This window comes from Aureimonas sp. SA4125 (assembly GCF_019973775.1).
Lineage (GTDB): Bacteria > Pseudomonadota > Alphaproteobacteria > Rhizobiales > Rhizobiaceae > Plantimonas.
Window position 1 is genome coordinate 1,191,648 of sequence record NZ_AP025032.1, and the last position, 228,657, is coordinate 1,420,304.

A 228,657-nucleotide genomic window follows, 5' to 3' on the forward strand; every position below is an offset into this window, starting at 1 on the left:
TCGCGGAAGCCCTGCCGGACGCGCCGACCGATTCATGGGCTCTGGTCTTCGACCCGAAGAATGCCGAGAAGCTCGCATCCTGCGGCATCGACATGCTGGATACCGGCAACGAGCTCATCCCGGCAGCGCTCAACTATCTCGGGCTCGACCCGAACTCGACGAGTGCCGAGGACATCGACAAGGCGCGCGACCTGCTCGTCGCGGTGCGTCCCTTCGTCCGGAAATTCCACTCGTCGGAATACATCAACGGCCTGGCCAATGGCGATATCTGCGTCGCGGTCTGCTATTCCGGCGACATCTTCCAGGCCAAGGCGCGGGCCGCCGAGGCGGGCCAGGGCGTCGAGATCAGCTACCGCATCCCCAAGGAGGGAGCGCTGATGTGGTTCGACCAGATGGCCATCCCCGCCGACGCCCCGCATGTCGACAACGCGCTGACCTTCATCAACTACATGATGCGCCCGGAAGTCATCGCCAAGGCGACCGACTATGTCAGCTACGCCAACGGCAACAAGGCGTCGCAGGCGCTGATCTCCAAGGAGATCCTCGACGACAAGGCGATCTATCCGGACGAGGCGACGCTCGCCAAGCTCTATACCAAGCAGCCCTACGACGCGAAGACGCAGCGTTTGGTGACCCGGGCCTTCACCACCGTCAAGACCGGCCAGTGATCGCCGCGTCCTGATCCTCCCCCGGCCGCCTCCGCGCGGCCGGGCTCTCGATGCTCCCGGCAGGATGGGCGCGCGCCATGGCAGTGACGACAAAGTCTCTCGGCAATATCCGCCGAAGTTTCGAACCGTGGAGCGATCCGGCGCAGAAGCCGCTGATCGAGGTCGACAAGGTCACGAAGAGGTTCGGCAATTTCACCGCCGTCGACGACCTGACGCTCCACATCTACACCCGCGAATTCTTCGCGCTGCTCGGCCCTTCCGGCTGCGGCAAGTCGACATTGTTGCGCATGCTGGCCGGCTTCGAGACGCCGACATCGGGCGACATCCGGCTCGACGGCAAGAGCCTCATCGGCATGCCGCCGCACAAGCGGCCGCTGAACATGATGTTCCAGTCCTACGCCCTCTTCCCGCACATGACGGTGGAGAAGAACATCGCCTTCGGCCTGAAGCAGGACGGGATGGCGAAGTCGGAGATCTCCGACCGCGTCGGCGAGATGCTGAAGCTCGTGAAACTGGCGCCCTTCGCCAAGCGCAAGCCGCAACAGCTGTCCGGCGGGCAGCAGCAGCGCGTGGCGCTCGCCCGCTCGTTGGCCAAGCGCCCGAAGGTCCTGCTCCTCGACGAGCCGCTCGGCGCGCTCGACAAGAAGCTGCGCGAGGAGACGCAGTTCGAACTGATGGACCTGCAGCAGGATCTGGGCCTCACCTTCATCGTCGTCACCCACGACCAGGAGGAGGCCATGGTCATGGCCGACCGCATCGCCCTGATGCGCGAGGGGAAAATCGCGCAGGTGGCGCCGCCCGCGGTGATCTACGAGGCGCCGTCCAACCGCTACGTCGCCGATTTCATCGGCCATGTCAGCCTGCTCGACGGCATCGTCGAGGGGCGGCGCAACGGGCTCCTGCGGCTCGCCGCCGCCGGCACGATGGTCGAGGCGGAGGCCCCCGCGGACTTCGCGCCCGGGACGCCGGCCGCCTTCGCCATTCGCCCGGAAAAGGTGAAGATCACCCGTCAGCCGCCGGCCGATCCTGCCGTCAACGCGCTGCACGGGCAGATCTGGGACATCGCCTATTTCGGCGATGTGACGCAGTTCAACGTCAAGCTCGCTTCCGGCGACATCGTCCGGGCGACGACCATCAACGCCATGCGAAGCGCCGCCGAGCCGCTGACCTGGGACGACGACGTCTGGCTGACCTTCGCGCCGGATGCCGGCATCGTCCTGACGCACTGAGGGCACCATGGCCGCCAACCCGTCCGCCAACCCGTCCGTCCGGCCGGTCTCCCGCCTCTACCAGACGATCGTCATCGGACTGCCCTATCTCTGGCTCGTCCTGTTCTTCCTGGCACCGTTCCTGATCGTCCTGAAGATCTCGCTGTCGGAGACGGCGATCGCGATGCCGCCCTATCTCCCGGCCTTCGCGCTGGATTCGGTCTCCGGCTTCATGGCCAATCTGCAGAAGCTCGACTTCGCCAACTATGTCTGGATCTTCGACGATCCGCTCTATCTCAACTCCTACCTGTCCAGCCTGCGCATCGCGGCGATCTCGACGGCGGCGACGCTCCTCGTCGCCTATCCCTTCGCCTACGGCATGGCCAGGGCGCCGGACGCGATCCGGCCGATCCTGCTGATGCTGACCATCCTGCCGTTCTGGACGAGCTTCCTCATCCGCGTCTATGCTTGGATCGGCATCCTGAAGAACGAGGGCCTGCTGAACCAGTTTCTGCTCTGGACGGGGGTGATCTCGACGCCGCTGTCGATCCTCAATACCGAAATGGCGATCCATATCGGCATCGTCTATTCCTACCTGCCCTTCATGGTGCTGCCGATCTATGCCAGCCTCGAGCGCATGGACATCAGGCTGATCGAGGCGGCGAACGATCTCGGCTGTCCGCCGATCAGAGCATTCTGGGCGATCACCGTGCCGCTGTCGCTGCCGGGCGTCCTCGCCGGCGTCTTCCTCGTCTTCATTCCGGCGGTCGGCGAGTTCGTCATTCCCGATCTGCTCGGCAGCTCCAACACGCTGATGATCGGCAAGACGCTGTGGGACGAGTTCTTCTCCAACCGTGACTGGCCGGTCGCCTCGGCCGTCGCGGTGGTGCTTCTCCTGGTGCTCGTCGTCCCGATCATGGCGTTCCAGCGCCTGCAGGCGAAGGCACCGGCATGAGACAGCGCTGGACCTCCTTCAACATCCTCTGCCTGATCCTCGGCTTCGCCTTCCTCTACGTGCCGATCGGCCTGCTCGTCCTCTATTCCTTCAACGCCTCGCAGCTCGTCACGGTCTGGGGCGGCTTCTCGACGAAATGGTATGGCGAGCTCCTGCGCAACAGCCAGATGCTGGACGCGGCCTGGGTGACGATCCGCGTCGCGCTCTTGTCTGCGACATGCGCCACGATCCTCGGGACGCTGGCCGCCATGGCGCTGGTGCGCTTCACCCGCTTCCGCGGGCGGCTGCTGTTTTCGGGCCTGATCTACGCGCCGCTGGTGATGCCCGAGGTGATCACCGGCCTGTCGCTGCTGCTGCTCTTCGTCGCCGTCGATTTCAACCGCGGATTCTGGACGCTGACCATCGCCCACATCACCTTCACCACCTGCTTCGTCGCGGTCGTGGTGCAGTCGCGCCTTGTCGCCGTCGACCGGTCGCTGGAGGAGGCGGCGCAGGATCTCGGCTGTCCGCCGGGCAAGACCTTCTTTCTCATCACCCTGCCGGTGATCTGGACGGCGGTGGCCGCCGGCTGGATGCTTGCCTTCACGCTGTCGCTCGACGACCTCGTCATTTCGAGCTTTGCCACCGGCCCCGGCGCGACGACGCTGCCGATGCGGATCTACAGCCAGGTGCGCCTCGGCGTGACGCCGGAGATCAACGCCATCTGCACCATCCTCATCGCCGTCGTCTCCGTCGGCGTGATCATCTCGGGGATCCTCACCAAGCGCGACGTCGTCCGGCGCGCGCGCGACGAACGGCTCGCCGCCGGCGGCTGACGGCCGGCGTTCAGCTGCATCCCCACGGTGGCTCCCGGCCGTTCATCCCCCGCAGGTGCATTCCTTCTGCTGGGCAGCGAGGATCGCGTCGAACACGGCGTCGGCGGCGCGGCTCTGCGGATCGCCCTTCTCGCCGGCGGCACGCTGGAGATAGTCGAGCGCCTCGATATCGGCGAAGGCGGAGGCCAGCGCCAGCCGTATGCCGTCGCCGCCCGGCGTCGGCGATGGGGCGCGAAGCGCGGCGCGGGCAGCAAAGAGGCGCGAGAGAACGGGCTCGGTGGGGGCCGGTTCGGTCACCGCCGGAAGGCTCTCGTCGGCGACCGGCGCAAGGAAACCGGCGGACCGTGCTGCGCTCAAAAGATCGTCCACCGCCGCGGCACGATCGTCGGACTCGGCAAGAACGCGCGGGATGGACGCCTTCAGCGGCGGCAAGTCGGGATCGCTGGCGCCCGTCCCGGCGCCGGGGTTCGGGGTCGTGTCGGCGCGCGACAGACCGGCCGAGGGGCGCAGGCCCGGTATGGCGCCGGTCGGCGCCTGGTCGAGCAGCGCGGAGGGTCGATCGACCGGTGCAAAACGGGGCGCCGCGACAGGCTTCATCGCGGCAAAGGCGGCATCGATGGAGTTCAACGCAGCATTCGATTGGGTCGCCAGCAGCGATTGCAGCCGCGCCGGGTCGTTGCCTGCGCGCGTGGCAAATTTTCGCAGCGTCATGACGTATTGCGGCACGCCATTGCAGAGATAGGGCGTCGGCTTTTGCGAGAGATAGTCGGAGAGGTCCGTCCGCAGGCGCTCGGCCACCCAGCGCGCGTCGGCACTCGGTATCGGCCGCCCGCGGCTCTTGGCGAGCGACGACGCCGCGGCCAGCGCCGCCATTTCCGCCCGGCTGCGGGAAGCCGGCTTCGGCGTGAAGATCGTCATGCCGGGAAGCGACAGGTCGCCGGCCGGCCCCGTTTCCGCCCGCGCGGAAGAGGATGGTCTCTTCGATCCGGCAAGGGCCGCGAACTCGGTCTCCTTGATCCTCCGCAACGCCGCCTGGTAGCGGCCGACGCAGTCTTCGCCGGTGCCCGCCCTGTCGTCGCCCGGCTTCCGGCGACCGGCGGGATCGCGCCCCGGACCGGCAGGGGAGACCTTGCCCATCTCGGCGATCGAACCGCTGGACGCAGCCATGGCGGGCGCGAGCGGCAGCGCGACCATGCCGGTCAAGAACGTGGCGAAGGCCAGTCGTGCGGGGGAGAAAGCGAATTTGGCCATGGCGACAACTCGGTGCATCAGGGTTGGACGTCGACGCTGCCGCCGGCGGGTCGTACCGGCCGACCGCCCCGATCGCTCGGGCGGTCACATCGGCGCGACCGGCGGACCCGTCGTCACCGTCGGCCGCGGCCATTCGCCCGACATTCTGAAGCTGACGGGTTGAGAATTTGCTAGGGGCGTGGCGGTCGCGGTGGAAAGCGGCGTGAACGAGCCAAAAACATCGATTCCGTTCGTGGCGGTGGACAGGGCGCCTGCCGCCTCGAAAGTTCCAGCCGCGCCGTCGAGACTCAGTTTCTGGATCGCAACGCTCGGCCCGGTGCTGGAAAGCTTGGCCTGGAGTTTCTTGAACGGGATCGCCGAAGCGCCCGTCGCGAGCGCGAAAGGCTTCGTCCCGGCGCCGAGGAACACCGCCGGATCAAAACCGCTGAGCGATCCGTCCCGCGCCGTTACGGCGAGCGTCAGCTGCAGCCGACGGGCGATATCGGCCCAGCTGGTCACCGGCATGCCGACTTCGGCGTGCAGATCCGACAGGCCGGAAACGCCGACGGCGGAGACGCCGATCGCCGCTAGCAGCTGCGCCGTATCGATGCCGGAAACGCTGGCCGATCCCTTGGCCAGGGGGATGCGGGCGCGGCTATCGACGGCGAATCGGCCCTGGCCCTGGCCGCCGAGCATGCTGGCATCACCGACGTCGAACATCGCCACGCCGTCCTTGAACTTCACCGTCGCGGCAAGATCGGTGATCGGTACGGTGGCGATCGCGCCTTCCGCCGCCGAAATTCTGAGGTCGAGATCGAGCCTGTGGATGAAACCCGTCGCGATGCGCCGCTCGAATTCCAGTGGATTGCGCGGCAGGGGGGCGAGTGCCTGCGCAAAGGCGGTGAGATCGAGCTGGTCGAAGGCGAGGGTGCCGCTGACCGCGGGAACGGAGTCCGCTCCCATCGCCATTTCCATCGCGCCCGTGCCGGAATAGCCGACGATGCTGACGGTGGCGTCGCGAAGGTTCAGTTTCATCCCGGTGCTCTCGAGCGCGGCCTCGATCGCCATGGTGCCGAGATCGGGCATGGTCGCGTTCGGGTCACCGAGCCAGCGAACCGAACGGGCCAGCGAAGGCGTCGAAATTTTCACCGCGCCGGCGAAGTCGCTGTTGCCCCGGGTCGAGCCCGTGCCCGAAAACCGGATGTCGAGCGGCGGCGAGGTCAGCGTCAGGTCGATGGCGCTGGGGCCGCCTTCCAGAAACTCGAGCGGCGACGACAGTTTGAGATTGATGTCGGCCGGCTCGCCGTTCCAGACGTAGGAGCCAGTGAGGACGGCGGCGGCACCCGGCGAGGGCCAGCTGACCGTGATGTTGGCGTCGGTGATGCCGCGCGCATTGTCACCGGGTGCCGCGCGCACGGCGCCGTTGCTGATATCGACCCGCGTCAGATCGCCGAGCCGCGTCAGGAACGCCGCGAGATAGTGCGATATCTGGCGGAAATCGCGGCTGTCTCTCGACGATCCCAGCCCCGAGGGCGCCTCCTGCGCCGGCATTTCAGGCGCGCCACTGCGCCCGGTCTTGGCAGGGGCGGCAGGCGCGATGGCCGCTTGCGCGGGATCGGTCAGGGCGCCGGCGAGGAGCCGAGGCCGAATCACCGTCAGCCTCTCGATCTCCGCCCGACCGAAAAGCGCGTCCCAGAGACCGAGGTCCGCGATGATGGCGTCGACCGTCGCCATGGGACGGGCGCCGGCCATTTCCTCTCCGACGCGCACGCGCGACAGCCGGATCTGCGTCTTCGGCAGGAGGCTGAGCGAGGACGATCCTTCCACGCTGACGGGCAGTCCCGCCAGATCCGAAAGCTGGCGTTCGATATCGGCCCGCGCGGCGCCCGCCTGGAGGGAAAGCCCGGAGAGGATGGCAAAGGTCGCCAGCGTCGCCGCGACGAGGGCGACAACGATCGCCGAGACGCCCGACCATTGTCGCAGTCCCCAATGCCGCAGTCCCGACTGGCGCGGCGAGCGTGCCGACCTCTTCTCGATGCGCGTCACTCCGTTTCCCCTCACGCAGTCCCGACATCGACGGGCGTGGCCCATGAGGGCTCGCCTGGCAGGTGCCGGCGCTGAAGGCCGGCGGCATGGTTCGGGTCAGGGCATGCTGCCATTGCCCGCTGCGACGTCGCGCTTGTTTCTAGCGTGACTTCTGCAAGGGTGCAAAGCACCGGCCGTGCGATTGGATGCGGGGCCTGGCCTTCCCCGGTTGCGGACATCGCTGCTCTCGTGTCACGAGCAGAAGCGACGGCTGCAGGAGACCTTGCCATGACTGCCAGACTGCTGTGGACGCCGGACGAGGCGCGGATCGCCGAGCACCCGCTGACGGCTTTCGCCGATCATGCGGCCTCGGGGATCGGCGGAAGCGCGGCCGGATATCCCTCGCTGCACGCCTGGTCGGTGGATTGTCCGGGGGCGTTCTGGTCGGCCGTCTGGGATTTTTGCGCCATCATCGGCACGAAGGGCGAGACGGTCTTGTCGCCCGGAAACGACATGCTGTCCGCGCGCTTCTTTCCAGACGCCTCGCTGAACTTCGCCGAGAACCTGCTGCGGCCCGGCGCCACGGGAGACGCGATCGTCTTTCGCGGCGAGGACAAGGCCGAGGCGCGGCTGTCGCACGAGGCCCTGCGCGCGCTCGTCTCGCGCCTGGCGCAGGCGATGCGGGCGGAAGGCGTCGTCGCCGGCGACCGGGTCGCGGCGATGCTGCCCAACCTGCCCGAAGCCGTCGCACTGATGCTGGCGGCGACGTCGATCGGCGCCGTCTGGTCGTCCTGCTCGCCCGATTTCGGCGAGCGCGGCGTTCTCGATCGCTTCGGTCAGATCGAGCCGAAACTGCTCGTCGTCTGCGACGGCTACTATTATGCCGGCAAGACAATCGCGGTCGCCGCAAAGCTTCAGCCGATCGTCGAGGCGCTCAGGCCGCTGAAGACGATCGTCGTCGCCTATACCGGCGAAGCCGGCAACGTCGCGGCGGGGTTGCCGGGCGCCGTCACCCTCGCGGACTTCATTGCGCCGTTTGCGCCCGCCGACATCGTCTTCGAGCGGCTGCCCTTCGCGCATCCGCTCTATATCGTCTTCTCCTCCGGCACGACGGGCGTGCCGAAATGCATCGTCCACTCCGCCGGCGGCACGCTGATCCAGCACCTGAAGGAACACCGGCTGCATTGCGGCAACGGCCCGGGCAGCCGCGCCTTCTACTTCACGACCTGCGGCTGGATGATGTGGAACTGGCTGGTCTCTGCGCTCGCGACCGGCGCGACGCTGATCCTCTACGATGGCTCGCCGTTTCACCCCGATGGCAACGTGATCTTCGACTACGTTCAGGCGGAAAAGGCGACGTTCCTCGGCACCTCGGCAAAGTTCATCGACGCGGTGCGCAAGGAGGGGCTGACTCCGATCTCCACGCACGACCTGTCGAGCGTCCGGATGATCGCCTCCACGGGCTCGCCGCTCTCGCCGGAAAGCTTCGACTTCGTCTACGAAGGCATCAAGGCGGACGTGCATCTTGCCTCGATTTCGGGGGGCACGGACATCGTCTCCTGCTTCGTGCTCGGCGTGCCCTGGCTGCCGGTCTACGAGGGAGAGATCCAGGGCGCCGGTCTCGGCATGGCCGTCGATGTCTGGAACGATGAGGGAAAGCCGGTTGTGGGCGAGAAGGGCGACCTCGTCTGCACCAGGCCGTTTCCGGCCATGCCCGTCGGCTTCTGGAACGATCCGGCAGCGGAGCGCTATCGGGCCGCCTATTTCGAGCGCTTCCCCGGCGTCTGGTGCCATGGCGATTTCGCCGAGTGGACGGAGCACCGGGGCATCGTCATCCACGGCCGTTCCGATGCGACGCTGAACCCGCAAGGGGTCAGGATCGGAACGGCAGAAATCTACAACATCGTCGAGCAGATCGATGCGGTGATGGAGGCGATCTGCATCGGGCAGGAGTGGGACGGCGATGTCCGCGTGGTGCTGTTCGTCCGGCTCAAGCCGGGCTTCCAACTCGACGAGCCACTGGCGAAGACGATCAAGACGGCGGTCCGCCAGGGCGCCTCGCCGCGCCATGTACCGGCGCACATCCTTGCGGTCGCCGACATCCCGCGCACCAAGTCGGGCAAGATCGTCGAGCTCGCCGTGCGCGAGGTGGTGCACGGCCGGCCGGTAAAGAACAAGGAAGCGCTTGCCAATCCGGAGGCGCTCGACCTGTTTGCCGATCGCCCGGAATTGCGCGCCTGACACGATCGACGTTGATACGCTCGAAGTTGACGGGCTGCCCTGCCTGGTTGTCACGACGCAGGACCATCGCGGCGCGGATCTCGGCCGTCGGCTTGGGACCGCGCCCGTCCGCGGCGGTGTCAGGCCTGGAAGGCGGTGCGCAGGAGGTTGAGCTGCTCGCCGACCGGATTGACGGTCTCGTCAGAGGCCGGGTAGGCGCCGTAGATCTCGCGGTCGAGCATCGCGATGCGCCGCTCGAGCTTCAGGGCACGCTCGACAAGCGAACGGAAGATTTCAGGCAGTTCGTGGAAGAGGGGCGTGTCGCGGCCCGAGCCGACGCCTTCGAGCCGAACCTTCACCTTTTCGATCTCGACCTGCGCCCGCGTCATGTCACCCTGATTGGCGGCGCGCTGCAGGAGAAGCCAGGAGGCGACCTGCATCAGCCGGGTCGTCAGCCTCATCGATTCGGCGGCGTAGAGCGTCGCGGCGGCACGCGACAGCGCCTTGCAGTCGCTCCGACCGTCACCGTCGAGATAAACGGCCGTCTCGTCGACGAGCGTCATGCCTTCGTTGAAAAGCGGCTGGAACGACCGCGAGAAGGCCATGTGTTCCGCCAGCCGAATGGTCCGTTGATCGTCGACATGGTCGAAACTGTTCGTGGTCATGGACGGCTCACCAGACTGGATTCGAGAAACGGACCGGAATCGGCAATGCCGTAGACGACCGTCAGTGGAAACTGCTCGTCACGCCGCTGAATGGCAAGCCACCTTCGCGAGCTTGGTTAACGCAGGTTAAGCATTTTCGGTTCGCTCGCAATCCATGCTTCGGGCAAAAAAAGAGCCGCGAAAAGGCGGCTCTGAAGTTAAACAGGGAGGTGTCCGACAGGATGGAGAGCCATCCGTGTCTAACCAGAAAACTGGATATCCCCAGTAAACGCCAACATCCTTAATCCCGCGTTAACGATGCTTGCCGACAGGCCGCCACCAGATCCTGCACAGCGACCGGTGCCGACGAAGGATGTCGCTGCGGATGTCGTGCCCTATCTCAGCCCGTCCGTACCGAAAAAGGATGAACGATGCAGCTCCCTGACACGATGACAGCCGTGGTGCTCCGGGGCGCCGGCGGACCGGAGGTCCTGGTACCCGAAGCGCGGCCGCGGCCGCGACCGGCGCCGGGCCAGATCCTGATCGAGGTGCATGCTGCCGGCGTCAACCGGCCCGACGTCCTGCAGCGAATGGGTGCCTATCCCGCGCCAAAGGGCGCGCCGGACTGGCCGGGCCTGGAGGTCGCCGGCCGGGTCGCGGCGCTGGGTGAGGGGGGCAGCCGCTTTGCGCTGGGGGACAGGGTGATGGCCCTTCTCCCGGGTGGCGGCTATGCGGACTATGCCGCGGTCGCCGAGGAAAATGCCCTGCCCGTGCCCGAGGGCCTCAGCCTCGTCGAGGCGGCAGGCGTTCCGGAGACTTTCTTCACCGTCTGGCACAATGTCTTCCAGCGCGGTGGTCTAGTCGCCGGCGAGCGCTTTCTCGTCCACGGCGGCACGTCCGGCATCGGGACGACGGCGATCCAGCTTGCCAGGAGTTTCGGCGCCGAGGTCTACGTCACCGTCGGCAGCCCCGAGAAATGCGCAGCATCGCTGAAGCTCGGCGCGCACCATGCGATCAACTACCGCGACGAGGATTTTGTCGAGGCGATCAAGGCGGCCACCGGGGGCCAAGGCATCGACGTCACGCTCGACATGGTCGGCGGCGACTACACAGCCCGCAATCTGGCCGTCGCGGCCGAGGATGGCCGGATCGTCCAGATCGCCTTCCTCAGGGGCCAGGCGGTCGAGATCGATCTGCAGCCGATCATGATGAAGCGCCTGACCCTCACCGGATCGACGCTGCGGGCGCGCTCGGTGGCGTTCAAGGCCTCCATCGCGCGCGCGCTGGAGGAAAAGGTCTGGCCGCTTCTCGCCGACGGCAGCATCCGTCCGCTGATCGACACGATCTATCCTCTGGAGAACGCGGCCGAAGCGCATCGGCACATGGATGACGACCATATCGGCAAGATCATCCTGACGACGCGCTACTTCGCCGGCTAACGGAAAATGTCATGCCATCGAAAGCGCCGAGGTGCGAATCGCACGGCCGGCAACCGGCGGGAATTTCTCGCATTATGTGTGAAGAGCGGCGGTAAACTCAGGCGAATGCCGCGATTTCCTTGCGGTCTAAACGCGCAACCCTTATAAAGAGGTCGATTTCCAGAATTTGTGGTGCGATCCACAGCCTGTTTCCGGCGCGAGCCGGGGAGGCGACCCGGAGGACTGTCTTCATGGCCCAGCAACTTTTGATGCCCAAGGCGACCGCCGTCTGGCTGGTCGACAACACGTCCCTGTCGTTCGAACAGGTCGCGGATTTCTGCACGCTGCATCCGCTCGAGATCAAGGCCATCGCCGACGGCGAATCGGCACAGGGGATCAAGGGCATGGACCCGATCATGACCGGCCAGCTGACGCGCGAGGAGATTTCCCGCGGCGAGGGGGACGAGAAGTACCGTCTGAAGCTGTCGCTTCCCAAGGTCCGCGTGCCCGAGGCCAAGCGCAAGGGACCGCGCTACACGCCCGTGTCGAAGCGCCACGATCGCCCGAACGCCATCCTCTGGCTGGTGCGCAACCATCCGGAACTGAAGGATCCGCAGATCTCGCGGCTGGTGGGCACGACCAAGAACACCATCCAGCAGATCCGCGAACGCTCGCACTGGAACTCGGCCAATCTCCAGCCGATGGATCCGGTGACGCTCGGCCTCTGCTCGCAGATCGACCTCGACATGGAGATCGAGAAGGCGTCGCGCGGCATGCCGCGCCTGGAGGAGGTCGCGGAGGAAGAGCGCCTGCTCTCGGCGGCGCAGACCCAGAACTACCGCGGCCGGACCGAGTCCGAGGACGGCGAGCTCGATGCCGCCGCCGTCTTCGCCAAGCTGACAGCGATGAAGCGCACCCAGGCCGACGTCGATGCCGACGAGGACGAACAGCGCTGATCGACATCGGCGCCTGAATCCGCCTGCACATCGAAAAGGCCGGCCGCCATAGCGGTCGGCCTTTTCGTTTGTCGCGCCGGGCGAGAGGTGCGCCCGAGAACCTACGGCTTGACGGGCACGGTGTAGTTCAGGCCGAGCCGGCCGCCGTCGGCATAGATCGTCTGGCCGGTGACATAGCTCGCATCGTCCGAGGCAAGGAAGGTCGCGACCGCGGCGATCTCCGCGGGATCGCCGATGCGCCCGAGCGGGGTGCGCGACAGGATGCGGGCCTCGGCGCCCTTGTCGCTGGCGACGGCCGCCAGGAGATCGGTCATGATCGAGCCGGGGCCGATCGCGTTGACGCGGATGCCATAGGGGGCGAGCGACAGGGCCATGGTCTTGGTCAACTGATTGAGGCCGCCCTTGGAAACGGAATAGCCGACCTGGTCGGGCAGGGCGAAGACCGCGTTCACCGAGGACATGTTGACGATGGTGCCGGCCGGCCCGCCGCGCTTCACCGACTGCACCATGTGGCGGGCGACCGCCTGGCCGCAGAGGAAGGCGCCTTTCAGGTTGACGCGGAGAACGCGGTCGAAGTCGGCTTCCTCGAGGTCGAGAAAATCCGCCTTGTGGACGATGCCGGCATTGTTGACGAGGATGTCGATCGCCGAAAACCGCGCCTGGCAGGAAGCGACAAGCCGCGCGACGGCCGTCGCGTCGGAGACGTCGGTCGCCGTGAAGGCGATCGTGCCCTTGTCGCCGAGATCGTCGACGGTCTTCTCTCCAGCCGCCGCGTCGACGTCGGCGATCATCACGCTGGCGCCCTCGGCCAGATAGCGCTCGGCGATCGCCCGCCCGATACCCTTGGCGCCACCCGTGACGATCGCAATCTTGCCGCTCAGTCTCATCTGGAATTCCCTTCATCACTCTGCTGGATGCGGCAGGCAGTATCAGAGCATGCCGGGAAAATCAGCCATGACCCGTGACGGCAGCCTACGGCGCTCATGCGCCGTCGACGACGGTCGGCTGTCCGACAAATGGGTGGCTCCCGCGGAGACGCTCAAGAAGGGATTGCCGTCCGCCGTCAGGTCTCTGGAATAGAGGGAGGGAGAGCCGGTTCGGCTCGGCCGGCTCGCCAAGTGCAGGCGGCCGCCTGTCCGCCCGCCGCCATGCACCGAACCACAGGTTTTTTGATCCGCACACCTGATAATGAAAGGGCTGCGGAAAGATGCGGATCGCAGATGTGGAAGGATTGTGGCTCATTGCATCGATCACTTACGCTGATGGTGCATATACGGTAACTTTCGAATTGGTTGCATTTGGAGAATACGATGAGCGCGATGGAAAAGAGCCTTCGGCGCGCGCTCGAGGCGGGCGACGCGCGGGACCCGCAGTTTCGCGATTCGATCTACTCGGCATCCGAACGCGCGCTCGAGCGGCTGCTGCGGGATACGCCGGCCGACGAAGAGACGGCCTATGCCCGCCGGGTGCTCCTTGCCGAGACGATCAACAGGATCGAGGCCGACTATTTCGAGCCCGTCGGCGAGCCCGAGCATGTCGGCGAAGCATTCGAGGAGCCGGGCGATGCTGCCGCGTTGCAACATGAGCCGATCCACCGGCAGGAGGAAGAACGCTTCATCGCCGAAAGCGAGGACGCAGCGCAGGCCGGCGACGGCGTCCCGCTGTTCTGGGCGAACGGGCAGCAGGGCGACGTGCTCGCTGCGGAAGTCCCCGATGACGACGGCCGGCCAGCGGCGGCGCGCCCGTCCCCCGATGCCAGCGAGGCGGGCTCCGGCATCGCCTGGTCGCCCAAGGCCGGAGGCTCCTGGCGGGCCCTCCCGAAAAGCAAAGGGCGTCTGGGGCTGCCGGGTGTGCTGGCGCTGGCCGCTCTCCTCGCCCTCCTCGCGGTGATCTATGTCCTTTACGGCGCGATTTTCGCCCCGTTCGAACAGCGTGCCGCCGCTGGGAGTGCGGCAGCCACGGATGCGGCCGGCACCCCGGCCGCCGAGTGGATCAACATCTTCGACGGCCGGCAGCTCGACGTCATATCGACGCCGTCCGGCGGCACGGTCGACGGCGTCACCGTCAAAGACCTGCCGGCCGTGCGTCTTGCGCCCGCGGCAAAGGGGGGCGAGATCAACGTCGCCATTGGTCCGGGCGTCGTCAGCACGATCAAGGGTCGCAGCGTGAGGGTCGAGGTCGTCGCCGGCTCGTCCGACGGCAACGCCCGCGAATTCGGCATCCGCTGCCTCTTCGGCGAAGAGACCGCCTGCGGGCGCCAGCGTTTCCGGACGGAGCAGGCAAGCGAGACCTTCGTCTTCGACATGGCCGTGCCGGCCGCTGCCTCGGCCGCAGGGGTGCTGGCCATCGATCCGCAGCTCGGCGCCGAGACCGGCAATCTCGACCTCTATTCGGTGCGCCTGCAAAGCGGTGCCCGCAACTGACATGCGAACGCAGCATTCGCCTGTCATGCTGGCAGATGCTCGATTCCCATCGCCACCCTTGCCCCGCCCAGCGCCCTCGTCGCGCCCCGAGGAGCGGACGGAAGCCGGGCCTGCCAAGCCGGAGTATTCTTGACGACGATCCCTTCCAGCCCGGCGCCCTCCAGCCCGGCCCCCTCCGGTCCGGGCGGCGCCCATTCCAGCGAAGAGACGGACGGGCCGCGCCGCACGGTCTCGCTCCGAAGGGTCGCCCTTGCCGGCATCCTCGGTTTCGGCTTCGCGATGGCCGTCGATCTGCCGTCCTGGCAGCCGGTGCTCGCGGGCTTCTTCCTGATGATGGCGATCTGCTTCGTGCCGCGTCGGAGTGTCCGACGGATGCGCGCCAGCGACGAAATCCGCCGCCGCCAGTCTCCCCTGTGGCCGGATGCCGGCACCAAGGCGGTGGTCGAGGCCATGCTCGAGCCGGCCTTCGTCATCGACCGCAACCTCCTCTTGCGCTTTCGCAACGGCGTCTCGGAACGCGCCTTCGGCAACATGACGCTCGGTGACGCGATATCCCTGCGTTTCCGCTCTCCCGAGCTTCTGGCGGCGATCGAGGCCTCCGTCGCCGACAGGAAGACCGGCAGCGCCGACTTCGTCGAGGGCCGGTCCTCCGACCGGTTCTGGTCCGTCGACATTCTTCCCATTCCCGCCTCACAGGGCGAGCGCCCCTCCTTCTTCCTGCTGCTCTTCCGCGACCGCACGGCCGAGCGCCGGATCGAGCGCATGCGCACCGACTTCGTCGCCAATGCCAGCCACGAGCTGCGCACGCCGCTCGCCTCGCTGATCGGCTTCATCGAGACGCTGCAGGGCGCGGCCCGGGACGACGCCGTCGCCAGGGCGCGCTTTCTCGACATCATGCGCGACCAGGCCGCGCGCATGTCGCGGCTGATCGACGACCTCCTGTCGCTGTCGCGCATCGAGATGAAGCGGCATGTGGCGGTGGAGGGGAGGGTCGACCTCGCCGAAATCCTTCGGGAAGTGCGCGAGGCGCTGGAGCCGTTGGCAGGCGAAAGCGCCCTGTCGATCGAAATCGAGGCCGAGCCCGGCGCCCACATCGTTGCCGGCGATCGCGACGAGCTGCTGCAGGTCTTCTCCAATCTCGTCGAGAACGCCTGCAAGTATGGCGAGGGCGGCAAGCGCGTGGTGATGACGCTGAAACGAACCCGCGGACGCGATGGCGCCTTCGTGGAAGCTTCCGTCTCTGATTTCGGGGCGGGCATCGCGGCCGAGCACGTGCCGCGCCTGACGGAGCGATTCTACCGTGTCGAAACCGCCGGCTCACGCGCGCGAAAGGGGACCGGCCTCGGGCTTTCGATCGTGCGCAACATCCTCGTGCGCCACCGCGCGCGGCTTCTCGTCCACTCCGTGGTGGGGCAGGGATCGACCTTCACCGCACGCTTCCCGGTCAAGGACATCCACTGACGCCGCGATTCTCGATTTGAAAAAAATCAGTGGGTTAGACTGTCATAAAACTGCAATCAGACTGTCATAGAGACTTCGTGCAACGGGTCTACACCAACCCGTGAACCGCAGCCGACTTCGAGAGACGGCGCGCCTTTCCGGTTCGATCCACGAAACTCCTCAAGGAGAAATCCCCGTGACCATTCGCACCATCGCTGGCCTCGCGCTCGGCACCGCCCTTGCGCTCGTGGGCCAGGCCCATGCGCAGAGCCGCGACAACATCCAGGTCGTCGGCTCGTCGACGGTCTTCCCGTACAGCCAGGCGGTTGCCGAGCGCTTCGCCAACACCGCCTCTTTCAAGTCCCCGGTCGTCGAGTCGACCGGTACCGGCGGCGGCATGCAGATCTTCTGCGGCGGCATCGGCGCCCAGACCCCGGACTTGACCGGCGCCTCGCGCGCTATGAAGAAGTCCGAATTCGATCTCTGCGCCAAGAACGGCGTGACCAACGTCACCGAGATCCTCCTCGGCTACGACGCGCTGTCGCTGTCGAGCGCCCAGGGCGGGCCGGACATGGACATCACCAAGGCCCAGCTCTTCCAGGCGCTCGCCGCCGAAGTCGAAGTCGACGGCAAGATCGTCGCCAACCCCTACAACGCCTGGAACGAGATCGACGCCTCGCTGCCCGCCGAGCCGATCCTCGTCTACGGCCCGCCGCCGACCTCCGGCACCCGCGACGCCTGGGTCGAGCTCGTGATGGTCGAAGGTTGTGGTGAATTCGCCGCGATCGAGGCGCTCGAGAAAGAGAAGAAGGCGGAAGTCTGCGAGCGCATGCGCACCGACGGCAAGTTCGTCGAAGCCGGCGAGAACGACAACCTGATCGTTCAGCGTCTGGCTGCCGATGCCAAGGCCTTCGGCATCTTCGGCTACTCCTTCCTCTATGAGAACCAGGACAAGCTGAAGGGTGCCTCGATCGCCGGCGTCAAGCCGAGCGAAGAGACCGTGAAGTCAGGCGAATACGCCGTGTCGCGTCCGCTCTTCATCTACGTCAAGAACGACCACCGCACGGCGATCCCGGGCCTCAACGAGTTCCTGACCGAATATGTCAGCGAAGGCGCGATCGGCACGGGTGGCTATCTCGAGGAGCGCGGTCTCGTCCCGCTCAGCGCCGAGGAAGCCGCCAAGGTTCGCGACGCCGTCACCAACTCGACCGCGATGACGTCTCCGGCTTCCTAAGCCGAAGCCTCTTCGTCGTTCAACGTCCCGTCAGTCGCTTCGCGGCTGGCGGGATTTCGTGGGAGACCGCATGTGAGCCTGTCGCTGACCCTTCTGATCCCCCTGATCCTTGCGGTCGTGGGCTACCTCGTCGCCAAGTCGAAGGCCAAGGCGCTCGCCCCGGTTCTCGGCACGAAACTGCACTCCCTCCCCAGCTATCACGGCTATCTCGTCGCGCTCGCGATCCTGGTGCCGAGCTATGTCATCATCTTTCTGTGGCTCTTCCTGGAGCAGTCGGTCCTCAAGGCCATCATCGTCGCCGCGCTGCCTTCGACCATGCTGGACGGAGCGCTTCCGGCCCAGGTCAGCCTTCTGGTCAGCCAGGTTCAGCAGGCCGCCTCCGGCGCCACTTTCGGGACGCCCGATCCCGCCATCCTCGTGGCGGCCGAGCGCCTGAACGAGGCCGCGGCGTTTTCGCGCTGGGCCCTTCCGGCGGTCATCATCGTGGTCGCCGTGGCCGTCGTCGCCTTTCTGATCTCGCGGATCGCCGTTCGCTTCCGGGCGCGCAATCTCTCCGAGATGATCATGCGTGGTCTCCTGCTCTTCTGCGCGTCGCTGTCGATCTTCGCCACGCTGGGCATTCTCATGTCCCTCCTGTTCGAGGGCATCCAATTCTTCTCGCGCGTCTCGCCGCTGGAATTCTTCTTCGGGACGAAGTGGGACCCGCAGATCGCGATCCGTGCCGATCAGGTGGGCTCCACCGGGGCTTTCGGTGCCATTCCGGTGTTCATGGGAACCCTGACCATCGCGCTGACGGCGATGTTCGTCGCGCTGCCCGTCGGTCTTTTCGCGGCGATCTACATGGCCGAATTCGCTTCGCCGCGGGTGCGCAACGTCGTCAAGCCGCTGATCGAGCTGCTCGCCGGCATTCCGACCATCGTCTACGGCTTCTTCGCGGTGCTGGTCGTCTCGCCCCTGCTACGCGATTGGGCCGGGTCCGCCGGCATCCAGATGTCGCCGACGGCGGCGATCGTGCCGGGTCTGGTGATGGGAGTGATGCTGATCCCCTTCATCTCCTCGCTCTCCGACGACGCCATCACGGCCGTGCCGCAGGCCCTGCGCGACGGTTCCCTGGGTCTGGGCGCGAACAAGGCCGAGACGATCACCCGCGTTCTCCTGCCGGCCGCGCTTCCCGGCATCGTCGGCGGCGTCATCCTCGCCACGACGCGCGCCATCGGCGAGACGATGATCGTCGTCATGGCCGCCGGCCTGACCGCAAACCTCACCGCCAACCCGCTCGACGGCGTCACGACGGTGACCGTGCAGATCGTGGCGCTCCTGACCGGCGACACCGAGTTCGACAATCCGAAGACGCTCGCCGCTTTCGGTCTCGGCCTGACGCTGTTCCTCGCGACGCTCCTCCTCAACCTCGTGGCTATCCAGATCGTCAAGAAGTATCGGGAACAGTATGACTGACATTCCTTTGACCGACCGACTCGCCACCCCGACCGCGAGGGAGACGACCCGGTCCCGCATCAGGGCGGGTCTCGCCGGACGCAAGAGCGCGCAGCGGCGCCTGAAGATCTACGGGATCGCCGCGATCGTCTTCGCCCTGACCATGCTCGGCGTGCTGGTCTCCTCCGTCATCTCCACGTCGCTCCCGGCCTGGACGCAGACGCAGATCCTCCTCGACATCACGGTTCCCGAGGGCGGACCCGGCGCGCCGACCGCCAACTACGGAACCGTGGTCGACAATGCCGTTGCCGCCCTGTTTCCTGCCGCAGAACGCGACCGGGCCGAGCTTCGGCGACTGACGTCGATGCTGAGCAACGGCGCCCAGTACTGGATCCGCGACGCCATGGCGGCGACCAGTGCGGCACCGGGAACCGTGGTGCCGATCTGGGTCCCTGTGTCCGACGCCTATGAGCAGTTGTACGAGGGCATCATCCTCGCCTCGACGCCGGAAAATCGCCGGCCGCTCAACGACGGTCAGATCGATCGGTTCGAGGAACTGCAGCAGCAGGACCGGGTGCGCTCGGTGCTCGACTGGGGCCTCATCAACAACGCCGACAGCCGCTTTCCGGAACTCGCCGGTCTGCGGGGCGGCCTCGTCGGCACCTTCTACCTCCTCATCGTCTGTCTCTGCGTCAGCGTTCCCATCGGCGTCGGAGCCGCCGTCTACCTCGAGGAATACGCCCCGAAGAACAAGTTCACCGATTTCATCGAGATCAACGTGAACAATCTGGCGGCCGTGCCCTCGATCGTGTTCGGTCTGCTCGGCCTTGCTTTGTTCCTCGGCTTCTTCGGCATGCCGCGATCGGCCCCGCTCGTCGGCGGTCTGGTTCTGGCGATCATGACGCTGCCGACCATCATCATCACCACCCGCAACGCGCTGAAGGCGGTTCCCCCGTCGATCCGCGAGGCGGCTCGCGGCATCGGCGCCTCGGAGATGCAGGTGATCGGCCATCACGTCCTGCCGCTCGCGCTGCCGGGCATCATGACCGGCGTCATCATCGGCCTGGCTCAGGCCCTCGGTGAAACCGCGCCGCTGCTGCTCATCGGCATGAACGCCTTCATCACTTCTGCGCCGGACTCGATGCTGGAGGCCTCGACCACCCTGCCGACCCAGATCTTCATCTGGTTCGACAGCCCGGAACGTGGTTTCGTCGCCCGGACGAGCGCTGCGATCTGCGTCCTTCTCGTCGTTCTCTCCTTCATGAACATCATCGCAATCATTCTTCGCCGCCGCTTCGAGCGGCGCTGGTAAACGGGCGGATCCAGTATGATGGAAAACTTTCAAGCGACGCTCAATAAGGGTCCTGCCGTGAATACGAACCGTCCCGTGAAGATGAAGGGCGAGAACGTCTCCGTCCATTACGGCGCCAAGCAAGCGCTGTTCGGTGTCAGCCTCGACGTCTTGGAAAACCAGGTCACGGCCCTGATCGGTCCGTCCGGTTGCGGCAAGTCGACCTTCCTGCGCTGCCTCAACCGCATGAACGATACGGTGTCGTCGGCCAAAGTGACCGGCAACATCACCCTCGACGGCGACGACATCTACGATCCCTCGATCGACGTGGTCGAACTGCGGGCCCGCGTCGGCATGGTGTTCCAGAAACCCAATCCCTTCCCGAAGTCGATCTTCGAGAACGTCTCCTACGGCCCGCGCATCCACGGCCTGGCGAAGTCCAAGGCGGACCTCGAGGAGATCGTCATCACCAGCCTGCGCCGCGCCGGCCTCTATGAGGAGGTCAAGGATCGGCTCGACGAGGCGGGCACCGGCCTTTCCGGCGGCCAGCAGCAGCGTCTCTGCATCGCCCGCGCAATCGCCGTCTCGCCCGAGGTGATCCTGATGGACGAGCCCTGCTCGGCGCTCGACCCGATCGCCACCGCCAAGGTCGAGGAACTGATCGACGAGTTGAAGCAGAACTACACCATCGTCATCGTCACCCACTCGATGCAGCAGGCGGCGCGCGTCAGCCAGGTGACGGCGATGTTCCATCTGGGCAACATCGCCGAGGTCGGGCCGACCGAGAAGATGTTCCAGAACCCCGACGACAAGCGCACCCAGGACTACATCACCGGCCGCTTCGGCTGAGCCGGCCAGGCACCAGCGCACCCACGAACAACAGACGGGACGGGCGGGCGGTCGCGAGGCCGCGGCTTTGACCGAGAGAACCGGGAGACCACACATGGACGAACATATCGTCTCATCCTACGACGACGAACTGAAGTTCATCGTGCGCCGGATCTCCGAAATGGGAGGCCAGGCCGAGCGCATGGTCGAGCGTTCCGTTGCGGCGCTGATCAACAGCGACTGGGGCCTGGCGCAGTCGGTCGTGGCCGATGACATGCTCCTCGACGCTGCCCAGCGCGAACTCGACGAGCGCGCCATCATGACCATCGCCAAGCGCCAGCCGATGGCGCAGGACCTGCGCGAGATCGTCGGGGCCATCCGCATCTCCAGCGATCTCGAGCGCATCGGCGATCTCGGCAAGAACATCGCCAAGCGAGTCATCGCCGTGCACGAGCACCAGCAGCCGATCAAGCTGGTGCGCGGCATCGAGCATCTGTCGGAACTGGCGATCGAACAGCTGAAGGAAGTGCTCGACGCCTACGCGTCGCGCGATCACCTGCGCGCCCAGACGATCCGCGATGCCGACGAGGACATCGACGCGATGTACACCTCGATCTTCCGCGAACTCCTGACCTATATGATGGAGGATCCGCGCAACATCACCGCCTGCACGCATCTCCTGTTCAGCGCCAAGAACATCGAGCGGATCGGCGATCACGCCACCAACATTGCCGAGACGATCTTCTACATCAAGACCGGCCAGCAGATGGAAGCCGACCGCCCGAAGAACGACACGACGGCGTCGATGACCATCGAACTGCCCGGCAGCGCGCCGGCGCCGGGCGGCGCAGGGGAATAATGGCATGAATGCGCGGATCGCCGTTGTCGAGGACGAGGAGGCGCTCTCCGTCCTCCTGCGCTACAATCTCGAGGCGGAAGGCTACATCGTCGACACCATCGCGCGCGGCGACGAGGCCGACATCCGCCTGAAGGAGATCGTCCCCGACCTCCTGATCCTCGACTGGATGCTGCCGGGCCTTTCCGGCGTCGAGCTCTGCCGGCGGCTGCGCACGCGGCCGGAGACCGAGCGCCTGCCGATCATCATGCTGACCGCGCGCGGCGAGGAATCCGAGCGGGTGAGGGGCCTGTCGGTCGGTGCTGACGACTATGTCGTGAAGCCCTTCTCGACACCGGAACTGATGGCACGGGTGCGCGCCATGCTGCGGCGCGTGCGGCCGGAGAAGATCTCGACCCTCCTGAATGCCGGCGACATCGATCTCGACCGCGAAACCCACCGCGTCCGCCGTCTCGGTCGCGAGGTGAAGCTCGGACCGACGGAATTCAAGCTGCTGGAATTCTTCATGCAGTCGCCCGGGCGCGTCTTCTCGCGCGAGCAATTGCTCGACGGCGTCTGGGGCCGCGACATCTATGTCGACGAGCGCACCGTCGACGTCCATGTCGGGCGCCTGCGCAAGGCGATCAACCGCGGCCGCCAGCGCGACCCGATCCGCACCGTCCGTGGCGCCGGCTACGCCCTCGACGAGAACTTTTCCGCCAGCGCGAAGGCGGTACGGCCGGGCATGCCAGCGGTGGCAGGGGCGCGCGACAGCGCGGCGGAGTAGCGCTCTCGCCTGCAAGGCGGCCGTCCGGACGCCCTCGCAATTGCCTGGAAACGGCGCATACTGCGGGCTGGCCCCGGAGACTCCCATGGCAGAGAGCAAATGGGAGATTGGTCTTGGATCCGTCAATCTGGCGGCATCCGCGCTCATCGCGACATTCACCATTTTTGCGTTCACAGGTCAGAACGAGCTGTTCACCGAGCAGGGCAAGCAGAGCGATCAGCTCGGCACCCTGATCGCGGAGACGGCATCGCTCAACCGGAAGGTCGACACCGTCGTCGATCGTGCCGCGCAGATCGAGCGGAAGATCGAGATCTCCCAGCTCAGTCCGAGCGTCATGATGGCGAAGGCGGGTTTTCCGGTGACGTCGGACGTGCAGCTTGTCTGGCTCGGAGACGAGATTGTCGCGTTCCCGCGCTCTCCGGAAGCCGAGCAGATCCTGAAAGACAAGAAATACCTGCCGCTGCAGGTGGATCCGACGATAGCCGGCTATGTTCTCGACCAGCGCGCCGCCAGCATCGTGAAGCAGGTGCTCGACGGCATGAACGTCGACGGAACGCCGAGTCCCTGGCGCCCATAGGTTCAACCGGACCCATCGCCTCTGCCGCAGTGACCTCTGGGCCGCATCCGAACGCTGGAGCGCCGCTTGGTCCGGCAATGCGCCGCCTCATCCGGCAGCGCTTGTCGCTTAGCGAACGCGTCGACGCTCGGAGACCGGCTGAAACGCGATCTTGGCGTGGTAGAGGCAGTAGGGCGAGGCGTCGTTGGAGTGGTTGCCGCAGAAGCGGAACTCCGGCGACAGCGGATCGCCCAGCGGCCACTTGCAGGTCCGCTCGTTCAACTGGACGAGGGTCAGGTTGCGCGAGATCGGCACGACCTCGGCCGAGACGAGCGGCCGGGGCTGCTCGGCCACGGCGTCGATCTCTTCTTCCATCTTCAGGGCCGTGGCGCCGTGCGACCCGCCGCCGCTCGAGCGCATGATGCGGGGAGCGGACTGCATCGAGACGAGGCGAGCCGGCATCTCCATTTCGACGACCGATTCCACCACCGCGGCGGCCGCGACCTTCGGCTGCGCCTGCTCCTGCGCGGATACATGCGCTTTCGCCCGTCCCTCGAGCTTCAGGCGGTGAACCTTGCCGATGACCGCGTTGCGGGTGACGCCGCCGAGTTGTCCGGCGATCTGGCTCGCGCTCAGCCCCTCGGTCCAGAGTTTGATCAAGAGATCCACTCTTTCTTCCGTCCAGCCCATCACGAGCTCCTATTCTGTGCTACGGCAGAATCCCTCCCCGGCTTCCAACCATGGTTGGAAAGGGGTACAACATATATTGGTAGATTAGGGCCTGCCGCACGAAATCTAGTATCTGAAGGAAATTTACCCTATCGCGTGACTCGGTGACAAGAGTCGCGGGGAGCGTGTGGAATCGAAATGTCGCTTTTCCCCAGATACCGCGGAAGTTTGTCAGGGTTCGATCGCGAAAAACGCTTGTCAGTGGGGCCGTCATGAGCATAGCGCGCTCTCTGGAAAAGCCTGCCACCCGTATCGATTGACAAGCTCGCCGGGGCGCGTGGTATAGCTCAAGGCCACGCAATGCATCATCGGCCGCCGATCGAAGCCTGCCCCTGCGGCAGGCTTTCAGCATTTCCGGGGCCCCGGAAATCACCTCGAGCCTTCGGATACCGCCCGCCGGGCACACAGCGAGTTCCTGTCATGCCGAACGATTCCGCTCCCGTTTCACCCCTGTTCTCGACCTACGCCCGCGCGCCCCTGCGCTTCGAGCGAGGCGAGGGCGTCTGGCTGGTGACGGAGGAGGGGCAGCGCTTTCTGGATCTCGGAGCGGGCATTGCCGTCAACGCGCTCGGCCATGCCCATCCCCATCTCGTGGCGACACTGAAGCATCAGGCCGAAAAGCTCTGGCACACCTCCAATCTCTACGAGATTCCGGGGCAGGAGCGCCTCGGCGCGCGGCTAACGGCGGCGACCTTCGCCGACAAGGCCTTCTTCACCAATTCCGGTGCGGAGGCGCTCGAATGCGCCTTCAAGACCGCGCGGCGCTACCATTTCGTCAACGGCAATCCCGAGCGCTTCCGCATCCTCAGCTTCACCGGCGCCTTCCACGGCCGGACGCTGGCGACCATCGCCGCCGGCGGCCAGGCGAAATATCTCGAAGGTTTCGGCCCGAAGGTCGACGGCTTCGACCAGGTGACGTTCGGCGACCACGCTGCCTTGAAGGCCGCGATCGGGCCGGAGACGGCGGCGATCGTGATCGAGCCGATCCAGGGCGAGGGCGGCATCCGCTCGGTGCCGCCGCAGTGCCTGCGCGGCCTGCGCGAGCTCTGCGATGCCGAGGGCATCCTTCTGATCTACGACGAGGTACAGACGGGAGTCGGCCGCACCGGCAAGCTCTTCGCCTATGAGCATTCCGGCGCTGCACCCGACATCATGGCCGTCGCCAAGGGCATCGGCGGCGGTTTCCCGCTCGGCGTCTGCCTGGCGACGGAAGAGGCGGCGCGCGGCATGACGGCGGGAACGCACGGCACCACCTACGGCGGCAATCCGCTGGCCATGGCCGTCGGCAACGCCGTGCTCGACGTCGTTCTGGCGGAGGGTTTCCTGGAGCATGTCCGTGACATGTCGCTGCGCTTCAAGCAGTCGCTGGCCTCGCTCGCCGACCGCTACCCCGACGTCATCGAGGATATTCGCGGCGAGGGCCTGCTGCTCGGCATGAAGGCGAAGGTCCCGAACACCGTGCTCCTGACTGAGCTGCGCAATCACGGCGTCCTCACCGTGCCGGCTGGCGACAACGTACTCCGCATCCTGCCGCCGCTGATCATATCGGCCGACGAGGTGCGCGAGGCGATCGATCGGATCGAGCAGGCGGTGTCGTCATTGTCGCTGGGCGCCGCGAGGAAGTCGGCATGAGCGGGGCGACGCAAGCCCCGAAGCATTTCATCGACATCGCGGACATGCCGGCGGCTTCGCTGCGCAGCATTCTCGACGATGCCGTCGCCCGCAAGGGCCTCGGCCGCGACGGGCCGCGGCCGCTGCAGGGCCGGGTGCTGGCGATGATCTTCGACAAGCCCTCCACCCGCACGCGCGTCTCCTTCGACGTGGCGATGCGCCAGCTTGGCGGCGAGACGCTGTTCCTTTCCGGTACGGAGATGCAGCTCGGCCGCTCCGAGACGATCGCCGACACGGCGCGCGTCCTGTCGCGCTATGTCGACGCCATCATGATCCGCACGACCTCGCACGACCGGCTCCTGGAAATGGCGGAGAATGCGACCGTCCCCGTGATCAACGGCCTCACCGACGACACACATCCCTGCCAGATCATGGCCGATGTCATGACCTTCGAGGAGAAGTGTGGACCCGTCGCCGGCAAGACCTTCGCCTGGAGCGGCGACGGCAACAACGTCCTGAACTCGCTGATCGAGGCGTCGAGCCGCTTCGGCTTCGCCTTGCGCATCGCGACGCCCGAGGGCTCCGAGCCCGACGCCGGGCGTATCGCGCGGGCCCGCAGCGAGGGCGGCCAGATCCTGACGACCTTCGACCCCGTCGAGGCCGTCACCGGCGCCGACTGCGTCGTCACCGATACCTGGGTGTCGATGGGCCGCGAGGATTTCGCCCGCGGCCACAACGTCTTTGCGCCGTTCCAGGTGAACGAGCGGCTGATGGCGCATGCCGCCCCCGACGCGCTCTTCATGCACTGCCTGCCGGCGCATCGCGGCGAGGAAGTCACCGACGGCGTCATCGACGGTCCGCAGTCGGTCGTCTTCGACGAGGCCGAGAACCGGCTGCACGCGCAGAAGTCGATCCTGGCCTGGTGCTTTGGCGAGGCCGGTCAGCATGGCTGATCCGGACAGCGGTCTCGGCGCCGAGACCGGCAGTGCCGGACTCGGGCGCCATCTCGGCGAGTTCGGCTTTGCCGGCGATGATGCGGTCGTGCCCTTCGCCGTCGAGAATCTCGATGCGCGCGGCCGTGCGGTGCAGCTCGGCGCCATGCTCGACGCCATTCTCGGCCGGCACGATTATCCCGAACCGGTCGCGCGCCTCCTCGCCGAGATGATCGTCCTCACCGTCCTCCTCGGGACGTCGCTGAAGTTCGACGGCAAGTTCATCGCGCAGACGCAGACAGACGGCCCCGTCGATCTCCTCGTCGTCGACTTCACCACGCCCTCCAGCGTGCGCGCCTATGCCCGCTTCGATGCCGAACGCGTCGCTGAGGCCGAGGCCGCCGGCCAGACCGATCCCGAGACCATGCTGGGCAACGGCACCATGGCGCTCACCGTCGACCAGGGCGGCCACAGCCAGCGCTACCAGGGCATCGTCGCGCTCGAAGGCGCGTCGCTCGAAAAGGTCGCGGAGGGCTATTTCCGCCAGTCCGAACAGATCCCGACGACTGTCCGGCTGGCCGTCGCCCGCATCGCCCGGCGCGGCGACGGAGGATTTCGCGAATCCTGGCGCGCCGGCGGCCTGATCGCGCAGTTCCTGCCCGAGGCGTCCGAGCGCATGCGCCTGCCCGACCTTCCCGGCGGCGACGCCCCGGAGGGCGCCGAGGATGGCTTGGGTTTCGAGCCGGACGACGCCTGGACCGAGGTCAAGGCACTGGTCGAGACCGTCCACGCGTCGGAACTCGCCGATCCCGAAGTCGGCGTCGAACGGCTGCTCTTCCGCCTTTTCCACGAGCGCGGCGTGCGCGTCTTTCCCCCGACGCCCGTCGAGGACGACTGCAGCTGCTCGCGCGAGAGGATCAAGGCGGTCCTCTCGAACTTCTCCGCCACCGAGATCGCGGAAAGCGTCGAGGACGGCAAGATCGAGGTCACCTGCGAATTCTGCAGCGAGAGCTACGTGTTCTCGCCGGACGAATTCGCCAAGGGCTGACATTTACGCTCAGTTCAGCAGCCGTTTCTCCGGTGCGTCGAGCGAAAATGCCGGGATCTCGACCTCGAAGATGCGGCCGCCGGCGGTCTCCATGACATAGTGCCCGCGCATGATGCCCGATGGCGTCGGCAGGGGGCAGCCGGAGGTGTAGCTGAAGCTGTCGCCGGGCGAGAGCACCGGCTCCTCGCCGACGACGCCCGGGCCGCGGACTTCCTCGACATGGCCGTTGCCGTCGGTGATGTGCCAGTAGCGCGACCTCAACTGGACGGTATCGCGGCTGCCGTTTTCGATCGCCACCTTGTAGGCGAAGACCCAGCGCCCGGCTTCCGGCATCGATTGATGCTCGAGATAGACCGGCGTCACCGAAACGGTGATATGGCGCGTCGTCGCCGTATAGTCGCCTTCGGGCTGAGGCTGGTGGGGATCGGTTTTCATGCGCCGTTATCGCCAACGGGCGGGCTCGGGTCAATGCGAAGCATCGGCCGGTGCGCGTTGGGGCAGGCAGGGAGAAGAGGATGCTCGACGGAAGCGTGAAGGCACGCCTCGATCCGGCGCTCGACGCACTGGCGCGGCAACTGCACCGGGCCGGCTTCAGTGCCGACGCGGTGACGGTGGCGGGCTTCGTGCTCGGGCTCGGCGCGGCGCTGGCGATCGGCCTCAACGCCTTCGGTCTCGGGCTCGGCCTGATCCTCGCCTCGCGGCTTGCCGACGGCCTCGACGGTGCCCTGGCACGCCAGACGCGGCCGACCGATCTCGGCGGCTATCTCGACATCGTCCTCGACTTCATCTTCTACGGCGCGATCCCGCTCGGCTTCGCTGTCGCCGACCCCGCAGCGAACGCGCTGCCGGCGACCGTTCTTCTGATGAGCTTCTACGCCAACGGCGCGAGCTTCCTCGCCTTCGCCCTGATGGCCGAGAAGCGCAAGCTCGTCGCGGCGGCGCGCGGACCGAAATCGCTGTACTTCACCACGGGCCTCGCCGAGGCGGGCGAGACGCTTCTCGTCTTCGTTCTCGCCTGCCTCTTTCCCGCATGGTTCGGCATCCTCGCCTATGTCTTCGCCGCGCTCTGCTTCGTCACCTGCTTCAGCCGCATCGCACTGGCCACCCGCGTCTTCAGATAGCGGCGAGGGCGCCGTCGATGTCCTCGAGGAGGTCGTCGATGTCCTCGAGACCGAGCGACAGGCGCAGGAGGCCGTCGGAAATGCCGAGCTCGGCCCGGACTTCCGGCGCGAGGTTCTTGTGCGTCGTCGTCGCGGGATGGGTGACGAGGCTTTTCGCATCGCCGAGATTGTTGGAGATCTTGACGATTTCGAGGGCGTTGGAGAAGCGGAACGCGGCTTCCTTGCCGCCGGCGAGTTCGAAGGCGACGAGGGTCGAGCCGCCGGTCATCTGCTTGGCGATGATCGCGGCGTCCGGATGGTCGGCGCGGCCGGGATAGAGCACTTTTGCCACGAGCGGCGAAGAGGCGAGGTGGTCGGCGACGGTGCCGGCGTTCCTGGTCTGGCAGGCGACGCGCAGCGGCAGCGTCTCCAGGCCTTTCAGCAGCGTCCAGGCGTTGAAGGGGGAGAGCGACGGGCCGGTGTGCCGAAAGTACTCGTGCAGGTTCTTGTCGATCCACTCCTTGCTGGACAGGATGACACCGCCGAGGCACCGACCCTGGCCGTCGATATGCTTGGTCGCGGAATAGACGACGACGTCGGCGCCAAGTTCCAGCGGCTTCTGCTGCATCGGCGTGGCGAACACGTTGTCGACAACGACCACCGCGCCGACCTCATGCGCGATCTTGGCGACGGCCGCGATGTCGACGATCTCGAGCGTCGGGTTGGTCGGCGTCTCCATGAAGAAAACCTTCGTCTCCGGGCGGACCGCGGCGCGCCAGGCGGCGAGGTCGCGGCCATCGACGAAGGTCGACGTGACGCCGGCGCGCCCGAGCATGGTCTCGACGACGTAGCGGCAGGAGCCGAACAGCGCGCGCGAGGAGACGATATGGTCGCCGGCCTTCACCTGGCACTGCAGCGCGGCGGCGACCGCCGCCATGCCGGAGGCGGTGGCGCGGGCGTCCTCGGCGCCTTCCAGCGCCATCATCCGCTCCTCGAACATGCGCGTCGTCGGATTGCCGTAGCGCGAATAGATGAAGCCGGGCTCCTCGCCCTTGAAGCGCGCCTCGGCAGCCTCGGCGCTCGCATAGACGAACCCTTGCGTCAGGAACAGCGCCTCGGAGGTCTCGCCGAAACCGGAGCGGACCGTGCCGCCATGGACCATGGCCGTCGCCGGTCGCAGCGTCCGTTCGTTCTTCTTCAACATGGCATCCCGCTTTCCGCCGTCCCGGCTGGCGGGATCGGCCATAAAAAAGACCGGCATGAGCGTCGCCGCACAGCCGGTCCTGGAGCAATGGCGTCCTGGGTCGGCCCTTTAGCGAGTTGTTTAACGTGGCTGCAAGCCGGCCGGCCAAATCACCACGAATTCCGACCCGACGATAATCCGCCGGTGGCCAGAGGTCAATTCTCTCTGCTAAAGCCTTTCGCGCGCGAGCCGCGCAAGTACGAGAGAAGGACGGGCCAAGTGAGCCGAATGCCAGGCGGAATCCTGCCCGACCGCGACATCGCGGCGCTGTTCGATATGGGCGCGATCGCCGCCGACCGGCCGCGCGACGCCGACCAGATCCAGCCGGCGAGCCTCGACCTGCGGCTGGGCTCCACCGCCTACCGCGTGCGCGCCAGCTTCCTGCCGGGCCGGGGTCGGACCGTGACGGAAAAGCTGGAGCGCTTCTCGCTGCACGCGATCGACCTGACGCCCGGCACCGTGCTCGAGACCGGCTGCGTCTATCTCGTGCCGCTGATGGAGCGCCTCGACCTGCCCGCCGGCATGACGGCGGCCGCCAATCCGAAATCCTCGACCGGCCGGCTCGACATCTTCACCCGTGTGATCGTCGATGGCGGGCAGGAGTTCGACAAGATCTTCGAGGGCTATTCCGGCCCGCTCTACATCGAGATCTCGCCGCGCACCTTCCCGATCGTCGTCCGGCCTGGCTCGCGCCTCAGCCAGATCCGCTTCCGCTCCGGCGGCGCTCTCCTGGGCGAGGCGGAACTGGCCGACCTGCACGCGCGCGAATGCCTCGTCGCCGCGGCCATGCCCAACATCGCCCATGGCGGCATCGCCCTGTCGATCGATCTCCTCGGCAATGACGACGGCCTCGTCGGCTATCGCGGCAAGCGCCATACCGGCGTCGTCGACGTCGACCGGCGCGGCGCCTACGACGTCGCCGCCTTCTGGGAGCCGATCCACCGGACCGGCACCGGCGAACTCGTGCTCGACCCGGACGAATTCTATATCCTCGTCTCCGGCGAGGCCGTCCACGTGCCGCCGGCCTACGCCGCCGAGATGACGCCGTTCGATCCCCTGGTCGGCGAGTTCCGGGTGCACTATGCCGGCTTCTTCGATCCGGGCTTCGGCCATTCGAGCGCCGGCGGCACCGGCAGCCGGGCGGTGCTGGAAGTGCGCAGCCATGAGGTGCCCTTCATCCTCGAACACGGCCAGATCGTCGGTCGCCTCGTCTACGAGCACATGGCGGGCCTGCCCGATCGTCTCTACGGCCTTGACCTCTCTTCGAATTACCAGGCGCAGGGCTTGAAACTGTCGAAGCATTTTGTTTGATAAACACATGCCGGAGGCTCGGCGATTCGCCCGCTTTGTTCGTCTTGAATACGAACAACAGTTGACTGTCTGCGTGATTGCTCCACTATGAGGCGGTGCCGTTGGTGCGCGCGCGGGGCCGGTCATTTGACAAATCAATTTGCAAGACCCGTCGACATCCTTCCGCGCTATTCCGCTGCGTGCCTCCAGATGGTGGCGGACGGCTACACGCTGGAGGATACCGCTCGCTATATCGGCTGCGACATCGAGCTTGTCTGGGACGTCCTGGAGCTGGCGCGACGGCGCCTCGGCGCCGCCAATCTCGAGCAATCGGTCGCGGCAGCGATGAAGATGGGCCTGATCGTCTAGAGGGTCGGGCGAAAAGGCAAATTCCGTTTTTCGCACTATCCGACGCGGCAACGCTAGAGGATCGGCGCTTCACGACCGGACAGGTCAGTGGACTCGAGATTGGCGCGGATCTTCTTCAGAATGACTTCCGTACGCTGCAGCTCGCATTCGCAGAGGTCGCGCGTCGCTTGATCGATGACCATCTGGGTGAGGGGGGCCACTTCCTTCAAGAGATCGCGGGCGGCATCCGTCTCGGCGATGACCTTGACGCGTCGATCGACGGGATGAGGACGTCGGGCGATGAGGCCTCGGCGCTCGAGCCGGTCGAGCGCGGCGGAAATCGTCATCGGCTCGACACCAAGAGTCGCTGCAAGATCGCACTGACGCTGCGGCCCGGTGGCGGTGATCGCCGCCAGCGTCCTGATTTCCCCCTGCGACAGCTGCAGATTCTTATCGCCGATCAGCCGCTCGATTTTCTGCCTAAATAGTCGAGAAATATCTGCAAAAACAAAATTCAGGGATGCGTTCAGCAAAGCGCCTGACGCAACATTATCGCGTTCAGGTTCGGACACGGTTTCTGCTGAGGAGAAACTGTCACGGCGGATTCTTCTGTCAGTCACATCAAATATTTTGTCAGTCACATCGAATATTTCGTAGAGAGAAACAATGATACTACCTACGGCGCGGCAGCATTTGCGGCAACTCACGAATATGTCAGCTCAGTGGCTCCAAGCGACGCCGAGAAACATGCTGACCAGTAGCTCGAACTGCGCACACTCGTCTCACCACTCGATACATCAAAGGCTCGATGCCGTCACCCGGCATGATGGGTTGCGCCAGGCGACGCCAGGCAAGGGCTCTGAGCTGGAAAGTCATGAACCGCGCCGGAGATGAGAAACCGGGATCGGCTCTCACCGTCTGGCCGAAAAGGGTCGCGATCCCCTGCTGGTCGTGTTCTCGGCGCGCCGGAAGCGGGGTCCTTGCTCCGGCCGCAGCCGTCCGCCTGATCTTGAGACCGCCGGCGTTCTCTTCGAGCCGATTCTGCCACCAGATATTTTCCCGCCGATCCACGGCGGCCGCAGGCACGCCATTTCCCGAGCCGCGTCGTCATTGGAGCGGACACGCTCAAGCCTGCCGACGGTCCCTGTCGCCCCACCCCTGTTCGCAGCGCGCTTGCGCCCAACTGCCCCCCTTGCTAGTAATTCCGACTGGAGCGCGGGCGTAGTTCAGCGGTAGAACGCCAGCTTCCCAAGCTGGATGTCGTGGGTTCGATCCCCATCGCCCGCTCCATCGTTGCGGATCGACAGACCCTCTGAGATAGGTGGGTCTTGAAAAGACTGCGCTTTTCCCCACTCGCCGACAACAGGTTTGAGAGCAGGCGTCGCCGATTTGAGACAAATTCGGCTTTAACGACAGCCGTTTGAGACTCGCCCGAAAACGGGCCGTCAAGGCGCCGTTTTACGTCGATTCGCTGACATGGGGATGCCGCCCGAGAGCTCCCTCATCGGGGCGGTCGGGTCAAGTCGAACAGGTGATGGACTGATGGATTGGGCAGCGCGCGAAAATCCCGCTGCCTATAGGTCTGGCGCGAGAGACGAGCCTCTGCATCGATCAGCGTGAACACGTCCGCAAGGGTCGTGAGGGAGGCTGCCAGCCAGTTATCTCGTGCGAGACGTGGGCAATCCGCCGAGATCGCGTCCGGCATGACCGAACGGACAAGCATTCGCCATCCAGGGGGCGTTCGAGGGCAAACCCGGGTAGGAGCACCGAGGTGAACGTCTCGGTGGAGCGGCTACCGTCTGCAAGCGGTTCAAGGCCTAGATGATGCACGCTGCTCGCGTAAGGAATCCGATTGTGGGGTGTAAGGACGATCGGGTGTCTGCCATACCGCTTTCAGCGGACCCCGTTCTGTGTCTCAACGGCGTCGCTCTTGATTAACGAGTTTTTCACCAGCGGCTCCGGACGCGGGGTGGTTGCGGTGCTCGGCGGTAGGATCGGCAGTTCGACGCGGGGAGGCTCGCCCGTCAGGGTGCCGAGGAACGCTGCGATCGCGCTGGTCTCGTGGGGCGTCAGTTCTTGGCCGAGCTGGGCGACGCCCATGACGGCCACGGCCTGTTCGAGGCTCCACACCTTGCCGCTGTGGAAGTAAGGAGCCGTCAGCGCGACGTTTCGCAGCGGGACTGCCCGGAACACGTACTCGTCGGTAGCGGTCTTCGTGACTGCAAAGCGGCCCTTGTCCTCAAGCGGAAGGATGTCGCTGCCAGGGCGCTCGACGACCCCGAACGGGTAGTATTCCTGGCCACCGAAGTTGACGCCGCTGTGGCAAGCCGAGCACCCGGTGTCCATGAAGAGTTTCAGGCCCTGCTTCTCCTTGTCATCGAGCACCGCAAGATTGCCCTCGAGGAACTGGTCGAACCGGGCGCCGGGCGTGATGAGGGTGGCCTCGAACGCCTCGATGGCCTTCGCGACATTGTCGAACGTCACGGCGTCGGCCTCGCCGGGGAAGGCGGTCCGGAAGTGCTCTTGGTAGGTCGGGATGCTGGTCAAGACATCGACAACGTGCTCCGGCGTCGCCGCCATTTCGACGGCCGCCTGAATCGGGCCTTTGGCCTGCGAGCGGAGATCGTCGGCCCGGCCGTCCCAGAACTGGGCGACGTTGAAGATCGAATTGAACACGGTGGGGGAATTGCGTGGTCCCTTCTGCCATCCGTGACCGATCGAGGTCTCCAGGTTATCCGTGCCGCCGCCCGCGAGGTTGTGGCAGGAGTTGCAGTTCAGGATGCCGCTTGCCGACAGGCGGGTGTCGAACCACAGCATCTGGCCCAGTTCCGTCTTCTCCCGCGTGACGGCATTGTCCTTCACCTTGGGAACGGTAGAGGGAATGGCATCGAAGATCTCGTCGGCGGCTGCGCGGAGCTGCTCGATCTCTTCCGGGGACATCGCGGGAGCAGACGTTGCGACCGCATCGGTTGCCGCGGACTGTGCGAAGGCTGCTGGCATGAGATTCGGCAGGGCCACCGCGGAGAGCAGGGTCAACGAAACACCGCTAGCCAAAAACCCGAACAGATGGCGTCTCATGGATTTTCTCCTAGGTGCCTAAGAGCCCGATTCAGAAGTTTCTCAAGCGTAGCAATATCTTGCGGTTCGCCGGGTAAGCATGCGGATGGAGGCGATCAGCGCCCATGCGGTTGAAGAGGAGACGGAAGTTTCCCAGTCTTTTGCGAGGCGGCGGCATCGTCCGAGCCACGCGAAAGTGCGCTCGACGACCCACCGTCGAGGCAGGATCTCGAAGCCTTTGGCGACATCTGATCGCTTGATGATCTCGATGGTCCAGTCGCCATGGCGGGCGATCGCGTCGCGCAGTTTCTGCCCGGCGTAACCGCCATCGGCGAAGACATGGCGCAGCCACGGGAAACGCCGGCGTATCGCCTTGAGCACATCGACGGCGCCGTCCCGGTCTTGAATATCGGCGGCATGCACGAGAATCATGACCAGGAAGCCGCAGGTGTCGGTGAGGATATGGCGCTTGCGGCCCTTGATCTTCTTGCCGGCGTCATAGCCGCAAATCCCGCCGCTTTCCGTGGTTTTGACCGACTGGCTATCGATGACACCGGCACTGGGCGAGGCTTCGCGTCCTTCGATTTCGCGCAGGCTCATGACCAGCGCCATGTTGATCGCATCGAACAGACCGGCATCGCGCCACGCGTAAAAATAGCGCCGCACCGTCGAAACCGGCGGAAAGCATTTGGGCAACAGCCGCCATGCACATCCGCTCGATGCGATGTAGAGCAAGGCGTTCACAACTTCGCGCATGTCCGCCGAGCGGCGCCGCCCTCCGCGTTTCGCGGCTGGGATAAACGGAGCCGTCACCATCCACTCCCGATCCGTCATATCGCTTGGATACCGCAACCCCTCCCGGCTATGCTCGCGCCGGGCAATACCAGACCATGCCATCGTTCACTCCATCTCCTCGCAAAGACGGCCTGAATCACAACATACTGGTATTGCTCAACAACTTTCGGATCGGGCTCTAAAAATCGTGGTTGGATCGGTGTCTGCGAAGCTCACGAGTAAGTACAATCGCCTGTTCGCGACCGGCAGGCACCCCGTCATTACGGTATTGTAGCGAAAGTCACCGGATCAGTGCTTGGTTCCCATAGACACTAAAGCGAGCCTGTTTCGGCTTCAGGTGAGCGGTCCACTGCGACTTCCGCGCGGGAGCGAACGCTTTAGCATTCACGCGCGATCCAGATCGTCACGGAGAATGCGATCATAGGCGCTGGATTCCCTGGCCCCGGACCACGATCTCCTTCTGTTGCAACTCGCGCTCGAGACCCTCGCGCCATGCGCGCCACCATCGGCAGGTACTGCGACAGGGGCAGGCGGAGCCGCGGTAGTGTCCGCGCTCGTGGTGGAAATTCCGACATTGAAAGGTGTGGCTGAGGCGGTCACCGGATAGGGCGGCTAAGGTGGAGTTGCGAGACTTCAACCTGACCGGAGAACCCGATGACCGAGGACAGACTACCGCTTGCCGAGCTTTTTGCGAAAGCCGGGGACGGCGATTTCCTGAGAACGATAGCCGAGAGCGTGATGCAGCTCCTTATGGAGGTCGACGTTGAAGGCATGATCGGCGCCGGGCGCCACGAACGGACGCAGGAACGGGCGACTTATCGCAATGGCTACCGCGACCGCTCGCTCGACACGCGGCTCGGCTCGTTGCAGCTTCGGATACCCAAGCTTCGGCAGGGCAGCTACTTCCCGCCGTTCCTGGAGCCGAGAAAGCTCTCGGAGAAGGCCTTGGTTGCCGTCATTCAGGAAGCTTGGATCAGCGGCGTTTCCACCCGGCGGGTCGACGATCTGGTACAGGCCATGGGGCTGTCGGGGATCGGCAAGAGCACCGTATCGAAGCTGTGCAAAGACATCGACGAACGCGTCGGCGGCTTCCTCGACCGTCCTCTCACTGGCGACTGGCCCTACCTCTGGCTGGATGCGACCTACCTGAAGCAGCGCGAGGGTGGACGCATCGTTTCGGTCGCCGCCATAATCGCCGTGGCCGTGAACACGGACGGCAAGCGCGAGATCGTCGGCCTTCACATCGGCCCCTCGGAAGCGGAGACGTTTTGGTCGAGCTTCCTCAAGAGCCTCGTGCGCCGCGGCCTGTCCGGCGTGAAGCTCGTGATCTCGGATGCTCACGAAGGGCTGAAAGCCGCCATTCGCCGGGTGTTCAGCGCCTCCTGGCAGCGCTGCCGGGTGCATTGGATGCGCAACGCCCTGTCGTATGTCCCGAAGGCGCAGCAGAGCATGGCGGCGGCCGCGCTGCGCCAAGCCTTCGCCCAGCCCGATCGTGCTAGCGCCAGCCAGGCGCTGCGCCACGTCGCCGACCAGCTTCGGGGAAAGTGTCCAAAGCTCGGGGCCTTCATCGACAACAGCGAGACCGACGTGCTGGCGCACATGGATTTTCCCAGTCAGCACCGGACCCGGATCCATTCGACGAATTCCCTGGAGCGCCTGAACAAGGAGGTGAAGCGGCGTGCCGACGTCGTCGGAATCTTCCCGAACGAGGGATCCATCATCCGGCTCATCGGCGCCGTCCTTCTCGAGGCCAACGACGAATGGCAGATCCAGAACCGCTACATGCAGACCGAACCCATGGCCGACCTCATGGCCATGGGCAACACTGCAAAACCCGAACAGATTTCCACCGAAGTCGCCTGAAACGGAGCCGCTTCAGCTACACTCAATTTCCACCACGTTGACGGACACGACCGGAGCCGCTCTGAACTTGTCCGAGGTGAGACGCTTGCGCGGCGGCGCTATCGTCTTCGACGAAGGACAGCCGGTTCGGCAATTCCATCTCCTCCTGTCCGGCAGCATTCGCTTTGTCCGGCTGACGGCCGATGGCAGCCAGATCATCGTCCTGCACATTCCACCGGGAGAGATGTTCGGTATCGGGACGGCCCTCGGGCAGATTACCCATCAGGTCACTGCGATCACGGCAGACGATTCCGTCGTCCTGTCGTGGCCCAACGCTCTCTGGCCGAAGTTCTCTGGTGCCTATCCCGGGTTTGTTGCCGAGACGCTCCGCATTTTCGGCAACCGGGCCGATGAGATGAGCGACCGGGTCGTCGAGCTGTCCACCAAGCCGGTAGAGCAGCGCGGGCTGCATGCATTTGGTCTCGACACTGGGGCCAGCAGAGCGCGGGACCGTCTGCCTTCGATGCGGACAGACCCGTTTGACAGTTAGGGGAAAGCCCGCCGCAACAGCCGGGGAATTTCCCGCCGCTTAGCTCAACAGCGGACCGTCGTGATCCAGATACGCCCTGTCGAAGTCGGCGATCACCACGAGGCGATCGAAATCGTGAAATGTGACCTGCCCCTGCTTGAAGGTGACCAAGTCGGCTTCCCTCAGTTGGCGCAGCACCCGGTTCACGTGGATCGCGCTGAGGCCCAAAGCGTCTGCCAGCATGTACTGTGAGAGCGGACAGGCATATCCGTCTGTCGTCCCCAGGCCCACGAGCTTCAGACGGGCGCCCAGTTCCAGCAGGAAGTGCGCAACCCGCTCGCGGGCGTCGCGCCGTCCGATCCCGACGAGATGCTCGACCACCATCGCTTCGTCCCGCGATGCCGCCCAGAGAACGGCGGTCGCGAGGCGCGGGGTCTGGCTGAATGTGTTCATGAGATCGCTGGCCAGAACCTCCGACGCCTCGACCTTGGTGACGGGCTCGATGTTGTGGTCGGCGGTCCGGAACAGCACCGATCGCAGGCCAAGGAAGTCGCCGGGGAGTTGGAAATCGACGATCTGGCGCGCGCCGCCCGACATGAGCTTGTAGGAGCATACCCAACCTGATGCCAAGATAAACGCGGACTGGTTCGTCTGCCCCTCGAACGCGATGTCCCGTCCGGCCGGGAAAGAGCGGCGACGGGTATGAAGTCCGGCGAGCACTCCCAGCTCTTCCTGCGACAGGGCGACGAATGCTTGGAGTTTGCGTGCAAGAGGGCTGTGATGAAAGTCCATCGGTCAGCTTCCTTGAGATTCGTCCAAGGGAAAAAGGAGCAGACGATGTTCGTTCCGAAAAAATATCCCCGCAGATGTGGTTGACGCTGATCTGCGTCAGCAAGTCCTGCCGTGAGCGTGAGATATAGGGGCCTCATCCGAGGGAGAAGGCGCCCGCCTTCTTAGAGATGTCGAACGAAGGCTGCCTCCATGATCCACGTCCCCGATGTGAACGGATCGGCGGCACTCGCGATCTGCGAGTCTCTGCTGCTGTCCCTGAACGACCGGAACATCCTGCCCGAGCGCGAGATCGTCGGGATCCTAAAGGACGCCGCTACGGCACATGCCGATGACCCGGGCACCGACGGCTTGGCCGATCACCACCGTGCCGTCGCTGCCTTGATCAACGCCATTCTCTCGGGCGGCAACTCCGTTCGACGCAGGTAGCCACATTACGCCGCGTGGCATGACCGCTTTGCGGCGGCCCCAAGGATCATCCCATCCCTTCATCTCACCAGAGGCCCGCGGGCCTGCGACCCGTTCCTTCCAGAAGGGCCACTGAGCCTATGGAGCATCGACCGATGTCACGTGAATTCAAGAACGTCCTTGTCGTCCTGGCGCCCCAGGAAGAGACGGTTGAGTGCCCGACCCCGGCGCTGAAGATGGGACTGGCCTTGGCCCGGGAGGCGAACGCCTTCGTTACGGTCAGCTTCATGTCCCCCCAGCCGGCTTGGGTCCCCCTCAGCCTCTTCTCCGATGCCCCGGCCGACATGATCGCGACCGAACGCAAGCGGCTCGACACCTTGGCGGAGACGTGCCTGGCCGCCGCCGTGACGGCTGCCGACGCTGCCGACATTCAGTCGAGCACGGAATTCCTCTCCCTCGACTTCCTTGCCTTGATGGGGCGGGCGCCGCGACTGGCCCAGTTGCAGGACGTCCTCGTGATGGACGCGAGAAGCGCCGTCCTGCGCGAGTATCCGGAGATCGTCGAGGGCATGCTGTTCCGAAGCGGACGGCCAGTCGTCCTCGTGCCTGAAGGCTGGACCCGCGGCGTTCCCCGGACCGTCTCGATCGCGTGGGACGGGAGCCTTCAGGCGACGCATGCCGTCGCCGAGGCGCTGCCGATCCTACAGGGCGCCGACGAAGTCCATGTGGTCACGGTGACGGGCGAGAAGGATCTCGGCAACGAGACGCCGAGCGACCGGCTGGCGATCTACCTCGACCGCCATGGCGTGCGGGTGCGTGAGAATGCCCTGACCACGCGGAGCGGGAGTGTCGCCGACACACTCCGCGAGCACGTCGCGGCCAGCGGCTCGGACATGCTGGTGATGGGCGCGTACGCCCATTCGCGCATTCGGGAGGCCATCCTCGGCGGGGTCACCCGCTCGCTCCTCGGCGCGAGCCCGGTGCCCCTGTTCCTGAGCCACTGAGCGACGGGACCGAGTTGGCGCCAGCCGATCCCCCACGCGATCGGGCCCATGTAACATCAGGACCGCGACACCGAATGCACAACCTCATCGAGGCCGACCTTAGCGAAGCGTCTCCGGTATTTCGGGACCCGCGCTTCCATGCTCGAGGATCTGACGAGGTCCTTCAAGCGGTCGGAAGCCGTCTCGCAGGGCTGACGGCAGCCGAGGCGGCTGCGAGGCTCGAGACCCATGGACCGAACAAACTTCCGGACGCCGCCCGCGTCCATCCGGTCCTCCGCTGTTGATTTCCACCCGGAACTGACCCGGGACAGCGCCTGATTTCCACTGAGATTTGACCCATGTGACCTTTCCCCGAGCGCGGCGAGCGAGGGGACAATGGAGTGATCTACATGGGACTTTTGAACGTCATCCGCCGCTTGGCTTTGCGAGAGAAGCTACCGATCCGAGAGATAGCCAGGCGGACCGGGCTCTCGCGGAACACCATCAAGAAGTATCTGAAGGCCGGCACGATCGAGCCGAAGTTCTCGGTGCCGGAGCGGCCGAGCAAGCTCGACCCGTTCTCCGACAAGCTTGCAGCCTGGCTGAAGGCCGAAGCATCAAAGTCACGTAAGCAGCGCCGGCCTTTGACGCACTTGCATGCAGATCTCGTCGCTCTCGGGTTCACCGGTTCCTACAACCGTGTGGCCGCGTTCGCCCGCGAATGGCTTGCGGAGCGGCAGCGCGAGCAGCAAACGACAGGGCGCGGCATCTTCGTTCCCCTGTCTTTCCGCCCCGGCGAAGCCTTCCAGTTCGACTGGAGCGAGGACCATGCGGTGATCGGCGGCGACCGCACCAGGCTTCAGGTCGCGCATATCAAGCTGGCGCACAGCCGAGTGTTCCTCGTCCGTGCCTATCTGCTCCAGACCCACGAGATGCTGTTTGACGCTCATTGGCACGCCTTCCGCGTCTTCGGCGGCGTGCCTGAGCGCGGCATCTACGACAACATGAGAACGGCGGTAGACCGCGTCGGACGCGGCAAGGAACGCCAGATCAACCTGCGTTTCCTCGCCATGACAAACCACTATGTCTTCAAGCCGGAGTTCTGCAATCCGGCCTCTGGTTGGGAGAAAGGGCAAGTCGAGAAGAACGTGCAGGATGCGCGGCCGCGTCTGTGGCAGCCGATGCCGAACTTTCCCGATCTCGCCACGCTGAATGCCTGGCTCGAGCAGCGTTGTCTGGAGCTCTGGCGGGAGATCCCACATGGCCGTCTTGCCGGGACCGTCGCCGATGTCTGGGCCGAAGAGCAGCCCACCTTGATGTCGCTACCGCCTGCCTTCGACGGGTTCGTCGAGCAGAGCAAGCGCGTCTCGCCTACTTGCCTGATCAGCTTCGAACGCAACCGCTACAGCGTGCCGGCTTCTTTTGCGAACAGGCCCGTCAGCCTCCGTGTCTACCCGGATCGTCTGGTCATTGCGGCCGAGGGGCAAATCTTGTGCGAGCATGAACGGCGGATCGAGCGATCGCATCATCTGCCGCCGCGAACGATCTACGACTGGCATCATTATCTGGCGGTGATCCAGCGCAAGCCCGGCGCGCTGCGCAACGGTGCTCCTTTCGCTGAACTGCCGTCAGGCTTCCGGCGATTGCAGGATCAGATGTTGCGACGGCCCGGTGGCGATCGCGAGATGGTCGATATCCTTGCCCTGGTCCTGCACCATGATGAGCAGGCGGTGCTGGCCGCAGTGGAGCTGGCACTGTCAGAGGGGGTCGCCACCAAGACCCACGTGCTCAACATCCTGCACCGTCTGATCGACGGAAAGACGATCGACGGCCCGGCCATCGACACGCCGCAAACGCTGCTGCTGCGCCGAGAGCCCAAGGCCAATGTCGAGCGCTACGACGATTTGCGCGCCCGCAGGAGTGGAGGCCGCCATGCGTCATGATCCCGCCAGCGGCGCCGTCGTCATCATGCTGCGCAGCCTCAAGATGTATGGCATGGCCCAGGCCGTCACCGACCTGATTGAGCAAGGCGCGCCTGCCTTCGAAGCCGCCGTGCCGATCCTGACGCAGCTCCTCAAGGCCGAGATGGCGGAACGCGAGGTGCGCTCGATCGCCTATCACATGAAGGCAGCACGCTTCCCGGCCTACAAGGATCTGGCGGGCTTCGACTTCTCAGCCAGCGAGATCAACGAGGCCACGGTGCGCCAGCTCCATCGCTGCGAGTTCATCGAAGGAATGGAGAATGTCGTGCTGATCGGCGGGCCGGGCACGGGCAAAACCCATGTCGCGACCGCCCTTGGCGTTCAGGCCGTCGAGCATTATCGCCGGAAAGTTCGGTTCTTCTCGACCATCGAACTCGTCAACATGCTCGAACAGGAGAAAGCCAAGGGCAAAGCCGGCCAACTGGCCGAGACCCTCGTCCGTCTCGATCTCGTGATCCTGGACGAGCTTGGATACCTGCCATTCAGTGCCTCAGGCGGTGCGCTGCTCTTCCACCTGCTGAGCAAGCTCTACGAGCGCACCAGCGTCGTCATCACGACCAATCTGAGCTTCAGCGAATGGGCCACCGTCTTCGGCGATGCCAAGATGACCACCGCGCTGCTCGATCGCCTCACACATCGTTGCCACATCCTGGAGACTGGAAATGACAGCTTCCGCTTCAGAGCCAGCACCGACGCCGCCACCCGCAAGAGGAAGGAAAGCGCACATGCCTTGACCCACACATGACCCACTCAGCATAACTCAGAGCCGGGTCAATTCTCGATGGAAAACCCGGGTCAGTTCCGGGTGGAAATCAACACCCGTAGACAATGGAAAGCTGCTCGGCCGCCTCCTCCTCGCTCTTCCCCCGCACGACGAGTTCGTAGATGGCGGAAGCCAGTCCCGAGCGATCCGATCCCCCGAGACAATGGACCAGGACGGGTCCGGGTTGCTCCCGAAGAACCTGGGCGATCTCGACCATGGTCGTCATTTCCGGAACCGAGCGGGCGGAAATGGCGATCGCCCTGTACTGAATGCCGTTGCCCTCTGCGATCGATGTCTCCTCGGCGTACCACCGCTTGCCGGGATGTGCGCCTCGAAGATTAAGGATCGTGCGAATGCCCCTTCGATCGATCAATGCCTGGAGCGTCTCGCCGTCCAGCTGCCCCGACCGGAAGAACGAGCCCGTCTGCACCTCGTGGACATTGCCATTGGCATACAGGAGGCCCGCATAGCCGATCGGTGGCGAGAGGATCACCAAGGCGGCAAGCAGGGTCATCCGCAGGCGGGAGAGAAGGGGAGACATGGCAGGCTTTCGGACGATGACGGTCCGATCCTGATACCTGCGCGCCCCCTCCGGCTCATGTCCGGGTCGTTACCGATCGCCAATGTTGCGAGCGCCATGGGCCGCGTCCTGTCCGGAAAGAAGGACGATGTGGTGTCGCCGCCGGCCGGGGTGATCCGCCACGGTCGATTGCTCGCTTGACGGGGAAGCGACACGTGAAGGGTGGGGAGGCGGCTTCCACGAGGCCCGACAGCCAAGGTGCCGCGGGGAATATTGGTCAGGGCGTCTTCGCCCTGAGGGTGGGACTTGGACTGCACGACCAATCGTGTCGCACGACCAATCGTGTCGGTTGGGCCGTTGCTTTTGCCGCGTCCGTGGCGATGATTAGGACTTTGATCGCATTTCAGCCGTAGTTTCGGGGCGTCGTTACCTGATACCGACACAAGAGGTATGCGTATCCGCATGTCGTTCGTCCTGAACAAGATCGCTTCGCTGCTCGCGACCCTCGTGGTCGTCGGCATCGCGCTGTTTTGTTCATCGGCGGCCCAGGCGCATACCAACCACGGTGTCGAAACGGCCGAAGCGCCCGCCCGCCAGGTTGCCGCTTCCGTCGACCGCCCCGAGAACGCGTCCGGCGGCGATGCCACCGAAGCGTTGGCTTTTGTCCCCGTCGAGGACGGCACCGTCGGTGACCATCGCGTTGTCGGCTCCTCGTGCTGCGGCACGGGCGTGTCGAACTGCATGGCGGCGACCGTGGGGGCCTTGGCCGGATCGCTTCCGGCACCTCCCTCGGCAACGCATGACCGAGTGCCCGAGCCCGGCGCGCTGGACGGCGTGGTCCTCGACGGCATGATCAGGCCTCCCAAAGCCCTCGTCTGACACCTTGTCGGACGCGTTCGCGCGTCCCGGGCGATGTTCCAGACCTTGGGCTATCCTGATGATCCTTCCTATCCTGACCGCGGCCGCGTTTGCCGTCCTGTCGCTGGCGTCGCCCGTCCGCGCCCACGAGGGGCACGACCACGGGGCGCCTCCGCCGGCCGTCTCCGCGCAGACCGCTCCCCGCGCCGAAGCACAGAGCACGCTCTTCGAACTGGTGGCGGTCGCGCGGGGGGCTTCGCTGGAGATGCACCTCGACCGCTTCGACACCAACGAACCCGTTGTCGGCGCGACGATCGAGGTCGAGACCCCTGCCGGTCCCGCGACCGCGGTCGTCGACGGCGACGTCTACCGCCTCGACGCAGCGTGGGCACAAGAGCCGGGGTCCTACGACCTCATCGCGACCGTCACCAGCGGGACGGATATCGACTTCCTGACGGCGACCCTGACCATCCCCGAGCCTGCCGCGCCGATCGTGGCCGCGAGCTCCGGCTGGCTGGTCGGGTCCGCGCTCGCGACCGAAATGCAAGAAGCCCTCTCCGTCGACCTCAGGGACAGGCTGTCGCGCAACGATCCCGCTCTCCTGGCGGTCGGCGCCATCGGCTTCGCGCTCGGCCTTCTCGCCATGGCGATGTTCCGGCGCAAGGCCATCGTCGCCGTCGGCGCAGCGGCGGGGCTTGTGCTCCTCTTCGGCGGCTCGATCGCGGTCGCGCAGGAGCTGAGCGGAGCCTCCGGGGTCGCCGTCCGCGACGTCGCGCAGCGGCTTCCCGATGGATCCGTCTTCGTGCCCAAGCCGTCGCAGCGAATTCTTGCGATCCGAACGCTGATGACAGTCGCCTCCGAGCATCGCCGCAGCGTCGAGATGCCGGGGCGGGTGATCCCCGATCCCAATGCCAGCGGCTACGTCCAGGCCTCGATCGCCGGCCGGCTCTCGCCGCCGCCGGGTGGCTTCCCCCGGCTCGGCGCCAGGGTCGAGGCCGGGGACGTCCTCGCCTTCGTCACCTCGCCGATCCAGACGATCGACCAGTCCGACCTTCGCCAGCGTCTCAGCGAACTCGATCAGGCGATCTCGATCGCCGAGCAGCGGGTGCGCCGATCGGAGACGCTGGTGAAGAGCGGGACGGTGGCCCAGACGACGCTCGACGAGACACGCATCGAGCTGGAGGGTCTTCGCGACCGCCGGCTGGCGATCGAGCAGGTGCAGGTGAAGCCGGAACCGCTCGTCGCCCCCGTCTCCGGGGTGGTGGCGGCCTCCAGCGCGATCGTCGGCCAGATGGCCGAGAGCAATGCCGTCGTCTTCCACATCGTCGATCCGGCGAGGCTCTGGGTCGAGGCGCTGGCCTATGGCAGCTCGGGATCCTTCCGTGCGGCCTCGGCCGAGGGCGAGGACGGCAGGTCGCTGTCCCTGAAGTTCGAAGGCTCCGGCTTTGCCGACACGTCGCAGGCGCTTCCCGTCCACTTCAGTGTCGAGGGAGAGACGAGGGGGTTGCGGCCCGGCCAGATGCTGACGGTGCTGGGTGAGACGGAAGCGGCCGAGACGGGCATTGCCTTGCCGCGGACAAGCGTCCTGCGCGGGTCGAACGGCCAGGACATCGTCTACATCCATTCCGGTGCCGAACGCTTCGAGCCGAAGGAAGTGCGCGTGCTGCCGCTCGACGGGGAGCAGGTTCTCGTCGCCGCCGGAATCGAGGCGGGCAACCGGGTCGTCACCGCGGGCGCCGAGCTCCTCAACCAGATCCGTTGAGGCGCTGCGATGTTCACCTTCCTCGTCACGCAATCCCTGCGCAACCGCATGCTGGTCCTCGCCATCGCGGCGGTGCTCGTCGTCTATGGCGCCTTCGTCTCGATGGGCCTGCCCGTCGACGTCTTCCCCGACCTCAACAGACCGACCGTCACGATCATGACAGAGGCGGAGGGGCTCGCCCCGCCCGAGGTCGAGCAGCTCGTCACCTATCCGCTCGAGACGCAGATGAACGGTCTGCCCGGCGTTTCCCGGGTGCGCTCCGTCTCCGGCGTCGGCCTCTCCATCGTCTATGTCGAGTTCGACTGGGACACCGACATCTACCTCAACCGCCAGCAGATCGCCGAGAAGCTGGCGCTCGTTCGCAGCCAGCTTCCCCCCGGGGTCTCGCCGCAGATGGGCCCGATCTCCTCGATCATGGGGCAGGTCATGCTCGTCGCAATGACGGCGCCTGACGAAGTCTCGCCGATGGCGCTGCGCGAGGCGGCGGACGCGCTGGTCAGGCCGCGGCTCCTCGCCGTTCCCGGCGTCGCCCAGGTCATCCCGATCGGCGGCGAGGTGCGCCAGTACCGGATCGCGCCGAACCCGGCCTCACTGCGGGCGCTCGGCGTCACGATGGAACAGGTCGAGGGCGCGCTCGCCTCGTTCGGCGCCAATACCGGTGGCGGGTTCACCGACCAGTATTCCCGCGAGTTCCTGATCCGCAACATCGGCCGCAGCCTCAGCCTCGACGACCTGCGCAGCCTCGTCGTCGCGACGGTCGGCACGCGGCCCATCCTCCTCGACCAGGTCGCGGAAGTGTCCTTCGGCGCCCGGCAGAAGCGCGGCGAGGCGGGCTTCATGGGCCGCTCCGCGGTCATCGTCTCGATCGAGAAGCAGCCCGACGTCGACACCGTCGTCCTCACCCGCCAGCTCGAGGCAGCGCTTGGCGAGGTCAGCGCCTCGCTTCCGGACGGCATTCGCGCCGATCAGGTTCTCTTCCGGCAGGCGGACTTCATCGAGACCTCGATCCGGAACGTCGAGACGGTATTGCTGGAAGCCATCGTCGTGGTGGCGATCGTCCTCTTCGCCTTTCTCCTCAACGTGCGCACCACCGTCATCTCGCTGACGGCAATCCCGGTCTCGATCCTCGCCACCGGCATCGTCTTCCACCTGATGGGCCTGTCCATCAACACGATGACGCTCGGGGGCCTCGCCATCGCCATCGGCGAACTCGTCGACGACGCGGTGGTGGACGTCGAGAACATCTTCCGGCGGCTGCGCGAGAACCGGGAGCTCGGCAATCCGCGCTCGGTCTTCGACGTCGTCGTCGGCGCTTCGCAGGAGGTCCGCTCGGGCATCGTCTACGCCACCATCATCATCGTCCTGGTCTTCGTGCCGCTCTTTGCTCTGACGGGCATCGAGGGCCGCCTTTTCGCGCCGCTGGGACAAGCCTACATCGTCTCGATCCTCGCCAGCCTCGTCGTCTCGATCACGCTGACGCCCGTGATGGCCTACTACCTCCTGCCCAGCCTGAAACGCCTCGACGAGCACGAGAGCTTCATCGTGCGCTGGCTGAAGCGCGGCAACCGTGTTTTCCTCGACCAGGCCTTCCGCTGGCCGAAGATGCTGATGGGGCTCGCCGCCATCGGCGTCGTCGTCTCGGCAGTCGCGGCCACCGCCCTGCCGCGCGCCTTCCTGCCGCCCTTCAACGAGGGCACGCTGACGATCAGCATGGCCTTCAACCCCGGCATTTCGCTGGCCGAATCCCATCGGGTCGGCCTGATCGCGGAAACCCTCATCATGGAGGTGCCCGAGGTCAGCGTCGTCGGGCGCCGGACGGGCCGGGCCGAGCTCGACGAGCATGCGGAAGGGGTCCACTCCTCCGAGATCGAGGTCGATCTCGATGCGGGCAGGCCGAAGACGGCAATCGAGGCGGACATCCGCTCGCGCCTCTCCGTTCTTCCGGTCTCGATCAACATCGGCCAGCCGATCTCGCACCGCCTCGACCACATGCTATCGGGCGTGCGCGCCCAGATCGCGCTGAAGGTTTTTGGCGAGGATCTCGACACCTTGCGTTCGGTCGCCGAGAGCCTGCGGGCCCGGCTCGCCACGGTCCCCGGCGTGGTCGATCTCCAGGTCGAGAAGCAGGTCCGCATTCCCCAGCTCGAGATCAGCATCGACTATGCCCGCGCCGCGCTGTTCGGCATCCAGCCGGCGAAGATCACCGAGGAGCTGGAGCAGCTTTCGAACGGGCGGGTCGTCTCCCGCCTCGTCGACGGCAACCGCACCTATGACGTCGTGCTGCGCCTCGGTGATGCCGAGCGGACGACGCAGGCGCTCGGGGATCTCCTGATCGAGACGCCGGCGGGCTGGGTGCCCGTGCGCCAGCTCGCCGATGTCCGCGAGACCGACGGTCCGAACCAGATCCTTCGGGAGAACGGCCAGCGGCGTGTCGTCGTGCTCGCCAACGCCTCGGGCGATGCGGACATGACCGAGGTGATCGAGCAGATCCGTGCGGAGATCGCGGCAGCGCAACTTCCGCCCGGCTTCTCCACCAGCCTCGAGGGCACCTTCCAGGCACAGGAAGAAGCGAGCCGCACCATCGGGCTGCTCTCGCTGGTGTCTCTCGCGATGATCTTCGCGATCCTCTACAGCCGCTACCGCTCGGCGGTGTTCACGCTGATCATCCTCGGCAGCATCCCGCTCGCCCTGATCGGCTCCGTCGAAGCGCTGTGGATCTCGGGACAGCCGCTGTCGGTCGCCTCGATGATCGGCTTCATTACCCTCACCGGCATCGCGGCCCGCAACGGCATCCTGAAGATCAGCCACATCATCAACCTGTCGATCCACGAGGGGATGCCCTTCGGGCGCGACCTCGTGATGCGCGGCAGTCTGGAGCGGCTGACGCCGGTGCTGATGACCGCGTTGTCGGCGGGCGTGGCGCTGGTGCCGCTGATGATCGACGCCTCGGCGCCGGGCAAGGAGATCCTGCATCCCGTCGCGGTCACGATCTTCGGCGGGCTCGTGTCCTCGACGCTGCTCGACACCTTCCTGACCCCCGTCCTCTTCCTGCGCTACGGCGAGAAGCCGCTGAAGCGCCTGGTGGACGCCGCCCGTGCGGCAAGGTCCACCTCGGTCGACACCTCGCCCGCAGGCGCGATCGAGACTCATTCGTTCTGACAACCCACCGGAGTTCGATCCCATGAAGCAGTTTCGCAGTCTCATCATCGCCGCTGCCCTCGTCGTCTCGGCGACCGCGCATGCCCACGAACCCCGCAAGGGCCCGAACGGCGGGACGCTCGTGGATGCCGGGGTCCACCATGTCGAGCTCGTCGCCGCGGGAAGCGAGGTGAAGGTCTATGTCAGCGACGTCGCCGACGCGCCGCTGCCCAGCGACGGCTTCACGGGCATGGCCATCCTTCTCATCGACGGCAAGCCGACCCGCGTGCCGCTCGCCTCGACCGGCGCGTTCCTGTCCGGACCGCTGGCGACGCCGTCGGAGGGCCCCGTGAAGGGAGCCGTCCAACTCACCGGGCCCGACGGCAAGACCTCGCAGGCCAAGTTCAACTGATCGCCCGGGACGGCGTGCTGTCGTCCCGGGTTTTCGAGACCAACCGGCCCGAGGGCCATCCAAGGAGAACCACCATGAACAAGACACTCATCATCGCGGCCATGCTCGCCACGCTCCCCCTGGCCGCGCAGGCCCAGGACGGGCACGCCGGGCATTCCATGTCGGGAGCGGGCATGTCGCACGGCCAGGCCGAGCTTCCGGCCGCCTGCAATGCGGCCGCCGGTGACATGGACATGTCGCAGATGATGGCGGGCATGCAGGGGATGATGTCCGGCATGGACGACGTCCAGAAGGCCAACCACGATGCCATGATGGCGATGCACGGACCGATGATGAAGGCGTCCATGATCAAGGACCCGGATCTGGCCTTCAACTGCGGGATGATCGCCCATCACCAGGGCGCCATCACCATGAGCGAGATCGAGCTGAAGATGGGCAAGGACGAGGAGTCCAAGAAGATGGCGCAGATGATCATCGACGCCCAGAAGAAGGAGATCGAGGAGATGACCGCGCGCGTCGAGGCGCTCGCGAAGTAGGCACCGCCGGACGGGAAGGGGGGCGGCGGGTTTGCCGCCCCCCGAATGCCATAACCGTGGACGGCTTGGGCCGGGCCCGCATGACGATGAAGGAAGACACAGCATGATGTCCAAGCGAACGACGTTCCTTGCCGGGGCACTCGCGCTCCTCTCCACGGCCGCGCTGGCGGCCGAGACCGTCGAGGTGTTTTCGACGTCTGGATGCGGCTGCTGCATCGGATGGATGAAGCACCTCGAGGAAGCCGGGTTCGAGGTCTCGAACGATAACCTCGCCATGGCCGATCTTCACGCCAAGAAGACGGGCGCCGGACTGAAGCCGGGCCAGACCTCCTGCCACACGGCATTCGTCGGCGGCTATGTCGTCGAGGGCCACGTCCCGGCGGCCGAGGTGAAGCGCCTGCTCGCCGAAATGCCGGACGCGATCGGCCTCGCCGTGCCCGACATGCCGGTGGGCAGCCCCGGGATGGGCGAGAGCGACGAGCCATACGAGGTGCTTCTGGTGGGGCGCGACGGGAATTCGACGGTATACGCGCGATATCCGAGATAACGGCGCTTCCCGGGGGCGCCGCACATCCTCGCTCGCTCTGATGGTTCATTCGCACGGCCCGCTCGCGGGCTTCCGGGGAAAACCAGTTCGTCGTTCCTGCTCGTCATGGCTCCGGTCGCGCAAGGGTTGGAGCCTTCGGCAGAACCGGGCATCCCCGGTGTGTTCGGGGGAAGCCGGCCTTCTGCGCGATTGGCACCCCACCAACTTCGCCTTCTTTATCATGTGGATAGGTTCGCACACGTTCCCTCGCGCACCATCAGCGTGCAACCGGGGAAAGGGCCACATCATGGACAGCAGTCGAAAGAATGAAGGTGGTCGGGCGTTCAACCGCGGCATCGAGCGGGATCGCTGCCCACATGCGCCAGGTTCCGTCCCGTTCAAGGAGTGGGTCGAGGGATGGAAGCATCAGAAGGCGGAGTTTGAGAAGAGGCTCGAGCAAGAGCGTGATGCGCTGCAGATGGCGAAGGCGAGCTGAGCTCACTTTTCCGTAGACGTTGCCATTCGCCCGGATTTCAGTCGGGGACTTGCCCGTCAAAGCTCCGGACAGGCGGTCCCGTTGGTCATCGTCATCCGATCACCGACCCAGCCTTTCCCAAACGCTGCCGAAACCTCACCGACGGCCCACCCTGCGGACGGCTCAGGCTGGTGCACGGATCCGGCACATCCCGGCCCTCGGGCCGATCCTTTTCGCAGAGCCCCGCGCCCGCCTCCGGCATTTCAGCCGCCCGGTCGATGAACACAGCCGCTTTACACCCTTCTCGAAGGCCATGATGGCCGTCACCCGCGCTGCGGCGACGGGGAGGGCGAGAACTGCGATGGGAGGCTTCAGGGTGTTCACCCCTTATCGGGCGAGCGGCACCGCGTTCGAACGTCCGCGTCTGGCCTTCGGCAATCTCCCGTAGCCAAGGCCGTTCACGCATCCGGAGCCGTCTGCTGCTCCCCGCAGGGAGGCGTGGCGGTCATGGATCGCCGTCACGGCCGCCGTCCCCCGGTGATGGTCAGCCCGGAGGCGAGCGAGACGTCTGTCATCGGCCCAAGGTCCATCTCATCCGTAAAGCAAGGTTTTGATGCAAAAGGCGGCGGTTTGCTTCATCAATTCGACGGGTAATGTCGATATTTCTCCTGTGACAAAATACAGGAGATCCACCAATGAACAGTATGGCGATTTCGCTTTCCGGCATGCTGGCAAGTACCGCACGGCTCGATGTGGCTGCGTCCAACATCGCCAACGCCCGCACGCGGGGCCCTGTCCCTGAGACTCCCGCGTCGGAACCGCTTGCGCCGGCTCGGTTCGGCGACCGCCCGCAGGTCTATCAGGCTGTCGAGGCCGTGCAACGAAGTGTCGGTACCGGCATGGGCGCAAGCGTGATCCCGGTACCCACGGTTCCTTCCTATTTGGAGGAGTACGATCCGTCTTCAGTCTATGCGAATGCCAAAGGAATGGTCGCCGCTCCAAATGTCAGCGATCTCCGCGAAACCGTCGGCCTGGTCGAGGCCGTTCATGCCTACAAGATGAATCTCAGCGCATTCAGGGCGGCCGATGAGATGATGGAGAGCCTCTTCGCCCTTGCCGACTGAAGACTCCCGTCTGCACGCCGTTCGCGGTCGTCAACGGTCAGGGTCCGGAGGCGAACGCCCAGGACTTCCGGGCGCCAGGAAAGCGTGACCGGATGCGCCGCCGCGCTCCGAGCGGTGACGCGATGTCGAGACCGCCCGCAGACGGATGTGGACCGAATGTCTCGTGAAAGTGGTGCAACCGCTTTCGAGCGCAGCGACGCCGCGGTCGGGAGCGGACGCCGAAGTGTGCCGAAATCCCTCTGACACTGGGAGAACTCCGCATCAGGATTCGTGCCCTCGGACTGGCAACTGTCTGCACCCGCTCCACATTTGTCCTGGGGTGACAACCATGCTCGTCGAGCGGCAGAGAATCAGGTCAGAAGGAAGCAGGACGATGGACAGCAGTGCGAAAAGGGTCGTCCTCGTCGTGGACGACGAGCCGCTCGTGCGCATGAACGCTGTCGACATGTTCGAGGATCTGGGGTTTGAAGTCGTCGAGGCGGCGGATGGGGCGGCCGCGCTCGTCATTCTGGAGGCTCGGCCTGACGTGTCCCTGCTCTTCACCGACTGCCGCATGCCCGGCATAAGCGGACCCGAACTCGCCAAGATCGCCTCGCAGCGATGGCCCGATCTGCGCATTGTCCTCGTGTCGGGATACGTCAACCTGGATCAGGTCGAGTGGCCTCTGGTCGGCAAGCCGTACGACACCGAGACGATCGAGAGGATCGCGAGAGCATGATCCCGAGAGGTGGGTTCCGGCTTTCGGAAAGGATCATGCAAGGACAAGGATCTAAGGCGGCTCGGCGATTCGACGAAAAGCCGTCCCGCTTTAGGACATCCTGACCGCTATGGTCGTTCGAGGACGCTCCTCACCTTCGACAGCAACTCGTCCAGTGTGAAGGGCTTCGGCAGGAGATCCACGCCCGCGTCGAGCACGCCGTTGTGAACGATGGCGTTTCGCGTGTAGCCCGTGGTGAAGACCACCTTCAGATGGGGAAACCGCTTCAAGGCTTCGTCCGCCAGCTGCCGCCCGTCCACCTCGGGCATGACGATGTCTGTGAAGAGGAGGTCGACGTTTCGATGCAGATCGAGCAGCCGTAGCGCCTCGACCGCCCCGTTGGCTTCCAGCGTGCGGTAGCCGATCTCTTCAAAGGCGTCGAGCGTCATCCGCCGGACGTTGTCGTCGTCCTCCACCACGAGCACGATCTGGGTCGTGTCCTCCAGCGTCGCCAGGATTTCGTCGCTCCAACCGGCCGCGGTCTCCTCACCAAAATACCTTGGCAGGTAAATCTTGACGGTCGTGCCCCGACCCGGCTCCGAGTAGATCTTGATGTGTCCCCCGGACTGCTTCACGAAGCCGTAAACCTGGCTGAGGCCAAGGCCCGTTCCCTTGCCGATCTCCTTGGTGGTGAAGAAGGGATCGAACGCCTTCTCGATCACCTCTGCGGTCATGCCGGTTCCGCTGTCTGACACGGCGATGAGCACGTACTGGCCCGGCGTCAGGCCGATGTTGCCGGCGGCATAACGATCGTCGAGATGGGCGTTCTGTGTCTCGATCGTCAGCCTGCCGCCCTCCGGCATCGCGTCCCGCGCATTGACCGCAAGGTTGAGCATCGCGTTCTCAAGCTGGTTCACATCGACCAGGCAGCGCCACAGCCCGCCCCCGACCACCGTTTCCAGCCGTATCTTGCCGGTGAGGGTATGTCGAAGGAGGTCCGCCATGCCGGAGAGCAGGCCGTTGGCGTCGACGGGGACGGGGCTCAGGGATTGCTGGCGCGAGAAAGCCAGCAGTCTCTGCGTCAGCGTTGCCGCCCGCTTGGCACCCTCCATGGCGCTCTCGATGTGGCGGCGGGCGCGCGGATCGGAATCATCTGTTCGGCGCATCAGGAGGTCGAGCGAACCGATGACGACAGCCAGCATGTTGTTGAAGTCGTGCGCGATGCCGCCCGTGAGCTGACCCACGGCCTCCATCTTTTGTGACTGCCGCAGCGCCTCCTGCGCAATCGCCAGTTCTGCCTGCGCCTCGATTTCGGCGGTCACGTTGCGGCCGGTGGCGAAGATCACCCCATTCTCCGGCGCCGCGACCCAGGAGATCCACCGCACGCCACCTTCCTTGTGACGATAGCGGACGATTGTCGTGTCCAGCGATTCTTCGGTCGCGATCGCCAACGCCTCGGCCGTCTTTTCGAGGTCATCGGGAACAATGAAGTCGAAGACGAGCCGCCCGATCATGTCCTCGGGCTGCCACCCCAGAATCCGCGTCATGGCCGGATTGATAGCCCGGAAGTTGCCTTCGACGTCGATGACGACCGAGATGTCCTGCGAGTTTTCCCAGAGCCGGTTGCGTTCGCGCGTCCGCTCCTTGACTTCACGCTCCAGCGTCTCCCGGGCGGCGCTGAGCTCCGACAGGGCTACCCTCTGTTCGTTGATGTCGGTGTTCGTCCCGATCCAGCGCATGCCGCCGTCGTGACCGGGGACCGGCTCGGCCCTGACGACGTGCCAACGGAACGTGCCGTCGGCACGACGTATCCTGAATTCGGTTTCGTAGGGCGCCGACTGCTCGATGGCCTGGCGCCACGCCGCGCCTGCCGGCTCCCGGTCGTCCGCATGGACGATCTGCGTCCAGCCGCATCCGAGGAGGTCGGCTTCCGTCAGTCCGCAATAGGCGTAGACCTTGTCGTTGAACCAATCGAGCAGTCCGTCGGCTGTCGCCGTCCACACGTGGTTCGGCACGGCCTGTGCCAGCGTGCGGAACTGCGCCTCGCGTGCCCGCAGCGCCGCCTCGCTCTTCCGGAGCCGCCGTTCGGAATGAACCTGCCCGGTGATTTCGTTGCAGGCGCAGAAGAAGCCTTCGATGACGCCGCCGATACCCCGTACCGGCGTGTAGGAAAACGCGAAGAACGTCTCCTCTAAATATCCCTTCCGCTCCATCATCAGCCGGATCGCGTCCATGTGGACGGGCTCTCCGTGATAGGCGGACTGGACGATGGGAGCGAGATCGTCGGCGATCTCTGCCCAGACGTCGAGGAAAGGCTGGCCGAGCGCCGCCGGATGCTTGTTGGCGAGGATCTCCGCGTAGCCGTCGTTGTAGATGAGCGTCTGGTGTGGCCCCCAGACGACGAACATGGGCTGGTTCGCGCCGAGCATGATGCTGACCAGCGTCTTCAAAGACTGCGGCCAGAACTTCGCCGCACCCAGAGGGCTGGCAATCCAGTCGCGCTCGCGAATCTGAGCCGCCATCTCGCTCGACCCGGCCAGAAAGCTTTGCATGCCTATTCCCCGATATGATCGTTCTGTTGCGATAACGAAGAGACTCGTCGGGCGGAAGACCCCAGGGATGTCAAACGCGCGGGGTGAGGACATGATTGGATAGATGCCTTTGGATCAATCCGCACGTCGCGCAGTTACCGAGCATGAACCTCTCCATCGATCTCAGCCCCGACCCTTACATCCTCATTCTGACAGGCGCCGGCCTGCTGATTGCGCTCGTTGCCTGGTTGCCTCTGGCGCTGCGCCGGTTGCCGCTGTCGCTGCCGATCGTCTGCATCGCGATCGGCGTTGCGGTTTTTTCCCTGCCGCAGGTGACGCTCGCGCCGCTGCCGATGAGCTATCCCGAGATCACCGAGCGCCTGTCGGAGTTCGTCGTGATCATCGCCCTGATGGGCGCGGGGCTGAAGCTCGACCGGATCTTCAGCTTTGCCCGATGGGCGATCACCTGGCGGCTGATCGCCATCACCATGCCGCTCAGCATCCTGGCGATCACGGCGATCGCCGGCTGGTGGATCGGGGTGTCCTGGAGCATCGCCCTGCTTCTCGGCGCAGCACTCGCGCCGACCGACCCGGTCCTGGCGGCAGATGTGCAGGTCGGTCCGCCGAAGTCCGGCGAAGAGGATGATGTGCGGTTCGGACTGACGTCGGAAGCGGGGATGAACGACGGCTTCGCCTTTCCCTTCGTCCACCTTGCCATCGCGCTTGCCGCCGCCGCGGCGTCCGGGGAAGCCTGGTTTGCGGAATGGTTTACCTACAATGTGCTCTGGGAAATCGTCGTCGGCATTGGCGCCGGCTATCTCATCGGACGCCTCTTCGGCTGGCTGACCTTCCATGTCCCCGCCAAGATGAAGTTGGCGAAGACCGGCGACGGGCTCATCGCGCTGTCCGCGACCTTCGTCTCCTATGGCGCGTCGGAGATTATCCACTGCTACGGCTTTCTCGCCGTCTTCGTCACGGCGCTGACCTTTCGCCATGCGCACCGCGACCACGAATTCCAGCTCGAGATGCATGAACTGACCGAGCAGATAGAGCGCATCGCGATGATGGTTTTGCTGCTCCTCTTTGGCGGCGCGCTCGTGAACGGCCTTCTGGCACCGCTCGAATGGATCGACGTCGCCGCCGCGCTGGTCATCCTCCTCGTCGTCCGACCGGTTGCCGGTATGGTCGCCCTCGTCGGCCACCACGCGCACTGGCGGGAAAAATTTCTGCTCGCCTTCTTCGGCATCAGGGGCGTCGGCTCGGTCTACTATCTCGCCTACGGCCTCAACCACATGGAGAACGTCGAGGGCGGAGACCGCCTCTGGGCCTTCGTCGGTCTGGTCATCCTGTTGTCGATCCTCATGCATGGCATGACCGTCACGCCTGTCATGCGCGAACTCGACCGAAGCAATGGCCGCGACCCCGATGCCGACGAGACCACGCCGCCGCCGGGCCTACAGGGACCGGCCAAGATATAGCGCCGGTATCCGAGACTCCGCGGGACGGGCTCGTTCTCTGTGGCGCGGGACCATCGCTCAGGTCAGAAGGACGGGTGCCGTTGGCGTGGGCGAGGTGGACGCCGTCCGCAGAGCTTCGACATAGGCGCGGATCCCGGCTTCGAAACTCATTCTCGGCACGAAGCCGATGTCGTTCGCCGCAGCGGTCTGGTCATAGCCGTCGATCGACGCGCCGGTCGGAGGCGATCCGACGAGATCGACGCGGAGTGCTGGGAGAACGGCCTGCACGGTTGCAGCGACGGCGCCGAAGGTCGAGCCGGGGCCGGCGGTGGCATTGAAGACCGCCCGCTCGGTTTTGAGCACGCTTGCGGCGCAGACGAGGCTTCGGACGGCGTCGTCGAGGTGGAGATACTGCGTCCGTTCGGCGGGATGGGCGTCGACGCGCGCGGCGCGTCCTGAAAGCCCGTCCCGCAACAGCTGTTCCAGCGCCGTCGCCGTCACCCGGCCGGGACCGTAGATCCAGGACAGGCGAAGCGCGATGGCATCCAGGCCGTGTTCGCGGCGATAGGCGAGGAGGATCTGCTCGGCGGCGGCCTTGCTGGCGCCGTAGACCGTGTCGGGATCGAGCGGGGCATCTTCCAAGACCATGCCGCTCTGCCGGCTGCCGTAGACGTCGATCGTCGAGCAGAGGACGACGCGGGCGACGCCGGCACGACGCGCCGCCTCCAGGACGTTGGCCGTGCCCATGGTGTTGATCGCGACGATCCGGGCCGGCTGGTCGGCGAGAACCATCGGCCCGGAAACGGCGCCGCAGTGGAGGAGAGTCGAGATTTTGCTCCGGCCGACGAGACGTTCGACCTCTGCCGCGTCGGTGACGTCGCAAGGTTCGAGCGGTGCAGACCCGGTCGACGCCGGCATTCCGGCATACCCCGCGACATCCGCGGCGATGACCGTGACGCCCTCCTCGCTGAGATGGCGGACCACGGCCGCGCCCAGAAAGCCGCCGGCGCCGGTGACCAGCACGCGCCCGAGGTCGCGCCGGGCGATGGCCGTCACCGGAAGGAAGCCAGTTCGGCAAGCATTTCGGCCGTCGAGCGCTGCCGGCAATAGCCCTTGATCGCCCGCACCGAGGCCTGCTGGCGCTCCTCGGTGAAGGTCGCGCAGGCATCCGGCACGAGGGTGACGAGGTAGCCGAGATCGCAGGCGTCGCGCACCGCCGATTCCACGCACTGGTCGGAGACGAGCCCGCAGAGGATCAACTGGCGGACGCCGAGGTTGCGCAGGAGATAGTCGATATTGGTCGAGATGAAGACGCTCGACGAGGTTTTCGGCAACACCATCTCGTCCGGGCCGGGGGCGATCTCGTCGCAGACCTTCGCGTCCCATGAGCCCTTGGCGACGTCGATGCCGGAGATCTTGTAGTCGAGGCTTCGGTCGCGACCGTCGGCGGTGAGGTTCTCGATGACGGTGTACATGACCTCGATCCCCGTCGCACGGCAGGCCTCCTGAAGCCGGCGCATGTTTGGCAGGGCGGTTGTCTCCAGCCGACCGAGGAAATAGTCGCGTTCCTCGGCAGGCGGCGCGTTGTCGCCGCGGAACTCGCCGCCTTCGGCCTTGGCGGCGAAGTTCTGGACGTCGACGAAGAGAAGCGCCGTCTGGCTCGGTACGACCGGCACGTCTCGGCTGGGTTGTGTCATGGAACTCCCTCGTCTCGCCTGCCTCTATCCTGGGCAGGATCGTTTTTAGGGCAGATCGCCTCTTGTAACAAACGAAAAACGCGTGCACCCTCATCTAACAAATGAAACTAAGGCGCGGTTTCGATCAAGGGGAACGAGCAGGAATGGCAGTGGCAGCCGAGCCGCTTCTGGCGACCGAGGATCTCTGCAAGAGCTTTGGCGGCGTGCGCGCGCTCGACGGCGTCTCCTTCTCCCTGGCCGCCGGAGAGCTGATGGGGCTGATCGGCCCGAACGGCTCCGGCAAGACGACGGCCTTCAACCTCATCACCGGCGTCCTGAAGCCGACATCGGGTGCCATCCGCTTCCGCGGTGTCCCGGTCGGCGGCAATCCGCCGGAGAAGAACGCCTTTCTCGGCATGGCGCGTACCTTCCAGAACATCCGGCTTTTCCGCGACCTGCCGGTCATCGACAACGTCATGGTCGGCGTCCATATGCGTCACGGGCCGGGCTTTCTCGCCAGCATCCTGCAGCTGCCGTCGGCGCGCGGGGCCGAGCGGGCGATCCGGCGGCGGGCGATGGACGTCCTCGACGTGCTCGGCCTGACCAGGCGGGCAGGGGAGCGCGTCGGCAGCCTGCCCTACGGCGACCAGCGCAAGGTGGAACTCGCCCGTGCGCTGGCGAGCGAACCCTCGCTCCTCCTCCTCGACGAGCCGACGGCCGGAATGAACCCGCACGAAACAGCCGATCTCGGGACGACGATCCGCCATCTGCACGATACGCTGGGGATCACGACGCTCCTCGTCGAGCACGACATGAAGATGGTGATGCGGCTCTGCGACCGCATCGTCGTCGTCAACCAGGGCAAGGTCCTTTCCGCCGGCACGCCGCAATCGGTGCAGGCTGATCCCCGGGTCATCGAGGCCTATCTCGGTCGCCGCAGGAGACCCGCCGATGCTCTGGCTTGAGGACGTCCATGTCCGCCGCGGCGGCACGCACGCGCTACGCGGCGTGAGCCTCGAGGTCGAGCGGGGTGAGATCGTCGCGCTGATCGGCGCCAACGGTGCCGGCAAGACGACGACGCTGTCGACGATATCGGGTCTCCTTCGCCCCGAAAGCGGCCGCATCCGCTTTGCCGCCGAAGCCGGCGCCGCGCCCGTCGACATCGCCGCGATGAAGGCCGAGGCGATCGTCGCCGCCGGCATCTCGCACTGTCCGGAGGGGCGGCAGGTGTTCGCGAGCCTGTCGGTCGCCGACAATCTTCGGATCGGCGCCTATCTCCGGCGCGACAAGGCCGGGATCGATCGCGATATCGCCGACATCGAGACGCAGTTCCCGATCCTGAAGCGGCGGGCCGAGGTCCCCGGCGACCGCCTGTCCGGCGGCGAGCAGATGATGCTGGTGATCGGCCGGGCCCTGATGAGCCGGCCAAAGCTCCTCCTTCTCGACGAGCCCTCGCTCGGTCTGGCGCCGCAGCTCGTCGAACAGATCTTCGACATCCTCGCCCGCATCCGAAACGAGGGCGTCACCATCCTCCTCGTCGAGCAGAACGCCGTGATGGCGCTGGACCTCGCGGACCGGGCCTATGTGCTTGAAGCGGGGAGCCTCGTTCTCTCCGGCACCGGCCGGGAACTCGCCGGCAATGCCGATGTCCGCCGCGCCTACCTCGGAGCCGCCTGATGACCGGGGCCTATCTCGTTTCCCAGATCGTCAACGGCCTGATCCTCGGCAGCATGTATGCCCTGATCGCCATTGGCTTCTCGATGATCTACGGCATCGTCCGGCTTATCAACTTCGCCCATGGCGACATCTTCAGCATCGGCGCCTTCGCGACGCTGGCGAGTATCTCGGTCGCCCATGCGCCGTTTCCGGTCGCCGTCGCCATCGTCCTCGCGGTCGGCGCCTTGAGTGGCGTCATCATCGAGCGCGCCGCCTTCCGGCCGATGCGCGGCGCGCCGCAAGTGACGGGCTTCATCGCCTCGCTGGCGGTCGCGATCATCCTCCAGAACCTCGCCGTCCTCACCATCTCGGCGCAGCCGCGCACCTTCACCGTGCCGCCCGCGCTCGGCCAGCTCGTCGTCCTCGGCGGCGTCTCGCTGCGCGTCATCGACCTCGTCATCGTCGGGCTTGCGATCGTCCTGATGGTCGCGCTCGTCCTCTTCGTCCGCTTCACCCGGGTCGGCACCGCCATGCGGGCGACCGCCGAGAACTACGACGTGGCACGGCTGATGGGGATCAACATCGACCGGATGATCGCCATGGCGTTTGCCATCGGCAGCGGGCTCGCGGCGACGGCCGGCCTGATGTGGGCCAGCAAATACGGCCAGATCAGCCCGCTGATGGGGCTTCTTCCCGGCCTCAAGGCCTTTGTCGCGGCGGTCATCGGCGGCGTCGGCTCGATCACCGGGGCGGTTCTCGGCGGCTACGTCCTTGGCCTTTCCGAGGTGCTTTTCGTCGGCCTCCTGCCGCCGGAATATTCCGGCTACCGAAATGCCTTCGTCTTCGGCGCCCTTATCGTCGTCCTCCTGGTGATGCCGAACGGCCTTCTCGGGCGCTCGACGGAGGACCGGGCATGACCGGCGACACCTTTCCGCTGCGCTTTGCCCTCGCGGCGCTGGTCGGGGCCGTGCTCGTCTTCACCGCCGAGGCAAGCTTCGATCCCTATGTCCTGTCGATCATCCAGTTCGCCGGCATCACCATCATCCTTGCCGTCAGCCTCAACATCACCAATGGCTTCGTCGGCCTGTTCTCGCTCGGCCATCCCGCCTTCATGACCATTGGCGGCTACGTCACGGCACTCCTCGTCATGCCGTCGGCCCGCAAGACGGTGATGCTTCCCGATCTTCCCTTCATGGTCGCCAGTCAGGAATGGTCCTTCCTCCCCGCGCTTCTCGCCGGCGGTCTCGGGGCGGCCATCGTGGCCGTTATCGTCGGCTTTCCCGTGCTGCGGCTGCGCGGCCACTATCTGGCGGTCGCAACGCTCGGCCTCATCTTCATCGTCCAGAGCTTTGCCGTGAACCTGCGCGGCGTGACGCGCGGGGCGCTCGGCTTGAGCGGTCTGCCGGCGGAGACGACGCTCTGGTGGGTCTTCCTCTTCGTCCTCCTCACCTTCTATGTCTGCTGGCAGCTGAAGCATTCCTCGCTCGGCCGCACCATGCTGGCCATCCGCGAGAACGAACTCGCCGCCGCCTGCCTCGGCGTCAACGTCGCGCGCACGCGGGTCCTCGCCTTCGCCCTCGGTGCCTTCTTCGCCGGGATCGCCGGCGGCCTCTGGGTTCACCTCGTGACGCTGATCAGCCCGAACTCCTTCACCTTCCTCCTGGCTTTCCATCTGGTGGTGATGGTGGTCCTCGGCGGCACCGGCTCGATCATCGGCGCCGCCCTCGTCGCCGCGCTGCTGACCGTGCTGACCGAACTGCTCCGCCCGGTCGAAGAGGCGGCCGCGCTCTTCGGTCTCAGCCAGATCATCGTCGCGTTCGCCGTGCTCGTCGTGCTCATCACCCGCCCGACGGGCATGTTCGGCACGGCCGAACCCGATTTCTTCGCCTGGATCCGGCGTTTCGGCGGATCCGATCCAACCCCGAGCAACCGACCCCCGACAGAGGAGAAGACGACATGACGAACTGGATATCGAGACTGTCTGCCTTGGCCGTCACGGCGCTGGCCGCGACCGTCGCGCTGCCTGCGGGCGCGCAGGAGGCGATCAACATCGCCGCGCTCTACAACGTCTCCTCGGGCGGTCTCGCCTCGCTCGACGGCCCATCCCTCAACGGCGTCAAGCTGAAGGCGAAGATGCTGAACGAGGCCGGCGGTCTTCTCGGCGGCCGCAAGATCGACATCACCACCATCGACACCAAGAACGACACTGGCGTCACCGCGACATCGGCCAAGCGCGCCGTCTCGATCGAGGGTCTCGCCGCCGGCATCGGCCAGAGCGACAGCACGTTCGCGCTGGCGGCGGCACCGCTCTTCCAGTCCGCCGGCATCCCCTTCGTCACGTCGGGCGCGACCTCGCCGGACCTGCCGTCCATGGTCGGCGACCAGATGTTCCTGGTGCCCTTCGGCGACGACGTTCAGGCGCATGCCATGGCCGAATACGCCTATACGACCCTCGGCATCAAAACCGTCGCGGTCTGGACGGACAACGCCATGGACTACACCACGGGCCTGTCGAAATACTTCGTCGAGCGCTACACCGCGCTGGGCGGCAAGGTGGTGCTCGAAGACGTCTACATGACCACCGACCAGGACTTCTCCGCGCTCGTCGCGCGGCTGCAGTCGACCGAGGGCGTCGAGGGTCTCTTCGCCTCGTCCGGTCCCGATACCGCCGGCGTCATCGTCAAGCAGGTGCGCGAGGCCGGGCTGAAGCTGCCGATCTTCGCGGGCGACGGTTTCGACACCGAACTCCTCACGAGCGTGCCGGGACCTGAGCTTTCCGACAACGTCTACTTCGCCACCCACGCCTATGTCGGCATTGACACGGGACCTGCGAAGACGTTCCGCGAGGCCTATCAGGCCGAATACGGCGTGCCGCCCGAGAACGCCTTCGCCGCGCTCGGCTACGACGCGATGGGCCTCGTCGCCGACGCCATCACCCGCGCCGGCTCGGCCGTGCCCGCCGACGTGACGAAGGCGCTGGCGGCGACCAGCGGCTACGAGGCCGTGACCGGCACGATCGCCTATCCCGCCGGCTCCCGTGTGCCGAGCAAGCCGGTCGCGGTCATGAAGACCGACAAGGGCACCGTCAAGTTCGAGGTCACGGTGACCCCGAAGAGCTGAACCGCCAGCGGCGCCGCGGCGTCATCGAGGAGACCGAGCTTGACCTTGAGCGCAACACTTCTGCAGGCCGGCGATCCGCCGGCCTTCGGGACGGAGAATGATGACAGCCTTTCGCCGCTTCTCTTCGTCGCCGACCACGCCGGCCGGGAAATCCCGCGGGCTCTCGGGTCTCTCGGGCTCGACGCGGCGGCGATGGACCGGCACGTCGCCTACGACATCGGCATCCACGGCGTGACGACGCGCCTCGCCAGGGATCTCGGTGCGACCTATGTCTACCAGCCCTATTCCCGCCTCGTGATCGACTGCAACCGGCGCCCGGGCGTCGCGCAGTCGATCATGACGGAAAGCGACGGAACGGTGGTGCCGGGCAATGCGGGCCTTGCCGACGCCGACATCTCGCGCCGGCAGACGGAAATCCTGATGCCGTACCAGAGCGAGATCGAGCGCGTCCTGAAGGCGAGGAAGGCGCGCGGCATCCCGACCGTCCTCTTTGCCATGCACAGCTGCACTCCCGTCTTCGGCGGCGAGCCCGGCCCGCGGCCCTGGCACATCGGCGTTCTCGCCGACAAGGACTGGCGGATCGGCAATCCACTGATCGAGATTCTCTCCGCCGAGACGCAATTCTGCATCGGCCGCAACCAGCCCTACAGCGTCAATTCCGAGACCGACTACACCGTCCCCCTCCATGCGGAGGCGAACGGCCTGCCCTATGTCGAGATCGAGATCCGCCAGGACCTGATCGGGACCGAGGCCGGGCAGCTTGAATGGGCGGAACTCCTGCGCGAGGTCTTTCCGCGGGCTGTCGAGCGCGCCGGCGTGATCCCGGCATGACCGCTGACTCGGCCCATCTCTCGCTGCAGGACCGCGTCCGCAAGGAACTGCCGGAGCTCAGCGCTGCCGAAAGCCGCGTCGCGCGTGCGCTGCTCGGCGAATATCCGCTGGCGGGCCTCGAGACCGTCGCGAAATTCGCCCAGCGTGCGCAAACCAGTGGGCCAACGATCCTGCGCTTCGTCGGTCGCCTCGGCTTCGCCGGCTACGCCGAATTCCAGGAGGCGCTTCGCAACGAGATCCAGAGCCGCCTGCAGAGCCCGCTGACGCGCTACTCCGCCGCCACGCGGGACGGCGCGACTGATCTCTACGGAGAAGTGTCCGACGCGCTTCGACGCAATATCGAGGGCGCGGCGAGCGGTCTTGGCCGCGAGGAACTGGCCGCGATGGTCGCGCAGCTCTGCGACCCCCGGCGCAACGTCTTCTTCATCGGCGGCCGCTTCAGCTGGATGCTGGCCTCCTATTTTCACCATTACCTGCGCGAGCTCAGGCCCGGCGCGCGGATTATCCGCGACTCCAGCGCCGCCTGGGCCGACTATCTTCTCGACGTCCGGGAGGGCGACGTCGTCGTCGTCTTCGATTTCCGCCGCTATCAGAAGGACGTCGAGGAATTCGCCAAGGGCGCCAAGGCGCAGGGGGCGACGATCCTTCTCGTCACCGACGTCTGGTATTCGCCCATCGCCGCCTTTTCCACCTTCGTCGTCGCCTGTCCCGTCGCCATACCGAGCGCCTTCGACAGCGGCGTCGCCGGGCTCGCCGTCGTCGAGCTGATCGTCGCTGGCGTCGTCGAGGCGCTCGGCGAGAGCGCGAAAGAGCGCATCGGCGGGCTGGAAACCCTTCGCAAGACCTTCAATCTCGGGGACTGAGCCATGCCGAGCACACCATCGCGCCGACCAGCCGATCGCACGGGGGGGCCGTCATGATCCGCGAGCCGCTGACCATGTTCTGCCATGCGGACCTGACCGGGGCGGTGCGCGGCAAAGGCGTTCCGACGCGGCTGGTGGAGCGCCGGCTGACGTCGGGCGTCGGCTGGACGCCGACCAATCTGATGTTCACGGCCTTCGGCACGATCGCCCCGTCCCCTTGGGGCGCGCACGGCGACCTGATGCTGATGCCGGACGCAGCGACGAAGGTCGAGGTCGATTTCGGCGACGGCACGCCGGCCGAGCGCTTCTATCTCTGCGACCTCACTGAGACCGACGGCTCGCGCTTCGACTGCTGTCCGCGCACGCTCTTGCGCGAGGCCGCCGCCGCGCTCCTTGAGGAGACCGGCCTCAGCCTTCGCGTCGCCTTCGAGCACGAGTTCATCTATTCCGGCGCGCAATCGCGGACGGCCGACAATTATGCGCTGGACGCCGTCCGCCGCCACGGCGCCTTCGGCGAGACGTTCCTTGCCGCCCTCAGCGCCGCCGGGGTCGAGACCGACAGCTATCTCGCGGAGTTCGGACCCGGCCAGTTCGAGGTGACGGTGCTGCCGTCCGAGCCGATGGCCGCCTGCGACGGCGCGGTGATCCTGAAGGAGATGGCGCGGGCGACGGCGTGGCGCCTCGGACACTCCTTGAGCTTCTCCCCGCGACTCTCGCCGGAAGGGCTCGGCAGTGGCGTGCACATCCATTTCAGCCTCTGGGACAAGGACGGCAGACCTGTCAGCTACGATGCCGGCGCGTCCCAGGGCGTCAGCGAGAAGGCGGGAAGCTTCCTTGCCGGAATCGTCCGCCACATGCCCGCGCTCTGCGCCTTCACCGCGCCGACGGTCGTCTCCTATCTCCGGCTGAAGCCGCATACCTGGACAGGCGCCTGGTCGAACATCGGCTACCGCGACCGCGAGGCCGGCATCCGCATCTGCCCGGTTTTCGGAAAGTCCGAGGAGAAGACCGCCGGGCAGTTCAATTTCGAGTTTCGCGCCGCCGACGCCACCGGCAATCCCTATCTCCAGCTCGCCCTCATCATCCGGGCAGGCCTTGCCGGCCTCGCGCAAGCGCTGCCGATGCCGACGCCGACCGAGGGACAGGATCCCGAGGAGATGGGCGAAGCCGAGCGCCAGGCGCGCGGCATCGTCCGGCTGCCGGACTCGGTCGATGCGGCCCATGCCGCGCTCGATGCGGACGCGGCGGTGCAGGGTTTTCTTCCTCCGCGCCTTTTGGCGGCCTACGTCGCCAACCGGCAGGCGGAATTTGCTCTCGGCCGCGACTGGTCGCCCGAGGAAATCTGCCGGCGCTATGCCGAAGTGTACTGACGCCGGCGAGCTCGACGGGCGAATGCCGCGCGAGAATGACAGGGGGACGTGAGTTGGGAAAACTGACCGGACGGATCGCGGCCGTCACCGGGGCCGCGACCGGCCTTGGCCGCGGCATCGCCGAGCTCTATGCCGCGGAAGGCGCTGCCGTCGCGGTGATCGACTGCAATGCGGAGGGCGCCCGGAGGGTCGCCGACGGCATCGTCGCCTCCGGCGGGCAGAGCCTTGCCGTGACCGCGGACGTCGGCGACGAGGCCGACGTTCTGAGGGCCTTTGCGGAGATCGCCAAAAGCCTCGGCGATCCCGACATTCTCGTCAACAATGCCGGCGTCGCGACCGTCTCGCATGTCGAGACGATGACGACGACGATGTGGAGCGAGATGCTGCGAATCAACCTCACCAGCGTCTTCTACTGCACGCGGGCGGTGCTGCCGGCGATGCGACAGCGGCGCTATGGCCGGATCATCAACATCTCCTCGCAGCTTGCCTACAAGGGCGGTGAGGGCATGGCCCACTATGCCGCCGCCAAGGCCGGGATCCTCGGCCTCACCCGCTCGCTCGCCTACGAGGTGACGGGCGACAACATCGCCGTCAACGCGATCTGCCCGGGCCCGCTCGATACCGACATGAAGCTGCCGCCGGAATGGAAGGCGAAGAAGCAGTCGGACCTCGTCATCGGCCGGGAAGGGACGATTGCCGAGGTCACGCCGACGGCACTTCTCCTCGCCGGCGAGGATGCCGCCTTCTATGTCGGCGCGACGTTCCATCCGAACGGCGGCGACATCATGGTTTAAGCGCGCCTGTCCCTGTCCCATCCAGCCCCAGCGAGCGGAATATTGCCCATGCAACGCCCGGAAGACGCCATCCTGACGCGCGAGCGGCCCTTCGACCCCAGGCGTACCTGTCTGCTCCTCGTTGATACGCAGAACTATGTCTGGAACCCCGGCGTCGCCGAACGCCTGCCGGCCTTCGATGCCGCGGTGCGCGGGACGGTGCTGCCCAATCTGCAGCGCCTCGTGACGTCCTTCCGCGCCGCCGGAGCGGAGGTGATGTACACGGTGATGGAGAACCTGACGCGGGACGGCCGCGACCGCAGCCTCGACTACAAGCTGTCGAACTTCTTCATCGCCAGGGGCTCCTGGGAGGCGAGGGTCTTCGACGCCCTTGCGCCTGATGACGACGAGATCGTCCTGCCGAAGACGTCGTCCGGCGTCTTCAACTCCACCAATATCGAATACATCCTGCGCAACATCGGCATCGACACGCTCGTCATCACAGGCTTCCTGACCGACCAGTGCGTCGATCATACCGTTCGCGATGCCGCCGACCGCGGATTCTATCCCGTCTGCGTGTCCGACGCCTGCGCCACCCATTCGGCTCCGCGCCATGACAATGCCCTGGCAGCCTTCGCCGGCTACTGCCGCACCCTCGACACCGAAGCGGCGATCGACTGGATCGCGCGGGGACAAGAGTCCTGATCTCTCATCGCGGTCGCGCGCAAGGAACGATCGCCGCGACCGTCGAAGCCGGCAATCCCGGCCCGGATCAACAGGGCGGGCGTCGAGCGGCAGACTGGGGGCACGCCTTGCCGGCGCGGCGCCAGGGGAGGCAGAGCCGCCGGCTCCCGCACCGCCCGGCGATCGATGCGCGTCGAAAGCACCCGGAACGACCGGCACGCGCCATCCGCCGCGCGGCGATTGACGGGCCCGGACCCCGGCGTTACGAATATTACCATGAAGATCGAAACAGCAGCGCCCCGGCTCGAGGCGCTCGGCAGTCCGAGCCGCCTGCGCATCTACCGCTTGCTGGTCAGGGCCGGGGAGGGCGGAATGCCCGTCGGCGGGATCCAGGACGAGTTGGGATTTCCCGCGTCGACGCTGTCGCACCACCTTCGGCGCCTCGTTGACAGGGGATTGGTGACGCAGGAGCGGCAGGGCACGACGCTGGTCTGCCGGGCGGACTTTCTGGTGATGAACGAGCTGGTGGGATTTCTCGTCGACGAATGCTGCAGCCGGCCATCCCCGTCCTCCGGGTGACCGTCACGACGCTGTCACACGCACGCCTTACTTCCAGAATCATGGATATAACAGGATGAGATCAAGGGGCCCCCTGCGGGCGCCGCAGCGGGGGACGGTCGCCGTCTGGCTGCTCGGGCTCAGCCAGATCATCGGCTACGGCACACTGTATTATGCCTATGCGATCCTCGCCCCGGAGATGGCGCGGACCTTCGACTGGCCGCTGCCCTGGATCTTCGCCGCGCTCTCCCTTGCTTTGCTGGCCGGCGGCATCGTCTCGCCCTTCGCCGGACGCTGCCTCGATCGCTACGGTTCGGCCCGCGTGATGGCCTGCGGATCGGTCGCCGCGGCAGGCGCACTGCTCCTGATCGCCTCGGCGCCGACGGGCGCCGTCCTCGTCGCCGGCGTCGTGGCGCTGCAGCTCTGTTCGCCCTTCGTCGAATACAATGCCGCCTTCGCCTATCTGGCGGAAAGCGAGGGGCAGGCGGCGCCGCGCCGGATCGTCCACCTGACACTGATCGCCGGCTTTGCCTCGACCCTGTTCTGGCCGCTGACCGACAGCCTGCTGACGGTCCTCGACTGGCGATCGATCCTCGTCTTCTATGCCGGCCTCAACCTCTTCGTCGCCATGCCCGTCCACCTCGCCCTGCGCAGGCTTCAGCGCCGGTCTGCCGAAAGGGGCGCGCAGACCATCGCGCCGGCGGCGGTCGGGGACGATACGGCCCTGCCGCTCCACGTCCAGGGGCAGGCGCTGTGGATGGTCGTCATCGGCTTTGCGCTGAGCGGCTTCCTGTTCTCGGCCATCTCGACGCAGATGGTGCCGCTCCTCGCCTCGCTCGGGATCGGCACGGCGAGCGTGATGGTCGCCGCGCTGTTCGGGCCCGCCCAGGTCTTCGTGCGCTTCGCCAATCTTGCGGGCGGAGCCGGCCGCCATCCGATCGAGGCGACGCTGGCGGCCTGCGCCGTGCTGCCGGTCGCCGCGGTCGTGCTCGCCGCGACCGCACCGGCCACCGCCGGGGCCGCCGCCTTCGCCATCCTCCTCGGCTTCGGATCGGGGCTGACGAGCATCGTCCGCGGCACGCTGCCACTGGCCCTGTTCGGGCGATCGGGCTACGGCGCGCGCCTGGGAAAGATCTCGTCGGCGCAACTTGTCAGCTCGGCGGCGGCCCCGGTCGTCCTGTCGTCGCTGATCGAGCTCTTCGGCCCCGGGCCCGCCCTCGGCCTCATCGCCGCGATCGGCGCCGCCGGCTTCCTCGTCTTCCTCGGCGTGGCTAGGCTGAGGCGCCAGTCGGTCGCGGCTTGACCGCAGTGCAGCATTCCAAGGAATATGGCGGGGGCCTCTCGCCGAAATTGCCCCTGCTATGCCTGCCCCATGGCGCCGCGTCCGACGCCGAGGTGCGGGAAAGGCCAGCGTTGATGAACCTCTTCCTCCCAGCCCGACATCGCGTGAAAGGCGATCCATGACGGTCACGATCTACCACAATCCCGGCTGCAGCACGTCCCGCAACACGCTGGCGATGATCCGCCAGTCCGGCGAGGAGCCGGAGATCATCGAGTATCTCAAGACGCCGCCCTCGCGCGAGACGTTGATCGAACTCCTCGACGTGATGGGCCTTACCCCGCGCGACATCCTGCGCAAGAAGGGCACGCCCTATGCCGAGCTCGGCCTCGACGACCCGGCGATCGACGACGAGGAACTGCTCGACGAGATGATCCGGCACCCGATCCTGATCGACCGACCGATCGTCGTCACCAACAAGGGCGTGCGTCTCTGCCGTCCGTCGGAAAAGGTGCTGGAGATCCTCGACAATCCCGTTATCGGGGCGTTCACGAAGGAGAACGAAGAGGTCGTGGCGGCGGCCGGGCGGGCTGCGTAAACTCGGTGCGGTGACCTTGCCGCTCTCGGTCGGTGGCGGGTTCGGGCGCCGGCGCTGGAGTACTCCGGCGACGGTGCGTCTTCCGCGCAGCCGAACGCTCTTGCGCCTGAATTGACCTCTGCGTCTTTGGCTTTGACTTTGACTTTGGGAGCAGATGATCGGCCGCTATCCCCTCGCAAGGGGTGGATAGCCATGCCCCACACCCTGCGGATCCGTCACCACCCACGTCTCGTCCGCTCCGGCCAGATATCCCGGCCCCACCGGCACCTTCCCGTGCCCGCCCGGAATATCCAAGACATAGGTCGGCTGGCACAGCCCGGAGACGTTGCCGCGCAACTCGCGCATCAGCGCCTGGCCCTCGCCGATCGTCGTGCGGAAATGCGCGGTGCCGGGAGCGAGGTCGGCGTGATGGAGGTAGTAGGGTTTCACCCGGTTCTCGACGAAGGCGCGCATCAGGGCGGAAAGCGTCTCGGCGTCGTCGTTGACGCCCTTCAGGAGCACGGTCTGGCTGACGAGCGGGATGCCGGCGTCGACGAGCCTTGCAATGGCGGCGATGGCGGCCGGGGTGAACTCGCGCGGGTGGTTGGCGTGGAGCGCGACGAAGACGGCGCCGCCGAAGGCTTTCAGCGCGTCGATCAGCGCGGCGTCGACCCGGGCGGGCTCGACGACGGGCACGCGGGTGTGGAGGCGCAGCACCTTCACATGCGCGATGGCGGCGAGCGCCCCGGCGATATGGGCGAGGCGGCGCGGCGAGAGGATGAAGGGATCGCCGCCGGTGACGACGACTTCCCAGATCTCCTCATGCGCGGCGATATAGGCGAGCGCCTGTTCGAGCTCCGCGTCGGAGAGGCTGCCCTGGCCGTCCGGCCCGACCACCTCGCGGCGAAAACAGAAGCGGCAATAGACCGGGCAGACATGCAGCGGCTTCAGGAGCACGCGGTCGGGGTAGCGGTGAACGATGCCGGCCACCGGCGCGTGCGCGCCGTCACCGATCGGGTCGGCAAGGTCGCCGGGCGTGGCATCGAGTTCCTGCTCGCGGGGCAGGAACTGGCGGCCGATGCCGTCGTCCTCGGCTTCGATCAGCGCCGCCATGTCCGGGGTGATCGAGACCGCATAGCGCTCGGCAACGCGCTCCAGCGCCGCCAGCCGCTCCGGTGGCACGAGGCCGGACGCGACGAGAGCGGAGGGGGTGCGCAAGGCGCGGGTCAATGCGCTGGCTCTGGCATCGGCGCCCAGATCACGTCGTCGATCCTCTCCGCGCCGACGGCGAGCATCACCAGCCGGTCGAAGCCGAGCGCGATGCCGCTGGCTTCAGGCATGACGGCGAGGGCGGCCAGAAAATCCTCGTCGAGGGGATAGCGCTCGCCATAGAGGCGCTGGCGCTCGTCCATCTCCGCCTCGAAGCGTCGCCGCTGGACGGCGGCGTCGGTGAGTTCGCCGAAGGCGTTGGCGAGTTCCACGCCGCAGCAGTAGATCTCGAAGCGCTCGGCAACCTTCGGATCCCGCGGGCTCGGGCGGGCCAAGGCCGCCTCGGGGATGGGATATTCCATGAGAATGGTCGGGCGACCGTTGCCGAGCATGGGCTCGACCTTCTCCACCAGCGCCCGGCTGACGAGATCGCCCCAGCTGTCGCCCGCCGAAACGCGCATGCCGGCCGCCGTCATCGCCCGGGCGAGGCCGTCCCTGTCGGTCGCGCCGGACGCTTCGACGGTCGCCAGGAGGTCGATGCCGGCATGGCGCTGGAAGGCTTCGGCGACGGAGATGCGCTCGGGTTCGGCGAAGGGATCGGCCTCGCGACCGCGGAAGCGGAAGCGTGTCGTGCCGGCACGTTCGGCGGCGAGAGCGATCAGGTTGGCTGCGTCCGCCATCAGCGCCTCGTAGGTCTCGCCGACGCGGTACCATTCGAGCATGGTGAATTCGGGATGGTGCAGGCGGCTGCGCTCGCCATTGCGGAAGACCGGGCCGAGGCTGAACAGGCGTTTTTCGCCAGCGGCGAGCAGTTTCTTGCAGGCAAATTCCGGCGAGGTGTGAAGATAGAGTCCTGAGCGCGCGCCGTCCTCGCCGACTAGCGTCGTGGCAAAGGCCGCCAGATGCGCCTCGTTGCCGGGCGAGACCTGCAGCGCGCCGGTGGTCACCTCGACGAAATCGCGCTGCGCGAACCAGTCGCGCGTCGCCGCCGCGATGGCGTTGCGCATCAGAAGGCGCGGCCGGCGGTCGGCGTGGACGTCGGGGGTCCACCAGGGAGAGGCGTCAGGCATGGCGGCTCGGCTCGAAAAGGGGAAAGGCGACTGGCGAATACGCCCGAGATGCGCTAGGCGCTAGCGCAAGGCCCGCCTGGGTCAGCCCAACCAACCGCTCAAATGAGGAAACACACCCTTGAAGGTGATCGCCAGTTCGCTCCGCAAAGGCAATGTCGTCGATCAGGATGGCAAGCTCTACGTCATTCTCATTGCCGAGAACATCCATCCTGGCAAGGGCAATTCCGTGACGCAGCTCGACATGCGCCGGATCTCGGACGGCGTGAAGGTGTCCGAGCGCTACCGCACGACCGAGACGGTCGAGCGGGCCTTCGTCGATGAGAGCGACCACACCTTCCTCTATGCCGACGGCGAGGGGTATCATTTCATGAATCCCGAGACCTTCGACCAGGTGCTCGTGCCGGAGAGCGTGGTCGGCGACGCCGCGCCCTACCTCATCGAGAACATGACCGTGGCCGTGTCGATCTACGACGGCGTCGCGATCTCGCTCGAACTGCCGCAGCGCGCCACTTTCGAGGTCATGGAGACCGAGCCGGTGACGAAGGGCCAGACGGCTTCCGCCTCCTACAAGCCCGCGGTCCTTTCCAACGGCCTGCGCACCCAGGTGCCCCCTCACATTGCCGCGGGCACGCGCATCGTCGTGCTCACCGCCGACGGCTCCTATGTTGAGCGCGCCAAGGACTGAGTTTCGGGCGACCTTCTCCGGCGTTCCGGTTTGCGCCGGGTTCCCCCCCGTGGGACACGCATCCAGCGGATGCGGAGGCAGCTCACCCTTCCAGATGGGCCGCCCATTCTGTGGGGCAGCCACCTCACCGGCCATCCATGAAGGTTGACGAAAAGCCAGCGCTCTTGGTGGGCTGGCGTCAGGGGCGGCTCTCATCCGGCGCCCTGTCGGTTTACGCCCTCGCGCCAGCCGAAACTGGGACGCTGCCGAAACGTCGGTTGCGGATGCGTGATGGGCACGCCGTGGGGCCGAGGCCGTCTGGGCGGCCGGACCGTTGAGGCAGGGCACAGATACTTGCAGTCCGTCCGCCCGTCCGCCCGTCGGCTGGCTGGCGCGGCAAGGCGCCGCGATTGCGACGGACTGCCCCTAAAAATGCTCGATTGTCATTGGGGTGTCGGTTTTCAGCCGTGTGGGGAGCCAGAATGCCGGACAACAGAGACTACAGCGCCGATCGTCAGGGGAAGACGAGGACGATCGGCATCCTGATCCTGATCGGTCTGGTGGCGATTTTGGTCGCGGTCCTGGCTCCCGAGCTCTGGCGGGTGTGATATCCGGCAGGCAATCAGAACGCGAAAATGTCTGATCCAGGAGAGACGGTCGGCGCTGAAGCACTGTGCGCAGGGTGACTTGGACGGCGCACCGGTCCATCTGCAAGTCGCCAGATATTCCGGTTCAGATCGAGCGCCTTGCGCGCGCAGCTCTCGCTCGTATTCGAAGGGGATTTCGGGTCGACATCCCGCAGCTTCAGCGCTGTTGGGAGCATGTTTCGATGAGGGGTGGCCGCCGGCGCCACGCGATGGTGCGCATGCTCTCGGCTCTGTTTCTCCTGGCCGGGAAATCACGCCAGCAGCCGACGATCGACGCCGCCGACAGCCGCGCCAACGGGTCCGCTGCCACCGCGCCTGCCCCTGCGCTCGCTTCCCCCTGAAGGGCGAGACGCCCTTGGTCCGCGCAAGGATCGGTCAACGCACTGCTATGGCAGCGGGCCGACCGTGAAGGGGATCGACGCGTAGTAGGCGGCGACATTGGCGATGTCGGCGTCTTCGAGGCCGGAGGCGACGACGGTCATCTGTTCGTTCTGACGCACGCCGGTCTTGTAGTCCATCAGCGCCTTGACGAGGTAGGTCTCCTTCTGGCCGGCAAGGTTCGGCGCTTCCAGCAGCGGTGCGACACCGTCCTTGCCGTGGCAGACCTGGCACATGCCCATGACCTTCTTGCCGCGCACGAGATCGGCGGCCGGGACGGAGTGAAGGCTCGCGAGGAGGATCGCGAGGCCCAGGATCAATCTGCGCAAGCGTGCGCTCCCTTCGGATGAGTCGATAAGCGAGCCGTGCGGCACGGCGGCCGAAGCGCCGCGCCGCAAAGCCTCAGCCTTCGTAGGCGATGCGCCAGACGGCGCCGGCAAGGTCGTCCGACACGAGCAGCGAACCGTCGTTCAGCATCTGGACATCGACCGGCCGGCCGAGATACTCGCCGTCCCCGGTCAGCCAGCCGTCGGCGAAGACCTCGGTTTTCGCCACCGAGCCGTCCTCCTTCAGCGAGGTGAACAGAACGCGCGCGCCGACCGGTTCGATCCGGTTCCAGGAGCCGTGCTGCGTCGTGAAGAACCCGCCGCGGTAGGCCGCCGGGAATTGCTTGCCGGTGTAGAAGGAAAGTCCGAGATCGGCGGCATGCGCGTCGCGCTCGACGGCAGGAAACACCACGCCATCCGGGATCGTGTCGTCCTTGTACTCGACCGTCCGGGTCTTGCCGCCGCCATACCAGGGGAAGCCGAAGTTCTGGTTCGGCGCGGTGATGTGGTTGGTCTCGCCCACCGGGATGAGATCGCCCATGCCGTCGACCTGGTTGTCGTTCACCCAGGCCGTCTTGTCCTTGGGGTTGAAGTCGATGCCGAGCGGATTGCGCATCCCGAGGGCATAGACCTGCCGGTCGGTGCCGTCGGTCTTCATCGAGATGACGCCGCCGATCCCCTTCTTTTGGAAGTCGGGCATGACATCGGCGGCCGGCACGTTGAAGGGCTGGCCGAGCGTGATGTAGAGACGTCCGTCCGGTCCGATGCGGCAGGTCCGGGCCGTGTGATTATAGCTCACGGCCTCGGCGGGAACGAGTTCGCCCTCCTTCACGACCGGGAAGGCGGCAACGTCCGGCCCCTCGTAGAAGAATTCCGCCGCGGGGAAGGACAAGACCCGGTTCTGCTCGGCGAGATACAGCACGCCGTCGCGCGAGAAGCAGACGCCGTTCGGAACCGCCATCTTGACCGAGGGAGCGAAGACCTTCACGTCGTCGGCGACGCGGTCCTTGTTGCGGTCGGTCACCGAGTAGACGTGTTCCTTGCGGGTTCCGACGAAGGTGACGACGCCTTGCGGACCGACGGCCATGTGGCGGGCATCCGGCACTGCAGCGTAAAGGCTGACCTTGAAACCCGCGGGAACCTTGATCTTCGCGGCGATGGCCTTCAGCGCCTCGACATTGTCTCCGCTCTGGGCAATCGGCTCCATCATGGCGGTGCCGGTTGTCTTGAAGCCGCCGAGCTTCTCCAGATTGGAGTCCTGCGCCATAGCGCTGGTGGACAGCAATGCCGTGGTCACCGCCACAATCGCCTTCATGCGCATCGAAACCTCCAGAGACCGTTGCGTCCGCTTTCACTTCAATTTGAAGTGTTGACAGATCGTCATCGAAGCATAGCTTCACAAAGGGCAGGCTATCAATCGTCCTGGTGAAAATTTACAAAAATAATTGTCCCGCAATGCAGAAATTATACTGCATTGCAAGAGAAGTACTACTGTAATGTCGCATCCACATGCGGAAAGTACTGACCGGCCAGCGTGCTGCGCGGCGCAGTGGTCGGCAAGCCATCTGCCGAGCGGGCGGATCAGGGATCGCCGCCGAGACAGGCGGCCCGGATGGCGGGTCGGATTTCAGCTGTGCCGCAGGCTCTTCGGCGCGCATGCAACTGTTTTCCAGCACATAGGCTGCGACACCGGGCGCAGCCGTCGACAACTATACGACAAGCAGCATGGTCACCTGCTCCGCCTCACGCTGGCGGATGCACCGGAAGACCTCCTCCACCGGCTTCGGCGCAAGGCCCCCCGAGGGCTCACGGGGGAGAATGACGTCAGGCTCCAGCATCAGCGCGGCCCATGGCGCGCATCTGCTGCTCACCGCCCGACAGGGTGCCCGTTGAGTTGGCGTCAGCGCAGAAATCGAGCGCCTCTTCGCCGGGCTTGACGCCGACGAGAGAATCGCAAGGAGCGACAAAAGACCGAAAACCCCGCTGTTCCGGGATTACGCAGCCTGTATCGGACTAACGCGCATCCAGCTTTCGAAAAAGCGTATCGCTGAACGCCCGTTCCGCTTGACCTCGTACATCGCGGCATCGGCTGATGCGAGCAACTCCTCAACAGTTGCACCATCCGCGAAAGAGCGCGAGACGCCCACACTCAATGTCACATCGAAGCCATGGCTGCCGGAATATGGGGAGCTTCCGGCTGCGTCCGCGAAGTCCTTCAACAGCTGCGCAAAATCGTCCTTCGACGATCTGGGCGGGCTGACGATTGAAAACTCGTCTCCGGACAACCGGCCAACGCGGCAGCCCAAGGATTCCATCCGCCGCAGCTCGCGTGCAACAGAAATCAAGACGGCATCCCCTGTGGCGTGACCGAAGTCGTCATTGAAGCGCTTGAATTCGTCGATATCGATCATGGCGAGATAGAAATCAGTCTGCGACAGCAGGAGCGCGTCGACCTGTTGGATTGCGCCGCGTCGGTTATTGAGCTGAGTAAGAGAGTCGGTGATGGATGCTTTGACCGCAACGTCACGGGCGGCCCGCAGGGTCTGCTCATTATGTTTGAGAGCGGTAATGTCTTGGCCGATCAGGAGGATCCAACCATCGGGCAACCGTCTTTCAGTGATCCAGAACCATCGTCCATCAAAAAAATCGACTTCAAATGCTCGGAAATCCGGCCCGGTGCGCCGGCGATCCATCGCCGTGGCTATCCACGTCTCGAAGTCATCCGTGTCGACGACCGCGCCGACGCCTCGCTCGTGACAGTTCCGCATGATCGACGAGAAGGACAGATTGGCGTGACTTTCGACGCTCCATCCGCTGCAGAACGCTTCATTTCCATAGGCCAGACGGTCGTCCGGATCGAAGAGAGCCACCGCTTGCGGCCCGCTGTCGAGTGCGGACAGAAGAGCGGCCTGGGCCAGCGGCGAACGACCGCAATCGCGCGTCGTGCGGCTCAGCTCTTGGTGGTAGAGAGGCACTGGCATTGGCGTTGAACCGTCCGATATATTGGACAAAGCCTAGGGGATATTCGTTTCCAATAGGTTGGCTTTGGGTCGTGTCCGTCAACGTGGTGGAAATTGAGTGTAGCTGAAGCGGCTCCGTTTCAGGCGACTTCGGTGGAAATCTGTTCGGGTTTTGCAGTGTTGCCCATGGCCATGAGGTCGGCCATGGGTTCGGTCTGCATGTAGCGGTTCTGGATCTGCCATTCGTCGTTGGCCTCGAGAAGGACGGCGCCGATGAGCCGGATGATGGATCCCTCGTTCGGGAAGATTCCGACGACGTCGGCACGCCGCTTCACCTCCTTGTTCAGGCGCTCCAGGGAATTCGTCGAATGGATCCGGGTCCGGTGCTGACTGGGAAAATCCATGTGCGCCAGCACGTCGGTCTCGCTGTTGTCGATGAAGGCCCCGAGCTTTGGACACTTTCCCCGAAGCTGGTCGGCGACGTGGCGCAGCGCCTGGCTGGCGCTAGCACGATCGGGCTGGGCGAAGGCTTGGCGCAGCGCGGCCGCCGCCATGCTCTGCTGCGCCTTCGGGACATACGACAGGGCGTTGCGCATCCAATGCACCCGGCAGCGCTGCCAGGAGGCGCTGAACACCCGGCGAATGGCGGCTTTCAGCCCTTCGTGAGCATCCGAGATCACGAGCTTCACGCCGGACAGGCCGCGGCGCACGAGGCTCTTGAGGAAGCTCGACCAAAACGTCTCCGCTTCCGAGGGGCCGATGTGAAGGCCGACGATCTCGCGCTTGCCGTCCGTGTTCACGGCCACGGCGATTATGGCGGCGACCGAAACGATGCGTCCACCCTCGCGCTGCTTCAGGTAGGTCGCATCCAGCCAGAGGTAGGGCCAGTCGCCAGTGAGAGGACGGTCGAGGAAGCCGCCGACGCGTTCGTCGATGTCTTTGCACAGCTTCGATACGGTGCTCTTGCCGATCCCCGACAGCCCCATGGCCTGTACCAGATCGTCGACCCGCCGGGTGGAAACGCCGCTGATCCAAGCTTCCTGAATGACGGCAACCAAGGCCTTCTCCGAGAGCTTTCTCGGCTCCAGGAACGGCGGGAAGTAGCTGCCCTGCCGAAGCTTGGGTATCCGAAGCTGCAACGAGCCGAGCCGCGTGTCGAGCGAGCGGTCGCGGTAGCCATTGCGATAAGTCGCCCGTTCCTGCGTCCGTTCGTGGCGCCCGGCGCCGATCATGCCTTCAACGTCGACCTCCATAAGGAGCTGCATCACGCTCTCGGCTATCGTTCTCAGGAAATCGCCGTCCCCGGCTTTCGCAAAAAGCTCGGCAAGCGGTAGTCTGTCCTCGGTCATCGGGTTCTCCGGTCAGGTTGAAGTCTCGCAACTCCACCTTAGCCGCCCTATCCGGTGACCGCCTCAGCCACACCTTTCAATGTCGGAATTTCCACCACGAGCGCGGACACTACCTGGCTTTGTCGGACAGTTTGTTTTGAAGGGATAGACGGACCGGTGGATCGGCCCTTTGCGTTAGCTGAGCCGGATGCGGTGGATCAGCCGGAATAGCATCGCCGGACCATGTCAGGCGCGTGCGCCTCCACCGCTCAGGACATGGCACCATCTCGCGGCGTGTCCTTCCCGTCTCACTTCGATTTTCTCTTTCCGCAGGATCGGTGCCGCCAATTCAGTCCGCAAGAACGATGGCTGGGGCGCGCTGACGGAGGGCAATCGGCTCGCCCGGCTGGGCCGCACAAGCAGGTTCCGCCTCGACCGTGATCTGGAGGCCGCCCAACATGACACCGAGGCTCAGGCGGGCACCGCGGAAAGATCGCGTCGTCACCGTCCCGCGAAGCTCCCCCTCGGAAGCGACGACAAGGCTTTCGGGCCGCAATGCCAGTGTGAGGTCGCCGGTCCCCGCAGGGGTAATGGCCAGACATCCCGCGGCGGTGTCGGCGACCTCGCCGCGCGCCTTTCCCGCCAGAATCGTGACGGGGCCTAGGAACCCCGCCACGAAGGACTCGACCGGGCGATCATAGACCAGGGCCGGCGTGCCGGTCTGGCGTATCCGGCCGTCCTTCATCACGCTGATGCGATCGCAGAAGGTCAGCGCTTCCTCGCGATCGTGCGTAACCAACAGGATCGATAAGCCGGTCGCCTTCAGCAGACCCCGGACCTCTTCGCGGGCTGCCTCGCGAAGCCCGGCGTCGAGATTGGAAAACGGCTCGTCCAGCAGCATCAGGCGAGGTGCCGAAGCGAAGGTCCTGGCGAGGGCGACGCGCTGCTGCTGGCCGCCGGACAACTGGTCGGGATAGCGCTTCTCCAGCCCTTCAAGCTTCACCATGGCCAGCAGGCCGGCGATGCGGGCAGGACGTTGGCGTCGCGGTATCGCCTTCATGGCGAAATTCAGATTGCCCGCCACGGTCATATGCGGGAAGAGCGCATAGTCCTGGAAGACGATGCCGATGCCGCGGCGTTCCGGAGCACGCTCTTCGATGCGCTCGCCGGACAGGCTGATTTCGCCGGAATCCAGGTTCTCGAAGCCGGCGATCATCCGGAGCAGAGTGGACTTGCCGCAGCCGGAGGGGCCGATCAATCCGTGGATCTCGCCGGCGGCGATATCGAGCGACACATCGTCGACGGCGCGTGTCGCGCCGAAGCGGCGGCTGAGGTGGCGCAGGGACAGGAAAGGGGTCATGCGTATCTCAACTTCGTCTCGCGCCCGTGTCTTCGTGGCGCAGGATCAGCCCGACGACGAGGCCGGAAAACAGGATGGTCAGCGCCGCATAGGGCGCGGCGTCGTAGAGCGCGCCCTCGCTGGTGCGCGAGAAGATGCTCATCGCCATCGTCCGCGTGCCGATCGGTGACAGCAGAAGCGTCAAGGGCAGTTCCTTTGCCGCGGCCATGAAGACCAAGACGCCACCGGCAAGCAGGCTACGGGCGACCAGCGGCAGGGTGATCCAGGCGAAGGCGGCGGCGCTGCTGCGGCCAAGCGCTCGTGCCGCCTCCTCCGTCCGGGGGCCGACCTGCACGAGCCGGCTCCTGATCGGCCCGAGCGCCACCGCCGCCAGGTGGACGGCCAGCGCGGCCACGAGCAAGGGCATGCTCTGGTAAAGGCCGGGCAGGGCGGCAAGAGAAAGGAAGGCCACCGACAGCGCGAAAGGCAAGGGCGGCATGGCGTAGCCGAACCAGGTCAGGCGCTCGACGGCGAAGGACGTTCTCCCGGGATGGCGCAAGTGAAACAGGGCCACCGGCAGGGCGATGGCGACCGCGACGAGCGCCACCGGACCGGCGATCGCCAACGTCTGCAAGGCCGCGGAGGGAATCGCCGCCCAGTCGATCTCGACGGGTGCACGTGTCAGCCAGAACAGGATCACCAGCGCCGGCACGCCCAGCGACGCCGCGGCCACCGCGGAGACGAAGAGCACCGCCGCCGGCTTCCACCGGCCGAGCGGTATCGGCGCCAACAGGCGACGGGCGCCCTGGCCGCTGCGCACAAGGCGGGTACCGCGGGCGAGTTGCGTCTCCACGAACAGAATGACGCCGGCGAGGCCGATCAGCATGAGCGACAGCCAGGCGGCGTAGTGCACCTCGAAGGCATTGGCGTACTGGCTGTAGATCGCCGCCGAGAAGACATCGAAGCGCATCAGCGCGATCGCGCCGAAATCGCCGATCGTGTAGAGCGCGATGATCAGCCAGCCGGACAAGAGCGCGGGCTTCAGATGCGGCAGCGTCACCCGCCAGAACACCGTCAGGGGCGCGCGGCCGAGCGAGCGCGCCGTCTCAACGAGCGCCGGGTCCATGCCGACGAGCGCGGCCCGCAACGTGAGGAACAGGTAGGGAAAGGTGTAGAGGCCGAGCGCCAGCGTCGCGCCGAACAGGCCTTCGGGTCGGGGGAGCCTGAGGCCGAAGAACACCGACAATGGCCCGTAATAGCCGGACAGGCCAATCAGGGCATAGGCCATGACATAGCCCGGAATCGCCAGCGGCAGCACCGCAAGCAGGGTGAGAAGCCGCTTGAAGCCGAGGTCCGAGCGCACGACGATCAGCGCCAGCGGCAGCGCGATCAGCGTCGTCAGCACCAGGACGCAGCCGACGAGCGACACGGTGTTGCCGAGATAGACGAGCGTCTTCGGGCGCAGCACCAATGCCGACAGTTCGCCGGAGTCGACGCCACCGGCCCGGATGACGAGATACAGGAGGGGCAACAGCATTGCGCTCCCGGCGAGGATCGCCGGGAGCGCAAGAAGGAGAGGCGCCCTGCGGGCGTCGTATGCCATGCGAACGGCTTAGATCAGGCCGAGTTCGGTCAGCATCTTCTTGGTGCCGTCGGTATCGGCCAGTGCCTCGATCTCGACCTTCGGGGCGAAGGCGGCGGGATCGGCGACCGCGCCGAGCGTGTCATTGGGAATCACGCCGCCGGTCACCGGATATTCGCCGACGCTGGCCGAGAAGTACTGCTGCGCGGCCGGCGACAGCAAGAAGCCGATGAGCTTGTGCGCGGCCTCCTGGTTCTTCGACGCGGCGGGGACGCCCGCCCCCGCGGTGAACATCAGGTTCCCGATGTCGCCCTTCTGGAAGAAGGTCTGGGCGACCGGAAACTTGGCATCGCGCAGCTTGAAGCGGGTGAGGTAGTAGTTGTTGACCAGCGCGACGTCGACCTCGCCGTCGGCCACCGCCTGCAACTGGTCCGTATTGTTCTTGTAGGTCTTGGCGTCGTTGGCGACGAGTCCCTCGACGAACTGCTTGGCCTTCTCCTCGCCATCAACGACGCGAACCGCGGTGAGGAAGGCCTGGAACGAGGCGTTGCCCGGCGCGAAGCCGACCTTGCCTTTCCACTCCGGCGCGGTCAGGTCGTAGACGCTCTTGGGAAACTGCGCCTCCTTCACCCGCTCGGTCGAGTAGACCATCGTACGGGCGCGACCCGAAGTGCCGATCCACTTGTCGCTGGCCGGCTTGAAGCCGGGGAGCACGTTGGCAGAGAGGTCGGAGGGCAGCGGCGCGAAGAGGGCCTCGTTGGAAACCAGCGAAGCCGCATCCTGAGCGAGGAACAGATCGGCCGGCGACTTGTCGCCTTCCTCGCGCAACAGCGCCGACAATTCGGCGGTGGTGCCGTAGCGGGCATTGACCTTAATGCCCGTCTGTTCCTCGAACAGCTTGAACATCGGCGCCGTGAAGCTTTCGCCGCGGCCGGAATAGACGGTGATTTCCGCGGCCGACGTGGCGAACGGCATCAAACTTGTGGCAGCCATCGCTATGGCGGCGAGTATGAGCTTCATCTTCCGGGTCTCCCTACCAAGGAAAGTTTGCAGCCTCGGACCTATGAATTAGCTTCCGCCCAGTCAATGAAATTATCGCAGATTCCGGATATATATCTCTAACTTTCTCGTGTGTCGGCCGGAATTTGCTTATAAGAACGATTCTAAATCTGGCCTGTTACCAAGAGTGCGTTTTTAGAACCGTTCTACTCTTGCGGATAGATATTTGATCGCGTGCAATATTGGGAGGGCGTGAGCGGCTGATGGCAGGAATGCGGGCCGTGACGGGCGAATAGCGGCGGCGCATGACGACCGGCCTGCCCCCAACAGGTGGCCCGGTTCGAACCGAAATGCATTCTGGGTGTGGCGGCGAGGTTCGAGGTGGCCGGCGACGCGTGGGGATGGCGCGGCCGGCCACGGCACGGTGTCGGGTGCCGGCGGGCGGTCTCCGAGCGGGGAATGCGGGCGCCGAGGATCGTGGTGCGACGCCAGCCCTCGATGATGGTCCGGTGCTCGGCCGGCTGCAGAACAGCTCGCCGTTCAAAAGCTCGCCGCCGAGTCTGGCGTGAAGCGCTCGCCGCCGCCGCTCTCCCAAGGGCTGCCCGGCTCGACAGAAGCGGTCTTGGCGCCGACCGCCGTGATCCACTCCCGCGGCGCCTTGGCGACAGGCTCCGGACCCTTGCCCGACCGAACATGCGCCGGACGGGCCATTGGGGACGCGATGAGACCAAGCCGCGTCAGCCAGGGCGTGCCAAACCTTGGCGATGCCCCTTCGCACGGCCTAACGCCCGTTCAGATCTCCCGATCTTGATCGCTCCGACGACGCCCGGCGGGCGTCATCTCCCTCTTTTTCTGGCCGCCGGCATCGCGACAGCACTCAGTCACCAGAGAACGATCCTATCGTCCGGTGATGCCGGGGAACATGATCAGCACGGCAAGAGCCAGGATCTGCAGCGCGATGAACGGCAAGAGCGCCCGGAAAATGTCGCCCAGCGAGATATCCGGCGGCGCGACGCTCTTCAGGTAGAAGGCCGCAGGGCCGAACGGCGGCGACAGGAACGACACCTGCATGTTCATGCAGAACAGGACGCCGAACCAGACCGGATCGTATCCGAGCTCAACGATGATCGGCACGAATATCGGCAGTGTCAGCAGCGCGATACCGACCCAGTCGAGGAACATGCCGAGCACGAACAGAATGAGCATCATGAACAACAGCACGTAGATCGGCTCGTCCGAGATGCCGATGATCAGCGATGACACAAAGTCGATGCCGCCCATGAGGTTGAACACGCCGACGATCGCGCTGGCGCCGATGCCGATCCAGACGATCATGCCGACGGTAGCAAGCGTCTGCATGGCGGCGCCGCGCAAGAGCTCGAAGGTGAATTCGCCGCGCACCACGGTCGCCAGCAGAACGCCACCGACGCCGATGGCCGAGGCTTCGGTGACCGATGCAATGCCGCCGTAGATCGAGCCGAGAACGAAGGTAACGACCAGCAGGGGCATGATCAGCCCCTTCAGCAGCGCGATTTTCTCCGCCAGCGGGATGATCTCGGGATCGGGATCCGGCACCACGCCCTTCGTGAAATAGGCCCGGAAAAGGATGTAGAGAACGTAGAAGCCCGCGAGCATGACGCCCGGAAGGAACGAGGCGGTGAAGAGGTCGCCGATCGAAACGTTGGCCGCAAGGCCATAGACGATCAGGACGATGGAGGGGGGGATCATCGTGCCGAGCGCGCCGCCGGCGCAGACGACGCCGATCGCCAGGCTGCGGTCGTAACCGAGGCGCAGCATCTGCGGTAGAGCCAAGAGGCCCAGCAGAACGATCTCGCCCCCGATGATGCCGCTCATCGCGGCGAGAATCACCGCCACGAAAATGGTCTGGATCGCCACGCCGCCACGCACGCGGTTGGAAATGAGCTTCATTGCGTCGAAGAGGTCGCGCGCGATGCCGGATCGATCGAGGATCGCGGCCATCAGCACGAACATCGGCACGGAGACGAAGATGAATGACGAGACGAAGCTGAAGACACGGCTGGTGATCAGCGGCACGGCCATCGGACCGAACCAGCCGAGCGCGAAGATCAGCGCCACGAGCAGCGTGACAAAGGCCAGAGGCATGCCGGTCAGGAGCAACCCGAACAGCATGAGGAACATCACCAGCGTACCGTAGCCGATGCCGAGATCTCTGAGGTTGAACCCGAAGTCGAGGATTTCAGTCAATTATGCCTCCTGCCTGGAACCGCGGCGGCGGGCATGATTGACGGCCAGGACGATGAACTGGATGGACAAGACGATCATGACGATCAGAAGAAACCCCTTCAGCAGAGCGGGCGTTGGCGGATTCCAGGCACTGCCGGTGCCTTCCATGTGGAATGTGCCGTTGGGGTTCCAGAAAGAGGTCGCAACCATCAACCAGGAAGCCCAGGCGAAGAACGCCGCTGAAATCGCGCTGATGATGTAGATGATGACGTCAAAGACAACGCGAAGCCGCGGGCCGAGCGCGTCGTAGATCAAGACGACCCGGATGTGGCTGTCTCGCGCGGCGCAGAACAGGCCGCCGTATATGAAGGCGATGGCGCAGAGGAAGATGCTGGTTTCGTGCACCCAGTTGGTCGGGCTGTTGAGCACGTAGCGCATGAAGATCTCAAACAAAAGCGCCGCCGCGGACGCGACGATCGCCGCGGCGAAGATGTAGCCGATCCATTCGATGCCGCGGCCAAGGGCACCGGCCTCCGGGACTGTATCTCCGGTTCCTTCACTGGTCGCGCGGAGGTCGGGATCGTCTCCCTCCACGGCAACGGGGTCACGGGTCATCGCCGAATCATCCTTCAGGAGAAAAAGGTGCGGGCAGGACCTCTGTCCCGCCCGCCGGTCTCGATCGATCGGGACTTACTGTGCCTCGAGCAGGCCTTCCTTCTCGAGATAAGCCGTCAGGGTGTCGTACACCTTCCGCGCGCTCTCGGATGCAGCAGCCTGCTTCTCCCACTCGCCGATGGCGATCTTGCGGAACTTGGCCCGCTCCGCGTCGGACCAGTTATGGATGGTGGCGCCCTGCGCCTTGGCTTCCTCGACCGCCTTGTCGTTCTTCTCGGCCAGCGCCGCGTTCTGGCGCTGGGCCAGTTCGACGACCGATTCCTCGAGGGTCGTCTTCACGTCCTCGGGCAAGGCGTCCCACTTCTGCTTGTTCATCGAGAACTCGATCAGCGGCATCGAGTGGAAGCCCGGGAAGACCGGATGCGGGGCGATCTTGTTGAGACCCTGCGCCTGATTGACGTGGAGCACGCTGTAGTCGGCAGCATCGACGACGCCCTTGTCGAGGGCGGTGAAGACTTCCGAGGTCGGCAGGTTCACCGGCGAGGCACCCGCAGCCGCGAAGATGTTCTGCACGAGACCTGCGGGGGCGCGCAGCTTCAGGCCCTTCAGGTCGTCGACGCCTTCGAGCGGAACCTTCGAGACGAAGGCTTCGAGGCCCGGCGTGGTGCCGCCGAAGAAATGCGTGCCATAGGGCTGGACCAAATCGTTCATCAGCTCCTTGCCGCCGCCTTCATTGAAGAACTTCAGCATTTGCTGCGGATCCGACCATGCACCGACCGGATTGGCAATCAGGCCGAAAGCCGCGTCCTTGCCGGCAAAATAGGACGTGTCGGTGACGTGGCCGTCAAGAATACCCGCGCCGACTGCGTCGAGGGTTTCCTGGAAGTCGACGACGGCGCCCACCGGCAGAAGCTCGATGGACACCTTGCCACCGGTTTCCGCGCTGACGCCGTCGGCCCATTCCTTGTAGAGCTGGTAGTTCGGATCACCGGAGGGGTCGCTCGACTGGAACTTCAGCGAGACTTCCTGTGCCATCGCGCCCGTGGTCAGGACGGCGAACGCCGCACCGGTCAAAAGGACTTTGAGGAATTTGTCGAACAAGTTACTTCTCCCTTAACATCTTCTTTATCCGCGGATGCCCGCTTTCGCGCCTTCCGGCATGCCGTGGCTGGACGCGCACCATACGACTGTCGGCTGTCGCGTCAACGCGAAACTCCTGCTTCGCAATCAGAGGGTGCGTTCTGACGTGACATTGACGTGAACGTCTCGATCTTCGACAGGATGAAGGCGGGATCGACACGGAGGGCCGAGGCCGCCAGCACCCATTGGCGGGCCGTCGTCGCCGCCATACTCGGCGACGCCGGGCCCGAAGTGCTGGCCTGCATGACCTTCCCGAAGGAGCATCGCGCCAAGCTCCACACGAACCCGATCGAGCGGCTGAGCGGCGAGATCAAGCGGTGCACCGATGTCCGCCGGGTCGGGCTTCGCCCGCCCGAGGGCAGGCTCTGGCATCTTCCCGAAAGACGACGCCATCGTCCGCCTCGACGGCGCGCTGCTGCTCGAACAGATCGACGCATGGGCCGTCCAGCGCGCCCGCGTCCATCACGCTGGAAAGCGTCGGCCAGTCGAGCGATGATCCCCTCATCAGCCTGCCAGCCGCGGCCCGCTGATCAGCCCGGCAGTGCCGGAGAGCGCGGCGACCAAGGCCGCCAGCTACACCGCTCCTCGGGACATGATCCGCGCTGCCCGACATGTATTGCACCGGCGACCGCAGCCCACGACGTGCGCATGACGCGGGATGACCTACTCTGTGTCCCAGCAAGCTTGCATTTGCGCTGCGCAACCAGCCGCCCGTTCTATGTTGCGAGAGCGATAGGCGGCAAAATGGGGTCTCACAGCCTCGAATATGTCGCTATCAGAAGTCTTCCCACTCCGTTGTAGCGGGCGCCGGCGCAGAGTTCGAGCTGACAGTTCTCATCTGTCGAACCGCCGGCCGAGCAAGGCGAGTCGTTGGCTTGCGGATTGGCGATGCCGCCTGGCGGTTGCCGACTGACCCTCCAGCATGAGTGCGGAATGTCGCGACCATCTCTGCCAGCGTCTCGGTCTCGTCGTTGAGTGTCTGAGCAGCAGCAGTCGCCTGCTCGACCATTGCAGCGTTCTGTTGCGTAACCTTGTCCATCTGGTCGGCCGCGATCGAAACCTCACGCAGACCGATGGCCTGCTCCTTGGCGCTTCGTGCGATCCCGGTGACGACGCTCGACATTTCCCCGACCTGGGCGACGATCTCGGAGAGTGACTTGCCGGATGCAGTGACGAGTTTCACGCCCTCCTCGACCTGCTTCGATGATGTCGAGATCAGCGTCTTGATCTGTTTTGCTGCTTCGGCAGAGCGTTGGGCAAGGCCGCGAACCTCCTGCGCGACGACCGCGAAACCACGACCGGCTTCGCCCGCACGTGCTGCCTCGACGCCGGCATTGAGGGCGAGGAGGTTGGTTTGGAAGGCTATTTCGTCGATGACGCCGATAATCTTGCCGATCTCTTCGGACGAGTTCTCGATTTCGGCCATCGCTGCAACAGCCTGCCCAACGATCTCTCCGCCCTTTTCCGCATTCTTTTGCGCGGAAACTGCTGCCAACTGAGCGCGGACAGCACCCTCGGCCGTCTGGTTGACGCCTGTTGTGACCTCCGAAAGGGCGGCGACCGTCTCTTCGAGACTGGCCGCTTGTTGCTCGGTACGCTGTGCAAGATCATTGGAGGCCACTGTGATCTCGGCAAGGCCGGTGCGGATCGTGGAGATGCCGGTCACGACGGAGCCGATGGCATCTTCCAGCTTGCCGACGCTGTCGTTGAATTTCACCCGGATCGGCTCGAATTCAGGCGCGACGGCGGCGTCCATTCGCGTGGTCAGGTCGCCATCAGCGAGCTTGTCGAAACCGTTCTCGACGCAGTTGACGAAGCTGCGCAGGTCCACGTCCTTTGCGTTGTCGATCGCGGCCTGGCGTTCGCGCAAGGTGACCTGTGCCTGTTCAGCTGCCGAGGCGACGCCGGCCAGACGCATATTCTCATGTGCGGCTTCTTTGAATACCTGCACGGCCGTTGCCATTTCGCCGATCTCGTCGCGACGCGTCCGGCCGTCGATCTCGACTCCGATCCTGCCAGCCGCGAGGTCGCCCATTCGCCCCTGCAGGCGGGCGAGGGGGCCAGTGATACCTTTGGCGACGATGAGCATGGCGAGAATCGTCGCGACTGCTGCGGCCGCTATGGCGCCGAGGATGATCATCCACGAGGCGCGAGCCGAAGACTCGGTGAGTTCATTCGACAGGATGTCAATTTCAGCACTCATAGCACTATTCAATGTTGCGACCGCAAGTATGAATTTTGCAATCTCAGCGTCGGCCTTCTCCATCAGTACTGCAGCGTTGACAGTGCTGCCGGCGTCGCTAGTCGCCATCGCTGCCTCACTTATCTTCAGTCCGTCGGCGAAGGTAGTGCGCAGATTCTCGATGTCCGCTCGTCTGCCAGGCATCAGGGCCCCCGCCCGAGTGAGTAGATCCTGCACGGCAGCAAACGCAGCGCGGGCGGCCCCGAGACTTTCCAATCCAGCGGCGCTGCCGTTTTCAGCCGCGATGTTCTTATAGCTCGAGTAGCCCATGCGATTGGCCTCGCGTCCAGTCCGCGAAAGGGAAAGAGCCGCCTTCTCCGCATCGATCATCACGGAGTACGCACTATCGATTCTGCTGACAGTCGCGCTTGCAATATAAGCCACGACAATGCCGACGATGCCGAGCGAAATGACGATGAAAGCGATCTTTGACCGGATTCGGACGTTCTCGAGAAAATACTTCATCGCCAGCGTGCCCTTGATTTATTTATAACAATAAATAGTCATCGATCCTTTCAGAGGTGGGAAAAATCAGCGACTAGAATTGGGGCTGGGGCTTATACGTAGGCGGGCTTTGGTGCGTCACCGAACATCTTCGAGACGGCAAGGGGCGTCCGTCGTGGATGTAAGGTGGCGGCGAAGGCGGGCGCGACGCTCCGGCCGAGTGCGGAATGGGGACGGGCAGTGTCGTAATCGATCTGCCATTCGGCCAGCATCGCTCGCGCCTGGTGCAGCGACGAGAAGTGCGTATCATTCAAAAACTTGTCGCGTAGCCGGCCGTTGAATTTCTCGATGAAGGCGCTCTGCCTACATCGTAGGCACTCGTCCCTCTGATCGGCGGCATGCAGGGCAAGGGTCCTACCCGACGCCGGCAGCAACCCCGCCGCCTTCAAGATCGGCGGGGCTGTCTGATTATTCGAGATCTGCGACTTTGTCCTCGACGTCGTCCTCATCTTGCGGGACATCCTCGCCTTCGACCTCATCAGAAGCATCGTCGTCCGGCGCGGTCGTCTTGTCGTAGGCCGGGTCATCGGCGTGCTTGATGTCTTCAAGATCGTTCGAGATTGGGCTTGCACCTGGAATGTTCGTAAGCGTCGTCCTCAAGCCACGTCGGCGAGCGCGTCCGTGGGCCTAAACTGCCATGGCATGAGATCATCGATGCCGCTGTTGGGATGGCCCTTTACGATCAGCGTGATGACGGCGGTCATGTAGGCCTGTGGATCGACGCCGTTGAGCTTGCAGGTTTCGATCAGCGAAGCGATGACGGCCCAGTGGCCGGCCCCGCCGTCGGAGCCTGCGAACAGGGCGTTCTTACGGGTCAGGGCCAGCGGGCGGATCGAGCGCTCGACGGTGTTGTTGTCGATTTCCACACGGCCGTCGCCTGTAAAGAGGCAAAGGCCTTCCCAACGTGAGAGCGTGTAGCGGATCGCCTCGGCGAGCTTGGTCTTCTGGCTGATGAGCGCGAGCTTCTCGCGCAGGAATAGCTCGATCGCGTCGAGGACGGGCCTCGTTCTTTCCTGGCGTGCGTGACGGCGGACCTCGGCCGGTCGTCCCCGGATCTCGGTCTCGATCCGGTAGAGCGCAGCGATGCGCTCCAGCATCTCGGCCGCGATCGGTGCGGGGCCGGCGGCGGCGAGTTCGTAGAACCGTCGGCGGACATGCGCCCAACAGAAGGCGAGCCGGACATCCCCTTTCTCGGCCAGCACCTTGTAGCCGCCATAGCCGTCGACCTGGAGGATGCCGGCAAACCCCTTGAGATGGGCGATGGGCCGCTCGGCCTTGCGGTCGGGCGCATAGACATAGGCAACGGCGGGCGGGTCGCCGCCCTGCCATGGCCGATCGTCCCGGGCATAGGCGAAGAGCTGCCCGGTCTTTGTCCGGCCGCGACCGGGATCGAGCACCGGCGCCGTGGTCTCGTCAGCAAATAATTTCGATGATGCCTTGAGGTGGCCCAACAGCCGCTCGTGGATGGGACGCAGCAGGAAGGCAGCTCGACCGACCCAGTCGGCGAGCGTCGAGCGGTCGAGATGGACGCCCTGGCGGGCGTAAATCTGCGCCTGGCGATAGAGCGGCAGATGGTCGGCAAATTTGGAGACGAGGACGTGGGCGACGGTAGCCTCGGTGGGCATGCCGCCCTCGATCAGCCGTGCCGGCGCCGGCGCCTGGACGACAACGCCCTCGCAGGCCCGGCAGCCATAGCGGGGCCGACGGGTGACGAGCACCCGGAACTGGGCCGGCACGATGTCGAGCCGCTCGGCGACGTCCTCGCCGATGACATGCAGGGCATGGCGGCAGCACGGGCAGGCCTTGTCCTCGATGTCGACGACCATCTCGATCCGAGGCAGGTGGGCAGGCAGCGAGCCTCGATTTGCCCGGCGCTTGGCGGCGCGCTCTGTCCGAACGTCCGGAGCCGCGGCCTCTGCGGCCGCCTCGTCATCGGCTGCGGCCTGCTCGACCTCTTCGAGGCCCAGCAGAAGCTGATCTTCCGGCAGCGTCTCGGCCCGGCGTCCGAAGCGGTGGCGCTGCAATTCCTTGATGATTTGCTCGAGACGTTCAGCCCGCAGACGCTCGGTGATCAGCATCGCCTTGAGCGTGCCGGGATCGTCGGGAAGCGTGTCGGCAGCGGGTGTCATGCCAGAAGTGAATCACCTCCCAACGCCTGCGGCAACAGGCTTTTGTGTCCCCAGAGGTCAGCCTGATGACGACGGGACGCGGCTGGTCTGGACCTCGTGGACTCGGCGCCAGTCGAGGCCTTCGAGCAGCGCCGATAGCTGCGCCGCGGTCAGGTGCATGACGCTGTCCTGGGCCTTCGGCCAGCGGAACTGGCCGTCCTCCAGCCGCTTGGCGACCAGCACCACGCCGGTGCCGTCCCAGAATACCAGCTTGATCCGGTCGGCCCGCTTGGCCCGGAAGACGTAGACCGTGCCCGAGAATGGATCGGCGCCCATCGTCTCGCGCACCAGCGCCGCCAGTCCTTCCGCGCCCTTGCGGAAGTCGACGGGCTTGGTTGCCACCATCACCCGGACCGCGCCCGTCGGCCCGATCACGAACCACACTTCAGCGCCGAGATCACCGCCGCTATCGTCGTTGGGCTCGCGTCGGGGCCAATGCGAACAACGACGCCACAGAGCTCCAGTTCGATCCCGCCGCCGCTTCGAGCCGCAGCCCGCTTGCGGCGCGGCGGCTTCGGCGAATTGTGCGGCACGACACTCGAGGGCGGTTCGACGATGACGGGCACGAAAGCCGGCGAGGCCGCCGAGCCCGCATCGAACACACGGCGTGCCTCACGCCGCCACCCAAAAATCTGCTGCGGCAATAGCCCGTGCCGACGGGCCACTTCCGAAACCGCCGCGCCTGACACCAAGGTCTCCTCCAGGATCCGTGCCTTGTCGTCCGCCGACCAGCGACGCCGTCCCCCAGCCCCGTTGATCACCTCGACCCGGCGCATCGGCTTAAGCGTAATGTCAAATCCAGACACAGAACGATCCTCTTCAAGATCGTCAGACTCGCCTGTCAGGCCACAGCGCGAAAGGTGGAGCCGGGATGACGCTTACGAATGTTCGACATGTCGTCCTCCTCGTGAGTTCCGCAAGGAAGCTCCCATGGGCCGTCATCGTTCCCGTGCGGTGGCGAGCTTTCTGCGTGGCCTTGATTGAAGATGGGCCTCAATCGTTCCGTGGATCCGGAAGTGTCAAGGCACGCGGAAGCCTGGCTTCCGTCGAACGATAAAAATGGACAAGCCAGCGCCGGCAATAAACCGGTGCTCCTTGCGTCTGGACCGCTGAGCGTCATCGGGCAACACCCGATGGAAGCTGCGCGGATGAATTGCCGCGACGACCGCAGCCAGCGACGTGCGTACGACGCTCTATGATGTGCTCCGCATGCTAGTGCAGGCCCGTGGCCGCAGCTTCCAACTGGACCGGGAACGACAAAAACTCATCGAAAGCCGGCGACTTCCGATAGCGCCGCAGCGCGATGAAACAGAACTGAGGGTCAGGTGTCTCCTCGACCTCCGACAGACCGAACCACGACAGCGCACTGGCCCTCAAACAAGGCCGCACCGAAGTCTCGCTCTGTCAGGGCCCGTAACGCCGCGAGAACTGCCGCAACTGGATTTCACACCGATTGTTCCCCTGCAACAATGACGGCAGAGAACGTGCTTCGCCGAATTTGCTCCCCCTTGGACACGACCAGTTCGACAGCCTCGGCGACGCTGATCTTCCGGTTGTTGAACCGACGTTCAAGAGGCGTCTCTTTCGCAGTACCCGGTGACACCAACCTGACGTGTCGCACGTTCGCCTCCTCATAGCGCCTCAACGAATGGAGCTGGGCGGCCCGGGCGGCGGTCAGTTCAACGAGGTCCTCAAGGCGACCTCGTGCGCCAGCCAGGTCTTTCAGGTCGTGTCCCCGCCCGTGGTGTAGCTCGACGGTAGCGTCGCCGATCTCGCCCGCGCCTTTGATTGCGCTGTAGGACGGGATTGGCGACGCGGTGGTCACCAGCGGTTTCCGGTTAGGCTTGGGTTGCGAGACCTAACCGCAACCGGAGATCCCCTGATGACCGACGACATGATGAGCCTGCGCAGCCTTCTGGAGAAGACCCCGGACGCCGATCTGTTGCGCGAGATGATCGGCTTTGCCGCCGAGCGGCTGATGGAACTGGAGGTCGGCAATGCGACCGGCGCCGGCTATGGCGAGAAGAGCGCCGAGCGCCTCGCCCAGCGCAACGGCTATCGCGACAGGGACTGGCATACCCGTGCCGGCACCGTCGAGCTGCGCATTCCCAGGCTGCGCAAGGGCAGCTACTTTCCCGGCTTCCTCGAGCCGCGGCGCATGGCCGAGAAGGCCCTGACGGCCGTGATCCAGGAAGCCTATGTCCAGGGCATCTCGACCCGTTCGGTCGACGACCTGGTCAAGGCGATGGGCATGGACGGCATCTCCAAGAGCCAGGTGTCGAGGCTTTGCGAAGAGATCGACGGCAAGGTGAAGGTCTTCCTCGAACGGCCGATCGAGGGCGACTGGCCCTATCTCTGGATCGACGCGACCTACCTGAAGGTCCGCCGCGGCGGGCGCATCGTCTCGGTCGCAGTGATCATCGCCGTCGGCGTCAACGCCGATGGCCGGCGCGAGGTGCTCGGCATGGAGGTCGGCACCTCGGAAGCCGAACCGATCTGGACCGAATTCCTGCGCAAGCTGACCCGGCGCGGCCTGCGCGGCGTGAAGCTCGTCGTGTCCGATGCGCACGAGGGCATCAAGGCGGCCGTCACCAAGGTCCTGACGGCGACATGGCAGCGATGCCGGGTGCACTTCATGCGCAACGTGCTGGCCCATGCCGGCAAGAGCGGACGCCGGGTGGTGTCGGCCTTCATCGCCACCGCCTTCGCCCAGGAGACGCCCGAGGCCGCAAGCCTGCAATGGCGCTCCGTCGCCGACCAGATCCGGCCGAAGGTGCCCAAGCTCGCCGCCATCCTCGACGGCGCCGAAGAGGATGTCTTGGCCTACATGACCTTCCCCAGGGAGCATCGCGCCAAGCTGCACAGCATCAACCCCATCGAGCGGCTGAACGGGGAGATCAAGCGGCGCACCGACGTCGTCGGCATCTTTCCGAACGACGAGGCCATCCTGCGTCTCGTCGGCGCTCTGCTGCTCGAGCAGAATGACGAGTGGGCCGTGCAGCGGGCGAGGTACATGACGCTGGAATCCGTTGCACCCTTGAGCGATGATCCTCTCGTCAGCCTGCCAGCAATGACGCGCTGATCAACCCGGCCTGGCCGGAACCGACGTGTGACGCCGTCAGCTACACCACGCTAGGGGACACGATCGTCTTTCACGACGAGCCCATCGAGAAAATCCCGGCCGACAACATACTTGGAGGGAAAGCCGAGCGCCCTCACTTGCTCCAGGGGGAGTGGATCTCCCGATCTCACGAGAGCCTCGACGACCTGATTGTAGCTCAAACCATCTCGAAGGAACTGCGCCGCTCCTAAAGCGAAGCGCTCGATCACTTCCACCCGAAACATGCCAGAGCGGCGAAACCGGTCTTCTAAATCCTCCACGGCCGGAAATGCGTCAGAAAGAGCTTCGGTATCCTCTTTCGCGCGCATGCCTGTCATCGATCCGCGATTTTCAGGCGCTCTATCGAAGATCCACGAGAATAGGCCCATTTCGTATCCATGATTGTCTGCGGCTGGAACGCGAGCAATTTCGTCGGAAATTACCCCAGTTTAGCGCGAGACGGAAAGATCCTGTTCGATGCGATCGATCCTGCAATGGCAGGTCGGCAACACAGACCAAGCGAGCGCCCGTCACAACCCGCTTGATTTGCCACTCGGTGAACCGACAGAGGTGGCTCGGTTTGTCTGAACAGGCTCGGCGGCCTGATAAGTGGATCGTCTGCCGGGTTTATGCCGCTGCGAGAAGCGGCTGGTTGAAGTAGGCGTGGTCCGGGGTCTTCCGGCCCAAGCTCGAGTGCGGGCGTCCGCCGTTGTAGAAGTCGAGGTATCGGGCGAGCGAGGCCCGGGCATGGCTGACCGTCTCATAGGCCCGGAGATAGACCTCCTCGTATTTCACTGATTTCCAGAGCCGCTCGACGAAGACGTTGTCGCGCCAGGCGCCCTTGCCGTCCATGCTGATCTTGATCTCCCTGTCCAACAGGACCTTCGTGAAGTCGATGCTGGTGAACTGCGAGCCCTGATCCGTGTTGAAGATTTCGGGTTTCCCAAAACGGGCCAAGGCCTCCTCCACCGCCTCGATGCAGAAGTCCGCCTGCATCGAGATCGAAAGCCGCCAGCTCAGCACCCGCCGGCTGAACCAGTCGACGACGGCGGCGAGATAGACGAAGCCGCGGGCCATCGGGATGTAGGTAATGTCCATCGCCCAGACCTGGTTCGGCCGCATCACCGGCAGCTTGCGCAGGAGATAGGGATAGATCTTGTGGCCCGGCGCCGGCTTTGACGTGTTCGGCCGACGGTAGATCGCCTCAATCGCCATCCGCTTCATCAGCGTTGCGACACGCAGGCGGCCGACAACAATGCCCTCCAAAGTCAAGAGGTCGCGAAGCATGCGGCTGCCGGCGAAGGGATATTCCAAATGCAGTTCGTCTATCCGTCGCATGAGTGCGAGATCGGCGGCAGAGACAGCGCGTGGCAGGTAGTAGACGCTTCCCCGGCTGATGCCGAGTTCGCGTGCCTGCCCGGCAACCGGCAGAGGATGGGAGCGGTCGATCATCGTCTTGCGCTCGGCAACAGTCCGGCCTTGTCGAGCGCGCCTTCCAAAAAATCGTTGGCCAATGTCAGCTCCCCGATCTTGGCATGCAGCGTCTTCACGTCGATGACTGGGGCGGCGGCGATTGCGGTCGTTTCTGATCCGAAAACTCCGGCGGCGCCCTCCAGAAGCTGAGAGCGCCACTGCGTGATCTGATTGGGATGCACGTCGAACTGCTGCGCCAATTCGGCCAGCGTCTTCTCGCCGCGCACTGCTGCCAGCGCCACCTTTGCTTTGAAGGTAGGGCTGTGGTTCCGCCTCGGTCTCTTGGTCATCGTCTCTCCTGGTCGCGGCCATCCTGGCCGTCTTCAGGCAGACAATCCACTCAGCCCGCTGTGCAGATTTGCCGAGCCACCTCTGACCAAGGCGGTTGAATTCCTCACGGTTCACGCGACATAGGGTGCACCCGATTTGAAAAGAAAGCCCCTTATGGAAATCGAATACGCAAATCCAGACGCTCTTTCCGAGCAGACTGCGGCGATCGTCTGCGCCTATGTGAGTAACAACGCGATCGCAGCGGCTGACTTGCCCTCAGTGATTGCCAGCGTTCATCAAACTCTGGCTCAGATCGGAAAGGGACCGGTGGAGCCAGCGCCAGCCGAGAAGCTTGTCCCGGCTGTGCCGATCAAGAAGTCCGTCACGGATGAGTTCATCATCTGCCTGGAGGACGGCAAGCAGTTTAAATCGCTGAAGCGGCACCTCAGTTCCAAGTTCGACATGACGCCGGATGAGTATCGGGCGAGGTGGAGCCTTCCCAGCGACTATCCAATGGTTGCGCCCGGCTATTCAGCCAAGCGGTCAGCTTTGGCCTTGAGCTTGGGTCTTGGGCGTAAGGCCGAAGTAGCTGCAGAGCCCGCAGAACAGACGAGACCCTCACGTGGTCGGAAAGCCAAGGCTCCCGTTGAGGCATAAGAATGAACAAGCCAGCGCCGTCCGTAAGTTGGCGCTGCCTCTGACAGGACCGCTGAGTATCATAGGGGCGAGATCTGATAGGCAAGCTAGCGGTTATGCGCTGCCGTTACGACAGCTGCCAGCGACACGCTTGCGACGCTCTGTGATGTACTCTGCCCTGCGACTGCAAGCCCGCGGCTGTTGATTGCACAAAGCCCTCAAAAGCCCGGACAGCGGCGACCGCAGCGGATGACGCTCTATGACGAGCGTTGGCTGCATCGCTCCATTAGACGGAGGAGTGGGCTGGCAATCTCCGTTTTGGCAGGTGTCGATGCCGGGTGGAAACTCCCCAGAAGTGCCGTTTGAATCTTCCCCAGTTTAATCGCGACCGCCGGTCTTGCGGGGCGCGTCTCGGAAGACCGGCGGTGCGTGATCGCTGATGCTTCTCCCGATGATCCGGTCTAGGTGTTTGGTCCCAGCATGTCATGGCGAGGCATTCGACCGAAGAGATACGGCTTGGTTTCGCTGATCTGCCGTATCGCTTCGAATGGCGTTTTGAACCGTAGGGCTTTGAGCTGTTTGGCGTAGTTGTACGCCAGCAGCAGTCCCGGACGTGACGACGCAGATCGGTGATCGAAGCGTAGTGGAAGGATTTGACGGTCGCGTCCTTGATGGTCCGCACCATCGGTTCGGCCTGCCCGTTGGTCCAAGGATGATACGGTTTGGTCTGACCGTGCTCGATGCCGTTGGCTGCACAGACGGCGCCGAAGATATGGCCGACGAAGCCGCTCTCGGTGCGCTTGTCGTGCTGGACGAACTGGCAGCCGTTGTCGGTCAGCACCGTGTGGATGGTCGTGTCCGTCAACGTGGTGGAAATTGAGTGTAGCTGAAGCGGCTCCGTTTCAGGCGACTTCGGTGGAAATCTGTTCGGGTTTTGCAGTGTTGCCCATGGCCATGAGGTCGGCCATGGGTTCGGTCTGCATGTAGCGGTTCTGGATCTGCCATTCGTCGTTGGCCTCGAGAAGGACGGCGCCGATGAGCCGGATGATGGATCCCTCGTTCGGGAAGATTCCGACGACGTCGGCACGCCGCTTCACCTCCTTGTTCAGGCGCTCCAGGGAATTCGTCGAATGGATCCGGGTCCGGTGCTGACTGGGAAAATCCATGTGCGCCAGCACGTCGGTCTCGCTGTTGTCGATGAAGGCCCCGAGCTTTGGACACTTTCCCCGAAGCTGGTCGGCGACGTGGCGCAGCGCCTGGCTGGCGCTAGCACGATCGGGCTGGGCGAAGGCTTGGCGCAGCGCGGCCGCCGCCATGCTCTGCTGCGCCTTCGGGACATACGACAGGGCGTTGCGCATCCAATGCACCCGGCAGCGCTGCCAGGAGGCGCTGAACACCCGGCGAATGGCGGCTTTCAGCCCTTCGTGAGCATCCGAGATCACGAGCTTCACGCCGGACAGGCCGCGGCGCACGAGGCTCTTGAGGAAGCTCGACCAAAACGTCTCCGCTTCCGAGGGGCCGATGTGAAGGCCGACGATCTCGCGCTTGCCGTCCGTGTTCACGGCCACGGCGATTATGGCGGCGACCGAAACGATGCGTCCACCCTCGCGCTGCTTCAGGTAGGTCGCATCCAGCCAGAGGTAGGGCCAGTCGCCAGTGAGAGGACGGTCGAGGAAGCCGCCGACGCGTTCGTCGATGTCTTTGCACAGCTTCGATACGGTGCTCTTGCCGATCCCCGACAGCCCCATGGCCTGTACCAGATCGTCGACCCGCCGGGTGGAAACGCCGCTGATCCAAGCTTCCTGAATGACGGCAACCAAGGCCTTCTCCGAGAGCTTTCTCGGCTCCAGGAACGGCGGGAAGTAGCTGCCCTGCCGAAGCTTGGGTATCCGAAGCTGCAACGAGCCGAGCCGCGTGTCGAGCGAGCGGTCGCGGTAGCCATTGCGATAAGTCGCCCGTTCCTGCGTCCGTTCGTGGCGCCCGGCGCCGATCATGCCTTCAACGTCGACCTCCATAAGGAGCTGCATCACGCTCTCGGCTATCGTTCTCAGGAAATCGCCGTCCCCGGCTTTCGCAAAAAGCTCGGCAAGCGGTAGTCTGTCCTCGGTCATCGGGTTCTCCGGTCAGGTTGAAGTCTCGCAACTCCACCTTAGCCGCCCTATCCGGTGACCGCCTCAGCCACACCTTTCAATGTCGGAATTTCCACCACGAGCGCGGACACTACCGTGTGGATCCGATAAGGCACGGTCTTCACCAGAGCCTTTAGGAAGCCGGCGGCCACGAGTTTCGTCGCTTTGCGGTAAATTCTGGCGAACACGATTTTTGACGTCCGGTCCACCGCCAGGAAGAGGAAGGACTTTCCGCCTTCATAACGCAGTTCCGCGATGTCGATGTGGAAGTAGCCTATCTCATAGGCCTTGAAGCGTTTGGGTTTTTCCTGATCGGACTTAGGCAGCCGAGAGATGCCGTGCCGTTGCAGGCAACGGTGAAGGCTCGATCGGGACAGGTGTGGGATGACGTCCTTCAAGGCGATGAAGACGTCGTCCAGCGGCAGGCGCGCCTGGACGCGAAGAGAAACGATGGCGGCTTCTTCCAGAGCCGACAAAACGGTGCTTCTGCGCTCCTTCGGACCCATGGCCGCATCCTCGGCGCTGGGCCGAGATCGCCACTTCCTCACTGTCTTCTCGTTGATCCCGTAGCGCCTTGAAAGTTCCGCGACCGACGCCTTCTAGCCGGAAACCGCTGGTGACCACCGCGTCGCCAATCTCGTCCTACAGCGCAATCAAAGGCGCGGACGAGATCGGCGGCGCTACCGCCGAGCTACACCACGTGTGGGGACGCGACCCACCGAGGACGCACCGCATCGTTCGCGCGGAGGCGACGGGAGTTGCCTTTGAATGATTGTAGGACGCGTCAGGCTTATGGAGACGCAGGTTTTGTAGGGAGCAGCAATTCTCTCCAAATTAAGGGTTTGGGGCCATTCTTCGGCCAACGCGCTCTGGTGCGGATTGCTGTGTCGCCGATTGCCCCGAGTAAATTTTCTTAGCGTCGGTCAAGATCCAAAATAAAAAATGGCGAAAGATTTTATTATGGCATTATTATCAAATATCAGTATTAAATTCAAGATCATTTCCGTCGTGGCCCTTCTTGGTGTCATCTCTCTCATCGGCTTGGCCTATGTGAGCGTACAATTTGCCAAGACCGATCAGCGTTATTCAAATTTTATATCGCATGAAAGTCTATCTGCGACGTTGAATGCACGGTCGACAGTCAATCTTTTGCAACTGGCGCTGCAACTCCGACTGATGATCGAGCACGATCCGGCGTCTGCCGATTTCGACGCTATTGCCAAACGCTACGACAAAAACCTTGCTCAGTTGCGCGAGCGCCTGACGACGGTCGCAGGACTAGTGCCGGTTCGGGCGGAGCCTGTCTCAGCCATCCTTGCGGAGGTCATCAATATCGATCGGGAGGCGGCGATCGCGTTTACGGCGGCACGGGAATTCAGGCGACAGGACGCCGACCGGGCGATCCGCGCGGTCAGCACACAGGCGATTGCCCTCTTGCCGCAGTTCACAGCCGGCAACGACCAATTGATCGGCATCATGGCGGACGGCACGGCGGAACTGCAAAGCAGAACGTCATCGACGATCATTTCCGGCGCGATCGCACAGGGCCTGGCAGTTGCCTTGGCGATGCTCATCGGGCTTTTTGTCGCCTCGCGTGGAATCGCCGTGCCGATTGGTCGGCTGCGCGAACGCATGGAAGCTTTGGCGCGGGGAGAAATGTCGAACGATATCCCAGGTCTCGAGCGCAAGGACGAAGTCGGGGCCATGGCCAAGACCGTCCAGGTGTTCAAGGACGCCGCCAATGAAAAGAAACGGCTGGAGGTCGAGGCAGCAGCGGCAAGCCGGGCACAGGAAAGCCAGCGCGACCGCCAGACGGCAATCGACCAATCCAAGGAAGAGGATCTCAGAACCTTCGTGCATCTGGTCGAGGAAGGCTTCGACGCACTGTCGGACGGCGACCTGACGGTGCGAATGGAAAAGGCCGTGGCGCCGGAATTCGAACCGATCCGGGCAAAGTTCAACGACAGCGTCGGCAAGCTGGAGCAGGCCGTCGGCGCGGTGGTCGGCGGCATCGCAACGCTGCGGACCGGGCTTGCCGAGATCTCGGTCGCCTCCAGCGATCTCGCCCAGCGCACGGAGCAGCAGGCGGCGAGCCTCGAACAGACCGTCGCGGCGCTCTCGGAAGTAACCACCGGAGTCAACCAGACCGCCGAGGGCGCGGCACGCGCCCAGGTCGGCGCCACGGCTGCCCAGAAGAATGCGGAGAAGGGCGGCGAGATCGTCGCCCGCGCCGTCGCGGCGATGAGCGAGATCGAGAACTCGTCCGAGGAGATCGGCAAAATCATCGGCGTCATCGACGAGATCGCCTTTCAGACCAACCTTTTGGCGCTGAATGCCGGGGTCGAGGCGGCGCGCGCCGGCGAGGCGGGGCGAGGCTTTGCTGTGGTGGCGCAGGAAGTGCGCGGGCTCGCCCAGCGCTCGGCGGAAGCTGCCAAGCAGATCAAAACCCTGATCTCGACCTCGTCGAAGCAGGTCGGCGCGGGCGTCGAACTGGTGACCGCCTCTGGCAAGTCGCTCGGCGAGATCGTCGCGCAGGTCGGTGAGATGTCGCAAGTGGTCAGCGAGATCGCCCGCAGCGCCAAGGAGCAGGCCGTGAGCCTGCGCGAGGTATCGGGCGCGGCCGACCAGATGGACAAGGTCACGCAACAGAACGCGGCCATGGTTGAAGAGGCGACGGCGGCGGCGCAAACACTCTCGGACGAAACCGACGCTCTGGCGGCGATGGTTGCGACCTTCCGCACCAGTGTCGGCAGTAGCCGCGGCTCTGCCACAAAGGCACCGCGCTCTGTAGCGCGCCCTGCTGCCAAGCCTTCGCGTGCTCCCGTAGCCCAGATGCGGACGACCACCAGCGCCGCGCCCGCTCCGGACGGGTGGGAGGAGTTCTGACAGCTCCCCTCGAATTGAGGCCGAACTGCGGTGGTGGCCGGCAGAAAGAAGAGGCTGCCGGCCTAAAACGTTGTATGCCTTATTAGGCTTCGTGGACAAAGGGTATCCAGAGTTTGACAGCTGCGATGGCGACGAAGCCGAGATAGGACTCCCTGGCCTTGGCATATCTGGTGGCAACGCGCCGCCAGTTCTTGAGCTTGTTGAACAGCCGCTCGATCAGGTTTCGCCACCTGTATTTCTCGGCGTCGTGCGGCGCGGGGTGCTTGCGGTTACGTTTGGCCGGGATGACGGCCTCGATTTCGACCTTTGCCAACTCCTCCCGGATGGCGTCGGCATCGTAGCTCTGAGGGCGCTGGCCAGCCACTACGGCATCAACCAGAAGACTGTCGCGAAGTAGAAGAAGCGGACGTCGACCGCCGACCGCAAGACAGGCCCGGCCGAGCCGAGATCCACGGTGCTGTCGATCGATGAGGAGGCCGTCATTGTTGCCTTCCGGCGTCATACGCTGCTGCCGCTCGATGATTGCCTCTACGCGCTCCAGCCGACGATCCCGCATCTGACGCGCTCGTCATTGCAACGCTGTCTCCAGCGTCATGAGATCTCGCGACTGCCCGAGGTCGACGGCGACAAGCCGATCAAGAATAAGTTCAAGAGCTATCCGATCGGCTATTTTCACATCGACATTGCCGAGGTGCAAACCGTCGAGGGCAAGCTTTGTCTCTTTGTAGCGATTGACCGAACCTCCAAGTTCGCCTTCGTCGAGCTTCATCCAAAAGCCACCAAAATGGTCGCAGCCCAGTTCCTGCGCGATCTGATCGCGGCGATGCCCTATGCCATCCATACGGTGCTCACCGATAACGGCATTCAGTTCACCAACCGGGCCTGTGACCGATATGCCTTCCATCACATCTTTGATCGCGTCTGCGATGAAAACGGCATCGAGCATCGCTTGACCAAGGTGAAGCATCCTTGGACCAACGGGCAGGTCGAACGGATGAACCGGACGATCAAGGACGCGACCGTCAAGCGCTTCCACTACGACGATCATTCACAGCAAAACAGCCGGGAGCGAACTTACGATTGGATAAAAATTCGGGGCAACGTCACGGGATACGCCACTCCGTCCAGTCCCGTCGAAGCATTTGCCTGTAGGGTCTCCTCTTGAGTAGAAACCACTGCTCGGCGAGCGGCGCCGTCGGCGCATCGGCGGCCAGCCGTTCAAAACGGAGCGAACTGAAGGTCGGATAATTGAACACCACATTCCTCGAGACCTTCTGGTGGGTTGCCAAGCTGAGCAGTTTCTCTGGTGCTGCCGAGCAACTCAATACGACGCAGGCATCGGTATCCAATCGTATTGCGACGCTGGAGCGGGATCTCGGGGTTCGCCTCTTTGACCGTGAGCTGCGGTCCGTCCGCCTCACTCCTGACGGACGTCGGGCCGTCGAGCAGGCCGGGGAGATCGTACGGCTGACGGCAGAGTTCCGTGAGTCGATCAGCAGCCGGGAATCGCTGAAGGGGACCGTGCGGATCGGGTCGTCGGACACGATCGCCTATTCCTGGCTGCCGGAGCTGATACGGCGGATGCAGGCTCGCTATCCAAGTGTCGGCCTCGATCTCAATATAGATACGAGCTTGAATATTGCGCAGCAGATTCAGGAAGGCCGCGTCGATCTTGGCATCATCATGGGTCCCGTCAATGCCCCGGATATTCGGTGCACCGAACTCTGCACCTACACCTCGTGCTGGGCTGCGTCGACGGCCCTGGATCTCGGCGGGGGGCGAATCGAGCTGGCGGACCTCGGCGCCTATCCCCTGCTGACCTTTTCGACCGGCTCGCAGCCACACCGCGCTCTCCTCAAATTACTCTCCGAAGCCGGGCTGGAGGAGTTCCGGATCTACAACTCCAATTCTCTCGCGATCATGACCCGCCTTGTGGAGGCTGGGGTCGGAATCGGGGCACTGCCGCTTGTGCTGGTGCAGGATCTCGTGAAAGCAGGCGGGGTTCGGATCCTTGAGATCGACCCGGCCGTTCCGTCGCTGACGTTCCACGTGGTGCATCAGGACCGCGGCGACAACATGCTGGCGCGGGTGGTCACCGACATGGCCCTGGAGATCGTCGCAGAAACGGTTTCCAGCGGCGCCGAAGGATATGCCTAAAATATATGCTGCACTGCACTATGCTTAATCCATAAGCTTTTCTTGTCGACTTCCATAGAATTTTCTCGTTTGCTGTCTCACGCTGTCCGCGCTTCTATAGGTGGATAGCGAAGGAGCGCAGTAATGAAAGTTTCACTGATACAGATGAACTCGCAGGGTGATCTCGCGGGAAACATCGAAACCGCAGTGTCTTTGGTGGAAAAAGCCGTCGCCGCCGATTCCCCCAGCCTTGTCGTACTTCCAGAATACTTTGCCTATCTCGGAGAGGGTGCGAAAAATATGCACGGCAGCGGGGAGGTTTTCCCGGGTGGCCCGATCTACACGGCTCTCGCGGATCTCGCTCGGCGTCTGGAAATCACCTTGCACGCCGGCTCCATCGTCGAGCGGGAAGGCAATCAGCACTACAACACGACGCTCGTGTTCGGACCCGACGGCGCCGAGATCGCACGCTATCGCAAGATGCACCTTTTCGACGTGGATACGCCAAACGGCATCAGCTACCGCGAGTCCGACTCGGTCGGCCGCGGCGAGCAAGTCGTGACCTACAAGGTCGGCGACATCACCGTCGGTTGCGCGATCTGCTACGACATCCGCTTTCCAGAACTCTTCCGCGCCCTGCGCGACCGGGGCGCGGACGTCATCGTCCTGCCCGCCGCGTTCACCTTGATGACCGGCAAGGACCACTGGGAGACGCTTGCCCGTGCCAGGGCGATCGAGACCCAAACCTATTTCCTCGCAGTCGGGCAGACCGGGACGCATGCCGACGGCCGCAAGGCCTGCTGGGGCCACTCGATGGTGATCGACCCCTGGGGGCATGTCGTGGCGCAGTGCTCGGACGGCGTCGGCACTACCAGCGCGGCACTGAACTTCGACTACACCGCCACCGTGCGAGCCAACGTGCCCGTCGCCGACCATCACGTCCTCTGACAGGAACGGCCTTCTCAATGTTCAACGTTCAACCTATGTCGACGCAGATCGATGCCGAGCTCGTGGAGCTCCTGGAGCGTGTCGAGGTCGCAACGATCGGCCACGTCCTTCACTCGGGCTTTGTCGATCCGACGATCCGCGCCGTCCTGCCTGAAAAGCGCGTGGCGGGGACGGCGGTCACCCTGCGAATCCCCAACGCGGACTCGACCCTCCTCCATTACCTCACCAGCATGGTTCGCCCCGGCGACATCGTCCTGATTGAGCGGTGCGGCGATGTTCGCCATGCATGCTGGGGCGGCGTCATCACCCATGCGATGAAGATCGGCGGCGTGAAGGCCGGGGTCATCGACGGACCCGCCACGGACTTCTCCGAGTTCGCGAAGGTCGATATGCCGATGTGGTGCCGTGGGCCGTCGCCGATCACCACCAAGATCCTCGGCTTGGAGGGCGCCCTGAACGTTCCGATCAGCGTCGGTGGGCAGACGGTGCATCCGGGCGACGCGGTTCTATGCGATGAGAGCGGCGTCGTCGTGCTCCGTCCCTCCGAAGCGCGGGCGATCGCCGAACGCGCGATCAAGATGCAGGAGGCCGAGATCGTGCTTCTCGGGCGCCTGCGGGCCGGCGAGAAACTGCCGGACATTTCCGGTGCGACCGCCCTCGTAGAGGCAAAGCTCGTCGCCTGAAGTGCTCTGCCAGGCTCGACCACGATCTGACGTTCCTTAGTCCAAAGCGGACCTTTCAAGGAGACTGCAAATGAAGATGCTCACCATCCTAGGGACCGCCTTGCTGACCGGCACAGTGGTCCAGCCGGCACTCGCCGAGGGCACGGTCACGATCGTCGCCTACAGCGGTCTCTTCCAGGAACGCTATACCAAGGCCGTGGTCGAGCCGTTCCTGGCGGCGCACCCGGACATCAAGGTCGAGTACTTCCCGCTTCAGGGTTCGGCCCAGATGCTTGGCACACTCCGGGCGCAGAAGGCGGCGCCACAGGCCGATGTCACGATCATGGACATGTCGGTCGCCAAGACGGGAACGGACGAAGGCCTTTTCGACAAGATCGACGAAAAGGTGTCCGGCCATGTCGCCGACCTCTATCCGAACGCGCGGTTCGAAAACGTCGCGGGCGTTGCGGTGACCTTCGACAATCTGGTGCTCCTGTCCAACACCGAGGCCGTACCGACCGCTCCTACAACCTGGAGTGTGCTCTCCGATCCGGCCTACGAGGGCAAGGTCGGCCTGCTCGGTGCCCCGGACCTGGTGGGCGTCGGCCTTACGGTCGTGCTCGACCATATGAACGGCGGTACGGACCCCATCGCGAATATCGAAAAAGGCATCGAGGCGATGAAAGCGATCGCGCCGAACGTGCAGACCTGGGAGCCCAAGCCCGAGGTCTATCCTGCGATCGCGAACGGCCAGATCTCTTTGGGCGTCGGCTGGAACGCCCGTGGGCAGGTCAATGCGGAGACGTCGAACGGACGCCTCGCGGTGTCGCTGCCGCAGGAGGGAACCATCCTTCAGATCAACACGATCAACCTGGTCAAGAACAGGCCCGGCGGGGACGCAGCGCACACCTTCGTCGACTATGCCCTGAGCCCCGAAGCCCAGAAGGCTTTCACCGAGGCCATGTACTACGCGCCCACGAACACCAAGGCCGTGATCGCGCCCGAAGCGATGGAGCGGACCGTGGCAAGTTCGATGGACAAGACGATCCCGCTCGACTGGGTCGCGCTCGCCTCGGTGCGCGACAAGATCACCAACGAGTGGAGGCGCAAGGTCATTCCGCTGAGCCGCTGATCAACCAGCGCCCGGCAAGGCTTACGCCATAGCTGGACCCCAGAGGGGCGGCCGGGCGCAGGCCTGCCATCGGACGAACCACCCGGCGAACCGAGGAGGCCGAGAGCCATGACGACGCAGACACCCAGCCGAACCGGTCACTTGAGCCTCAGGGGTCTGACCAAGCGATACGACAAGCTCGTGGCCGTCGACAACATCGACCTCGATGTGGCCAAGGGAGATCTGATCGCGTTTCTCGGCCCATCGGGCTGCGGCAAGTCTACGTCGCTACGCATGATCGCGGGCCTGACGCCCATCAGCTCAGGAACGATCTCCATCGGTGGGCGGGACGTGACCCACCTGCCAGCCTACCAGAGGGATATCGGGCTGGTGTTCCAGTCCTATGCCCTGTTTCCCCATATGACCGTCCTCAAGAACGTCATGTTCGGGCTGGAAATGCGGAAGATCTCGGCCGCCGAAGCCGAGCGACGCGCCCGGGAGGCGATCGCTCTGGTGCAACTGGAGGGCCGCGAGGACCGGCGTCCGAGCCAGCTTTCGGGCGGCCAGCAACAGCGTGTGGCCCTTGCCCGTGCCTTGGTGGTTCAGCCCTCGATCCTCCTGTTCGATGAACCACTGTCCAACCTCGACGCCAAGCTGCGCGACGAGATGCGGACCGAGATCCGAGAGATCCAGAAACGCCTCGGCATCACCGCGATCTTTGTGACCCACGACCAGGTCGAGGCGCTGTCGATGTGCGACAAGGTCGCGGTGCTGAATGGCGGCCGTCTCGAGCAGCTCGGAACCCCGCACGATCTCTACGAGCGGCCGGCAACGCCCTTCGTCGCTTCCTTCGTTGGCCGCGCCACGCGGCTTCTCGGCCAGGCGTCGGGAGACCGGATCGATGTCGGCGATGTGACCCTGGCATCGCCGACCCGCCATTCCGGAGCGGTTGAAGTGATGGTCCGCCCCCATCGGATCGCCATGCTCCCCGAAGGCGGCGCGGATGCCACCCTCGGTTCCGAGCCCCGCAATCGACTTCCCGGCACGGTTCGGCGGGCTTCGTACTCGGGCGACGTCCTGCAATACGAAGTTGACGTGGCAGGGCAGAACTTCGTCGTCGAGCGCGCCACCACCAGTCATGACGCGCACCTTGCGGGCGGAACTGCCGTCGAACTGTCGTGGCGGGTGGCCGACACGCTCGTCTTTGAGGTGGCGCGATGAGCGCCACCTCAGATCCCGACGCCGGATCGCGCCGCCGATCGGCCTATGGTCTGGCTTTCGCGCTCCTCGCGCCGATAGCGCTGGTGAACGGTTTCGCCTTCCTGGTCCCGATGCTCGATCTGCTGGTCCTGTCGTTCCGCGAGGCGCTGTCGGGCGGAGGACTCGGCGAGGCCTACACTTTCGCCAACTGGACATCGACTCTCACCGACGTCTTCTACCTCGAGCTGGTTTGGGAAAGCGTCTCGACCAGCTTCACCATCACCGTTCTCACTCTCCTCTGCTCCTATCCCATTGCGCTTTATCTCCACCGCTCGAGCGGTCGGTGGCGCACGGTGCTCCTGGTTCTCGTCATTTCCCCGCTTCTCACCTCGGCGGTGGTGCGCACCTACGGCTGGATCGCGATCCTCGCCGAAGACGGGTTGATCAACAATGTGCTCGCCTCGGTGGGCATTGGCAGCTTGCGGCTGATGTTCAACAAGATCGGCGTCACGATCGGCCTGACCGAAATTCTGATGCCCTACATGATCCTCGCACTTATGGCTGGTTTCGGCCGGCTGGATCCCCGCGTGGAGGAGGCGGCCGAGACGCTTGGTGCCTCGCCGATCCGGGTGCTCTGGCGCGTCGTCATCCCCCTCACCATGCCCGGCATCGCGCTGGGGTGCCTGCTGTGCTTCGTGCTGGCAGTGTCCTCGTTCATCACGCCGAAGCTCCTGGGAGGCGGACGTGTCTTCTTGCTTGCCACCGAGATTTACGACCAGGCGATCGTGACCCTCAACTGGCCGCTGGCTGCCACGCTCTCGATGATCGTGCTGGCAATCTTCGGCACCGCGCTCGTCGTCTATTCCCGCCTTCTGCGGACGGCCGGTTGAAAGGACTTTACCCATGGAAGACCGCCCTGCCTCGCCTGCCTTGAAGGCGATCGCCTTCGCGATGTTCGCCTTCCTGCTGGCGCCGGTGATCCTCGTGGTGCCGATTTCCTTCTCGGCCGACAACTACATGAACTTTCCACCGTCCGGCTGGAGCCTGAAATGGTACGTCGCCTTCTTCGAGAACAGCCGGATGATCACCGCGCTGGGCACGAGCACACTGCTGGCGGTCATCGTGACCTTGCTGGCGCTCCTCATCGCGCTCCCTGCGTCCTACGCCATCGTGCGACTGCGGATGCCGGGCTCGGAGACCCTGCTGGCGATCTTTACCGCGCCGCTTCTTCTGCCGACCATCGTCCTCGGCCTGGCGATCCTGATCCTTTTTGCCGCGAAGGGCATGCTCGGCACGTTCACCGGCCTTGTCATCGCCCATCTGGTGATCGTGCTGCCTTACGCGCTGCGCGTGCTGGTAACCTCGATCGCCGGTCTACCGATCATGGTGGAGGAGGCTGCCGCCTCCCTTGGTGCTTCGCCCTTCACCGTGTTCCGCCGCGTGACACTTCGGATGATGACGCCGGGAATCGTCGCGACCTGCGCATTGGCTTTCCTGGTCTCGTTCGACGAGGCGGTGATCTCGCTTTTCGTCACCGGCCCGCGAATCACAACGCTACCGGTCGCCATGTACCAGCATGTGGAGTCCAACGCCGACCCGTTGGTGGCATCGATCTCGGTGCTTTTGATCGTCCTGACCCTCGTCGTCGTTCTGGTCGTTGATCGTTCCGTCGGTCTCACCAAGGCGTTCGTGAAGTGAGGGAGCGGCAGCGGCGGACAATCGGATGGGAGATATCCGAAACCGCGTTGAAGCGTTGGGGGTCGGTTTCGTAGAGCATCCGGGTCCGCTGATCGTCGAAACGCGCCGCGACTCGGTGCCAGCGTCTGCCTAAAGCATCTGGCGACGCTATCGTCTACGCAAAGCCGCCCTTCGCGGGGCCCGAGGCCGTTCTCGCCTACCTGTGGCGCTACACCCACCGCGTCGCCATCTCCTCACGCCGCAATGCCGGCTTCGACGGGGCCAGCGTCACCTTCCGCGTCAAAGACTACCACCAGGACGGCGCCGCCCGCCATCGCACCCTGACGCTGGAGGCCGGCGAGTTCATCCACCGCTTCCTCCTCCACGTTCTGCCCCGCGGCTTCCACCGCATCCGGCGGTACGGGTTCCTGATGGGACCTGACCGCAAGGCCGGCCTCGATCGCATCCGCATGCTGCTCTGCGCGCCCACCATGCCTCCCTCCGCCGCCGAGGAGACAGACATCTCCGAACCACCCGCCTACCGCCCGACCTGTCCATGCTGCGGCGGCACCATGAGCGTCATGGGCATCCTCCTGCGCTGGCGACAGCCGCGAGGACCGCCACCGCCACCAACCTCAAGCCGGGAGTGCTCGGCATGAACCGGCATGGTACGGCACCGCCATCGGCCGAAGACACGGCGCTTCGGGAGATTATGACGCGCGTCCCAAGGGCGGGCGAGACGTCAGCCGGATTTCCCGCGTCGCTTCCTCACCCCTCACAGCGTCGCCGCCACTTCCAGAACGGCAAGAGCACGATCGCCATTCCAAATCGTCCGGCGGCAACCGCCTCTTGCCGATGCACCACCGTTAGACAAAAATCCTATAAACCACCGGCCGGCATCCCGCAGGTTCGTTCTTCGGTGACTTTCGTACGCCTCGCGGCGCCCGAAACTCTTCAGGTTCGCGGACGGCCAGCTATCCGCGAATGCGCCCAGTAACTGAACAAGCAGCGTTCGGCTCGATCGAGTTTTCCCCTTCACTGCCTTGGCAGAGATGTAACGTGGATTGTGAGGCAGCGAATCCCGCACTTGCCTATCCAACCGAAGAGACAATCGTTCATAGACCCGCAAAACGATCAGTGGCACGAACTTGGCACGGGTTTACGCCTCGAGCAAAATGGCCGCCATTCAAGGCAAAACGCCAGCACCATTATATTAGGAAATACAGAAAGTTAAATGGTAGCGGGAGAGGGACTTGAACCCCCGACACGCGGATTATGATTCCGCTGCTCTAACCAACTGAGCTACCCCGCCCCGTGACGACGAAAGAGTGCGTCGAAGCCCGGCGGATATAGAAGTCGGTGGCCGGGGCTGTCAAGCCGGTTGGGGAGGGATCGGCGCGGGGGAAGGCGGGATCAATCCCGGGCGTAAAAGCGCGCATGGGCATGCGAGGCTGCGCGGGGCAGGCGTCGCTGGTGCCCCGGCAGGTGTGGCCTGCAGGAGGGCGGCATGCAGGGCGGAACCGAAAAAGCCGTCGCGGACCGGCGGCGGAGGAAACGCGTTTTCTGGGGCCAGGCGGGGCGCGATGCTGTGGCCGGCGTGTGGTGCCGTGCTGTGGCCGGGGCGTCACGTTCGAGGAGAAGAATGCGATTGCGGCAGGCGGAACGCGGTTGCTGGCTTGCGAGGGACGGCATCGGTGGCAGAAGGTGATGCACTGCGCCGCGCCGGCGTCGTTCCCGACCGTCACGCGGCCGAGGATTGGCTTGCCCGACCCTTGTGGCAGGCCGAGAGATTCCCGCCGGCGCCGGGCCCGATTTGAGGATTGCCGTGAACCGAAATGTCCCGAAGCGCCGTCGCCGTGCGGCCGCCGTCCTCTGCCTTGCCGCTCTCCTCGCCCCGGCCCCGGTCCTGGCGGCGCCGCTCCTACTCGTCGATGCGCAGACGGGCGCGGTCCTCTATTCCAAAGACGCCAGCCAGTCCTGGCATCCGGCGTCGCTGACGAAGATGATGACGGCGCATCTGGCGCTGCGGGCGGTCGCAGGGGGGCGCGCCAGCTTCTCCACCCCGGTGGTCATGACGGCGCATGCCGCGGCGCAGCCGCCGTCCAAGCTCGGCCTGCCCGTCGGCGACACGCTGACGCTTGGCGACGCGCTGCGCGTCATGCTGGTGCGCTCCACGAACGACGTCGCCGTCGCCATCGCCGAGACGCTCGGCGGCGGCTCGGAGGCGGTGTTCGTCCAGGCGATGAATGCCGAGGCCGTCCGTCTCAACATGGACGCAACCTATTTCGTCAATGCCAACGGCCTGCACGACGAGCGCCAGGTGACGACGGCCCGCGACATGGCGATCCTCGCCATGGCGATCCGGCGCGCGCATCCGCGTCATCTCGACCTGTTCTCGACGCCCAGCGTCACCGTCTCCGGCCGGAAGATGAAGAACACCAATCCGCTGATGGGCAAGTATCCCGGCATCGACGGGATGAAGACCGGCTATGTCTGCGCCGCCGGCTTCAACCTCGTGGCGACGGCCCATCGCGGCGGGCGCGAGCTGATGGCCGTCGTTCTGGGCGCGCCCTCGGGCAAGGCGCGCGGCGAAAACGCGGCGGCGCTTCTCGAAAGTGGCTTCTCCGGCGCCTCGCGGGCCTCCGGCGACCTCAAGGCGTTTTTCCGGCCCTTTCCGGTGCGGGCAATGGACTTGCGGAAATTCGCCTGCGGCAAGAGCCTGGGCTGACGACGCTTCGGCTGCCGCGGCCTCGGCCGAGGGCAGACCTGGGACCCACCCTGTCGGTCTCCCACCGCGCGACTTTGGAACACCGGTTTTTCCAGAGGAGGCGCAGCCGCGTCTCGCGCGGCGTGCGATGTTCACACTCCTTGCCGCGGGCGACAGCGCTTCGGCAGCCCTTGTGAGGGCAAGCGGGCGCGCGCCGCAAAGCGCGCGCCCTGTCCGCGGGCGACCGGCCTCGGGGGCGACCGGCTGCCCGCGGAATCCTATTCGGCCGGCTGCGGATGGGCGGCGGCCGGAGCGGCGGTCGCCGGGGCCGCAGGCCCGTCGCCCGTTCCCGCCATCTGCAGCGAGCGGTTGCCGGCGACGGCGCGCATCAGCACGTAGAAGACCGGCGTCAGGAACAGGCCGAAGGCGGTGACGCCGATCATGCCGGAGAAGACGGCGACGCCCATCGCATGGCGCATCTCCGCGCCCGCGCCGGTCGAGGTGACGAGCGGGACGACGCCCATGATGAAGGCGAACGAGGTCATCAGAATGGGCCGAAGGCGCAGCCGGCTGGCCTCGATCGCCGCCTTGATCGGCGTCATGCCTTCCAGCTCCAGTTCGCGGGCAAATTCCACGATCAGGATGGCGTTCTTCGCCGACAGGCCGACGAGGACGATCAGGCCGATCTGGGTGAAGACGTTGTTGTCCCCCGCTGTCCAGTAGACGCCGGTGAGCGCGGCGAGGAGACCCAGCGGCACGATCATGACGATGGCGAGCGGCAGCGTGAGGCTCTCGTATTGCGCGGCAAGGACCAGGAAGACCAGCAGGATCGACAGCGGGAAGATCAGGAAGGCGGAATTGCCGGCGATGATCTGCTGATAGGTGAGTTCGGTCCATTCGAAGTCGATGCCGGGCGGCAGTGTCTCGGCGGCGATGCGCGTCACCGCCTCCTGCGCCTGGCCGGAGGAATAGCCGGGCGCGGCGTTGCCGTTGACGTCGGCGGACAGAAAACCGTTGTAGCGCATCGCCCGCTCCGGTCCGGCCGATGAGGTGACCTTCAGGAGCGCCGACAGCGGCACCATCTCGCCGGCGGTCGAGCGCACCTCGAGCTTGCCGATGTCCTCGGCATGCGCGCGGAAGGCGGCGTCGGCCTGCACGCGCACCGAGTAGGTGCGGCCGAACTTGTTGAAGTCGTTGACGTAGACGCTGCCGAGATAGATCTGCAGCGTCTCGAAGATCGAGGGCAGGGGCACGCCAAGCTGGCGCGCCTTGGTGCGGTCGACGTCGGCGTAGAGCTGCGGCACGTTCACCTGGTAGGACGAGAACAGACCGACGAGTTCGGGTGCTTCCTGCGCCTTGGCGAGAAAAGCCTTTACCGCGCCGTCGAGCGCCTCGTAGCCGAGGCCGGCACGATCCTCGAGCTGCAGCTTGAAGCCGCCGATGGCGCCGAGACCCTGGACGGGCGGCGGCGGAAAGACGGCGCTGAAGCTCTCCTGGATCGATCCCATCGCCTGGTTCAGCTGGCCGGCGATGGCGCCGGCGGAGAGGTCCGGCGTCGTGCGCTCCTCGAAGGGTTTCAGGCTGAGAAAGACGATGCCGGAATTGGACGAATTGGTGAAGCCGTTGATCGACAGGCCGGGAAAGGCGATGGCGCTTTCGACGCCGGGGATCTTCAGGGCCATGTCGCTGATGCGGCGGATCACGCCTTCCGTCCGGTCGAGCGAGGCGCCGTCCGGGAGCTGCGTGAAGCCGACGAGATACTGCTTGTCCTGCGGCGGCACGAAGCCGCCGGGAACGAGCCGGAACATCACGACGGTGGCGCCGACAAGGACGAGATAGAGCCCCATCATGACAGTCTTGCGCGTGACGACCCCGCCGACGCCGCGGCCGTAGGCGTTGGACGAGCGGGTGAAGACGGCGTTGAAGGCGCGGAAGAGCCAGCCGAGCCAGAAGTCCATGATCCGCGTCAGCCGGTCCTTCGGCGCGTCGTGGCTGCGCAGAAGGAGGGCGGCGAGCGCCGGCGACAGGGTCAGCGAGTTGAAGGCCGAGATCACCGTCGAGATGGCGATGGTCAGCGCGAACTGGCGGTAGAACTGGCCGGTGAGGCCGGTGATGAAGGCGAGCGGCACGAACACCGCGACGAGGACGAGGGCGATGGCGATGATCGGCCCGGAGACCTCGCGCATCGCCTGGATGGTGGCATCGCGCGGCAACAGCCCCTTCTCGATGTTGCGCTCGACGTTCTCGACGACGACGATGGCGTCGTCGACGACGATGCCGATGGCCAGCACCAGGCCGAAGAGGCTGAGCGCGTTGATCGAGAAGCCGAAGAGATGCATCACCGCGAAGGTGCCGACGATCGACACCGGTACGGCGACGAGCGGGATGATCGAGGCGCGCCAGGTCTGCAGGAACAGGATGACGACGAGGACGACGAGCGCGACCGCCTCCAACAGCGTGTGGATCACCGCTTCGATCGAGGCGCGGACGAACTGCGTGGTGTCGTAGACGATCTCGTAGTTGACGTCCTCGGGCATGCCGAGCCTGGCTTCCTCCATCGTCGCGCGGACCGCGTCGGCGATGGCGATGGCGTTGGAACCGGGCGCCTGGAAGACCGGGATCGCGACAGCCTGGCGGTTGTCGAGCAGCGAGCGCAGGGCATAATCGGCGGCGCCGAGCTCGATCCGGGCGACATCCCGCAGCCGGGTGACCGCACCGCTCGCACTCGTCTTGACGATGATGTCGCCGAACTCCTCCTCGCTGTCGAGGCGGCCCTGCGCGTTGACGGAAAGCTGCATGTCGATGTCGGCAAGGCCCGGCGAGGAGCCGACGACGCCGGCCGCGGCCTGGACGTTCTGGCCGCGGATCTCGGCGACGATGTCGCTGGCGGACAGGCCGAGCTCGGCCGTCTTCTGCGGGTCGAGCCAGATGCGCATGGAATAGTCGCCGGCGCCGAACAGCTGGACGTCGCCGACGCCGTCGATGCGCGCGAGCCGGTCCTTGACGTTGAGGAGGGCGTAGTTGCGCAGATAGGTGATGTCGTAGCGGCCCTTGGGGGAGGTGAGATGCACCACCATCATCAGGTCGGGCGAGCTCTTGATCGTGGTCACGCCGAGGCTGCGGACAGCTTCCGGCAGGCGCGGCTCGGCCTGCGCGACGCGGTTCTGCACCAGCTGCTGCGCCTGGTCCGGATCGGTGCCGAGGCGGAAGGTGACGGTCAGCGTCATCAGGCCGTCCGTCGTCGCCTGGCTGCCCATGTAGAGCATGCCCTCGACGCCGTTGATCGCCTCCTCGATCGGGGTCGCCACCGTCTCGGCGATCACTTTCGGGTTGGCGCCGGGATAGTTGGCGCGCACGACGACCGAGGGCGGCACGACGTCGGGATATTCCGAGATCGGCAGCCCCGTCAGCGACAGCAGGCCGCCGAGGAAGATCATGAAGGAGAGGACGCCGGCAAAGACCGGACGGTCGATGAAAAAGCGGGAAAGGTTCATGACGGGGTCCGTGGAGCGGCGCTCGGCAACGGCCCGGGGATCGGGACGATGCCGGCAAGGTGACGCGTGAAGAGAGGGGCCGGTATCGCCGGGCGCCGGGCGGCACCCGGCGTCATGCCTATTTCGGGGGTTCGGCGGCGGCGGCCTGGAGGCCGCTGCCCGTCAGCGAATCCATCGCGACGACTTCCGGCGCGACCGTCGCGCCGGGGCGCACGCGCTGCAGGCCGTTGATGACGATTCGCTCATCCGGCTTCAGCCCCTCGGTGACGATGCGCAGGCCGTCGGCCCGCCCGCCAAGGGCGATCTCGCGGTATTCGGCCTTGTTGTCGGCGCCGACGACGAAGACATATTTCTTGTCCTGGTCGGTGCCGACGGCGCGCTCGGAAACGAGGAGGGCGTTTTCCTGCTTCGCCCCGCCGAGCGACAGCCGGGCAAACTGTCCGGGCATCAGGCTGCCGTCGGTGTTGGCAAAACTGGCGCGGATGCGCACCGTGCCGCTGACGGGGTCGACCGTATTGTCGATGAGCTGCAGCTCGCCGTCGATACCGGCGCGCCCGCCGGCGTCCATGCGCACTGGAATGCTGTCGATGGCCTTGCGCGGATCGGCGCCCTGCGGCAGCGAGCCGAGCGCCTCGGCGACGACGTCCTCGCCGGCCTCGAAGCTGGCATAGATCGGGCTGACCGAAACGAGCGTGGTGAGAACGGGCGAGGCGGCGCCGGCCTCGATCAGATTGCCGACGGTGACCTCGATGCGGCCGACGCGGCCGGCGATCGGCGCGCGGATCTCGGTATAGCCAAGGTTCAGCGTCGCCGTGCGCAGCACCGCTTTTGCCGCTTCGAGCTCGGCGATGGCGCCGCTCTCGCCGTTGATCCGCTGGTCGTAGTCGCTCTGCGACATCGTGCGCGACTGGACCAGTCGCTTGCCGCGGTCGAGTTCGTTGCGGGCGAGCGCGAGGCGGGACTCGGCCGCCGCGACGGTTGCTTCGGCGCGTGCGACCTCGGCCTGGTAGGGTCGGGGATCGATGGTGACGAGGAGATCGCCGACGGCGACGAGAGAGCCCTCCTGAAAATGGATGGCGTCGACTGCCCCTGCGACGCGAGAGCGCAGCTCGACGCGTCCCACCGCCTCGAGACGGCCGGAAAACGACTGCCACTCAGTGACGGGCCGGGCAGCGACGACGGCGACCGAGACCGGCATGGCCGGGGGCGGCGCTGCCGCGACGGCCGGGCTGTCCAGTTCCGCGGAATCCTGTCCGACGAGGAACTGGGGACCCGCGAGCGTCGCGGTCACGACGATTGCGCCAAGAAGCGCATTGCGTGTCAGAGAATGACGGGTCATGAGATCATCCTGTTCCGGCGAACAAGCGCCACCAAGTCAAAAACCGGTGGACGAACGTTTAGTTGACGTTTCATACCGGTCGGTATAGCACAGAGATAGGGGCGCCTGGCAGCCTGAGTCAATCGTAATTATGTACTGATCGGTAATTATTTTGCAGGAGACCAAGAAAATGGGCCGGCCCCGGGAATTCGACGTCGACGAAGCGCTTCAGGCGGCGATGGAATTGTTCTGGCGCAAGGGCTACGAAGGCACCTCGCTGACCGATCTGACCGACGGGATGGGGATTACCAGGCCCAGCCTCTACGGGACCTTCGGCAACAAGGAAGAATTGTTCCGCAAGGCGCTCGAGCGCTACGAGCAGGGTTATATGGGTTTCTTCCGCGAGGCGATGAAGGAGCCGACGTCGCGCGCCGTGGTCGAGAAGATGATGAACGGCTATGTCGAGGCGTTGACGGCCTCGTGCAATCCCGGCGGCTGTTTCGGCATCAACGCGGCGATGGCATGCAGCGACGCGGCGACCGCCGTGCAGAAGGCCGTCATCGAAAAGCGCAGGTTCGGCGAGCAGACCCTGGCCGAACGCATGCAGAAGGCCAAGGACGAGGGCGACCTGCCGGCCGATTGCGATCCGGTGGATCTCGCCCGCTACATCATGACCGTTTCGCAGGGGATGGCCGTCCAGGCTGTTGCCGGCGCCGGCCGGGAATCGCTGATGAAGGTCGTGGAGATGACCTTGCGGACCTGGCCCGGCTGAGCAAGGTTCGCCGACCGACGGTTTCCCGCGACATCCCGAGTTCTGCGATTTGCCGTTGACAGGCAATTCCGCGTGGAGATATATACCGAAAGGTACACAATTGGGAGGATCACACGCGACGCTGAAGGTTGATCGCACCCGCCGCGTGCGGCGGTGAGCGACGTCAAGGCGCCGCCACGGGCGCGGCCTATGGGCGTTGCCGGTGGCGTAGCGCCTGTGCCTCCGGCATATGCCGCGCTTCTCTCCCGTTCGTCTCACGCCGTCCGGGCTTTCGCCGGGAAGGGCGTGTCCGTGGGTCGCCGGCCTCCAGCGGCGGCCCACGGCCTGCCAGAGCGAATGGCTGTCCTTCGAGGCGCCGTGCCGTTCTAGATACTCGCTGACGCGTGATCTTTTCAGAACGCTGGAGGTCCGGCGCTCGGGATCATGCGCTTCCCGCCGCCTCGCTCCCGATGCGGGGCATGCCATGGCCTTTTCGGCATTCCGCCGGGCGTGGCTGGCCGCCGGGCGAAGCGGCCGGTCATCCTCGATCTCAACCCCCAGGAGCCTCTGATGTCTCTCTCGATCTATCCCAGCTCGGTCGGCGCCATGACGCGCATGCTCGGCAATCTGTCCGCTCTGCTCGATGCCGCCGTCGCCCACGCCGAAGCTGCCGGCATCGATCCCGCGACCCTCGTCGCGGCACGCCTTGCCCCCGACATGCACCCGCTCTCCAGCCAGATCCAACTCGTCAGCGACACCGCCAAGGGCGCCGGTGCGCGGCTTTCCGGCATCGAGGCACCGAGCTTCGCCGACACCGAGACGACGTTCCCCGAACTGAAGGAGCGCATCGCCAGAACGATCGCCTTTCTCGGCACGGTCGACGTCGCCGCGGTCGATGCCAGCCAGGACCGCATCGTCACGCTGAAGACCCGCTCCAGCACCATGACCTTCACCGGCAGCGACTACCTCACCCACTTCGCCCTGCCGAACTTCTACTTTCACGTCTCGATCGCCTACGCGATCCTGCGCGCCAACGGCGTGCCGATCGGCAAGATGGACTATCTCGGCAACCGCCCGGCGGCGCCCCAGCCGGAAAAGCAGGTTCAGCTCTTCGGTTAAGGCCAGCGGTCGACGCGGTTCCGATGCCGGGCGCCCCGGGTTACCAAATTCAAGGGTCGGTCGGCGGGTCCTGTGGCCAGCGCAGGAGGGCGGCGTGGCCGGCGCCGGTGAGGGCGTAGATGCCGCGCGCCTCGCGGACGAACCAGCCATAGACGTCGCGCTGCAGGATTTTGGGCGCGTCGGGGGTGACGCTCTTGAGGTCGCGCGGACGCAGGGGGCCGGCGGCGAGTCTTGCCGCCATGGCGAGCGCCGCCTGCCGGTAGGCGGTCATGACAGGCGCGCGTGACCCGCCGCCCGCGGTCGGGTCGCCGCGTCGTCGCTGATGCTCGCGCATGAGGCGCGAGCGCTTCTTGCCGTCGCGGCGAGGGCTTGGGGCTTCCGGGCTGAGAAGGATCTCGACAGTGCCGCGCTCGCTGACGCCGAGGAGGCCGAAGCCGAGCCGCCGGCAGAGATTGCGAAAGCGCGCGTCGCTCTCGCGGCCCTTGCCCCGCTTCGACAGCTTCGCCGCCAGCCAGACCTCGTCGGCGGCGGCGGCGCGCTCCACGCCCTGCAGCACGAGTTCCAGGTTGAAGCTGAGCTTCAGTTCGCAGATCACCACCACCGGCGGCTCGCCTTCGCTGAGCCCGAGGAGATCGCATCCGCCGACCTCGCCCTTCACGGTGAAGCCGAGGGTCTCCAGATAGGTCTTCACCGGTGCGTAGAGCGTGGTTTCCAGAGGGTCTCTCCCGGTGCTTCCCTGATTCCGGCATGTCACCGTTTTCGAGGATGCTGCGACTCGTTGGCGGCCGTCGGCGCTTGTCCACCGGCGCTTGTCCACGACCGGCACCGCTTCGTAAAGGTCTCATGCGTTGTCGGGCTCCGACCCCGGTCCGCGGCGACGCGGCGGTACAGGCAACCGGTGCGCGGGTATTCGAACAAGTGCCCCGACGCCCTAGCTGATGGTGGATGGCCATTCGCGCCAGCCGCCGCGCATCCAGCGACGGCGGCGGACGGCCTTCCCCGTGCCCGGTATTCTCGCAGGGCCTTTCCGCAGTCAATTCGAAGGACCTCCACCATGAACGGAGCCGATAGCCTCGCCGATACGCTTCTCCTCAACGGGATCGATGTCTGCTTCGCCAATCCCGGCACGTCGGAAATGCACTTCGTCGCGGCGCTCGATCGCAAGCCTTCGATGCGTTGCGTGCTCGGCCTGTTCGAGGGCGTGGTCACGGGGGCCGCGGACGGTTATGCGCGCATGGCCGACAGGCCGGCGGCGACACTCCTGCATCTCGGCCCCGGCCTCGCCAATGGACTGGCAAACCTGCACAATGCCCGCCGCGCCGGAACGCCGATGGTCAACGTCGTCGGCGATCACGCGTCCTATCACCTGGTGCACGACGCGCCGCTGCAGAGCGACATCGAGGGGCTGGCACGGCCGATGTCGCACTGGGTGCACACGTCGCAGAATGCGGACGCCGTCTCGCGCGATGCGGCCACGGCGATCGAAGTCGCACGGACGGCGCCGGGGCAGATCGCGACGCTGATCCTGCCGGCGGATGCGGCGTGGAGCGAAACGAACGCCGCGATCGCCGTCGCCAAGGTGCCCGAGGTGCCCGTCGTTGGCGAATGCGCGATCGCGGCCGCCGCGGCGGCCTTGCGCAACGGCAAGCGCACGCTCATCCTCCTCGCCGGCATGACGCTGCGCGCCGGCGCACTCGAAACCGCCAGCCGCATCGCCCAGGCGACAGGCGCCCGCCTCCTGACGCAGCAGGCGAACGGGCGGATGCAGCGCGGCGCCGGGCGGGTGGCGCTCGAACGGGTTTTCTTCCGGATCGACGCGGCCGTGGCGGACCTGAGGGAGGTCCAGCAGGTGATCCTCGTCGGCGCCAAGGCGCCGGTCGGTTTCTTCGCCTATCCCGGCAAGCCCGGCTCGATGCTGCCGGAGGGTTGCGCCGTCCTCACCCTGTCGCAGCCCGGCGAAGACGGTCCGGAGGCGCTCGAGCGGGTGGCCGACGCACTGTCGATCGGCCGGGACGTCAGGCCCATTCTGAGCTCCGGCGAACGCCTCCCGGTTCCGGACGGCGCGCTGACTCCGGTCGCGATCGCGCAGGCCGTGGCGGCGCTGATGCCGGAAGGCGCCATCGTCGTCGACGAGTCCGTCACCTCCGGCTTCGGTTTCTTCACCCCGACGCATCAGGCCGCACCGCACGATTTCCTGCAACTGACCGGCGGCGCGATCGGCATGGGCCTGCCCGCGACGGCCGGCGCGGCGATCGCCTGCCCCGGGCGCAAGGTGATCGGCCTGCAGGCCGACGGCAGCGGCATGTACACGGTGCAGGCGCTGTGGACGCATGCCCGCGAAAAGCTCGACATCGTCACGATCATCTATGCCAACCGCTCCTATGCCATCCTCCGGGACGAGTTGAAGGGCGTCGGTGCGGGCGAACCCGGCGCGAATGCACGCTCCATGCTGGATCTCGATCGGCCCGACCTCGACTGGGTGCACATGGCAAAGGGAATGGGCGTCGAGGCGGGACGGGCGACGAACGCGCGGGAATTCGTCAACCTGCTGACGGCCGCCATCCGCGGCAACGGCCCGTTCCTGATCGAGGCGGTGATCTAGCCGAAGGCCCGGAAATGGCAGCCTGAACGACGGACGCTCCCCCGCCGGGCGGTCTCGGGAGGGGGCGCGTGCGTGCCGGTGCCTTGCCTGCAGAACCTGATTTCGACGGTCGACGGCGAGGAGCGCCGCCTGCTGGCGCCGACGGCCAGAGCGTAGAGGGCCTGCGTTGCGACCCGGGCCGCGGATGGCGGTCCGGCGCGCTCGCCTGCGGCCGCAAGGGCGGACGCAAGGAAGCCGAAACTCTCACATCGGAAGCAAATCGCCGACGTTAACGGTGCCTTCGGCAATTCGATTTAAATTGCTACCTAACAATTAGCATTTGGGCACGTTATGCAGGGCAACAGGGTTTTAAGGGCGCCGACGATCGCGCGGCATGACCGTCAGGCCACCGGTCGGATGGCGAGAGATCGCATGGCTGGTCAGGCGACCGGGTTCGAACGGCCGCCTGCATGTAGATAAAGCTGAAAATCCTGCTCGGCTGCCTGGCGCTGACGCTTGTCACCCTGATCGTCGGGGTGATCGCCCAGCATTCGCAGCGCGCGATCGGCACCCTGGCCGCCAGCATCTATGACGACGTGCTGATTTCAACCAATTCCTTGCGTTCGGCCCAGAACGGCATGCTGGAACTGGATGCCGCGGTGCAGCGCGACCAGGGAGGGGACGCGGTCGCCAATGTTCTCACCCCGGCCCAGCGCGCCCGTCTGACCTCGGAAGTGGCGGCGCTGATCGCCGACCTCTCGGTGGCCGGGCAAGGGTCGATATCCGCCGAAGGTCGCAGCGCCACCGAAGCGATCGGAAGGCGTCTGGCGCGCCTGCACGCCTCGAGCGGCGCGCTGACCTTGCGGCTTCTCCTGAAGGAGTTGAGCACGGCGCGCGAGGAGGTGGACGCGGCCGTGCGCGTCTTTGCGGCCGATGCCTACGGCGTGCGCCGGGATGTCGCCGACATGGTCGATTCCTCGATCGACCGCAATTACCTCGCGATGGGCGTGGCGACGCTGGCTGCGGTCCTCATCTGCCTTGCGCTGAACCGCGCCATCGTGCCGGCGCTGAACCATGCGGTGGCCATCGCCAAGTCGATCGCCGCCGGCAATTTCAGCAATGCGATCAATCCGCGGGGGCGCAGCGAAACGGCCGAACTCCTGTCGGCGCTCGCCGTGATGCAGACGAGCATCGCGCGCCATTTCGGCGAGATCGAGGACGATGCGGCGACGCAGGCCGATGCTTATGACAGCCGTATCGCCGTGCAGAATGCCCGCTTCGAGGCGGCGCTGAACAACATGACGCAGGGTCTGTGCATGTTCGACGGGAAGGGCAGGTTGGCCGTCGTCAACCAGCGCTTTATCGAGCTGTTCGGGCCTGTGGCATCAGGGACGCCCGTGTCCGACCTGGCGAAGAAGCCGGCGCTGGCCAGCATCTTCTCGTCCGCGAAGGAGAGTTTCTTCACCCGGCAGATGGACGACGGCACGATGCTTGCCGTTTCCCGTCAGGGCATCGCCGCGGGCGGGCACGTCTACACCTTCGAGGATATCACGGAGCGGCACAACGCGACGCAGCGCCTCAGCTATCTCGCCAATCACTGCTCGCTGACCGGACTGCCGAACCGCTCGCGCCTCGCCGAGCGGCTGCAGGAACTGAGCGCCGATCCCGGACTGATCGGCGAGACCGCGGTGCTGTGTCTCGATCTCGACGGCTTCAAGGCCGTGAACGACACGCTCGGCCATCTCGTCGGGGACATGCTGCTTCAGGCTGCCGGCCGCCGGATCCTCGACTGCGCCGGAGACGCGGACCTCGTCGCACGCACGGGCGGGGACGAGTTCGCCGTCGTCCATATCGGCGGCCAGCCCGAAACGTCCGAGAGTCTCGCCGCAGCGATCATCGCGGCGATGGCCGCCCCCTTCGTGGTGGATCACCATCGCATCGCCATCGGCGTCTCGATCGGCATTGCCGTCGGCGACCCCGCCGCAACCTTAAGTCCCGGCGACAGCTATGCGCTCCTGAAGAATGCCGACCTTGCCTTGCACGCGGCCAAGGCGCTCGGGCGCAACAGCTACAGTTTCTTCGAACCGGCGATGGACGAAAGGCTGCAGTCGCGCCGGCGGACCGAGACCGATCTTGCTTCGGCGCTGGAGAAGGGCGAGTTCGAGCTCTTCTACCAGCCCTTCGTCAACGTCACCCAGCAGACGATCTCCGGCTTCGAGGCACTGATCCGCTGGCGTCATCCGACGCGCGGGGCGATCTCGCCCGGCGAATTCATCCCCATAGCCGAGGAGGTCGGGCTGATCGCGCCGATCGGCCTGTGGGTGCTGGAATCGGCCTGCCGGCAGGCCATGCTCTGGGCGACGCCGTTGCAGGTGTCCGTCAACCTGTCGCCGGTGCAGTTCCGCGAGGCGACCTTGTACACCGATGTCAGGCACATACTGACGGAGACCGGCCTGCCGCCCGGCCGGCTTCAGCTGGAAATCACCGAAAGCGTTCTCCTGCACGACACCGAGAGCGTCCTGGCCGTGCTGCGGGGGTTCCGCAAGCTCGGCATCCGCATTTCCATGGACGATTTCGGCACCGGCTATTCCTCGCTTGGCTATCTCAGCCGCTTCCCCTTCGACAAGGTCAAGATCGACCAGTCCTTCGTGCGCGACCTGATGAAACGCGAAAATCTCGCCGTGGTGCGGGCGGTGATCGGCCTGTCCAAGGCGATGGGCATCGGCGTCATCGCGGAAGGCGTGGAAACCGCGGGACAGCGCGACCTGCTCCTGGCGGAAGGCTGCGACGAGATGCAGGGCTACTACTTCAGCAAACCCCGCCCGGCCGCGGAACTGCCGGCCTTCCTGGAAGCGTTCAGCGCTGCTGCCGATCTACCGCGCCGGCGCGAAACAGTCGCTCCGCGTACCAGCGACGAGGCCCGCTTGCCCACCGGCAGGGCCGCCCTGACAGGCTTTTCCGAAGCCCGCGCCGCCGACTGACCTTCTTTGCCGAGAACAAACTGGCGGCCCGCCGAATCCGACTGGAAAGCCTTTGCGAACCGGAATAGGTTCCGCAAGGTAGCCTAGAGCGCCGGGCGAAAAAGTGGGAACCGGTTTTTCGCAGTATCCGGCGCGGCGACTTGAAATCCAGCGTTTCGCGCGATCCCGGAAAATCGCCCGAAACGCTAGAGAGTGCTTGGGGGAAGCGATGCGGAAGCTGTTTCGGACGCGCGGTATCGGTGTGCTCTTGGCCCTCGCACTCGCGGCCCTGACGGGGCAGCCGGCGCTGTCCCAATCCACTGCCGAACGCCGCATCGTCTCTTCCCCCAACGCCGACTATTTCGGCGGCGACTACGACATCCTGAAGGATGTCGACGCCAATATCTGCGAGACCGCCTGTCTCTCCGATGCCAAGTGCCAGGCCTTCACCCTCAACACTTCGACGAAATGGTGTTTCCTGAAGTCGGAAATCGGCGAACTGCGTTATGCGCAGAAGGCGACGTCCGGGCGCGTGGTCACGGCCGCGGCCCTGACCGAGGACCAGGTCGCCGAGCGGGAGGCGGAACTTGCCTTCCTGCCGAAGGAGCAGCGCGACGGAGCCGCCCAGTTGCGTCTGGCCGTCGAGGGCGAGGAGCGCGATGCGGGCCTCGACGACGGTGCGATCGCTGCCGCTGCCGACACCGCGCTCTCCGGCCGCGACTTTGCCGAGGCCTCAAGGCTCTACCGCGAGATCCTGAAGCGCGATGCGTCTGATTCCGAAGCCTGGAAAGGCCTCGCCCTCGCGACACTCGCCTTTACCTCGGACGACTACGAGCAGAAGCAGGCGAACGACGCCCTGCGCGCACCGGCCGCGATCAACGCCTATGTCACCGCCGCTGACGCCGTCGGCAAGGCGAGCGCGCTCGATCTCCTGGCGCAGTCGATGGCCGCAGCCGAGGACTGGGCCAGCGCGATCAAGACCTGGCGCGCCAGCATCGCCGTCCTCGACCTTGCCGAAACGCGCACCCGCCTCGACGCGGCCGTTGCCAGCCACGGTTTCCGCATCACCGACAACACCGTCGACAACAATGCCGCCAACCCGCGCATCTGCGTGAACTTCTCGGAGGCGCTCGCGCCGTCTCTGATCAATTCCGAGACCATCGGCAACTATGTCTCGGTCGACGGCGGCGACAGCCTGCCGGTCTCGGCCAGCGGCTCGCAGGTCTGCGTCGAGGGTGTCACGCATGGCGCGCGCTACCGCATGGTCATTCGGCCCGGCATCCTCAGCGCCAGCGGCGAGAAGACGGCCCGTCCGTCCGACATCTCGGTCTATGTCCGCGACCGCGACCCCTCGGTGCGCTTCGCCTCGAACGCCTATGTCCTGCCGGCCGGTGGCGAGGCGACGATCCCGGTGACGACGGTCAACACCGATACGGTGCAGGCGCGGCTCGTGCGCATCGGCGACCGGCAGCTCGCCCGCACCATCGCCGAGAGCCGTTTCCTCGGCCAGTTCGCGAGCTACGAGGTCGACGACATCGCCGACAACCAGGGAGAACAGGTCTGGAAAGGGTTCGTCGACGTCGCCCGCAGGACGAACGAGGAGGTCACGACGGCCATTCCGGTGTCGGCTCTCGTCACGGACCTCCATCCTGGCGTCTACCTTCTTTCGGCCAACGCGACCAACGCCAAGAACGACTACGAGGCGCTGGCGACGCAATGGTTCGTCCTGACCGACATCGGTCTCTCCACCTTCTCGGCCGAAGATGGATTCCACGTCTTCGCCCGATCGCTCGGCACGGCCCTGCCGCTCCCCGGCGTCAAGCTCGACGTCGTGGCGGCCAACAACAACGTGCTCGGCACCGTGACCACGGACGACAAGGGCTATGCCAGGCTCTCCGCCGGGCTGATGCGCGGCACCGGCGGCGACCGGCCAGCGGTGCTGATGGCGTCAGCCGACGGGGCCTCTCCTGAAAACACCTCGGCGGCAAAGCCCGAGGATGGCGCGGCGCCCGGCGATTTCGTCTTCCTCGACCTGACGGCGACGCCCTTCGATCTCACCGACCGCGGCGTCGAGGGCCGGCAGCCGGCCGGCGCCCTCGATGTCTTCCTGACGCCCGAGCGCGGCATCTACCGCACCGGCGATACCGCCCATTTCACCGGCCTGATGCGGGACGGCCGTGGCGAGGCGGTGGAGGGGCTGACGCTGACCGGCATCGTCACGCGTCCCGACGGCGTCGAATTCGCCCGCCAGCAGATCTCCGGCGAGGCGGCCGGCGGCTTCACCTGGGAGACGAGCTTCCCCGCCAACGCCATGCGCGGCGCCTGGACCTTTGCCCTCTTCACCGATCCGAAGCGTCCGGCACTGGCGCAGCAGACCGTCCTCGTCGACGATTTCGAGCCGCAGAAGATCGATTTCGACCTCACGGTGGCGGGCGAGATCCTCGATCCGGCCGCGCCGCCGGCGGCTTCGGTCGACGTGCGCTATCTCTTCGGGGCCGCCGCGGCCGGGCTCGAAGTGTCTGGTGTGACGATCCTCCAGGTGGCGGAGACCATCGACGGATTTTCCGGCTATCATTTCGGCCTTGCGGACGACGAGCCGACGGCCATGCGCATCCCCTTCTCCGGAGACGTGACGGACGAGGCGGGTCACTCGTCGCTCACCATCGAAAAATTCGAGCCGCCGGTGACAACGAAGCCGCTAAAGGCCTCGGTCCAGGTCCAGGTCACCGACGCCGGCGGAAGACCTGTGGAAAAGACGGTCGACCTGCCGCTGGCGGGCGCCAAGCCGCGGCTCGGCATCAAGCGGCTGTTCGATGGCGCGGTCGGGCAGGGCGCAGAGGCGGCTTTCGATATCGTCGCGCTCGGTCCGGACGCCAAGCGGTCCGGTCTCTCCGAGGTCGACTGGGTGGTCAACAAGATCACGATGAACTTCCAGTGGTACCAGTCGAACGGCCGCTGGAACTACGAGCCGACCCGCTCCGTCGCCCGCGTCGCCAGCGGATCGCTGGATCTTTCCGCCGAAGCGGGCGGCAAGATCGCCGTCCCTGTCGAGTGGGGCGGGTACGAGCTCGTCCTGACGGATCCCGCCGGCAATGCCCTGCCGGCAAGCGTTGCCTTCGACGCCGGCTGGTATGTCGCCGCGACCTCGGCCGAGACGCCCGACATCCTGAAGGTCTCGCTCGACAAGCCGCGCTACGCCATCGGCGACAAGGCCGTCGTCCATATCGAGCCGCGCTTTGCCGGCAAGGTCGAGGTGCTCGTCATGGACGAGCGCGTCATCACGAAGGCCAGTGCCGACATCCCGGCCGAAGGCGGCGACGTGACGCTCGACGTCACCCGCGACTGGGGCCCCGGCGTCTATGTCACCGCAGTTCTCTACCGGCCGATGAATCTCGTGGAAAAGCGCATGCCGGGCCGGGCGATCGGCCTCGTCCACGCCGCCGTGGATCCCGGCAATCGCGCCTTGGCGGTCAGCCTCAAGGCGCCGGCCGAGATCGAGCCGCGCCGCACCGTCGACGTCGGCCTCACCGTCGCCGGCATCGCCGAGGGCGAGACGGCCTATGTGACACTGGCCGCCGTCGACGTCGGCATCCTCAACATCACGAGCTTCACGCCGCCCTCGCCGAATGACTTCTACTTCGGCCAGCGGCGGCTCGGCGTCGAGATCCGCGATCTCTATTCCCGGCTGATCGACCGCATGCAGGGCGCGCCCGGCTCGGTCCGCTCGGGCGGCGACGCCGGGGCGTCGATGGTCTCGCCGCCGCCGATGGACCAGCTCGTCGCGCTCTTTTCCGGCGTCGTCACCGCCGGAAAAGACGGCAAGGTCTCCATTCCCGTGGCTGTGCCGGATTTCAACGGCACGCTGAAGCTGATGGCCGTCGCCTGGTCGAAGAGCGGCGTCGGCGAGGCCAGCGCCGACATGCTCGTGCGCGACCCGATCGTCGTGCAGGTCAGCCAACCGCGCTTCCTGGCGCCGGGCGACACTTCGCGCATCGCGATCGACGTCAACCATGTCGAAGGACCGACGGGCAAGGTCCAGCTGGCGCTCTCCGGCGGCGAGGGCATCGTGCGCCTCGAGGCGAACGGGGACTCTTCGTTCGAGCTCGCCGCGAACGGCCGCCAGCGGGTGATCGTGCCGGTGACGGCGGAAACCGTCGGCGACGCCGCCTTCGAGCTCGCGATGACGACGCCGGACGGGACCGTCCTCACCAAGAGTTTTCTGCTGCCGGTGCGCTCCCTTGCACCGGAAACCGTCGCCAAAAGCCGCTTCGAGCTGGCTGCGAACGGCGGCCGACTGACCCTCGGCGACGATATTCTCGAGGGCTACGTGCCGGAGACGGTGCGTGCGACCGTGTCGATCACCGGCCTCGGCGGCTTCGACGTCGCCGGCGTCGTCCGGGCGCTCGACCGCTATCCCTATGGCTGCACCGAGCAGCTGACGAGCCGCGCCATGCCGCTCGTCTATCTCGACCAGACGATCCTCTCCGCCGGACTTTCCGGCAGCGAGGACGTCGCCGAGCGCGTGAATGCGGCGGTGAAGGGCGTTCTCGCCAACCAGTCGTCGAACGGCAGCTTCGGCCTCTGGCGCCCCGACAGCGGTGATCTCTGGCTCGACGCCTATGTCGCCGACTTCCTGACGCGTGCCCGCGAGACGGGCTACGCGGTGCCGGATGAAGGCTTCACGCTCGCCCTCGACAACCTCCGCAATTCCATCAACTATCTGCCGGAACAGCCGGACTGGGGCCCGGTCGCCTATGCCTATTACGTCCTTGCCCGCAACGGCCGTGCCGCGATCGGCGACCTGCGCTACTACGCCGACAACGAGGCGGGGAATTTCAGGACGCCGCTGGCCCAGGCACACCTGGCCGCCGCGCTCGCGCTCTACGGCGACCGGGTGCGCTCGGAAACCGTGTTCCGCATGGCGGTGGACGGCGCAAAGGCGGACCAGGGACAGGTGTCCAGCCGCAGCGACTACGGCACGCCGCTGCGCGACGGCGCTGCCGTTCTGACGCTGGGGGTGGAATCAAAGATCGAGGGCGTCGACTTCGAGGGTCTCGTCCAGCGCGTCGGCATCGAGCGTTCGGAGAAACGCTTCACGTCGACCCAGGAGGACGCCTGGTCGCTGCTTGCGGCCCACGCCCTCCTCAACAGCCGGCCGCCGAGCCTCACCGTCGCCGGAGAGGACCGCGAGGGCGCCTTTGCCGCATCCTACGACGCGGGGGCGCTCGCGACCCCGGTCGACTTCGCCAACCGCGGCGCCACGCCCGTCTCGGCGGAGATGACGCTTGCCGGCGTGCCGCGCGAGGCGCCGCCGGCCGAAAGCGCCGGCTACTTGATCGCCCGCAGCTACTACACGCTGGAGGGCGAGGAAGCCGATCCCTCGACCGTCGGGCAGGGCGACCGTCTCGTCGCCGTCATCGACGTCCAGCCCGGCGATGCCGAGGCCGCGCGCCTCATCGTCGACGACCCGCTGCCGGCGGGCTTCGAGATCGACAACCCGTCGATCCTGCGCGGCGGCGACGTCGCCAGCCTCAGCTTCCTCGAACTCACCGACGAGGTGGCGCATACCGAATTCCGCGCCGACCGCTTCATCGTCGCCGTCAACAAGGCGGCCGGCGACGCTGCCTCCATGCGCTTTGCCTATATCGTGCGGGCAGTCTCGCCAGGCGAATTCGTCCATCCCGCGGCCGTCGTCGAGGACATGTACCGCCCCGAACGCCGCGGCCGCACCGACGAAAGCCGCGTGACGGTCGTCGGGGCGTTGCAATAGGCGGGAGGCAAGGGCGACACGGTTTGCGCGCGGCACCCCCCTCTGTCCTGCCGGACATCTCCCCCTCAAGGGGGGAGATCGGAAGATCGCAGCCCTATCCGCGCCTGATCTCCCCCCTTGAGGGGGAGATGCCGGCAGGCAGAGGGGGGCGCGCAGCCGCCGCGGCCGGTCGGCTTGAGGCGGCGGGTCGCGACGGCAGAGCGACGCACACAGGGGCGGGCACGAAGCGCTCACCGCTGGAAACGAGGATACAGCCCATCAGTCGTCATCCCGGCCTTGCGCCGGGATCCATGCCAAATCGCCGGGACAAACCGAGGATGGTGGACCGGCGGGCTTCCTGTACCGATTCTCCTTCCTCATCGCTTCGGCATGGATCCCGGCTCAAGGCAGGGATGACGAAGGGGACGGGGGAGCGCCTAACGGTTCCCGAGCCGGTGAGGCTGGCTCATGCGTAGGCGCCTCATGGCCGCTGCCCTTATCGCCGCGTTCCTTGCTGCCGGCGCCTTGGTCGGGGCACACTGGCTCGATGCCGCCATCGACGCGCGCGTCGCCGATCTGGCCGAGCCGGAGACCGGCGTCACGGTCACCGCCCGGGACGGCGAACTGCTTCGGGCCTTTGCCGACGACGATGGGCGCTGGCGGCTGGACATCGGGACCGGGGACGTCGACCCGCGCTACGTCAAGATACTGACGGCCTGGGAGGACCAGCGTTTTGCCAGCCATGGCGGCGTCGACGGGCGGGCGGTGCTGCGGGCGGTGTGGCAGTCGATCCGCCACGGGCGCATCGTCTCCGGTGGCTCGACGCTGACCATGCAGGTGGCGCGGATGCAGAAGCGCCTGCCGACCGGGAGCTTCGCCTCCAAGGGCGAGCAGGTGCTCGGGGCGTTGGCGCTGGAGCGGGAGCGTTCGAAGGACGAGATCCTCGGACTCTATCTGAAGCTTGCGCCCTATGGCGGCAATATCGAGGGGATCCGCGCCGCAAGCCTTGCCTGGCTCGGCAAGGAGCCGCGGCGGCTGACGGTGGCAGAGGCGGCGCTGCTCGTCGCGCTGCCGCAGGCGCCGGAAAGGCTGCGGCCGGACCTTCATGCGGACCGCGCCGAGCGGGCCCGCAACCGGGTGATCGCGCGCATGCAGGACCTCGGCATCCTGTCCGAAGCCGAGGCGCGGCGTGGCATGGCCGAGCCGATCCCGCGGCGGCGGCGCGACCTGCCGATGCTGGCCGCGCATGCGACCGAGCGGCTGCACCGCGGCGATCCCAAGGCGCGGAAACTGCATCTCACCCTCGACGCGAAGCTGCAGCAGCGGCTGGAGGACTATGCCCGCGCCCGCGCGGCAGCAATGATCGCGCCGCTGAGCCTTGCCATCCTCGTCACCGACCATCGGACGGGTGAAATCCTTGCCTCGATCGGCTCGCCGGATGTCTTCGACGCCAAGCGCCAGGGCTATGTCGACCTGACGCGCGCGCTGCGCTCGCCGGGATCGACGCTGAAGCCGCTGATCTTCGGCCTCGCCTTCGAGCGCGGCGTCGCCCATCCCGAAAGCCTCGTCGACGACCGGCCGACGGCCTTTGCCGGCTACACCCCGCAGAATTTCGATCACACCTTCGAGGGCCTCATCACCGCGCGCCGGGCGCTGCAGCTCTCGCGCAACCTGCCGGCGGTGGAACTCCTCGCGGCCACCGGCCCGTCCCGCCTGGTGCAGCGCATGCGCCGGGCGGGCGCCACGCCGGAGCTCGGCAGCCGCACGATTCCAGGTCTTGCCATCGGCCTCGGCGGTCTCGGCCTGACGTTGGAAGACCTCGTCGCGATCTATGGCGGCATCGCCAATGGCGGGATGGCCAAGCCGCTCAGGATCGACGCCGGCACGGCCGCAATCCTCGGCGCAAGGCCGGCGGCGCGGGTGTTGTCGGAACAGGCGGCCTGGTACGTCACCTCGATCCTTGCCGGGGCGACGACCACGGTGAAGGGCTCGCCCGGTACGATCGCGCACAAGACCGGCACCTCCTTCGGCTACCGCGACGCCTGGTCGATCGGCTATGACGGGGAGCATGTCGTCGGCATCTGGCTGGGACGGCCGGATGGTGCGCCGGTTGCCGGCCTCGTCGGCCAGGACGCCGCCGTGCCGGTCATGCGTGATGTCTTCGCCCGCATCGGTCCGGCCGTGCGCCTGCCCGGCCCGCCGCCCGGCATCCTCGCTGCCGCCGGGCGCAACCTGCCGCCGCCGCTGCGCATCGTCGGCGCGTCCGCGGCGCGGCCGGGCGGCGGTCCGGCGCCGGAAATCGTCTTCCCGCCGAACGCCGCCCATGTCGAGCTGGGCCTTGCCGAGGGGGCCACTGCCGACCTCTCGCTGAAGGTTCGCAACGGCGCCCCGCCCTTCACCTGGTATGTCGACGGCGCTCCGGTGGTGCAGGGGCAGTTCGACCGGCAGGCCTCCTGGCACGCCAGGGAGCCCGGGTTCATCGACATATCCGTGGTGGACTCGGCCGGGGCGGCGGCGTCGAGCCGGGTGTTCGTCGACTGACCGCCCGCGTCAGCGGCCCAGTCGGTGAGCTGCCCGAAACGTCTCGGCAAAGAGCGGTGCCGCTTCCGCGACGGCGGCGAGCGAGTACCCGCCTTCCTGGACGATGACGGTGGGCAGGCCGAGCGTTCCGAGGATCGCGCCGATGCGGCCATAGGCCTCTGTCGTGACGGCGAGCTTCGATAGCGGGTCGTCGCGGTGTGCGTCCCAGCCGGCGGAAATGACCAGCGCTTCGGCGCCGAAGGACGAGACCTTTTCGGCCAGTTGCGTGACGGCAGCGACGAAGGCCTCGTCGTCGGCGCCGAAGGCGAGCGGCAGATTGAGATTGAAGCCCTCGCCGTCGCCCGCGCCCGTCTCCTCGGCATAGCCGGCGAAATGCGGGTAGTAGGCGCTGGGATCGGTGTGGGTGGAGGCGACGAGCACGTCACTGCGGCGGTAGAAGATGGCCTGCGTGCCGTCGCCGTGATGCGTGTCGAAGTCGAGGATGGCGACGCGGGAGAAGCGCTTGCGCAGGGCTTCGGCCGATATCGAGGCGTTGTTGAAGAAGCAGAAGCCGTTGGCGCGGTCGGCATAGGCGTGGTGGCCCGGCGGGCGGCAGAGCGCGAAGCTCGCGGCCTCCCCGGCAAGGACGGCCTCGGCGGCGGCTATGGCGGTCTGCGCCGAGGCGTAGGCGGCGCGGTAGGTGCCGTCCATCATGGCGCAGGAGAGATCGCCGATATACCAGCCGGTCCGGCCGAGAATGCCCGTCGTCCGCGGTTTTCCCCGCGTAGCGAAGTCCGGTCCCGAGGAGACGTAGGGGTGGATGTTCGGCAGCACTTCCGGCCCGGCATTCGGCAGGGTCTGGAAGAGGTCGTAGGCCTCGGCCAGGAAGGCGACATAATGGTCGGCGTGCACGGCGTGGATCGGCGCCAGGCCGTGATCGGCGGGCGTTTCCTGCCGGAGTCCGAGGGCGGACAGCTTTGCGATCAGCGTTTCGGCACGGGCCGGATTTTCCAATGGCGTGACGAGGCGGCCGTGCACGCCGTATTGCGTCGGCCGGTGGGCGGTCTGGGCGGGATCGAAGAACAGGCGCATGGGAATCCGGGGCTGGGCGCGGGGGCGCGGGACGGGGTCACGCGAGGCTATGCCAGCGCGGCGGCGACGTCACGCGCTCGGATTCGGGGAGGCGCCCGACCGCTCACGCCGAGTTTGATGGGATGGCGGCTCGCTCCGAACGCGCAAACCCTTATCCTGTCGTCATTGTCTGGCTTGGCCCGACAACCCATGCCGAGGCGGGGTCAAACCGCCGCTTCAGGGCAGGACGGCTCGAAGCGCGCATCATCCTGCCGGCGCAATGCCGGTTTCCGCCGCCTCGGCATGGGTCCCGGGCCAAGCCCGGGATGACTGTTCTGGCAGGTCGGCGGCGCCGACACGCCGCGTCACGCAGAAACGTCCAGATGGCTGTTGCGCGTCTTCCCGAAGCTCCAGATCGCCTCTGCGAGGAAGTTCAGTCCTCGCGCTTGATCCCGTTCAGCTCCGCGACGATGTCCGACAGCATCGGCACGAAGTCGTCGCCGCGGCCGATCGATTCGGCGGTGGCGTAGGAGTTCTTCACGGCGCTGGCGATATGCGTCGAGACGCCGGATTCGTTGGCCATGGAGACGAGGTAGCGGGTATCCTTGTGGGCGTTCTTCAAGGTGAACTTGTGGGCGTCGCGGTCGCGGCCGACGACATATTGCATGAAGGTCTGGTAGAAGCCGCAATCCATGCGGCCGCCGGTGAGCACGCTGTGGAAGATTTCCGGCGAGACGCCGGATTTCTGGCCGATGGCGAGCGCTTCGGCATAGAGCGCGCCGTAGCCGAGCGAGAGGAAGTTGTTGAGGAGCTTCATCGTGTGGCCGGAGCCGATGTCGCCGGTGTGGACGATCTTGCCGGACCAGGTGTCGATGAGAGGGCGGACCTTCTCGAACAGTTCGGGCGTCGCGCCGACCATGCAGTCGAGCGTGCCGGTCCAGGCTTCCTTCGGGGTGCGCGACAGCGGCGCGTCGACGAACGACACGCCCTTTTCCGCGCAGAGTTCCGCCAGACGCCGGGTGGAGACGGGATTGGATGTCGAGGAGTCGAGGATGACGAGGCCGGAACGGGCCGTGGAAAGAAGTCCGCCTGGACCGGTGACGACGGCCTCGACCTCGGGCGAGCCGGGGAGGCAGAGGACGACCATGTCACAGGTTTCGCCGATTTCGGCCACGGAAGAAGCCTCGGTGGCACCGCGGCCGACGAGGTCCTCGATCGCCTCGCGCTTGCGGTTGGGCAAAGCGCGCAGGGCAAAGCCCTTTTCGACGATGTTCTTGGCCATGCCGTGGCCCATGTAGCCAAGGCCGATAAAGCCGATGGTGTCGGTCATGAAGTCATTCTCCCTTGCGCGTCCGAAGACGTCAGATCAGCATATTTTCAAAGAGAATCCGAAAGCGTCGCGAAGCTGCTGCCACCGGATCCCCTTGTCTCCCTGGCGTCCGACGCTCTTCCCTTCCCAAGCGTCGATGCCCACGCGGATCTCGCCGCGTGCCTTAGAGATGGGGCGACCATTGCGAAAGTCCCGCCCTCTGCGCAAGCGGCTTGAGATGAGAGGTCAGGCCAGCTTGTTAAGAAACCGAGTCCGGATCTCCCGGATCTGCTCGTGAGATTGCGGTGTCAGGTGAGGATATTGTCTGATTGATTCAGGATCCGGCCAGCGGCGCGCGGGGTCGTGGTGGAAGGGCGGATGAGGCGAGGGAGGACGGCCTGCCATTCCCAAAGGTCAGGCCAACATATTCACAACCTGAATCCGGCGATGCTCGCAAGTGTCTGCTTCCGGAATCAAATCAGCTCCGGACGCCAGATTCTTCCTGTGCGCGCAAAGACCTGCGGAGCAGGGGCTGTAGCGTGTTCTGCCGCACGGCGAGATCGACGTCAAGCAAGGGCGCGATGCCGCTGCGGCACGGTGTGGATGGCGGCACGGCGCGGTCATGAGGGCCGCGGCGGATGGGCACCGGGATGCGCGCCCCATGGCGGGCGGGCCGGGCGCCGATCGCGTGACCGGCGGAAGCGCGCATTCAGTTCGCGCCCCGACCGGCGGTCGCCCGCCTCGTCGGGGAGAGCTGGGCCGCCACGCAGCCAGGCGAGAGCGTGGCGGACGGCGACGTGGCGGTTGATATCGTAGCGGGCACTGCCGGCGCGCGCGTGCCGCGACAGGCGGTCCGCCTCGGCGACGAGCCGCGTCTCGATGCGGCACGCGAGGTCCGGGGCGAGTGCCGCGGCCGACGGGCATCCATCGACGATATCGAGTTCCGGCGGCGACAGACCGAGCCGGGCCAGAAGAAAGCGCAGCTCGAAGCTGCGGGTCTTCCGTTCGATTTCCTGCCGCAGCTTGATCCGGTGCGCGGCGATGGCGGCGCGCATCGCCGCTTCCAGTCTTTCGGCTTCGGTCATGGCGGCTGTCCCCTGCGGCATCCCGGCAGGATGGCGCCGCATCGCCCAAAAGAGGAAAAAAATCCTTATGCCCGACAGGGAGTTTGCTCCGTGAGGCCTGCAGGGAAGCCCAGATAGCCGAATATGTCGCTGTCAGACACAGGAAAGATTTCCTATATCGTGTCGATTGTCCTAAGGATGAGGGACAAGCAGCCGCGAGGGAGAGGCGAAATGTCGGGAGTGGTTCCTTTGGTGCATGGCAGAGCGGGGCTGCGGAGGCGGGCAGTCGTCCATGACGTGCCACCAGGAATTTCTCCTCGGAGGGAGCGGTCGTCTCACAACGATGATCCCGCGGTCGCGGGCTGCAGGTTGTCGCGGCAGATTGCCAGCGCGGTGCTCGCCATCCCCCTGGAAGAAATTGCGCGCGCCAATCGGGGCGAGGCGGAGATCTGCACGGCGCGGCATGTCGCGATGTATCTTGCCCATGTCATCTTCCAGGTGCCGCTGGCGGCCATTGGCGCCGATTTCGGCCGGGACCGGACCAGCGTCGCGCATGCCATTCGCCGCGTCGAGGACCAGCGCGACCGGCCGGATTTCGACGCGCAGCTGACGCGCCTGGAGACGCTCGCCGCGGAATGCCGCGCCCTTCTCGGCGGCTGGCGGGACGAGGCATGAGGACGCGGGGTGCGCGGAGCGGCGGCGCGGACCTGCCGGGCTTCGACCCGGACGAGTCGCCGCTCGGGCGGCTGGCGACCCGGCGGGGCAAGGACGGCGCGGCTTTCCTCGATCAGGCCGAGACCATGGCGGGCGAACGGCTGCGTGCCGACTTCACCCGTGCCGGGATGACGCCGGCGATGACGCAGCGCTGGGACCTTGCGCCGCGCGGCGGCGGCGGTTCCGGCCGCGGTGCCTTCGACCTCTGCGACAGCGCGCTCGATGCCCGCAAGAGGGTCGACGCGGCGATCGCGGCGGCCGGGCCCGAACTTGCCGGCGTCCTCCTCGACGTCTGTTGCTTCCTGAAGGGCCTGGAAGAGGTCGAGCGGGAGCGGCAATGGCCTGTTCGTTCGGCCAAGCTGATGCTGAAGACGGGGCTTGCCATGCTCGCCCGGCACTACGGCTTCAGCCAGGAAGCGACGGGCGGGCCGGGCCGCATCCGGCGCTGGGGGGCCGGCGACTATCGCCCGTCGATCGGCGGCGGCAAGGTCTGACCCGTGTCAGGCCGTCGCCATTGCCCGCCGTGCATCTTCCTTGATCCGGCCGACCATCGAGCGCAGGCCGTTCGAGCGTTGCGGCGTCAGATGGTCCTGGAGACCGAGCCGGGCGAAGGTCGCCTCGGCGTCGATGGCGAGGATCTCGGGCGCGGTGCGGCCGGAAAACAGCGCAAGCGCGATGGCGACGAGGCCACGAACGATGTGGGCATCGGAATCGCCGGCGAAGCGCAGACGCGGCGGCGCGCCGGCCAGCACGTCGCTGACGAGCCAGACCTGGCTGACGCAGCCGGGAACCTTGGTGGCGTCGTTCTGCGCTCCCTCGGGCAAGGGCGGCAATTCACGGCCGAGCTCGATGAGGTAGCGGTAGCGGTCTTCCCAATCGTCGAGCAGTTCGAAGTTGGTCTCGATGTCGTCGATCGTGATCATGGCCGTTCCGTCGTCGCGTGGCAGCCGTCCTGCCCGCGACGGATATAGGGGGCCCGGGCGCACTTGTCAGGCCGCGACGGTCGCCTCGAACGCGGCGCGGCTCAGGCGCGGCTCAGGCGCGGGGCGCCGGGGTCGGCACCGCGAGGGCAGAGGGGGTGGCGATGGGTGCCGGCTCCGGTGCGGTCGCAGTCGCGGGCATGGTCTCCGCTTCGGCGCGGGGGCGGGGCGGCTGGTAAGCGGTGGGCCGCGCCGGCATGCCGAAACGCGAGACGTCGAGCGAGCCGACCGCACCGATCGTCACCGCACCGGTCGTCACCGGATCGGGCGTGATGCCGGGCAGGGAGGCGATGTCGGTCGCGACAGGGGGCGTCGGCGTCTCCCCGTCAGGCGGGGCCATGCGTCCCTGGACGAATTGGTAGGCCATGGCGGCGCCGTCGCCGATCCGCTCGCCGGCGAAGATCGCAAATTCCCGGCCGGTATCGCAGGCCTGCGGTGCCCGTGTGCAGAAGCCGCTGAGATCGGCGATGGCCTCCTGCGCGCCGATATAGGCGCCGACGATGCTGAGATTGGCCGACGTCTCCTTCGGTGTGCCACCGAAGGGAGCGAAGAAGGCGATGAGGCCGAGCCAGAAGGCGGCCTTCAGGATGAAACGCATGCTGCCTGCTCCTCTGTCGCCGGCGCGGCCTGTCCGTCGGCGTCGGCCTTGGCCGTGCGCCGGAAGGAAGCGACCCCGTCGCTTCTTCCCTGTGGCCACAATGCCGCAAAGGCCCGAAGGTCGCGTTGAAACTTGTCGCCGAGTTTGATTCAAATGCAATCGATCCGGCCGGCGATGGCGCCGGTTCTCCCCAGCCGGCGTCGGCGGGGCTTGACCCGGCGGGCTGCCAAAGCGTGGGACCGTGTGTCCGAAGCCGCGGTCCGGGGCGCCGCGGGCGTGGCGCATTGCCCCACGCCGGGGGATTCACCGCGTGCTGTCTCGCGGCACGATCCGTCGCCGGGCAAAAAATCCGTAAATGGCGACGGCCGCGCCTGTCGTGCCAATGGCAAGTGCCGCCATTGGCGCGAAAGGTTGGCCGCGGTTCGAATTCGACCGGCATTGCGGGCGGCGAGGCGCCGTTTATGCCTTCCTTAAAGGGTTAAGGCGATGATGGAGATCAAGCCAGAGAGGGCCGCCGCTCGAACGATTCGGCGTCGGCCACCCCCGGCACAGATGCAAGACGCGGGTAGTGGATGACGCAGTTCAGCGAGGCAGACGCAAGCGAATCGATGCTGGGCTCCAGCACCTTCGCGATGGCGCTGTCGGGCACTTTCGAGCGACTGGTCTCGCCCAGAATCCTCGACCCGAACGATCGTGCGCCGCAGCGCCGCGTGATCGCCGGGCTGGTGGCGGCGGGTCTTGCCGCAGCCCTGGCACTGCCGTTCGCCAGCCTTGGCGACTTCGGTCCGCGCGGCGTCGTTCTGCCCGCGATCATCGCCGGCGCATGCCTCGCTTTGGCCGGGCTCCTGGCGTCGAGCGGCCGGCTGACGCTCGTTCTCTCGCTGGCAATCGCCGCGGCATCGGCGCTGGTCGGCGCGCTGGCTCTGGCCGGAGGCGGGGTGTCCTCGCCCCTTCTTTTCCTGCTTCTCCTGGCGCCGATCGAAGCGACCATCGCCGGTCGGCGGCACCTGGCAGCCCTCGCCGTCGGCGTTTCCTGCCTTGCGCTGAGCGCGGTGGCGACGGCGCAGTGGCTCGGCCTTGCCGCCACCGCGACTTTCGGCTTCGACGGGACGCTGACGGCCGGGCTCGGGCTCGTCTATGGCGGGCTTCAGACGCTCCGGCTCTGGCGCGCCCGTGAAAAGACGAATGCCCTGCGCGGTCTCGAAGGCACGGAAGCCCTGCTGATCGAGAACGGCCTGACGGAAGCCGTGCTGCGGTTCTCGCCGGACGGAAGCCTGCTCACGGCCTCTCTCGCCGCCTCCGGCCTCTTCGAGACCTCCGCGCGCCCGCTCAGCGACAAGGCGATCTTCCAGGCGATTCACATCACCGACCGGGTGCGTTACCTCAAGGCGTTCGGCGACCTCCGCGGCGGCGCCGATGCGCTCGCAATCGAGGTGAAGGTCCAGTCCGCTGCCAGCGCGACGCAGCATTTCCGCGACGTATCCCTGCGCATGATGGCGGTGCGCGACACTTCCGGCCGCCTGCACGCCATCCTCGCCATCGCCCGCGACGTGACGTCCGAGCGCGCCTTGACCGCCGAGCTGACGCTCGCCTTGAGCGCGGCCGAGCAGGGCTCGGATGCCAAGAGCCATTTCCTGGCGGCGGTCAGCCACGAACTGCGCACGCCGCTGAATGCCATCATCGGTTTTTCCGACGTGCTCCATCAGGAGCTGTTCGGCGGCTTCGAGGATCCGCGGCAGCGGGAATACGTCGGGCTGATCCGCCAGTCGGGCGAACATCTCCTCTCGGTCGTCAACGGTCTTCTCGACATTTCCAAGATCGAGGCCGGACGCTACGAGCTCGAGGTCGAGCGCTTCGACGTCGCCAAGGCGCTCGTCTCGGCCGCCGCCCTCATCCGTCCGCAGGCCGAACGCAAGGGTCTGGTGCTCGACGTCGCGCTCGGCCCGCACCTTCCCGAGGTCGTTGCCGACCGCCACGCCTGCCATCAGATCCTTCTCAATCTCCTGGCCAATGCGGTGAAGTTCACCGACCATGGCGGAGTGACCCTGCGCGCCGATGCGCGGGGCGGCATGCTTGTCCTGTCCGTTGCCGATACCGGCATCGGGATCGCGCAGAAGGACCTGCCGCGGCTGGGGCAGCCGTTCACGCAGCTGTCGCAGGGAATCGCGCGGCGCTACCAGGGAACCGGCCTTGGGCTGTCGCTGGTCAAGGGACTGGCTGTCCTCCACCACGGTTCGATGGAGATCGCCAGCGAACTGGGCCGCGGAACCACCGTAACCGTTCGCATCCCCCTCGACGGCATGGCCGCAATCGCCGACATTGAGTCCTCCAGAAACAAGATCGTGGCGCTGACCGATGCCTGCAAAGAGACAGACTCCCCTTCGCGCCAAGACCGGCCGAGCCGTCGCACGGCCTAGCGTCGCGCGCCGGGGGCTTCGCCTCTCGGTCGCAGCCCTGAGCCTGATCGGCAGGCCCATCGCGGCGCGCCCGGTGCTGTCGGGCGGGATCGCAGGTGTCGCGATTCTGTTCGCGCTGGTGTCGGGCAATGCCATCCTGTCGCAGCCGGGACGCCATCCCCGGCCGATGATGGCGACGCGGGGACCTCTCCTCGACCAGCCCGCGACCGAGCTGGCGGCGGCGGAGATTGTCCTTCAGCCAGTGCCCTTGGTCCTCGAAGTGCAGGAGGAACTGGCGCGCACCGGCCACTACGCGCTGAACCCCGACGGGCGTCCCGGCAAGGCGACGGCGGCCGCGATCCGTGCCTTCCAGAGCGAACATGCCCTGCGCGTCGACGGCGAGCCGTCGCCGCTCCTCCTGTCGCAGATCCGCCAGCTGGCCGGCGAGGCACCCAGTCCCTCCGCCAGGCCCGATGGCGCCGAACGCATGGCGAGCATCGAGCCGGCGGAAGCCAGCCGCGCCGCGGCCGACCCGGCCACGACAGGCTCGACCGGCGAAGAGATTTCCGACAAGGAACTGGTGCGACGGATCCAGAGCGGGCTTGCCAATGCCGATGTCGCCAAGCTGACGGCCGACGGCGTGGTCGGCGAACAGACGCGCGCGGCGATCCGCACCTTCGAGGCGCTGGAGGGAATGGACGTGACCGGCAGGCCCAACAAGCGCCTGCTCGACCACCTCATCGCCATCGGCGCGGTGAAGTGAGGGCAGCGCGATGCGCGTGACGAGCGCGCTCTTCGTCTCGCAACTCGTCCGCCGGATCTTTTCCGACGGCGGATTTGCCGCCGTCGAACGCCAGGGCGCCGAGGCGGCAGGGGCGATCTTCGTCCTCGTCAGGGCCCGCGACGGGCAGGTGACGCTGTTCGGGCCGGCCAGCCAAACCCACTCCGCCGACGACGGCGGCCGGCGCTTCATGCGCGAGGCGATGCAGGGCGCCGATGCGCTGGAGCGGCGCCTTGCCCGCGAGGCGCGTTTCGATCCGGATTTCTGGGTGGTGGAGATCGAGACGGGCGCGCCCGAAAACTATCTGGATATCGTCGAGGCCTGACCCCACAGGAGCGAGCGGCCGGCCCAATGGGCTGGCGGCATTAAGATCGCGGAAGGCGCGACGGCTCAAGGGCGCCGGGTGCCTCAGGGTCGAAGGGCAGAGTCGGCGGGGACGCGCCGGCTGCAACATGCGTGGCCGTGGCGCCGTATGGCCCGCCGTCAACCCGACTTGGAGCTCTTCTGCTCACCCCAGGGCCGTTGCGCCCGGCGGCCGAACTCGGCCGGCGGCGCGGCGCGCGGCAGAGGCTGGAGGTCCTGGTACTGCGGCTCGAGCGCGGGGGCGGAAACCGCCTTGCGCAGCCGCGATCCGTGGGCGATGGCCGCGCAGTCCTCGACTTTCAGGGCGCGGTAGAAGCGCGTCATCAGGCTGAATTTCGCGACATCGAGACCGATGTCGGGCTTCATCATCATCAGGATGGTCAAGGCATCCGCCGGGCCCGCGCCGAGCGCCTTGACCGCGACGGCCAGGCGCTCGCCGCTGTCGTCCTCGGCGATCTTGACGAGGACGTCCTGGGAAAGGTCGAGGGCCTGCCGCAGGCCTTCGTAGAAGCTCGCCCCGTCCTGCTGGACGGCGAGCGCGACGAGCGCGTGCAGCGACGGCCCCCGCATCTCGCGCCCGCCCGGCCGCGCCAGTCGCCGCAAGGTCTGGCGGATGAGGTCGGCGGCGCCCTGGGGGGAGGGCGTCATATCATTCGTCTGCGGCGCCGCCTCGGACCGGTCGGCCCCGGCAGCCGGCGCGCCTGTCGTGCGCAGCTCGGGAAAGACGGGTGCCGCGGCCTGCGGTTCGCTCGTGAACACATCCGGAGCGGCCGCCGTTTCGAAGGCTGCCGGTTCGGGGGACCCTGCAGGCTTTGGGGCCGACACATCCAGGGGAGCGGCGGCGAGGGGCTCGGTCGAGGCCGTCGGCGTTGCGAGGGGGGGCGAGGGCGTCGCGCTCCCGGGCGATGGCGCGCGGCCGGCGATGATCTTGCGCAGGCGCCGGTCGCGGCTGGCGCGCAGCGCCAGAAGGTCGGACGTCCCCAGCACCGGGCTGGAGGTGAGGAAGGGTGCCGAAATCTCCAGCGGTTCGGCGATCAGGAGGTCGACGATCGGCCGGGGCACGCGCGGGCTGTGCGACAGCGCGGCGGCGAGCGCCCGGCGCGTCTCCGGCCGGATCTTGTCCCACAGGGGCACGACCAGACGGCTGAAGTCGCGTGCCTGATTGTCGCCGGGGGAGCGCAGCGATCCGTAGCTGGCAACCGCGGCGCTGACGATGGTGTCGAATCCGTCGCGGCCAGCGGTCTTTTCAAGGGCTCTAAAGAGGCGCTGGCTGTCGTGCTTCATGGGGCTCCGGGCGGTTCGATGGTCATTGCCGACGATCGAAAGAATTAGCTAAGATATCTTAGCAACCGATTAACCCTGATCCCGCTTTCTAGCTTCGCGAAAGGTCGCCGCGCCATAGTCCGCTCAACAGACCGATGCTGATAAGGCTTTGCCATGGCAGTCATGCTCTTTTTCCCCCACCGACCGACGGCGGAAAAGGCCCCCGTCCGACGCGCGGGTCTGGGCGTGACGACCGCCGAGATCGTCATCCTGCCCTGTATCCGGCGGGAGGCGATCGTTTCGGCTGTGATCGACGCGCCGGTGCTGCTGAAGGCCTAACGGTCGGGCAACACGATGCTCAGGGCGTGCCTGTCGCCTCGGGAATGACGGCAAGGCCGGCTGGTTCGAGCTTCTGACAGCGCAGGGAGCGCACGAAGGCATCGACGCCCGGGCGCTGCGTTTCGTCGCCGACCAGAACCCGCAACGTCAGATAACCCTCCGCCAGGTCGAGCCCGACCGGGATCGCCGTCTCGTCCTGGGAGACGCTGTTGGCCTCGGCGTCGACGAGCTGCTCGGGCGTGCCGAGGAGAAGGTCGAACCGGCCCTTTACCGCCGAGCGGTCGTTGATCGAGTAGAGATTGTCACCCTGGCGCGAATAGATCGAGGCGGACCAGAACTCGGTCGCGGCGGGCGCCGTCACGCGCACCGGGCCGTCCTCGAGCGAGAACCGGCAGGCGGCGGTGACGAAAGCCGGGTCGATGAAGGCGAAGTCGTGTGCGCCTGGACCGTCGTCGCGCAACCCGGAGCCGCTCCCCGCCTGGCGCTGCGAGTCGATCCGCACCACTGTCTCCATTCCGGCAATGCGGCCGAGCCGCCCCCAGGCATTGTTGCCGGCAAGGAGCGGGATGGCGAAGATGACGACGATGTGGACGATCGCCGCCCCGACGAGGCCGATCACCACGGCGAGGATGAGCTTACCCATCGCGGCAGTCACCACGCGTGAGGGTCGGCAGGACGAGGCTGGCGACGCCGCTGGAGGTGCTGGCCGGCGTGTCGTAGAGCGTCAGCGCCAGTGTGAATTCGCCGCTGCCGGTGACCGAAAGCCAGTTTCCGGGGGCGGCCCTCGGTCCGACGGTCATGACAGCCGAATTATCCTCGGCGCGCATCAGGCTGCGCGACACCAGCCAGCCGGGTCGGCCTTCGCCGGGATCGACGAGGAGGCCGTCCGGCAGATAGGCCGCCAGTGTCCACACCCGCGCCAGCGGAGTCTGGCCGGCAAGACCGTAGCTGCACTGGCGCATCAGCGGCCGGCCGGCGCTGTCCGCGTTGGCGCGAAAGCTGATGCCCTCGCCGCCGCCGAGGGTCAGATTGCCGATGCGCGCGAGGACGGCTCTGGAATAGGGATCGGCATCGGGAGAGCCCCCGAGCGGATTGGCGCGCCAGGGACCGACCTCGACCGTGCCGAGATCGGCCGACATCTCCAGCGCCCGGTCGGCCGTCCAGGCGCCGAGACCGAGCGCAAGACCGATCGACAGGGCAAGGAGGATCATGAAACGCATGCGCTCTGGCTCTTGGAAGAGGTGCAACGGCTCATTTCACGCGGGGGCGGCGGACGCAAGGGCGCGCGGGAAAATCGCCGCCGGAACCGCGCCGCACACCTGGGAAAGCGCCAGCCGCAGACGTCCAAGGTCTGGCACCGGCGGCGGGCGCTACTGCCGCTCGGACGTCGGGACGGGTCGGTTCGCCGCGACCTTTTCCGCGCCGATGGGCCTTGCGTCGTCGAACAGCGCGCCGATCCCGACGAGAAGCTTCTGCGTGGCGGAGTTCAGCGAAAGCTGCCGGACCGGTCGAGGGCTGCCGCCGCCCTCCGCCGCGTCCGCGACCACCGGCTCGGCGAGGGGCGGCAGATCTTCCCCGATGAACGGGATCTGCCTGAGCTCGATGCCCTGATGGGCGGCCTCCATGAAGCGCTGCCAGGTCAGAGCGGGCAGGCCACCGCCGGTCAGCTTGTTGGTCGGCCGGTAGCTGTCGTTGCCGAACCAGACGGCGGCGGTGAAGTTGCCGGTGAAGCCGACGAACCAGGCGTCGCGATAGGCCTGGGTCGTGCCGGTCTTGCCGGCGGCGTGCGTCATCGACAGGGCCGCCTTGCGCGCGGTGCCGCGGATCGGCACCTGCACCAGCATCTCGTTCATCGACTTCGCTGCCTGTTCCGACAGGACGCGGTGGCGTGGCGGCATGTCGCGCGCCGCGTCCCACAGGACGTCGCCGTTCGTGTCCGTCATCGTCAGGATCGCATGGCGGTGCGAGTCCATGCCGCCGGCGGGAAACACGGCGTAGCCGGTCGCCTGGTCGAGCACGGTGACCTCGGAAGTGCCGAGCGCCATGGTCTTGTCGCCGCGCAGGGGGCTTTCGACGCCCATCGCCTTGGCCATCGCCGTCACCTTGTCCACGCCGATCTTCTGGCTGAGACGCACCGGCACGGTATTGATCGACTTGGCAAAGGCGTCGGTCAGGGTGACGGTGCCGGCATAGGAGCGGCCGTAGTTTTTCGGGGACCAGTTGCCGATGGTGATCGGGCCGTCGGAGACCTTGTCGGTCGACGTGTAGCCGGCTTCCATCGCCGCGGCGTAGACATAGCCCTTGAAGGACGAGCCGGGCTGGCGCAGCGCCTTGGTCGCGCGGTTGAACTGCGACAGGCCGTAGTCGCGTCCGCCGACCATGGCGCGCACGCCGCCTTCGTCGTCGAGGACGACCATCGCCGCCTCCTCCACGCCGTAGGGCTTGCCGAACTGCTGCAGGTGATAGGCGACAGACTCGTCGGCGAGCTGCTGCAGCCCCTTGTCGAAGCTGGTGCGGGCGATGAAGTTGCGGTGCGGGATTTTTTCGGCGAGGCGCTGCACCTCGGCGAAGGCGAAGTCGAGGAAATAGTCGGGCGAGGTGGTGGCGGAGCGGTCGACGGCGGTGGCCGGCTGGCGGCGGGCGGCGACGACCTGGCCCTCCGTCATGAAGCCGGCCTGCACCATGTTGGACAGGACCTCGTTGGCGCGGGCGCGGGCTGCGGGCAGGTTGATGTGCGGGGCGTATTTTGCCGGCGCCTTGAACAGGCCGGCCAGCATCGACGCCTCGGCAAGGCTGACTTCGCGGATGTCCTTGTTGAAGTAGAACTGCGCGGCGCCCGCCGCGCCGAAAGTGCCGCCGCCCATATAGGCGCGGTCGAGATACATGCCGAGGATCTCGCGCTTGGTGAGGTTCGACTCGAGCCAGAGCGACAGGAAAGCCTCGTTGATCTTGCGGTCGATGGTGCGCTCGTTCGACAGGAAGACGTTCTTGGCGAGCTGCTGCGTCAGCGTCGAGCCGCCCTGGACGACACCGCCGGCGCGCGCGTTCTCGCTCATGGCACGGGCAAGGCCGAACAAGTCGATGCCCCAGTGCTCGAAGAAGCGGCGGTCCTCGGTGGCGAGCACCGCCTTGATGAAGGGATCGGGCATCTCTTCGATCGGGATGGCATCGGAGCGCAGGACGCCGCGGCGGCCGATCTCGTTGCCGTGCCGGTCGAGAAAGAGGACGGAGTAGTCGCTCTGCAGTGGCAGGCCGTTGGCCGTCAGCTGCATCGCCGGTTGCGCGAGGACGAGAAGAAGGACGAAGCCGGCGAGGCCGAGCGTCAGTCCCTCGCAGGAGAGCTCGACGAGGACGCGCTTGAAGCCGCGGGCGCGAAATTTGCGCGAGGCGATGGTAATCGTCTCCCAGGCCGCGGAAAAAGCGTGGGAAAAGCGCCACAGGCTGCTGTCGATCCAGGCGTCGACCTCGATCAGGCGGGTGGGAACCCAGCGTTTCGGCTTATGGGGCTGAGATGGACGCAAGTTCAGACCTGTTTTCTGTGGCGCGCGGATGCCATTTTCGCTCGGGCATACCGTCTTACCATCGCAGTCCCTTAGGCCAGCTTAAGTGGTGGGGCGGTGTGGCGACAACAAGAAAAGACACTGAGCACATGGCAGATCCTTCACCGCTGCGTGATTCCGGCAACAGGCCCTTCTGGCAGGAAAAGTCTCTGGCGGAGATGACGCCGGCCGAGTGGGAGAGCTTGTGCGACGGCTGCGGCCGCTGCTGCCTGAACAAGCTCGAGGACTGGGACACCGGCGAGATCGCCTGGACCTCGGTCGCCTGCCGGCTGCTCGACGGCGAGACCTGCCGCTGCAAGGACTATCCCAACCGCCAGGCCACCGTCCCCGACTGCATCGGCCTCACCGTCGAGGAGGTGCACACGATCAGCTGGCTGCCGCCGACCTGCGCCTACCGCCTCGTCCGCGAGGGGCACGACCTCTACTGGTGGCACCATCTCCTCTCCGGCGATTTCGAGACGGTGCACCAGGCGGGCATTTCGGTGCGCGGGCGGACGATCTCGGAGGAGGGGATGGAGACGGACGATCTGGAAGAGCATCTGGCGGATTGGCCGGGGGAGGATCCGGGGGCGGGGGTGCGGTAGGGGGCATTGTCGATGGGCCTCGTCGGCGTGCCGAGCCGCGATGGTTTCAGCGATCGACGCGGGACGGCCCCTCCGTCTGTGCCTTTCCCGGCTCAAACCTCCCCTCGTCATCCTCGCGCGGAGCGCGGGGATCCATGCCACCGACGGGCGAGAGCCAGAACCGGAGCCGTTTCAGCGCTTTATCGCCTCGGCATGGATCCCCGGCCTGCGGCCGAGGATGACGAAGCGGAGTCCTTCAGCCGCAAGCGTGAATACATCCGGCGTCTTTAAATAGGAAAATATCCCTTGACAGCGTGACGGTGCTCGCGTAGTCTCCAGCTACAGTCGGAAAAGTGCGGGCGGCGGGAGAGATCCCCTCGCCCTTTTTCATGGCCGGAGAGGTTTCATGGCGGAGGCAGACCGGGAGGAGGCGCCGTTGTCGGCGCGGCTGCTGGTGCTGCTAACGCGCGAGCTTTCTGCGCTGGAGCGGGTCTGCGAGGAAAATAGTCCTGACGACGCCGGCGAGGATAGACGCGACGCCGGAGCGAAGGGGCGGGTCGAGGCGGTGGCGCTGGTGACGCGCACGCTGGAAAAGCTCCTGGAGCTGAAGCGGCTGGAGGCGCTGTCGGCGCGCGGCGACACGGACGAGGATGCGGAGGCGGCGCGGCTGGCGACGGAGATGCTGCGGCGGCTGCGGGCGCTGGATGCCCGGCGCCGCGGCGGCGCGGTGCTGTTTGCGGCGGATGGGCGCTATCGCGGGATGGACGAGGGCGACGCGGTCTTGGCTGCGGCCTGCCACGGAGCGCCGGATGCGGCGGCCGCGGGAGGCGCATGAAACGGCGGCGGCAGCGGGTCTTTCCCGCCACGATGCTGCGCCCGGAGGTCGTGGCGGCGCGGTCCGCGAGATGGGCGGCCGCGCAGCAGGAGATCGACGAGACCGAATTCTGGCGGCTGGCCGAGGCGGAGGTTTCGGGCGCCGGCGCTTCGGTGATCGGGCGGGCGATGCCGGGCTGGCCGCTGGTGGCGCGGCCGGCGCAGCTGCCGCCGCCGGGCGACTGGCGGCAGTGGCTGATCCTCGGCGGGCGCGGCTCGGGCAAGACGCGCGCCGGCGCGGAATGGGTGCGGGCGATGGTGGAGGGTGTTCTTCCCGCCGCGACGCGCGTTCATGCGCGGATCGCGCTCGTGGCCGAAACGCTGGCCGATGCGCGCGAGGTGATGATCGAGGGCGAGAGCGGGCTCAGGGCGAATGTCGCGGGTCCGCGGCCGGTCTACGAGGCGACGCGGCGGCGCCTCGTCTTCGCCAATGGCGCCACGGCGCAGATCTTTTCCTCGGAGGATCCGGAATCGCTCCGGGGCTATCAGTTCGACGCCGCCTGGGGCGACGAGCTGGCGAAATGGAAGCATGCGGAAGCCTGTTTCGACAATCTGCAGCTGGGCCTGAGGCTCGGCGCGCGGCCGCGGGCGCTGTTCACGACGACGCCCCGACCGGTGCCCTTGTTGCAGCGGATGCTGGCGGAGGCGGGATTTTTGGGTGGGGCTGCCGGGCGCGGCGATGGCGCGGTCCCGGCAGGCGAGCCCCGCGGGGCTGGCGGGGTTGGCGAGGCTGGGCTGCCCCTCTCTGGCCTGTCGGCCATCTCCCCCCGGCGGGGGGAGAAAGACGTGGCTCCCGGCTTTGGCGGGACGGTGGTGACGCACATGCGCACCGACGAGAATGCCGGCAATCTCGGGGCGGGGTTCGTCGAGGCGATGGAGGCGCGATACGGCGGGTCGCGGCTGGGACGGCAGGAACTGTTCGGCGAGATGATCGCGGCGCGCGAGGATGCGCTGTTCGACCGCGCGGCGATCGACCGGCAGAGGGTCCGGGCGGCGCCGGAGCTTCGGCGCATCGTCGTCGCGGTCGATCCGCCGGCGACGGCGACGAAACGGTCGGACGCGTGCGGGATCGTGGCTGCGGGCATTGCGGCGGACGGGACGATCTACGTTCTCGCCGACCACAGCCGGCAGGGCCTGAAACCGCACGAATGGGCGCGGGCGGCCGTGGCGCTCTACGAACGCCTGGAGGCGGATCGCATCGTTGCCGAGGTCAACCAGGGCGGCGACATGGTCGAGGCGGTGATCCGCACCGTCGCGCCTTCGGCGCCCGTTCGCGCTGTCCGGGCAAGCCGCGGCAAATGGGTGCGGGCCGAGCCGGTGGCCGCGCTCTACGAACAGGGGCGGGTGCGCCATGCCGGCAGTTTTCCAGCGCTCGAGGACGAAATGGCCGATTTCGGTCCCGACGGCCTCTCCTCGGGCCGCTCGCCCGACCGGCTCGACGCCCTGGTCTGGGCGGTGACGGCCTTGGCTGCGCCGTCGGCGGAGCCGCGGGTGCGGGGCTTGTAGAGGCAGGGGATCTGAGGGAATGCGCGGCCGACGCTGCTTCTTCTCCCCTCCGGGAGAAGGTCGCGGCAGCAGGATGAGGGGGCGGCGCTCGTCGATCTGCCGCTCGCGTCTTGCCGGCCACCGGCGTTCCCCTCATCGCCCTGCCGGGCCCTTCTCCCCAAAGGGGCGAAGCAGGCGCGTCGCCGTCGCGGTTGTCCTGTGCCGATGCAAAGGGAGCACCGCGCGCAGCTTTCGAAAAGACCGACATCACGGAGACATCCATGGGACTGCGAGATTTTCTGGCGGCGCGGTGGGCGCCGGCGCCCGTGGCCGCGGCCGAGGCGAAGAGCGCCGCGGGGACGCTCGTCTTCACCGGGGCGGTGCCGGATGTGGAGGGGGAGCGGCCGTATCGGGCGTTGGCGCGGGCCGGCTTCATGCACAATCCGGTGGTCTACCGCTCCGTCAGGCTGATCGCCGAGAACGCCGCGGCGATCCCGCTTCTCCTCTACGAGGGGCCGCGCGAGGTCGAGACGCATCCGATGCTGGCGCTCCTGCGCCGGCCGAATGCCGGACAGGACGGGGCGGGGCTCGTCGAGGCGCTGTGCGGCCATCTCCTCCTGTCGGGCGATGGATTTCTCGAATGCATCTCGGTCGACGGCGTGCCGCGGGCGCTGTTCGTGCTGCGGCCCGATCGGATGCGGGTGATCGAGGGACGCGACGGCTGGCCGGAGGCCTACGAATACCGTGTCGGCGGCAGTGTCCGGCGGATCGCGGCGGAGGGCGGCGAGACCGGCGGCGGTTCAGGTGAGGGTCCCGGTGCAAGACGCGACGGGCCGGGAGGACTGCTGCATATCCGCCTGTTCCATCCGCTCGCGGATACGCAAGGCTTTGCGCCTCTGTCGGCGGCGCGCGCGGCGCTCGATCTCCACAATGCCGCGGCGCGCTGGAACAAGGCGCTGCTCGACAACTCCGCGCGGCCCTCGGGCGCGCTGGTCTATCAGCCGGGCGAGGCGGGAAATCTGTCGCCCGACCAGTTCGACCGGCTGAAGCTCGAGCTCGAGAGCGGCTATACCGGCGCTGCCCGCGCGGGACGGCCGATGCTCCTCGAGGGCGGGCTCGACTGGAAGGCGATGGGCCTGTCGCCGAAGGACATGGACTTCATCGAGGCGAAGAACCAGGCGGCACGCGACATCGCGCTCGCCTTCGGCGTGCCGCCGATGCTCCTCGGCATTCCCGGCGACAACACCTATGCCAACTATGCCGAGGCCAACCGCGCCTTCTACCGGCTGACCGTGCTGCCGCTGATCGCACGGCTGACGGGCGCGATCGGCGACTTTCTCGCCGGCCATTTCGCCACACCCGGCCTCAGGCTCGGCTTCGACGCCGATCGCATCGACGGCCTCGGCGTCGAGCGCGAGGCGCTCTGGGCACGGGTCGGGGCGGCGGATTTCCTCAGCGAGGACGAGAAGCGCGAGGCCGTGGGCTATGGACCCCGCGGTTGACGCGCGTTGAGGTTTCCCGCCCTCGCAGGAGCGAAGCCCCTAACGGATCTGGTAGTGGATCGGCTTGAACGTGCCGCCATTGCTGGCCGGCGCCGAGCACGCCGTCAGGCCGACGACGAGGTCCATATGCGCCTTGAAGACGATGTGGTCGCCGGGCTGGCTCAGCGGCGGCAGCACCTTGAAAGTGCCGGTGGCACCGTCGACAGGAACGTTCATGAAGCAGTTGAAGGCGACGGGAATGGCGTCGTCCGCGATGCCGTAGGGCGCGAGCGCGCCAGCGAGATTGCCGTGGCAGCCGGGATGCGAGGGCTCGTTGTCGTAGCAGAGGCGAAAGGTCGCCTCGCTGCAGGGGGTCAGCAGGAAATCGTGCCGGCCGACCGTGTCGGCGACGATCTCGAGCATGACATTGGAGCGGTTGGAGTAGAGCTTGTCGCCGGTCGTGAGGTAAATGCGCTCGGCGTAGTCGAGCGTGCGGCCGGAGGAGAGCATCTCGCGGACATCGGCCTTCGACGCCGTCAGCAGATCGGCCACCTGTCCGCCGAGCGGATCGATGACGGTCAGTTCCTGGCCGGCCTTCAGCTCGAAGGCGACGCCGCTGCGGGGAGGGATGGAAAAGGTTTCGGCGCTCGTCGTCGTGTCGCTCATGGCGCGTCCTCCCGTTCGGCCGGAAGTTCTGCATCCGGCGTGGCCTTGGGGCTGGAGAACGGGCAGGCCCATTCCTCGCTCACGGCCCGGCCACTGTATTGGCGTGCCTCCGAAATCGTGCCGTGGCGGGCGAGCATGGGGTTCACGTCGCCCGCAAGCTTGATGTCGCGGTCGATGATGGTCGAGCGCAGTTTTTCGTAACGGTTCTGCTCGCGCAGCAGCTCGAACTGGTTGTGCAGGTTGAACACCATGGTCGGATGGCGGAAGCGGCGGGCCGGGCGGCTGGCACGGGGATGCAGGCCGACGACGAAGAAGGCCTCGCCGCCGAAGCTCAGCGAAAAATGCGGGTCGTCCGGATCGTGGCTGACCCGGGGATCGTGCGCCTGGCCACGCCAAACATCTTTGTCGGAAAGCGACTGGACACGCGCCCAGAGATGCTCCTCGAACGCTTCCTCGCTGAGATCGAGCGGCCCTTCGAAGACGACGGCAAAACTCGTGAAGAGCGTCGGCTCCTGGGCGTAGTCCCAGGCAAAACGCATCAGCCGATCCTGGATCTCGACGTCGTTCCACGCGCTGTCGATGCTTCGCGCCGAGTAGACGGTCATCCGCCCCTTTTGCACGGCCGACTTCGCCCCGACACAGGGGAACGACTGCTCGAGAATAAACGCCCTCAAATCATCCTCGGCCCGAAAGTCTGTCGTCGCGTCCGATTGCATCAGCATGCCGGTCTCCGTTTTGGAGTCCATGAACACCCGTCCGGCCGCGTTGTTCCGGCTTTGCGGCCCGATCCCGCCGGGAAACGGCCACTTGCGCCGGGAGGGGATGGTCTCGATGCCGTCGGCATCGGGCCGCCAGCGATACGCGTAGGAGCGACCGCTCTTTCCCCCCGGAAAAGCCCGCGCGCCGGGCGCGCCGCCGTCTCGCGCGTCCGGCAAGCGCCATCCGTCTTGCAAAAGGGAAGGGGCATCATGTCCGCAGAGCCGATTTCGGGCGTCGTATGGGGCGCCAAGCTGGCGGGAGCGGCGGCAGGTTCCGCGATCTCGATCGCCTATCTCCTGCCGCGCGGCCGGCAGGATGCCGCGGCGCGGTTCCTCGTAGGCCTCGTTACCGGCCTTGTCTTCGGCGGGCCGGCGGGGCTGGCGCTGGCGCAGCATCTCAGGCTCGGCGACGCGCTGTCGCCGGGCGAGCAGGCGATGATGGGATCGGCGGCGGCGAGCCTCTGCGCCTGGTGGGCCCTCGGCGTCATCAAGCGCTTTGCCGACGCGCTGTTCCGCACGCCGGCGGCTCCTGCCGAGCCGAGGGAGGCGGGGCAGGCGACGCCGGACGACCCGGATCGACCGAGGTCACCGACCAAGCTGCGTCGGATGGCTTCCGGTCCAGGCAGGCACGCGGACAGTCTTCGCAGCAGCAAGGGAGACCGTCGATGACGGGGCAAGCGATGGCGGTCGGCACGGGCCGGCTGACGCTGGTGCCGGACGCCGCGAGCGCACCGGCCGGCACGATCCGGGGCTATGCCAGTCTCTTCGGCGTCGTCGATCTCGTCGGGGACCGGATCGAGCCCGGCGCCTTCCTCGCCTCGCTGGCACGCCGGGGGCCCGCCCGCATCCGCATGCTCTGGCAGCACGATCCGGCGCGGCCGGTCGGCGTCTGGACGCGCCTGCGCGAGGACCCGACGGGGCTCCTTGCCGAGGGGCGGCTGGCGCTGGAGACGCAAGGTGGGCGCGAGGCCTTCGCGCTGATCGAGGCCGGCGCCGTCGACGGGCTGTCGATCGGCTTTCGCACCAAACGCGCCGTCCGCGACCGGGGCGGCGGGGGAACACGGCGCCGCCTCGTCGAGATCGACCTCTGGGAGATCTCGGTGGTCACCTTCCCGATGCAGGAGGGCGCGCGGCTCATCGATGTGCGCGCTGCGATGCCCGGGCTCGCGACGCGGCTGCGCGCCGGGGCCAGGCGCCTTCGTCCCGCGCCGGAGATCGCCGCGATCGGCCTGGCGGCGCGATCGGCCCAGACCGCGCCGGATCGGCTCTTCGGGGCACCTCCCTGAGGCCGCACGCCCGGCGTTTTCCGCCGGTTCTCGCCCACCCGACACACAAGCCAACCCCGACACACGAGCCAACCAAGGAGAAGACATGCCCGAGATCACGCTGAGCGCGCCGGAAACGAAGGCGCAGACCGGATTGCCCGCCGAGAGCGGCGAGATCGCCGCCGCCTTCGGCGAGTTCATGCAGGCCTTCGAAGGATTTCGCGGGGCGAACGACGAGCGGCTGTCGCAGATCGAGAAGCGGATGAGCGCCGACGTCGTCACCGACGAGAAGGTCGACCGCATCGGCAGGGCCCTCGACGAGCAGGAGAAGCGGCTGGAACGTCTGGTCCTGAAGGAGCTCCGGCCGCGACTTTCCGGCGGCGGCGGCGACGTCTTCGTCAGCGAGCACCGGCAGGCCTTCGAGGCCTATGTCCGCGGCGGCGACGAGAACCGGCTCAGACGCCTCGAAGAAAAGGCGATGTCGGGCCTCACCGGCGCCGATGGCGGCTTTCTCGTGCCGGAGGAGACAGAGACGGAGATCGGCCGGCGGCTCGCCGCGATCTCGCCGATCCGCTCCATCGCCTCGGTGCGCACGGTCTCCTCGGCGGTCCTGAAAAAGCCCTTCGCCATCACCGGGGCGCAGACGGGCTGGGTGGCGGAGACCGCGGCGCGGCCGGGAACGACGGCGCCGCAGCTCGCCGAGCTGAGTTTTCCGACCATGGAGCTCTACGCCATGCCGGCCGCGACCAACGCCCTTCTCGACGACGCGGCCGTCGATATCGACCGCTGGATCGGCGACGAGGTCGAGCAGGCCTTTGCGGCGCAGGAATCCACCGCCTTCGTCACCGGCGACGGCGTCGCGAGGCCAAAGGGCTTCATGACCTATCCGACAGCGGCCGAAAGCGCCTGGACCTGGGGCACAATCGGCACGGTCGCGACCGGCGCCGACGGCGGCTTCCTTCCCGGCACCGGCACGGACGCGCTGATCGACCTCGTCTACGCGCTGAAGGCCGGCTACCGGCAGAACGCCAGCTTCGTCATGAACCGGCGCACGCAAGCCGCCGTGCGCAAGCTGAAGGACGCCGACGGCAACTATCTCTGGCAGCCGCCGGCGAGCGCCGGCGCCCGCGCCACGCTGATGGGGTTCGAGACCGTCGAGGCCGAGGACATGCCCGACATCGCCGCGGACGCGCCGGCCATCGCCTTCGGCGATTTCAAGCGCTTCTACCTCATCGTCGACCGCCAGGGCGTGCGCGTCTTGCGCGATCCCTATTCGGCCAAGCCTTATGTCCTTTTCTATACGACGAAGCGCGTCGGCGGCGGGGTGCAGGATTTCGACGCGGCGAAGTTCCTCGTCTTTGCCGGCTGATCGGCAGGGCAAGCAAGCGATCGAGCGGCCGGGGCAAAATCCCGGCCGTCTTCATTTCGGGATACAGACGGGAGACACGCGATGACGCTGATCGATCTGGGCGGCATCGCCGCCGAGCCGGTGACGCTTGCCGAGGCGAAGGCCTGGTGCCGGATCGAGCGGGACGACGAGGACGCGCTCCTCGCCCGCCTCGTCGCCGCGGCGCGCGAGACGGTGGAGCGCGAGACGCGGCTCGTGCTCGTGCGGCGCGGCTTCCGCCTGGCGCTCGACCCGGTCCCCGGCGACGGCTGGATCGAGATCACGCGCCACCCGCTGCATGAGGTCACCTCGGTCGTGGCCTTCGACGGCGCGGGCGTGCCGACGGAGTTCGGGCCCGGCCAGGGGGTGATCGAGCGGGCGCTCGGGGTCGAGGCGATCCGGGTGTCGCAGGCCGTGGTGAGGGCGGCGGTCAATGGCGCCGAGATCGAGTTTACGTCCGGGTTCGCGCCGGGCACGGTGCCGGAAAACCTCGTGCTGGCGATGCAGCGGATCGTCGCCACCGCCTATGAGCTGCGCGGTGCGGTCTCGGCCGGGATGCAGCCGGCGATCGTCCCGGATGCGGCGCGGGTGCTGATCGCCCCGTTCCGGCGGGTTCTCCTGTAGTGGCGCCGCTGTTCATCGATCCCGGGCTCCTGCGTCGACGCGCGATCCTCGAAGCGGCGGACGCCGTGCCGGACGAGAGCGGCGGGGCGGCGACCTCCTGGCGCGAGGTCGCCGAGCTCTCGGTTCATGTCGAGCCGGTCTCCGTCGCGACGGAGGAGCGTTTTGGCCAGCGCGAGGCGGTGGTGACGCACCGTGTCATCTGCCGTTTCCGGTCCGACGTCGACCGCGGCATGGCCTTCCGCATCGGTGCAAGGCGCCTGCTGATCCGCTCGGTACATGACCCCGATGACAGTGGCCGCTATCTCGTCTGCCGCTGCGAGGAGGAGCGATGAGGCAGGTGTCGGCGGCAGGCCTGGCGGCGCGGTTGCGCGGGCGGGCACTGTCCCTCGCCAAGGCGGCGTCGCGACGGATCGCGGACGACGACGCGGCGCCGTTCGGGCCTCTGCCCGCGACGTCGATGCTTCGGCGGCAAGCACCTGCTTCTAAGGGAGCAGCAGGTGAGGATGCGGTCGGCAGCTCCGGAAAGATTGACGAGAATTAATCTTTGATTCACTCGACAGCCCCCGGGACACGCCATATTTCTTTGTGACACGACGGGTGAGATTGGCTGGGAAGGGTACCGCCATGGCCTATGCGAGCGCTGAGCTGCAGACGAGCATCTTCCAAACGTTGACCGGGGATGCGGCGCTGCTGTCCCTCCTGGGTGGTCCGAAGGTTTTCGACCACGTGCCCGAACGCGCCAGCTTCCCCTATCTGACCCTCGGCCGCACCACGGTCGTCGACTGGTCGACGGGCACCGAGGACGGCGCCGAACACATCCTCACGCTGCATGTCTGGGCGAAGGGCGGCGGCAAGGTCGAGACCTTCGCGATCATGGACCACGTCACGAACCGCCTGCACGACGCCCACCTGCCGCTGACCGGCCACAGCCTCGTCAACCTCCAGCTCCAGTTCGCCGAAGCCCGGCAGGAGCCGGAATCCGCGACCTATCACGGCATCCTGCGGTTCCGGGCGGTGACGGAGCCGGTGGCTTAGGCGCCAATGGGCGTCAATTACTCGTTGCCAATTCGTCGATCGACAGGCCCCTATGCAACCGTTGCGAAAGCGGAGCATATCGGGAGGCGTTTTTGTTTCATTGCGCACTGACGCAGATGGACGAAATTTCGTTCTTCCTCACCAATAACGGGGTTTGGTATGTTGCTCAGTTACCGATCGGCTTCGATGATGTAAGTATGTGTCGATACTCAATTTTCGTGGCGCTTGGCAGCATTGCGGGTTATGGCGATCACGCCAAGGAGATCATATATTGCCTGCTTGAGTATGATCCTCATACCGATCACATCTACGACATCTGGGAATCGGCGGTCGTACGGATGAAAATTCCAGAGCCGGATCATCGTGCCGCTGTGCTATCTGCCATCTGCCAAGCGATTGAGGCTTTGATTGACGAGGCTCGCCCGAGCGTCTTAACGATGGTGACCTACACGCCAAATCTACCCGCCAAGGCGCTAACGAAATACCAGCGAATTTTGCAGACACTCGCCGGCAAAGGCTATACCGTGTGGAAGACAGACGTATGGAACGGGTCTCACACATGGTTTGCGGAACGATAAAAATGCACTGGCGTTGAGCTTTCTAGTGGAAGCTGACCAGTTTGAAACCTCCATGGAGGGAGGCTCGTATGCAGCCATTTGATAGAGACACCCAAATCGAACTTATGAAGAACTCCGAAAAGCGCACTGCGGATTTCGTTCAAGAGATGCTTCAGGTTCGTGAAATTCAAGATGCGGCTAAACGCTGCGCTTTTGACGAGAAGGCAACGAGTTATTTTTCGCGGACCGTGAAGGTCGCTCGCTGCTCCTGACTTCGCGGCCAATGGGCTAGAGATCTCGATAGCCGTAGAATTCGACAATCATAGAAGATGATGCAAGGGCAGCCTCACGGGCCGCCCTTTTTCGTTGGCGGAAGAGAGGGAGGCCGGGATGGCGGCGCAGCGGGGCAAGGATCTCCTGTTGAAGGTGGATCCGGCGGGCGGCACGAATTTCCAGACGGTGGCGGGGCTGCGCACGCGGCGGATCGCCTTCAACGCCGAGACGGTCGACGTCACCGATGCCGAGAGCGCCGGGCGCTGGCGCGAGTTGCTCGGCGGCGCCGGCGTGCAGCGCGCGGCGCTGTCGGGCGGCGGCATCTTCAAGGACGCGGAATCGGATGCGGCGATCCGGCAGCTGTTCTTTGCGGGGACGGTGGCGCCGTTCCAGGCGATCATCCCGGATTTCGGCTCGGTCACCGGCCCCTTCCAGGTGACCGCGCTCGAATATGACGGCGAGCACAATGGCGAGGTCAGCTTCGAGATGACGCTGGAATCGGCCGGCGCGCTCGCCTTCGCTGCCCTGTGAGCGGCGGGACGATGTCCCGCGGCGAGGCGGGGCCTTTGATGCGCCGGCCGGTCAACCGGCGGCGCGGCGAGGTGGCGGCGGTGATCGACGGCCAGTCGGCGGTGCTGTGCCTGACGCTCGGCGCGCTGGCGGAACTCGAGGATGCGTTCGCCGCCGACGACGTCGCGTCTCTCGTTGCGCGCTTCGGCGCCGGTCGGCTCGCCTCCCGCGACCTCATCCGCATCCTCGGCGCCGGCCTTCGCGGCGGCGGGATGGACGTCGACGACGCGGCAGTCGCGCAGATGCGCATCGACGGCGGCACGGCGGGCGCAGCGCGCCTCGTCGCCGAACTCCTGGCCGCGGCGTTCGGCGGTGAGGATGAGGGGCGGACGCCGGTGCAGACGGGCGACGGCAAGCCGGAGACGCTTCCGGCAAACCCCTGATCGCCGTGCCGGCAAAGGCGCCGGGCGCCGGCACGGCCTTTCCCTGGGACGCCGCGATGTCGGCCGGCCTTGGCATCCTCCGGCTCAGACCGCGCGATTTCTGGCAGATGACGCCGCGCGAACTGGCGCATGCCCTGGCACCGCTCACGCCGGCCCCGTCGCCGCCGATCTCCCGTCCGGGACTCGCCGACTTGATGCGGCGCTTTCCCGATGGGTGATCGGTCCTCGGGGCCAGGTCCCGAGGATGGCGAAGCTGAAAGGCTGCGCCTTCCCTGATGCGCCGACCTTTTCCCTTCAAGCATGAGGTGATCCATGGCGGACGAGACGCTGCTGGTGGCGGTCGAGGCCGATATGTCGGGTTTCGACAAGGCCATGGGCGATCTGACGGCGAAGGCGAACGGCTTTGGTGCCGCCTTCGGCGCAGCGTTGAAGGGGGCGGTGTCGGGGAGCCGGACGTTGGACGGTGTCCTCCGGCAGCTCGGGCAGCGGATCGCGTCGCTGGCGCTGAACGCGGCGCTGAAGCCGCTGGAGAGCGCTGTCGGCGGGGTGCTGCAGCAGGTCGTCGGCGGCCTCGGCGGTATTTTTGGCGGCGGCGCTGCACCAAGCGTGACGCCCTTCGCCAAGGGCGGCGTCGTCGCGGCGCCGAGCTATTTTCCGACCGGCGGCGGGATCGGGCTGATGGGCGAGGCGGGGGCCGAGGCGATAATGCCGCTGAAGCGCGGTGCCGACGGTTCGCTCGGCGTCGCGCTGGGCGAAGGCGGGCGCGCCGCACCGACCATCGTCTTCAACGTCACCGCGACGGACGCGGCGAGTTTTCGCCGCTCCGAGGCGCAGATCCAGGCGATGCTGGCGCGTGCCGCGCAGCGCGGCCGGCGAGGGCTGTGAGATGGCGATCGCCTCCTTCAGCGAAGAGCGCTTTCCCCTGCGCGTCGCCTTCGGCACCTCTGGCGGGCCGGAGCGCCGGACCGAAATCGTCCGCCTGTCCACCGGCTTCGAGAGCCGCAACCAGCGCCACGCCCATGCCTTTCGTCGCTACGATGCGGGCTCGGGCGTCAAGAGCCGCGAGGATCTTTTCGCCGTGCTCGATTTCTTCGAGGCACGGCGCGGCAAGCTCGTCGGCTTCCGCTTTCGCGATCCGCTCGACCATTCCTCGGCGCCGCCCGGACAGCTGGCCACCGCCTTCGACCAGGAGATCGGCGCGGGCGACGGTGCGGCGCAGGTTTTTTCGCTGTCGAAGCGCTACGGCCTCGGCGCCGATGCCTATGTCAGGCCGATCGCCAAACCTGTGGCCGGAACGGTCGTCGTCGCTGTCGACGGGACGGCACTCGGCGGCGGTTTCTCCGTCGATGCGGCGACGGGCCTCGTGACGCTGGCGGCGCCGCCTGCGGCGGGGCAGGCGGTCACCGCGGGCTTCCAGTTCGACGTGCCGGTGCGGTTCGACCTCGACCAGCTGGTGGTCAACCTTGCCGCCTTCGAGGCCGGCGACATCCCCGCCATTCCCCTCGTGGAAATCCGGCCCCTCGTCGAGATCCGGCCCCTCGCGGAGATCCAGCCATGAGGACGGTACCCGATGCGCTCGGCGACCATCTCGCCGGCCAGGCGACGACGCTCGCCACCGGTTGGCGGCTGACGCGCCGCGACGGGACCGTTCTCGGCTTCACCGATCACGACGAGGTGCTCGTCTTCGCCGGCACGATTTTCGAGGCCGCGGCGGGACTGACGGCCGGCGAGGCGGAGGCATCGCTCGGCCTTGCCGCCGGCACCCAGGAGGTCGAGGGCGCGCTGTCCTCGCTCGCCATCGAGGCGGCCGACATCGCGGCCGGGCGCTATGACGGGGCGCGCGTCGAGATCTTCGTGGTAAACTGGCAGGAGCCCGATCAGCACTTTCTCCTCGACGTCGCCGAACTCGGCGAGGTCACGCGCGGCGGTCCGGCCTTCACGGCGGAACTGCGCGGCATCGCCAGCCGCCTCGACCGTCGCCGCGGCCGCATCTACCGCCGCCGCTGCGACGCCGTGCTGGGCGACGCGCGCTGCGGCGTCGACACATCGGCGCTCCATGCGGACGCGGCGCTGGTCGAGTTCATAGGCGGCAGGCTGATCGTCACCGGCGTCGGCAGCATCGACCTGTCCCTGTACGCGCAGGGCCATGTCGTCTGGCAGAGCGGCGAGATGGCTGGCCTGAGGGCCGAGATCGCCGGTCTGCGGCGGGATGGCGACGGGCGGGTACGGATCGGGCTGCTCGGCGCGGACCGGGAGGGGGCCGTTGCGGGCGATCTCCTGAGGCTGCATGCCGGCTGCGACAAGAGCTTTGCCACCTGCCGCGCACGGTTCGACAACGGGCCGAACTTTCGCGGCTTTCCGCATTTGCCGGGCAACGACGCGGCGCTGGGGTTTGCGAGGAAGGACGCGCTGAACGACGGCGCGCCGGTGGTGCCGTGAGCGTGGCGGCCGGGCCGGACGCGGCAATGGCGCTTGTGGACGCCGCGGTTCCTGCCGGTCTGCCGGACACGCGGGGCGGGGCGGGGATCCCTGTCCCGAAGATGCGCGAAAAAGCCCTGGCGGCGGCGCAGGGCTTCATCGGCACGCCCTACCGTCACCAGGGCTCGCGCCGGGGCGTCGGTTGCGACTGCCTCGGCCTCGTGCGCGGTGTCTGGCGCGCGCTCTATGGAGACGAGCCGGAGGCGCCGGGGCCCTATACGCCCGATTGGGCCGAGCGGGGCGGGGGCGAACCGCTGCTCGACGCGGCCCGCCGGCACATGCCGGAGATCGCGGTGGCCGACGCCCTGCCGGGCGACCTCCTCTTGTTTCGCTGGCACAGCCAGGCGGCGGCGAAGCACTGCGGCATTCTCGATGAAGGCGGCCGGCTCGCTGAGGGCGGCCGGGTGATCCATGCCTATGAGGGCCATGCCGTCCTCTCCTCGCCGCTCGGCGCCGCCTGGATCAGGCGCATCGCGGCGGCGTTCCGCTTTCCGGAGTAGATCATGGCGACGATCCTTCTGCAGGCGGCGGGCGGTCTCGTCGGCGGGCTGATCGGCGGCCCGTTCGGCGCCATCGCCGGGCGGGCGCTGGGGGCCCTCGGCGGCTATGCCTTGGACAGCGCGCTGTTTGGCCAGACGCGGCGCAGCGAAGGCGCGCGGCTGGGCGCTTCCCGCATCCTCGAAGCCGACGAGGGCGCCGGCGTCGCCCGGCTCTACGGCCAGGTGATCTGGACGACGCGCTTCGAGGAGACGCGCGAGACGAGCCGCCAGGGCGGCAAGGGCGGCGCGCCGAAGTCCGAGACGACGACCTATTCCTATGCCGGCAATGTTGCGATCGGCCTCTGCGAGGGGCCGATCGCCGGTATCCGCCGGGTCTGGGCCGATGGCGAGGAACTCGACCTCACCGGCATCACCTATCGCCTCCACCGCGGCGATGAGACGCAGATGCCCGATCCGCTGATCGAGGCGAAACAGGGTGCCGGCAATGCCCCGGCCTATCGCGGCCTCGCCTATATCGTCTTCGAGCGCCTGCCGCTCGAGGCCTACGGCAACCGCATCCCGCAGATCGCCTGCGAGGTGATCCGGCCGGTCGGCGCGCTGGAGGAAGAGATCCGCGCGGTGACGCTCATTCCGGGCGCCAGCGAGCACGGGCTGGATCCCGTGCCGATGCGCGAGACGGTCCGCGGCGGCGAGGACATCCTGCGCAACCGCAACATGCTGTTTGCGGCAAGCGACATCGAGGCTTCCCTCGACGAATTGCAGGCGTTGTGCCCGCGGCTGGAGCGGGTGGCGCTGGTCGTTTCCTGGTTCGGCGACGACCTGCGCGCCGGCCATTGCACCGTCCGGCCGAAGGTCGAGGTTTCCACCCGCGACGAAAGCCGGCCCTGGCGCGTCGGCGAGACCGAACGCGGCGACGCGCTTCTGGTCAGCCGGAGCGGCGGCGGGCCGGCCTATGGCGGCACGCCGGGCGACCAGGGCGTCGTCGCCGCCATCGCTGCGCTGCGCGGGCGCGGGCTTGCGGTCAGCTACTATCCATTCCTGATGATGGATGTGCCGGCAGGCAACGGGCTGCCCGATCCCTATGGCGGGACCGAGCAGGCCGCCTATCCCTGGCGCGGGCGGATCACCCTCGACGTCGCACCGGGCATTTCCGGCTCGGACGATGGGACTCCCGCCGCGGCCGCCGACGTCGCCGCCTTTGTCGGCACGGCGACGGCGGCGCAGTTTTCGCTCGAGGGCGGACGTGTGCGCTATCACGGCCCGGCGAAGTGGTCCTACCGCCGCATGGTCCTGCACCAGGCGCATCTGGCAAAGCTGGCCGGCGGCGTCGACGCCTTCATCATCGGCTCCGAGCTGCGCGGGCTGACGCGCCTGCGCGACGGCGCGGATGGGTTTCCCTTCGTCGCGGCGCTGATGGCGCTCGCCGCCGAGGTCAAGCTCGTCCTGCCCGACGCGAGACTCACCTATGCCGCCGACTGGAGCGAGTACTTCGGCTATCAGCCGGCGGATGGTTCGGGCGACGTCTACTTCAACCTCGATCCGCTCTGGGCCCACCCCGCCATCGCGATGATCGGCATCGACAACTACTTGCCGCTCGCCGACTGGCGCGACGGCGACGCGGACGGTGCGGGTCCCGACGCTTCCGCCTCGCCCTATGATGCGTCGGCGCTCGGGCGCGGCATCGCCGGCGGGGAGTATGGCGACTGGTACTATCGCTCCGACGCCGAGCGCGCGGCGCGCCTGCGCACCGCCATCACCGACGGCCTCGGCAAGCCGTGGGTCTTCAGGCCAAAGGATCTTGTCGGTTGGTGGTCGAACAGCCATGTCGAGCGGCGCGGCGGGGTCGAGGTCGGTGGCCCCACCGCCTTCGTGCCAGGCGGCAAGCCGATCTGGTTCACCGAGCTCGGCTGTCCCGCGATCGACAAGGGCGCCAACCAGCCGAACGTCTTTCTCGACCCGAAATCCTCGGAAAGCCTTCTGCCGCATTTCTCGACCGGGGCGCGCGACGACCTGATCCAACGGCGCTTTCTGGAGGCGCATCTTCGCCACTGGGATCCTGACTCCGCGGGCTTCGAGGAGGCGGCCAATCCGGTCTCGCCGGTCTATGGCGGGCGGATGGTCGATCCCGCCGCGATCCATCTCTGGACCTTCGATGCCCGGCCGTATCCGGCCTTTCCCGGCCGCACCGACGTCTGGAGCGACGGCGACAACTGGCGGCGCGGCCACTGGCTGACCGGCCGGCTCGGCCGTGCGCCCGTCGACGCGCTGATCCGCCGGCTCCTCGCCGACCACGGCTTCACCGACGTCGACGTGACGGGCGTCGATGCGCTCGTCGGCGGCTATGTCGTCGGCGGTCCCGCCTCGGCGCGCGATGCGCTCGAGGATCTCCTGCGCCTCTGCGGCATCGTCGCCATGGCAGCGGGCGGCAGTCTCGTCTTCCGCTCGCTGTCGGCGCTGCCGGCGGCAAGGCCGATCGAGGTCCTCGCCGAGGAGGAGGAGGGTCCGCTGGTTACGGTCCGGCGGATGGAGGCGAGCGAGATCCCGCAGGAAATCGTCGTCGGCTACAGCGACCCGTCGCGCGCCTACCAGTCCGCCGCCGCCGAAGCGCTGTCGGCGCTCGCCGAGGATCCGCGGCAGGAGACGGTGGAACTGCCGGTGATCCTGGAGGAGAGCGAAGCGCGAGGATTTGCCGCAGCGCTCCTGTCGGACCGGATCGGGGCCTGCGAGACGGCGCGGTTCTCGCTGTCGCCGGCGGACATCGCAGTCGATGTCGGCGACGTCGTCACTTTGCCCGCGACAGCCGGGCGCTGGCTGATCTCGCGGATCGAGACCGGCCTGACGCGCCGCGTCGAGGCGCGAAAGCTGCCGGCGCGACGGGCCGGTCGCGGCGACGAGACGGAACTGCCGTCACCCCTGCCGAAGGTGCCCGTCACGGCATCGCGGCCGCTGGTGCATTTCCTCGACCTGCCGGTGCCTCCTTCCGGACGGATCGAGGACGCGGCGCGGATCGCGATCCACGCCCGTCCCTTCGTGCCGATCGCGGTGCAGATCGCTGCGGTCGGCGGCGAGCCGGAAACGCGGCTGGTGCAGAGCGCCCCGGCAACGGTCGGCGCGCTCGTCTCCGCCCTGACGCCGGGCCCGGAAGCGCTGCTCGACCGGCGCACGGTGCTGGAGGTCGAACTCTGGCGCGGGGCGCTCGCCTCGGTCACGCCGGAGCGGCTCCTGTCCGGTGCCAACCTCGCCGCGGTGCGCTCGGCGACCGGCGAATGGGAGGTTCTGCAGTTCCAGGACGCCGAGGAGATCGCCCCGATGCGCTTTCGCCTCTCCACGTTTTTGAGGGCGCAGGGCGGCACGGAGGACGCGATGCAAGCGGGTGCGGCGCCGGGCGCGCCCTTCGTCCTGCTCGATGCCGCCTGCTCCAGCCTCGATCTTGCCGGCGGCGAGATCGGCCGGGCGCTCGATTTTCGGCTGGCGCCGGTCGGCCGGCCGCTCGACGATCCCGCGGTGCTGCGGGTGACGCACGTGCTCGGTGCACGCGGCGTCCGGCCGCTCTCGCCGGTGCATCTTCGCGGCCGCTTCCAAGCCGACGGCGGTCTCGACCTCGGCTGGATCCGCCGCACGCGAATCGCCGGAGATTCCTGGGATGGTCTCGATGTGCCGCTCGGCGAGGAGATCGAGCGCTACCGCCTGACCATCGCCGACGATGCGGGCGCCGCGCTGGCGATGGAGACGGCGGTGCCGGCGGCGATGGTCTCTGCGGCCGCGCAGGTCGCCACCTTCGGCGCGCTGCCACCGCGGCTGACGGTGGAGGTCGCACAGCTCAGCCTCGGCTTCGGTGCCGGGACGGGGAGGCAGGCCGTGTTCGTGCGGCCGGCGTGAGGGGAACGGGAGAGAGGAGCTGGAATGACGGAAGCGAAGACCTGGTACACGTCGAAGACGATCTGGGGCGGGCTGGTGGCGCTCGGCGCGGCGCTGGCGGGACTCTTCGGCATCGATGTCGACGTGGCGCAAGGCAACGCGCTGGCGCTCGCACTGACGGATGCGGCGGCGGCGGCCGGCGCGGTGCTGGCGATCCTCGGCAGGCTTGACGCCCGCAAGACGATCGCGTGACATGACGTATGCCGGGCGCGGAAATTCCGCGCCCGGCATTCATTCGTCATTCAGCGGCTCTGCGCTACAAGGATGCTGCCCCATTCTCGGACACGCCATGACGGATCACCGCATTTCCACATTTACCGGCCTCGCTCTGGCTTTCGCCGTGCTCTGCCTCGCGCCGGCTGCGGAGGCGCGCGAGCCGGCGGCGGTGGCCCCGATGGCGCTCAGCCAGATGGTGCGCCCGGCAGGGGTTCCGGCGGTTCCCGCGTCACCGGCCCAGGCCCTCGAAGAGTCCTTCGATGTGGCACAGGCCGATTGCGCGAGCGCCGCGGCGCAGGCGGCGGCCGACAGCGGCGGCCAGGTTCTGTCGGTGTCGGCCCGCGAACAGAACGGGCGCACGGTCTGTGTCGTCACCGTGCTCGTTCCGGGCGAGGACGGCGGACGACCGCGCAAGAAGACCATCACCATTCCGCAATAGCGTCTGCCATGCCATAGGGAAGACAGGCCGTCCGGACGCTTTGGGGACGGGACCCGCCAGCGACGGACGACCATCATGCGCCTTCTCCTCGTCGAGGACGATCCGAACCTCAACCGCCAGCTCCACGAGGCGCTGGTCGGCGCCGGCTATGTCGTCGACCGCGCCTTCGATGGCGACGAGGGGCACTTCCTCGGCGATACCGAGCCCTACGACGCCATCGTCCTCGACATCGGCCTGCCCAACCTCGACGGCATCAGCGTGCTGGAGCGCTGGCGCCGCGACGGCCGCAGCATGCCGGTGCTGATCCTCACCGCGCGCGATCGCTGGAGCGACAAGGTGGCGGGGATCGACGCGGGCGCCGACGACTACGTCACGAAGCCCTTCCACATCGAGGAAGTCCTGGCCCGCGTCAGGGCGCTGATCCGGCGCGCGGCGGGCCACGCCTCGTCCGACATCAATTGCGGGCCGCTGCGGCTCGACACTAAGGCCTCGAAGGCGACGGTCAACGGCACGGCGCTGAAGCTCACCTCGCACGAATACCGGCTTCTGGCCTATCTCATGCACCACAAGGACGAGATCGTCTCGCGCACCGAGCTGATCGAGCACCTCTACGACCAGGATTTCGACCGCGACTCCAACACGATCGAAGTCTTCGTCGGGCGTCTCAGGCGCAAGATCGGCGTCGACCTCATCGAGACCGTGCGGGGGCTCGGCTACAGGATCCGCGATGAGACTGCGGGGGCCTGATTCCCTCGCCTTCCGCGTCATCGCGCTGTCCAGCCTCTGGGCCATCGCGGCGTTCACGGTCATCGGCGGGCTGATCTCCACCCTCTACGACCAGACGGCCTCGCGCGGCTTCGAGGACCTGCTCGTCGCCCATCTCTACAACCTCGTCAACACGGTCAGCGTCACGCCGGAAGGGATCCTGACCGGCACGCCCGACCTTGGCGACCTGCGCTATTCCCGTCCGCTGTCTGGCTGGTACTGGGAGGTTCTGCCGGCCGCGCCCAACACCAAGGGCCGTCTCTCCTCGGCCTCGCTCGGCAGCGCCGAAATCGTCTCCCCGAACGCCAAGGTCGCGCCCTTCGACCTCTATTATCGCCGCAACTACGAGTCCCCCGGTCTCGACGGCGAGGAGCTGAAGGTGGTCGAGACCGAGATCGTGCTCGACCAGGAAAACCGCGTCGCGCGCTTCCGCGTGATGGGCAATGCGAGCCTCCTCAACGCCGACATCGCCCAGTTCGACTGGCGGCTCGGCCTCTATCTCGGCTGCTTCGGACTCGGCTCCATCCTCATCAACGCCGTCGCCATCCTCTACGGTCTCAGGCCGCTCGTCGCCGTTCGACGCGCGCTGGGCGAGGTGAGGGCGGGTCACGAGGAGCGGTTGCGCGGCGATTTCCCGGCCGAGATCCGGCCGTTGACGCAGGAAATGAACGGCCTCATCGACAACAACCGCCGCATCGTCGAGCGCGCCCGCACCCAGGTCGGCAATCTCGCCCATTCGCTGAAGACGCCGATCGCCGTCCTCACCAACGAGGCGACGGCGATCGGCGGCGAGAAGGGGCGCCTCGTGGCCGAGCAGACCGAGAGCATGCGCTTCCAGGTGCAGCACTATCTCGACCGGGCGCGCGTGGCGGCGCAGAGCGAGGGCGTCGTCTTTCGCGCCGCCGTCGGACCGGCGCTGGAGCGCCTGGCGCGGGTGATGGCGAAGCTCAATCCGGCGCTCCGATTTGACGGGCCGACCCTTTCCGGCATGCCGCTGGTCTTTGCCGGCGAGAGCCAGGACTACGAGGAAATGGTCGGCAACCTGCTCGAGAACGCCGCCAAATGGAGCAGGAGCACCATCCGCCTGTCGGCGGTGGCGGAAGGCGGCAGCTTTCGCACGATCATCGAGGACGATGGACCGGGGCTCGGCGAGGCCGAGATCGTCGAGGCGCTGAAGCGGGGCAGGCGGCTCGACGAGAACAAGCCGGGCAGCGGCCTCGGCCTCTCCATTGTCGCGGAGACGGTGCGCGAGTACCGTGGGACGCTGACCCTGTCGCGGTCCGATCTCGGCGGCCTGAAGGCCGAAATCGTCCTGCCGCTGGTCGTTGGCCCCGAGACTTCGTAGAGGTGATGGCAGACTGGAACCTCCGCGGCGCCGCGGGGTTGCCGCACCGACGACGGCCGCAAGATCTGGATCCCGACATGCCCGCGACTTTTCGAACCCTGCCCCTCCTTGCCCTCGTCAGCCTTCTCGGCGCCTGCGCCGGCCCGGCGGCGAACACGCCGACGTCGACCGGCGTTCTGGCGCTCGGCGGTGGGCTGGTCGGCCAGGTGAAGGAAGTCAGCCTTTCGGGAGAGGCGCGGGCGAAGGCGCTCGAGGCGGAATTCCAGGCGCTGCAGTTCGCGCCGGCGGGACAAGAAGTCGCATGGAGCGCCGGCCGCTATCAGGGCTCGGTGGTGCCGACGCAGCTCTACCGCATCGGCTCGCAGGACTGCCGCGGCTATTCGCAGACCGTGATCGCCAGGGGCAAGACGATGAAGCAGGTCGGCACCGCCTGCCGCGGCGAGGACGGCCTGTGGAAGACTGTCGCCTGATCCGGCGCTGATCTGCGGCATCTCCACACGGGGATGCTTGCGTTGAAAAGTGGCGGTGGCGCGCGGGGCTTGCTATGTCCGGGCTCGGCACCGCTTCGAGGGCGCCGGCATCCGGCGTGCTGTCCGGGACGAGAGGCGAGGAGAGGGCGGTCGCGCCGCCTTTGAGGATGGACGTAGGCTTGTTCTGGATCATCGCGGTCTTCCTGACCGCTGTCGTGACGCTGATCGTGCTCTGGCCCCTGTTGCGCCGGCGGCCCGAATCCGAGCCGATCAGGGCGCAGTACGACGTCGAGGTCTACGGCGCGCAGCTGGACGAGCTGAAGGCCGATCTTGCCCGCGGCACGATCGCCGAGGACGATGCCGTCGTCGCCCGCGCCGAGATCGGCCGGCGGCTGCTGAAGGCGGCGGACGAGGCGGAGACGGATCGCGCCGCCCTCCGCAAGCCGCGCCGGCTGGCGGTCGCGATCGGCACCGTCGCGCTGGCGGTGCCGGTCGGCGCGATCGCCTTCTACGCCCTGACCGGCTCCCCCGCCGCGCCCGACATGCCGCTCGCCGCCCGTCTTTCCGTCGATCCGTCCCGGGCCGACCTGCCGACCCTCGTGGCGCAGGCCGAGGCGCGGCTGAAGGCCAATCCGAACGACGGCGCCGGCTGGGACCTCCTCGGCCCGATCTACCTGCGCACCGGCCGGGCCGACGAGGCCGTGACGGCGCTCGGCAACGCCATCCGGATCCTCGGTGCAACGCCCGAGCGCGAGACCGGCTATGGCGAGGCGCAGACGCAGGCGGCGCAAGGCGAGGTGACCGACGGGGCACGCGCGGCCTTCGAGCGGGCGCTGGCACTGAATCCCGACTATCTGCCGGCACGTTTCTTCATCGCTCTCGATCTGTCGCAGGAGGGCCGTTTTGCCAAGGCGGCCCCGGCCTGGCAGGGCCTCATCGCCGCAAGCCCCGAGGGTGCGCCCTGGCTTCCCCTGGCCCAGTCGGCGCTGGCCGACGCGCAGCAGAAGATGGCGGCGGCCCCGGACGCCCCGGGCGCTCCGGCCGACACCGCTGCAGCCGTGCCGCCGGCCGCGGTCGCCGGTTCCCCACCCGCACAAGCTCAAACACAGGCATCAGCCCCAGCCTTGCCCGGCCCGAACGGGGCCGACGTCGCGGCCGCGTCCGAAATGTCCGGCGACGACCGCAGGGCGATGATCGAGGGCATGGTCGGCCAGCTCGCCGCCCGCCTGAAAACCGCCCCGAACGACGTCGAGGGTTGGAAACGCCTGCTGCGATCCTATAGCGTCCTCGGCGAGACCGGGAAGGCGCAGGGCGCACTGGCAGATGCCCGCGCCGTCTTTGCCAGCGGTACGGCCGAGCGGAGCGCGCTCGACGGCTTTGCTGCGGAACTCGGCCTTTCCGCGACGGGAACGACGCCATGACACGAAAGCAGAAGCGACTCTCCTCGATCGGCGCCATCCTCGTGGTCCTTGCCGCGGCGGTCGGACTGGTCTTGAGCGCCATGTCCGACAGCGTCGCCTTCTTCGCCTCGCCGACCGACGTGATGTCGCAGGTGCCCGGCAATGCCCAGCGCATCCGGCTCGGCGGTCTCGTCGAGACCGGCTCGATCGACCGCGAGGCGGGCGAGGTCATCCGCTTCCGCGTCACCGATTCCGTCGAGAGCGTGGCCGTCGTCTACAAGGGCCTTCTGCCTGACCTCTTCCGGGAGGGGCAGGGCGTGGTCACCGAGGGTACGCTCGGGCCGGACCGTATCTTCGTCGCCGACACCGTGCTTGCCAAGCACGACGAGAGCTACATGCCGAAGGAGGTCGTCGACGACATGAAGGCGCGCGGCCTCTGGCAGGAGGGCAAGGGCATGCCGACCGCGAGCGGCGCGACACCGCCGGCATCGCCGGTGGCGCCGGCGGCAGGGGGAGCGGGCACATGATCGTCGAAATCGGGCATTTCGCGCTCGTCCTCGCGCTCGTCACGGCTGTCATGCAGACGGCCCTGCCGCTCGTCGGCGCCCGCATCGGCGATATCAGGCTGATGGAAACCGGCGAGGTCACCGCCGTCACCTGTTTCGCCCTCGTCGCGCTCGCCTTCGCGGCGCTGACGGTCGCCTATGTCACGTCCGATTTCTCGGTCCTCAACGTCGTCGAGAACTCGCATTCGGCCAAGCCGATGCTCTACAAGATCACCGGCGTCTGGGGCAATCACGAGGGCTCGATGCTCCTCTGGGTGCTCATCCTCAGCTTCTTCAGCGCGCTCGTGGCGCTTTTCGGCCGCGACATCCCGGCCTCGCTGAAGGCGAATGTCCTTTCGGTGCAGGCGCTCATCACGGTCGCCTTCCTCCTCTTCATCCTCCTGACGTCGAACCCGTTCCAGCGTCTCATCCCGGCGCCGTTCGAGGGACAGGATCTCAACCCGATCCTCCAGGATATCGGGCTCGCGGTGCATCCGCCGCTGCTCTATCTCGGCTATGTCGGCTTTTCCGTCGCCTTCTCCTTCGCCGTCGCCGCCCTGATCGACGGGCGCATCGATGCCGCGTGGGCGCGCTGGGTGCGGCCGTGGACGCTGGTCGCCTGGGTCTTCCTGACGCTCGGCATCGCGATGGGTTCCTACTGGGCCTATTACGAGCTCGGCTGGGGTGGCTGGTGGTTCTGGGATCCGGTCGAGAACGCCTCCTTCATGCCCTGGCTTTCCGGGACGGCGCTCCTGCACTCGGCGCTGGTCATGGAAAAGCGCGCGGCGCTGAAGATCTGGACCGTGCTTCTGGCCATCCTCACCTTCTCGCTGTCGCTGCTCGGCACCTTCCTCGTGCGCTCGGGCGTCCTCACCTCGGTGCACGCGTTTGCGACCGATCCTTCGCGCGGCGTCTTCATCCTCGCCATCCTGATGCTGTTCATCGGCGGATCGCTCGCGCTCTTCGCCTTCCGGGCGCAGACGCTGGAATCTGGCGGGCTGTTCGCGCCGATCTCGCGCGAGGGGGCACTCGTCTTCAACAACCTGTTCCTGACGACGGCCTGCGCGACGGTTCTCATCGGAACGCTCTACCCGCTGGTCCTCGAAGTGCTGACGGGCGCCAAGATTTCCGTCGGGGCGCCGTTCTTCGACCTGACTTTCGGCCCGTTGATGCTGCCGCTGCTTCTCGCCGTGCCCTTCGGTCCTTTGCTCGCCTGGAAGCGGGGCGATCTTCTGGCGGCGGCGCAGCGGCTGTATTTCGCCGTCGGCACGGCGCTCGCGGCGATCATCCTGACGCTCGCCTTCACGCAAGGCATGCGCATCCTCGCCGCGCTCGGCTTCGGCCTCGCCGTCTGGCTTCTGGCCGGTGCCGCGACCGATCTCGCTCTGCGCACCGGCTATCCCCGCGTCCCGGCCCGCATCGCGCTCCGCCGCTTCGTTGGTCTGCCGCGATCGGCCTTCGGCACGGCGCTCGCCCATGCCGGGCTCGGCCTGACGGTGCTCGGCGTCATCGCCACCTCCGCCTTCCAGACCGAGCTCGTGACGACGATGAAGCCCGGCGACATGCGCGAGGCCGGCGGCTACCAGATCCGCTTCGACGGACTCGCGCCGCGCGAGGGACCGAACTATCGCGAGGAGGTCGGCGGCTTCACTCTGAGCCGCGGCGGCGTCGCGCAGGCGACGATGGAAAGCGCCAAGCGCTTCTATCCCGCGCGGCAGATGCCGACGACCGAGGCCGGCATCCACACGCACTGGCTGAGCCAGACCTATATCGCCCTGGGCGAGACGACGGCGGGCTCCACCGTGGTGCGGATCTGGTACAAGCCGCTGATCACGCTGATCTGGATCGGCGCGGTCGTCATGGCCGTCGGCGGCACGGTGTCGCTCGCCGACCGGCGCTTGCGGGTCGGGGCCCCGGCACGCTCGCGCAAGCGGGCGCGGCAGGCCGGAGCCATACCCGCGTGAGCCGGTTCCTCGAAGTCTCGGTCGTGGCCTTCGGCCTCCTGGTCGGGCCGGTCATGCTGGTCGCGCCGGGCGCCTCGGTGCCGGGGCGTGCCGCACCCTTCGTCGACGTCTTCTCCGGCACGGCCGAGGCGGTGCAGCCCGACGAGGTCCTCGCCGATCCGGCGCTGGAAAAGCGCGCCCGCGCATTGTCGGCGGGCCTTCGCTGCCTCGTCTGCCAGAACCAGTCGATCGACGACAGCGACGCCTCGCTCGCCAGGGATCTGCGCGTCCTCGTGCGCGAGCGCCTGGTGGCGGGCGACAGCGATGGCGCGGTGATCGACTACGTCGTCGCCCGCTATGGCGAGTTCGTTCTTCTGAACCCGCGCCTGTCGACCGGGACGATCGTGCTCTGGACGGCACCCCTCGCCCTCATCCTCGCCGGCGCCGCCTTCGCCCTCTACGCCGCCCGCCGCCGCAAGCGCGAGCCGGCGAGTGCCGTGCTGACGGCGGAGGAGGAAAGCGCGGTGGAGCGGACGCTGGCGGAGCGGGGGCTGTAGGGCGGCGGAGCGCTGCCGCGCCCCTGCCGCGCTCGCTCGGCAATTCCCCTGAACCCTCATCTTCCCGAACCTCTCAGGCCGCCGTTACGCCTTGGCGCTGCTTGTCGGCCTACGATCCGTGCCCGGAAGTCGTCGATCGCGACAGCGCGCCGCGCGGGAGCGTGACGAGACCCGACTGAAGCGCAGCGACGACGCGATCGCGTCCGTCGGACTTGGCCTGATAGAGCGCCCCGTCGGTCGCCTTCAGCAGCGCTGCGGCATCGTCATAGCCCGCACCCGATGACAGGGAGGCGACGCCGATGCTGATCGAGACCACGCCTCGCTCGCTGCCAGCATGCTGAATGTTGAGGTCGCGGACAGCCTGGCAAAGGCTCTCTCCCAGCCGCGTGGCACCCTCCGAGCCGGTATTGGGAAGAACCGCCGCGAACTCCTCGCCACCGTAGCGGGCAGGCATGTCGCCGGGCCGCCGAAGCATGATCCGCAGAACGGCGCTGATCTGCCGGAGGCATTCGTCGCCCTCTGGGTGGCCATAGGTGTCGTTGAATTTCTTGAAATGATCGACATCGATGAGCAGCAGGCTGAAATCGGACTTGTCGCGAAGACTTCGGCCAAACTCGGACGCCAGTTTTTCATCGAAGACGCGGCGGTTGGCCAGTCCGGTCAGACCGTCCGTCGACGCCAGGGCGGCCAGCCGCTGATTGGCCTGCTCCAGCTTGCTCTCCGCCAGCTTGCGCCGGGAGATGTCGCGAATGACGAGAACGATGCCATTGCCCGCTTCGAGCGGTGTGCCGCCGACCTCTACCCAGAGATAATGGCCGTTGGCATGCTTGATGCGATACTGGATGCCCGAGACGGACTGCCCCGCATCGAGCTTTCGCATCATTGCGTCGACGATGACGATGTCGTCGGGATGGGCGATCGCCCGCGGGTGCTTGCCTTCCAGCGCCTCCGGTTCAAGGCCGAGGAGGGTGCGGCTGGCGGGTGAGACGAAGACGCGGAGCCCGTCTACGTCAAGGCAAGTGATGAGGTCGGAGGAGTTCTCGGCCAGCAACCGGTAGCGTGCCTCGCTGGCCGCCACGACCTCCTCGGCGCGTTTGCCCGTCGCCAGATCGCCCGCCATCGAATCGAGGGCCTGCCCGAGCGTTCGAAACTCCGGCGCCTGCCACGACTCAATGGTCGTTCTGGCGTCGAAGTCGCCGGCGCCGATGCGGCCGGCGATCTTTGTCAGCCGATGGATCGGCCGAATCTGCGTCCAGTAGCCGAGCCACCAGGCGCCGCACAGGACCAATGCCAGGATCGTCAATGCGATCAGCGCGCTGACGATTCCCCTGGAGCGGACCGGCGCGACGATGTCCTCCGTGGCTACCCCGACGACCAGCATGGCGCCCGCCGTGGCCGCTCCGGCGACGGGCGCAAAGCCGACGACGCTGTCCTGCTTGTCCAACTCCGGGACCTCGGCCTCTCCGCCCTTCGGAGAGGCTTGGATGGCAGCCATCATGGGATGCATCGTGAAGGACGATCCAAAAGCGATCGTGTTCGGCCAGCGGGCAAGAACCCTGCTGGTCCGCGGCTCCACCAGCGTCACGGCCCGCCGCCCATCCTCGGAAAACTGCCGTGCCAGGTTCGTGAATCCCCCGAGGTCCATCCCCACGAAAACCGCCCCCGGAACCTTTCCGTTGACCTTGGGCAGGGCCATCGCGGTGACCACCGTCGGCTTGCGGCTCACTTTGCCGATGTTGAAATTGCCAACCAAGAATTCGGGCGCATCCTTGGCCATGATCCGGCGCACAAGGCTGACATCGCCGAACTGCTGACGTTTTCTGAGCATGTTGTGGCAGACGATCGTGCCGTTGGCGTTCATGACGCCCATCGTATGGAACTGCGGGTTCGCATCGCGCAGGCGCGTGACGAGAGTGTCGCAGAATAGACCGCCCTCGGCTTGGACGCCGGGCACTTGCCTCAGCGCGTCGAGAAGAACCCGTGTCTCGTCGAAGACGACGGAAAAGCGTGCGGCGGCCAGTGCGGCCGACTGCCGGACCTCCTCGCGCGCTCGCTCCATCGTTTCGCGAAAATCGATGACAATACCGACCCCCATGAAGAGGGCGATTGGCAAAAGGGCGGCCGCCATCATCGCCATAAGCCGCATTCGAATACTGACGTTCTTGAGCAGGCGAAGGCGCAACTGTAAGAAATCCTTATGAGCAGGACTTATACTTTACAGGTCAAAGGTAAAGAGAGCCGCATCGGCCAGGAGATTTTCAGGCGTCGGGAGATGCGTCGACCCGGAGGCCGCCTTCTGCATGTCGCACGCTCCAGTTCTCCGGCTGGGGGCACGGCAGAACGGAGGGGCGGCGATTTTGCCGGAGCCGCATTCCGCGTCATCCATGCTGCGCGCCGCAGGAGCGCATTCGCAAGCGCCGGGTCGACGGCGGAGGAGGAAGCGCAGACAGCTGATGTCCGGCCGCGCTTTTGCCGGGCGGAAAGTGTGCTGGCATGGGCGACGTTTGTGGCGAGCGGGCAGCGCGGCCGTGGCTGTCAAAGGCCCCGGTCGGTTTGCCACCCGAATTCTCGACGGGGATCGACTCTCCTCGCATGGAGGGAGGAGGACGCTTTCGAAAATCGTCGCTGAACCACCAACATTACCAAGTCTTCACGACGCTGAAGGGGTCCTGTAACCCGAGACGTCCTATCTCTCCAGGTGAAGCGGGATATGGCGTCGACGATGCCGCCCGCGATATTGTTCACGGCAAGAGCACCGCGGCTGCGGCACTCCTCCCGAGAATAACCAGGGAAAAGGACGAAATCGATGCCAGACGTAAAGCAGTCTCCCAAGCGTAACCGCATGCTCGTCGCAGCGCTCGCGGCCGGCGTCGCCGGCTCGGCCTTTGCCGGCGGCGTCATGACCAGCACGACCTCCAGCCACGCCGAACCGGTTCAGGTCACCTCTCCGGTCCAGAGCTTCGGCTTTGCCGACGTCGTCGAGAGGGTGAGCCCGGCGGTCGTCTCCGTCCGCGTCAAGGAGAAGATGGCCGCCGCAGCGGCCGACCGCGGTGACGACGACCAGGCCAGCCCGTTCGACAATCTGCCCGACGATCACCCGCTGAAGCGCTTCTTCGAGTTCGGCAATCCGGGCGGACCAGGGGCCCAGGGCATGCCCGGCCAGCGGGGCGGGCCCCGCGGCATGCAGCCGCGCCGAGAGAATCGCCAGGCCACCGCACAGGGCTCGGGCTTCTTCATCTCCGATGACGGCTACCTCGTCACCAACAACCATGTCGTCGACGGCGGCGAGAACTTCACCGTGGTGATGGACGACGGCAAGGAATACGACGCCAAGCTGATCGGCACGGACAAGCGGACCGACCTCGCCGTGCTGAAGGTCGACGCCAAGAACCAGAAGTTCACCTATGTCGAGTTCGGCGACGACTCCAAGGCCCGCACCGGCGACTGGGTCGTGGCGGTCGGCAACCCCTTCGGCCTCGGCGGCTCGGTCACCGCCGGCATCATCTCGGCGCGTGGTCGCGACATCGGCGCCGGTCCCTACGACGACTTCCTGCAGATCGACGCGGCGGTGAACCGCGGCAATTCGGGCGGCCCGGCCTTCAATCTCGAAGGCAAGGTCATCGGCGTCAACACGGCGATCTTCTCGCCGTCGGGCGGCAATGTCGGCATCGCCTTCGCCATCCCCGCCTCGACCGCCAAGAACGTCGTCCAGTCGCTGCGCGAGAAGGGCAGCGTCCAGCGCGGCTGGCTCGGCGTGCAGATCGCCTCCGTCACCGACGACATCTCGGAGGCCGTCGGCCTTGCCAACGAGGACGGCGCCATCGTGACGCTCCCGGAAAACTCGACCCCGGCCTCGGAAGCGGGCATCCAGACGGGTGACGTCATCACCGCGGTGAACGGCGAGACGATCAAGGGTCCGAAGGAACTGGCCCGCAAGGTCGCCGAGTTCGCGCCGAATACCTCGATCGACGTTACGATCTGGCGCGACAATGCCGCGCAGACGATCGCGGTGAAGCTCGGCAACATTGCCAGCCTTGACGAAGCGGCTTCGGCCGACGCGATGTCGAGCGGCTCGCCCGTCGACCCGTCCTCGCTGTCCGGCTACGGACTGACGCTGACGCCGTCCGATGACGGCAGCGGCCTCGTCGTCACCGAGGTCGATCCGTCCTCGCCGGCGTCCGAGAAGGGCGTCCAGACCGGCGACATCATCGTCTCGGTCAACGGCAAGGCGGTCAAGTCGCAGGGCGACGTGACGAAGGCACTGTCCGATGCCGACAAGAGCGGCCGCAAGGCGGCGCTGTTCCAGCTGAAGAACGGCGACCAGAACCGGTTCGTGGCCCTCCCCATCGCCAAGGGCTGATGCGTAGGGCCCGGGGGATTCTCCCAGGCTCCGCGCGAGGAGGCGGCGGGCCATCGCGGGCCGCCGCCGCTTGCCGTCGCGGCGGTGGGCGACCTGATCAAAAGGGGGCGAAACGTCATGGCACTATCCGCTGAATCCGCTACATCCAGATCCATGCGCATTCTCATCATCGAAGACGATCGCGAGGCGGCCTCCTATCTGGTGAAAGCCCTGAAGGAGGCGGGACACGTTCCCGACCATGCCGGCGACGGCGCCTCCGGCTTTCACATGGCCGACACGCGCGACTACGACGTGATGGTGGTCGACCGCATGCTGCCCGAGCGCGATGGCCTGTCGCTCATCTCGGGCCTGCGCGAGAAGGGCAACCAGACGCCGGCGCTGATCCTTTCGGCGCTCGGCCAGGTGGATGACCGCGTCACCGGCCTGCGCGCCGGCGGTGACGACTACCTCGCCAAACCCTTCGCCTTTTCCGAGCTCCTCGCCCGCGTCGAGGTCCTTGGCCGGCGTCGCGGCGGACGCGACATCGAGACCTCCTACAGGGTCGGCGATCTCGAGCTCGACCGCCTGTCGCACGAGGTGCGACGCGGCGGCAAGCCGATCGTTCTTCAGCCGCGCGAGTTCCGCCTGCTCGAATACATGATGAAGAATGCCGGCCAGGTGGTGACCCGCACCATGCTTCTGGAAAACGTCTGGGATTACCATTTCGACCCGCAGACGAACGTCATCGACGTCCACGTCTCGCGCCTGCGCGCCAAGATCGAGCGCGAATTCGGCTCGCCGCTGCTGCATACGGTGCGTGGTGCCGGCTACATCATGCGGGCGGAATAGCGCCTTTCACGTGCCGGGGCGCTGGTCGAAGTTGCGCTGGGCGGCCTGAACGTCTGCCACATGATCGCGCGTCCACTGATAGAGCGCGGCCATGGGGTCCTTCAGAGAGTGGCCAAGCGGGGTGATGGAGTATTCCACCGCCACCGGCGAGGATGCGATCACCTGCCGCGAGACCAGGCCGTTGCGCTCGAGCCGCCTCAGCGCCTGCGTGAGCGCCTTCTGCGTCACCCCCTCCAGCCGTCGCCGCAGCATGTTGAACCGCGTCGGCTGGGTGCAGAGCACGGAGAGGATCATGATCGACCATTTGTTGGCGATCTCGTCGATGATCGGGCGCGTGGCGCAGGCTTCGGCGAAGACGGGATCGGCAGAATCGCTCATAGCGGTTTCCTCCTGTATACCTAGGCGATAGCAAGTGCCTAATTGACCGTAGGTATACAGGATATACCTGGAAGCTCCACGCAAATGGAGCAAGAGCATGTCGAAAATGAACGGAAAGATCGCGGTCGTCGCTGGCGGCGGCAGCGGGATCGGTCTCGCCACCGCCAAGCGGCTCGCGGCCGAGGGCGCAACGGTCATTGTCACAGGGCGACGCCAGGCGGAACTGGACAAGGCGGTGGCCGAAATCGGCGGGAGGGCCGAGGCGGTCCGGGGCGACTTGACGGATCCCGCCGATCTCGCCCGGCTGCACGACGCGGTCGCGGCGCGGGCCGGCAGGCTGGACATCCTCGTCTTCTCTTCCGGCGTCGCCGAAGTCCTCCCGCTCGCCGATATCACTCCGGCGCACTTCGACAAGATCTTCGACATCAACGTCCGCGCCATGGTGTTCACCGTGCAGACACTCGTTCCGCTGATGCGGGAGGGCAGCGCGATCGTTCTGGTCGGCTCGATCGCTGGTGTGATCGGCACGCCGGGCTACGGTGTCTACAATGCCAGCAAGGCGGCGGTGCGATCCTGGGCGCGGACGTGGACGGCGGAGCTCTCCAGCCGTGGCATCCGGGTCAACACACTGAGCCCAGGGCCGATCGACACGGCGATGATGGCCGCCGCCTCCGAGGAAATCAGGGCCGGCCTCGCGGCCCAAATTCCGCTCGGCCGCATGGGGCGGCCGGAGGAGGTCGCCGCCGCGGCCCTGTTTCTCGCCTCGGACGAAAGCAGTTACATCGCCGGTGCGGAATTGTGCATCGATGGCGGAATGACGCAGGTGTGAGACTCGGGCAGGGCCCGGCCTCGTGAAGATGGAAGGGCCCTTGCCATGAACAACTCCCCCCGCGACGCGGGCACCGTGCGGCTCGCCCCGACAAGGGCGGAGGCGATCGCCTGATGCGCCGGCTGCGCTCGCTCATGCGGATGACGGCGGTCCGCCTGTCGGCGATCTATCTCGCGCTGTTTGCCATCTTCGCCGTCACGCTCGTCGTCTACGTCACCGCGACGGCCGCCGGCATCCTGCAGAGCCAGGCGCGGGCGACGATCGGCGAGGAGATCGCCGAGCTCGGCCGGATCTACTACAACGGCGGCATCGTCGGCCTCGTCCGGTCGATCGAGCGACGGGCGCGCCAGCCGGGCGCCTCGCTCTATCTCGTCACCGATGCGACGGGCAGGATCCTCGCCGGCAACGTCGCCAGCCTCCAGGCCGGAATCCTCGACAAGAGCGGCTTCACCGACAAGGCTTTCGGCTACGAGCGCTTCGCCGACGACACGAGGGACCGCTACCATCTGGCGCTTGCCGAGATCGTCGCTCTGCCGAACGGCATGCGTGTGCTCGTCGGCCGTGACCAGAGCGAGCAGGAGCGGTTTCGCGTCATCGTCCAGCGGGCGCTGATCCTCGCCCTCGGCCTGATGACGGCGGGCGCGCTCTTCGCCTGGCTGATCGTCGGGCGGCGCGCGCTGAAGCGGCTCGACCAGATGTCGGCCTCGAGCGCGCGGATCCTTGCCGGCGACCTCGGCGAGCGCCTGCCGGTCACCGGCGCCGGCGACGAGTTCGACCGCCTCTCGGCCAATCTCAATACGCTGCTCGCCCGTGTCGCGCTCCTGCAGGAGGGCCTGCGCCAGGTCTCCGACAACATCGCCCACGATCTGAAGACGCCGCTGACGCGCCTGCGCAACCGCGCCGAAGGGGCGCTCGCCGACGCTTCGGCCGGCGGCGATCCGCGCGCGGCGCTGGAAAGCAACATCGCCGAAGCCGACCAGATGATCCGCACCTTCGACGCGCTGTTGATGATCAGCCGCGTCGAAGCCGGATTTCATCCGGCGGAGAAGGACGTCAGCGACGTCGCGCGGATCGTCGCCGACGTCGCCGAGCTTTACGAGCCTCTGGCCGAGGATGCCGGTGCAAAGCTGGTGACCTCGGTCGCGGGCCCCGTCGAGGCGCATGTCAGCCGGGAGCTCATCAGCCAGGCGCTGTCCAACCTCATCGACAACGCGCTGAAATACGCCGCGCGCGACGGGATGGAGACGACGGTGACGGTCGGGCTCGAACGGCGCGGCGACCGCTGTGTCCTCTCGGTCTCCGACGACGGGCCGGGCATCCCCGGGGACAAGCGCGACCGGGTTCTGGAACGTTTCTACCGGCTCGACGAGAGCCGCACGAAGCCGGGCTCCGGCCTCGGCCTGTCGCTGGTGCAGGCGATCGCGCAACTGCACGGCGGGCATCTCGCCCTTGAGGATGCGGCGCCCGGCCTTAGAGTGGTCCTCGACTTCCCCCTCGACGGAAAGGTCGTGACCCGTGACGAACCGCCCAGGCTCATCGCCGCAAGCTGAAACGCTCCGGCTGACGATCGGCGGCGACGCCGACCTCGTCCCGCTCGACGCCGCCAGAGCCGAGGCCTGGATCGCCGATCTCGCCCGGCAGGCCGATGCGAGCGCGTGCCCGCAGCTTTCCGCCCTTCTGCGTGACGTGGGCAACCCGGACCGGGCGCGCCTTGGCGCGGTCCTCGATCTGTCGAGCCATCTGAACGCCGTGATGCTGTCGCGGCCGGACTTCCTCGAACAGCTGTTCGAGACCGAGCCGCGGACCCGCATCGCCGAAATCACCGCCGCGCTGGAGGCGATGCCGTCCGAAGCGGCGAGCGAGGCGTCGGTCATGACGCAGCTGCGCGAGGCCAAGCGCGAGGTGGCGCTGCTGGTCGCGCTGCGCGAGCTTTTCGGCGCCGCCGACGGACGCGAGACGACGGCCGATCTCTCCGATCTCGCCGAGGCCGCCGTCGGCGCGGCGGTGCGCTTCGCGCTGCTGGATCTGCACAACCGCGGCAAGCTCGCGCTGCCCGATCCGGCGCATCCCGAAACCGGGTGCGGCCTCTTCGTCCTCGGCATGGGCAAGCTCGGCGGGCGCGAGCTGAACTATTCCAGCGACATCGACCTGATCGTCTTCTTCGACCCCGACGTTGCCGCGATCGTCGATGCCGACGAGAGCGTCGAGCTGTTTTCCAAGCTGGTGCGGCGGCTGATCCGGCTGATCGGCGAGCGCACCGGCGACGGCTACGTCTTCCGCACCGACCTGCGCCTGCGCCCCGACCCTGGCGCCATGCCGCTGGCGATCCCGGTGCCGGCGGCGATCACCTATTACGAGGCGTCGGGTCGAAACTGGGAGCGCGCCGCGATGATCAAGGCGCGTGTCGTCGCCGGCGACCCCGAGGCGGGCGCCGACTTCCTCGACGAGATCACCCCCTTCGTCTGGCGCAAATATCTGGACTACGCCGCCATCGCCGAGATCCAGTCGATGAAGGACCGGATCGATCGGCACCGCGGCTTCGACGGCATCGGCGTCGCCGGCCACAATGTGAAGCTCGGGCCCGGCGGCATCCGCGAGGTCGAGTTCTTCGCCCAGACCCAGCAGCTGATCGCCGGCGGCCGCAGGCCGGAGCTGCGCCTGCGCCGCACCGAGGAGACGCTCGTCGCCCTGGCCGAGGGCGGCTGGATCACGCGCGACGTCGCGGCCGAGATGACCGAGGCCTACTGGTTCCTGCGCCGCGTCGAGCATGCCATCCAGATGGTCGCCGACGAGCAGACCCACACCCTGCCGGAGGATGCCGAAGGGCTCGAGCGGGTGGCGCGGTTGACGGGATTCGCCGACCTTGCCGGTTTCTCGCAGGCGCTGCTGCCGCGCATGACGCGGGTGGAAACGCTGTTTGCCAGTCTCTTTGCCCAGCGCACCGAGCCCGACGACACGCTGCCGAAGGTCGGCGGCTTTCTCGGCGGCGAGGACGAGGCGGGCGTCACCGCCTACCTTGCCGGCCTCGGCTTCCAGAGGCCGGGCGACATCGCCCGCATCCTGCGCGGCTGGGGTGCCGGGCGGATCCGCGCGACGCGCGCCGAGGCGACGCGGCGCCAGCTCGCCAGCGTCCTGCCGGCCATGCTCGAAGCCTTTTCGCGCGCGAGCGATCCCGATGCGGCGATGGCCGCCTTCGACGGCTTCGTCTCGCGCCTGCCGGCGGGGCTCCAGTTCTTCTCGATTCTCGCCTCCAATCCGCGCCTTCTCGACCTCCTCGCCCTCGTGATCTCGGCCGCGCCGCGGCTCGCGGAGACGATCTCGCACCGGCCGCATGTCTTCGACGCGCTCCTCGACCCCGCCTTCTACCGCGAGGTGCCGACGGCAGCGGTGATGCAGGAACGGCTCGCCGCTTTCCTTGCCGACGCCGACGGCTACGAGGAGCGGCTGGTGCGCCTCCGGCTGTTTGCCTCCGAGCAGAAGTTTCTCGTCGGCGCGCGGCTCCTGTCGGGCGCGATCGAGGGAGAGACGGCGGGCGCGGTCTATTCCGCCATCGCCGACGTCGTCCTCGCCGCCGCCTTCGCCGCCGTCGAGAAGGAGTTCGCGCGGGCGCATGGGAGGATTGCCGGCGGGCGGGCGGCGCTCCTCGGCATGGGGCGTCTCGGCAGCCACGAGCTGACGGAGGGCTCGGACGTCGACCTCCTCCTCCTTTACGACCATGACGAGGGCGCCGAGGAATCGGACGGGCCGCGGCCGCTCGCCACCACCACCTACTACGCCCGCCTGACCCAGCGCCTGATCGCCGCCCTTACCGCGCCGATGGGGGAGGGCATCCTCTACGAGGTCGATTTCCGCCTCCGCCCCTCGGGCAACAAGGGACCGCTCGCCACCCATCTCGGCGCCTTCCGGCGCTATCAGGAGAACGAGGCCTGGACCTGGGAGCGCATGGCGCTGACGCGCTCGCGGCCGATCGCCGGGGATCCGGGACTGCGGCAGGCGGCCGCCGCCACCGTGCGCGACATCCTCGCTCTGCCGCGCGATCCGGCAGCGGTTCGAGCCGACGTCGCGGCGATGCGGGCCCGGATCGGGCGCGACAAGCCGGCACGCGGACCGCTCGACCTCAAACTCATCGCCGGCGGCCTGATCGACCTGGAATTCATCGCGCAATGGGCCTTTCTCGCCGGCCATGTGCCGCTCGACCTCGTCGGCCGCCCGACCGCCGAGGTGCTCGGCTATCTCGAGGGGCCGACGGACTTACCGAATGGTAATGTGCCGCTCACTTTGCGTTCATCCGCCGACGCCTACACCAGGATCATACAACTGACCCGGCTGGGTCCCGGCGGTGCCCACACCGTCGCGGCGCTTCCCCGGGGGCTGGTGAAACGGGTGGCCGAGGCCCTTGGTCTTACCGCTCCCGAGGACATCGAGCCGGCAGTTGCAGCAATGGCCGCCGCCGTGCGCCAGACGTTCGAGCGGCTGCTACCCACGGATGGCAAGGACGGCGTCTGACCACGTCGCGTCTTGCGAGACGCCCCGCGCAACAGGAGTTTCGGATGAACAGAATCAAGCAACTCGCCCTTTCGAGCGTCGTCATGACGCTGGCCGTCTCCGGCTTCGCCTTCGCCCAGACCGCGACTCCGCCGTCCGTTCCTCCCGCCACGACCGGGCAGGCTCCGGCCGCCATGCAGGACGATGACGCCATGATGGACCAGGCCGACGATCTCGGTGACGTCGACGACATCGACGCGCCGGATGCCGACCTTGGCGCCGACATGGAGGACGACGACGATGCGCCGGCCGATACCGCCGCCATGCCCGCGCCGCCGCGTCCGGGCAAGGACGGTGGCCCCGGTCGCCGCGGTGGGGCGATGGGCTGGCTCGACACCAACAAGGACGGCTCTATTGCCAAGGACGAGTTCCAGGGCCGCCGCGTCGAGCGCCTGAAGGCTGCCGACACCGACGGCAACGGCACGCTCAGCCAGGAGGAGATGGAGACCATGGTTCTGAAGCAGATCGCTGAACGCCGCGCCCGCCAGATGACGAAGCGTCTCGACATCAACGGCGACGGCACGGTCACCATCGCCGAGGTCCAGGGCATGCGCGACAAGCGCTTTGCCGTCATCGACCGCAATGACGACGGCAAGATCGATGCCCGCGAGCTGCGCGAGATCCACCGCGGCATGGGTCCGAAGCACCGCGGGATGGAGCGGGGCGGACGCCACGGGGAAATGCACGGCAAGCACCACGGCCGGCATGGCGAAGGCCACGGCCGCCACGGCGGCGAGGGCATGCGCCACGGCCACGACGGCCAGCGCATGATGCCGGGCGGCGAACGCGATCGCTACTGATCGTCCGACTCCTGCCTGAACGGCATGACGGCCCCGGAGCGATCCGGGGCCGTTTTCGTTTTGGAAGTGGTGGGTGGATGACGAGAACCGCGGGTTCCTCGCTCGGCGGATCGGCGGATCGCCCGATCCGGTTTGTACCCTATCCGCTTGTCATACCGGGTCTTCCGAGATGCCGCTCGCAACCCTTCCGGCTCGTCATCCCGGCCCTCGAGCCGGGATTCATGCCCTGACGCCGACGCTGCTCAATCGGACCACGTGCAAGTCCATCGCCGTCGATCTCGTTTGGCGGTTTGGCATGGATCTCGGGTCAAGCCCGAGGACGATAAAACAGAAACGGGCGACGCGCTGGCAGTCCGAATGGCAAATTGTGAGGAGCGTTGCCGAGCAGCCCTTACGCCTCGATGGCCCGTGTCGAGACGGTCTTGTGGCTCACCGGGACGAAGCCGGCCTCGACGTAGAGACGGCGGGCGGCCGGATGATCGAGTGTGTTCGTCTCCAGCGTCATCACCGGATTGCCCACGGCAAAGCCCGCGAAGATCGCCTCGGACAGGAGATACCGGGCAAGGCCGAGGCCGCGGAAATCGGGCAGCATGCCGAAATGCACCAGCCGCGTCTCGCCGGGCTTGCGCGCCCAGTCGAGCTCGAACCAGCCGGCCGGCGCGCCGTCGACCGAGAGGACATGGACGGCGATGCCGTCGACGTGGATTTCGTGCGCCAGCTGCTTGGCCGGCAGGAGGCGCGAGGTCCAGTGATGCGCCCGTCCCACCACCTGGTAGAGATAGGAATAATAGGACAGCGGGATGCGCGGCACGTCCTGCAACAGGAGCCTTCGCCGGATATCGGGCGCATGCTGGTGGCGGCTCGGCCGCTGACGCAGCTCGAACTGCGTGACGGTGGTTTCGAGAAGCTGCACGAGAATTACTGCACCCCGTCCGGTCCGGGGTTCTCGGCCGGCCGGCCGGTCTCGACAGGCGTGTCCGGCGCCGAGCCCCATTCCGTCCAGGAGCCGTCATAGAGTTTCGCCGAGCGGTTGCCGACGGATTCGAGGGCAAGGCTGATCACCGCGGCGGTGACGCCCGAGCCGCAGGTGGTGACGACGGGCTGGCCGGGATCGATGCCGGCCTCCGTGAAGACCGCGCGCAGCGCCTCGGGTGATTTCAAGCGGCCGTTCTCGGCGAGGAGGCCGATGGGCAAGGAGCGGGCGCCCGGCATGTGGCCGGCGCGCACGCCCGGCCGCGGCTCGGGCACTTCGGCGGCGAAGCGGTCGAGCGGACGGGCATCGGCGATCTGGATATCGCGTGCGCCGACATGCTCGCGCATGTCGGCGAGCGTCGCGACGGCACCGGCGTCGAAGCGCGGCGTGAAGGTATCCGGGGCAGGGCTCGCCGCACCGGTCTCCGTGGGGAGGCCGCCTTCCGTCCAGGCAGGAAAGCCGCCGTCGAGCAGCAGCACGCGGCGGGCACCGAAAGTTCGAAACAGCCACCAGACCCGCGGGGCCGAGAAGAGGCCCATGCCGTCATAGACGACGATCGTATCCGTTTCGGCGATCCCAAGGGCGCCGACCGCTTCGGCAAACACCTCCGCGGGCGGGATCGTGTGCGGCAGCGGGGAACCGGGCGCGACGATGGCGTCCTGATCGAAGAACACCGCGCCCGGCACGTGGCCCGCCTCGAACTCGGCCCGCGCCGCACGGTTCTGCGCCGGCAGGTACCAGGAGGCGTCGACGATCTTGAGCCTGGGCTCGCCGAGGCGGGCGGCGAGGTCGGCGGGCTTGATGAGGAGGGGGTTCTGGCTCATGCGGGACACTCTGATGGATCGGGCTGATGGATCGGGACCGACTGTTTCACTGTCTTCGCGCCTGCGTCCGGCGACCGCAAGTCTCGATATGGCCGATGCCGGGAATGCGTCCACCTCGCTCATCTCCGGCGCTGCCGCCTGCGCCCGTCAGGCTGGCATCGGACCGAAGCGCAGGCGAAGGCGGCGGTTGGCCTTGCCCTTTTTCTCGATCTTGCCGACATGCACCTCGCCGACCTCCTGCGTCTCGAGGACATGCGTGCCGCCGCAGGGCTGGGCGTCGATCTCGGCGTCCTCGCCGATGCAGACGAGGCGGATGCGCCCGGTGCCGCGCGGCGGGCGGACATTGGCAGACTTCACCAGGCCCGGGTCGGCGTCGAGCTCGGCATCGGTGATCCAGCGCGTGAAGACGGGGTGATTGGCGTCGACCAGCGCCATCAGCTCTGCCGTGACGGCGCCCTTGTCGAGATCGGCCTCGGGAATATCGAAGTCGATCCGGCTCTCTTCCGGCCCGACAGCGGCGCCCGTAACGGGAAAGGGGCAGACGACGGTCAGAAGATGCAGGGCGGTATGCATCCGCATCATCCTGTACCGTCTGGCCCAGTCGACGTGCAGGACCAGCGTCTCGCCCGGCGGGGGCAATGCGGCGCCAGGCTCTGCGCGCAGGACGATGCAGCTGCGGTCCGCCGCATAGACGGTGTCGACGACGGCGATCTGCCGCCCGTCCGACGTCTCGATGAAACCGGTGTCGCCGGGCTGGCCGCCGCCCGTGGCGTAGAAGTTCGTGGCGTCGAAGACGAGGCCGTCCTCACCGTCGAGGCGCAGGAGCCTTGACTCCATGGTCGAGAGATAGGCGTCGTCCTGATAGGCCTGGATGGTCTCCATCGGCTCAGTCGACAGGCTCGAAGGGCACGTCGTAGGCGGGCGCGCCGGCTTCCAGCCAGGCCGGCGTCGGCAGGCCCTTGGAGCGCAGGAATTCGGGGTTGAAGAGCTTCGACTGGTAGCGGTTGCCGTAGTCGCAGAGGACGGTCACGATGGTGTGGCCGGGACCCATCTCGCGCGCCATGCGGATCGCGCCGGCGATGTTGATGCCCGACGAGCCGCCGAGGCACAGCCCCTCTTCGCCGATGAGGTCGAAGACGATCTTCACGGCCTCCGCGTCCGGTATCTGATACGCGAAGTCGGGCGCAAAACCTTCGAGATTGCCGGTGATGCGGCCCTGGCCGATGCCCTCGGTGATCGAAGACCCTTCCGATTTCAGCTCGCCCGTCGTGTAGTAGCTGTAGAGCGAGGCGCCCATCGGATCGGCGAGGCCGATCTTGATGTGGCCGGAACGCCGTTTCAGGCCCATGGCCGTGCCGGCGAGCGTGCCACCGGTGCCGACGGCGCAGATGAAGCCGTCGATCTCGCCGGAGGTTGCATGCCAGATCTCCTCGGCCGTCGTGACGACATGGCCGTCGCGGTTGGCGAGGTTGTCGAACTGGTTGGCCCAGATCGCCCCTTGCGGATGCGTCGACGCCAGTTGCGCGGCGAGGCGCCCGGAAAGCTTCACGTAGTTGTTCGGGTTCTTGTAGGGAACGGCGGGAACCTCGATCAGCTCGGCCCCGAGCAGCCGCAGCGCCTCCTTCTTTTCCTCGCTCTGCGTCTCCGGAATGACGATCACGGTGCGGTAGCCGAGGACGTTCGCGACCAGCGCGAGCCCGATGCCGGTATTGCCGGCGGTGCCCTCGACGATGAGGCCGCCCGGCGCGATCAGCCCCTTCTCCTCGGCGTCGCGGATGATGAAGACGCCCGCCCGATCCTTCACCGACTGGCCGGGATTGAGGAACTCCGCCTTGCCGTAGATCTCGCAGCCGGTCTCTTCCGATGCCCGCTTCAGGCGGATCAGCGGCGTGTTGCCGATGGCGTCGAGAACATTGGTGTGTCTGAGCATGGAGGACGCCTGTCGCAGGAGGATAAGCCGGAACCTATGGTCATGACGGAGCCATGGCAAGGATCGGGCGACCTGTCGGCAACGCCGGGCAGGATGGATTTTCCGGGATCGGCCGGCGCCGCGGGACGAAGCTAATCCTTCAGCGACTTGAACGCCTCGAGCGCCCGCGCCCTGGCCAGGGCGTGATCGACGATCGGCCGGGGATAGGTTTCGCCGAGCGTGACGCCGGCTTTCGCCAGCGTCGCGGCGTCGAGCTCCCACGGGGCATGGATGTCGCGGTCGGACAGCTTCGTCAGCTCCGGCACGAATCGCCTGATGTAGACGCCGGCGGCGTCGAATTTCCGGCTCTGGGTGATCGGGTTGAAGATGCGGAAGAAGGGCTGGGCGTCGGCGCCCGAGCCTGCCACCCACTGCCATTGCGAGGCATTGCTGGCGGGATCGCCGTCGACGAGCGTGTCCCAGAACCAGTCCTCGCCGTCGCGCCAGTCGATGAGGAGATGCTTGGTGAGGAAGGACGCGGTGACCATGCGCAGGCGGTTGTGCATCCAGCCGGTCTGCCACAGCTGGCGCATCGCAGCGTCGACCAGCGGATAGCCCGTCCGGCCCTCTTGCCAGGCCTTCAGCTCCTCCGGCGCCGTGCGCCAGGGAAAGGCGTCGAAGCGGGCGTCGAAGTTGCGGCTGGCCATGGGGCCGAAGTGGGTGAGGAGATGATAGTTGAAGTCGCGCCAGACCAGCTCCTTGTCGAAGCGTTCGAGATCGCCGGCTGGCGTGTCGCGGCGCGCGGCCACCTCGTGCGCGCGGTGCCAGAGGCGGAAGGGCGAGATCTCGCCGAAGCGCAGGTGCGGCGACATGCGCGATGTCGCGTCCTCCGCCGGGCGCTCGCGGCCTGCATCGTAGTCGCCGAGGCTCTCGGCGCAGAACCGGTCGAAGCGTGCATGCGCCGCCGCCTCGCCGGGCTCGAAGGCTTCCGCAAGGCCCCCGGACCAGTCCGGGCGCGTCGGCAGGAGCTTCCAGGCAGCCAGATCGTCGGACCGGGGGCCGTTCGTGGAAAGGCCTTGGATTTTCGTTGGCGCATCTACCGGCGCCCGCGGCGCGCCATCGGCCGACAGCGACTTCCAGAACGGCGTGTAGACCCGGTAGGTGTTGCCGGTCTTCGTCTTAACCGCGGAGGGGTCGTGCAGGATATGGCCGCCGAAGCGCCGGACGTCGATGTCGTCCAGCGCGGCGGCGATGTCGTCGTCGACCGCGACCGCGTCCTGCTCGTAGCGGCGGTTGAACCAAAGCGCCATTGCGCCGGCCTCGTCCAATACGGCCGGGACGATTTCCGCCGCCCGCCCGCGGCGCAGGACCAGCCGTCCGCCCAGCGCCTCGATCGCCTGCGAGAAGGCGGCGAGCGAATGGTGCAGCCACCACCGATGCGCGCCGCCGAGTGGCCGCGGGCCTTCGCTTTCCAGGACGTAGAGAATGACGACCGGCCTCCCGGTCTGGCAGGCCGCGGCAAGGACCGGGTTGTCGTCGAGGCGAAGGTCGTCGCGCAGCCAGACGAGGATCGGGCCGGCTTCGGGGGAGTCTGGGGCTGTCATGCTTCTCGCTTGTCGGACGGAGGTCGTCACAAGCTAAGGCTCGGCGCTCGGCCTGACAGGTGCAGGCATGGCCGGGCGAAGCAGGTCGCGATCACGCCACCGTCATTTCAGAGCGGGGGTTCCGGCCTGCCTTCGATATGCAAGGCCGGTTTCGATCACGGTTAGGCACTTGGCTCAGGAACCGCGCGCGGCGGCCTGAGCGGTGGAGCCAGATGTCTTCGAGCAGCGCCCTTCCTCCAAGGAATGTTTGGCGCTTCCGCCGCACGGCGCTCCGATGTCGGTGGCGCGCCGCGATCCAGAACGTCCTGCGGTCGAAATCGGTCTCGGGCCGCTGCGACGGGGCCGGGGCTGCCTCGCTCGGACTCTCCACCGCTTTTATAGATCGGCGCCGCGCAAAGCAAAGAGCGCGCCTTGCGCCGGGTGCATCCTGCAACCGGGTGAGGGGACGACGCGTGACGGGCTTTACCGATCGAGGTATCGCATCGGAGACCGGGGCTGCGACCCGCTGATGCGCGTTCAGCCGCTGCGGCATCGGCGGCGACCCCACGCCGACGGAGCGGCCAATCCTCCGTCGCGCAGCCTATCGCTCAGGCGGCCTTGGCCCTGGCGCTGTCGGGAAGGCCTGCGTAACTGTCGAGGGGCATGCGGACCGAAACCACTGTCCCGATGCCGACGGTCGAGGCGATGCGCATGCGTCCGCCGTGCAGTTCCACCAGCGAGCGTGCGATGGCGAGGCCGAGCCCGGTCCCCTTGTTCGTCCGCGTCAGCTCGTTCTCGACCTGCTCGAAGGGCCGGCCGAGGCTTCGCAGCGATTCCTTCGGGATGCCGATGCCGCTGTCCGAAATGGAGATGATAGCGGCTCCGCTCACTTGCCGCGCCCGAATCTCGATGCGGCCGCCCGGATCGGTGAACTTGATGGCGTTGGCCAGGAGATTGAGGAGGATCTGCTTCGTCGCGCGGCGATCGGCCGCGAGGGCGAGGCTTTCCGGCAGCGCGGCGACGAAGGTGAGCGCTTTGCGCTCGGCCTGCACCTCGACGATCTTTGTCGCCTCGCCGATGATCTCGGCCAGATTGATCGGCTCGCGCGCCAGGAGGAGACGTCCCGCCTCGATCTTCGACATGTCGAGAATGTCGTTGATCAGCTTCAGGAGGTAGTGCCCGCTGTCGTGAATGTCGGAGGCGTATTCGGTGTATTTCGGGCAACCGATCGGACCGAACGAGCCTTCGCGCATGATTTCGGAGAAGCCGATGATGGCGTTGAGCGGCGTGCGCAGCTCGTGGCTCATATTGGCGAGGAAAGTGGTCTTGGCCCGGTTGGCCGCCTCAGCCTTTTCCTTTTCGACGATGTAGGATGTGTTCACCATCGAGAGCTGGCCTGCCTTCGCCTCGGCGTCGCGGCGTGCGATGGACAGGTCCTCGATCGTGGCCATCAGCCGGCGCTCGGAATCGTAGAGGCGCTCCTGGTTCATCTTGATCTGGGTGATGTCGGTGCCGATGGAGACGAAGCCGCCATCGGAGGTCTTGCGTTCGGAGACCTGCAGCCAGCGCCCGTCTGCGAGCATGACCTCGGTGACGCGTTCGCCGGCGACGAAGGTGGGGCTTGCGATGCTGCGCGTCTCGATCGGCTTGCGGGCCCTCACGCTGACGTCGTCGAAGGGTGTGCCAGGCACGACGGCCGAGTCCGGCAGGCCGTAGACTTCCTGGTACTGGTTGTTGCAGAGCACGAGGCGGCCGCGGCTGTCCCAGAGAACGAAGCTCTCCGAGATGTTCTCGACGGCGTTGTGCAGGCGCATGTTCGCCTCGTCGGTGCGCCGGGCCAGCGCCTGCTGCTCGGTGACATCGACGGCCACGCCGATGATGTGGATGTCGTTGTCGGCATTGCGGGTGATCTCGGCGCGCGCCCTGAGCCAGATATAGGCGCCGTCGCTGCGCCGCATACGGAAGGAGCGGTCGAGGTTCTTGATCTTGCCGGAGGCGATGGCGCGGGCCACGGTGAACAGGCTGCCGTCGTCGGGATGCATGAGCTGTGCGACGTCGCCGAAGGAGAGGACGCCGTCCTGCGCAGGCATTTCCAGAATCTCGTACATCGACCGCGACCAGTAGATCCGTCCGCGCGACAGGTCCCAGTCCCACAGGCCGCAGCGCCCGCGCGACAGCGCCGTGTCGACGCGCTGATGGGTGACGAGATAGAGCTCGTCCGCCTCGCGGGTGCGCATCGACTGCCGGAAATAGGCGTAGAGGATGACCAGCATGATGAGGCTGGTGAGGGCGAAGAAGGTGACGTTGACCGAGACGGTGCGGCGCCAGGCGGCAAAGAGGTCGCTCTCGGTCTGAATGAAGGTGACCGAGCCGAGTGGTGCCTTGAGGGTGGCGTTCGTCACGAGCGCGGCCTCGCCGCCGAGTTGGGTGCGCAGCATGCCGGCGCGCTCGCCGAACATCAAAAGCGGCTGAATGCCGCCGAACATCGAGGCCAGATCTCGCCCGAGATACTGTTCGTAGCCGGGGAGGGTGGCGACGATCTGGCCCAGCGGATCGGCGATGACGACGAAACGGCCGTCGCCGATGAGTTCCCGGGGCAGCGCGCTCGTGAGGAGTTCCACGCCCTGGTTGGCGGCGCTGGGGCCGTCGGCGCTGCCGGCGTCGCTCGGATATTGGCGGCTGGCCTGCTCCGCCCGGACGAGGCTTGCGCCGAGGCGCAGCGTCTGGCTCGCCGTCGTCTCGATGAACTGGCGCTCCTCCATGAGCGAGACGAAGCGGGCGATCGCGAGGATGGCGAGGAAGCTCACGATGAGGATCGGGATGGTCCGTCGCAGCGTCGGTTCTGCGTCGACAAGCCGGTGCCATCTCCGGCCCGCCAGCGAGCGAACCCGCGTCGTCATCTTGTCTTTCGCTCTCAGCAGGCCCTCAAGCCGGGACAAGCGTCCCCCTGCCGGAACGCTTGACGCGTCCGCACTCATCGCTTCAGACCTTTTGTATGACCCCTCGGCGATCCGCATGCCGCACATCCGAATCAGTGTCACTTGATCAGACGCGAATCACCTTGTCCATACCTTAACGAAGCGTGAACCCCGCTCTGTGACCCAGAGTCAATTAGCGCAGGGATCTTTCAACAATGTCCTTAAGATCTGTAGAAAGATTTTTCTTTTCAATAAGTTGCGCAAGGACAGCGCGCGCCTTCTCGCGCCGTACGCTCTCGAAGCAGCGCCAGGATCGAAAGGCCGTGGCGATGCGCGCGGCGATCTGCGGATTGAGTTCGTCGAGGGCCTGAATCATTTCCGCCACGAAGGCATAGCCGGCGCCGTCGGCCCGGTTGAACCCGACCTGGTTGCCGGCGGCAAATGCGCCGATCAGCGCCCGTGCCCGGTTCGGATTGGCGAGACGGAAGGCGGGATGCCCGGCCAGACCTCGAACGGTCTGCAGCGCGGTCGCGGAAGGGGCCGTCGCCTGCAGCGAGAACCATTTGTCGATGACGAGCGCATTGCCCTCGAAGCGGCGGTAGAAGTCGGCAAGGGCGTCGCGCGTCGCCGCATCCTCGGGGAAGCGATGGCAGAGGAGCGTCAGCGCCGTGAGCTGCTCGGTCATGTTGTCGGCCGCGCGGTACTGCTCGGCGGCGCGGTCGGGGCTGTTGCTGGCGGCCAGAAGGAAGTCGAGGAGCACCGAGCTCAGCGCCCGCCGGCCGGCGCTGGCGGCGTCCGGCGAGAAGGGGGCGCGATCGACAAGGCTCTCGAACAGCGGAATGAACTGTTTCTCGCCGCGCTGCGCGATGGCGGTGACCACGGCGCGACGGGCAGTGTGGATCGCGTCGGGATCGACGTTCTCGCCGAGAAGGCGGGCGATGTCGGCTTCGCTCGGCAGGGACAGCGCCTGCGCGCGCAGCGCCGGCTCCAGGGTCTCGTCGAGCCCGGTGGCGATCAGCGCATCGGCGATGGCCGGGTCGAGCCGGACCTCGCCGCCGCCGCGGGCCTCGATGGTCGCGGCCTGCAGCACCTCGCCGACGAGGTCGGAAAGCGCCCGCCACCGGTTGAACGGGTTGCCGTCGAGCCGGGCGAGGGCGAGCCGGTCGCTCTCGCGCTGGGTGGTGCGCAGCGCGACGGGGGCCGAAAAGTCGCGCAGGATCGACACATAGGGCCGTTCGCCGAGGCCCTCGAAGACGACGGTCGTCTCGGCGCCGCGCAGGTGGATGACGTCTTCCGTTACAGTGCCGCCGTCGCCGACGCGCGCCACGGGCTCGATGTCATGGCCATTGGCGCCGACGAGGCCGAAGCGAACGGGAATGTGGAGGGGCAGGGTGCCGGTGCCGGCGGGCCCCTGCGCAAGGTTCTGGCTCAGGGTCAGCGTCAACTCGCCACGGTCCGCGTCGTACTGCTCCGCGACCTTGAGGACGGGCGTCCCGGCCTGGCTGTACCAGCGCGCGAACTGCGTGAGATCGGCGCCGGTCGCGTCGACGAAGCAGGCGAGGAAATCCTCGATCGTCGCGGCATCGCCGTCATGGCGCTCGAAATAGAGATCCATTCCGGCGCGAAAGCCCTTCTCGCCGACGATGGTCGCGATCATCCGCACGAGCTCGGCGCCCTTGTCGTAGATCGTCGCGGTATAGAAGTTGGAAATCTCCTTGTACTCGCTCGGGCGCACCGGATGCTGCAGTGGGCCCTGGTCCTCGGGAAACTGGTGGGCCGTCAGGCCGCGGACCGAAGCGATGCGCTTGACGGCGGCCGAGCGCTCGTCGGCGGAGAACTCCTGGTCGCGGTAGACCGTCAGGCCTTCCTTCAGGCAGAGCTGGAACCAGTCGCGGCAGGTGATGCGGTTGCCGGTCCAGTTGTGGAAGTACTCGTGCGCGATCACCGTCTCGACGCCGGCATAGTCGCCGTCGGTGGCGGTCTCCGGATCGAGCAGAACGTATTTGTGGTTGAAGACGTTGAGACCCTTGTTCTCCATCGCCCCCATGTTGAAGTCGGAGATGGCGACGATCGAGAAGACGTCGAGATCGTATTCGCGGCCAAAACGCTTCTCGTCCCAGACCATGGAGCGCTTCAGGGCGTCCATGGCGTAGAGCGCCTCGTGGGCGCGGCCCTTCTCGGTGTAGATGTCGAGCGCGACGCGCCGGCCGCTCATCGTGGTGAAGTGGTCGCCGAGCCGGTCGAGATCGCCGGCGACGAGCGCGAAGAGGTAGGACGGCTTGGGGAACGGATCGTCCCAGACGGCGAAGTGCCGGCCACCCTCCATGAGACCGTGCTCGGCCGGATTGCCGTTCGAGAGGAGCACCGGCGCCTCGGCCTTGTCGGCCTCGATGCGCACGCGGTAGGTCGCCAGCACGTCGGGCCGGTCCGGGAAATAGGTGATGCGACGAAACCCTTCCGCCTCGCACTGCGTGCACCAGACGCCGTTCGACCGGTAGAGCCCCATCAGCTTGGTGTTCAGCTGCGGCTGCAGGCGCGTCTCGATGGCGAGGGTGAAGCTGCCTTTGTCCGGCAGGCCGCGGATCGTCAGGCCCTGCGGCGTCGCATCGTAGCGGGCCGTGTCCAATGGCGCGCCGTCGAGGGTGAGTGAAACGAGGGTGAGTTCGTCGCCGTCGAGAACGAGATCGGCGCCCGCCACCGAACCATCGCGGCGTTCCAGCGTCAGGAGTGTCAGGACGTCGGCCTGCTCGGCGAAGAGCTGAACGCGCATGTCGACTGTCGCCAGGCGAAAATCGGTCGGACGATAGTCGGACAGGCGGGTGACCTGATCCTGATTGGGGCGGAGCATGATGGCAGTCCTCAAGAAATCATCGGCTTTTGTCGTGGGATAGACCCTGGCGCCGGCTTTGCCAATCGATGCGGCCCCGCTGCGGCGTCATCGACGCGGCATCGTGCGCGCCCTCGTGCTTTCGGTCTCGACGCGACGCGATTTGCGCCATACCTATTGTCATCTCGTTTTCGCCCGTTCCGGGCCACCCGCCGGTATCGTTTCCCGACAGCACACCGGCGGCCCGTTCAAGGAGCCTCCCCGCATGACCATCATGACGCCGAAATTCGGTCTCGGCGCTTCCGTGCTGCGCAAGGAAGACGACGCCTTCATTCGCGGAATGGGCCAGTACACCGACGACGAGACCCGCGAGGGCCTGCTCCATGCCGTACTCGTGCGCTCGCCACATGCGCATGCGACCTTTGCCATCGGCGATCTCGAGGCCGTGCGGTCGGCGCCGGGCGTTCGGCTCGTTCTCACCCATGCCGACATCGCCCATCTCGGCGACTTGCCGTGCCAGGCGCTGGTCGGGCAGGCCGACGGATCGAAGTTCGATCCGCGTGATGCGCCGGTCCTGTGCAAGGACACGGTCCGTCATGTCGGCGACGCCATCGCCGTCGTGGTCGCCGACTCGCCGTTCGAGGCGCGGGATGCGGCCGAGCTGTTCGAGGTCGACTACACGCCGCTTCCCGTCGTGCCGGACCTGACGGCGGCACGCCGCGAGGGCGGCCCGCTGGTTTGGGAGAACAAGGGCAGCAACGTCGCCGGCGTGATGCACGAGGGCGACAAGGCCAAGGTCCAGGCCGCCTTCATCGAGGCCGCGCACGTGACCGAGATCGCCATCGTCCAGAACCGCCTCGTCTGCAACTATCTGGAAGTGCGCTCGGCCGTCGGCGAGTTCGACGCCGCGACCGGCCAGTATCTTCTCACCACGGGCAGCCAGGGCGTCCATGGCATGCGCAACGCGCTGGCCGAGCGCGTGCTGAAGGTCGGCACCGACAAGGTCCGCGTCGTCACCCGCGACGTCGGCGGCGGTTTCGGCACGAAGGCCTTCCTGTACCGCGAGCACGTGCTCGTGCTGGTCGCCGCCGAGCGCCTGGGCGCGCCGGTGAAGTGCACCGCCGACCGCTCGGAGCATTTCGTCACGGACGCCCACGGCCGCGACAATCTCGTGACGGCGCGCATGGCGATCGACAAGGACGGCAAGTTCCTCGCGCTGCAGATCGACCTCCACGCCAATCTCGGCGCCTACTCCTCGCAGTACGGCCCGATGATCCCGTGGTTCGGCATGTCGATGGCGACGGGCCTCTACGACATCCCGGCCGTCGACGTCGACTGCCACTCCTACTACACCCACACCGTGCCGGTGGACGCCTATCGCGGTGCCGGGCGACCGGAGGCGGCCTATCTGATCGAGCGCCTCGTCGATTCCTGCGCCATCGAGCTCGGCCTTGGCCGCGACGAGATCCGCCGCCGCAACTTCATCCGCCCGGACCAGCTGCCCTACACGACGCCGCTCGGCCGCATGTACGACACCGGCGACTTCGCCGGCCATTTGACCGAGGCCATGCGCCGCGCCGATTGGGACAGTTTCGAGACCCGTCGCGAGGCTGCCAAGGCCGAGGGCAAGCTCCTCGGCATCGGTCTGGCCACCTATGTCGAGGCCTGCGCCTTTCCCGGATCCGAACCCGCCTATGTCGAGCTGATGCCGTCCGGCCGGGTCGAATTGAAGATCGGCACCCAGTCGAACGGCCAGGGCCACGCCACGGCCTACGCCCAGTTCGTCGGCGAGGCGCTGAAGCTCGACTACGACATGATCGACGTGCGCCAGGGTGACACCGACGACACGCCGACCGGGGGCGGCACCGGCGGCTCGCGCTCGATTCCGCTCGGCGCCGTCTCGGTGCGCCGTGCTTCGGAGAATCTCGCCGACAAATTGAGGAAGCTCGCCGCCGACGAGCTGGAATCGGCGGCTGGCGACATCGAGATCGAGGGCGGCGAGGCCCGCATCGTCGGCACCGATCGCGCCATCGGCTTTGCCGCGCTCGCCGCGCTGGCCAAGAGTGCCGACGATCTGAAGGCGGTCGGCGAGTTCAAGCAGACCGAGGCGACCTATCCGAACGGCACGCATGTCGCCGAAGTCGAGATCGAGGCCGATACCGGCGCGGTGAAGCTGTCGCGCTACACCATCGTCGACGATTTCGGCGTGACGGTGAATCCGATCCTCCTCGCCGGCCAGATCCATGGCGGCGTCGCGCAGGGCATCGGCCAGGCGCTGGTCGAGAACGCCGTCTACGACGAGGAGGGACAGCTCGTCACCGCCAGCTTCATGGACTACGCCATGCCGCGCGCCGGCGATTTCCCCTTCTTCGACTTCCGCACCCGCAACGTGCCCTCGACGACCAACGCTCTCGGCATCAAGGGCGCCGGCGAGGCCGGCACGATCGGCGCGGCGCCGGCGGTGATGAACGCCGTGCAGGATGCGCTCCGGCATGTCGGGGCGCCGCATCTCGACATGCCGGCGACGCCGCTGCGCGTGTGGGAAGCGCTGAACGCCGCGGGCTGAGCCCGCCGGGCGGGCGGCGTCACGCCACGTCGCCCGCCGTCTCGGTCGGGATCGCCGTCCCGGTTCTTTGGGCGCCGTCCCGTCCGCTTTCTGGACCTCGTCACCTCAGTCGTCGCCGGGTCGTTCCCGGCATGACGGGGCTGAGGTCGTCGAACGGGGACGTTTCCGGCGGGAACGTCCGAAAGGCATGGCAGTCCATGGACAGCACGATCGCGACGACCCCCAATCCGACCCGCGGCATCCTCCTCAAGATCGCCTCGGTCGTCGTCTTCGTCGGCATGCAGACCGCCATCAAATCCGCCGGCGACGGCATTCCGGCGGGGCAGATCGTCTTCTTCCGCTCGTTTTTCGCCCTGATACCGGTGGTCGGCTATCTGGCCTGGCTCGGCGATCTCCGGACCGCGCTGAAGACCGAGGATCTGACCGGCCATCTCGGCCGCGGCCTCATCGGCGTGACGTCGATGTCGCTCGGCTTCTTCGCGCTGACGCGGCTGCCCTATCCCGAATGGATCACCATCTCCTATGCCGCGCCGCTCGTCACCGTGGTCTTCGCCGCGGTGTTCCTGAAGGAGGTCGTCCGGCTCTACCGCTGGACGGCCGTCGTCATCGGCCTCGTCGGCATCCTCGTCGTGTCGTTGCCGAAGCTCACCCTTGTCGGCGAGGGGCTGGAGGCGGGGGAGGCGGTGGGGATCGCGGCAGCGCTCGCCTCCTCGGTGGTGGCCGCAGTGGCCATGATCCAGATCCGCCGTCTCGTGCGCCGGGAGAAGACGGCGACCATCGTCATCTACTTCTCGCTGACCTCGAGCGGCATCGCGCTCCTGTCGATCCCGTTCGGCTGGGTGATCCCGACGGCCGAGCAGGCGACCTTCCTGATTCTGTCGGGCCTGTGCGGCGGCGTCGGCCAGCTGCTTTTGACGGCCTGCTACCGGCAGGCCGACGCCTCGACCATCGCGCCCTTCGAATACACCTCGCTGATCCTCGCCATCGCCATCGGTTGGTTTCTGTTCGGCGAGGAGATCTTGGCGACGACGCTTCTCGGCGGGCTGATCGTCGTCGGTGCCGGCATCTACATCATCTACCGCGAGCACCGCCTCGGCATCGAGCGGAGGAAGGCGCGCGAGGTCTCCCCGCCACAGGGGTAGACGGGGCTGGACAGGGCGAGGCTCGGATGCCGGCTCAGGCCTGTCCGGTCGCCGCGTTCCAGACCGTGACGAAGGCGACGAGGATGAACAGGCCGCCGACCGCGCGCCCGACAAGAATCGTGGCCGCCGGCCGCGTCGTCACGAGGTTTCGGCTGGAGGCGGCGGCGAGCGCGAGACTGCCATAGACGGCGAGCTGCATGGCCACGGTGATCGCGCCGATCACGAGCGCCTGGATCCACAGCGGCCCGTAGTCCGGCTTCATGAACTGCGGAAAGACCGACATCGTGAAGAGGTAGGCCTTCGGATTGAGGAGGCAGGTGACGAGGCCCTGCCGGAAGGCCACGGCCTGCGAGCGGCTGCGAGCCGGACCGACGGACGCCACGGTGATCGAGCTGCGCAACAGCGTGACGCCGATCCAGGCCATGTAGGCGGCGCCGGCATAGAGCATGGCGGTGAAGAGGGCGGGCGCCCAGGCGAGGATGAGACCGACGCCGAGCGTTCCGAACAGCGTGTGCACGGCGCCGCCCAGCATGATGCCGGCCGTCGCCGACAGGCCCGACCGGCGCCCGCCCGTCAGGGAATGCGACAGCACGAACAGCATGTCCATGCCGGGAACGACGATGATGCCGAAGACGAAGACGGTGTAGAGAAGGAGGTTGTCGGCATAGTCCATCGGCGGGATCCTCTTGTCGCGGGGAGCCATCCGATAGGCCTGGCCAATGGCCAGCGTGGTGTCAGTTGCAGAAGGGTGCGATGCGCAAAGCCGAACGCCTGTTCGAGATCATCCAGATCCTCCGCCTCGCCAGGGGGCCCGTGACGGCTGCGGCCATCGCCGAACGGCTCGAGGTCGCGCCGCGCTCGGTCTATCGCGACATCGGCGCGCTGCAGGGCATGCGCGTCCCGATCGAGGGCGGGCGCGGCATCGGCTACATTCTGAGACCCGGCTTCACCCTGCCGCCGCTGATGTTCACCGTGGAGGAGACGGAGGCCGTCGTTCTTGCCCTCGCGCTTCTCAAACGCAGTGGCGACGGCGACCTGAAGAAGGCCGCAGCGCGCGTCAGCGAAAAACTAGGCGCCGTCGTGCCCACCCCCCTGCGTCTGGCGATGGAGACGAAGGCGCTCCATGCCTGGGGACCGCCGCCGCCGACGGGCATCGAGCTCTCCCTCGTGCGCCGGGCGATCCGCGACGAGGAGAAGCTTTTCCTCGCCTATCGCGACGAGGCCGGCAACGAGACCTGCCGCACCGTCTGGCCGATCGCGCTCATCTACTATCCGAGCAGCACGAACATCGTCGGCTGGTGCGAACTGCGCGGCGCGATCCGGCATTTCCGGGCGGAGCGCGTCCGCGAGGGACGGGGTACCGCGGAACGGTTCGGCGGTCACGGTGAGAGGCTGCGGGCCGAATGGGCGGCAGGATGGACGAAGCCGGCGGTCTAGCGTTTCGGGCGATTTTCCGGGATTGCGCGAAACGCTGGCTTTCAAGTTGCCGCGCCGGATACGGCGAAAAACCGGTTCCCGCTTCTTCGCCCGGCGCTCCGAACGGCTCGCCGATGGACCGCTGTCGCACATCGTGCGCATGGCTGACGATTGTTGAGGAAAACCGGCCGGAATCTTGCCGATCCGGCAAATCGACGCGATCGCGGCACGATCTTGTTAATCCCCTCAAGGCACACCGATCGCGTCGATGTGCAGGAGCGAATCCGATGAAATTCAAGAATGGCGACGAATTCACGGCGGCCGGCAAGGCAGTCTTGGCCTCGGCTATGGTCCTTTGTCTCGGCCTGGGGCTCGGCACCATGGTGATGATGGCGCCCCCCTCCGAAATCGAGATCGCCCGGGCGGGACACCAGGCGATGGAGAAGGAGCGCGAGCTGGAGCGTCAGCAGATTCTCGCCCGCGAGATGGGACGCCGCCTCAACGGCGGCTGAGGACGATGGCCCTGGCAGGGCTGCCTTGCCAGGGCCTTTCCACGTCCTCCCAAGGCGGAGGACCGCGCCAGGATCAGTCGAGCTGGCGCACCGCGCCGCGTGCCGCGCTGGTGGCGAACTTCGCATAGGCCTTCAGCGCCGTCGTCACCTTGCGCTTGCGGATCTCGGCGGGATGGAAGCCCTTTTCGGTCTGCGCCTGGCGGCGCTCGGCGAGCACGGCATCGGCGACGGCAAGGTTGATCGTCCGGTTCGGGATGTCGATCTCGATCATGTCGCCCTCCTCGACGAGCCCGATCGTTCCACCCTCCGCCGCTTCCGGCGAGACGTGGCCGATGGACAGGCCCGAGGATCCGCCGGAGAAGCGCCCGTCGGTGACGAGCGCACAGGCCTTGCCGAGGCCCTTCGACTTCAGATAGCTCGTGGGATACAGCATTTCCTGCATTCCCGGGCCGCCGCGCGGCCCCTCGTAGCGGATGAGCACGACGTCGCCGGGGTTGATCTTGTTCGACAGGATCGCCTGCACCGAGGAATCCTGGCTCTCGAAGATGCGGGCAGGCCCCTTGAAGGTGAGCACCGAGGCGTCGACGCCGGCGGTCTTCACGATGCAGCCGTCCTCGGCGAGATTGCCGTAGAGCACCGCAAGGCCGCCATCGGTGGAGTAGGCGTGTTCGAGGTCGCGGATGACGCCGGTGGCGCGATCCGAATCGACGGCGTCGAAACGGCGCTCCTGGCTGAAGGCGACCTGAGTCGGCACGCCGCCGGGCGCGGCGCGGTAGAAGTCGTGCACCATCCGGCTGTCGGTGCGCATCACGTCCCAGCGCTCGAGCGCGGCGCCGAGGTTTTCGGCATGGATCGAGCCGGCCTCCGCATGGATCAGCCCGGCGCGGTCGAGCTCGCCGAGAATGGCGAGGACGCCGCCGGCGCGGTGCACGTCCTCCATGTGGACATTGGCGACGGCCGGCGCGACCTTGCACAGGACCGGCACCCGCCGCGACAGCCGGTCGATGTCGGCCATGGTGAAGTCGACCTCGCCCTCGTGCGCGGCGGCGAGGAGATGCAGCACCGTATTCGTCGACCCTCCCATGGCGATGTCGAGCGTCATGGCGTTCTCGAAGGCCTCGAAGCTCGCGATCGCGCGCGGCAGGACGCTTCCATCGTCCTGTTCATAGTAGCGCTTGGCGAGGTCGACGATCAGATGCCCGGCCTCGACGAAGAGGCGGCGGCGGTCGGCATGGGTGGCGAGCGTGGAGCCGTTGCCCGGCAGCGACAGGCCGAGCGCCTCGGTCAGGCAGTTCATCGAATTGGCCGTGAACATGCCCGAGCACGAGCCGCAGGTCGGGCAGGCCGAGCGTTCGATGGTGGCGACGTCCTCGTCCGAGATGCGCTCGTCGGCCGCGGCGACCATGGCGTCGACGAGGTCGAGCTTCTTCTCGGTCTTGTCGGGCCAGATCACCTTGCCGGCCTCCATCGGACCGCCCGAGACGAAGACGACGGGGATGTTGAGGCGGAGCGCCGCCATCAGCATGCCCGGCGTGATCTTGTCGCAGTTGGAGATGCAGACCATCGCGTCGGCGCAGTGCGCGTTGACCATGTACTCGACCGAGTCGGCGATGAGCTCGCGCGAGGGCAGCGAATAGAGCATGCCGTCATGGCCCATCGCGATGCCGTCGTCGACGGCGATGGTGTTGAACTCCTTGGCGACACCCCCCGCCGCCTCGATCTCGCGCGCGACGAGCTGGCCGAGGTCCTTCAGGTGCACGTGGCCCGGCACGAACTGCGTGAACGAATTCACCACCGCGATGATCGGCTTGCCGAAATCGGCGTCCTTCATGCCGGTGGCGCGCCACAGGCCGCGGGCGCCGGCCATGTTGCGGCCGTGCGTGGTGGTGCGGGAACGGTAGGCGGGCATGGCATATCCTGTGCGCTGCAATGAGGTGTACCGGGCATTACACCTGATTGGCGCGGGTGCCAATCTTGCAGTGCAGCATGGGGAGGTCAGGCACGCTTTCGATGTCTTGCTTTGATGCCAATGAAAAAGGGTCGCGCTTGACTGCAAGCCAGTGGCTGATCCGGGTAGTTAGGCGACCGTCCGCCTCGGTCCAAGTTATCGTAAAGCAGCCGGTCCCGGTCGAAGGTGACCGACCTCATCCCCTACTCGCTCTGAGCTTCGTCAGCGAATGCGGAATTAATTGCCTTGAAGAGCTTCTCCGCGCTCGCTGGAGTTCCTGGGGGGAGGTCCGAAGCCGTATTCCACTTGTCGAAGCGGTTCCACATCTCGCTGAGAACACGTCGCTTATCGAGTCCCGACATTCCGTACCGGGCTTTGAGGACATGTTCGACACGCTTGGTGATCATATCCGATCCGTCCACGGGCAGGTCATCGAGCTTGATCGCCAGTCCAAGCGCGGTGTTCACGCAGTCGAGGTAGAACTTGTCCGGGAACAGGTCCTCAATGGCAAAATCAGTCTTCTTCGAACCCGCCGCCTTACCAAGCATGAAAGTCCGGAAGCGCTTGGCCTTCTCTGCGGCGAGCTTGGAAACGTACAGATCGTCAATCTTCACCTTAGCAGCGTGTCCGGCGGCATCACTGTCAAGGAGGACGCCTGCATCCCAGCCCTGCCCAATCGCGAAGCCTGCATACATCGGCGTCTTCGAGGCACCATGCGCCGGCCACATATAGATGCGATCCGAGAGTCGTTCTCTGCCAGCCGGGTAGTGTCCGCGCTCGTGGTGGAAATTCCGACATTGAAAGGTGTGGCTGAGGCGGTCACCGGATAGGGCGGCTAAGGTGGAGTTGCGAGACTTCAACCTGACCGGAGAACCCGATGACCGAGGACAGACTACCGCTTGCCGAGCTTTTTGCGAAAGCCGGGGACGGCGATTTCCTGAGAACGATAGCCGAGAGCGTGATGCAGCTCCTTATGGAGGTCGACGTTGAAGGCATGATCGGCGCCGGGCGCCACGAACGGACGCAGGAACGGGCGACTTATCGCAATGGCTACCGCGACCGCTCGCTCGACACGCGGCTCGGCTCGTTGCAGCTTCGGATACCCAAGCTTCGGCAGGGCAGCTACTTCCCGCCGTTCCTGGAGCCGAGAAAGCTCTCGGAGAAGGCCTTGGTTGCCGTCATTCAGGAAGCTTGGATCAGCGGCGTTTCCACCCGGCGGGTCGACGATCTGGTACAGGCCATGGGGCTGTCGGGGATCGGCAAGAGCACCGTATCGAAGCTGTGCAAAGACATCGACGAACGCGTCGGCGGCTTCCTCGACCGTCCTCTCACTGGCGACTGGCCCTACCTCTGGCTGGATGCGACCTACCTGAAGCAGCGCGAGGGTGGACGCATCGTTTCGGTCGCCGCCATAATCGCCGTGGCCGTGAACACGGACGGCAAGCGCGAGATCGTCGGCCTTCACATCGGCCCCTCGGAAGCGGAGACGTTTTGGTCGAGCTTCCTCAAGAGCCTCGTGCGCCGCGGCCTGTCCGGCGTGAAGCTCGTGATCTCGGATGCTCACGAAGGGCTGAAAGCCGCCATTCGCCGGGTGTTCAGCGCCTCCTGGCAGCGCTGCCGGGTGCATTGGATGCGCAACGCCCTGTCGTATGTCCCGAAGGCGCAGCAGAGCATGGCGGCGGCCGCGCTGCGCCAAGCCTTCGCCCAGCCCGATCGTGCTAGCGCCAGCCAGGCGCTGCGCCACGTCGCCGACCAGCTTCGGGGAAAGTGTCCAAAGCTCGGGGCCTTCATCGACAACAGCGAGACCGACGTGCTGGCGCACATGGATTTTCCCAGTCAGCACCGGACCCGGATCCATTCGACGAATTCCCTGGAGCGCCTGAACAAGGAGGTGAAGCGGCGTGCCGACGTCGTCGGAATCTTCCCGAACGAGGGATCCATCATCCGGCTCATCGGCGCCGTCCTTCTCGAGGCCAACGACGAATGGCAGATCCAGAACCGCTACATGCAGACCGAACCCATGGCCGACCTCATGGCCATGGGCAACACTGCAAAACCCGAACAGATTTCCACCGAAGTCGCCTGAAACGGAGCCGCTTCAGCTACACTCAATTTCCACCACGTTGACGGACACGACCGCCAGCCGCAGCGAGAAGCCCAGACAACTTGTGCAGAATAATCGCGTCGTCACCGCCTTCCACAATGAGCACCTGCCGATTCCCTAGCAGCCCGCTCTGATCCCCGGTGAGGCCGAGGCTCCGCTCTATGACCGCCATCGGCTCCCGCTGCGCGCTAACGATACCCTGTGTGATGGCGAGGTGGCCGTCTCTGGTTTCTACGATCCGCACGCGCTCCGGATGGGCAAGCTCGACCATGGAGGCGAGGTGCGTCGTGTAGAGGATGGTGTTGTGCTCAGCGAGCCGCTCGAAAACCTTCAGAAGGTCGCGTTGTCCCGAGAAGTGCAAATGCACCCCCGGCTCCTCTAGAAGTAATACGCAATCTTTGAATTCGCCTTTGGTGGCGTGGGTGAACTTCCAGGCGAAGGAAACGTACCAGCGGAAACCCGTTGAGCGCCGGTGGAGGCGCACGGGCATCCCGATTGCCGCGTCTTCCGCAAAAATGTTCAGGGTAGGACCGTCGATTTCGATGTCGAAATTGACCTCCTTCTGCTGCCACAAGTTGGCGAACTGGCGGGTCAGGAACTTGGAGGCGGACCGCTTGTCGAAGGAACGAACCGTACGCCCCTCGGCGGATTGCCCCTTCTTAATGAAATCATTGAGGTCAATGTTTGCGAGGTCGAGAATGACGAGGATCGTCTGGTCCTCGTTGCTTAATTTGTGTCGGCTTTTATCACCCCCGACGTTGTCGAGCCGCTGCTTGAGTTGATCTAGCTGGTCGTGTCCGTCAACGTGGTGGAAATTGGGGTGTAACTGAAGCGGCTCGGTTTCAGGCGGCTGCGGTGGAAATACGTACGGTTTCGGGCTTGGTGCTGTTGGACATGAGTTCGGCCATGGGTTCGGTCTGCATGTAGCGGTTTTGCGTCTGCCATTCGTCGTTGGCCTCGAGGAGGACGGCGCCGATGAGGCGGATGATGGAGCCCTCGTTCGGGAAGATGCCGACGACATCGGCGCGCCGCTTCACCTCCTTGTTCAGGCGCTCCAGGGAATTGGTCGAATGGATCCGGGTCCGATGCTGACCGGGAAAGTCCAGATGCGCCAGCACGTCGGTCTCGCTGTCGTCGATGAAGCTGCCGAGCTTGGGACACTTTCCCCGGAGCTGGTCGGCGACGTGGCGCAGCGCCTGGGCCGCGCCGGCGCGATCGGGTTGGATGAAGGCCTGGCGCAGGGCCGCAGCCGCCATGCTTTGCTGCGCCTTCGGGACATAGGACAGGGCGTTGCGCATCCAGTGGACGCGGCAGCGCTGCCAGGAGGCGCTGAACACCCGGCGGATGGCGGCCTTCAGCCCTTCATGGGCATCCGATATCACGAGCTTCACGCCGGAAAGGCCGCGGCGCACGAGGCTCTTGAGGAAGGTCGACCAGAAGGTCTCCGCTTCCGAGGGCCCGATGTGAAGGCCGACGATCTCGCGCTTGCCGTCGGTGTTGACGGCGACAGCGATTATTGCCGCCACCGAGACGATACGGCCGCCTTCGCGCTGCTTCAGGTAGGTCGCGTCGAGCCAGAGATAGGGCCAGTCGCCGGTGAGCGGGCGATCGAGAAAGCCGCCGACGCGGTCGTCGATATCTTTGCACAGCTTCGACACCGTGCTCTTGCCGATCCCCGACAGTCCCATGGCCTGCACCAGATCGTCGACGCGACGCGTGGACACGCCGCTGATCCAGGCCTCCTGGATGACCGCGACAAGCGCCTTCTCCGAGAGCTTTCTCGGTTCCAGGAACGGCGGAAAGTAGCTGCCTTGTCGAAGCTTGGGGATGCGAAGCTGCAAGGAGCCAAGCCGGGTATCGAACGAGCGGTCCCGGTAGCCGTTGCGATAGGTCGCCCGTTCCAGGGTGCGTTCATGGCGCCCGGCGCCGATCATGCCCTCCACGTCGGCCTCCATGAGAAGCTGCATCACGCTCTCGGCTATCGTCCTCAGGAAATCGCCGTCTCCGGCTTTTGCCAGAAGCTCGGCAAGCGGTAATCTGTCCTCGGTCATCGGGTGCTCCGGTCAGGTTGAAGTCTCGCAACTCCACCTTAGCCGGCCAATCCGGTGGCCACCTCCGTCGCACCATCTGAGATCCGAGTTTCCACCACCAGCGCGGACACTACCATCTAGCTCCATTTGCGCGCCAGACATCTTATAATCGTGGATATAGACAAATTTCGGCACCTTCGCCTTGGCCCAAGCGACGGCCTTATCCTCATCTAGTGTTCCTTCGGCGAAGTCGTGAACCTTGAAGCGGGCCTGGGCGCCGTAGCCGCGCCAGAGAACAATCCGGACGGCTTCGGGTAGTGGCGGCGCGGGGAGAGCGTCTTTCCCTTCCTCGACCACGGGCGTGACCAGCGCCACCTCAGCCAAATCTTCGATCTCCTCGGTTGACAGGACAAACTGGGCCTTACAGACCAGTTTGCCTGTCGCGGTTTTACGCCCTTCCCATCGGTCGACTGGCCAGTCTTCATCAAGGCTGTACTCGGCGCCGGCGATGATTGGATTGAGAGTGTATAGCGCCTCGAAGAGATTGCTTTTGCCAGCCTCGTTTTGACCCACAAAGGCCGTAATCCGAATTGCTTATCCCCTTCGCTCAGGCGGTAACCATACCTAGCGAAGCCGCGTGACGGCGGGGGCCCTGTCCCCTATCTCGTCTGGATGTCCGAGGCCCTGTTCCCCACGCGCTGGAAGAAAGACAAGCCGCCGTCGCTCGAGCGGTTTATGGCCACGTTCCCAGACGACTACGCTTGCGCCGACCACCTTGCCCGAAAGCGTTGGCCGAACGGGTTCCGGTGCCCGCATTGTGCCTCGCAGAAGGGATGGAAGTTGGAATCCCGCCCCTGGGTCTTCCAATGCTCAGGAAAGGGCGAGAACCCCGGCTGTCGCAAGCAGACTTCGGTAATCGCCAAGACGGTGATGCACGGCACGCACCTGCCGCTGCGCACATGGTTCATCGCGGCCTACCTCGTGGCAACCCACTCCAACTCGATCTCCGCCCTCCAGCTCCAGCCCAAGATCGGGGTCGGGTCGTACAAGACCGCCTGGCTACTGCTCCATAAGCTCCGACGCGCAATGGTCGACCCCGGTCGGTCGCCGCTCGAGGGCAAGGTCGAGATCGACGAAACGAGCTTTCCCCATCGCAAGAGGACGGAGAGCCCGGACGGCGGGCAGGGAAAAAGCACGGTCGGCAAGGTCTTCGTCATCGGTGCGGTCGAGCATCGCGATGGCAGGAAGTCCGGACGGCTGCGGCTCGCCAAGATCGCCGAGGACCGGCGCGAGTTCATGGTTCCCTTCGTGCTGGCGAACACGGCGAAGGGATGCACGATGGTCACCGACGGAAGCAGTTCCTACGTCGGCATTCCGGATCGCGGGCATATCTTGAAAAACCTGAGCAAGGACAATGCACCGCCTGGCCATATCGCCATGGAGCGCATCCACCGCGCCTTCTCCAATTTGAAACGCTGGTCGCTGGGCACGTTCCACGGCTTCCGGGAGAAGCACGTCGACGCTTACCTCAACGAGTTCGTATTCCGCTGGAACCGACGTCGCTCGTTCCAGACCACGATGGAGCGCATCCTCGGTATCGGCCAGGCGCTGCCACGCACCACCTACCGGGACATCGTGGGCGATACCTCGGAATGGCGAAGGCAGCATCAAGCCCAGATCTTCAAGATGACCTCTCCCCTTCGGATGAAGATGGCGAGGGAACTGGCACGCGAAATGCGCATCCCCATCATCGAGGCACTCGCGCAGATCCGCACCGAGACCGATAAGCGATACGAGCGTCGCCAACCGAAACGGCCAGCCCTTGCCCTGCGCCGGGAGGGTGATGCGCGCCTGTCCGGCCGTTATCGATATGTCGCCCGGCCAACAGTGGCCGCGATCGAGGCGCGCTATCCAAAAGTGGTGCCTGAGCCGAAAGTCGCGGCCCACTGACCGAGGCACGGGCTCGGGTTCCGACATCCAGCGACATGAATCCGAGCAGTTTCTGTGGACCGCAGGCCGGGAAGCGGATCTGTGCGCGACGCGCCGTCGCCGATGGTCTCTCCTACTCCAGCAGCTCGATCGATTCCCTTCCGCGGAGGCCTCCGGCCCCGCCATCGGCTAGCCTAGGCTTCAGCTATATCTGGTGGTCACCTGAGCAAAGGGGATAAGCAATTAATCCGATTGGCGTTGATCCAGCCGGAGTCAATTATGTTGCGATAGTTTGTGACCTGAAAGCCTTCAAACTGCATTACGGCCTGCCCTTGAGTTGCTATGACTTTGTCGGAGCAAGATGGCGTGCCAGAAGACCAAGATCAAGCCGCGCTCAACGACTTAATTGGATGGGCTTGGACTTTATAAAACTGGTCTTCAGATGGGGTCGGGATTCGAGTCGCTGAAAAGAGTAATGCCACAGGGCTGAGTTGACGACCTCGGCGAGAACTTGCCAAGTGGGCATGACAGAGGTCATCTTTTGGGATGCCACAGTGCGCCAGCGAATGGCCAGGAAGGGTCGAAAGCTGCCGTCCAATGGTTTTTCAGCGGTCGCCGCAAATGCGCCGCCTTCACTCACTCCGCCGGCGTCTGCTCGGCCAGATCCGCCCGCGGATCGAGCGCAAAGCTTGCCGGCGTCTGCGTCCGGGCGAGGGGCGTCGTCCTGAAGTCGCCGCGTTCTTCCACCGGCGGGGCGGTGCGGCGGAAGGTGCGGTAGAAGGCGTAGAAGGCGAAGATCGCGTGCGCGGTGCCGGTGGCGACGAAGATGCCGGAGGGGCCGAACGTCTCCATCAGCCAGGCGGCCAGCAGCGGGCCGCCCATCGTGCCGAAGCCGTAGAGGATGAGAAGACCGCCCGAAACTTTGACAAAATCCTCCGGCTTGGCATAGTCGTTGGCATGCGCGACGGTCAGGGAATAGGCGGGATAGATCACCCCGCCGAGGCCGAAGGCGATGGCGAACAGCACCAGCGGATCGTGGCTGCGCAGGGCCATGCCGACGACGGCGATGCCGACGCCGACGAGACCGGCGACCGTCATGACATAGCGGCGATCGACACGGTCCGAGAACCGGCCGAGCGGGTACTGGAAGACGATGCCGCCGGCCATGGTGGCGGCGAGCAGCGTCGCGATCTCGGTGTTGGTGAAGCCGAAGCGCTGCCCGAGCACCGGCGACATGTTGTTCCAGGCGCCCGACAGGACGCCCGCCAGAAAGACGCCGACGGCTGCGGCCGGTGAATTGCGGTAGATCATCGCAAGGTCGAGCGAGGTCGTCGTCAGGGGTTTGGGCGAGGGCGCCTTCGACAGCGCCGTCGGGATGACGGCGAGGGCGAAGAGGATGGCGCAGAGCATGAAGGGCGTCGTCAGTTCGGGCCGCGTCGCCGCCATGATGTACTGGCCGCCGATCATCGCCGTCATCGAGACGATCATGTAGATCGAAAAGATGCGCCCGCGCGTCTCGTTGGTGACGCGCTCGTTCAGCCAGCTCTCGATGATCATGTAGCTGCCGGCCAGCGCGAATCCCGCAATGCCGCGGATCAGGATCCAGGCGATCGGGTGGACGATCATCGCCAGCATCAGCACGCCGATGGCGAGAAGGGCGCAGAGGCTGGAGAAGGTCCTGACATGGCCCGCCTGGCGCACGATCAGCGGCACCACGAGGCAGCCGACGGTGAAGGCGATGGCGTAGCCCGTGCCCATGAAGCCGATCTCATAGCTCGACCAGCCCTCGATCGAGCCGCGCACCGGCAGGAGAATGCCCTGCAGACCCGCGCCCGCCATCACGAAGAAGGTGGAGATCAGGAGGGAGACGATCGGCAGCAGCGCGGACATGGAAGGCCTTGGAACGACGGACGGGCCGCGGAGGCGGCAGACGGGCGGCCGACCGCAGACTAGGGGCGATGCAGCACGCGCTAGGGTGGGTTTGCGACTTCGTCGTGACGGCTATCCGACATTTCCGCCCCGCGCCAGCCCGGGAGGGCCGCGGGCGTCACACAGGCATTGCCGGACCCATGTAGGCAGCCTAAGCCGGACCGGATCAGCCTGCCTCATCAGGATGCAGGATGCGATGGATCCGGCCGGAGCGCTTTCGGCTCGCACCGGGCTCGCGATCGCGATGGCCGGGCAGGTCGGACAGGATGGGTGGTGTGGATGCGGGAAGAGGCCGGGCCGTTGCGGGACAAGGACGGGGCGCTGATGCCGGCGGTTGCGGGCTTTCCTCTTGAGGCGGCGGACCGGCCGAGCTTCGCCGCGCTGGTGCGGGTCTTCACCACGCTGGGCTTTCTCGGCTTCGGCGGCCCGGCCGGGCAGATCGCGATGATGCACAAGATGCTGGTCGATGAGCGCCGCTGGATCGGCGAGGAGCGGTTCCTGCACGCCTTGAACTACTGCATGCTCCTGCCCGGCCCCGAGGCGCAGCAACTCGCGACCTATATCGGCTGGCTCCTGCACCGCAAGCGCGGCGGGCTTGCCGCCGGGCTTCTCTTCGTTCTCCCCGGTGCGGCCGTGATGCTGGCGCTGAGCGCCCTCTATGTCGCCTTTCGCCACGTGCCGCTTATCGATGCCGCGTTTTTCGGCATCAAGGCGGCCGTGCTCGCCATCGTCGTCGAGGCGATGCTGCGCATCGGCGGGCGTGCGCTGCTCGACCGGACGGCGCTCGCCATCGCCGTCGCCGCGTTTCTCGCGATCTTCGTCCTCGCCGTGCCGTTTCCGCTGATCGTTCTCGGCGCCGGCCTCTTCGGCTGGCTGCGGCAGCGCCGCGTCCCGGCGGCGGTTGGCGCGGCACCGCCGTCCGGCAAGGTGGCGCCTGCAGGCGTGGTCGATGCGATGTTCGCGCGCGGCGAACTCGGCCATGCCGAGCCGTCGCGGGCGCGGGCCCTGAAGACGCTCGCGGTCGGCCTGCCGCTGTGGCTGGCGCCCGTCGCCGTGCTCTGGCTCTTCCTCGGCGGCGAGGCCACCTTCACGACCATCGGCCGGTTCTTCAGCCTGATGGCGACGGTGACCTTTGGCGGTGCCTACGCGGTGCTGGCCTATGTCGCGCAGGCCGCCGTGGAAAACCTCCAATGGCTTTCGGCGGCGGAAATGCTGGACGGGCTCGGACTTGCCGAGACGACGCCCGGACCGCTGGTGCTGGTCCTGCAGTTCGTCGGCTTTCTCGCCGCCTTCCATCATCCCGGCAGCCTGCCGCCGCTTCTCGCCGGCGCTCTCGGCAGCCTGCTGACGCTCTGGGTGACCTTCGCGCCGTGCTTCCTCTGGATCTTTCTCGGTGGCCCCTATGTCGAGGCGCTGAGGCAGAACCGGTCCATCGCCGCGGCGCTGTCGGCGATCACCGCGGCCGTCGTCGGCATCATCGCCAATCTCGCGCTGTGGTTTGCCCTGCATCTCCTTTTCCGCGACCTCCAGCCCCTGGCGTTTCTCGGCAATTTCGGCCCGGACCTGCCGGTGCTTACCTCGCTCGACCTGCGCGCGGCCTTCCTGTCGGCGCTCTCGGCGGTCTTCCTCTTCCGACTGCGGCTTGGAATGTTCGCGACGCTGGCGCTGTCGGCGGCTTTCGGCATCGCCAGCATGGGCTGGGCGGGCTGAGGCGGCCGGCCCCGGCGCCGGCGGAAGGGTTGTGCCCCGTGCGGGTGTATGGTGAGCTTGTTCTCGAGCCGGCCGCCGGGCCGGCATGTCGGATGGGAAATGCCCATGTCAGACTGGAAGCCCGCGACCTATCCCTCCGTCAGCCCCTATTTGATCTGCGCCGATGCCGAGGCGGTGATCGACTTCATGATCACGGTCTTCGGCGGCACCGTGTTGCGCCGCATCGATCGGCCCGACGGGACGATCATGCATGCGGAGGTCCGCATCGACGACAGCGTCGTCATGATCGGCGGCGCCACCCCGTCCTATCCGGCACGGGCCCAGCAGATCCATGTCTATGTCAGGGACGTCGACGCCGTCTTTGCCACGGCGATCGAACAGGGGGCGGCCGCCATCGAGGCGCCGCAACGCAAGCATGACGACGACGACCGCAGGGGCGGCTTCACCGACAGCGCCGGCAACGCCTGGTGGATCGCCACGCAGTAAGCCGCGTGCGCCCTGTCATCGCTGACTGCCGCGTTCCGCGCAAAGGGCCGCGGCGGGGCTTTGGAGGCGCTTCGGCGGCAGACCCTCGGGTCGGCAGGGCGATCAGGCGCGTTCGTCGAGCCGCGCCTTCAGCGCCAGCAGATCGCGCCAGGCGAGCTTCTTCTGCGCCGGCTGGCGCAGGAGATAGGCGGGGTGCAGCATCGGCAGGGTCGGGATCGTGTCGCCGGGACCGACGCCGAAGGTATAGTCGTGCCACGTTCCGCGCAGCCGCAGTATGCCTTCCTCGGTCTTCAGGATCACCTTGGCCGCAGGCGATCCCAGGCACACCAGGATTTTCGGCCTGACCAACTCGATCTGGCGGGCGATGAAGGGCAGGCACATCTCGGTCTCGATCGGCGTCGGCGGCCGGTTGCCGGGCGGGCGCCAGGGCACCGAATTCGTCACGCGCACGGATTCGCGCGTCATCCCGATCGAGGCGAGCATGCGGTCGAGAAGCTGCCCGGACTTGCCGACGAAGGGCTCGCCTGCAATGTCCTCCTCGCGCCCCGGCGCCTCGCCGACGAACATCACGTCGGCATCGGGATTGCCGTCGCCGAAGACGAGTTGCGTCGCCGTCAGCCGGAGATTGCAGCCGGTGAAACCCGCGAGCGCCTCGCGCAATTCGTCCAGCGTCTTCGCCGAGGCCGCCCGCTGATGCGCATCCGCCACCGCGATCTCGTCCGGCACGGCGAGGGAGAGCGCAGGAAATCCGTCGACGGTGGGTGGCGGCGCGGCGTGCGCCTCGCGCCGGCTGGCGGCGGGCGGCGACAGCGACCGCTCGGCCGCGCCAGCGCCGTCGCGCGGCGGCGCCGAGGCCTCCGGCGCCCGTCGTGCCGCCCGGCTCTCGATCTCCGCGGCGGTCTCGGCAAAACGGTCGCGCGGCGCATCGAGGACGATCGTGTCGATCCCGGCATCGCCATACCACTCGAGAAGCGCGGCGGCGGCCTCTCTTGTCGTGACGGGGGGCGGATGCGGGATCATGCGAAGGTCTTAGCGCATGGCGGCGGGAGGGGCAAAGCGGGCAGGAGAGGGATTGGCTATTCGTACGGTTACACCGTACACATGCCCCTCATGAAAATTCGCAGTGTCCGTCACAAGGGACTGAGCCGCCTGATCGCGCGGAACGATGCGAAGGGCGTCCGGGATCGCTGCAGGGGCGGGGTGGCCTGAAAGTCGGGACCGCCCGCCCCCCCGACTCACCCCAGCGCCAGCACGGCATCCGCAAACACCCCCGGCGCCTCCTGCGGAAAATTGTGGCCGACCCCTCGGACGATCTTCTCCTCATAGCCGGCCGTGAAGTGGCTCCCTTCCCCGTCGCCCGGCGGGTCGACGCCGTCGTCGGCGCCTTTCAGGACGATCGCCGGCACGGAAATGTGCGGCTGGGCGGCGAGGCGCTGTTCGATCGCGTCATAGGCCGGGTCGCCGGGGACGAGGCCGAAGCGGTGGCGGTAGGAATGCACGACGACGTCGACGAAATCGGGATTGCGGAAGGCTTTCGCAGAGCGGGCGAAGGTTTCGTCGGTAAAAGCCCAGGTCGGCGACCAGAGGTTCCAGATCAGCCGGCAGAGCGCGTCGCGGTTCTGCGTCAGACCAAGACGGCCGCGCTCGGCATGGAAATAATACTGGTACCAGAAGCGATGCTCGGCCGCCGGATCGGCCGGCTCCCCCGAGGCGGCGATGTCCTGGATGTTGTAGCCGGTGCCGCAGCTGACGAGACCCTTCACCCGCTCCGGCCACAGCGCGGCGACGATGGTGGCGGCGCGTCCGCCCCAGTCATAGCCGGCGACGACGGCCTTCTCGATCGCCAAGGCGTCCATCAGCGCCAGGAGATCGGCCCCGAGCGCGGCCTGCTGGCCGGAGCGGGGCGTCCCGGCGTCGAGGAAGCGCGTTTCGCCATAGCCGCGCAGGAAGGGCACGATGCAGCGCTTGCCTTCCGTCGCCAGTCGCTCGGCGACGGTGTCATAGGCATGGGCGTCGTAGGGAAAGCCGTGCAGGAGGATCACCGGCGGGCCGTCGGCCGGGCCGGTGTCGAAAAAGGCGACGTTCAAGACGCCGGCATCGATCTGCTTCATGGCAATGTCCCGACTGCTGCTGTCCCCTCCTTGTAGCCGACCCCCGGCCGTTGGGGGAGAGTTCGAGGCGCTTAAAGGGCGCGGCAGGCGATGCGCGACGGCTGCATTCGCTGGCTCCGACCGGCGGGCGGCGCAAAGCGGCGGCGGGCTGGCGCGAAAAGGCCGCGCTTGAACGAAACTTCGACCTATTCTAAGCCGGCAGGGCCGATGCGCGACGCCACCCCGGCGGCAGAAGAGCTTGTGGTCGCCTTCAAACCGGCCCGATGGCCTGATCTGGGCAGGCGGGAGCGCGGCGCACCACCGACGGAGACGGGTTGAGATGAACGAGACCGAACGCGAGAGCATGGAATTCGACGTCGTCATCGTCGGCGCGGGACCGGCCGGCCTTGCGGCGGCGATCCGGCTGAAGCAGCGCGATCCCGACCTCTCCGTCGTCGTCCTCGAAAAGGCCGCCGAAGTCGGCATCCACGTCCTGTCCGGCTGCGTGCTCGATCCGAGCGTGCTGGACGAACTCCTGCCGGAATGGCGGCAGGAGGAGACGCCGATCCGCCAGGCGGTGACCGAGGACCGCTTCTACTTCTACGGCGCGCAGGGCGGCATCCGGCTGCCGAATGCCCTGATGCCGAAGCTGATGGACAATCACGGCAACTTCGTCGTCTCGCTCGGCCTCGTCGCAAAGTGGATGGCGGAGAAGGCCGAAGCCCTCGGCGTCGAGATCTATCCGGGCTTTGCCGCGACCGAGATCCTCTACGACGAGTCCAACGTCGTCATCGGCGTCGCCACCGGCGACATGGGCGTGTTGAAGGACGGCACGCCGGGCCCGATGCACCAGCGCGGCATGGCGCTGATGGGCAAGTATGTCTTCATCGGCGAGGGCGTGCGCGGCTCGCTCGCCAAGGAACTGATCCGCACCTATGGCCTCGACGAGGGCCGCGACCCGCCGAAGTTCGGCTTGGGCATCAAGGAGCTCTGGGAGATTTCGCCGGAGAAATCGAAGCCCGGCCTCGTCCAGCACTCCTTCGGCTGGCCGCTCGACATGAAGACCGGCGGCGGCTCGTTCCTGTATCACCTCGAAAACAACCAGGTCTATGTCGGCTTCGTCGTCCACCTGAACTACAAGAACCCCTATCTCTCGCCCTTCGAGGAATTCCAGCGCTTCAAGACGCATCCCGACATCGCCGAGCTGCTCGCCGGCGGCAAGCGCATCGCCTATGGCGCGCGGGCGATCACCGAAGGCGGCTGGCAGTCGGTGCCGAAACTCGTCTTCCCCGGCGGCGCGCTCATCGGCTGCTCGGCCGGCTTCGTCAACGTGCCGCGCATCAAGGGTGTGCACAATGCCATGGCGTCCGGCATGCAGGCGGCGGACGCCGCGGTCGAGGCGATCAAGGCTGGCCGCGCCCACGATCGGCTGAAGGTCTACGAAGACGGCTGGCGCTCTTCCTCGATCGGCCGGGATCTGAAGCGCGTGCGCAACGTCAAGCCGCTGTGGTCGAAGTTCGGCACGGCGCTCGGCGTCGCGCTCGGCGGCATCGACATGTGGACGAACCAGCTTTTCGGCTTCTCCTTCTTCGGCACGATGAGCCACGGCAAGCCGGACCATCTGTCGACCGAGCCCGCGGCCGAGCATCAGCCGATCGTCTATCCCAAGCCCGACAACACGCTCACCTTCGACCGACTGACCTCGGTGTTCCTGTCGAACACCAACCACGAGGAGGACCAGCCGGTGCATCTGAAGGTCGGCGACATGGCGTTGCAGAAGCGCTCCGAGCACGACGTCTATGCCGGCCTGTCCCGGTTCTACTGCCCGGCCGGCGTCTATGAGTGGATCGAAGGCGAGGACCCGACCTACGTCATCAACGCGCAGAACTGCGTGCACTGCAAGACCTGCGACATCAAGGACCCGAACCAGAACATCACCTGGGTCCCGCCCCAGGGCGGCGAGGGGCCGGTGTATCAGACGATGTAGAAGAGGGGGTGGAGGGGCCGCCTGCCTCTGCGCCTCAGCACCGTTTCGATCGAGGGAGAGGTTCTCCACTCGGCAGCGCTGGTCATGTCGCCGCGGCTGATCACTGCAGGGTGCAAGACCGACGCCAGGCTGAACACATGACGAGGGGCCCAATCCTTCGGGGACAGGGCTCCTCGTTACCGATCTTGCCGCGGGATCGGCCTCAGCGGGTCAAAGGAGTTTCCTCCCGTATTCCGGCCGTCAGCCTGGGCGCCGATGGTAACCGGATAGATGCCTGCGCCCGGGACGACAAAGGGAGAGCAGCGTCGGATCGACCTCGCTGCTTCTTCAATCGCAAATCGTCGCGACAAGGCCACCGGGGGCTCGCCGATGGTCCCGATATCCAGAACGGCGCCGGCCGCATCGACCCGAATTTCCAGTGGTGGAACAGTGTTTTTGGTCCCCTGCGGCATGGTCAGGCAACGCTGAACCTGATCGGTCAGGTCATCGGCTGCGCATACGGCGGCGGACGCGTACACCAGCAAGAATACGACTCCCGCTGAAAAAGCTCTCAATCGACACGGCTCCTCGGTTGGATTGGTCTGAATACGCTTATTTAGCTCATCGCATGAATAGGCCTAATGCCGCAGCCCACCGTACCCGACTCTGCGCTGGTCAGCGGGCAGACAAGCCGGCTGCTGGCTGAAGGCCGGGATGGCGAACTCGTCGGCGTCACGGTCGCTTCGCGAGGCTCACCGCGCCACCGTCTGCACCGCCGGCTCCTGCGGCCTTGCGAAGCGCGGCGTGAAGGTCACGAGCACGGGCAGGTGTTCCGACGTCGTCGCCTCGGTCCGCTCGACCGAAAGGATCGAAATGCCGTCGGAGGCGAGGACGTTGTCGATGGGCAGGCCGATGGTGCGGGCGAAGAACGACGGCATGAATTCCAGGAACCAGGTCGGGCCGATGCCGGGAATGACGCGCGTGTTGCTGGCCGCCGCCATGGCGCGCATCGAGGCGGTCCAGGGCGCGGAGTTGAAGTCGCCGGCGATGATCAGGGGATCGCCGAGGCCGGCGAGTTTCGGCGCGAGCGCCTTCACCTGGCGCCACTGCCGGCCCGGCCAGGGCCAGCGCAGATGCTGCGAGCCGATGACGACCTGCGTGCCGTTGAAGTCGATGCGCTTGGCGGCAAAGGCGCCGAACGGATCGCAGACGCCCGCGTCCCCCTCCGCGAAGGGGCGGCGGGAAAGAATCCCGGCATCGCCGTCATGCTCGGGATAGGCGCAGAAATACTGGTAGGGGTAGCGGTCGAGAATGCCGGCGAAGGCGCGTTCCCAGGAGCCCGTCATCTCCTGCACCGTCACGACGTCGGGCAGGCGCTCGCCGATGAGGCGAAGCGCTGCGGCCTTGTCGGGCGCGTCGAAGCGAAGGTTCATCTGCAGGAGCGTGTAGCGCGGGGAGCCCGGCAGCGCGGTGCCGTCCTGCGGCAGGGGCAGGAGGAAGGGGAGGACCGTCGCGAGGCCGAGCCCGCCGGCGCAGATGGAAGCAAGCGCTGCGGCAAAGAGCCGGGTCCAGACGAGAAAGCCGGCAACGACGAGGATCGCCACCGAAGCATGCGCGCGAAACTGCGCCATGGTGTCGAAGAGATAGACCCGGTCGCCGAAGAAGCCGGCGAGAATGCCGAAGCCGAGGGCGACGGCCAGCGCCAGGGCCAGGCCCCCGATGATTTCGCGGCGCCGCGCGCCGTCAGGTGACGTCATGCGGCAGCCCTACTGGAACGCGGTTTCGAAGAAGGAGCGCAGCTTGCGCGAGTGCAGCCTCTCGGGCGGCATTTCCGACAGCTTTTCCAAGGCGCGGATGCCGATCCGCAGATGCTGTGCCACCTGCCGCTTGTAGAAGTCCGTCGCCATGCCCGGCAGCTTCAACTCGCCGTGCAGCGGCTTGTCGGAGACGCAGAGCAGGGTTCCGTAGGGCACGCGGAAGCGGAACCCGTTGGCCGCGATCGTCGCCGATTCCATGTCGAGCGCGATCGCCCGCGAGCGCGACAGCCGCTCCACCGGCTCCTTCTGGTCGCGCAGTTCCCAGTTGCGGTTGTCGATCGTCGCGACCGTGCCCGTGCGCATGATCTTCTTCAACTCGTAGCCTTCGAGCCCGGTGATCTCCTCCACCGCTTCCTCCAGCGCCACCTGCACCTCGGCCAGCGGCGGGATCGGCACCCAGACGGGCAGGTCGGCGTCGAGCACATGGTCCTCGCGGACATAGGCGTGCGCCAGCACGTAGTCGCCGAGCGCCTGCGAATTGCGAAGGCCCGCGCAGTGGCCGAGCATCAGCCAGGCATGCGGCCGCAGCACCGCGATATGGTCGGTGATGGTCTTGGCGTTGGACGGGCCGACGCCGATGTTGACCATCGTGATCCCGGCGCCGCCCTCGCGCACGAGATGATAGGCCGGCATCTGCGGCAGCCGCAGCGGCGCCATGCCGGTGGGCGGTTCGCGGTGCCCGGCCGGCGTCACGACATTGCCGGGCTCGACGAAGGCGCTGTAGCCCCTGCCGCCCTCGGCCATCCATTCGCGCGCGAGCATGCAGAACTCGTCGATATAGAACTGGTAGTTGGTGAAAAGCACATAGTTCTGGAAATGCCAGGGGCTGGTCGCGGTGTAGTGCGCCAGGCGGTGCAGCGAGTAGTCGACGCGCTGCGCGGTGAAGGGCGAGAGCGGCATGGCCTCGCCCGGCTGCGGCTCGAAATTGCCGTTGACGATGCGGTCGTCCGTCGAGCCGAGGTCGGGCACGTCAAAAATGTCGCGCAGCGGCTTGTCGAGCTTTTCGGCGGCGGCGCCGTCGACATAGGAGCCCTCGGGAAAGGCGAAATGCAGCGGCATGGGCGTTGTCGAGTCGCCGACCGCGACGGGCTGGCCGTGGTTGCGGATGAGAAGCGCGATCTGCTCCATCAGGTAGTTTTCGTAGAGATCCGGCCGGGTGATCGTCGTCGCGTAGCTGCCCGGGCCGGGAACATGGCCGAAGGAGAGGCGGCTGTCGACGCGGGCGTGGCTCTCGGTGACGAGCGCGACCTGCGGGTAGTAGGCGCGGAAGCGCCGCGAGGTGTCGCCGCTGGCAATGACCGCGTCAAAATTCTCGCAGAGAAAGGCGACGGAGCGTGCGTAGAGCCGTGTCAGCTCGGCAACCGCGGCGGCGGCGTCGTTGAAGGACTGGGGCGGTGCCGACGCGGGCGAGGCGAGGATGGGCGTGGTCTTGGCGGGTCCGATCATCCCTCCCTTCTAACCGTCCCCCAGAACGGGCGGAAGACGGCGCCGGGATTTTTGCCGCGTCGGACCTGGAAGATTGCCGGTTTCGCCGCACCGACGACTTGCCGGCAGCGCTCGATTGAGCGGCATCAGGTAGGCAAAGGCCACCAACGGTCGACAGCTCACGACTGCGTCGTTCCAAGGCCTCCGGCGTCTTCTTCAAAGCGGTCATTCGACCGGCAGAGAGTTTCCCGCTTTCGTGCCTGAAAGTGATGAGACCCCGTCAGCAATTGCGCTGGAGATGTAAGCGATTAGATCGACAGCGGTCGCGCTTGGGCTGGTTGGAGCGTCCGGGCAGCCCATCCCGGACACCAGAAACGCGGTCGGCACCACCATCACCGGTGCCGTTCCGGGCCGATGCCGGGAGGTCGCCGGCCTTGCCGGCCCCGACAGAAGGGAGCGGCGGTCCGGGCGAAGTCGCCGCGCGTGAATGCCGGCTGCCTTCGGCGCGCGGCAGGAGCCCCCGCGCGCGGCTCCATCTGGCCGTCGTTGAAGACGGGGCGGTGGAGAGTGCCGGGATCTCCTCGGCGACCACCTTGACGCCTTCTGCTAAAGCAGCCTTTGCTCCCCGAACATCTCCAGAGATCGGACATCATGCGCGCCCAACTTCAGACCCTGCTCAGTTCGCGCAGGTGGGAATTCTTCATCGTCGCCGTCATCCTCATAAATGCCGTCACGCTGGGGCTCGAAACCGACCCGCGCGTCATGAGCGTCATCGGCCCGTTGCTGACCTTCCTCGACCGGCTGACCCTGGCGATCTTCGTGGTGGAGATCACGCTGCGGATCTACGCCTTCGGCTGGCGGTTCTTCCGCGATCCCTGGAGTCTGTTCGACTTCACGGTGGTGGCGATCTCGCTGCTCCCGGCGACGGGCCCGCTGACGGTGCTGCGCGCCCTTCGGATATTGCGCGTGCTGCGGCTGATCTCGATGATCCCGTCGCTGCGGCGGGTCATCGGCGGACTGATCGCCGCACTGCCCGGCATGGGGTCGATCATCGTCCTCTTGCTGCTGGTCTTCTACGTTTTCTCGGTGATGGCGACCAAGCTCTACGGCGCCTCGTTTCCCGATTGGTTCGGCAGCGTCGGCGCCTCGGTCTACACGCTGTTCCAGGTGATGACGCTGGAGAGCTGGTCGATGGGCATCGTGCGGCCGGTGATGGAAGTCTATCCGCTCGCCTGGCTGTTCTTCGTGCCCTTCATCCTGTCGACCACCTATGCCGTACTGAACCTCTTCATCGGCGTCATCGTCTCGGCGATGCAGGAGGAGCACCAGGCGGTGGACGAGGCGGGCCGCGAGCAGGCGCACGACGAGAGCGTCCAGATCCTCCAGGAGATGAAGGCGCTGCGGGCGGAGATGGCGGAGCTGAAGGCGCGGCTCGAGCAGGGAAGCGCGGACACAAGACCCCTCTGACCGACCAGATTTCGCGCGGCCCGCGTCAACCGCCCGCCGGGAACGCCGGCCGCCGCGGGTCCAGCGCCGTCGGAAAGGCTGGGTCGGGCATTTCCCGCACCGGCTCGCAGCGGCCAGGCCCGTGGCCGATCTTCTCGAAGCGGGCGAGACGGCCCACCGTCGCCGCGGGAGGCGGAGGCTTCCGTCACCGTGACGAGCGTCCGACCTCCTCGCCCAACTCAACCGCCAGCTTCCCCCGTTCTTCGGCGACACTCGCCCCGGGATGGACCGGCACCCACTCCTCGACCGATCCCCGGTCTTTCGCTCTGCGTCGTTGCTCGCACCCTGTCGCCGGCCCTCGCCGGGTTGGACCACGAGATCGAGGCGCCGTTCCCATCACGCGGCGCAGCGATCAAGGGCGTAGGAGAGGGGCGCAACAGGGCCATCCATGGTGGATCAGGACGGACTATCGCCCGGGGCGGCGCCCTGTCGACAAAGGGCAAACCCGGGGACGGTTCACTGTCGCAGGCCCGCTTGGCGATGGCACCTTCCCCGGCATCGATGAACAGGAAAGACCGGCCGAGAGCACGGGCGGACCGATCTGTCGGCCCGCCCTGTATCGTTACTGGCCGGGTGTGCCGCCGGCAGGAAGCTCGGCGGGTGCAACCTCCATCGGGACGGGCGACGGAGCGTTGCCCGCTGCGGTAGCTTCCGGCGCGGGGGCCGCGGGCTCTTGCGCCGTCGGTTCGGGCGCCGCGGGTGTGGCCGGGGCAGCGCCCGCCGTCGCCGCATCCGCCGCCGGCGCTGCGGGGGTCGCGGGCGCCGATGCTGCCGGGTCCGGCGCGCCTGCCGCTGGTTCCGTCGCAGGCGCTGCGGCTGGCGTCGCCGTGGCCGGACCGCCGGGCATCTGATCGGTGGCGATGGGCTGCGGCGTCACCGAGCCATCGGCATTGGCGACGCGCCAGACCGTGTTGCCGGCATCGTCCGCGACCAGCAGGGCGCCGGTGCCATCGATGCCGACGCCGACGGGACGGCCGCGGACCTCGTCGCCATCGAGGAAGCCGGTGACGACATCCTGCACCTTGCCGACCGGCTTGCCGGCCTCGAAGGCGACGAAGCCGACCTTGTAGCCGTTGAACGCGTCACGGTTCCAGCTGCCGTGCTCGCCGACGAAGGCACCCGCCGTGTACGGCGCGGGCAGGGCCGATCCGGCGGCGAAGGTCATGCCGAGCGCCGCGACATGGCTCGACAGCGCATAGTCCGGCGCGATGGCGCGCTCCACCATGTCGGGCCGCGGCGGATGCACGCGCGCGTCGACATGGTCGCCGTAGTAGCTCCACGGCCAGCCGTAGAAGGCGCTTTCCTGGACCGAGGTCATGTAGTCGGGCACGAGGTTCGGACCGAGCTCGTCGCGCTCGTTGATGACGGCCCAGAGCGCCCCGGTCTCGGGGTTGAAGGTCAGCCCGTTCGGATTGCGCAGGCCCGAGGCGTAGACGCGCGCAGCGCCGGTCGCCCGGTCGACCTGCCAGATCGCGGCACGGCCTTTTTCCGCCTCGAGGCCGTTCTCGACGATGTTCGAGTTGGAGCCGACGGAGGCGTAGAGAAAGCGCCCATCCGGGCTGAGGGCGAGATCCTTCGTCCAGTGGTGGTTCAGCGGCCCGCCCGGCAAAGGCGTGAGGACGCGGGGTGCCTCGGTGATCACATTCTGGCCCAGCGTATAGGGATAGGCGAGGATCGCGTCGGCGGCGGCGACGTAAAGCGTGTCGTCGGCGAAGGCGAGGCCGAAGGGCGAGGCAAGCCCAGTCAGGAGATCGTGGCGCTCGTCGACGACGCCGTCGCGGTTGCCGTCGCGGAGCAGCGTCACGAGGTTGCTCTCCTTCTGCGGCCCGGTGTCGCCATGCGAGATCGCCATGATCCAGCCGCGGATGATGTCCTTTGGCCGCGACGGCGGCTTGCCCTCCGGTCCGCGCGACTGGACGACGAGAACATCGCCGTTCGGCAGCGTGTGCACCGTGCGCGGATTGGCGAGGTCGGTGGCGTAGGCGGTGATCGCAAGCCCCTCGGGCACGGTCGGCGTCTCGCCCTCCTGCCAGCCGACAACGGGGGCGACGTTCAGGTCGGGGATCAGGCTGTGCTGCGGCTCGGGCAGGACGGGATCCGGGCCGATCTGCGTCGAGACGTCGAAATTCTCGCCGCCCTGGTCGCTGCAGCCGGCGAGGGCGAGGAGGGCAAGGCAGGTGCCGGCGAGCGCTGTCGAACGGGTCTTAGTCATCGTAACGCACTCCAGTATAGCCGCGGGTCAGCGCGAGGCGCCCCAGCCAGAGGGTGACGATCATCGCCAGCACAGTGACCGCCGAGAGAATGAGGCCGTTCGGGACGACGGCCGTCCAGCCGTCGCCGGCATGGACGAGGCTGTTGAAGAAGGCGAGGACAAGCACGACGAGAAAGCCGACGATCTGAGCCGCGCCCGGACCGTTTTCGCGGGTCGACTGCCGCGCGAGGTCGACAAGGCCACCGACGATCGCAAGCCCGCCGGCGATCAGCCCGGCAAAGAGCAGCCAGGAGGAAAAGTTCTGCCACATGAGGTCCGACGTCCGCCAGAAGGCGATGTCGGTGAGGAGCGCGAAGGTGAGAGCGACGAAGGCGAACGGCGCCAGCACCGAACTCAGCCGAAAGCTGTCTCGTGCGGGGTCATAGGGGTAGCGCGTGGCTGAGGACATGGTGGCCGATCCAGATTGACAATGCTTGCAATACGATCGGCTGTCCGTCTGGTTCCTCAGCCAACCATACCAAGCGGTTCGCCGGACCGGTCGGGTGGCCTGGCGAGGAGGCGGCAGGGGCGCGGAAGCCGGTCCGTCACCTGTCCTCGAACACGGCTAGCCCGACCATCATCAGAGCAATAGCAGGCCCGGTCTTCACGAGCGCTCCTAGGGGCTCGATCCACATGTCCGGCGTTAACAAAGCCGCGGAAATCATGTAAAAAAGGGATAGCGCAATCCCGGCCAGCAAGCCGAGGCGGCACGTTCGCCTGGTGGCGATCAATATGCCGATCGCGATATCCAGCAGGCTTGTCGCAACGGTAGTCGCTGTCGCCAGCGACGCGCTGAAACCGTTATCTGTCAGGACTCGGACTGCCGCGTCGAAAGCGACGGAAATCGCGGCTCGACCGTCAGCCAAACGAAGACGATGGCATTGGCTCGTGGGGATGTCTCACCGCAGACGGGCCAACCGCGAGGGACAAAACTCCCGGCCTTTCGTGGCTTTGCTACCTGGCTCGTCAATCTCGCCTTCTTCTCCGCCCGGGTTCCTTGCAGGCATTCGTGCATCGCGCCCTTCACCCGGCGCGGCGGGCCGTTTTCGAACGCGCCGTCAACGACGGCGGCGGATGGCGCCGCATCGGTCGCGCCCTAGGTGGATCGCTGACGCCCACCCCTCACGGAGATAGCCGATGGCTGCGATCGAACTCTACTACTGGCCAACCCCGAACGGCTGGAAGGTCTCCATCATGCTGGAGGAACTCGGCCTTCCCTACGACGTGAAATACATCAACATCGGCAAGGGCGAGCAGTTCGAGCCTAGCTTCCTCAAGATCGCGCCTAACAACCGCATGCCCGCCATCGTCGATCCCGATGGCCCCGGTGGCGCGCCGATCTCGGTCTTCGAATCCGGCGCGATCCTTCAATATCTCGCTCGCAAGAGTGGAAAATTCTATCCGCAGGAGGAGCGGGCGCGCGTCGCCGTCGAGGAATGGCTGTTCTGGCAGGTCGGCGGCCTCGGCCCGATGGCCGGCCAGGCCCATCATTTCCGCCAGTACGCCCCGGAAAAGATCCAGTACGGCATCGACCGCTACACCAACGAGGTCCACCGCCTCTACGGTGTCATGAACCGGCGTCTCGGCGAGACCGAATACCTCGGCGGCGATTACTCCATCGCCGACATGGCCTGCATCGGCTGGATCGTCCCGCACGAAAACCAGGGCCAGGACCTCGCCGAATTCCCGAACCTCAAGCGCTGGTTCGAGACGCTCAAAAACCGGCCGGCCGTGGAGCGGGGCCTGGCGCTCGGCGCCGAGCACCGCAAGAACATCGCGCAGGACGAGGAGGCGAAGAAGGTGCTGTTCGGGCAGCGATGAATGAGCGCAGCGGGGGGCCTGTACCCCAGGCTCCCCGCTGCGTTCCGTTCCGCCGCTGTCGTCATCTCTCCCTGCCGAGGCTCAAACGCGCAACATGCCACCCGGCGAAGATGATTGCCTGGCTAACATCCTATGATTTTGTTTGATTTACATAATTTTAACTTTTACGTTATGCGCACTGAGCGCCTTTATATGGAAATTTATAATGTCATCGGCATGGTCTTTTTTTTCAGGGCGCAACTCAAACGAGAGCAAGGAACCCTCAGCCAGGGAACCGGTCGTACCAACACTGCCAGGTCCGAACGTGCATGCTGATCCGCAACCTCATCCCCGCCCCTCCCGACCGCTTGATATCCTGGGACAACGCAACGAGATGCTGCGCGTCCGCTTCAGCCAGATGGTCGATCGGCTCGAGGACCTAAAGTCTCTCAGTGATGACTTCTCGATGATTATCGAGCCAATCGAGGCTATTGCCGTCGAGCTGCCCCAGGCCAAGGCTCGTGTCATGGAAACTGAAGCTTTGCTCTCCCGAGAGATCGAGGCCAATCAGAATCTGCGTCGCGAAGTGGATTCTTTGACTAGTGAACTCTCAGCTACTTCGGGCGAGCTGACTTCTTTTTCAGCGCGCTCGCGAAAACTGGAAGCTGAGTGTCAAGAGATGGCAGGGTCGGTCGATGAGCAGCGTGCGCTGCTTCGCGATCAGGCCCAGCTACTCGACAATGTCGAGCGTCAACTGGCGGTTGAGGCAGAGCAGCATTCTTCTGTTGCCGCCGAGTTGGCGCTGCAGCGAGCCGAGAACGAGGCGGTGGTGCAATCATTGCAGCGCGCTCAAAGCGCCTTGCAGCGTGAGTCGGAACAGCACTCCATATTCGAGCGCGAAAGTCGGCGTCTGCATCAGCTGGTCGGTGAGCAGAGCGAGCGCATCGTTGCGTTAGAGGCCCGCGCCAACGAACTCGCCGAGCAGCGGGATCGCCAGGCGCAAACCGTCGCCGCGCTCGAGGCTCGGTTGCACGAGACGGAGCTTGCCCGCCAGAAGGCCGAAGGGGAGCATGAAAGCGCGGTCGGGCAGCTGACGGCCGAGCGCACGTCTCTTAGTTTGAAGGTTGATGCGGTCGCCGCACGCCTGGCGTCGACAGAGCACATTCTCACCAAGGTCCGCACCCAGTTCCGCGACAAGGACGAGGCCTTGCGTACGACCGAACGCAGCCTCAAGGACGCACTTCTGGAGCGCATATCTGCCGACAGGCGGCTGGAAGCGATGCGTAGCGAGTTGGGCCACCAGACTGTGCAACTCGGTGAGCTTCAGCGCCTGCGGCAGGAGGCCGATGAGCGATCCGAGATGCTGACGAAGGCACTGGCGGCCAAGGATGTCGCCTTGGAGAACAGCATGGCCAAGGCCGGCAGTCTCGGAGACCGGCTGGAGAGCCTAACGAAGAGATACGAGAATGACCGAGTGACGCAAGAGGCGGCCAACCGCCGGCTGATTGAAGAATTGGAGAGTGAACGGGCCGAACGCACCCTGGCTCAAGGGGCGCTCGAGATTGCCCGGGAGAATCGCGTTGCCTTGCAGCGTCAGAATGAAACCCTGAAACGGGCGGTGCGCGCGATCCAGACCCAGAGCGAGCCCGTCGGCTCCGAACAGTACCATCTGCCGGATGC

199 protein-coding genes, 2 tRNA genes, 9 pseudogenes and 1 riboswitch (2 of these 211 running past the window's edge) are annotated in these 228,657 nt (G+C 66.4%); of the genes and pseudogenes, 129 read left to right on the top strand and 81 right to left on the bottom strand.

Annotated features, from left to right (window positions below):
- The 4 genes from Sa4125_RS05450 to Sa4125_RS05465 form a co-directional block, all read left to right on the top strand.
- Positions 1-668, top strand: partial view of a polyamine ABC transporter substrate-binding protein gene (locus Sa4125_RS05450; RefSeq protein WP_224007555.1) — the 3' portion only. 427 nt of this gene lie to the left of the window's left edge; only the last 668 of its 1,095 coding nucleotides appear in the window; the start codon falls outside the window, past its left edge; the stop codon is at positions 666-668.
- Positions 669-745: 77 nt separating this feature from the next.
- A complete protein-coding gene (locus Sa4125_RS05455; RefSeq protein WP_224004543.1) occupies positions 746-1,897 on the top strand; it encodes an ABC transporter ATP-binding protein in 1,152 nt (383 codons plus the stop codon).
- A gap of 7 nt (positions 1,898-1,904) precedes the next feature.
- Entirely contained in the window at positions 1,905-2,831 is a 927-nt protein-coding gene (locus tag Sa4125_RS05460) for an ABC transporter permease subunit (RefSeq protein ID WP_224004546.1), read from the top strand.
- The gene (locus tag Sa4125_RS05465; RefSeq protein WP_224004550.1) at positions 2,828-3,646 is read left to right on the top strand and encodes an ABC transporter permease subunit; all 819 of its coding nucleotides are present in this window, start codon (positions 2,828-2,830) and stop codon (positions 3,644-3,646) included. Before Sa4125_RS05460 ends, Sa4125_RS05465 begins: the two co-directional genes overlap by 4 nt.
- Before the next feature lie 42 nt (positions 3,647-3,688).
- Here Sa4125_RS05465 and Sa4125_RS05470 read toward each other — a convergent pair whose 3' ends face one another.
- On the bottom strand, positions 3,689-4,897 hold the full coding sequence (locus tag Sa4125_RS05470; protein ID WP_224004553.1) for a hypothetical protein: 1,209 nt from the start codon (positions 4,895-4,897) through the stop codon (positions 3,689-3,691).
- 84 nt (positions 4,898-4,981) lie between these two features.
- A complete protein-coding gene (locus Sa4125_RS05475; RefSeq protein ID WP_224004555.1) occupies positions 4,982-6,922 on the bottom strand; it encodes an AsmA-like C-terminal region-containing protein in 1,941 nt (646 codons plus the stop codon).
- A gap of 267 nt (positions 6,923-7,189) precedes the next feature.
- On the opposite strand from Sa4125_RS05475, the gene Sa4125_RS05480 reads away from it, so the two are divergent.
- Entirely contained in the window at positions 7,190-9,142 is a 1,953-nt protein-coding gene (locus Sa4125_RS05480) for an acetoacetate--CoA ligase (RefSeq protein WP_224004558.1), read from the top strand.
- Positions 9,143-9,261: 119 nt separating this feature from the next.
- On the opposite strand, the gene Sa4125_RS05485 is transcribed toward Sa4125_RS05480, so the two are convergent.
- Complete coding sequence (locus tag Sa4125_RS05485; protein WP_224004563.1) at positions 9,262-9,786, bottom strand: DUF1465 family protein; 525 nt, start codon at positions 9,784-9,786, stop codon at positions 9,262-9,264.
- Positions 9,787-10,196: 410 nt separating this feature from the next.
- Between Sa4125_RS05485 and Sa4125_RS05490 the strand changes: the two genes are divergently transcribed.
- Positions 10,197-11,204, top strand: coding sequence for an NAD(P)H-quinone oxidoreductase (locus Sa4125_RS05490; RefSeq protein ID WP_224004566.1), 1,008 nt, complete (start codon positions 10,197-10,199; stop codon positions 11,202-11,204).
- Between the two features lie 97 nt (positions 11,205-11,301).
- Here Sa4125_RS05490 and Sa4125_RS24155 read toward each other — a convergent pair whose 3' ends face one another.
- On the bottom strand, positions 11,302-11,436 hold the full coding sequence (locus Sa4125_RS24155; RefSeq protein ID WP_267461358.1) for a hypothetical protein: 135 nt from the start codon (positions 11,434-11,436) through the stop codon (positions 11,302-11,304).
- Here Sa4125_RS24155 and Sa4125_RS05495 point away from each other — a divergent pair.
- Positions 11,435-12,139 (top strand): DUF1013 domain-containing protein, encoded by a 705-nt coding sequence (locus tag Sa4125_RS05495; protein WP_224004569.1) that lies wholly within the window; start codon positions 11,435-11,437, stop codon positions 12,137-12,139. The two genes, Sa4125_RS24155 and Sa4125_RS05495, sit on opposite strands and share 2 nt — an antisense overlap.
- A 101-nt stretch (positions 12,140-12,240) precedes the next feature.
- Here the strand turns inward: Sa4125_RS05495 and Sa4125_RS05500 are convergent, their stop codons facing one another.
- The gene (locus Sa4125_RS05500; protein ID WP_224004572.1) at positions 12,241-13,026 is read right to left on the bottom strand and encodes an SDR family oxidoreductase; all 786 of its coding nucleotides are present in this window, start codon (positions 13,024-13,026) and stop codon (positions 12,241-12,243) included.
- A 423-nt stretch (positions 13,027-13,449) separates the two neighbouring features.
- Here Sa4125_RS05500 and Sa4125_RS05505 point away from each other — a divergent pair, with 423 nt between their 5' ends.
- From Sa4125_RS05505 to Sa4125_RS05545, 9 genes are all read left to right on the top strand, one after another.
- Positions 13,450-14,562 carry a hypothetical protein gene (locus Sa4125_RS05505; protein ID WP_224004576.1) on the top strand — a complete coding sequence of 371 codons (1,113 nt, stop codon included), beginning with the start codon at positions 13,450-13,452 and terminating at the stop codon, positions 14,560-14,562.
- 129 nt (positions 14,563-14,691) lie between these two features.
- The gene (locus Sa4125_RS05510) at positions 14,692-16,023 is read left to right on the top strand and encodes an ATP-binding protein (RefSeq protein ID WP_224004579.1); all 1,332 of its coding nucleotides are present in this window, start codon (positions 14,692-14,694) and stop codon (positions 16,021-16,023) included.
- Positions 16,024-16,198: 175 nt separating this feature from the next.
- A complete protein-coding gene (locus tag Sa4125_RS05515; RefSeq protein ID WP_224004582.1) occupies positions 16,199-17,236 on the top strand; it encodes a substrate-binding domain-containing protein in 1,038 nt (345 codons plus the stop codon).
- Positions 17,237-17,314: 78 nt separating this feature from the next.
- Positions 17,315-18,691: a phosphate ABC transporter permease subunit PstC gene (pstC, locus tag Sa4125_RS05520; protein WP_345944335.1), complete on the top strand. Its 1,377-nt coding sequence runs from the start codon at positions 17,315-17,317 to the stop codon at positions 18,689-18,691.
- Positions 18,684-19,982 (top strand): phosphate ABC transporter permease PstA, encoded by a 1,299-nt coding sequence (gene pstA, locus Sa4125_RS05525; RefSeq protein ID WP_224004587.1) that lies wholly within the window; start codon positions 18,684-18,686, stop codon positions 19,980-19,982. The genes pstC and pstA overlap by 8 nt, the downstream gene beginning before the upstream one ends.
- An 18-nt stretch (positions 19,983-20,000) precedes the next feature.
- On the top strand, positions 20,001-20,810 hold the full coding sequence (gene pstB, locus Sa4125_RS05530) for a phosphate ABC transporter ATP-binding protein PstB (RefSeq protein ID WP_275967464.1): 810 nt from the start codon (positions 20,001-20,003) through the stop codon (positions 20,808-20,810).
- A gap of 94 nt (positions 20,811-20,904) precedes the next feature.
- On the top strand, positions 20,905-21,648 hold the full coding sequence (gene phoU / locus Sa4125_RS05535; RefSeq protein ID WP_224004590.1) for a phosphate signaling complex protein PhoU: 744 nt from the start codon (positions 20,905-20,907) through the stop codon (positions 21,646-21,648).
- Positions 21,649-21,652: 4 nt separating this feature from the next.
- On the top strand, positions 21,653-22,411 hold the full coding sequence (gene phoB, locus Sa4125_RS05540; RefSeq protein WP_224004592.1) for a phosphate regulon transcriptional regulator PhoB: 759 nt from the start codon (positions 21,653-21,655) through the stop codon (positions 22,409-22,411).
- An 85-nt stretch (positions 22,412-22,496) separates the two neighbouring features.
- Positions 22,497-22,988, top strand: a complete 492-nt coding sequence (locus Sa4125_RS05545) for a hypothetical protein (RefSeq protein ID WP_224004594.1) — start codon at positions 22,497-22,499, stop codon at positions 22,986-22,988.
- Between the two features lie 108 nt (positions 22,989-23,096).
- Here the strand turns inward: Sa4125_RS05545 and Sa4125_RS05550 are convergent, their stop codons facing one another.
- A complete protein-coding gene (locus Sa4125_RS05550) occupies positions 23,097-23,657 on the bottom strand; it encodes a GcrA family cell cycle regulator (RefSeq protein WP_224004596.1) in 561 nt (186 codons plus the stop codon).
- Between the two features lie 459 nt (positions 23,658-24,116).
- On the opposite strand from Sa4125_RS05550, the gene Sa4125_RS05555 reads away from it, so the two are divergent.
- Genes Sa4125_RS05555 through Sa4125_RS05565 form a run of 3 tightly spaced genes read left to right on the top strand, consistent with a single transcriptional unit; the run spans position 24,117 to position 27,287 of the window.
- Positions 24,117-25,328, top strand: coding sequence for an aspartate aminotransferase family protein (locus Sa4125_RS05555; protein WP_224004598.1), 1,212 nt, complete (start codon positions 24,117-24,119; stop codon positions 25,326-25,328).
- The gene (gene argF / locus Sa4125_RS05560; protein ID WP_224004599.1) at positions 25,325-26,260 is read left to right on the top strand and encodes an ornithine carbamoyltransferase; all 936 of its coding nucleotides are present in this window, start codon (positions 25,325-25,327) and stop codon (positions 26,258-26,260) included. Before Sa4125_RS05555 ends, argF begins: the two co-directional genes overlap by 4 nt.
- Positions 26,253-27,287: an Hsp33 family molecular chaperone gene (locus tag Sa4125_RS05565; protein WP_224004601.1), complete on the top strand. Its 1,035-nt coding sequence runs from the start codon at positions 26,253-26,255 to the stop codon at positions 27,285-27,287. The genes argF and Sa4125_RS05565 overlap by 8 nt, the downstream gene beginning before the upstream one ends.
- A gap of 9 nt (positions 27,288-27,296) precedes the next feature.
- Here Sa4125_RS05565 and apaG read toward each other — a convergent pair whose 3' ends face one another.
- The gene (apaG, locus tag Sa4125_RS05570; protein ID WP_224004603.1) at positions 27,297-27,722 is read right to left on the bottom strand and encodes a Co2+/Mg2+ efflux protein ApaG; all 426 of its coding nucleotides are present in this window, start codon (positions 27,720-27,722) and stop codon (positions 27,297-27,299) included.
- An 80-nt stretch (positions 27,723-27,802) separates the two neighbouring features.
- Between apaG and Sa4125_RS05575 the strand changes: the two genes are divergently transcribed.
- On the top strand, positions 27,803-28,408 hold the full coding sequence (locus Sa4125_RS05575; protein WP_224004605.1) for a CDP-alcohol phosphatidyltransferase family protein: 606 nt from the start codon (positions 27,803-27,805) through the stop codon (positions 28,406-28,408).
- On the opposite strand, the gene Sa4125_RS05580 is transcribed toward Sa4125_RS05575, so the two are convergent.
- Positions 28,401-29,591, bottom strand: a complete 1,191-nt coding sequence (locus tag Sa4125_RS05580; RefSeq protein ID WP_224007561.1) for an O-succinylhomoserine sulfhydrylase — start codon at positions 29,589-29,591, stop codon at positions 28,401-28,403. The genes Sa4125_RS05575 and Sa4125_RS05580 overlap by 8 nt on opposite strands.
- A gap of 88 nt (positions 29,592-29,679) precedes the next feature.
- Positions 29,680-29,757, bottom strand: a riboswitch (SAM riboswitch).
- A 101-nt stretch (positions 29,758-29,858) separates the two neighbouring features.
- Between Sa4125_RS05580 and Sa4125_RS05585 the strand changes: the two genes are divergently transcribed.
- Both Sa4125_RS05585 and Sa4125_RS05590 read left to right on the top strand, forming a co-directional pair.
- Positions 29,859-30,941 (top strand): 2'-deoxycytidine 5'-triphosphate deaminase, encoded by a 1,083-nt coding sequence (locus Sa4125_RS05585; RefSeq protein ID WP_224004607.1) that lies wholly within the window; start codon positions 29,859-29,861, stop codon positions 30,939-30,941.
- A gap of 126 nt (positions 30,942-31,067) precedes the next feature.
- Positions 31,068-31,289 carry a helix-turn-helix transcriptional regulator gene (locus Sa4125_RS05590; RefSeq protein WP_224004609.1) on the top strand — a complete coding sequence of 74 codons (222 nt, stop codon included), beginning with the start codon at positions 31,068-31,070 and terminating at the stop codon, positions 31,287-31,289.
- Positions 31,290-31,342: 53 nt separating this feature from the next.
- On the opposite strand, the gene Sa4125_RS05595 is transcribed toward Sa4125_RS05590, so the two are convergent.
- Positions 31,343-31,909: a MarR family winged helix-turn-helix transcriptional regulator gene (locus Sa4125_RS05595; protein ID WP_224004611.1), complete on the bottom strand. Its 567-nt coding sequence runs from the start codon at positions 31,907-31,909 to the stop codon at positions 31,343-31,345.
- A gap of 574 nt (positions 31,910-32,483) precedes the next feature.
- Between Sa4125_RS05595 and Sa4125_RS05600 the strand changes: the two genes are divergently transcribed.
- Positions 32,484-32,558, top strand: a tRNA-Gly gene (locus Sa4125_RS05600).
- A 603-nt stretch (positions 32,559-33,161) separates the two neighbouring features.
- Here Sa4125_RS05600 and Sa4125_RS05605 read toward each other — a convergent pair.
- Both Sa4125_RS05605 and Sa4125_RS05610 read right to left on the bottom strand, forming a co-directional pair.
- Complete coding sequence (locus tag Sa4125_RS05605) at positions 33,162-34,208, bottom strand: cytochrome-c peroxidase (protein WP_224007565.1); 1,047 nt, start codon at positions 34,206-34,208, stop codon at positions 33,162-33,164.
- A gap of 180 nt (positions 34,209-34,388) precedes the next feature.
- A complete protein-coding gene (locus Sa4125_RS05610) occupies positions 34,389-35,222 on the bottom strand; it encodes an IS5 family transposase (protein ID WP_223999936.1) in 834 nt (277 codons plus the stop codon).
- Positions 35,223-35,774: 552 nt separating this feature from the next.
- Between Sa4125_RS05610 and Sa4125_RS05615 the strand changes: the two genes are divergently transcribed.
- Both Sa4125_RS05615 and Sa4125_RS05620 read left to right on the top strand, forming a co-directional pair.
- A complete protein-coding gene (locus Sa4125_RS05615) occupies positions 35,775-36,983 on the top strand; it encodes an IS256 family transposase (RefSeq protein WP_223998301.1) in 1,209 nt (402 codons plus the stop codon).
- A gap of 37 nt (positions 36,984-37,020) precedes the next feature.
- Positions 37,021-37,512: a Crp/Fnr family transcriptional regulator gene (locus Sa4125_RS05620; protein ID WP_224004613.1), complete on the top strand. Its 492-nt coding sequence runs from the start codon at positions 37,021-37,023 to the stop codon at positions 37,510-37,512.
- Positions 37,513-37,551: 39 nt separating this feature from the next.
- On the opposite strand, the gene Sa4125_RS05625 is transcribed toward Sa4125_RS05620, so the two are convergent.
- The gene (locus Sa4125_RS05625) at positions 37,552-38,283 is read right to left on the bottom strand and encodes a Crp/Fnr family transcriptional regulator (RefSeq protein WP_224004615.1); all 732 of its coding nucleotides are present in this window, start codon (positions 38,281-38,283) and stop codon (positions 37,552-37,554) included.
- Positions 38,284-38,472: 189 nt separating this feature from the next.
- Between Sa4125_RS05625 and Sa4125_RS05630 the strand changes: the two genes are divergently transcribed.
- From Sa4125_RS05630 to istB, 5 genes are all read left to right on the top strand, one after another.
- Positions 38,473-38,709, top strand: a complete 237-nt coding sequence (locus Sa4125_RS05630; RefSeq protein WP_224004617.1) for a hypothetical protein — start codon at positions 38,473-38,475, stop codon at positions 38,707-38,709.
- 134 nt (positions 38,710-38,843) lie between these two features.
- A complete protein-coding gene (locus tag Sa4125_RS05635; protein WP_224004619.1) occupies positions 38,844-39,692 on the top strand; it encodes a universal stress protein in 849 nt (282 codons plus the stop codon).
- Between the two features lie 74 nt (positions 39,693-39,766).
- A complete protein-coding gene (locus Sa4125_RS05640) occupies positions 39,767-39,976 on the top strand; it encodes a cation-transporting P-type ATPase (protein ID WP_224004621.1) in 210 nt (69 codons plus the stop codon).
- Positions 39,977-40,081: 105 nt separating this feature from the next.
- Positions 40,082-41,614 carry an IS21 family transposase gene (istA, locus tag Sa4125_RS05645; protein ID WP_223998973.1) on the top strand — a complete coding sequence of 511 codons (1,533 nt, stop codon included), beginning with the start codon at positions 40,082-40,084 and terminating at the stop codon, positions 41,612-41,614.
- The gene (gene istB / locus Sa4125_RS05650) at positions 41,604-42,398 is read left to right on the top strand and encodes an IS21-like element helper ATPase IstB (RefSeq protein ID WP_223998982.1); all 795 of its coding nucleotides are present in this window, start codon (positions 41,604-41,606) and stop codon (positions 42,396-42,398) included. Before istA ends, istB begins: the two co-directional genes overlap by 11 nt.
- Before the next feature lie 67 nt (positions 42,399-42,465).
- Here istB and Sa4125_RS05655 read toward each other — a convergent pair whose 3' ends face one another.
- The gene (locus tag Sa4125_RS05655) at positions 42,466-42,957 is read right to left on the bottom strand and encodes a tyrosine-protein phosphatase (protein WP_224004623.1); all 492 of its coding nucleotides are present in this window, start codon (positions 42,955-42,957) and stop codon (positions 42,466-42,468) included.
- A 429-nt stretch (positions 42,958-43,386) separates the two neighbouring features.
- Here Sa4125_RS05655 and Sa4125_RS05660 point away from each other — a divergent pair, with 429 nt between their 5' ends.
- From Sa4125_RS05660 to Sa4125_RS05700, 9 genes are all read left to right on the top strand, one after another.
- Positions 43,387-43,815, top strand: coding sequence for a hypothetical protein (locus Sa4125_RS05660; protein WP_224004625.1), 429 nt, complete (start codon positions 43,387-43,389; stop codon positions 43,813-43,815).
- Positions 43,816-43,873: 58 nt separating this feature from the next.
- Positions 43,874-45,556 (top strand): efflux RND transporter periplasmic adaptor subunit, encoded by a 1,683-nt coding sequence (locus Sa4125_RS05665; RefSeq protein WP_224004628.1) that lies wholly within the window; start codon positions 43,874-43,876, stop codon positions 45,554-45,556.
- A 9-nt stretch (positions 45,557-45,565) separates the two neighbouring features.
- Entirely contained in the window at positions 45,566-48,715 is a 3,150-nt protein-coding gene (locus tag Sa4125_RS05670; protein WP_224004632.1) for an efflux RND transporter permease subunit, read from the top strand.
- Between the two features lie 22 nt (positions 48,716-48,737).
- Complete coding sequence (locus tag Sa4125_RS05675) at positions 48,738-49,106, top strand: hypothetical protein (RefSeq protein WP_224004635.1); 369 nt, start codon at positions 48,738-48,740, stop codon at positions 49,104-49,106.
- A gap of 74 nt (positions 49,107-49,180) precedes the next feature.
- Positions 49,181-49,642 carry a DUF305 domain-containing protein gene (locus Sa4125_RS05680; RefSeq protein ID WP_224004638.1) on the top strand — a complete coding sequence of 154 codons (462 nt, stop codon included), beginning with the start codon at positions 49,181-49,183 and terminating at the stop codon, positions 49,640-49,642.
- A gap of 103 nt (positions 49,643-49,745) precedes the next feature.
- Entirely contained in the window at positions 49,746-50,189 is a 444-nt protein-coding gene (locus tag Sa4125_RS05685) for a DUF411 domain-containing protein (RefSeq protein WP_224004641.1), read from the top strand.
- 286 nt (positions 50,190-50,475) lie between these two features.
- On the top strand, positions 50,476-50,664 hold the full coding sequence (locus tag Sa4125_RS05690; protein ID WP_224004645.1) for a hypothetical protein: 189 nt from the start codon (positions 50,476-50,478) through the stop codon (positions 50,662-50,664).
- A gap of 674 nt (positions 50,665-51,338) precedes the next feature.
- Positions 51,339-51,767 carry a flagellar basal body rod C-terminal domain-containing protein gene (locus tag Sa4125_RS05695; protein ID WP_224004648.1) on the top strand — a complete coding sequence of 143 codons (429 nt, stop codon included), beginning with the start codon at positions 51,339-51,341 and terminating at the stop codon, positions 51,765-51,767.
- A 328-nt stretch (positions 51,768-52,095) separates the two neighbouring features.
- The gene (locus tag Sa4125_RS05700) at positions 52,096-52,485 is read left to right on the top strand and encodes a response regulator (protein ID WP_224004651.1); all 390 of its coding nucleotides are present in this window, start codon (positions 52,096-52,098) and stop codon (positions 52,483-52,485) included.
- A gap of 107 nt (positions 52,486-52,592) precedes the next feature.
- On the opposite strand, the gene Sa4125_RS05705 is transcribed toward Sa4125_RS05700, so the two are convergent.
- Entirely contained in the window at positions 52,593-55,016 is a 2,424-nt protein-coding gene (locus Sa4125_RS05705) for a hybrid sensor histidine kinase/response regulator (protein ID WP_224004654.1), read from the bottom strand.
- 143 nt (positions 55,017-55,159) lie between these two features.
- Here Sa4125_RS05705 and Sa4125_RS05710 point away from each other — a divergent pair, with 143 nt between their 5' ends.
- A complete protein-coding gene (locus Sa4125_RS05710) occupies positions 55,160-56,473 on the top strand; it encodes a cation:proton antiporter (RefSeq protein ID WP_224004657.1) in 1,314 nt (437 codons plus the stop codon).
- A gap of 57 nt (positions 56,474-56,530) precedes the next feature.
- Here the strand turns inward: Sa4125_RS05710 and Sa4125_RS05715 are convergent, their stop codons facing one another.
- Complete coding sequence (locus Sa4125_RS05715; RefSeq protein WP_224004661.1) at positions 56,531-57,508, bottom strand: NAD(P)-dependent oxidoreductase; 978 nt, start codon at positions 57,506-57,508, stop codon at positions 56,531-56,533.
- A complete protein-coding gene (locus tag Sa4125_RS05720) occupies positions 57,505-58,149 on the bottom strand; it encodes an isochorismatase family cysteine hydrolase (protein WP_224004664.1) in 645 nt (214 codons plus the stop codon). The genes Sa4125_RS05715 and Sa4125_RS05720 overlap by 4 nt, the downstream gene beginning before the upstream one ends.
- A gap of 143 nt (positions 58,150-58,292) precedes the next feature.
- Here Sa4125_RS05720 and Sa4125_RS05725 point away from each other — a divergent pair, with 143 nt between their 5' ends.
- From Sa4125_RS05725 to arsC, 13 genes are all read left to right on the top strand, one after another.
- Positions 58,293-59,093: an ABC transporter ATP-binding protein gene (locus tag Sa4125_RS05725; protein WP_224004667.1), complete on the top strand. Its 801-nt coding sequence runs from the start codon at positions 58,293-58,295 to the stop codon at positions 59,091-59,093.
- Positions 59,080-59,805: an ABC transporter ATP-binding protein gene (locus Sa4125_RS05730; protein WP_224004670.1), complete on the top strand. Its 726-nt coding sequence runs from the start codon at positions 59,080-59,082 to the stop codon at positions 59,803-59,805. Before Sa4125_RS05725 ends, Sa4125_RS05730 begins: the two co-directional genes overlap by 14 nt.
- Complete coding sequence (locus Sa4125_RS05735) at positions 59,805-60,701, top strand: branched-chain amino acid ABC transporter permease (protein ID WP_224004673.1); 897 nt, start codon at positions 59,805-59,807, stop codon at positions 60,699-60,701. The genes Sa4125_RS05730 and Sa4125_RS05735 overlap by 1 nt, the downstream gene beginning before the upstream one ends.
- Entirely contained in the window at positions 60,698-61,744 is a 1,047-nt protein-coding gene (locus tag Sa4125_RS05740) for a branched-chain amino acid ABC transporter permease (protein ID WP_224004676.1), read from the top strand. Before Sa4125_RS05735 ends, Sa4125_RS05740 begins: the two co-directional genes overlap by 4 nt.
- Positions 61,741-62,904, top strand: coding sequence for an ABC transporter substrate-binding protein (locus Sa4125_RS05745; RefSeq protein ID WP_224004679.1), 1,164 nt, complete (start codon positions 61,741-61,743; stop codon positions 62,902-62,904). Before Sa4125_RS05740 ends, Sa4125_RS05745 begins: the two co-directional genes overlap by 4 nt.
- Before the next feature lie 45 nt (positions 62,905-62,949).
- Positions 62,950-63,735 carry an N-formylglutamate amidohydrolase gene (locus Sa4125_RS05750; RefSeq protein ID WP_224004681.1) on the top strand — a complete coding sequence of 262 codons (786 nt, stop codon included), beginning with the start codon at positions 62,950-62,952 and terminating at the stop codon, positions 63,733-63,735.
- Positions 63,732-64,598 carry a MurR/RpiR family transcriptional regulator gene (locus Sa4125_RS05755; protein WP_224004684.1) on the top strand — a complete coding sequence of 289 codons (867 nt, stop codon included), beginning with the start codon at positions 63,732-63,734 and terminating at the stop codon, positions 64,596-64,598. The genes Sa4125_RS05750 and Sa4125_RS05755 overlap by 4 nt, the downstream gene beginning before the upstream one ends.
- 53 nt (positions 64,599-64,651) lie before the next feature.
- Positions 64,652-65,968, top strand: a complete 1,317-nt coding sequence (locus Sa4125_RS05760) for a glutamine synthetase family protein (RefSeq protein ID WP_224004687.1) — start codon at positions 64,652-64,654, stop codon at positions 65,966-65,968.
- A gap of 53 nt (positions 65,969-66,021) precedes the next feature.
- On the top strand, positions 66,022-66,762 hold the full coding sequence (locus tag Sa4125_RS05765; RefSeq protein WP_224004690.1) for an SDR family NAD(P)-dependent oxidoreductase: 741 nt from the start codon (positions 66,022-66,024) through the stop codon (positions 66,760-66,762).
- 48 nt (positions 66,763-66,810) lie between these two features.
- Positions 66,811-67,446: an isochorismatase family cysteine hydrolase gene (locus tag Sa4125_RS05770; RefSeq protein WP_224004693.1), complete on the top strand. Its 636-nt coding sequence runs from the start codon at positions 66,811-66,813 to the stop codon at positions 67,444-67,446.
- Between the two features lie 255 nt (positions 67,447-67,701).
- Positions 67,702-68,004 carry a metalloregulator ArsR/SmtB family transcription factor gene (locus tag Sa4125_RS05775; protein ID WP_224004696.1) on the top strand — a complete coding sequence of 101 codons (303 nt, stop codon included), beginning with the start codon at positions 67,702-67,704 and terminating at the stop codon, positions 68,002-68,004.
- 55 nt (positions 68,005-68,059) lie between these two features.
- The gene (gene arsK / locus Sa4125_RS05780) at positions 68,060-69,286 is read left to right on the top strand and encodes an arsenite efflux MFS transporter ArsK (protein WP_224004699.1); all 1,227 of its coding nucleotides are present in this window, start codon (positions 68,060-68,062) and stop codon (positions 69,284-69,286) included.
- Positions 69,287-69,443: 157 nt separating this feature from the next.
- Positions 69,444-69,860, top strand: a complete 417-nt coding sequence (arsC, locus tag Sa4125_RS05785) for an arsenate reductase (glutaredoxin) (protein WP_224004702.1) — start codon at positions 69,444-69,446, stop codon at positions 69,858-69,860.
- Positions 69,861-70,025: 165 nt separating this feature from the next.
- On the opposite strand, the gene Sa4125_RS05790 is transcribed toward arsC, so the two are convergent.
- Both Sa4125_RS05790 and epmA read right to left on the bottom strand, forming a co-directional pair.
- Positions 70,026-71,069 carry a lysine-2,3-aminomutase-like protein gene (locus Sa4125_RS05790; protein WP_224004705.1) on the bottom strand — a complete coding sequence of 348 codons (1,044 nt, stop codon included), beginning with the start codon at positions 71,067-71,069 and terminating at the stop codon, positions 70,026-70,028.
- Positions 71,066-72,118, bottom strand: a complete 1,053-nt coding sequence (gene epmA, locus Sa4125_RS05795) for an EF-P lysine aminoacylase EpmA (RefSeq protein ID WP_224004707.1) — start codon at positions 72,116-72,118, stop codon at positions 71,066-71,068. The genes Sa4125_RS05790 and epmA overlap by 4 nt, the downstream gene beginning before the upstream one ends.
- 118 nt (positions 72,119-72,236) lie before the next feature.
- On the opposite strand from epmA, the gene efp reads away from it, so the two are divergent.
- The 3 genes from efp to Sa4125_RS05805 all read left to right on the top strand — a co-directional run bounded on the left by efp (position 72,237) and on the right by Sa4125_RS05805 (position 73,770).
- A complete protein-coding gene (gene efp / locus Sa4125_RS05800) occupies positions 72,237-72,803 on the top strand; it encodes an elongation factor P (protein ID WP_224004710.1) in 567 nt (188 codons plus the stop codon).
- Positions 72,804-73,264: 461 nt separating this feature from the next.
- Positions 73,265-73,390 carry a hypothetical protein gene (locus tag Sa4125_RS24160; protein WP_267461359.1) on the top strand — a complete coding sequence of 42 codons (126 nt, stop codon included), beginning with the start codon at positions 73,265-73,267 and terminating at the stop codon, positions 73,388-73,390.
- A gap of 221 nt (positions 73,391-73,611) precedes the next feature.
- Entirely contained in the window at positions 73,612-73,770 is a 159-nt protein-coding gene (locus Sa4125_RS05805) for a hypothetical protein (protein WP_224004713.1), read from the top strand.
- 45 nt (positions 73,771-73,815) lie between these two features.
- Here Sa4125_RS05805 and Sa4125_RS05810 read toward each other — a convergent pair whose 3' ends face one another.
- The 11 genes and pseudogenes from Sa4125_RS05810 to Sa4125_RS05860 all read right to left on the bottom strand — a co-directional run bounded on the left by Sa4125_RS05810 (position 73,816) and on the right by Sa4125_RS05860 (position 86,262).
- Entirely contained in the window at positions 73,816-74,136 is a 321-nt protein-coding gene (locus Sa4125_RS05810) for a cytochrome c (protein WP_345944315.1), read from the bottom strand.
- 73 nt (positions 74,137-74,209) lie between these two features.
- On the bottom strand, positions 74,210-75,454 hold the full coding sequence (locus tag Sa4125_RS05815; RefSeq protein ID WP_224004716.1) for a PQQ-dependent sugar dehydrogenase: 1,245 nt from the start codon (positions 75,452-75,454) through the stop codon (positions 74,210-74,212).
- A gap of 673 nt (positions 75,455-76,127) precedes the next feature.
- Complete coding sequence (locus tag Sa4125_RS05820) at positions 76,128-77,114, bottom strand: sensor domain-containing diguanylate cyclase (RefSeq protein ID WP_224004719.1); 987 nt, start codon at positions 77,112-77,114, stop codon at positions 76,128-76,130.
- A 119-nt stretch (positions 77,115-77,233) separates the two neighbouring features.
- The gene (locus Sa4125_RS05825) at positions 77,234-78,442 is read right to left on the bottom strand and encodes an IS256 family transposase (protein ID WP_223998301.1); all 1,209 of its coding nucleotides are present in this window, start codon (positions 78,440-78,442) and stop codon (positions 77,234-77,236) included.
- 328 nt (positions 78,443-78,770) lie between these two features.
- Positions 78,771-79,781 (bottom strand): ABC transporter ATP-binding protein, encoded by a 1,011-nt coding sequence (locus Sa4125_RS05830; RefSeq protein ID WP_224004722.1) that lies wholly within the window; start codon positions 79,779-79,781, stop codon positions 78,771-78,773.
- A 7-nt stretch (positions 79,782-79,788) separates the two neighbouring features.
- Complete coding sequence (locus Sa4125_RS05835) at positions 79,789-81,363, bottom strand: iron ABC transporter permease (protein WP_224004725.1); 1,575 nt, start codon at positions 81,361-81,363, stop codon at positions 79,789-79,791.
- 9 nt (positions 81,364-81,372) lie between these two features.
- On the bottom strand, positions 81,373-82,362 hold the full coding sequence (locus Sa4125_RS05840) for an iron ABC transporter substrate-binding protein (RefSeq protein ID WP_224004728.1): 990 nt from the start codon (positions 82,360-82,362) through the stop codon (positions 81,373-81,375).
- Between the two features lie 329 nt (positions 82,363-82,691).
- Positions 82,692-83,043, bottom strand: a pseudogene (locus tag Sa4125_RS05845) (integrase core domain-containing protein); the annotation flags it as partial.
- A 195-nt stretch (positions 83,044-83,238) separates the two neighbouring features.
- Entirely contained in the window at positions 83,239-84,567 is a 1,329-nt protein-coding gene (locus Sa4125_RS05850; protein ID WP_224004731.1) for a TRAP transporter large permease subunit, read from the bottom strand.
- Entirely contained in the window at positions 84,568-85,161 is a 594-nt protein-coding gene (locus Sa4125_RS05855; RefSeq protein WP_224004733.1) for a TRAP transporter small permease, read from the bottom strand.
- Positions 85,162-85,236: 75 nt separating this feature from the next.
- Positions 85,237-86,262, bottom strand: a complete 1,026-nt coding sequence (locus Sa4125_RS05860) for a TRAP transporter substrate-binding protein (RefSeq protein WP_224004736.1) — start codon at positions 86,260-86,262, stop codon at positions 85,237-85,239.
- A 237-nt stretch (positions 86,263-86,499) separates the two neighbouring features.
- Here Sa4125_RS05860 and Sa4125_RS05865 point away from each other — a divergent pair.
- A pseudogene (locus tag Sa4125_RS05865) lies at positions 86,500-86,831 on the top strand (transposase); the annotation flags it as partial.
- Positions 86,832-87,076: 245 nt separating this feature from the next.
- On the opposite strand, the gene Sa4125_RS05870 reads toward Sa4125_RS05865, so the two are convergent.
- The 7 genes and pseudogenes from Sa4125_RS05870 to Sa4125_RS05900 form a co-directional block, all read right to left on the bottom strand.
- Complete coding sequence (locus Sa4125_RS05870) at positions 87,077-89,008, bottom strand: methyl-accepting chemotaxis protein (protein ID WP_224004738.1); 1,932 nt, start codon at positions 89,006-89,008, stop codon at positions 87,077-87,079.
- Between the two features lie 149 nt (positions 89,009-89,157).
- Positions 89,158-89,349 (bottom strand): annotated as a pseudogene (locus Sa4125_RS05875) (transposase); the annotation flags it as partial.
- 106 nt (positions 89,350-89,455) lie between these two features.
- Positions 89,456-89,647, bottom strand: coding sequence for a hypothetical protein (locus Sa4125_RS05880; RefSeq protein WP_224004740.1), 192 nt, complete (start codon positions 89,645-89,647; stop codon positions 89,456-89,458).
- Positions 89,644-91,176 (bottom strand): IS66 family transposase, encoded by a 1,533-nt coding sequence (locus Sa4125_RS05885; protein ID WP_224000747.1) that lies wholly within the window; start codon positions 91,174-91,176, stop codon positions 89,644-89,646. The genes Sa4125_RS05880 and Sa4125_RS05885 overlap by 4 nt, the downstream gene beginning before the upstream one ends.
- A 57-nt stretch (positions 91,177-91,233) precedes the next feature.
- Entirely contained in the window at positions 91,234-91,590 is a 357-nt protein-coding gene (tnpB, locus tag Sa4125_RS05890; protein ID WP_224000737.1) for an IS66 family insertion sequence element accessory protein TnpB, read from the bottom strand.
- The gene (locus Sa4125_RS05895) at positions 91,587-92,021 is read right to left on the bottom strand and encodes a transposase (RefSeq protein ID WP_224000735.1); all 435 of its coding nucleotides are present in this window, start codon (positions 92,019-92,021) and stop codon (positions 91,587-91,589) included. Before Sa4125_RS05895 ends, tnpB begins: the two co-directional genes overlap by 4 nt.
- A gap of 638 nt (positions 92,022-92,659) precedes the next feature.
- Positions 92,660-93,040 (bottom strand): hypothetical protein, encoded by a 381-nt coding sequence (locus Sa4125_RS05900; protein ID WP_224004742.1) that lies wholly within the window; start codon positions 93,038-93,040, stop codon positions 92,660-92,662.
- 57 nt (positions 93,041-93,097) lie between these two features.
- Here Sa4125_RS05900 and Sa4125_RS05905 point away from each other — a divergent pair, with 57 nt between their 5' ends.
- Positions 93,098-94,297: an IS256 family transposase gene (locus tag Sa4125_RS05905; protein WP_224001988.1), complete on the top strand. Its 1,200-nt coding sequence runs from the start codon at positions 93,098-93,100 to the stop codon at positions 94,295-94,297.
- Between the two features lie 50 nt (positions 94,298-94,347).
- Here the strand turns inward: Sa4125_RS05905 and Sa4125_RS05910 are convergent, their stop codons facing one another.
- The gene (locus tag Sa4125_RS05910) at positions 94,348-94,704 is read right to left on the bottom strand and encodes a hypothetical protein (protein WP_224004744.1); all 357 of its coding nucleotides are present in this window, start codon (positions 94,702-94,704) and stop codon (positions 94,348-94,350) included.
- 238 nt (positions 94,705-94,942) lie between these two features.
- Positions 94,943-96,078 (bottom strand): IS3 family transposase gene (locus Sa4125_RS05915; RefSeq protein ID WP_224001182.1). Its coding sequence is split into 2 segments (ribosomal slippage): positions 94,943-95,811 and positions 95,811-96,078, totalling 1,137 coding nucleotides; the frame shifts between segments, so codons are not numbered across the junction.
- A 154-nt stretch (positions 96,079-96,232) separates the two neighbouring features.
- Between Sa4125_RS05915 and Sa4125_RS05920 the strand changes: the two genes are divergently transcribed.
- Positions 96,233-96,715, top strand: coding sequence for a MucR family transcriptional regulator (locus Sa4125_RS05920; protein WP_224004746.1), 483 nt, complete (start codon positions 96,233-96,235; stop codon positions 96,713-96,715).
- A 440-nt stretch (positions 96,716-97,155) separates the two neighbouring features.
- Here Sa4125_RS05920 and Sa4125_RS05925 read toward each other — a convergent pair.
- From Sa4125_RS05925 to Sa4125_RS05935, 3 genes and pseudogenes are all read right to left on the bottom strand, one after another.
- Positions 97,156-97,544: pseudogene (locus Sa4125_RS05925) on the bottom strand (integrase core domain-containing protein); the annotation flags it as partial.
- 52 nt (positions 97,545-97,596) lie between these two features.
- Positions 97,597-98,805 (bottom strand): IS256 family transposase, encoded by a 1,209-nt coding sequence (locus Sa4125_RS05930; protein WP_223998301.1) that lies wholly within the window; start codon positions 98,803-98,805, stop codon positions 97,597-97,599.
- 104 nt (positions 98,806-98,909) lie between these two features.
- A pseudogene (locus Sa4125_RS05935) lies at positions 98,910-99,422 on the bottom strand (IS481 family transposase); the annotation flags it as partial.
- A gap of 343 nt (positions 99,423-99,765) precedes the next feature.
- On the opposite strand from Sa4125_RS05935, the gene Sa4125_RS05940 reads away from it, so the two are divergent.
- A complete protein-coding gene (locus Sa4125_RS05940) occupies positions 99,766-101,709 on the top strand; it encodes a methyl-accepting chemotaxis protein (RefSeq protein ID WP_224004748.1) in 1,944 nt (647 codons plus the stop codon).
- An 82-nt stretch (positions 101,710-101,791) separates the two neighbouring features.
- Here Sa4125_RS05940 and Sa4125_RS05945 read toward each other — a convergent pair whose 3' ends face one another.
- Positions 101,792-102,073: a transposase gene (locus Sa4125_RS05945; protein ID WP_224004750.1), complete on the bottom strand. Its 282-nt coding sequence runs from the start codon at positions 102,071-102,073 to the stop codon at positions 101,792-101,794.
- Here Sa4125_RS05945 and Sa4125_RS05950 point away from each other — a divergent pair.
- The 9 genes and pseudogenes from Sa4125_RS05950 to Sa4125_RS05990 form a co-directional block, all read left to right on the top strand.
- Positions 102,050-102,796 (top strand): annotated as a pseudogene (locus tag Sa4125_RS05950) (IS481 family transposase); the annotation flags it as partial. The gene Sa4125_RS05945 and the pseudogene Sa4125_RS05950 overlap by 24 nt on opposite strands.
- A gap of 161 nt (positions 102,797-102,957) precedes the next feature.
- Positions 102,958-103,866 carry a LysR family transcriptional regulator gene (locus tag Sa4125_RS05955; protein WP_224004753.1) on the top strand — a complete coding sequence of 303 codons (909 nt, stop codon included), beginning with the start codon at positions 102,958-102,960 and terminating at the stop codon, positions 103,864-103,866.
- 123 nt (positions 103,867-103,989) lie between these two features.
- Positions 103,990-104,793, top strand: a complete 804-nt coding sequence (locus Sa4125_RS05960; protein ID WP_224004756.1) for a carbon-nitrogen hydrolase family protein — start codon at positions 103,990-103,992, stop codon at positions 104,791-104,793.
- Between the two features lie 17 nt (positions 104,794-104,810).
- Positions 104,811-105,476 carry an RraA family protein gene (locus tag Sa4125_RS05965; RefSeq protein ID WP_224004759.1) on the top strand — a complete coding sequence of 222 codons (666 nt, stop codon included), beginning with the start codon at positions 104,811-104,813 and terminating at the stop codon, positions 105,474-105,476.
- A 70-nt stretch (positions 105,477-105,546) separates the two neighbouring features.
- Positions 105,547-106,587, top strand: a complete 1,041-nt coding sequence (locus Sa4125_RS05970; protein ID WP_224004762.1) for an ABC transporter substrate-binding protein — start codon at positions 105,547-105,549, stop codon at positions 106,585-106,587.
- A 108-nt stretch (positions 106,588-106,695) separates the two neighbouring features.
- On the top strand, positions 106,696-107,787 hold the full coding sequence (locus Sa4125_RS05975; RefSeq protein WP_224004764.1) for an ABC transporter ATP-binding protein: 1,092 nt from the start codon (positions 106,696-106,698) through the stop codon (positions 107,785-107,787).
- Complete coding sequence (locus tag Sa4125_RS05980; RefSeq protein ID WP_224004767.1) at positions 107,784-108,656, top strand: ABC transporter permease; 873 nt, start codon at positions 107,784-107,786, stop codon at positions 108,654-108,656. The genes Sa4125_RS05975 and Sa4125_RS05980 overlap by 4 nt, the downstream gene beginning before the upstream one ends.
- Before the next feature lie 13 nt (positions 108,657-108,669).
- Complete coding sequence (locus tag Sa4125_RS05985) at positions 108,670-109,464, top strand: ABC transporter permease (RefSeq protein WP_224004770.1); 795 nt, start codon at positions 108,670-108,672, stop codon at positions 109,462-109,464.
- A 143-nt stretch (positions 109,465-109,607) separates the two neighbouring features.
- A pseudogene (locus tag Sa4125_RS05990) lies at positions 109,608-110,102 on the top strand (transposase); the annotation flags it as partial.
- Positions 110,103-110,678: 576 nt separating this feature from the next.
- On the opposite strand, the gene Sa4125_RS05995 reads toward Sa4125_RS05990, so the two are convergent.
- Positions 110,679-110,755, bottom strand: a tRNA-Met gene (locus Sa4125_RS05995).
- 513 nt (positions 110,756-111,268) lie between these two features.
- Here Sa4125_RS05995 and Sa4125_RS06000 point away from each other — a divergent pair.
- On the top strand, positions 111,269-112,171 hold the full coding sequence (locus tag Sa4125_RS06000) for a D-alanyl-D-alanine carboxypeptidase family protein (protein ID WP_224004773.1): 903 nt from the start codon (positions 111,269-111,271) through the stop codon (positions 112,169-112,171).
- 257 nt (positions 112,172-112,428) lie between these two features.
- On the opposite strand, the gene Sa4125_RS06005 is transcribed toward Sa4125_RS06000, so the two are convergent.
- Both Sa4125_RS06005 and Sa4125_RS06010 read right to left on the bottom strand, forming a co-directional pair.
- The gene (locus tag Sa4125_RS06005) at positions 112,429-115,644 is read right to left on the bottom strand and encodes a multidrug efflux RND transporter permease subunit (protein WP_224004776.1); all 3,216 of its coding nucleotides are present in this window, start codon (positions 115,642-115,644) and stop codon (positions 112,429-112,431) included.
- Between the two features lie 118 nt (positions 115,645-115,762).
- Positions 115,763-116,983, bottom strand: coding sequence for an efflux RND transporter periplasmic adaptor subunit (locus Sa4125_RS06010; protein ID WP_224004779.1), 1,221 nt, complete (start codon positions 116,981-116,983; stop codon positions 115,763-115,765).
- Between the two features lie 169 nt (positions 116,984-117,152).
- On the opposite strand from Sa4125_RS06010, the gene Sa4125_RS06015 reads away from it, so the two are divergent.
- Together Sa4125_RS06015 and Sa4125_RS06020 are read left to right on the top strand one after the other, a co-directional pair.
- Positions 117,153-117,734: a TetR/AcrR family transcriptional regulator gene (locus Sa4125_RS06015; RefSeq protein WP_224004782.1), complete on the top strand. Its 582-nt coding sequence runs from the start codon at positions 117,153-117,155 to the stop codon at positions 117,732-117,734.
- A gap of 549 nt (positions 117,735-118,283) precedes the next feature.
- A complete protein-coding gene (locus Sa4125_RS06020; protein ID WP_224004785.1) occupies positions 118,284-118,832 on the top strand; it encodes a DUF1993 domain-containing protein in 549 nt (182 codons plus the stop codon).
- Positions 118,833-118,881: 49 nt separating this feature from the next.
- On the opposite strand, the gene Sa4125_RS06025 is transcribed toward Sa4125_RS06020, so the two are convergent.
- Entirely contained in the window at positions 118,882-119,523 is a 642-nt protein-coding gene (locus tag Sa4125_RS06025; protein WP_345944316.1) for a DUF2161 family putative PD-(D/E)XK-type phosphodiesterase, read from the bottom strand.
- A 363-nt stretch (positions 119,524-119,886) separates the two neighbouring features.
- On the opposite strand from Sa4125_RS06025, the gene Sa4125_RS06030 reads away from it, so the two are divergent.
- From Sa4125_RS06030 to pbpC, 4 genes are all read left to right on the top strand, one after another.
- Positions 119,887-121,434, top strand: a complete 1,548-nt coding sequence (locus Sa4125_RS06030) for an acetolactate synthase large subunit (RefSeq protein ID WP_224004787.1) — start codon at positions 119,887-119,889, stop codon at positions 121,432-121,434.
- Positions 121,435-121,949: 515 nt separating this feature from the next.
- Positions 121,950-124,394, top strand: coding sequence for an EAL domain-containing protein (locus tag Sa4125_RS06035; protein ID WP_224004790.1), 2,445 nt, complete (start codon positions 121,950-121,952; stop codon positions 124,392-124,394).
- Positions 124,395-124,602: 208 nt separating this feature from the next.
- The gene (locus Sa4125_RS06040) at positions 124,603-130,143 is read left to right on the top strand and encodes an alpha-2-macroglobulin family protein (RefSeq protein ID WP_224004793.1); all 5,541 of its coding nucleotides are present in this window, start codon (positions 124,603-124,605) and stop codon (positions 130,141-130,143) included.
- 447 nt (positions 130,144-130,590) lie between these two features.
- Entirely contained in the window at positions 130,591-132,663 is a 2,073-nt protein-coding gene (pbpC, locus tag Sa4125_RS06045; protein WP_224004796.1) for a penicillin-binding protein 1C, read from the top strand.
- Positions 132,664-132,672: 9 nt separating this feature from the next.
- On the opposite strand, the gene Sa4125_RS06050 is transcribed toward pbpC, so the two are convergent.
- The 3 genes from Sa4125_RS06050 to Sa4125_RS06060 form a co-directional block, all read right to left on the bottom strand.
- Positions 132,673-133,734, bottom strand: coding sequence for a histone deacetylase family protein (locus Sa4125_RS06050; protein ID WP_224004799.1), 1,062 nt, complete (start codon positions 133,732-133,734; stop codon positions 132,673-132,675).
- A 412-nt stretch (positions 133,735-134,146) separates the two neighbouring features.
- Positions 134,147-135,043, bottom strand: coding sequence for an NAD(P)-dependent oxidoreductase (locus tag Sa4125_RS06055; protein ID WP_224004802.1), 897 nt, complete (start codon positions 135,041-135,043; stop codon positions 134,147-134,149).
- 599 nt (positions 135,044-135,642) lie between these two features.
- The gene (locus Sa4125_RS06060; RefSeq protein WP_224004804.1) at positions 135,643-136,107 is read right to left on the bottom strand and encodes a hypothetical protein; all 465 of its coding nucleotides are present in this window, start codon (positions 136,105-136,107) and stop codon (positions 135,643-135,645) included.
- Positions 136,108-136,479: 372 nt separating this feature from the next.
- On the opposite strand from Sa4125_RS06060, the gene Sa4125_RS06065 reads away from it, so the two are divergent.
- Positions 136,480-136,761 (top strand): helix-turn-helix domain-containing protein, encoded by a 282-nt coding sequence (locus tag Sa4125_RS06065; protein WP_224004806.1) that lies wholly within the window; start codon positions 136,480-136,482, stop codon positions 136,759-136,761.
- Positions 136,762-136,805: 44 nt separating this feature from the next.
- A pseudogene (locus Sa4125_RS06070) lies at positions 136,806-137,201 on the top strand (DUF6456 domain-containing protein); the annotation flags it as partial.
- Positions 137,202-137,300: 99 nt separating this feature from the next.
- Here Sa4125_RS06070 and Sa4125_RS06075 read toward each other — a convergent pair.
- Together Sa4125_RS06075 and Sa4125_RS06080 are read right to left on the bottom strand one after the other, a co-directional pair.
- Positions 137,301-137,723, bottom strand: a complete 423-nt coding sequence (locus Sa4125_RS06075; protein ID WP_224004808.1) for a SufE family protein — start codon at positions 137,721-137,723, stop codon at positions 137,301-137,303.
- A 112-nt stretch (positions 137,724-137,835) separates the two neighbouring features.
- The gene (locus Sa4125_RS06080) at positions 137,836-138,378 is read right to left on the bottom strand and encodes a DUF5330 domain-containing protein (RefSeq protein WP_224004814.1); all 543 of its coding nucleotides are present in this window, start codon (positions 138,376-138,378) and stop codon (positions 137,836-137,838) included.
- Positions 138,379-138,950: 572 nt separating this feature from the next.
- Here Sa4125_RS06080 and Sa4125_RS06085 point away from each other — a divergent pair.
- The 3 genes from Sa4125_RS06085 to Sa4125_RS06095 are packed head-to-tail and all read left to right on the top strand — an operon-like array spanning position 138,951 to position 141,880.
- Positions 138,951-140,795: a HAMP domain-containing sensor histidine kinase gene (locus Sa4125_RS06085; RefSeq protein WP_224004817.1), complete on the top strand. Its 1,845-nt coding sequence runs from the start codon at positions 138,951-138,953 to the stop codon at positions 140,793-140,795.
- Entirely contained in the window at positions 140,734-141,537 is an 804-nt protein-coding gene (locus tag Sa4125_RS06090; protein WP_224004820.1) for a peptidoglycan-binding protein, read from the top strand. The genes Sa4125_RS06085 and Sa4125_RS06090 overlap by 62 nt, the downstream gene beginning before the upstream one ends.
- Positions 141,538-141,547: 10 nt before the next feature.
- Positions 141,548-141,880: a DUF1491 family protein gene (locus tag Sa4125_RS06095; protein ID WP_224004823.1), complete on the top strand. Its 333-nt coding sequence runs from the start codon at positions 141,548-141,550 to the stop codon at positions 141,878-141,880.
- A gap of 158 nt (positions 141,881-142,038) precedes the next feature.
- Here Sa4125_RS06095 and Sa4125_RS06100 read toward each other — a convergent pair whose 3' ends face one another.
- A complete protein-coding gene (locus Sa4125_RS06100) occupies positions 142,039-143,202 on the bottom strand; it encodes a hypothetical protein (protein WP_224004826.1) in 1,164 nt (387 codons plus the stop codon).
- 153 nt (positions 143,203-143,355) lie between these two features.
- On the opposite strand from Sa4125_RS06100, the gene Sa4125_RS06105 reads away from it, so the two are divergent.
- Positions 143,356-143,520: a hypothetical protein gene (locus Sa4125_RS06105; RefSeq protein WP_224004829.1), complete on the top strand. Its 165-nt coding sequence runs from the start codon at positions 143,356-143,358 to the stop codon at positions 143,518-143,520.
- 19 nt (positions 143,521-143,539) lie between these two features.
- Here Sa4125_RS06105 and Sa4125_RS06110 read toward each other — a convergent pair whose 3' ends face one another.
- The 3 genes from Sa4125_RS06110 to Sa4125_RS06120 form a co-directional block, all read right to left on the bottom strand.
- On the bottom strand, positions 143,540-144,163 hold the full coding sequence (locus Sa4125_RS06110) for a DUF1254 domain-containing protein (RefSeq protein ID WP_224004832.1): 624 nt from the start codon (positions 144,161-144,163) through the stop codon (positions 143,540-143,542).
- The gene (locus Sa4125_RS06115; RefSeq protein WP_224004835.1) at positions 144,156-144,740 is read right to left on the bottom strand and encodes a DUF1214 domain-containing protein; all 585 of its coding nucleotides are present in this window, start codon (positions 144,738-144,740) and stop codon (positions 144,156-144,158) included. The genes Sa4125_RS06110 and Sa4125_RS06115 overlap by 8 nt, the downstream gene beginning before the upstream one ends.
- Positions 144,741-144,890: 150 nt before the next feature.
- Entirely contained in the window at positions 144,891-147,041 is a 2,151-nt protein-coding gene (locus tag Sa4125_RS06120; protein ID WP_224004838.1) for a PBP1A family penicillin-binding protein, read from the bottom strand.
- Between the two features lie 128 nt (positions 147,042-147,169).
- Between Sa4125_RS06120 and Sa4125_RS06125 the strand changes: the two genes are divergently transcribed.
- The 4 genes from Sa4125_RS06125 to Sa4125_RS06140 all read left to right on the top strand — a co-directional run bounded on the left by Sa4125_RS06125 (position 147,170) and on the right by Sa4125_RS06140 (position 151,503).
- Complete coding sequence (locus tag Sa4125_RS06125; protein WP_224004841.1) at positions 147,170-147,664, top strand: YcgN family cysteine cluster protein; 495 nt, start codon at positions 147,170-147,172, stop codon at positions 147,662-147,664.
- A 385-nt stretch (positions 147,665-148,049) separates the two neighbouring features.
- On the top strand, positions 148,050-148,478 hold the full coding sequence (locus Sa4125_RS06130; RefSeq protein WP_224004844.1) for a hypothetical protein: 429 nt from the start codon (positions 148,050-148,052) through the stop codon (positions 148,476-148,478).
- Positions 148,479-148,645: 167 nt separating this feature from the next.
- Positions 148,646-150,022, top strand: coding sequence for a terminase family protein (locus tag Sa4125_RS06135; protein ID WP_224007574.1), 1,377 nt, complete (start codon positions 148,646-148,648; stop codon positions 150,020-150,022).
- A gap of 260 nt (positions 150,023-150,282) precedes the next feature.
- Positions 150,283-151,503: a phage portal protein gene (locus tag Sa4125_RS06140; RefSeq protein ID WP_224004846.1), complete on the top strand. Its 1,221-nt coding sequence runs from the start codon at positions 150,283-150,285 to the stop codon at positions 151,501-151,503.
- A gap of 39 nt (positions 151,504-151,542) precedes the next feature.
- Here the strand turns inward: Sa4125_RS06140 and Sa4125_RS06145 are convergent, their stop codons facing one another.
- Positions 151,543-152,148, bottom strand: a complete 606-nt coding sequence (locus Sa4125_RS06145) for an urea carboxylase-associated family protein (protein WP_224004850.1) — start codon at positions 152,146-152,148, stop codon at positions 151,543-151,545.
- Positions 152,145-152,864, bottom strand: coding sequence for a guanitoxin biosynthesis heme-dependent pre-guanitoxin N-hydroxylase GntA (gene gntA / locus Sa4125_RS06150; protein ID WP_224007576.1), 720 nt, complete (start codon positions 152,862-152,864; stop codon positions 152,145-152,147). Before gntA ends, Sa4125_RS06145 begins: the two co-directional genes overlap by 4 nt.
- Positions 152,865-153,116: 252 nt before the next feature.
- On the opposite strand from gntA, the gene Sa4125_RS06155 reads away from it, so the two are divergent.
- The 25 genes from Sa4125_RS06155 (at position 153,117) to Sa4125_RS06275 (ending at position 173,576) form a co-directional block, all read left to right on the top strand.
- On the top strand, positions 153,117-153,575 hold the full coding sequence (locus Sa4125_RS06155; RefSeq protein ID WP_224004853.1) for a DUF6107 family protein: 459 nt from the start codon (positions 153,117-153,119) through the stop codon (positions 153,573-153,575).
- Entirely contained in the window at positions 153,572-154,192 is a 621-nt protein-coding gene (locus tag Sa4125_RS06160) for an HK97 family phage prohead protease (RefSeq protein ID WP_224004856.1), read from the top strand. Before Sa4125_RS06155 ends, Sa4125_RS06160 begins: the two co-directional genes overlap by 4 nt.
- 85 nt (positions 154,193-154,277) lie before the next feature.
- Positions 154,278-155,540, top strand: a complete 1,263-nt coding sequence (locus Sa4125_RS06165; RefSeq protein ID WP_224004859.1) for a phage major capsid protein — start codon at positions 154,278-154,280, stop codon at positions 155,538-155,540.
- An 81-nt stretch (positions 155,541-155,621) separates the two neighbouring features.
- Positions 155,622-156,182 carry a head-tail connector protein gene (locus tag Sa4125_RS06170; RefSeq protein ID WP_224004862.1) on the top strand — a complete coding sequence of 187 codons (561 nt, stop codon included), beginning with the start codon at positions 155,622-155,624 and terminating at the stop codon, positions 156,180-156,182.
- The gene (locus Sa4125_RS06175) at positions 156,182-156,514 is read left to right on the top strand and encodes a phage head closure protein (protein ID WP_224004865.1); all 333 of its coding nucleotides are present in this window, start codon (positions 156,182-156,184) and stop codon (positions 156,512-156,514) included. Before Sa4125_RS06170 ends, Sa4125_RS06175 begins: the two co-directional genes overlap by 1 nt.
- A gap of 292 nt (positions 156,515-156,806) precedes the next feature.
- Positions 156,807-157,217 carry a DUF3168 domain-containing protein gene (locus Sa4125_RS06180; RefSeq protein ID WP_224004868.1) on the top strand — a complete coding sequence of 137 codons (411 nt, stop codon included), beginning with the start codon at positions 156,807-156,809 and terminating at the stop codon, positions 157,215-157,217.
- Positions 157,218-157,333: 116 nt separating this feature from the next.
- Complete coding sequence (locus tag Sa4125_RS06185) at positions 157,334-157,795, top strand: hypothetical protein (RefSeq protein ID WP_224004871.1); 462 nt, start codon at positions 157,334-157,336, stop codon at positions 157,793-157,795.
- A 68-nt stretch (positions 157,796-157,863) separates the two neighbouring features.
- Positions 157,864-158,046 (top strand): hypothetical protein, encoded by a 183-nt coding sequence (locus tag Sa4125_RS06190; RefSeq protein ID WP_224004874.1) that lies wholly within the window; start codon positions 157,864-157,866, stop codon positions 158,044-158,046.
- A 118-nt stretch (positions 158,047-158,164) separates the two neighbouring features.
- Entirely contained in the window at positions 158,165-158,578 is a 414-nt protein-coding gene (locus Sa4125_RS06195) for a phage major tail protein, TP901-1 family (RefSeq protein WP_224004878.1), read from the top strand.
- An 11-nt stretch (positions 158,579-158,589) separates the two neighbouring features.
- Positions 158,590-159,000, top strand: a complete 411-nt coding sequence (locus tag Sa4125_RS06200; protein ID WP_345944317.1) for a gene transfer agent family protein — start codon at positions 158,590-158,592, stop codon at positions 158,998-159,000.
- 5 nt (positions 159,001-159,005) lie between these two features.
- Entirely contained in the window at positions 159,006-159,218 is a 213-nt protein-coding gene (locus tag Sa4125_RS06205) for a rcc01693 family protein (RefSeq protein ID WP_224004880.1), read from the top strand.
- A gap of 94 nt (positions 159,219-159,312) precedes the next feature.
- A complete protein-coding gene (locus Sa4125_RS06210) occupies positions 159,313-159,885 on the top strand; it encodes a phage tail tape measure protein (RefSeq protein WP_224004882.1) in 573 nt (190 codons plus the stop codon).
- A gap of 1 nt (position 159,886) precedes the next feature.
- Positions 159,887-160,558 carry a DUF2460 domain-containing protein gene (locus Sa4125_RS06215; RefSeq protein WP_224004884.1) on the top strand — a complete coding sequence of 224 codons (672 nt, stop codon included), beginning with the start codon at positions 159,887-159,889 and terminating at the stop codon, positions 160,556-160,558.
- A complete protein-coding gene (locus Sa4125_RS06220; RefSeq protein ID WP_224004886.1) occupies positions 160,555-161,439 on the top strand; it encodes a DUF2163 domain-containing protein in 885 nt (294 codons plus the stop codon). The genes Sa4125_RS06215 and Sa4125_RS06220 overlap by 4 nt, the downstream gene beginning before the upstream one ends.
- Positions 161,440-161,540: 101 nt before the next feature.
- Complete coding sequence (locus Sa4125_RS06225) at positions 161,541-161,978, top strand: NlpC/P60 family protein (RefSeq protein WP_224007580.1); 438 nt, start codon at positions 161,541-161,543, stop codon at positions 161,976-161,978.
- Positions 161,979-161,981: 3 nt separating this feature from the next.
- A complete protein-coding gene (locus Sa4125_RS06230) occupies positions 161,982-165,857 on the top strand; it encodes a glycoside hydrolase/phage tail family protein (RefSeq protein ID WP_224004888.1) in 3,876 nt (1,291 codons plus the stop codon).
- A gap of 24 nt (positions 165,858-165,881) precedes the next feature.
- The gene (locus Sa4125_RS06235) at positions 165,882-166,088 is read left to right on the top strand and encodes a hypothetical protein (RefSeq protein WP_224004890.1); all 207 of its coding nucleotides are present in this window, start codon (positions 165,882-165,884) and stop codon (positions 166,086-166,088) included.
- Positions 166,089-166,185: 97 nt separating this feature from the next.
- Complete coding sequence (locus Sa4125_RS06240; RefSeq protein ID WP_224004892.1) at positions 166,186-166,551, top strand: hypothetical protein; 366 nt, start codon at positions 166,186-166,188, stop codon at positions 166,549-166,551.
- A gap of 75 nt (positions 166,552-166,626) precedes the next feature.
- Complete coding sequence (locus Sa4125_RS06245; protein ID WP_224004894.1) at positions 166,627-167,298, top strand: response regulator transcription factor; 672 nt, start codon at positions 166,627-166,629, stop codon at positions 167,296-167,298.
- Positions 167,279-168,661, top strand: coding sequence for an ATP-binding protein (locus Sa4125_RS06250; protein ID WP_224004897.1), 1,383 nt, complete (start codon positions 167,279-167,281; stop codon positions 168,659-168,661). Before Sa4125_RS06245 ends, Sa4125_RS06250 begins: the two co-directional genes overlap by 20 nt.
- Positions 168,662-168,738: 77 nt before the next feature.
- Positions 168,739-169,131: a hypothetical protein gene (locus Sa4125_RS06255; RefSeq protein WP_224004900.1), complete on the top strand. Its 393-nt coding sequence runs from the start codon at positions 168,739-168,741 to the stop codon at positions 169,129-169,131.
- A 179-nt stretch (positions 169,132-169,310) separates the two neighbouring features.
- On the top strand, positions 169,311-170,552 hold the full coding sequence (gene ccmI / locus Sa4125_RS06260; RefSeq protein WP_224004903.1) for a c-type cytochrome biogenesis protein CcmI: 1,242 nt from the start codon (positions 169,311-169,313) through the stop codon (positions 170,550-170,552).
- Positions 170,549-171,058: a cytochrome c maturation protein CcmE gene (gene ccmE / locus Sa4125_RS06265; protein ID WP_224004906.1), complete on the top strand. Its 510-nt coding sequence runs from the start codon at positions 170,549-170,551 to the stop codon at positions 171,056-171,058. Before ccmI ends, ccmE begins: the two co-directional genes overlap by 4 nt.
- Positions 171,055-173,040: a heme lyase CcmF/NrfE family subunit gene (locus Sa4125_RS06270; protein WP_224004909.1), complete on the top strand. Its 1,986-nt coding sequence runs from the start codon at positions 171,055-171,057 to the stop codon at positions 173,038-173,040. Before ccmE ends, Sa4125_RS06270 begins: the two co-directional genes overlap by 4 nt.
- A gap of 53 nt (positions 173,041-173,093) precedes the next feature.
- Entirely contained in the window at positions 173,094-173,576 is a 483-nt protein-coding gene (locus Sa4125_RS06275) for a cytochrome c-type biogenesis protein (RefSeq protein WP_224007583.1), read from the top strand.
- Positions 173,577-173,685: 109 nt separating this feature from the next.
- Here Sa4125_RS06275 and Sa4125_RS06280 read toward each other — a convergent pair whose 3' ends face one another.
- Positions 173,686-175,713, bottom strand: a complete 2,028-nt coding sequence (locus Sa4125_RS06280; protein WP_224004912.1) for a diguanylate cyclase — start codon at positions 175,711-175,713, stop codon at positions 173,686-173,688.
- 669 nt (positions 175,714-176,382) lie between these two features.
- On the opposite strand from Sa4125_RS06280, the gene Sa4125_RS06285 reads away from it, so the two are divergent.
- A complete protein-coding gene (locus tag Sa4125_RS06285; protein ID WP_224004915.1) occupies positions 176,383-177,936 on the top strand; it encodes a Do family serine endopeptidase in 1,554 nt (517 codons plus the stop codon).
- Between the two features lie 153 nt (positions 177,937-178,089).
- Positions 178,090-178,764: a response regulator transcription factor gene (locus Sa4125_RS06290; RefSeq protein ID WP_224004918.1), complete on the top strand. Its 675-nt coding sequence runs from the start codon at positions 178,090-178,092 to the stop codon at positions 178,762-178,764.
- A 6-nt stretch (positions 178,765-178,770) separates the two neighbouring features.
- Here Sa4125_RS06290 and Sa4125_RS06295 read toward each other — a convergent pair whose 3' ends face one another.
- Positions 178,771-179,142: a helix-turn-helix domain-containing protein gene (locus Sa4125_RS06295; protein ID WP_224004921.1), complete on the bottom strand. Its 372-nt coding sequence runs from the start codon at positions 179,140-179,142 to the stop codon at positions 178,771-178,773.
- A gap of 97 nt (positions 179,143-179,239) precedes the next feature.
- Between Sa4125_RS06295 and Sa4125_RS06300 the strand changes: the two genes are divergently transcribed.
- The 4 genes from Sa4125_RS06300 (at position 179,240) to Sa4125_RS06315 (ending at position 185,316) form a co-directional block, all read left to right on the top strand.
- Positions 179,240-179,971, top strand: coding sequence for a glucose 1-dehydrogenase (locus Sa4125_RS06300; RefSeq protein ID WP_224004923.1), 732 nt, complete (start codon positions 179,240-179,242; stop codon positions 179,969-179,971).
- Between the two features lie 110 nt (positions 179,972-180,081).
- Positions 180,082-181,521 (top strand): ATP-binding protein, encoded by a 1,440-nt coding sequence (locus tag Sa4125_RS06305; RefSeq protein WP_224007587.1) that lies wholly within the window; start codon positions 180,082-180,084, stop codon positions 181,519-181,521.
- Entirely contained in the window at positions 181,487-184,477 is a 2,991-nt protein-coding gene (locus Sa4125_RS06310; protein ID WP_224004925.1) for a bifunctional [glutamine synthetase] adenylyltransferase/[glutamine synthetase]-adenylyl-L-tyrosine phosphorylase, read from the top strand. Before Sa4125_RS06305 ends, Sa4125_RS06310 begins: the two co-directional genes overlap by 35 nt.
- Before the next feature lie 44 nt (positions 184,478-184,521).
- Complete coding sequence (locus Sa4125_RS06315; RefSeq protein ID WP_224004927.1) at positions 184,522-185,316, top strand: hypothetical protein; 795 nt, start codon at positions 184,522-184,524, stop codon at positions 185,314-185,316.
- Between the two features lie 391 nt (positions 185,317-185,707).
- On the opposite strand, the gene Sa4125_RS06320 is transcribed toward Sa4125_RS06315, so the two are convergent.
- The 7 genes from Sa4125_RS06320 to pepN all read right to left on the bottom strand — a co-directional run bounded on the left by Sa4125_RS06320 (position 185,708) and on the right by pepN (position 196,371).
- Entirely contained in the window at positions 185,708-186,229 is a 522-nt protein-coding gene (locus Sa4125_RS06320; RefSeq protein ID WP_224004929.1) for a GNAT family N-acetyltransferase, read from the bottom strand.
- A 5-nt stretch (positions 186,230-186,234) separates the two neighbouring features.
- Entirely contained in the window at positions 186,235-187,113 is an 879-nt protein-coding gene (sseA, locus tag Sa4125_RS06325; protein ID WP_224004931.1) for a 3-mercaptopyruvate sulfurtransferase, read from the bottom strand.
- A gap of 147 nt (positions 187,114-187,260) precedes the next feature.
- Entirely contained in the window at positions 187,261-187,995 is a 735-nt protein-coding gene (locus Sa4125_RS06330) for an alanyl-tRNA editing protein (RefSeq protein WP_224004933.1), read from the bottom strand.
- Between the two features lie 4 nt (positions 187,996-187,999).
- Complete coding sequence (locus tag Sa4125_RS06335) at positions 188,000-189,043, bottom strand: cysteine synthase A (RefSeq protein WP_224004935.1); 1,044 nt, start codon at positions 189,041-189,043, stop codon at positions 188,000-188,002.
- Positions 189,044-189,174: 131 nt separating this feature from the next.
- Positions 189,175-190,626 (bottom strand): deoxyribodipyrimidine photo-lyase, encoded by a 1,452-nt coding sequence (locus Sa4125_RS06340; protein ID WP_224004938.1) that lies wholly within the window; start codon positions 190,624-190,626, stop codon positions 189,175-189,177.
- Between the two features lie 587 nt (positions 190,627-191,213).
- A complete protein-coding gene (locus Sa4125_RS06345) occupies positions 191,214-193,505 on the bottom strand; it encodes a PAS domain-containing sensor histidine kinase (RefSeq protein WP_224004942.1) in 2,292 nt (763 codons plus the stop codon).
- A 211-nt stretch (positions 193,506-193,716) separates the two neighbouring features.
- Entirely contained in the window at positions 193,717-196,371 is a 2,655-nt protein-coding gene (gene pepN / locus Sa4125_RS06350; RefSeq protein WP_224004945.1) for an aminopeptidase N, read from the bottom strand.
- Positions 196,372-196,615: 244 nt separating this feature from the next.
- On the opposite strand from pepN, the gene Sa4125_RS06355 reads away from it, so the two are divergent.
- Together Sa4125_RS06355 and Sa4125_RS06360 are read left to right on the top strand one after the other, a co-directional pair.
- Positions 196,616-198,916 (top strand): xanthine dehydrogenase family protein molybdopterin-binding subunit, encoded by a 2,301-nt coding sequence (locus tag Sa4125_RS06355; RefSeq protein WP_224004948.1) that lies wholly within the window; start codon positions 196,616-196,618, stop codon positions 198,914-198,916.
- Positions 198,917-199,113: 197 nt separating this feature from the next.
- Positions 199,114-200,058 carry a DMT family transporter gene (locus Sa4125_RS06360; protein WP_224004951.1) on the top strand — a complete coding sequence of 315 codons (945 nt, stop codon included), beginning with the start codon at positions 199,114-199,116 and terminating at the stop codon, positions 200,056-200,058.
- Positions 200,059-200,092: 34 nt separating this feature from the next.
- Here the strand turns inward: Sa4125_RS06360 and Sa4125_RS06365 are convergent, their stop codons facing one another.
- Positions 200,093-200,731, bottom strand: coding sequence for a LysE family translocator (locus tag Sa4125_RS06365; RefSeq protein WP_224004952.1), 639 nt, complete (start codon positions 200,729-200,731; stop codon positions 200,093-200,095).
- 80 nt (positions 200,732-200,811) lie between these two features.
- Between Sa4125_RS06365 and Sa4125_RS06370 the strand changes: the two genes are divergently transcribed.
- Together Sa4125_RS06370 and Sa4125_RS06375 are read left to right on the top strand one after the other, a co-directional pair.
- Positions 200,812-201,495: a YafY family protein gene (locus tag Sa4125_RS06370; RefSeq protein ID WP_224004955.1), complete on the top strand. Its 684-nt coding sequence runs from the start codon at positions 200,812-200,814 to the stop codon at positions 201,493-201,495.
- A 266-nt stretch (positions 201,496-201,761) separates the two neighbouring features.
- A complete protein-coding gene (locus Sa4125_RS06375) occupies positions 201,762-201,986 on the top strand; it encodes a hypothetical protein (RefSeq protein WP_224004958.1) in 225 nt (74 codons plus the stop codon).
- 73 nt (positions 201,987-202,059) lie between these two features.
- Here Sa4125_RS06375 and ilvD read toward each other — a convergent pair whose 3' ends face one another.
- Together ilvD and Sa4125_RS06385 are read right to left on the bottom strand one after the other, a co-directional pair.
- Complete coding sequence (gene ilvD / locus Sa4125_RS06380; protein WP_224004961.1) at positions 202,060-203,895, bottom strand: dihydroxy-acid dehydratase; 1,836 nt, start codon at positions 203,893-203,895, stop codon at positions 202,060-202,062.
- 242 nt (positions 203,896-204,137) lie between these two features.
- Positions 204,138-204,629 carry a hypothetical protein gene (locus Sa4125_RS06385; protein WP_224004964.1) on the bottom strand — a complete coding sequence of 164 codons (492 nt, stop codon included), beginning with the start codon at positions 204,627-204,629 and terminating at the stop codon, positions 204,138-204,140.
- Between the two features lie 182 nt (positions 204,630-204,811).
- Here Sa4125_RS06385 and Sa4125_RS06390 point away from each other — a divergent pair, with 182 nt between their 5' ends.
- Positions 204,812-206,020 (top strand): IS256 family transposase, encoded by a 1,209-nt coding sequence (locus Sa4125_RS06390; protein ID WP_223998301.1) that lies wholly within the window; start codon positions 204,812-204,814, stop codon positions 206,018-206,020.
- Between the two features lie 22 nt (positions 206,021-206,042).
- Here the strand turns inward: Sa4125_RS06390 and Sa4125_RS06395 are convergent, their stop codons facing one another.
- The 3 genes from Sa4125_RS06395 to Sa4125_RS06405 form a co-directional block, all read right to left on the bottom strand.
- Positions 206,043-206,612 carry an AAA family ATPase gene (locus Sa4125_RS06395; protein ID WP_345944320.1) on the bottom strand — a complete coding sequence of 190 codons (570 nt, stop codon included), beginning with the start codon at positions 206,610-206,612 and terminating at the stop codon, positions 206,043-206,045.
- A 268-nt stretch (positions 206,613-206,880) separates the two neighbouring features.
- Positions 206,881-208,089 (bottom strand): IS256 family transposase, encoded by a 1,209-nt coding sequence (locus Sa4125_RS06400; protein WP_223998612.1) that lies wholly within the window; start codon positions 208,087-208,089, stop codon positions 206,881-206,883.
- Between the two features lie 12 nt (positions 208,090-208,101).
- Positions 208,102-208,641: a hypothetical protein gene (locus Sa4125_RS06405; RefSeq protein ID WP_224004967.1), complete on the bottom strand. Its 540-nt coding sequence runs from the start codon at positions 208,639-208,641 to the stop codon at positions 208,102-208,104.
- 162 nt (positions 208,642-208,803) lie between these two features.
- Between Sa4125_RS06405 and Sa4125_RS06410 the strand changes: the two are divergent.
- Positions 208,804-209,706: pseudogene (locus Sa4125_RS06410) on the top strand (IS1595 family transposase); the annotation flags it as partial.
- Between the two features lie 927 nt (positions 209,707-210,633).
- On the opposite strand, the gene Sa4125_RS06415 reads toward Sa4125_RS06410, so the two are convergent.
- Entirely contained in the window at positions 210,634-211,887 is a 1,254-nt protein-coding gene (locus Sa4125_RS06415) for an MFS transporter (RefSeq protein WP_224004970.1), read from the bottom strand.
- A gap of 363 nt (positions 211,888-212,250) precedes the next feature.
- Here Sa4125_RS06415 and chrA point away from each other — a divergent pair, with 363 nt between their 5' ends.
- On the top strand, positions 212,251-213,636 hold the full coding sequence (chrA, locus tag Sa4125_RS06420; protein WP_224007592.1) for a chromate transporter: 1,386 nt from the start codon (positions 212,251-212,253) through the stop codon (positions 213,634-213,636).
- 105 nt (positions 213,637-213,741) lie between these two features.
- Positions 213,742-214,122, top strand: coding sequence for a VOC family protein (locus tag Sa4125_RS06425; protein WP_224004973.1), 381 nt, complete (start codon positions 213,742-213,744; stop codon positions 214,120-214,122).
- Positions 214,123-214,224: 102 nt separating this feature from the next.
- Here the strand turns inward: Sa4125_RS06425 and Sa4125_RS06430 are convergent, their stop codons facing one another.
- The gene (locus tag Sa4125_RS06430) at positions 214,225-215,142 is read right to left on the bottom strand and encodes a uracil-DNA glycosylase (RefSeq protein ID WP_224004976.1); all 918 of its coding nucleotides are present in this window, start codon (positions 215,140-215,142) and stop codon (positions 214,225-214,227) included.
- Between the two features lie 215 nt (positions 215,143-215,357).
- Entirely contained in the window at positions 215,358-216,233 is an 876-nt protein-coding gene (locus Sa4125_RS06435) for an alpha/beta hydrolase (protein ID WP_224004979.1), read from the bottom strand.
- Positions 216,234-216,552: 319 nt separating this feature from the next.
- On the opposite strand from Sa4125_RS06435, the gene Sa4125_RS06440 reads away from it, so the two are divergent.
- On the top strand, positions 216,553-218,199 hold the full coding sequence (locus Sa4125_RS06440; RefSeq protein WP_224004982.1) for an electron transfer flavoprotein-ubiquinone oxidoreductase: 1,647 nt from the start codon (positions 216,553-216,555) through the stop codon (positions 218,197-218,199).
- A 176-nt stretch (positions 218,200-218,375) separates the two neighbouring features.
- Here Sa4125_RS06440 and Sa4125_RS06445 read toward each other — a convergent pair whose 3' ends face one another.
- The 3 genes from Sa4125_RS06445 to Sa4125_RS06455 form a co-directional block, all read right to left on the bottom strand.
- Positions 218,376-218,723 carry a hypothetical protein gene (locus Sa4125_RS06445; RefSeq protein ID WP_224004985.1) on the bottom strand — a complete coding sequence of 116 codons (348 nt, stop codon included), beginning with the start codon at positions 218,721-218,723 and terminating at the stop codon, positions 218,376-218,378.
- 207 nt (positions 218,724-218,930) lie between these two features.
- The gene (locus Sa4125_RS06450) at positions 218,931-219,935 is read right to left on the bottom strand and encodes an endonuclease/exonuclease/phosphatase family protein (protein ID WP_224004988.1); all 1,005 of its coding nucleotides are present in this window, start codon (positions 219,933-219,935) and stop codon (positions 218,931-218,933) included.
- A 9-nt stretch (positions 219,936-219,944) separates the two neighbouring features.
- Positions 219,945-221,441, bottom strand: a complete 1,497-nt coding sequence (locus Sa4125_RS06455) for an AMP nucleosidase (RefSeq protein ID WP_224004991.1) — start codon at positions 221,439-221,441, stop codon at positions 219,945-219,947.
- A 630-nt stretch (positions 221,442-222,071) separates the two neighbouring features.
- Here Sa4125_RS06455 and Sa4125_RS06460 point away from each other — a divergent pair.
- Positions 222,072-222,887, top strand: a complete 816-nt coding sequence (locus Sa4125_RS06460) for an ion transporter (protein ID WP_224004994.1) — start codon at positions 222,072-222,074, stop codon at positions 222,885-222,887.
- Between the two features lie 601 nt (positions 222,888-223,488).
- On the opposite strand, the gene Sa4125_RS06465 is transcribed toward Sa4125_RS06460, so the two are convergent.
- The 3 genes from Sa4125_RS06465 to Sa4125_RS06475 all read right to left on the bottom strand — a co-directional run bounded on the left by Sa4125_RS06465 (position 223,489) and on the right by Sa4125_RS06475 (position 226,043).
- Positions 223,489-225,138, bottom strand: a complete 1,650-nt coding sequence (locus Sa4125_RS06465; protein ID WP_224004996.1) for a sorbosone dehydrogenase family protein — start codon at positions 225,136-225,138, stop codon at positions 223,489-223,491.
- Positions 225,131-225,586: a DUF2231 domain-containing protein gene (locus tag Sa4125_RS06470; protein WP_224004999.1), complete on the bottom strand. Its 456-nt coding sequence runs from the start codon at positions 225,584-225,586 to the stop codon at positions 225,131-225,133. The genes Sa4125_RS06465 and Sa4125_RS06470 overlap by 8 nt, the downstream gene beginning before the upstream one ends.
- 136 nt (positions 225,587-225,722) lie before the next feature.
- Positions 225,723-226,043: a DoxX-like family protein gene (locus Sa4125_RS06475; RefSeq protein ID WP_224005002.1), complete on the bottom strand. Its 321-nt coding sequence runs from the start codon at positions 226,041-226,043 to the stop codon at positions 225,723-225,725.
- A 271-nt stretch (positions 226,044-226,314) separates the two neighbouring features.
- Between Sa4125_RS06475 and Sa4125_RS06480 the strand changes: the two genes are divergently transcribed.
- Complete coding sequence (locus Sa4125_RS06480) at positions 226,315-226,998, top strand: glutathione S-transferase N-terminal domain-containing protein (protein WP_224005005.1); 684 nt, start codon at positions 226,315-226,317, stop codon at positions 226,996-226,998.
- A gap of 205 nt (positions 226,999-227,203) precedes the next feature.
- Positions 227,204-228,657 carry the 5' portion of a hypothetical protein gene (locus tag Sa4125_RS06485; RefSeq protein WP_224005008.1) on the top strand. 55 nt of this gene lie beyond the right edge of the window, so the window shows 1,454 of its 1,509 coding nt (coding positions 1-1,454); the start codon lies at positions 227,204-227,206; its stop codon lies off the right edge, out of view.

Bases quoted from the DNA above. Each gene is read 5' to 3' on its own strand.
- Sa4125_RS05455 (WP_224004543.1), top strand. From the start codon at position 746: ATGGCAGTGACGACAAAGTCTCTCGGCAATATCCGCCGAAGTTTCGAA.
- Sa4125_RS05460 (WP_224004546.1), top strand. From the start codon at position 1,905: ATGGCCGCCAACCCGTCCGCCAACCCGTCCGTCCGGCCGGTCTCCCGC.
- Sa4125_RS05465 (WP_224004550.1), top strand. From the start codon at position 2,828: ATGAGACAGCGCTGGACCTCCTTCAACATCCTCTGCCTGATCCTCGGC.
- Sa4125_RS05470 (WP_224004553.1), bottom strand. From the start codon at position 4,897: ATGGCCAAATTCGCTTTCTCCCCCGCACGACTGGCCTTCGCCACGTTC.
- Sa4125_RS05480 (WP_224004558.1), top strand. From the start codon at position 7,190: ATGACTGCCAGACTGCTGTGGACGCCGGACGAGGCGCGGATCGCCGAG.
- Sa4125_RS05485 (WP_224004563.1), bottom strand. From the start codon at position 9,786: ATGACCACGAACAGTTTCGACCATGTCGACGATCAACGGACCATTCGG.
- Sa4125_RS05490 (WP_224004566.1), top strand. From the start codon at position 10,197: ATGCAGCTCCCTGACACGATGACAGCCGTGGTGCTCCGGGGCGCCGGC.
- Sa4125_RS05495 (WP_224004569.1), top strand. From the start codon at position 11,435: ATGGCCCAGCAACTTTTGATGCCCAAGGCGACCGCCGTCTGGCTGGTC.
- Sa4125_RS24155 (WP_267461358.1), bottom strand. From the start codon at position 11,436: ATGAAGACAGTCCTCCGGGTCGCCTCCCCGGCTCGCGCCGGAAACAGG.
- Sa4125_RS05500 (WP_224004572.1), bottom strand. From the start codon at position 13,026: ATGAGACTGAGCGGCAAGATTGCGATCGTCACGGGTGGCGCCAAGGGT.
- Sa4125_RS05505 (WP_224004576.1), top strand. From the start codon at position 13,450: ATGAGCGCGATGGAAAAGAGCCTTCGGCGCGCGCTCGAGGCGGGCGAC.
- pstA (WP_224004587.1), top strand. From the start codon at position 18,684: ATGACTGACATTCCTTTGACCGACCGACTCGCCACCCCGACCGCGAGG.
- pstB (WP_275967464.1), top strand. From the start codon at position 20,001: ATGGAAAACTTTCAAGCGACGCTCAATAAGGGTCCTGCCGTGAATACG.
- phoU (WP_224004590.1), top strand. From the start codon at position 20,905: ATGGACGAACATATCGTCTCATCCTACGACGACGAACTGAAGTTCATC.
- phoB (WP_224004592.1), top strand. From the start codon at position 21,653: ATGAATGCGCGGATCGCCGTTGTCGAGGACGAGGAGGCGCTCTCCGTC.
- Sa4125_RS05545 (WP_224004594.1), top strand. From the start codon at position 22,497: ATGGCAGAGAGCAAATGGGAGATTGGTCTTGGATCCGTCAATCTGGCG.
- Sa4125_RS05550 (WP_224004596.1), bottom strand. From the start codon at position 23,657: ATGGGCTGGACGGAAGAAAGAGTGGATCTCTTGATCAAACTCTGGACC.
- Sa4125_RS05555 (WP_224004598.1), top strand. From the start codon at position 24,117: ATGCCGAACGATTCCGCTCCCGTTTCACCCCTGTTCTCGACCTACGCC.
- argF (WP_224004599.1), top strand. From the start codon at position 25,325: ATGAGCGGGGCGACGCAAGCCCCGAAGCATTTCATCGACATCGCGGAC.
- Sa4125_RS05565 (WP_224004601.1), top strand. From the start codon at position 26,253: ATGGCTGATCCGGACAGCGGTCTCGGCGCCGAGACCGGCAGTGCCGGA.
- apaG (WP_224004603.1), bottom strand. From the start codon at position 27,722: ATGAAAACCGATCCCCACCAGCCTCAGCCCGAAGGCGACTATACGGCG.
- Sa4125_RS05575 (WP_224004605.1), top strand. From the start codon at position 27,803: ATGCTCGACGGAAGCGTGAAGGCACGCCTCGATCCGGCGCTCGACGCA.
- Sa4125_RS05580 (WP_224007561.1), bottom strand. From the start codon at position 29,591: ATGTTGAAGAAGAACGAACGGACGCTGCGACCGGCGACGGCCATGGTC.
- Sa4125_RS05585 (WP_224004607.1), top strand. From the start codon at position 29,859: ATGCCAGGCGGAATCCTGCCCGACCGCGACATCGCGGCGCTGTTCGAT.
- Sa4125_RS05605 (WP_224007565.1), bottom strand. From the start codon at position 34,208: ATGTCCCCGGAAGAGATCGAGCAGCTCCGCGCAGCCGCCGACGAGATC.
- Sa4125_RS05610 (WP_223999936.1), bottom strand. From the start codon at position 35,222: ATGGCATGGTCTGGTATTGCCCGGCGCGAGCATAGCCGGGAGGGGTTG.
- Sa4125_RS05615 (WP_223998301.1), top strand. From the start codon at position 35,775: ATGACCGAGGACAGACTACCGCTTGCCGAGCTTTTTGCGAAAGCCGGG.
- Sa4125_RS05625 (WP_224004615.1), bottom strand. From the start codon at position 38,283: ATGGACTTTCATCACAGCCCTCTTGCACGCAAACTCCAAGCATTCGTC.
- Sa4125_RS05630 (WP_224004617.1), top strand. From the start codon at position 38,473: ATGATCCACGTCCCCGATGTGAACGGATCGGCGGCACTCGCGATCTGC.
- Sa4125_RS05635 (WP_224004619.1), top strand. From the start codon at position 38,844: ATGTCACGTGAATTCAAGAACGTCCTTGTCGTCCTGGCGCCCCAGGAA.
- Sa4125_RS05640 (WP_224004621.1), top strand. From the start codon at position 39,767: ATGCACAACCTCATCGAGGCCGACCTTAGCGAAGCGTCTCCGGTATTT.
- istA (WP_223998973.1), top strand. From the start codon at position 40,082: ATGGGACTTTTGAACGTCATCCGCCGCTTGGCTTTGCGAGAGAAGCTA.
- istB (WP_223998982.1), top strand. From the start codon at position 41,604: ATGCGTCATGATCCCGCCAGCGGCGCCGTCGTCATCATGCTGCGCAGC.
- Sa4125_RS05655 (WP_224004623.1), bottom strand. From the start codon at position 42,957: ATGTCTCCCCTTCTCTCCCGCCTGCGGATGACCCTGCTTGCCGCCTTG.
- Sa4125_RS05660 (WP_224004625.1), top strand. From the start codon at position 43,387: ATGCGTATCCGCATGTCGTTCGTCCTGAACAAGATCGCTTCGCTGCTC.
- Sa4125_RS05665 (WP_224004628.1), top strand. From the start codon at position 43,874: ATGATCCTTCCTATCCTGACCGCGGCCGCGTTTGCCGTCCTGTCGCTG.
- Sa4125_RS05670 (WP_224004632.1), top strand. From the start codon at position 45,566: ATGTTCACCTTCCTCGTCACGCAATCCCTGCGCAACCGCATGCTGGTC.
- Sa4125_RS05675 (WP_224004635.1), top strand. From the start codon at position 48,738: ATGAAGCAGTTTCGCAGTCTCATCATCGCCGCTGCCCTCGTCGTCTCG.
- Sa4125_RS05680 (WP_224004638.1), top strand. From the start codon at position 49,181: ATGAACAAGACACTCATCATCGCGGCCATGCTCGCCACGCTCCCCCTG.
- Sa4125_RS05685 (WP_224004641.1), top strand. From the start codon at position 49,746: ATGATGTCCAAGCGAACGACGTTCCTTGCCGGGGCACTCGCGCTCCTC.
- Sa4125_RS05690 (WP_224004645.1), top strand. From the start codon at position 50,476: ATGGACAGCAGTCGAAAGAATGAAGGTGGTCGGGCGTTCAACCGCGGC.
- Sa4125_RS05695 (WP_224004648.1), top strand. From the start codon at position 51,339: ATGAACAGTATGGCGATTTCGCTTTCCGGCATGCTGGCAAGTACCGCA.
- Sa4125_RS05700 (WP_224004651.1), top strand. From the start codon at position 52,096: ATGCTCGTCGAGCGGCAGAGAATCAGGTCAGAAGGAAGCAGGACGATG.
- Sa4125_RS05705 (WP_224004654.1), bottom strand. From the start codon at position 55,016: ATGCAAAGCTTTCTGGCCGGGTCGAGCGAGATGGCGGCTCAGATTCGC.
- Sa4125_RS05710 (WP_224004657.1), top strand. From the start codon at position 55,160: ATGAACCTCTCCATCGATCTCAGCCCCGACCCTTACATCCTCATTCTG.
- Sa4125_RS05720 (WP_224004664.1), bottom strand. From the start codon at position 58,149: ATGACACAACCCAGCCGAGACGTGCCGGTCGTACCGAGCCAGACGGCG.
- Sa4125_RS05725 (WP_224004667.1), top strand. From the start codon at position 58,293: ATGGCAGTGGCAGCCGAGCCGCTTCTGGCGACCGAGGATCTCTGCAAG.
- Sa4125_RS05730 (WP_224004670.1), top strand. From the start codon at position 59,080: ATGCTCTGGCTTGAGGACGTCCATGTCCGCCGCGGCGGCACGCACGCG.
- Sa4125_RS05735 (WP_224004673.1), top strand. From the start codon at position 59,805: ATGACCGGGGCCTATCTCGTTTCCCAGATCGTCAACGGCCTGATCCTC.
- Sa4125_RS05740 (WP_224004676.1), top strand. From the start codon at position 60,698: ATGACCGGCGACACCTTTCCGCTGCGCTTTGCCCTCGCGGCGCTGGTC.
- Sa4125_RS05745 (WP_224004679.1), top strand. From the start codon at position 61,741: ATGACGAACTGGATATCGAGACTGTCTGCCTTGGCCGTCACGGCGCTG.
- Sa4125_RS05755 (WP_224004684.1), top strand. From the start codon at position 63,732: ATGACCGCTGACTCGGCCCATCTCTCGCTGCAGGACCGCGTCCGCAAG.
- Sa4125_RS05760 (WP_224004687.1), top strand. From the start codon at position 64,652: ATGATCCGCGAGCCGCTGACCATGTTCTGCCATGCGGACCTGACCGGG.
- Sa4125_RS05770 (WP_224004693.1), top strand. From the start codon at position 66,811: ATGCAACGCCCGGAAGACGCCATCCTGACGCGCGAGCGGCCCTTCGAC.
- Sa4125_RS05775 (WP_224004696.1), top strand. From the start codon at position 67,702: ATGAAGATCGAAACAGCAGCGCCCCGGCTCGAGGCGCTCGGCAGTCCG.
- arsK (WP_224004699.1), top strand. From the start codon at position 68,060: ATGAGATCAAGGGGCCCCCTGCGGGCGCCGCAGCGGGGGACGGTCGCC.
- arsC (WP_224004702.1), top strand. From the start codon at position 69,444: ATGACGGTCACGATCTACCACAATCCCGGCTGCAGCACGTCCCGCAAC.
- epmA (WP_224004707.1), bottom strand. From the start codon at position 72,118: ATGCCTGACGCCTCTCCCTGGTGGACCCCCGACGTCCACGCCGACCGC.
- Sa4125_RS24160 (WP_267461359.1), top strand. From the start codon at position 73,265: ATGCCGGACAACAGAGACTACAGCGCCGATCGTCAGGGGAAGACGAGG.
- Sa4125_RS05805 (WP_224004713.1), top strand. From the start codon at position 73,612: ATGAGGGGTGGCCGCCGGCGCCACGCGATGGTGCGCATGCTCTCGGCT.
- Sa4125_RS05815 (WP_224004716.1), bottom strand. From the start codon at position 75,454: ATGCGCATGAAGGCGATTGTGGCGGTGACCACGGCATTGCTGTCCACC.
- Sa4125_RS05820 (WP_224004719.1), bottom strand. From the start codon at position 77,114: ATGCCAGTGCCTCTCTACCACCAAGAGCTGAGCCGCACGACGCGCGAT.
- Sa4125_RS05825 (WP_223998301.1), bottom strand. From the start codon at position 78,442: ATGACCGAGGACAGACTACCGCTTGCCGAGCTTTTTGCGAAAGCCGGG.
- Sa4125_RS05830 (WP_224004722.1), bottom strand. From the start codon at position 79,781: ATGACCCCTTTCCTGTCCCTGCGCCACCTCAGCCGCCGCTTCGGCGCG.
- Sa4125_RS05835 (WP_224004725.1), bottom strand. From the start codon at position 81,363: ATGGCATACGACGCCCGCAGGGCGCCTCTCCTTCTTGCGCTCCCGGCG.
- Sa4125_RS05840 (WP_224004728.1), bottom strand. From the start codon at position 82,362: ATGAAGCTCATACTCGCCGCCATAGCGATGGCTGCCACAAGTTTGATG.
- Sa4125_RS05855 (WP_224004733.1), bottom strand. From the start codon at position 85,161: ATGACCCGTGACCCCGTTGCCGTGGAGGGAGACGATCCCGACCTCCGC.
- Sa4125_RS05870 (WP_224004738.1), bottom strand. From the start codon at position 89,008: ATGAAGTATTTTCTCGAGAACGTCCGAATCCGGTCAAAGATCGCTTTC.
- Sa4125_RS05885 (WP_224000747.1), bottom strand. From the start codon at position 91,176: ATGACACCCGCTGCCGACACGCTTCCCGACGATCCCGGCACGCTCAAG.
- Sa4125_RS05905 (WP_224001988.1), top strand. From the start codon at position 93,098: ATGACCGACGACATGATGAGCCTGCGCAGCCTTCTGGAGAAGACCCCG.
- Sa4125_RS05910 (WP_224004744.1), bottom strand. From the start codon at position 94,704: ATGGGCCTATTCTCGTGGATCTTCGATAGAGCGCCTGAAAATCGCGGA.
- Sa4125_RS05920 (WP_224004746.1), top strand. From the start codon at position 96,233: ATGGAAATCGAATACGCAAATCCAGACGCTCTTTCCGAGCAGACTGCG.
- Sa4125_RS05930 (WP_223998301.1), bottom strand. From the start codon at position 98,805: ATGACCGAGGACAGACTACCGCTTGCCGAGCTTTTTGCGAAAGCCGGG.
- Sa4125_RS05940 (WP_224004748.1), top strand. From the start codon at position 99,766: ATGGCGAAAGATTTTATTATGGCATTATTATCAAATATCAGTATTAAA.
- Sa4125_RS05960 (WP_224004756.1), top strand. From the start codon at position 103,990: ATGAAAGTTTCACTGATACAGATGAACTCGCAGGGTGATCTCGCGGGA.
- Sa4125_RS05965 (WP_224004759.1), top strand. From the start codon at position 104,811: ATGTTCAACGTTCAACCTATGTCGACGCAGATCGATGCCGAGCTCGTG.
- Sa4125_RS05970 (WP_224004762.1), top strand. From the start codon at position 105,547: ATGAAGATGCTCACCATCCTAGGGACCGCCTTGCTGACCGGCACAGTG.
- Sa4125_RS05975 (WP_224004764.1), top strand. From the start codon at position 106,696: ATGACGACGCAGACACCCAGCCGAACCGGTCACTTGAGCCTCAGGGGT.
- Sa4125_RS05980 (WP_224004767.1), top strand. From the start codon at position 107,784: ATGAGCGCCACCTCAGATCCCGACGCCGGATCGCGCCGCCGATCGGCC.
- Sa4125_RS05985 (WP_224004770.1), top strand. From the start codon at position 108,670: ATGGAAGACCGCCCTGCCTCGCCTGCCTTGAAGGCGATCGCCTTCGCG.
- Sa4125_RS06005 (WP_224004776.1), bottom strand. From the start codon at position 115,644: ATGAACCTTTCCCGCTTTTTCATCGACCGTCCGGTCTTTGCCGGCGTC.
- Sa4125_RS06010 (WP_224004779.1), bottom strand. From the start codon at position 116,983: ATGACCCGTCATTCTCTGACACGCAATGCGCTTCTTGGCGCAATCGTC.
- Sa4125_RS06015 (WP_224004782.1), top strand. From the start codon at position 117,153: ATGGGCCGGCCCCGGGAATTCGACGTCGACGAAGCGCTTCAGGCGGCG.
- Sa4125_RS06020 (WP_224004785.1), top strand. From the start codon at position 118,284: ATGTCTCTCTCGATCTATCCCAGCTCGGTCGGCGCCATGACGCGCATG.
- Sa4125_RS06030 (WP_224004787.1), top strand. From the start codon at position 119,887: ATGAACGGAGCCGATAGCCTCGCCGATACGCTTCTCCTCAACGGGATC.
- Sa4125_RS06040 (WP_224004793.1), top strand. From the start codon at position 124,603: ATGCGGAAGCTGTTTCGGACGCGCGGTATCGGTGTGCTCTTGGCCCTC.
- pbpC (WP_224004796.1), top strand. From the start codon at position 130,591: ATGCGTAGGCGCCTCATGGCCGCTGCCCTTATCGCCGCGTTCCTTGCT.
- Sa4125_RS06050 (WP_224004799.1), bottom strand. From the start codon at position 133,734: ATGCGCCTGTTCTTCGATCCCGCCCAGACCGCCCACCGGCCGACGCAA.
- Sa4125_RS06055 (WP_224004802.1), bottom strand. From the start codon at position 135,043: ATGACCGACACCATCGGCTTTATCGGCCTTGGCTACATGGGCCACGGC.
- Sa4125_RS06060 (WP_224004804.1), bottom strand. From the start codon at position 136,107: ATGACCGAAGCCGAAAGACTGGAAGCGGCGATGCGCGCCGCCATCGCC.
- Sa4125_RS06075 (WP_224004808.1), bottom strand. From the start codon at position 137,723: ATGATCACGATCGACGACATCGAGACCAACTTCGAACTGCTCGACGAT.
- Sa4125_RS06080 (WP_224004814.1), bottom strand. From the start codon at position 138,378: ATGCGTTTCATCCTGAAGGCCGCCTTCTGGCTCGGCCTCATCGCCTTC.
- Sa4125_RS06085 (WP_224004817.1), top strand. From the start codon at position 138,951: ATGACGCAGTTCAGCGAGGCAGACGCAAGCGAATCGATGCTGGGCTCC.
- Sa4125_RS06090 (WP_224004820.1), top strand. From the start codon at position 140,734: ATGCCTGCAAAGAGACAGACTCCCCTTCGCGCCAAGACCGGCCGAGCC.
- Sa4125_RS06095 (WP_224004823.1), top strand. From the start codon at position 141,548: ATGCGCGTGACGAGCGCGCTCTTCGTCTCGCAACTCGTCCGCCGGATC.
- Sa4125_RS06100 (WP_224004826.1), bottom strand. From the start codon at position 143,202: ATGAAGCACGACAGCCAGCGCCTCTTTAGAGCCCTTGAAAAGACCGCT.
- Sa4125_RS06105 (WP_224004829.1), top strand. From the start codon at position 143,356: ATGGCAGTCATGCTCTTTTTCCCCCACCGACCGACGGCGGAAAAGGCC.
- Sa4125_RS06110 (WP_224004832.1), bottom strand. From the start codon at position 144,163: ATGGGTAAGCTCATCCTCGCCGTGGTGATCGGCCTCGTCGGGGCGGCG.
- Sa4125_RS06115 (WP_224004835.1), bottom strand. From the start codon at position 144,740: ATGCGTTTCATGATCCTCCTTGCCCTGTCGATCGGTCTTGCGCTCGGT.
- Sa4125_RS06125 (WP_224004841.1), top strand. From the start codon at position 147,170: ATGGCAGATCCTTCACCGCTGCGTGATTCCGGCAACAGGCCCTTCTGG.
- Sa4125_RS06130 (WP_224004844.1), top strand. From the start codon at position 148,050: ATGGCGGAGGCAGACCGGGAGGAGGCGCCGTTGTCGGCGCGGCTGCTG.
- Sa4125_RS06135 (WP_224007574.1), top strand. From the start codon at position 148,646: ATGCCGGGCTGGCCGCTGGTGGCGCGGCCGGCGCAGCTGCCGCCGCCG.
- Sa4125_RS06140 (WP_224004846.1), top strand. From the start codon at position 150,283: ATGGGACTGCGAGATTTTCTGGCGGCGCGGTGGGCGCCGGCGCCCGTG.
- Sa4125_RS06145 (WP_224004850.1), bottom strand. From the start codon at position 152,148: ATGAGCGACACGACGACGAGCGCCGAAACCTTTTCCATCCCTCCCCGC.
- gntA (WP_224007576.1), bottom strand. From the start codon at position 152,864: ATGCAATCGGACGCGACGACAGACTTTCGGGCCGAGGATGATTTGAGG.
- Sa4125_RS06155 (WP_224004853.1), top strand. From the start codon at position 153,117: ATGTCCGCAGAGCCGATTTCGGGCGTCGTATGGGGCGCCAAGCTGGCG.
- Sa4125_RS06160 (WP_224004856.1), top strand. From the start codon at position 153,572: ATGACGGGGCAAGCGATGGCGGTCGGCACGGGCCGGCTGACGCTGGTG.
- Sa4125_RS06165 (WP_224004859.1), top strand. From the start codon at position 154,278: ATGCCCGAGATCACGCTGAGCGCGCCGGAAACGAAGGCGCAGACCGGA.
- Sa4125_RS06170 (WP_224004862.1), top strand. From the start codon at position 155,622: ATGACGCTGATCGATCTGGGCGGCATCGCCGCCGAGCCGGTGACGCTT.
- Sa4125_RS06180 (WP_224004868.1), top strand. From the start codon at position 156,807: ATGGCCTATGCGAGCGCTGAGCTGCAGACGAGCATCTTCCAAACGTTG.
- Sa4125_RS06185 (WP_224004871.1), top strand. From the start codon at position 157,334: ATGGACGAAATTTCGTTCTTCCTCACCAATAACGGGGTTTGGTATGTT.
- Sa4125_RS06190 (WP_224004874.1), top strand. From the start codon at position 157,864: ATGCAGCCATTTGATAGAGACACCCAAATCGAACTTATGAAGAACTCC.
- Sa4125_RS06195 (WP_224004878.1), top strand. From the start codon at position 158,165: ATGGCGGCGCAGCGGGGCAAGGATCTCCTGTTGAAGGTGGATCCGGCG.
- Sa4125_RS06200 (WP_345944317.1), top strand. From the start codon at position 158,590: ATGTCCCGCGGCGAGGCGGGGCCTTTGATGCGCCGGCCGGTCAACCGG.
- Sa4125_RS06210 (WP_224004882.1), top strand. From the start codon at position 159,313: ATGGCGGACGAGACGCTGCTGGTGGCGGTCGAGGCCGATATGTCGGGT.
- Sa4125_RS06215 (WP_224004884.1), top strand. From the start codon at position 159,887: ATGGCGATCGCCTCCTTCAGCGAAGAGCGCTTTCCCCTGCGCGTCGCC.
- Sa4125_RS06220 (WP_224004886.1), top strand. From the start codon at position 160,555: ATGAGGACGGTACCCGATGCGCTCGGCGACCATCTCGCCGGCCAGGCG.
- Sa4125_RS06225 (WP_224007580.1), top strand. From the start codon at position 161,541: ATGCGCGAAAAAGCCCTGGCGGCGGCGCAGGGCTTCATCGGCACGCCC.
- Sa4125_RS06230 (WP_224004888.1), top strand. From the start codon at position 161,982: ATGGCGACGATCCTTCTGCAGGCGGCGGGCGGTCTCGTCGGCGGGCTG.
- Sa4125_RS06235 (WP_224004890.1), top strand. From the start codon at position 165,882: ATGACGGAAGCGAAGACCTGGTACACGTCGAAGACGATCTGGGGCGGG.
- Sa4125_RS06240 (WP_224004892.1), top strand. From the start codon at position 166,186: ATGACGGATCACCGCATTTCCACATTTACCGGCCTCGCTCTGGCTTTC.
- Sa4125_RS06245 (WP_224004894.1), top strand. From the start codon at position 166,627: ATGCGCCTTCTCCTCGTCGAGGACGATCCGAACCTCAACCGCCAGCTC.
- Sa4125_RS06250 (WP_224004897.1), top strand. From the start codon at position 167,279: ATGAGACTGCGGGGGCCTGATTCCCTCGCCTTCCGCGTCATCGCGCTG.
- Sa4125_RS06255 (WP_224004900.1), top strand. From the start codon at position 168,739: ATGCCCGCGACTTTTCGAACCCTGCCCCTCCTTGCCCTCGTCAGCCTT.
- ccmE (WP_224004906.1), top strand. From the start codon at position 170,549: ATGACACGAAAGCAGAAGCGACTCTCCTCGATCGGCGCCATCCTCGTG.
- Sa4125_RS06270 (WP_224004909.1), top strand. From the start codon at position 171,055: ATGATCGTCGAAATCGGGCATTTCGCGCTCGTCCTCGCGCTCGTCACG.
- Sa4125_RS06275 (WP_224007583.1), top strand. From the start codon at position 173,094: ATGCTGGTCGCGCCGGGCGCCTCGGTGCCGGGGCGTGCCGCACCCTTC.
- Sa4125_RS06280 (WP_224004912.1), bottom strand. From the start codon at position 175,713: ATGGCGATGATGGCGGCCGCCCTTTTGCCAATCGCCCTCTTCATGGGG.
- Sa4125_RS06285 (WP_224004915.1), top strand. From the start codon at position 176,383: ATGCCAGACGTAAAGCAGTCTCCCAAGCGTAACCGCATGCTCGTCGCA.
- Sa4125_RS06290 (WP_224004918.1), top strand. From the start codon at position 178,090: ATGCGCATTCTCATCATCGAAGACGATCGCGAGGCGGCCTCCTATCTG.
- Sa4125_RS06295 (WP_224004921.1), bottom strand. From the start codon at position 179,142: ATGAGCGATTCTGCCGATCCCGTCTTCGCCGAAGCCTGCGCCACGCGC.
- Sa4125_RS06300 (WP_224004923.1), top strand. From the start codon at position 179,240: ATGTCGAAAATGAACGGAAAGATCGCGGTCGTCGCTGGCGGCGGCAGC.
- Sa4125_RS06315 (WP_224004927.1), top strand. From the start codon at position 184,522: ATGAACAGAATCAAGCAACTCGCCCTTTCGAGCGTCGTCATGACGCTG.
- sseA (WP_224004931.1), bottom strand. From the start codon at position 187,113: ATGAGCCAGAACCCCCTCCTCATCAAGCCCGCCGACCTCGCCGCCCGC.
- Sa4125_RS06330 (WP_224004933.1), bottom strand. From the start codon at position 187,995: ATGGAGACCATCCAGGCCTATCAGGACGACGCCTATCTCTCGACCATG.
- Sa4125_RS06335 (WP_224004935.1), bottom strand. From the start codon at position 189,043: ATGCTCAGACACACCAATGTTCTCGACGCCATCGGCAACACGCCGCTG.
- Sa4125_RS06340 (WP_224004938.1), bottom strand. From the start codon at position 190,626: ATGACAGCCCCAGACTCCCCCGAAGCCGGCCCGATCCTCGTCTGGCTG.
- Sa4125_RS06345 (WP_224004942.1), bottom strand. From the start codon at position 193,505: ATGACGACGCGGGTTCGCTCGCTGGCGGGCCGGAGATGGCACCGGCTT.
- pepN (WP_224004945.1), bottom strand. From the start codon at position 196,371: ATGCTCCGCCCCAATCAGGATCAGGTCACCCGCCTGTCCGACTATCGT.
- Sa4125_RS06355 (WP_224004948.1), top strand. From the start codon at position 196,616: ATGACCATCATGACGCCGAAATTCGGTCTCGGCGCTTCCGTGCTGCGC.
- Sa4125_RS06360 (WP_224004951.1), top strand. From the start codon at position 199,114: ATGGACAGCACGATCGCGACGACCCCCAATCCGACCCGCGGCATCCTC.
- Sa4125_RS06365 (WP_224004952.1), bottom strand. From the start codon at position 200,731: ATGGACTATGCCGACAACCTCCTTCTCTACACCGTCTTCGTCTTCGGC.
- Sa4125_RS06370 (WP_224004955.1), top strand. From the start codon at position 200,812: ATGCGCAAAGCCGAACGCCTGTTCGAGATCATCCAGATCCTCCGCCTC.
- Sa4125_RS06375 (WP_224004958.1), top strand. From the start codon at position 201,762: ATGAAATTCAAGAATGGCGACGAATTCACGGCGGCCGGCAAGGCAGTC.
- ilvD (WP_224004961.1), bottom strand. From the start codon at position 203,895: ATGCCCGCCTACCGTTCCCGCACCACCACGCACGGCCGCAACATGGCC.
- Sa4125_RS06385 (WP_224004964.1), bottom strand. From the start codon at position 204,629: ATGTATGCAGGCTTCGCGATTGGGCAGGGCTGGGATGCAGGCGTCCTC.
- Sa4125_RS06390 (WP_223998301.1), top strand. From the start codon at position 204,812: ATGACCGAGGACAGACTACCGCTTGCCGAGCTTTTTGCGAAAGCCGGG.
- Sa4125_RS06400 (WP_223998612.1), bottom strand. From the start codon at position 208,089: ATGACCGAGGACAGATTACCGCTTGCCGAGCTTCTGGCAAAAGCCGGA.
- Sa4125_RS06415 (WP_224004970.1), bottom strand. From the start codon at position 211,887: ATGTCCGCGCTGCTGCCGATCGTCTCCCTCCTGATCTCCACCTTCTTC.
- chrA (WP_224007592.1), top strand. From the start codon at position 212,251: ATGCCGGCGGTTGCGGGCTTTCCTCTTGAGGCGGCGGACCGGCCGAGC.
- Sa4125_RS06425 (WP_224004973.1), top strand. From the start codon at position 213,742: ATGTCAGACTGGAAGCCCGCGACCTATCCCTCCGTCAGCCCCTATTTG.
- Sa4125_RS06430 (WP_224004976.1), bottom strand. From the start codon at position 215,142: ATGATCCCGCATCCGCCCCCCGTCACGACAAGAGAGGCCGCCGCCGCG.
- Sa4125_RS06435 (WP_224004979.1), bottom strand. From the start codon at position 216,233: ATGAAGCAGATCGATGCCGGCGTCTTGAACGTCGCCTTTTTCGACACC.
- Sa4125_RS06440 (WP_224004982.1), top strand. From the start codon at position 216,553: ATGAACGAGACCGAACGCGAGAGCATGGAATTCGACGTCGTCATCGTC.
- Sa4125_RS06450 (WP_224004988.1), bottom strand. From the start codon at position 219,935: ATGACGTCACCTGACGGCGCGCGGCGCCGCGAAATCATCGGGGGCCTG.
- Sa4125_RS06455 (WP_224004991.1), bottom strand. From the start codon at position 221,441: ATGATCGGACCCGCCAAGACCACGCCCATCCTCGCCTCGCCCGCGTCG.
- Sa4125_RS06460 (WP_224004994.1), top strand. From the start codon at position 222,072: ATGCGCGCCCAACTTCAGACCCTGCTCAGTTCGCGCAGGTGGGAATTC.
- Sa4125_RS06465 (WP_224004996.1), bottom strand. From the start codon at position 225,138: ATGACTAAGACCCGTTCGACAGCGCTCGCCGGCACCTGCCTTGCCCTC.
- Sa4125_RS06470 (WP_224004999.1), bottom strand. From the start codon at position 225,586: ATGTCCTCAGCCACGCGCTACCCCTATGACCCCGCACGAGACAGCTTT.
- Sa4125_RS06480 (WP_224005005.1), top strand. From the start codon at position 226,315: ATGGCTGCGATCGAACTCTACTACTGGCCAACCCCGAACGGCTGGAAG.